Below are 220,137 nucleotides of genomic sequence, written 5' to 3' on the forward strand. Positions count from 1 at the left end.
ATCCACCAGCAGGCCGTAGAAGCCGCTTGCGGCCTCCACCACGATCACCACATGGATGGCACTCGGTATGCTGCGCTCTGCGCCGAGACGGATGCGCAGGTCGTAAATCGGCACGACCTGGCCGCGCAGGTTGATGATGCCGCGCACAGCCGCCGGGCTGTTGGGCAGCGGCGTCTCCACCGTCCAGCCACGGATTTCCCGTACGCTGAGGATGTCGATGCCGTATTCCTGCCCGGTCGCCGTAAAGGTGAGGTATTCGCGCACCTCATTCCCGGCTCCGCTTTCGATCCGCGTATCCATCAGAACTGCTCCCACTCGCTGGCATCGCCCTTCGGCACGGCATTGCCACGCGCGGCAGTCGTCTTCAGGGCCGGGACCGGCTTCGACACCGGACGCGTCTGGGGCACCGCTTTCAGCGCAGGACGGGAAACGGCCGGTCCGGAACGCACCGCCGCAGCCTGCCCGCTGACCTTGTAGCGTTGCACCAGCGCGGCCAGTTCCTCGGCCTGATTGGACAGCGACTGGGCCGAAGCCGAGGTCTCTTCCACCAGGGCGCCGTTGCGCTGGGTCATCTCGTCCATCTGGCCGACAGCCGTGTTGATCTGCTCCAGGCCCGAGGCCTGTTCGCGAGAGGCGGCGGCAATCTCGGCGACGATGTCGGAGACCTTTTTGATCGCCGAAACGATCTCGGCGAGCGACGAGCCGGCCTGATTCACCAGCGCTGCACCGGTTTTCACCTGGCCGTTCGAAGTCTGGATCAAGGCCTTGATGTCCTTCGATGCATTGGCCGACCGCTGGGCCAGCGCACGCACTTCCTGCGCCACCACGGCAAAGCCCTTGCCAGCCTCGCCGGCGCGGGCGGCTTCCACGCTGGCATTCAGCGCCAGCAGGTTGGTCTGGAACGCAATCTCGTCAATCAGGCCGATGATGTCGGAAATCTTCTGCGCACTGGCTTCGATTTCATTCACCGCCGATACGGCATCGCGCACCACATTGCCACCCTTTTCGGCGGTGTCGCGCGCCGCAGTAGCCAACTGGCTGGCAGCCTGGGCATTGTCGGCATTCTGCTTCACCGTAGTAGTGACCTCGTGCATCGAGGCCGCCGTTTCTTCGATCGAAGCGGCCTGCGATTCCGTACGGCTGGCCAGATCCTGACTACCGGTGGAGATCTCGGCCGAAGCCGCGGCAATCGTCTCGGATGCTTCGCGGATGCCGCCGATGATGTCGCGCAGCGTATCGACCAGGTCGTTGACGCCTTCGCAGAGCGAGCGAATCTCGCCAGTCTTGCCGTCCAGATCTATGCGCAGGGTCAGATCGTTAGCTTTGGTGGCTTCCACCACAGACTGCACTTGCTGTACGGCCAGTTGCATCATCTGCGCGGCCTTGGTCTGCGCGGTGATATCGGTGGCGTATTTCACCACCTTGTAGGGCCGGCCATTGGCATCCATGATCGGGTTGTAACTGGCCTGGATCCATACTTCCCTGCCGCCCTTGGCAATACGCTTGTACTGGTTGGCATCATACTCGCCACGGCCCAGCTTCTCCCAGAAAGCTCGATATTCGGCACTTTCACGATAAGCCGGTTCGACGAACAGGCTGTGATGCTTGCCCTTCACTTCGTCCAGCGTGTAGCCCAGCGTCTTCAGGAAATTCTCATTGGCATGCAGAATAGTTCCATCCAGGGTGAACTCGATCACCGCCTGCGCCTTGTCGATGGCGGAAAGCTGGCCTTCGTAATTGGCCATCGTCATCTTTTGCTCGGTTATATCGGTCGCGAATTTGACGACCTTGTATGGCTTGCCGCGTTTGTCGAAAATCGGATTATAGCTGGCTTCGATCCACACTTCCTTGCCGCCCTTGGCAAGACGCTTGTACTGGCCCGCATCGAACTCGCCGCGGCCCAGCTTGGCCCAGAAGTCGCGATATTCGGCACTGGCACGATAAGCCGGGTCTACGAACAAGCTGTGATGCTGGCCCACGATCTCGTCGAGCGTGTAGCCCAGCGCCTTCAGGAAATTGGCGTTGGCATGCAGAATTTTGCCATCCGGCGTGAATTCGATCACCGCCTGGGATTTGTTGATGGCGTCGAACTGAGCCCGCAGATCGCTGGTCGCCGACGCACCCGAAAACTGGAACATTGCTGATCGTCCTTATTCATGTTCTTCCGGCGGGGCGCCGGTCGTTGCATTTTCATACGTATACAAAACCCTCTCGGATCGGAATGTTTTTATTCATTAATATCAATAAGTTACGAAAATGTAATTCATCCTTATGTTTCCATTGCTGGTTTCTTCGATACGCTCACGCCTAAACTCAGCGCCAGAATCGGATCGATAGGCGCAGGAAAACAACGATGATCAAAGCCGTCCGGTATTCGCAATTCGGCAAGGCCCACGAGGTGGCGGAACTGATCGAGTTGCCTGATCTGGCCGCACCCAACGAGGGCGAGGTGCTGATCGATGTAGAAGCTTCGCCGATCAATCCGGCCGACCTGCTGCAATTCGAGGGCAAATACGGCGCCGTGCAGCCAACATTGCCAGTGATGGCTGGCGGCGAGGGTGTGGGCATCGTGCGCGAAGTTGGCACGGGCGTGACGCATCTAAAGGCGGGCGACCGCGTGCTGCTGCTGTTTGCCGGGCGCGGCAACTGGCGCAGTAGCCTGGTCGCCAAGGCAGCAAGGCTGTTTGCATTGCCGTCTGGCGTCGATCCACTGCAGCTCGCCATGCTCACCGTCAACCCACCCACGGCGATGCTGATGCTGCAGAATTTCGCCAAACTGAAAAGCGGCGACTGGGTGATCCAGAATGCCGCCAATTCCGGCGTCGGCCACAGCGTGATCGCGCTGACCAAGCGCCGCGGCCTGCGCAGTATCAATGTGGTACGTCGGGCGGAGCTCGTGGACGAATTACGGACCATGGGCGCCGACAGCGTGTTGGTCGACGGCCCAGATTTGCCGACGCGCGTAAAAGCCCTGACCGGTGCCGACGCTCTGCCGAAACTCGCCATCGATGCCGTAGCCGGCGAGGCTACCGGCCGGCTGGCGCAATCACTGGCGGAAGGCGGCGTAGTGGTGAATTACGGCATGCTGTCGGGCCAGCCCTGCGCGATGCCGCCCGGCGACGTGGTATTCCGTGACATCAGCCTGCGCGGCTTCTGGCTGGCGCGCTGGTTTGCCACTGCCGGGCCCGATGAAATGCACAAGGTTTATGGCGACCTCACGCGGCTGATTGCCGATGGCACCATCCATGTCACGGTGGAAGCGACCTACCCGTTGGAGCGGATCAGAGATGCGCTGGCCCATGCCGCACGTGAGGGCCGCAAAGGCAAAATCCTGATCACACCCGGCCGCTAGGGCCGGGTTTATTCGCTTTCGGAGAGATAGATCGCGGCGAGAATCTTGTTCACCCTGCCATCTTCCATCAAAGGCAGAGCGAGTTTGTCCATCAGCAGATAATCGCGTGCCGAGGGACTGCCGCGCGAAATATAGATCGGTTTTCCGCTGCGGATGATCTGGCGATATTCCAACATCGGCTTGTCGCCGATCCGGGACGCGCAATCGGCCACGCGCTGACCGGTCAGGTCAAAACCAAAAATGCGCACCAGCTCGGTTCCATACAGGCGATAGCGGGTATCTTCGCCGTCGCAGTCGATGATCATCAGATGCCCCAGCCAGGGCCGCAGTTCCTCGACCGTGAAATCGCCGCGCACCGGTGCCGGCCGGTCGCCCCGCTTTGTCTGCCACAGATCATACAGGGCGCGCAAAGCCGGATGACTGATCGCGAGTGCGCCAGCCTTGCCACCATTGCCGAATACCTGCCCGAACTGGATCATTTAGGACTCTTGCACCCATGCCACAAACGGCCGAACGCCGCTCGCGTTCCATGACTGGAGCGATTTTTACAGCCTGGCGGCGGAAATCCTGAATTACCATTCGGTAATCTTGCTCCCCAGAAACGAAAGATTCCGTAATGCCTTGTGAATGAATTCCGCAGACATTTCCCGCCAAGGTCGATGGCCACCACAATCTCCCCGGGGCATAGTGCGTTCCGCCCCGCCTCCCCTGCCCAGGATCGCCCGATGCCCTTCATAAGCTCCCTCGCCGAACTGGAAGCGCTGTATGGCGTTCCCCAGGAAACCTCAACCGTGAAGGAAATCGACTATATTTGCGCGGAATACAGGGCCTATATCGAAGCCTCTCCCTTCGTGACCCTGGCCACGGCCGGGCCGGAGGGGTTGGACTGCTCCCCGCGCGGCGACCGATCCGGCTGCGTGCGGGTGGCCGACGAGAAGACCCTGTTGCTGCCCGACCGGCGTGGCAATAACCGCATCGATTCCCTGCGCAACATCATGCGCGATCCGCGCGTTGGGTTGCTGTTCCTGCTGCCCGGTCTGGGCAATACGCTGCGGGTGAACGGCCGCGCCAGGCTAAGCATCGCCCCCGATCTGCTGGCCTCTTTCGCGGTGGAGGAAAAAGCACCGCGCTCAGTGGCGGTGATCACGGTGGACGCCGTGTATTTCCAGTGCGCCCGGGCTGTGATCCGCGCTGAATTGTGGAACCCGTCCCGGCATCTGGCAAAAGACAGTCTGCCCAGTCCGGGCCAGATCCTGGCTGCCCTCAGCGAGCAGCGTATCGGTGGCGAGGAATACGACCGCACTTGGGCCGACCGTGCGCGGCAAACCATGTGGTAGCTCCGCCCTGTCAGCCCGTCTTTGCTGCTCCCAAAGCCATAATCGATCATAGGCTTGCCGGCACGACTGGTATCCCCACGCTCCAGACGTTACAAAACCATGCTCCGTCCTGGTTTTCGAGTCACCGCCATGATCCACAAAACCGATATCGCCGTGATCGGCGCCGGCCCGGTTGGCCTGTTCGCCGTATTCGAATGCGGCATGGTAGGCCTGAAATGCCATGTGATCGATGCGCTGGATGCCATCGGCGGGCAATGCAGCGCGCTGTATCCGGAGAAACCGATCTACGACATTCCCGGCTTCCCGATGATCTCCGGCGCCGGCCTGGTCGAGAACCTGGAAGCGCAAGCCGCGCCATTCGCACCAGTCTATCATCTGGGCCAGCGGGTAGAGAAACTGGACCGCCAGCCGGGCAATACGGGCTTCCGCCTCGTCACCTCTAAGGGCACGACCATCGAAACCCGCACGGTGATCATCGCCGCCGGTGCCGGTGCCTTCGGACCGAACCGCCCGCCCCTGCCCGGCATCGAAGGGTATGAAGGCCAGCCGGGCGGAGGCGGGGTGCAATACCTTGTTCGCCGCGCCGAGGATTATCGGGGCAAGCGCATCGTGATTGCCGGTGGCGGCGATTCCGCCGTGGACTGGGCGCTGATGCTGCATGGCATCGCTGCCCATATCGACTTCGTGCATCGCCGCGACCAATTCCGTGCCGCGCCTGACAGTGTGGCAAAACTGCGTGCCCTGAACGGCCGGGGCCTTGATATCGTGGTGCCCTATCAGCTTGACGCGCTGGAAGGCGATCACGGCCGCCTAGAGGCCGTGATCGTGAAGTCGCTGGAAGGCGAGACCCGACGCCTGCCGGCCGATGCCCTGCTGGCATTCTTCGGGCTGCGCAGCGAACTCGGCCCCATTGCGCAATGGGGTCTTGAAATCGAGCGCCATCATGTGCCGGTCGATCCGGCGACCTGCCAGACCTCGCAGCCCGGCATCTTCGCCATCGGGGATATCGCCGCCTATCCCGGCAAACTCAAGCTGATCCTCACCGGTTTTGCCGAGGCGGCTTCAGCCGCACATGCAATCTATCCGCTGCTGCATGGCGGCCAGCCGCTTCATTTCGAATATTCCACCTCGAAGGGCAAGCCCGGCGCCTAGACAATACGGCTGGTGCGGTTGCCCCAGTAGCGGTCTTTGATCAGGCGCTTGTACAGCTTCCCGGTGGCATGCCTAGGCAGGGCTTCCTCGAAGTCGATCGAGCGCGGGCATTTGATGCTGGCTAGGTGTTGCCGGCAATAAGCCAGCAGTTCCTCAGCCAGCGCCGGACCAGCCTCGGTCATGTCCACCGGTTGCACCACCGCTTTCACCTCTTCGCCAAAATCTTCGTTCGGCACGCCGATCACCGCCACATCGGCGACCTTGGGATGCTCGATCAGCACATGTTCGGCTTCCTGCGGGTAGATGTTCACGCCACCGGATATGATCATGAAGGCCTTGCGATCAGTGAGGTAGAGATAGCCTTCGCTGTCAACATAGCCAACATCGCCCAGCGTGCTCCACCCCTTGGCATTGAAGGCCTGCTGTGTCTTGGCCTCATCGTTGTGGTATGTGAAGGGCTGTCCGTCGGCGAAATAGACTAGACCAGATTGGCCGGCCGGCAGTTCCACACCGCTCTCGTCGTCGACGATATGCAGCTTGCCTATTATGGCGCGGCCGACCGACCCCTTATGCGTCAGCCACTCCTGGCTGGTGATGTAGGTCATGCCGTTGCCTTCCGAGGCGGCATAGTATTCGTGCAGAATCGGGCCCCACCAGTCGATCATCTGCTGCTTGGTGGCCGTCGAGATCGGTCCTGCACCATGAATGGCAACGCGATGGGATGAAAGATCGTAGTGATTGCGCATATCCACCGGGAGTTTCAGCATGCGTACGAACATGGTCGGCACCCAGTTGGAATGGGTGACACGGTACTTTTCGATCAGCCGCAGCGACTCCTCGGCATCGAAGTGTTCCATGATCACCAGCGTGCCGCCCACTTTCGACACCAGCATGGAATAGCGCAGCGGCGCGGCATGATAGAGCGGCGCCGGGCAGAGATAGACCATGCCCTCGCCATAGCCGTAAAGGCTGTAGCCATTGTCGACGAAATAGCTGCGTGTGCCGACCGGATCGCCATTGATCGGCCGCTTCACGCCCTTGGGTTTCCCCGTGGTGCCAGAGGAATACAGCATGTCACGGCCCTGCATCTCGTCAGGAACCGGCGTCGCAGGCATGGTTGCCAGTGCCGCCTCCCAGCCCTTGAAGCCGTCGGCCACATCGCCGATCATCAGGAAATGCTTCACCTGCGGGCAGAGCCGGCGTAGGTCACTCGCCACGGAGGCGAAAGCATCACTGACCAGCAGTACGGTGGAGCCGGAATCCGTGACGATATAGGCCAGCTCCTCGACGGTCAGCTTGGTGCTGATGGTCGTATAATACAGGCCGGCGCGATCCGCACCGAAACAGGCATCAAAGAATTCCGGCCGATTCTCGATTACCATCGCCACATGGCTGCGAGCGCCGAGCCCTAGACTACGGAACAGATGCGCGGCGCGGTTGGAATTCTCTTCAAGCTGGCCAAAGGTGGTGATCCGGCCCGAGTTGGCCATGATCACCGCCGGCTTATCGGGCGTCTTGCGTGCATGCTCGCTGATGTAAACCAGACCCGTCACGTCAGCCTTCCTCCTGCAACAACGACCGCAGCTCGGTCTTCAACACCTTGCCGTAATTATTCTTCGGCAAAGCCTCGACAAAACGATACTGCTTTGGCCGCTTGAAGCGGGCAATGTGATCGAGGCAGATCTGATCCAGCAGACCGGCATTCAGTTCCGCGCCCGGCCGCGCAACAACGAAGGCGATCACTTCTTCACCCCAGTCGGCATGGGGCTTGCCAATCACCGAAACCTCGCTGACATCTGGATGCCGCAGCAGCACTTCTTCCACTTCACGCGGATAGATGTTGCTGCCGCCCGAAATGATCATGTCCTTCGAACGATCCTTCAGGGTGAGGAAGCCATCCTCATCAAAACTGCCCATGTCGCCGGTATGCAGCCAGCCATTGCGCAGGGTCTGCGCCGTGGCATCCGGATTGCGCCAATATCCGGCCATGACGATCTCGCCACGACAGATGACCTCGCCGACCTCGCCCATGGGCAGCGGGTTGTCATCGGCATCAACCACGCGCACCTCGACATCAGTACGTGCGACACCAGCCGACCCCAGGCGAGCCAGATGGCGCGGATGCCCGGTATCGACATGCATCTGCTTGTCCATGCCGGTGATGGTCATCGGCGCTTCGCCCTGGCCATAAATCTGCGCCAGCTTGGGTCCTAACACCGCCATGGCCTGCTGCAGGTCCGCCACATACATCGGGCCACCGCCATAAACGATGGTTTTCAGGTTCGATGTGTCAGCGCCCACAATCTGCGGGGCATGGATCAGGCGGTGCACCATGGTCGGTGCGAAGAAAAAGCTGCAGCCCGGCCAATGCGCGATCAGATCCAGCGTCTCGGCTGGATCGAAACCGCCGGATTCTGGGATCACCTGGTTGGCACCCCGTGCCAGGTGCGGCAGACCATACATGCCCGAACCATGGCTGATTGGTGCGCAGTGGATAATGCAGTCGGTGGGATCGACACGGTCCACATCGGCGAAATAGTTCATCGTGGCAACCATCAGGTTGCGATGGGTGAGCATCGCGCCCTTGGGCCGCCCGGTGGTACCCGAGGTGTAGAACAGCCAGGCCAGATGGTCGGGCCGGATTTCAGTTGCCAGCGGCAGCGGCTCGGCGGAGTAAAGACTGGCGAATTCCGCCTCCTCAGCCACGATGATCCGCTGCAGCTCCGGCATTTCGGATTTCAGAGCCAGAAGATCTTCCGCGAAGGCCGCCGAGACAACGGCCAGCTTCGCCTGGGCGTTGTCGATGATCCAGGCAGCCTCCCGGACGTGCAACTTGGCATTGATCGGCACTGCGGCCAGCCCGGCATGCCAGAGCGCGAACAAAACCTCCCAGTAATCGGGGTTGTTCTTCATTACGATGGCGACGCGATCGCCGGATTTGAGCTTGCCCGTCGCCATCAGCCCTGCAGCCAGGCGCGGCGCGCGGCGCCCCATATCCGAATAGGTCAGCCTGACCTCGCGGCCGACCGACAGTGCCGGGCGCTCGCCCCAGACACTGGCCGCCCGATGCAGCAGATGCGCGATATTCATGCCCGTCCCGCCGTTCTTTACCGGTCGTTTCCTCAGGGCACGATGTTACGCAAACAAAAGCGGCGCCGACAACCGGCGCCGCCTGATCAAAATCGGGATTGTCCGCCGTTCAGGCGTGGTATTCGGTTTGCACCAGGCCCTCGTCCGGCGAGAACCGATTCTGGTATTTCGGTGCGATCCGCTCGACCGGCAGCAGGATGAACACATCCGTGGTGCCGAACTGGTGGTCGACCACGGCGCCATCGCCGATATAGGCGCCCAGCCGCAGGTAAGCCTTGATCAGCGGCGGCAGGGCGTGCAGGGCGGCGCGTGGATTGATCTGGTCGGCCGGCATCAGGTCCATCGACACATACCGCTCGGGCAAGGCGCGCACGCGCCATTCCTGCGGCGGCAGATGATTGGCATACAGGTAACTGAGCGCCAGGGCATGATCCAGCGGATTGACGCCAGGGAAAGACGCGCAGCCAAACATGAAGCTGATATTGTGGTCCGACACATAGGTCGAGATGCCGCGCCACAGCAGCTGGATCGTGGCATTGGTGCGATAGTCGCGATGCACGCAGGAGCGGCCGAGTTCGAGCAGCCCGCCGCTGGTCCCGACATAATCCAGCATCGGCTTCAGGTCGTATTCCGAGGCCGAATAGAAGCCGCCATGCATCTCGGCCATGCTACGGCGCAGCAGGCGATAGGTGCCGACGGCCTGTTCCCCTTCCGGACGGGTGCGGTCGAACACCATCAGGTGGTCACACAGGCGGTCGAACTGGTCAAAATCCAACCCCAGCTTCGCCATCTCGGGCGACGGCTCGGCCGCCATCTCTTCGTAAAACACCTGGTAACGCAGCCGCTGTGCCGCCGCGATGTCTTCCGGGCTGCGGGTCAGACGCACCTCGAAACGGCCATCGGCGGACACGCATTGCCAGCCGCTGCGCGGATTGCGCGCGGGAGGGACGAGCGTGGGAACGGAGAGCGGCAGTTGCATGTTCATAAATCCGACTATGGCGCTACTACGTGACGCAATGGTGTCAAATATATGACACATATACTAAAACGCGTCCGCAATAAAATATGTTGTGGGTCGGATCGATCAAGCTGCCCCATATCTGGGTATTCCAACGATACCAAGCCGAGACATTCCGCAAAAAAGGTCAGTCTTCCGCCAGAACAATTCCGGGGCGTTTTTCCACGATTCGCGTGGCCGCGCCGCGCCGTGTCAGCCAGGCCAGCAAGATCAGCCCCGGCAACGCGGCCACCGTGGTAGCAAGGAAAAATACTGGCCAGCCAAGCGATTCGGCCATGAAGCCGGCATAGGACGACAACACCGTGCGGGCCACGGCGGTAAGCGAGGACAGCAATGCATATTGCGTGGCGGTATAGGCGATGTCGCAGAGCGCCGAGAGATAGGCGACCAGGGCGGCAGTGCCCATGCCACTGGCGAGGTTCTCGACGCCGACCGTCAGCGCCAGAAACCACAGGTCATGGCCGCGCATCGCCAGCACGGCGAACAACAGGTTGGAGCCCATCTGCAGGATGCCGCAGACCCACAGCGCGCGGTACAGTCCAACGGCTTGCATTAGCCAGCCACCGAGAAACAACCCTAGCATGGTGGCGGCGAAACCGTAGAGTTTGCTTACCTCCGCAATCTCGGCTTTGGTGAAACCAAGATTGAGATAGAAACTGGTGGCCAGCACACCCGCGAGGCTGTCGCCCAGTTTGAACAGCATCACGAATAGCAGGATACCGATCCAACCCTTGCGGCTCATGAACTGCAGGAAGGGACCGGCGACGCTGGCATAGAGCCACGCCATCACGGCGGCCGTTGTGCCAGACAGATGCGGGCGCACGGACAGCCAGGATTCGGCTTCGGCAAAGCGGCGTTCGGCATCGCCACATGGCTTTGCCGCCGGTTCCCCAACCAGCAACACGGTGACCGCGCCAATCACCAGGATTGCCGCCATGGCCAGATAGACCAGCGGCCAGGCGAAAACCGTGGCGAGGTACAGCGCACCGGCCGAAGAGACCAGCATGCCGATGCGGTAGCCGAACACGATGGCAGCAGCGCCGGCGGCCAGCTGGCGCTCCTCCAGGATCTCCACACGCCAGGCATCGATCACGATGTCCTGCGTGGCGGAAGCGAAGGCCACGGCCACGGCGCAGAGGGCGGTGAAGGCGAGCGCCTGCCCCGGATTGCTGAAAGCCAGCGCGGTGATGGCAAGCATCAGCAGGGCCTGCGCAAAAACCAGCCAGCCGCGCCGCCGACCCAGCCAGCGGGTCAGCAGCGGCAGCGGCAGGCGGTCGACCAGCGGTGCCCAGATGAATTTCAGCGTGTAGGGCACACCGACCAGGGCGAAAAGGCCGATATCTTTCAGCGAAGCGCCCGATTCGGTCAGCCACGCCTGCAGGGTCTGACCGGTCAGCGCCAGCGGCAGGCCGGACGCGAAGCCAAGCACCGCAATCGCCAACACCCGTCGGTCGCGATAGACCGCAAAGGCCGCCAGCCAGTCACGCAGGCGAGAGACGGCCGTCACGGACTAGTGCGGCTTGGCATAGCCGAGCGGCTGCAGCGCCTCACCGATCTCACCCAGAATGGCGGGGTCGTCGATGGTGGCGGGCATGCGGTATTCCTGCGCGTCGGCAATCTTTTGCATCGTGCCACGCAGTATCTTTCCGGAACGTGTTTTCGGCAACCGTTTCACCACCACGGCCTGCTTGAAGGCGGCCACCGGCCCGATCTTCTCGCGCACCAACTGCACCAGCTCGCGCAGAATCTGATCCTCCGGTCGGGTAACGCCGGCCTTGAGCACGACGAAACCGAGAGGCACCTGGCCTTTCAGTTGGTCGGCCACGCCAACCACGGCGCATTCGGCCACATCGGGATGCGAGGCCAGCACTTCTTCCATGCCTCCGGTGGACAGGCGATGCCCCGCCACGTTGATGATGTCGTCCGTACGGCTCATGATGAAGATATAACCGTCCTCATCGATGAAACCGGCATCGCCGGTATTGTAATAGCCGGGAAAACGCGTGAGGTAGCTTTTCTTGAAGCCCTCGTCGTTGTTCCACAATGTGGGCAGGCAACCCGGTGGCAACGGCAGTTTGATCACGATATTGCCGATATCGCCGGCCTTCACCGGATGGCCGTCATCGTCCACCACCTGAACGTCATAACCCGGCACGACCCGTGTGGGCGAGCCATGCTTGACCGGCAGTTGCTCTATGCCCATGCAGTTGGACGCCACCGGCCAGCCGGTCTCGGTCTGCCACCAATGGTCGATCACCGGCCGCTTGAGATTATCTTCCGCCCATTTCACCGTATCGGGATCGGCTCGTTCACCCGCTAGGAACAGGGTACGAAAACCGGAGAGATCGTATTTACCGATCAGTTCGGCTTTCGGATCTTCCTTCTTGATGGCGCGGAAGGCTGTCGGCGCGGTGAACAGCACCGACACCTTGTGCTGCTCGATCACACGCCAATAAGCGCCGGCATCGGGAGTGCCGACCGGCTTGCCTTCATAAAGCACGGTCGTGCAGCCGAACAGCAGCGGCGCATAGACTATATAGGAATGCCCGACCACCCAGCCCACATCGGACGCGGCCCAGAATACCTCGCCCGGTTTCATGCCATAGACATTCTGCATCGACCAGTGCAGTGCCACCATATGGCCGCCGTTATGGCGCACCACACCCTTGGGAATACCCGTGGTGCCCGAAGTATAGAGCACATAGAGCGGGTCGGTGGCTTTCACCGGCACGCAATCGGCTGGCGCGGCCCTGTCGGCTTCGGCATCGAAATCGAGGTCGCGGCCGGCGGTCATCGGCCCCTGATACATCTGGCGCTGGTGAACCAGACAATGCTGAGGCTTATGCGTTGCCATCTCGATGGCCTGATCGAGCAGCGGCTTGTATTCCACCACACGACCGGGCTCCAGGCCGCAGGAAGATGCAATGATCAGCTTCGGCTTGGCATCGTCGATGCGGGTAGCAAGTTCACGCGGCGCAAAGCCACCGAACACCACAGAATGGATCGCGCCGATGCGCGCGCAGGCCAGCATGGCCATGACGGCCTCTGGCGTCATCGACATGTAGATGATGACACGGTCGCCCTTGGCAACACCCAAAGCGGTCAGAGCACCGGCCAGACGGGCAACACGGTCGCGCAACTCGCGGGTGGTGAAACGGCGGACGGTACTTGTAACCGGGGAGTCGTAGATCAGGGCGACGCGATCGCCATGGCCCGCCTCGATATGGCGGTCGAGCGCATTGTAGCAGGTATTCGTTTCGGCGCCGGCAAACCACCGATAGAAAGGCGGATTGGAGGCATCCAGCACGCGGTCCCATTTCCTGAACCAGTGCAGCGGCGCGGCCGCCTCGGCCCAGAAAGCTTCCGGATCGGCTTTGGCCGCGGCAAAGACCTGTTCATAGCGACTCGCCATCTGTTCCTCCCGACTGTCTTATTCTGGCCGTCGATCTATACCAGACCGGACGGGGGCTGAATAAGACTCTCGTCTAAGAACCGAGGCGGTACGGCCGCTTGTTCCGCAGAACGGCTATTCCGCAGCCTGAGCCTTGGCATCGCTGAGCAGTTCAGCCTTGGCCCCATCATACTCCCGCTTCAGTCGGGCCACGAGGTCAGCCACGCTCGGCACATCCTTGATCGAACCCACGCCCTGTCCGGCGCCCCAGATGTCGCGCCAGGCCTTGGATTTCGAACTGCCCCCCGAACCGAAACTCATGGTGTTCTTGTCAGCCTCGGGCAAGTTGTCAGGGTCGAGGCCGGCATTGACGATGCTGGGTTTCAGGTAATTGCCATGCACGCCGGTGAACAGCGAAGAATAGACGATGTCGTTCGCCGCGGTATCGACCAGCATCTGTTTGTATTCCGGCACCGCGTTGGCTTCCTGGGTGGCGATGAAACGCGTGCCGATATAGGCGAAGTCCGCGCCCATGGCCTGCGCGGCCAGAACCTGGTTGCCCCTGGTGATCGAGCCCGACAGAGCGATCGGCCCATCGAAGAACTCGCGCACCTCCGAGACCAGCGCAAACGGGCTGAGCGTGCCCGCATGGCCGCCCGCACCGGCGCAGACCAGGATCAGGCCGTCCACACCGGCTTCCAACGCCTTCTTGGCATGGCGGATATTGATCACGTCATGCATCACGATGCCGCCATAGGAATGTACCGCTTCCACCACTTCGTTCGGTGCCCGCAGACTGGTGATGATGATCGGAACCTTGTATTTGACGCAGACTTCCATGTCGTGCATCAGGCGGTCGTTGGAATGATGCACAATCTGGTTGACAGCATAGGGCGCCACCGGCTTATCGGGGTTCTGGGTACGGTATTCGTCCAGTTCGGTTGTGATGCGCTTGAGCCATTCTTCCAGCATCTCTGCCGGGCGCGCATTCAGCGCCGGAAACGAGCCGACGATACCGGCCTTGCACTGGGCGATTACCAGCTCGGGTCCCGAGACGATGAACATCGGCGACGCGATCACCGGCAGGCTGAGACGACCTTTGACGACGGCAGGCAATGCCATGGTTTCCTCCAGGAATACTGTGCCGGCAGATTAGGCAGCCGCCACGCCTTTCGCAATCACGCCATGTTTACCCTGCGGCAATCATCCGGGCAGCGTTGCGCTGCGTAAGCCTGTAAAACCAACCTCACTGCAGGATCGCCATGGTAACCGCCCTGATCCTGGTCGGCTTCGCCCTGTTCGGGCTGGGCGCGACCACGGCACACCTGACCCGCCAGGCCGAAGCGGATTTCCCACCCGCCGGCCGCATTATCGCCGCCGCCGGCCTGCAGCAGCATGTGATCGAAGGCGGCCGCAATGAGGATGGCCGGCCGACCCTGGTGATGATCCACGGCGCCTATGGCGCTGCGCAGGATTTCGCCGTCAGCCTGATGCCGCTGGTGGAAGACCGCTTCCATGCCGTGGCCGTGGACCGGCCCGGCCACGGCTATTCCGAACGCGGGGATGCCTCGACACCCCATCATCAGGCGCGCGCACTGCATGCCGCCCTTGAGGAACTTGGAATCCGCCGCCCCATCCTGCTCGGTTTTTCCTATGGCGGCGCGGTGGCGCTGAGCTACGCCCTGCAATACCCTGGCGACACCGCCGCGCTCGTACTGATCAATCCGGCCACGCATCCATGGCGCAGCCTGCCGGCGATGCCATTTGGCCTGACCGATGCGCCCCTGTTGGGTCCGGCAGTGAAATACACCCTCGTCACACCGCTAGGGCATCTGCTGAAGGATGCCGGAACCGAACGCGTGTTTCGCCCCGGCGGAGTACCGCCCGCTTTTGAGCAGGCGCCGCTGGCGCTCAGCCTGCGGCCCGACAGCTACGCCGCCAATGCCGAGGACATCCGCGAACTGGACGGATTCCTGCGCAGGCAGGCTCAACTCTATCCTTCATTGCGCCTGCCGGTTGAGATCGTCGTGGATGAGGAGGATCCGTCGGTATCACCGGTCATCCATGGCCGCAGACTGGCGCGGGAAATTCCCGGCGCGACCCTGACAGTGACGTTAGGCGGCGGCCATCCCCTGCATTTCTCACGGCCCGCAGTCGTATTGCAGGTTATCGACCGAGCGGCACTCCGCGCCGGCTTCAATCCGCGCTGATGATCTGCATCGCTGCATTCGTCGGCAGAACGGCCAGTAGCGCCAGCAGATCGGATAGCGCCAGCGCAACACAACCCTCGGTGCTGCTGTAATCCGGTCGCGCCAGGTGCAGGAAAATTGCACTGCCCATGCCGGGCACGGGCGGATCGTCGTTGTGCCCCAGCACCACGATCACGTCGTAGACGTGGTCATCGCGCCAAAGTTTCTCGTGGCTGGCGGCATAGGGCAGCAAGACATGGCGATTATAGGCCGGATCGGCGGGATCGTCGCACCAGCCATCCTGTGGCGTCAGCGCCTGGACCGGCAACCGTGTCTGCGGGGCGGCCATACGATCGGCGCGATAATAAATCTGCCGCAGGACATACCGGCCAAGCGGCGTGGCGCCATCGCCCTCGCGCTTGTCGGCCTCGGGTTTCACGCCCCCCTTGCCCAGCGCGCAGCGGAATTGCAGACCGCCATGCTTCAGAAAACCATCGGACGTGACGACGATATCGTTCATGCCGGGATCAGGCGGCAAAGCAGCCGGTTATGCAAGCCTCAGTATGTGGCATCCAGCGCGGGCTGCGCCGGGCGTTGGCGATCGCGCTGCTGCTGCATGTCGAAATATTTCTGATAGGCCTCGGCCGCCCGGTTGGCCCAGTCGTTGTTCGATGGAGGCTGCCCGTGAAGCTGCTGCGACGAAAGCTTGGCGTCATATTTCGTCGCCACATTCTGTTGTGTAATCGGGGAGGAGCCGACGGCGCGGCCGGGGGCCGGCGCATTGGATGGGAAAGCCGGAAACCAGGTCCGGCCATCGACCATCTCTGGCGCGGAAGAATTGACGATCGTTGGCTGCGTCCGGCCGCGCGCAGCCGCCAGCGGGTTGCGTGCCTGGGCCGCGGCGATGGCTTCCAGGGCCGGACCGACCGGCACAGCCTGGGCTGCGGCTTGCTGCTTCAGAGCCTGGAACAGGTCGCTGGGCAATTCGATGGCGGATTTGGCATCAGCCGATTTGCCCAACTCAGGCTGTTGCTCGTTACGGCGATCATCCATACGGGCGGCCAGGCGCAGGTCGGGGCGCATATCTGGGCGTGGGGCCTGCATCTGCGCCTGAATCATGGCGGCTTGTTGTTGGGCAGCCTCTTGCTCGGCTGGCTGACCAGTCGGGGCTGCATCGTTTTCGGCAACAGCCGTGGCCGGCTGTTCCTTGCCACCCAGGTCGATGCCCAGCATCGCCATGGCATGCTCGCCCGGGTCCTTGCCGGTGCTTTCGTTGACCATGGCGCTGACCACCGAGACGGCCAGGCCGATCGGGCCGCCAAACAGCGCACCGCCGGCCATGCGTGAACCAGCCTCGATCTGATCGCCGGTGATGGCGCGGTAAATGGTCGAGACGATCGGGATGTGCTGCAGCGGATTGATGATGTCGAGGAAATCGGCAAACTTGAACCCGCCAGATCCAAACATGCCGCGCCGTTCGCGCGCCTCGCCATCGCCCACCGCCTCGGCCTGTTTGGCCTGCGGCTTGGGTTGCATCCCGGCGGACGGGAGCGAAGCAATGGCGAAATCTTCAGACATGCGGGTCCTTTCAGGTAGGACCCCGCAAGCCACGTGCCAAAATATTTCCTTGTTATTTCGTGTATTTAAGAAAAGAGCGATGTCGAGTCGGCAAAATCTGCCGGGTGCGCGGCCTGCATCTTGCCGACTGAATTTGTTATTTTATAACATATCAATATGCCTCACTCGCACGACCGTCTACCCGTCACGCTGCTTTCCGGTTTCCTGGGCGCCGGGAAAACCACGCTGCTGAACCACATCCTGGGAAACCGGGAGGGCAAGCGTGTTGCGGTCATCGTCAATGACATGAGCGAAGTGAATATCGATGCCGCCCTGGTTCGCGAAGGCAATGCGGGGTTAAGCCGGACCGAGGAAAAGCTCGTCGAGATGTCGAATGGCTGCATTTGCTGCACGCTACGCGACGATCTGTTGAAAGAGGTCCGCCGGCTGGCAGGTGAAGGCCGTTTCGATTACCTGCTGATCGAATCGACAGGCATTGCCGAACCGATGCCCGTGGCGGCCACTTTCGATTTCCGCGACGAAAACGGCTTCAGCCTTAGCGATATTGCACGGCTGGATACCATGGTAACGCTAGTCGACGCCTATAATTTCCTGCGCGATTATGGATCAACGGACTTCCTGCGTGATCGCGGTGAGTCCTTGGGCGACGAAGACAACCGCACGGTGGTCGACCTGCTGGTCGAACAGATGGAATGCGCCGACACCATCATCCTCAACAAGACCGATCTGGTCGCACCACAGGAGATTGGCTTCCTGGAAGGCCTGATCCGCACCTTCAATCCCCATGCAGCCATCCTGCGTGCGGAATTCGGGCGGGTTCCGCTCAGTCAAGTTCTAGATACCAGCCGCTATAACCCCGAACATGTACAGGCCCTGCCTGGCTGGCAACAGGCCCTGTTGGGTCAGAACCTGCCGGAAACCGAAGAATACGGCATCCGCAACTTCGTCTATCGTGCCCGTCGCCCTTTCCATCCACAGCGGCTGATGAACTGGCTGAACCAGGAATGGCCGAATGTGTGGCGCTCGAAAGGCTTTTTCTGGCTTGCCACCAGAATGGCTTTTGTTGGCTCTTGGTCCCAAGCTGGCGCCGTCACCCGGCATGAAAAAGCAGGTTTGTGGTGGGCCGCGATCCCCAAGCAACATTGGCCCGATCATCCCGACTGGCAAACCGGCATCAAGCAGGTCTGGCAGAAACCCTATGGCGACCGTCGCCAGGAAATTGTGCTGATCGGTGCAGGCATGGATCGTGTTGCCTTGACTGCAGGCTTCGATGCCTGCCTGCTGACAGATGCAGAAATGACAGGTGGACCCGAATCCTGGCATTCGCTGCCGGATCCCTTCCCGCGTTGGTCCGACCAGACAGCAGCGGCTGAGTAATCATGACAGCGGTGCTGCAGAAACATGCCCTGACTGGAATTAATTATGACGTGCTGAATGAAATCGGGCGCTCCGGCATCAATCTCGCAATCTGGCACAGACAACAAGAAGCGGCACTGGCTCGATTATGCACAGACATCGCCGCGAAACATGACAACGATCTCTGCCTCTATATCGACCCTGAAAAATCTGATGTCACAATCCCAATGGCGCTGGCCGGAACTGGCTGGGGTTGCGAAACTCGACTGAAACCACTCGCCAACGATGTCATTCGCGCCGTGCAGATATTCGCCCGCTTGACCGGAGATTACCGGCTTCACGTCGACCTCTCGGTCATTCGCACTGATGCATGCCGCTATTTTCACGTCGATAACGTGGGCCTGCGCCTGTTGTGCAGCTACGCTGGCCCGGGCACCGAATGGCTGGATAACGCGAATGTCGTTCGTGCCGCACTTGGCCTCGGGGATAACAAGGCCGTCCTGCGCGATCCAGCTCGCATCCACCATATGCCAACCGGCTTGATCGGCATCCTGAAGGGAGAGCGCTATCCCGGCAATGATGGCAACGGCATCGTTCATCGCTCAGCGCCGATCCTACGCTGTGCCGGACGCAGGCTGCTTTTGCGGATCGATCAGCCGGGGCCACATCTGCCGCCGGCTGAACCAACCTAAAGATAATGGCCGGAGCGTTTGCGCTTGGCGGCCAGATAGGCCTCGTTATGGGCGTTGGAGGGGAATTTATGGGGGACTCGCTCGGCCACGACGATGCCGCAGGACTCCAGCCCCTTCACCTTCTCAGGATTGTTGGTGAGCAGCCGCACAGTGCCGAACCCCAGCCGCTGCAGCATCCGGGCGGCTGGCAGGAACCAGCGTTCGTCGGCATCGAAGCCGATCCGCTGGTTGGCGTCCACGGTATCGAAACCCTGGTCCTGCAACTGGTAAGCGCGCAGTTTGTTGACCAAACCGATGCCGCGACCTTCCTGCGCCAGGTAGAGCAGCACGCCGCCGCCCGCCTCGTTAATGGTGCGGATGGCGCCACGCAGCTGCTCGCCGCAATCGCAGCGCAGCGAACCCAGCAGGTCGCCAGTGAAACATTCGGAATGCAGCCGCACCAGCACCGGTTTGGTCGGATCGGGATCGCCGATCACCAGGGCGAAATGCTCCTGCCGACCATCGGCAGGGCGAAAGGCATAAAGCTGGGCATTCTCGGCATCGGCTACCGGCAGGCGCGCCTGACTGACTGGCACCAGGGTTTCCGCCTCTGCCAGGTCATAGGCCGCGACGGCGGCGGCGGGGACCGTCAGAAGACCTGCCGGTACGGCGGCATCCTTCGCCAACGGCAAATGCAGGGCGGCCGGCAAGAGATAGGCTGTCTTGGCCAGTTTCACCGCCAGCCGTGCACTATCAGGCGCGGCCGCCTTGATACGCGTGAACGGCCCGCGCAGCGGCGCCGCGAGATCCCGGCTGGCATCGGCCAGGTCTCGGATCAGCGTCGCCTTCTCGGCATCCGGGGCCGGCAAATCGGCCAGCGGCAGTAAAATCGTATCGTCGCCGGTGGGCCCGATATGCAGCACGGCAGCCCGCGATGCCGTCAGTGCCAGCGCGCCGTCGGATGACAGGTGCACTACCTCGGCCAGCATCGCTTCGGTCAGGGTTTCCGCGGCCAGCACCAGCACATGGTCCGCCGGGCCCATGGCCAGCAACACGGGCCGGCCACGGCGCATTTCGTGTCCGGCACGGTCGACCGCAATGGCGGCAGCGGCATGGGAAAGCTCTGTCATGACCGGTCCGGTTTACGACGCCCGGCCGGCCCCGGCAAGACGCCGCGCTGCTTTACGCAAGGTTGTGACAAACCTCACGGCTGGCTAAGGTCGCCGCATGCTGCGCCGACGCACCGTCAGGGGCCACCGGATGCCCCATCTGCACGATACGCCCAGCCTGCAGGCCCGGCTGATCGCCCGCGGGCTGCGGCAATTAATCAAGCCGCGCAAGGTCAACCGCGCGGATATCCCCCTGCTGCGCGGCCTGATGTCCGCCTTTACCCGCGCCCGCCTGCCCGCCGGCGTGAAGGCCGAGCGCGTCAAGCGTATGCAGGACGGCGACTGGCTGCGAGGCGAATGGCTGCGACCCGAACAGCCACGGCGCGGGCGTGCCCTGCTCTATCTCCATGGCGGTGGCTTTATCTGCGGCGCGCCACGTACCCACCGCGCCATCACCGCACGGCTGGCCAAGCGGCTGGGGATTGCCGTCTTCAGCCTCGATTACCGTCTGGCGCCCGAACACCCGTTCCCGGCCGCACTGGAGGATGCCCTGCGCGCCTGGCGCTGGCTGCTGGCGGAAGGTTACCGACCGGATCGCATCTGGCTGGCCGGCGATTCCGCTGGCGGCGGGTTGGCGCTTTCACTGATGCTGGCCTGCAAACAGCATGGCCTGCCCCTGCCGGCGGCGGCTGCGCTGTTTTCGCCCTGGACCGATCTGGCCGGCAGCGGCAAGGCGATGCAGGAAAATCTCGAACGCTGTGCCTGGTTCATGCCGGCCCAGATTCATTTCGCCGCCGAACTCTATGCCAACAAGACACCCAGGACCGATCCGCTGGTCTCGCCGCTCCACGGCGACCTCGCCGGGCTTCCGCCGTTGATCCTTCATGTCAGCGACAGCGAGCTTTTGCGCGACGACACCCTGCGGCTGGCCGACCTTGCCCGTTCAGGCGGTGTTGCGGTGGATTTGCGCGTCTGGCATGGCCTGCCCCATGCTTGGCCGAATTTCGCCGGCCTGATGCCTGAGGGCGATGCCTGCCTGGATGCCACGGCCGAGTCCCTGCTGCATACAACTGCCGCTTGAGCCGCACGCCTGCCCAAGGCACACTTGAGCGGGCCGATTCGATCTGACGGCCACCGGGGGAAACATCCACGTGCAGGAAAAGGAACTACGCCTCGCCCTGGTCTGCTTCGGCGGCGTCTCGCTCGCCATCTACATGCATGGCGTGGTGAAGGAAATCCTCAAGCTTGTGAGGGCTTCGCGCGCTTATCACGTTCTGCCCAAAGGCGAAGCACGCGCCGCGGCACGTTTCGCCGACAACATCCGCCCAGGCGATACCGAGTATGACAGCGAACATGCCTATTTCGAGTTGCTGCAGGAACTGGGCAAGCATGTCGACCTGCGCGTCGTTGTGGATGTGATCGCCGGCGCCTCGGCTGGCGGAATCAACGGCATCATCCTGGGTCGCGCGCTGGCGCATGACCTGCGTATCGACCATTTCCGCAATCTCTGGCTTAACGAGGCTGATGTCTCGCGCCTGCTCGATCCCGAAAAACGGGCGAACCCGTGGAGCAAGGCTTATATGCGGCCGGTGCTGTGGCTGGCTTCGCGATCGCGTTTCGGCCGCCTCATGCTCGGGGATACAGAAATCCTCGACAAGCTGTCGCTGTTTACCCGCTCGCGCTGGTTCCAGCCGCCTTTCGACGGCCAGCATCTGCTGCGCCAGCTGTTGGCAGGTCTGGAGGCGATGGGCGATCCCGATCATGCCGGTTCCTCGTTGATGCCAACCAACCTGGCGCTCGACCTGTTCGTGACGCTGACCGACTTCTACGGCTTTCAGCAGCATATCCCGATCCACGATCCGCCCTTCGTGCGCGACCGCGAACACCGCCACGTGCTGCGTTTCGCCTACCGACGCTGGTCGAGCGGCGAGGAGCATTCCGACTTCGCCCGTCCGGAAGCCCCCGGCCTGGCCTTTGCCGGCCGTGCCACCTCGGCTTTCCCCGGCGCCTTCCCGCCGGCGCAATTGGGCGATGTCGACCGCCTGCTGGCGGAGCAGGGCCGCGACTGGAGTACAAAGGCCGCCTTCGTGCAGCGTAATTTTGGCGATTATCTGAAGGCCGGCCTCGATCCGGAACTTACCTCTTTCGTCGATGGCGGCGTACTGGCCAACAAGCCTTTTGCCGCCGCCATGAAAGCAATCCGCGGCCGCCCGGCCTATCGCGAGGTGGACCGGCGCCTGGTCTATATCGATCCGCAGCCGATGCGCCCGCCACCGCCGCCGACCGGCCGGGTGCCTGGCTTTTTCCGCGTGCTGAAAGGTTCGCTCAGCGATATTCCGCGCAACGAGCCGATTGCCGATGAACTGATCTGGGTCAGCCGTTTCAACGAGCGCGTACGACACCTGCGCGGCGTGATCGACGCCACCCAGCCACAGATCGCGCAACTGGTGGCCGAAAGCGCGCCGCAGAACCTGGATTCCGCCTTAAGCGAAAGCGAAATCCGGCTCTGGCGCCTGCAGGCCAGCGAACGCGCCGTGCGCGAGGCGGGCTTTGCCTATGAAGGCTACGTCCGGCTGAAACTGGGCGCCGTGCTGGATTTCGTCGGCAAGCTGGTCTGCAATGCCTGCGGTTATGGCGAGCGGTCGGCCGAGGCGCAATGGACCCGCCGTGCCCTGCTGCACTGGGCACAGGACCGTCAGGTCTGCCATACCGCGGCGCATTTTGAGCGGGCACCGCCGGGGACACCACCCCATGCCCTGCCGGCCTGGGTCCGCTTCCTGCTACGCTTCGACGTGTCATTCCGTCAACGTCGCGTGCGCTTCCTGGTCCAGCGCCTGAACCAGCTTTACGGCAAGCTGGGCGATACCGAACATCGCGGCCTGCGGGCCGAGCAACTGGATGAGATGAAGCGCGTACTGTATGAGGCGCAGGAAACCCTGCGGCGCTTCGATAGCGGCAACGGCATCACCGCCGAAACCAAAGAGGCGATCAAGACTCTGTTCTTCCGGCGTATCGACCTGAAGCGGGCCGAACATCTCGAGCAGGATGCGACCACCTTTGCCAACGCGAATCTGGCCACAATCGACGCCATGATCGATGCGCTTGGCCGCGACATCGACCTGGACCGCACCACCGACGGACTGGATGCATTGTTCGCGCAGGTCTCGCCAGAGGACTGGAGCCCGGCGGCGCGGCGCGACCTGCTGGTCAGCTATATCGGGTTTCCGTTCTGGGACGTGCTGACCTTCACCATCACCAACTGGCGCGATCTGGGCGAATTCAACGAGATCAAGATCGACCGCATCAGCCCGGAAGACGCCGTGGCAATCCGGCGCGGCAACACCCTGAAGGGCGTCAACCTCGGCCGCTTCGGCGGCTTTTTCAGCCGGGCGCATCGCGAGAACGACTATCTCTGGGGCCGCCTGCATGCCATCGACCGCCTGATCGATATTGTCTGCGATTCCGCACTGGGCCATGATCGGGAAGGCCTGATCGACCGCAAGGCGCTTAAGCTGAAGGCCTTTGGCCTGGTGCTGGATCGCGAGGCCGCCAATCTGGCCGTCAGCCGCAACCTGATCGCCGACCTGCGCCAGGAACTGGCCGTAATCGCCGCTGAAAGCGCATAATCCGGGCGTTTATCGACAGTCCGGCGCCTTGTCCGGTACAGCAAAAAGCGTATGCTCGGCGGCCCAAGCCACGTTTTCAGCGAGCCTTCCGTGATCCGTTCCTTCCGCGCTTCCCTGCTTGCCGTCGCCCTCGTCACTGTCGGCAGCCCCCTTGTCCAGGCCCAGCCGGCCAAGACTGCCGGTGACGATCCGGTTGTCGCCCGGGTGAACGGCCAGCCGATCACGCGCTCCGCCGTGCTGGATTTCTACAGCCAGCTTCCCGCCCCGATGAATCAGATCCCGATCGAGCAGCTGCTGCCCGGCCTGATCAACGAACTGGCTGCCCGCAAACTGCTGGGCATGGCCGCCGAGAAGGCCAAGCTGGCCGATGACCCGGCCGTGAAGGCGCAACTGCAGACCGCGCGCGAGCAGGTGCTACAGCAGGCCTATCTGGACCGCAAGCTGAAGACTGAGCTGACCGAGGCCAAGCTGAAGGCGCGTTACGAAGAGCTGATCAAGGCACAGCCGCCGCAGGAAGAAGTGCATGCGCGCCATATTCTGGCCGCCACCGAAGCCGACGCGAAGCTTGCCCTGGATGAGGTGAAGAAAGGCGCCGACTTTGCCGAGGTTTCCAAGAAGCGTTCGACCGGCCCGACGGCCGCGACCGGCGGCGACCTGGGATTCTTCACCAAGGACAAGATGGTGCCGGAATTCGCCGAGGCCGCCTTCAAGCTGCAGCCCGGCCAGGTAACCGAGGTGCCGGTGCAGACCCAGTTCGGCTGGCATGTCATCAAGGTGGAGGCCCGTCGCAAGGCCGAGGCGCCAAAATTCGAGGATGTACGCAGCCAGGTCTACGAGATCATGGGCAACGAGGTGGTGGAAAAGACCGTTGCCGATCTGCGCAAGGACGCCAAGATCGAAAAATATGACTGGCAGCCGCCGGCTGGCAAACTGCCCGCCATCGCACCGGCCCCCAAGAAGTAACACTACCGCTGGAGAAACGATCATGGCCGCGCATCCGGTTTCCCCGCTCGCGCCGAAGAAGCTTCCCGCCCTGCCGCCGGTTGCCGGCGTGCGTCTGGCCACCGATCATTCCGGCATGCGCTACAAGGGTCGCGATGATCTGCTGCTGATCGAGTTCGCCGCCGGCACCACTGTGGCTGGTGTGTTCACGCGTTCCTCCATGCCCGGCGCGCCGGTGGAATGGTGCCGCAAGATTCTGCCCAAGGGTGCCGCCCGTGCCCTGGTGGTGAATGCCGGCATTGCCAACGTGTTTACCGGCAAGGCCGGCGCCAAGGCAGTGAAAGCCACTGCCGATGGCGCAGCGAAGGCCGTGGGGTGCAAGGCCGGCGAAGTCTATCTCGCCTCAACCGGCGTGATCGGCCAGATCCTGCCGGCCGAAAAGATCGTGGCGCAATTGCCGAAGATGAAGAAGGCCCTGTCGGCCGACGCCTGGGCCAATGCCGCCAAGGCGATCATGACTACCGACACCTTCCCCAAGCTGGCCACGGCAAGCTGCAAGATCGACGGCAAGACCGTGACGGTCAATGGTTTCTGTAAGGGTTCGGGCATGATCGCCCCCGATATGGCGACGATGCTGGCCTTCATTGCCACCGACGCGAAGTTGCCGGCGACCACACTGCAGGCTCTATTGATGGAAGCCAACAACCAGAGCTTCAACTGCCTGACGGTGGATGGCGATACGTCCACTTCGGACACCGTGCTGCTGTTCGCCACGGGCGTGGCCGGCAATGCCCCGGTGGCCAAGGCCAGCGACAAGCGGCTGGCCGATTTTCGCCGCGCCCTGGTTGATGTGATGGCCGAATTGGCGCAACTGGTGGCGCGTGACGGCGAAGGCGCGCAGAAGCTGGTCACCGTAGATGTCACCGGTGCGAAGACTGATGCATCCGCGCGCATCATCGCGCGCGCGATTGCCAATTCGCCGCTGGTGAAAACCGCGATTGCCGGTGCCGATGCCAACTGGGGCCGCATCGTGATGGCTGTCGGCAAATCGGCCGAACCGGCCGACCGCGACAAGCTGATAGTCAAGATCGGCGACAAGCCGGTGACGAAAAACGGTATGGTGCGGCCGGATCACGACGACGCCTATGCCACCAAGCATTTCAAGAGCAGCGACGTGCGCATCGCCGTCGATGTTGGTGTCGGCAAGGGCAAAGCGCGGGTGTGGACCTGCGACCTGACGCACGGCTATATCGACATCAATGCCGACTACCGAAGCTGACGCGCTCTGCCCCGGCGATTCTGCCGCCCTGCTGGCGCCCAAGCCGGTGGTGCTGGTGGTGGCGGTGGCCTTGGTCGACACCGATGGCCGCGTGCTGCTGACCCAGCGGCCAGAGGGCAAGAAGCTGGCCGGCATGTGGGAATTCCCTGGCGGCAAGGTCGAAGCCAACGAAACGCCGGAAGCCGCTCTGATCCGCGAGCTGCACGAAGAACTGCATCTCGATATTTCTGCGGCCTGCCTCGCGCCATTCGCCTTCGCCAGCCATGCCTACGAGGATTTCCACCTGCTGATGCCGCTCTATGTCTGTCGGCGCTGGGTGGGCCAGCCGCAGCCGCGCGAAGGCCAGGCGATGAAATGGGTGCGACCGGTGAAGATGGGCGAATTGCCCATGCCCCCGGCCGACATCCCCCTGGTGGCCATGCTGCGCGACCTGCTGGTCTAGCCGCCGATCTTCTCCAGCGTCGCCGCGTCATATTGCGCGGCATACTCGGCCGAAGGCGGGATCGGTTTGATCACGTCGATCAGCACCCCATTGGGATCGGACAGGATGAAATGGCGTTGGCCGAAATCCTCGTCCCGCAATTCCAGACGGATATCCAGGCCTGCAGCCTTCGCTTTCTCGTATTCACCATCCACGTCGTCCACTTCGAAATTGATCAGCAGACCCTGCACCGGCTTGCGGAAACCGGCGGGGATGGTGGTATGCCCGTGATCGAGGATGGCGAGGTTCACGCGCGGATCGGCCTGGCTGGTCAGATGCACGTACCAGTCATTTTCGAAGGCTGGCGCAAAGCCGAAATGGGGCCGATAGAAGGCTGCAGTTTCCGCCACCTTGGCGGTACAGATCACCGGGTAATAGCTGGTCGGTTTCATGATGGGGCTCCTTTCCTGCATGATCCCGGCTGAAAATCGGGACCTCCTCGATTCGCCGCTGACCGGTCTGGACAGCGAGGAACTGGCTTGATATAAACATACAGGCTGTATGTATGCAAGAGAAGAAGCAAACCAAGGCTGAAAAACACGCCGCGACCCGGGCCGCCCTGCTGGCCACGGCGCGAAGACTGTTTGCTGCTACAGGCTATGCCGGGACCGGCACGGAAGACGTGGTGCGCGAGGCCGGCGTCACACGGGGCGCGCTGTATTACCACTTCGCGGATAAGCGGGCCCTGTTCGAGGCTTTGGTGGAAAGCATCGCGGCCGAGGTGCTGGCTGCCATCGAGGTTGCCGCCGCCAAAGCCGCCTCACCGCTGGATGCCCTGATCAAGGGCAGCGCCGCCTTCCTGGATGCCTGCCTGCAACCGGATGCGCGGCAGATATTCCTCGTGGATGCGCCATCGGTGATCGGCTGGCAGCGCTGGCGCGAGATTGACGGGCGCTATGGCCGCGGTTCGCTGCGCCAGGGGATTGAAGCCGCTCTGGCCGAATTACCCCGGGACCGGCAGATATCCGCCGAGGCACTGACCTTCCTGCTGACCGGCGCGATGAACGAAGCGGTGTTGTGGCTTGCCGAAGCCGAGGATGAAGCGGCCGCACGCAAGGCCGCCGATGCGGCGCTGAACCGCATCCTCACCCTGCTGTTCGAACCGGCACGCTGATCAGTCTTTCGGCCCGGGTCGGCCGCCGAGGGGATATTCCACGGTATCCAATGCCGCCGCCAGCCGGTTGGCCGCCATGCCGGGGCGCAACGGCTTCTGCTGGCTGTCATGGGGCGACCAGCCGGTAAGCGTGATCACCTCGAACCCGGCGGCAATACGACCATCCTCGGCAGGAAAACGCTGCTGATAGATTTCCGCCATGCGCAACAGCGTGGCACGGCGCGTGAATGTTTTGCGGCGCCCCAGTGTCGCATTGGTTTCTCCCATGCCGCGCAGATCGCGCATCAGGCGGAAAGCATCCGCATAAGTGACATGAATCACTTCGCTGTCGGCCACTGGCAGAGCAAAACCGGCACGCTGCAGAAGGGCCGCGCCATCCAGCGTTTCCGCCATGGGCGACACTCGCGGACTTGCACCACCTTCCAGCTCGGATTCAGCAGCCAACCAGGCTTGTCGCAGCTCGCTCAGGGTGGCACCGCCCAGCATCGCCCCCAGGAACAGGCCGTCGGGCTTCAGCGCACGCTGGATCTGGATCAGCGCCCCTGGCAAATCGTTGACCCAGTGAAGGTTCAACAGTGCGATGACGAGGTCGAAACGCTGCCCGGCGAAAGGCAGGAATTCCTCATCCCCCACCACATGCAACGGCGCGTCGGCGGACATGGCATCAAGCGATACCAGGGTTTCGATCCCGCCCCTGCCCTGCAGCCGCCCCTGCAGCCAGACCGTATCGCAGCCCTGCACGAGGGCCAGGGGGAATGTACGGCGGATGTCCTCCAGCCGGTCGAGCAGCCGGTCGGCCACGGCCGCACGCAGGAAATCATATTCTGCGGCCTGTGAGGCCGCACGCTGACGGTGACGCCGCTTCACGGCGCGGTCGAAAATCTGCATAGTGTCGCTCATGGCTTCATTCTGACATGGGCGAAACCATCACGCCAATGCCGTCCCCGCCAAAATCCCGCAAGACCAGAGACACGCCGGCCAAGCCGGCGCGGAACAACCGCAAACGCAAGCCGATCAACCTTGCCCTGCAGGGTGGCGGCACCCATGGCGCTTTCACCTGGGGTGTGCTGGATCGCCTGCTGGAAGAGGACTGCTTCACGATTGAGGGCATCTCCGGTACATCGGCAGGTGCGATGAATGCGGCCGTCCTGGCAAACGGCCTGGCCAAGGGCGGCATAAACGAAGCCCGCCAAGCATTGCATGATTTCTGGCGCCGCGTCGCCGATGCGGCCCGTTTTTCCCCGTTCCGCCCCAGTCTGCTGGATCACTGGTTCAAACTGGGCGGCATTGATTATTCACCCAGCTATCACCTGATGGAACTGAGCAGCCGGATCGCCTCGCCCTACCAGACCGGGCCGAAGGATCACAATCCGCTGCGCAAGATTTTACAACAAAGCCTGGATTGCGAAGCCCTGCACGAATGCACCGCGGTGAAGCTGTTCGTCTGCGCCACCGATGTGCTGAGCGGCAAGATCAAGGTCTTCGACAATACCGAAGTGTCGATCGACGCCCTGCTCGCCTCGGCCTGCCTGCCGCATCTGTTCCAGGCGGTGAAGATCGGCGGCCGGCATTACTGGGATGGCGGCTTCATGGGCAACCCGCCGATCTACCCGCTGATCTACAATTGCGACAGCCGCGATGTGCTGATCGTACAGATCAACCCCATGAACATCCCGTCCCTGCCGAAATCGCCGCAGGCGATCCTCGACCGCGTCAACACCTTAAGTTTCAATTCCAGCCTGGTGCGCGAAATGCGGGCCATCGCCTTCGTGACCCGCATGATCGAAGCCGGCTTCGATGATGGCGGCCGGCTGAAGCGTATGTTCATCCATACCATCGACGCCGAGACACAACTGGCCAAGCTGGGTGCCGCCAGCAAATACAATGTCGACTGGGATTTCCTGCAGGGCCTGTTCGAACTGGGCCGCAGGCAGGCCACACGGTTCCTGCGCCAGCATTACGACAGCGTCGGACGGGCCTCTTCAACCGACATTGTCGCCAAATTCCTCTGAACGCCCAGCGCCGCCATCACCCGTTTCGCCCGCTTGGCCACTTTGCGGGCGCTGAAACCCGGTTTATACAATGCGGAACCCAGGCCGAAACCGGCGGCGCCGGCGGCCTGCCAGCTGGCGAAATCCTCCGGATGGATACCCCCGACCGGCAGCACCGGCAGGCGCGGCGGCAGCACGGCGCGCAGGCTTTTCAGCACCACGGGGCTGGCTGCCTCGGCGGGAAACAGTTTCAGGGCGTCGGCGCCTTCCGCGATCATCGCGAATGCCTCGGTGGGCGTGAACACGCCGGGCACCGCGGCCATGTCGAGCACCTTCGCCTTGTGTACCACCTCGGGATTGGCATTGGGCGCCACGATCAGATGCCCGCCCGACATTGCCACCCGCTTGATGCAGCCGGGATCGATCACGGTGCCGGCGCCGATCAGGGCGCGGTCACCGAAATGCTTGGAAAGCGCCGCGATACTATCCATCGGATCTGGCGAATTGAGCGGCACTTCGATGATCCGGAAACCTGCCTCGAACAAAGCACCCCCGATCTCGACAGCTTCATCGGGGCGGATGCCACGCAATATGGCGATCAGCGGGCATTCCTGCAGCCAGGCCGAAAAGCTTTTCATGGCGCCCTCCCAGGCTGTTTATTCCAGCACTGTGGTTTTATCCCGGCAGAAGGCGGCTCAGACGGTACAGGCCGCGAGCCGCGGCATCTTCCGGAGCGATGGCGGCCGGTATTCCGAGCCAGCCGCAGGCTTTAAGATAGCGTTTCGCCAGATTCTGGCCAGCGATGATTTGCAATTCGCCGCGCCATTCGGTGCCGCGCAACTCATGCCCGACGAGCAGTCCGGAAAGAAAATCGGGTGCCGCCGTGATGGTCAGTTCCCCGAACAGGCGCCGGCTGCGCACCCCGAACAGGTGGTGCAGCAGCCCGCCCGGCTGCCCCGAGGCAAGTACGCCGGCATGAAACCCCGCTTCGTCAAAATCACTCGGCTCCTGCGGCAACATGGCCGCGATCAGCCCGTGGTTCGACAGCAGCGCATAGATCTCTCCGGTCATCATCGTGGAAAAACCGGCCACGCGGCCATCCAGCATGCGCACATGCTTGGAGTGGGTGCCAGGCAAGATGGCCATCACTGTACTCACCGGCAGGTCGAGACCAAAAAGCTGAATCTCTTCGCCCCGCATCACATCGGGTACCCCGTCGGCGTCTCGGCAGGACAGGCCGGGAACGATATGACCAACCCGCTCCTTGCCGATTTCAACCGTACAGAGCGCTGCGGCCAGATCGGCCAAGCCCGCCGGGCAGGCCACATAAGCCGCCTCGCGCCAGCCCTGCCGGCTGCCCACCATGCCAGACAACAACACCGGGCCGGAATCCACCGCCAGCCAGTCGCCGATCCGCTGTTGCAAGACGGCCGGGTAATCGGTGCGTTGCAGACCGGCGATACCGGAATCAGCTTCGCGGCGTTCCAGCACTGCCCCATCGGCCGCGATACGATAGGCACGGAAATTACTGCTGCCCCAATCAATGCCGATCATTGATTGTTCCGATCATCTGCCGATGTCTGCCATCGGCCAGACGCAGCCAGATCAGGCCACCAGCCGGCGGCCGCTGGCAGCATCGAACAGATGCACACGATCGAGCTGCGGCACCATATGCAGCGTCTCGCCCGCTGTGAAACCACGCCGCTCGCTGAATACCCCGCAGATTTGCGCCCCGCCCAGTTCGGCATAGACAAAGGTGTTGGCGCCGGTCGGCTCCACCACCTCCACCCGCGTAGGCAGGCCGCTGCCATTCACCGGCGTCAGATGTTCCGGCCGAAAACCATAGACCACGGGCTGACCGTCATGGCCCGCCGCGGCGCCATCCAGCGGCAGGTCGATCCCTGCCTCGGTCGCCACCCAGGAACGGCCGCCGTCGCGGCGCAGAACCCCACAGATCAGGTTGATCGCCGGCGACCCGATGAACCCTGCCACGAACAGGTTGGCCGGCGTATCGTAAAGCTCCAGTGGTGTGCCGATCTGCTCCACGATACCGTCATGCATCACCACGATGCGGTCAGCCATGGTCATGGCCTCGATCTGGTCATGGGTCACATAGATCGACGTGGTGCGAAGCTGCTGGTGCAGAGCCTTGATCTCGGTGCGCATCTGCACACGCAGCTTGGCATCCAAGTTGCTCAGCGGCTCGTCGAACAGAAAGACCTGCGGATTGCGCACAATGGCACGACCCATGGCGACGCGCTGGCGCTGGCCGCCGGACAGCTGCTTCGGATAGCGGTCAAGAAGTTCGGTCAGGCTGAGAATCTCGGCAGCACGCTGCACCCGCTCGGCGATCACATTTTGCTCGGCTTTGCGCAGCTTCAGCGAGAAGCCCATATTCTCGCGCACCGTCATATGCGGATACAGCGCGTAATTCTGGAACACCATGGCGATGTCGCGATCCTTTGACGGCACGTGGTTGACCACGCGGTCACCGATCCGGATGGAGCCGCCCGATATTTCTTCCAGTCCCGCGATCATGCGCAGCAGGGTCGACTTACCGCAGCCTGACGGGCCGACCAGAACGACGAACTCGCCGTCCGGAATCGCGATATCGATGCCGTGGATCACTTCCAGCGCGCCATAGCGCTTGCGCACGGCCTCCACACTCACACTCGCCATCTCGAACTCCCTGTCACTCTTTCTTATCGTTGCCCTGTTTACGACTTCACTGCCCCCGCAGTGAGTCCGGAGACCATGTAGCGCCGGAATGCATAATAGATAGCCGCTGGAGGCAGGGCATAAACAGCACCTGTCGCCATCAGCACATTGAATGGCGCATCGTCGGTGGTGAGGAAATGCCCCAAAGCCACGGCCAGAGTGATCTCCTTATCCGCCGACAGCAGCAGGAAGGCATAGAGATACTCGTTCCAGGCCAGCAGTAATGCATATGTGCCGATCGCCACCAATGATGGCGCCATGAGCGGCAGATAGATCAGGCGGAAAATCTGCAGCGGACTTGCACCGTCGATGCGCGCGGCTTCATCCAGCTCGTAGGGCAGCTTGTCGGCATATTGCTTCAGCACCCAGATCGCATAAGGCGAGGCGAAGGTCACCATGGTAAAAATCAGCGACCATTGCGTGTTCAGCAGGCCGTATATGCCCATCACCTTGTACATCGGGATGGCCAGGAAAGCCGGCGGGATCAGGTAGGTCGCCAACGCCATGTTGGAAACCAGCCGCCCGCCCCGCACCCTCAGCCGGCTGATGGCGAAAGTGGCAGTTGCAGAGATCGCCAGCGTGATGAGGCAGACCATCACGGCGACGAAAGCGCTATTCCACAATTGCTGCCAGAAATGCTCCAGATAATAGTGACCCTGCTCCACCACTGTTTCGTAGTTTTCCAACGTCGGTCGAGACGGCCAGATAGCGCCTGCGAAGGTTTCCACCCGAGGCGTGATCGACATGACGAACAGGTGGTAGATCGGGATCAGGGTCCAGACCAGAATCAAAACGCCAACCAGGGCAAGCCGCCCTTCGTTCAATATCTTCCTCATGGCTGCTCGCCCTTTTTCATACGGCGCAGCATGAGGATCAGCAGCGGCAACATGACAGGCAGCGCCACGACGACGGTTGAAACACCGACCTCGACCTCCGACATGCCGAAGGCATAGCGAATGCCCAAGGTCGCAAGGGTCTGGGTCGCATCGGCCGGGCCGCCGCCAGTGAGCAGATAGATCGAGTTGAAGTCGCCCAGGCTCATGATAGTCGAGAGGAGGGTACAGGTGATGTAGAGATTCCGCATGCTGGGGAAGGTGACATAACGGAACTTCTGCAACCCGCTGGCCCCGTCCACATCGGCGGATTCATAGAGGTCTTTCGGGATCGCCAGCCGGCCGGCCAGCATGATCAGCGTCCAGAACGGCAGGTATTTCCAGATGTGGACCACACAGATCATGGCCAGACCGCTCCAACGGTCGAGCAGCCAGTTAGGTCCGTCTTCCAGCGTGAAACGGAAAATCAGCGAATTGATCATCCCCCATTCCGCATTCAGCATCCAGCGGAAGGACAGGATGGTAGGAATAGAGGGAATCGCCCAGGGCAGGATGAAGATCACACTGAGCCAGCGGATCCAGCGTTGCTCATGCACAAAGAAACCCGACAGCAGCAGCGCCAAAAACAACTTCAGGTTCACCGCCACACCAAGAAACACCGCCGTATTGACGATGGTGCGCAGGAAAATCGGATCGTCCCACAGACGCAGAAAACTTTTTGGATTACTGCCCAGGATAAGGCCGTAGCCCACCGGATAGATCACCAGCGCGAGGAACAGAACAATATAGGGGACCAGGAAAATCAGACCCCAGGTTGCCTCTTGCGAGAGGCGGCCTGGGGCCTTTTCCCCGGCTTGCACGTCGGTAACTGCAACCACGACGATCAGCCGCTACTTACAACGTCAGCCTTCGACGAGCTGCTTGATGCGGGCGAACATCTCGTCCACAGCCTGCTCGGGCGAAACCTTGTCCTGCACCACCCGCGACATCGCGCGACCCCAGACATTCTCTGCATTCACCGTGGTGAACTTGTAGTTATAGACGAACTGGAACGGCACGGTGGGCTGCTTCACGAACTGCTGGTAGACGTTCTTGCGATGCTGATCTTCCTGCCAGAAGGGGCGTTCCGCCGCTTCCTTGGTCACCGGGAACCAGCGGCCGAGCGAGCCTTCCGTATACGGGATCAGGTTCTCGGGCTGGGACAGGAAGGCGAGGAACTCCTTGCCCCGCTTCTTGTTCGGCGCATCGGCGAACACCACGGCCAGCTTGATCGACACCAGGTTGGGCAACGGCTTGCCATCGGGCTTGGCGGGCCAGTTGGTGGTGCGGATCAGGTCGTAGTAATTGACCTTGGCCTGCGCACGATCCTTCTCCTCCTTGGCATTCATCATGTCGTCCATGTGTTTGCCGGGCAGCGAGATGGTCGCGTTATGCGTCATCGGGGTGGTCTTGTTATGGAAGGCCACGTTGTTGTCGACATCCTTCCACGACAGCGAACCGGGCGGCGTGCAGCCCTTGATCACGATATCCGTGTAGTCCTTCAGCGCGGCAACCATGCCGGCCTTGACCTTCGGATCGTTGATCAGCAGCTTGCCGTCCTTGTCGACCGGCGAGGCGTCATACGCATTCACGTAAGACAGGAAGCTGAAGAAGGTGTCGGAAGCTTCCACCGAGGAGGGATGTCCGATACCGTAGACGCGCTTGCCCTTGGCACGCAAAGCCGGCTGCACCTTGTCGCACCAGAAGGACCAGTAGCCCTTCCAATCCTTCGGAATGTCGCTTTCCTTGAAACCGGCATCCTCGACCATGTCTTTCCAGTAATTGGCGTGCATGGTCTGCTGATAGATTGGCATGCCGTAATAGGCGCGCTTGCCGCCCGGTCCCTGCAGGAAGGCAGTGTCCAGCACGCCAGGCAGGAACTTATCCTTGTTCGGCGTGATGATGTCGGAGAGATCCTCCAACTTGCCTTCATAGGCCCACTTGCCGGCCGTGCGGAAATCGAAGGTCCAGCCAAAAGCGGCATCGGGCGGCGACTTGGCTTCGACGGCCGACACCGATTTGGTGATTATGTCTTCCACGCCGAACAGGCTGAGTTCGACCTTCACACCGGTCTTCTGCTGGAAACGCTCGATCACCGCGTTCAGCGCGGTATCCTCGGCGGGATAAAACCCCTTGTTGAACCAGATGGTGAGTTTTTCCTGCGCCAGTGCCGGTGTGGCACCGGCCAGTACGGCGGCGGCGACTACCCACCCCGCGGTTTTACGCATGGCTGACTTACGCATTTTTTTATTCCTCCCTGCCTGACCCGTTGTGGGTTTTTTGTGTCGGTTTTCAATGCGACGTGGCACACCTTCGTAGCATCTCATATATCAGTCTAGCCAGCACAAAATCGCCTGCCAAGCCCTGATTCCTTCGACTTAGAGCTGACGCGTACTTGTTGCTCAGCGATACATGCGCTGCTTGCGTGCCTGTTCAGTGATTATGCCGCGGCACACCAAAAGTTTCGGCAATACGCTGATATCCCGTGGCAAAATCCAGGCAACCGCCTGTGGACAATTGTCCGACATAGCGGCGCTGCAATTCCTGCCATGGCGTCTGGTTCACCAGTTGCGGGGACTTCCAGGCCTTACGCCTTTTCTCCAGTTCTTCACTGGAGATCATGATATCCGCTTTACGCTTGGCCAGGTCGATGCGGATTCGATCCCCCGTCTTCAGCAGCGCGAGTCCACCGCCGACCGCAGCCTCAGGCGAGGCATTGAGGATCGACGGACTGGCCGAAGTGCCGCTCTGGCGGCCATCGCCGATGCAGGGCAACAGGTTGATGCCCTGCTTCACCAGACGATCCGGCGGCAGCATGTTCACCACTTCCGCCGCACCCGGATAGCCAACAGGGCCGGTATTGCGGATCACCAGGATACTGTTTTCGTCGATCGGCAGGGCTGGATCATTGATCCGGGCGTGATAATCCTCCGGCCCTTCGAACACGATGGCGGTACCCTCAAAAGCATCGGGATCACCCGGTCGTTCCAAGTATTGGCGGCGGAATTCTGCCGAGATCACTGAAGTTTTCATTACCGCCGAATCGAACAACGTACCCGACAACACGGCGAAACCGGCCTCAGGCAGCAGCGGCTGGGCGTACGGCCGGATCACGTCGCGATCCTCGCAGACCGCATCCTTCACGTTCTCGCCCATGGTGCGGCCATTCACCGTGATGACATCGGCATGCAGCTTGCCGGCTTCCAGCAGCTCGCGCATCACCACAGGCACACCACCGGCGCGGTGGAAACCCTCACCCAGATGCGCGCCTGCGGGCATGCAGTTCACCAGCAGCGGGATGTGATAGCCCACCTTGTCCCAGTCCTTCACATCCAATTCCACGCCCATATGCCGGGCGATGGCATTCAGATGCGGCGGGCAGTTGGTGGAGGCGCCCAGCGCGCTGGCCGCCACGATGGCATTCTCGAAGGCCTTGCGCGTCATGATCTTAGAGGGTCGCAGGTCCTCATGCACGATTTCCACCGCACGCCGGCCGGTCTCGTAGGCCATCTGGGCGCGTTCGCGGTACGGCGCCGGGATAGAAGCGCAGCCTGGCAGCGACATGCCCAGGGCCTCGGCCATGCTGTTCATGGAAAGCGCCGTGCCCATGGTGTTGCAATGGCCCGGGCTGGGCGCGGAAGAAGCCACCATGGCCAGGAACTCGTCGTAATTGATGCGGCCGGCAGCCAGCTCCTGACGCGCATACCAGATCACCGTGCCCGAACCGGCCAACTGGCCCTTATACCAGCCATCCAGCATCGGTCCGCCCGACAGCACGATGGCTGGGATGTCCACCGTGGCAGCGGCCATCAGCATGCCCGGCGTCGTCTTGTCGCAACCGGTAGTGAGCACCACACCATCAAGCGGATAGGAATAGAGCAGTTCCGCCAGGCCGAGATAAAGCAGGTTGCGGTCCAGCGCCGCCGTCGGGCGCTTGCCGGTTTCCTGAATCGGATGGGTTGGAAACTCGAAAGGAATGCCGCCGGCATCGCGAATGCCATCGCGCACACGCTTGGCCAGCTCGATATGGTGGCGGTTGCATGGCGACAGGTCGCTGCCCGACTGGGCAATGCCGATGATCGGCTTGCCGCCACGCAGTTCGGCCAGCGTCAGGCCGAAATTGAGGTAGCGTTCCAGATACAGTGCCGTCATGCCGGGATCATGCGGGTTGTCGAACCATTCCCGGCTGCGCAGCGTTTTTTTCTTCTTCTCGGTCATTGCTTCACTCCCTCAACGCGGTATCGCTAGGCTGGCCTGACCAGCCGCTCGCGATGCAGAACAAACAGGCCGCTGGCGACGATGATGCCGGCACCGACAAGCATCGGCATGGTCGGCAGGTCGGCGAAGAACAGCCAGCCGAGCAGGATCGCCCAGAGCAGCGAGGTATAGGTATAGGGTACCACCACGGCGGCGGGCGCCAGCCGCAGGGCTTGGTTCATGCTCATATGCGCCAGCGTCGCCACCACCCCGATCAATGCCAGATAGGCAATATCCAGCATGCCTACCGGCGACCAGCCCCAGGGCAGGGTCAGCAGCCCCGCCGCGCCAACGGCCAGCGTGTGATAGACGATCAGCGACAACGCGCCGGTCGAGCGCAGCTTGCGCGTGGCGATCATCATCAGGGCATAGGCCAGGCTGCCGGCCAGCGCGATCAACGCCGGCGCCGTGAAGACACCCGCCTGCGGCTGCAGCACCAGCAGAACGCCACCGAAGCCCACCGCCACGGCGATGCCGCGCCACCAGCCGACGGTCTCGCCCAGCAATGGGATGGCCAGCACAGTGACGATCAGCGGCGTAGCCTGATACACCGCCATCACATCGGCCAACGGCAGATGCCGCACGGCGAGGTAGAAGCACGCCACTTCCGCCACGATCAATGCCAGGCGAATGGCGTGCCGGCCGGGCTGTTCCAGTAAAAAGACCTGGCGCCAGCCGGCGCGGTGGACCATCGGCAGCAGGATCGCCAATGCGGCAGCGGAACGGATGAACAGCAACTGGCCAACGGCCACGCTGGCCACCATCCATTTGCCCAGCGCATCGTTGAAGGTGAACAGCGCGGTGCCCAGCAACATGAACAGGATACCGCGCCAATGGCCGGCCTCCTGTTGTATAGGCGCGGCATCGGCCATGCTGCGTTCAGCCACTCTTGCGCTCCCGGCCACGCGCCTGTTCCTGCAGGATGATCTGATAATCGCGGGAGGCCGCGCGGATATGCACGCCGAGCAGGTTCAAGGCCTTGGTCCGCTCGCGGGCTTTGAGCAGTTTCACGATATTCTGGTGTTCGGCAAGCGAGTCGCCCACCGTGCGCTCTTTCGATGTGACGCTGGCACGCAAAGCCTGGATCTTCATTTCGAGCTGCTGATGCGCCAGCGTCAGGAAGCGGTTGTTGGCGCGGGCCAGAATATGACGATGATATTCGGTATCCAGTCGGCGATAGGCAGGAATGTCGCCATCTGCAATGGCCTTGGCCATGCGCTTGACATTCTGCTCCAGCGCATCGACCAGCCCAGCCTCGTCATTGGTTAGCGCATCGCGCAGGGCCGCACTTTCCAGGATGACGCGATACTGGCACATCTCGGCCGCTTCGTCGGGTTCCAGCGAAAAAACGAAACTGCCGCGTTGCGGCTGGATGTCGACCAGTCCCTCCAGCTTGAGCTGCAGCAGGGCCTCGCGTACCGGCGTCTTGGAAATACCGAGCTGGGCGGCCAGCACATTTTCCGACAGCGCCTCGCCGAGCATCAGTTCGCCATTGGTGATCCGGTTGCGGACGTGGTCCTTCACCAACTCGGTGAGGGATTTCGGGCGCTCCAGCCGGGTGGAGCGAACCGCACTGTTCTTTGCCATGACGGCCTGACCTTTTTCCTGCCTTTCCAGCACCGTAGCAGCGGGCCCCGGCAGCCTCAAGATAATATCTGATATGTCAGTTGGCTTGCTCGCGCGGCCAGTCTCGGCTAGGAAGGACCGGACAGGAGGCTGTTGCGATTATGGGATGCGATATTCTCTGTCTCGGCGAAGCCATGGTGGAATTCAACCAGACCGCCGGGACAAACAGCGACCAGTATCTGCGCGGCTTTGGTGGCGATACCTCGAACTGCGCGATTGCCGCGGCCCGCCAGGGCGCCCATGCCGGCTACTGCACCCTGCTGGGCCGCGACCCCTTCGGCGATCTGCTGCTCGATCTGTGGCGCCAGGAGGGCGTGGACACCAGCACTGTCGGCCGCCGCGAGGATGCCGCTACGGCAATCTACTTCGTCACCCATAGCGAGCGCGGCCATACCTTCACGTATTACCGCAGGGACTCGGCGGCCAGCCGGATGACCCCCGCCGACCTGCCCGGCGACGCGCTGGAAGCCACCAGGATATTACATGTATCGGGCATCACGCTGGCGGTCAGCACCAGCATGCGCGATACGGCGATGGCGGCGATCGCGCGCATGCGCAAGGCCGGCCGGCAGGTATCCTTCGACACCAACCTGCGCCTGAAGCTCTGGCCGCTGGAAACCGCGCGCGAAGCCATCCATGCCGCATTGAAGCTTTCGGATATCGCCCTGCCCAGCCTGGAGGATGCGACGGCCCTAAGCGGCTTGAGCGAACCGGTGACAATCCTCGATTACTACCGCGCCATGGGCGTTCCGCTGGTGGTGCTGAAATGCGGCGCCGACGGCGTGCTGATCGCCAATTCGGACGGTCGTTGGCGACTGCCCGGCCATCGTGTGCTGACGCTGGACGCCACCGGCGCCGGCGATTGCTTCGATGGCGCCTTCCTGGCCGAACTGGTGCGCGGCGCCAGTGCATTGGATGCCGCCAGCTATGCCAATGCAGCGGCCGCACTCACCACCATCGGCTACGGCGCGGTGGCGCCGATTCCGCGCCGCACTGCCGTCGAAGCCTACTTCCGCTCGGTTGGCCGCGCCGCGCCGGAACCATTCTGATCCGGCGCAGTTGGTTCAGGCGCGATAACTCCGCGCCGTCTGGCGCTGTTCACCCAGCCCCGCAATGCCAAGATGGATGGTGTCGCCATCCTTCAGATAGACTGGCGGCTTCTGTCCCATACCGACGCCCGGCGGTGTACCGGTGGAGATGATATCGCCCGGCTGCAGCGACATGAACTGGCTTAAGTAACTCACCAGATAACGCACCCCATAGACCATGGTCTTGGTCGACCCGTTCTGGAAACGCTTGCCATTCACGTCGCAGAACATGGCCAGGTCCTGCGGATCAGGCACCTCATCAGCGGTGACCAGCCACGGACCGATAGGCCCGAAACTATCGGCGCTCTTGCCCTTGGTCCATTGGCCATGACGCTCGGTCTGGAAGGCGCGTTCCGAGACGTCGTTGATCACGCAATAGCCGGCGACATGCTTCATGGCGTCGGCCTCGCTGACATAGCGCGCTTCGCTGCCGATCACCACGCCGAGTTCCACTTCCCAGTCAGTCTTCTGCGAATTCTTCGGAATGATCACGTCGTCATTCGGTCCGGTGATCGCCGAGGTCGCCTTCATGAAGATGATCGGCTCGGGCGGCACGGTCGCACCGGTCTCGGCAGCATGATCGGAATAATTCAGGCCGATGCAGATGAACTTGCCGACCCGGTTGACGCAGGGGCCCAGGCGCGGATTGCCCGGCACCGCTGGCAAAGCCATGGGATCGAGCGATTTCAGCTTGGCCAGTCCAGCCGGGGTCAGTGTGCTGCCGGCAATATCCGGCACCACGGTGGAGAGATCGCGGATGGTACCCGATGCATCGAGCAGGCCCGGCTTTTCCTGGCCCGTCGGGCCGTAGCGCAACAGTTTCATCGTCAGTCTCCCTGAATGTCAGCTAGGAATCAGATCGACCAGCCACCGTCGATGACGTGGATGGTGCCTGTGGTGAAGGCGGATTCATCAGATGCGAGATATACCGCCAGCGCAGCGATCTCCTCGGCACTGCCAAGGCGGCCGAGTGGCTGGCGCGCCACGAAGCCGGCGCGGGCCTGCTCGACGCCACCCACGGCCGCGGCCTGCGCAGCGATACGGTCGTCCAACGAAGGCGTCTGGATCGTTCCCGGGCAGATCGCATTGGCGCGGATGCCCTGCTTGATGAAATCGATGGCCAGCGATTTGGTCAGACCAATCACGGCGGCTTTCGTGGTGCCGTAGACGAAGCGGTTCGGCGCACCTTTCACGGAGGAGCAGGCCGAGGACATGTTGACGATGGATCCGCCCTTGCCGCGCTCGATCATCGCCGGCAGCAGCGCCCGGGCTAGGCGGTACATCGCCCGCACATTGAGGTCGAAGGAAAAATCCCAATCTTTCTCTTCTGTCTCAAGGATCGTGCCGTGATGCACGAAGCCGGCGCAGTTAAATAGGATGTCCACGGCCCCGACTTCGGCGGCGAACGCTGCAATGGCAGCCGGATCCATCACGTCAAGTCTGCGCGTGCGGATATTCGGCAGGCTGCCAAGCTCCTTCAGCTTGGCTTCATTCAGATCGGTGGCGATTACCTTTGCTCCCTCGCGTGCGAATGCGATGGCCGAAGCACGACCGATACCCTGCGCGGCTGCGGTCACCACCGCCGTCTTGCCTTCCAGACGCATGCTGTCTCCTGCTGCTTTAAGCGACCGCCGGCAGGCAGGCCGGGCCGATCGGTTCAAAACTCTTGTAGGTGAGGATGAATTCCTGGTGCCCAAGACCTTCCGACCGGGTCATCTCGCCGGCGCCGACCCGCTTGATCAGGTCGAAAATCTCGCGCCCGACCGTGTCAAGGTCGGCCTGCCCTTCCAGGATTCGGCCGGCATTCACATCCATGTCGTCGGCCATACGCGCGTAAGTACGTGGATTGGCGCAGACCTTGATCACCGGCGCCAGCGCCGACCCCACCACCGAACCTCGCCCAGTGGAGAACAGGATCACATGCGAGCCGCAGGCGATCAGTTCGGCAATCTCGGCGTTGTCGCTGATATTGGGAAAGCCGAACCGCACCTCGCCATCGGGAACGACATCCAGCAGATACAGCCCGCCGCGCGGCGGAATATCGCCCGGTTTGATGATGCCGCTGATCGGTGAGGCGCCGCTCTTGGCATAGGCGCCCAGCGATTTCTCCTCGATGGTTGTCAGCCCACCATCGGCATTGCCCGGCGCGAAACTGGGATAGCCCAGCGTCTCGTAATAGCGGGCCGCCTTGGCGACACAGGCTTTCAGTTCCCGGCCCAGCTCCGGCGTGACGGCGCGTTCAGCCATCCAGTCTTCCATGCCGATCAGCTCGCCGGTTTCCTCGAAGATTGCCGCGGCTTTTTCCTGCACCAGGAAATCGAAAGCCCGGCCCATGGCAGGATTGGCTGTCAGACCAGAGGTGGCATCCGAACCGCCGCAGATGGTGCCGACCACCAGTTCGGAAACATCCATAGGTTCGGTCGGCTGTGCCGCCAATTCCTTCAACCGCGCTTCCACCCAGGCGCGGCCCTTGTCGATGGTCGCCCGCGTACCGCCGTTTTCCTGGATCGCCAGCAGCTCGACCGGGCGCCCGCTCTCCCTGATCGTGCGCTCCAGCAGTTTCTTGTTGAAACCCTCGCAGCCCAGCGACACCAGCAGCACGGCGCCCACATTGGGGTGCGTACACAGGCGCTGCATCATCTTCAGGGCATAGGCATTGGGATAGCAGCCTGGGAAGCCGATCACATGAGCGCCCTGCTCGCGGTAAGGCCAGGCGATCTCCTTCACCACGTGATGGGCACATTCCACCAGATAGGCCACCGCCACATAATTGCGAATGCCCTTGCGGCCATCGGCACGCCGCCATCCACGCATCGTCACATCGTTCATGGAGCAGCCTCCACCGCCACCGTATTGGGCATGTAATCGCTGGCGACATTGTGATTGTGCACATAGTCGCCCAGCGCAATATCCGCCGTCGCGCGTCCGATCGGCGCGCCGTATTTCACAATCTTCTCGCCGGCGGCAATATCGCGCACCGCGATCTTGTGGCCGAAGCCCAGGGCCCGCTGCAGCCGCACCTTGCGTCCCGCGACCTGCAGTTCCGTCTCGGCCGGGATTTCCAGCCGCGCCACCGCGATATTGTCGCCCGGCGCCAGCACCAGCAGGCGCGGGTCGGTTGCCGGATCAGAACTTGCCATATTTCAGATACGCCTCCTGCGGATCCATGCCGGCCATGATATTCCGACGTACTTCGCCTTCGGTGCCCATCACCTCTTCGGTGCGGGCGATCACTGCCTCGGCCATCGCGGCAGGGACCACCACCACGCCATCGCGGTCGGCAATCACGTAATCGCCGGTGGATATCGTCACGCTTCCGATGGAAATTGGCGTGCCGAAGAAATCGGGTACCCAGCGCGCAACGATATCGGATGGCGTGAAGAAACTGCACCAGACCGGAAAACCGATCTGCTCCACCATCGCAGCATCGCGACAACCGCCATCGACGATATAGCCGCGCACGCCCTTGAGCTGCAGCGCCGAGGCTGACAATTCGCCCATCAGCGCGATCTCATGGTTATGCGGCTGGCAGACCACCACCTGGCCCGGGGGGGCCTTGGACAAAACACCGGTCCATTCCAGCAGGGTCTCGTGGGCGGATTTGGTACGGTCGATATGGCCGCTGACCGTCCAGATACGGCCGGCCAGTGTCTGCGATGGATTGAGCGGGCGGATTTCCGGCGGCAGCACACAATTGTCGTGCCCCTGGCTGCGCAGCACGTCATGCACCGCCGAGGCATAACAACGGCCCAGGCGGTCAGCCAGCGGATCGTCGAGCAGCCTCGTCCCGGGCATTGTCTCTCCCATCTGATATATCAGTTGGACAGACTTTAGCCAGATTCCCCCGCCCTGGCTAGTCGCCGGACATAGCGGTTGCTGCCCCCTGCCCGGCGGGCAGATAATGAAGCCGGCAGGTGAGGGATAACGGGAAGGACACAGCCATGATCAAAAAAATCGCACTGGCCCTGGCCATCGTCGTGCTCGCCATCGCTGGCGCGGCCTATTACTTCGCCTCCAATCTCGACAGCCTCGTGAAGGCCGTGATCGAACGGTATGGTTCGGAAGCGACCCAGACGCGCGTGACACTCAAATCGGTCGAACTCAAACCCACATCCGGCAGCGGCAGCCTGAGCGGCCTGGTGGTCAGCAACCCCAAGGGCTTCAGCGGGCCGGAAGCGATCTCCCTGGGCGATATCCGCGTGACGCTGGATATCGGCAGCCTGCAATCCAACCCGATCATCATCAAGGACGTGCAGATCATCCAGCCGTCGATCAGTTATGAATATGCCAGCGGCGGCGGCAATCTGGAGACCATCCAGAAGAACGTGCAGGCCTATGCGGCCAAGTTTGGCGGCGGCCAGACCGAACCGAAGCCCGGGGCGGCATCCGGCGGCGGGTCCGCCAGCAAGCAGCCCGAGCGCAAGGTGATCATTGAGAACCTGGTGATCCGCGATGGCAAAATCGCCGCCAGCCATGCGGCATTACAGGGCCGCGCCATCTCAGCCAGCCTGCCCACCATCCAATTGAAGGATATCGGCAAGGGCAGCAATGGTGCCACCCCGGCCGAGGTGGCTGAAAAGGTTCTCGGCACGATCAGTGCCCAGGCATCCCGTGTCGCCACCGGCGAATTGCAAAAGCAACTCGGCAATCTGCTGAAGGACCCAACCGGCGCCATCGGCGGTGCCGCAGGTGGCGCGGCTGGCGGCGCGGCCGAAAAGCTGAAGGGCCTGCTGGGCAAATAGCCAAGACGAAAACGCATAAGAGCCATCGCCAAATGATATGGCGACAACCGTCGTCGGCGGGCCGGCATCGGGTTAACATGCCGGCCCGTTCTTATTGCCCACAGTTTCCATGATCAATCCTGTCTGGCACGGCGCCCTGGCCGGGCTTTGTGCGCTTCTGGTCGGCATCGGCTTCGCGCGCTTCGGTTATACGCCGCTGATCCCCGTTCTGATCGAACGCGACTGGCTCAGCGCCGCTGATGCGGCCTATCTGGGCGCCACCAATCTGGCCGGCTATGTCGGCGGCAGCCTGCTGGCCGCCTCGCTCGCACGGCTGATGCCTGTGGCGGTGCTCACCCGCTGCGCCATGGTTCTGACGGGCCTGAGCCTGCTGGCCTGCGCCCTGCCCTGGGGTTTTGCCTGGTTCGCGCCATGGCGTTTCCTGGCTGGTTTCACCGGCGGCATCCTGATGGTGGCCGCCGTGCCACTGATGTTGGCACGCGCGCCGGCCACGCATCGGGCGCGTAGCAATGGCATCGTCTTTACCGGGGTCGGCATCGGCGTGATCGCTTCAGGCACGTTGGTGCCGGCGCTGGCCATCCATGGGCCGATGCCGATATGGCTGGGCCTAGGCCTGCTCACCCTGATGCTGGCGGCACTGACCTGGCGGCAATGGGGCATCGAGCCGGTGGCCATGCCGGCACAGACCGGTGCGGCACCGCGCAACTTTACCCTGCCGGTCGCGCTGCTGCTGGCGGCCTATACCATCGATTCCGCCGGCTTCGTGCCGCATACCGTATTCTGGGCCGACTATATCGCGCGTGGCCTGGGTCGCGGCGTCGCGGCCGGCGGACTGTTCTGGGTGTTCTTCGGCATCGGCGCGTTATGCGGTCCGCTGCTGGCCGGATTGATCGCCGAGCGTTTCGGCTTCTATCGCAGCATCGTCAGCGTGCTGCTGGTCAAGTCCGCCGCCGTTTCCATCCCGTTGTTCAGCACGCATCCGGTGGCATTGGCCGTTTCGGCCATCACCGTGGGCGCCTTCACGCCCGGCATTTCGGCATTGGCCTCGGGTCGCGTCGCCGAACTGGTTGGTTTCGCCGCGCACCGCCAGGTCTGGGGTTGGCTCACTGGCGGTTTCGCGCTCTCATCCGCCGCTGTCGGTTACGCCTTCTCTTATCTGTTCGACCACACCGGCTCATACAATCTACTCTTCGCCCTCGGCGCGGCCGGATTGTTCATCGCCATGCTGCTCGCGGCGACGGCGCGCCAGAAACCCGCCATCGATTGATCAGGCCAGCGACGTCAGCACCTCGGAGCCACGCGTCAGCGTCTGATGCACCGGGCATTTATTGGCAATCTCCAGCAGGCGCTGACGCTGTTCCTCGCTCAGATCGCCTTCCAGTGTGATCACGCGCTCGAAGCGGTCAAGCGGCTTGCCGTCGCTGCCTGTGATCTTGCTGTGCCGCACCTGCACCGAACTGCGTGCCAGCGGCCATTGCTTGCGTTCGGCATACATGCGCATCGTCATCGCCGTGCAGGCGCCCAGGCCCGACATCACAAGCTCATATGGATCCGGGCCGGTATCGCGGCCGCCAAGACTTTCCGCTTCATCCGCCGCCATCACGTGCCGGCCGGCCACAATGATCTGTCCATAAGGACCAAGGCCGCTTTCACCGACCGAAACCTCACGGGCCTTTGCTGCTGTGCTCATGTCAGATTGTCCTGCTGGCTTGATGAAGAAAAATGCGACGCCACGCCAATCACCTGACTGGCTTGCGTGCCACCAGATCGATCAGTGCCGACATGCCATCGTGGCCACGGCCTTCTTGGATAACACTGTCATGCGAGGCCAGATGCAAGACCTCCCAGTCGTTGAATGCCTGCTCAAGCAGATCCCGGGTATACAGGTTTTCCACTTGCGACGGGCCACCGGTGCGATAGTTCAGTTGCTCGGGCCGATAGCCTTGCAAAAGTAACAATCCGCCCGGTTTCAGGGCCTGATGAATGCCGGCAAAGATGCGCGCGCGCAGGTCAGGATTGGCGAACTGGATGAAGATCGCGGCCACCACGTCGTAAACCGCTTCCGGCCAGTCCCATTGAGACAGATCGGCCTGCTCGGTTTCCAGTGCCACGCCCTGGCTCGCCGCCAGCCGCCGGGCCTTTTCCAGGGCCACACCGGAGAAATCGATGGCATGAACCTGCAGCCCCTGCCGGGCCAGCCAGACGCCATTCCGCCCCTCCCCGTCGGCGACGGCCAGGGCGCGTCCTTTCGCGGGCAGGCGGAAGGCCTGGCTGGCCAGGAAGGCGTTCGGTTCGGTGCCGAACAGGTAATCCGGCCCCGAAAAGCGGTTGTCCCAGAAATCCTGCGCCATCGTTTTAATTCCCCTTGTCTTTCACGGAGATAGACACCTGAGCGAAAATGTCCACCTGCTGCGTTGACATATATATTCGAATTTACTAAATTAGCTATTACTAAATTAGTTAAACCCCGGAGCCCGTCATGAACATCGACCGCATGGTTTTCGCCTTCGCCGGCATCGTCATTCTCGCCAGTCTGGCCCTGTCGCAGTATCACAACGTGAACTGGCTGTGGCTGACCGCCTTCGTCGGCGCCAACATGCTGCAGGCCGCCTTCACCGGCTTCTGCCCGCTGGCGATGGTCCTGAAGCTGGCCGGCCGCCAGCCCGGCTGCGCCTTCAAGTAAGCGGAGCAGACAGGTGTCGGTGCTTGGGATCGCATACCGCCGCAAGGCCGTTTTCTCCGCCGCGCTGACCGCCGGCCTGCTGCTGGCGGCCCTGCCGGCGCGGGCGGCCGACTTCACGGTCGAGCCGCGCGAGGTGGTCGACCGCAAGATGGTGTTCGCCACCGTCGAAAGCGTCGACAACACCCAGGCCCGCAGCCGCATCGGCGGCACCATCGCCAAACTGGAGGTGCGTGAGGGCGATGCCGTCACCACCGGCCAGCACCTGGCCCTGGTGGTCGATCCCAAGCTGACACCGCGTCTCAATGCCATCGACGCCCGCATCAAGGCCGCGCAGGCCCAGCGCCAACTGGCCGAAATCGAACTGAAGCGGGCCGAAGACCTGTTGCAGAAGGGCGTCGGCACCAAGGCCCGCGCTGATCAGGCCCGCGCAACCTTCGAGGCTGCGAATAACGAAGCCGCTGCGCTGCGGGCCGAGCGCGCCGTGATCGAACAGCAGGGCGTCGAGGGCGCCGTGCTGGCGCCGGAAAGCGGCCGTATCCTGAAAACGCTCGTTACCACGGGCACCGTCGTGCAGCCCGGCGAACCGATCGCCGAGATCGCGGTCGGCCGCTACGTGCTGCGCATGATGCTGCCCGAACGCCATGCCCGCTTCCTCAAATCAGGCGAGAAGGTGCTGGTCGGCACCCGCGGCCTGGGTGCCGGAGAGCAGGGCCTTGGCGAAGGCAAGGTCGTTCTGGTCTACCCCCAGCTCGACCGTGGCCGCGTGATCGCCGATGTCAGCGCGCAAGGCCTGGGCGATTTCTTCGTCGGCGAGCGCACCCGCGTCTGGGTTGCCGCCGGCAAGCGCCAGGCCATCCTGGTGCCGCCGGAATACGTGATCTACCGTTTCGGCGTGTCGCTGGTGCGTCTGAAGGATGGCAGCGAAGTGGTGGTCCAGACCGGCCAGACCCTGCCGGAAGGCATTGAAGTGCTCTCGGGCCTCAAGGCCGGCGATATCCTGGTCACGCCATGAAGCTCGGCCTGTCCGGTGCGATCGCGCGCAGCTTCATCGCATCGCCGCTCACCCCACTTTTCCTGATCTTTTCGCTGGCCATCGGCGGCCTGGCCCTGGCCGTGCTGCCGCGCGAGGAAGAGCCGCAGATCAGCGTCCCCATGGTGGATATCGTCGTCAGCGCCGACGGCCTGAAGGCCGAGGATGCCGTCGAACTCGTCACTCGTCCGCTGGAAGAGATCATCAAGGCGATCGACGGCGTCGACCACATCTATTCGAACAGCGAGGACGACCGCGTGATGGTCACCGCGCGGTTCAAGACCGGCTTCGAGCAGGACAGCGCCCTTCTGCGCGTGCACAGCGAAGTGCGCGCCAACCTCAACCGCATCCCGGTCGGCATCCCCGAGCCGCTGATCATTGGCCACGGCATCAACGACGTGCCCATCGTGGTCGTGACGCTGACGCCGGTGGCCGGCAACCCGGCACGCCTGAACGACAACGGCCTGTACAACATCGCCGCCAACCTGTCGCGCGAGGCGATGAAGATCGAGAATGTCGGCAAGACCTTCATCGTCGGCGGTCGCGCCGACCAGATCCGTATCGAACCGGATCCGGAAAAGCTTTCGCTCTATGGTGTTTCGCTGAACCAGCTGGTCGAGAAGCTGACCGGAGCCAACCGCTCCTTCCGCGCCGAACCTCTGCTGGATCGCGGTGGCACCCTGCCCGCTATCATCGGCCAGACCCTGCAGGGCGGGCCGGATATCAATCTGCTGCTGGTCACCACGCTGGATGGCCGACCGGTCTATCTGGAAGACGTCGCCCGCATCTCCGCCGATGGCGCGCCCGTCACCCATTATACCTGGACGTGGCAGCGTGGCGCAGACGGCAAGATGGAACGTATTCCCGCCGTCAGCGTCGCCATTGCAAAAAAGGCCGGTAGTAACGCCGTAGTGATCGCCGACGACATCATCCGTCAGATCGAGACCCTGAAGACCACCATCCTGCCCAAGGGCGTCGAGCTTTCCATCACCCGCAATTACGGTGAGACGGCGGCCGAAAAGGCGGACGAACTGCTGTTCCACCTGATCCTGGCTTCGGTTTCCATTGTCGGCCTGCTGGCGGTGTTCCTGGGTTGGCGCGAGGGCTTGGTGGTGCTGGTGGTGATCCCGGCCACCATCCTGCTCACTTTCTTCGCCGCCTGGCTGATGGGCTACACCATCAACCGCGTCAGCATGTTCGCGCTGATCTTCTCCATCGGTATCCTGGTCGACGATGCCATCGTGGTGATCGAGAACATCGTGCGCCACTGGCACAAGGACAGCCTGCGCGACCGCCTGACCACCGCCATTGAGGCAGTGGCCGAGGTGGGCAACCCGACCATCGTCGCCACCTTCACCATCATCGTGGCCCTGCTGCCGATGATGTTCGTCTCGGGCATGATGGGCCCCTATATGGCGCCGATCCCGGCTAATGCCTCGGCGGCCATGCTGTTCTCCCTGGCCGTCGCCTTCACCGTCACCCCATGGCTGATGCTGAAACTGGGTGGCCACAAGGCTGACAGCGGCCATGCCGCGCCCCATGACGAGCATGGTGGCGTCCTCGCCCGCCTGTATCTGCGCGTCGCCGAACGCATTCTCACCACGCCAAGGCAGGCGCGCAATTTCGTGCTGATCATCGGCGGGATCACCATGCTGTCGCTGGTGCTGTTCTACACCAAGTCGGTGACCGTGAAGCTGCTGCCTTTCGACAACAAGTCGGAAATGCAGGTGATGCTCGACCTGCCGCGCTCCAGCAGCCTCGAGCAGACCGACACCCTGCTGGCCGAGGCGGTCGCACGGCTGGCTGATCTGCCTGAACTGAAAGACATCCAGAGCCAGGCCGGCACGGCGGCGCCGTTCAACTTCAACGGCCTCGTGCGGCATTACTTTTTCCGCAGCCAGCCCTGGCAGGGTGACCTGCAGGTCAACCTGGTGCCCAAGGCAGCACGCGACCGCAGCAGCCACGAGATCGCGCTGGATATCCGCAAGCGCCTGGCCGGCCTTGAACTGCCGCCGGGTGGTTCGCTGAAAGTGGTGGAAGTGCCGCCCGGCCCGCCGGTGATGGCCACCCTGCTGGCCGAGATTTACGGCCCCGATGCCGAAACACGCCGCGCCGTGGCAGCGGAAGTGCGCAAACTGTTCCGCAAGATCGACTTCATCGTCGACGATGACGACAGCTTTGGCATTCAAAGCGAACGCGTACGCTTCCTGGTCGACCAGGAAAACCTCGAATTCCATCGCGTCGAGGAAGTCGAGCTTTACGAGACTTTGTCTTCGCTGCTGAACGGCCGCCGCATCGGCTATTCCCACCGCGGCCATGGCATCAGCCCGATCGAAATCAGCCTGAGCCTGCCGCGCAGCGAACACTTCCTGAGCGAAAAACTGCTCGCCACACCGGTGCCGACCCGCGATGGCCGGCTGGTGGAACTGGGCGACGTGGTGCGCATCCAGCGCGAACCGGCCTCCTTCCCGATCTATCGCCGCGACGGCCATTACGCCGAAATGGTGACTGCCGATCTGGCCGGTGCCTACGAGGCCCCGATCTATGGCATGCTGGCCGTGGCGACTGCCATCGACACCCATGACTGGGGCAGCCTGCCCAAGCCGGCGATCCGCTATGCCGGTCAGCCGAAGGATGAATCCGTCACCAGCCTGCTGTGGGATGGTGAATGGGAAGTCACCTATGTCACCTTCCGCGACATGGGTGGCGCCTTCATCGTTGCCCTGCTCGGCATCTATCTTTTGGTGGTGGCGCAGTTTCGCAGTTTCAAACTGCCCCTGCTGGTGCTGGTGCCGGTGCCGCTCACCATGATCGGCGTCATGCTGGGTCACTGGCTGACCGGCGCGGCCTTCACCGCTACATCGATGATCGGCTTCATCGCGCTCGCCGGCATCGTGGTGCGCAATTCGATCCTGCTGATCGATTTCATCCGCGAACGCCGCCAGGGCGATGCGCCCCTGCGCCAGGTGCTGCTGGATGCCGGCGCTACCCGCTTCAAGCCGATTTTCCTGACCGCCGCTGCGGCCATGATCGGCGCTGCCTTCATCCTGGCCGACCCGATCTTCCAGGGCCTGGCGGTGAGCATGCTGTTCGGCCTGGCATCCAGCTCGCTGCTGACCGTTCTGGTCATCCCGGCTATTTATCTGTGGCTGCGTGGCGAATCGCAGCAGTCATAAGGAACCCATCGCGATGCCAGCCCCCGTCGATCTTGACCGCCTGACCGCCAGCGCCGCCCAGGCCAGCCACTTCCTGCGCAACATCGCCAACGAGAAGCGCCTGCTGACCCTATGCCAGCTGATGGAAGGCGAACGCTCGGTCGGCACGCTTGCCGATGTGGTGGGCCTGAGCCAGTCGGCCCTGTCGCAGCACCTCAACCGCCTGCGGCAGGACGGCCTGGTGGAAACCCGCCGCGAAGGCCAGACCATCTATTACCGCCTGGCCGATCCGCGCATCGAACCGCTGATCCGACTGCTTTACGAGCAGTTCTGCAAACCGACCTGCTGAAAAAGCGAGACCGAGCATGACGACCCTGCGCAAGATCGATCCCCGCAAGCTGCAGCAGAAGATGCAGGCTGGAGAGGTCGTGCTGATCGACATCCGCAGCCCGCGCGAATTCGCCCACGAGCATATCGAAGGTGCACAGCTTGTGCCGCTGGGCTCGCTCGACCGTCATGATTTCGCCGACAGCCGCCGCCAGACGGCGGTGTTCACCTGTCGCAGCGGCGCCCGCACCACGATGGCGGCCAGCCGCCTGCTGGCCAAGGGTTTCCGCACTGTCTATGTGCTGGAAGGCGGTTTGAATGCGTGGAAACGCGCCGGCCTTCCGGTGCAGACCGCCCCGGCCAAGCCACTGTCGTTGCAGCGTCAGGTGCATCTGATTGCCGGCAGCCTTGCATTGGCCAGCGCCATCATGGCATGGCGTGTCGCGCCGGAATTCATTTTCCTCAGCGGTTTTGTCGGTGCCGGATTGCTGCTCGATGGCCTGACCGGCTTCTGTGGCATGGCACGCCTGCTGGCTTTGATGCCATGGAACCGTCAGTCCGCTTCCGCCTAGTGGAGAGTCACGTCATGCAACCGCTCGTGAAAGCCTTTTTTGACGAAGCTACATTCACTGTCAGCTACGTGGTCGTCGATCCCGCGACCAAGACCTGCGCTATTGTCGACTCGGTGCTGGATTTCGACCCCGCTTCCGGCCGTACGCAGAAGGACTCGGCTGATGCGGTGATCGCCTATGTGCAGGGTGAAGGGCTGAAGGTCGAGTGGATACTTGAAACCCACGTCCATGCCGATCACCTGTCCGCCGCGCCGCATCTGAAGCAGAAGCTGGGCGGCAAGCTGGGCATCGGCTTCAACATCACGGTGGTGCAGAACACCTTCGGTAAGGTATTCAATGCCGGCACGGAATTCGCCCGCGACGGCAGCCAGTTCGACCATCTGTTCGCCGATAACGAGACTTTCACCATCGGCAGCATCAAGGCCCGGGCCATTCACACGCCCGGCCACACGCCGGCCTGCATGGCGTATGTGATCGGCGATGCGGCTTTTGTGGGCGATACCCTGTTCATGCCCGATTACGGCACAGCACGCTGCGATTTTCCCGGTGGCGATGCGCGCCAGCTTTACCGTTCGATCCAGAAGCTGTTCGCTTTACCGCCGGAAACCCGCCTGTTCATGTGCCATGACTACAAGGCGCCGGGCCGCGACGAATACCGCTGGGAAACCACGGTGGCGGAAGAGCGTGCCCGCAACATCCATGTCCGCGATGGCATCGGCGAGGATGAATTCGTGGCCATGCGCACCAAACGCGATGCCACGCTGGATATGCCGCGCCTGATCCTGCCGTCGGTGCAGGTCAACATGCGCGCCGGGCACATGCCTCCGGCCGAGGCCAACGGCGTGCGGTATCTGAAGCTCCCGGTCGACGCATTGTAATCCCCATGACCGCCATGACCCTCAGCCAGTCCATCATTGCTGCTGCCTCGGGCAGCGCGGTAGGCTTTTCCCTGGCGCTGGTGGGTGGCGGCGGTTCGATCCTGGCCGTGCCGGCCCTGCTCTATCTGGTCGGCATCGGCAATACCCATCTGGCCATCGGCACCAGCGCATTGGCCGTGGCGGTAAACGCCTTCGCCAATCTGCTGCAGCATGCGCGCAAACAGACGGTGAAATGGCCCTGCGCCACCGTGTTTGCCGCCTCGGGCATCGCCGGCGCCGCTCTTGGCTCCAGTTTCGGCAAGCTGGTGGATGGCCGCCATCTGCTGCTGCTATTCGCTGCCGTGATGGTCGTCGTGGCCATCGCCATGTTGCGGCCCAGGGCGGCGGAGGGGAATCCAGACGTGCGCATCACGCCGGCCATTGGCCTTAAACTCGTCCTGATCGGCCTTGTCACAGGCGGGGTCAGCGGCTTCTTCGGCATCGGCGGCGGCTTCCTGATCGTCCCCGGCATCATGCTGGGCAGCGGCATGCCGATGATCAATGCCATTGCCTCGTCGCTGTTTTCCGTCGGCAGTTTCGGCCTTACCACTGCTACGAATTACGCCTGGTCGGGCCTGATCGACTGGACGATCGCCGGCTGGTTCATCGCCGGCGGCATCCTTGGTGGGCTGGCGGGTACACGGCTCGCCCTGAAAGCCGCCCGCCACAAGGGCCTGCTCAACCGCATCTTCGCCGCGCTGATATTTCTTGTCGCCGGCTACATCGTCTGGCGCACCATCGCAGAGATGCCATCATGATCGATCCGCAAGCCAACGCCCCCAGCCTGAAACATTTCCCGCTGCCGCTGTTTGCCATCGTGCTCGGTATCGCCGGCCTGGGCCTGGCCTGGCGCGACGCCGGCCGCGTACTGGGTGCACCGGCGCTGGTGGGCGAATTGCTGCTGCTGGTCGCCGCCCTGGCCTTCGGCCTGATCGCCATCGCCTATCTGCTGAAGTGGCAGCGTTATCCCGCCGCCGTTGCGGCTGAATTCCGGCATCCGGTGCGGGGCAACTTCATCTTCGCCATCACGGTGGGTCTGATCCTGCTGTCCAACGCCCTGCTGCCGCATAGGCCCGATCTGGCCGGCGGGCTCTGGCTGTTGGCCACCATCATGCATCTGGTGCTGGCCGGTTGGCTGGTCCGTCGCCTGCTGCTCCAGCCTGCACCGCTGGCCACTCTGACGCCGGCCATCTTTATCCCGCTGGTCGGCAACATCCTGGCGCCGCTGGCCGGCATGAAGCTGGGTTATCCCGCGCTGTCCTGGTTCAGCTTCTCGGTTGGCCTCGGCCTGTGGATCGCAATCCAGCCGGTGCTGCTGCATCGCCTGTTCTATGGCGAGGCCCTGCCGCCCAAACTGATGCCCGCACTCGCGATCCTGCTGGCGCCGCCTTCGGTTGGCTGCATGGCCATGGCCACTCTGCAAGGCGGCAGGATCGAAGCCCCTGCCTGGATCATGGCCGGCATCGCCGGCTTTATCGCCCTGGTGCTACTGTCGCTGCTGCCGCGTTTCGCGCGCCTGCCTTTCGCGCCGTCATGGTGGGCCTACACATTCCCCAGCGCGGCCTTTGCCCTGATGTTGATCCAGATCATCGCTGCACGTCCCGCCGAAGCGCATGCTGCAATAGGCTGGATCGCCCTTTCCGCTGCCAGCGTCATTGTCGCGCTGATCGCCTTCCGCACCCTGGCGGCTGCCCTGGGCGGACACCTGTTCAAACCGGAAGAGTAAACGCCACAACCAGACCTCGGGAGGAAGATCATGTCGAACACGCCTGAATTTCACACAAATTCAGTGTCAGTTTTTAAGCCTTCGCGAAGACAGTGGCTGCAGGGCAGCGCTATGCTGGCCGCCGCACTGGCCGTCGGAAAACCGGCCTCGGCAGCGCCGACGCCAATCCCGAGCAAGGCGCGCATCGTCATCATCGGCGCCGGCGCTGCTGGTCTCAGCATGGCGGCACAATTGCGCCAGCGTCTCGACGGCGCCGAGATCACAATCCTGGATGCCAAACGCCAGCATTGGTACCAGCCCGGCTTCACGCTGGTCGCCGGCGGCATCTGGGACAAATCGAAAGTGGTGGCCGACAATCGCGACCTGATGGCCGGCGGCGTGCGCTGGGTCGAGGCCATGGCGGCCGAATTCGATCCCGACGCCAACCGCGTCGTCACCAGCAAGGGCGAAACGCTGACCTACGATTACCTGGTGGTGGCCAGCGGCCTGCAGCTCAATTACGGCAAGATCGAAGGCATGAGCACCGACCTGATCGGCCGCGACGGCATCGCCAGCGTCTACGCCGGACCTGAAGGCGCCGCGTCCACGGCCGCCGTGCTGGCGAAATTCACCGAAACCGGAGGCGTGGCCCTGCATGGACGCCCGGCAACGGAAATGAAATGCGCCGGCGCCCCGCTCAAGCTCACCTTCCTCACTCACGCACGCCTGAACCGCGCCGGCACGCGTGGCAAGGCCGAGATCGTCTACAACGCCCATAACAACGCCGTCTTCGCCGTGGCGCCGGTGCATGAGAAAGTCTCCGCGCTGTACAAGGAGAAGGGCATCAAGGTGAATTACGGCCACCTGCTGGTGGGCGTCGATCCGGCCCGCAAACGCGCTACTTACCGCACGGCCAATGGCAATGTCGAGCTGGCCTATGATTTCCTGCATGTAGTGCCGCCGATGAGCGCGCCCGATGCAGTGAAAAACAGCAAGCTCGCCTGGCAGAGCGGGCCTTTCGCGGCCGATGGCTGGATCGAAGTGGATGAAGGCACGTTGCTGCATAAGCGCTATCCAAATATCTGCGCCGTGGGCGACGTGGCTGGCGTGCGGCGCGGCAAGACGGCCGCCAGCGTGAAACACCAGGTGCCGGTCGCGGCCGAGAATCTGGTTTCCGTGATCGCCGGCAAACAGCCGAGGGCGCGCTACAATGGCTACACCTCCTGCCCGCTGATCACCGATATCGGCTCGGCCATGCTGGTGGAGTTCGACTACGAGGGACGCTTGACGCCGTCCTTCCCCTTCATCGATCCCTTGCGCGAGCACTGGGCACCCTGGGTGATGAAGGACCAGCTGCTCAGCCCGATCTATTTCGCGATGGTCAAGGGCCGTTTCTAAGGGAGGATGACATGAACGGTATCAGCTTTGGCATGGTGTTCGGCGCGCTGGTTGAAATGGCGCTGGCCCATGCGACACTCATCATTACCATCGCCACGATCTTTGCCGTGGAGGTGATCCTGCTTGTGCTGCGCGCTAGACAGGGCGGGCTGCGCTTCGGCCTAGCCCTGCGCTGGAGCATCGGCCTGGGCATCGTCGGCATCATCGTGATCGGCTACGGCCTACTGGTATTCACCAAGTCCGGCTTTGGCGACCTGCATGGCTGGGTCGATTATGCCGCCTGGCTGCTGCCGACATTTGCGCTGGCGGCAGGCCTCGGCGTCGTGGCGTTTCCGGGCTTCGCAGCCCTCTCCGTCCGGCGCTGAGGCTCAGCCGCCATACAGCCACTGGTTTCCGGCATAGGCCTGCTCGGCGGTCCGGCCGCTGAGGAAGGCATTGCGCAATTCGCGCACCGGACCGGTTGCGTGGTAGAAATCGCCATAAACGCGCGCCATCAACTGCACCCGCGCCGTGCGCAGATAACGTTCCTGCTGATAGGCCAGGAAGGCTGAATTCGGATCGTCGCGCCTGGCCGCCAGCTTGTCGGCCAGGCAGACGGCGTCTTCCATCGCCATGCAGGCACCCTGCGCCAGGTATTGCAGCATCGGATGTGCCGCGTCGCCCAGCAGGGTGATGCGGCCTTTCGTCCAGTTGCCCACCGGCTCGCGGTCGCACAGCACCCACATGCGCCAGGACTCGATCTTGTTCAGCAGGGTATGCACCTGCGGCTGCTGGTTCTGGAACCGCTCGTTCAGCTCGGCCACATCGCCATAGCTGTTCCAGCCTTCCTCGTAGCGGTTGGAATGGAACACGGCGACCAGGTTGTAGAGCTCGCCACGGCGCAGCGGGTAATGCACCAGATGGGTCTTCGGCCCGGCCCACAGCACCACGTTGTTCTCGCGCTGGGCCTCGGGCACTTCGGCCAGCGGCAAAACGGTACGATAGGCGATATGGCCCGAGACGCGCGGCTTGCCATCGCCCACCACATGTTCGCGCAGCGCCGACCACAGCCCGTCGCAACCGATGATGCTACTGCCATCGATCACCGTGCCATCGGCCAGCGTGACCGACACGCTGCCGCCATGATCGACATGGCCGGTCGCCTTCGCGCTGGTATGCAGGCTGATCAGCGGCTGCGCGCGGCAGGCCTGCAGCAGGGCATCATGCAGGTCGGCGCGGTGGATCACGCCATAGGGCTGGCCGTAATGCTTCAGCGCGCGCTCGCCCATGGGGATGCGCGTTACCTCTTCGCCGGTCAGGGCGTCGCGCATGATCAGGTTGTTGGGGAACACGGCGATGGCATCCACTGCCTTGCGGATGCCCAGGAGATCGAAGCGGCGGAAGGCATTGGGGCCGATCTGGATGCCGGCGCCCACCTCGCGGAATTCGGCCGACTGCTCCAGCAGGATCGAAGGGATGCCTTTCAGCGCCAGTGCCAAAGCCGCCGCCAACCCGCCGATGCCGCCACCCACGATGATGACCGGACGATCCTGTGCTGCTGCCATGCTGCCCTCCCCCGCCTGCCGTTCATGCGGCATGGCTTATAATCTGTATACGGATGTTATCAAGTTTACTGCCGGTCCGGTGTCACGGCAAGCGGATAGTCAGGAGTGGCGGCTAGCGCCGGTCCTCGGCGAGCAGGCGGCGCAGATACTGGCCGTAGGCATTCTTGCCATAGGCGGCGGCGATGGCCTCGACCTGCGCGGCGTCGATATAACCCTGACGCCAGGCGACCTCTTCGGGCACCGCGATCTTCAGGCCCTGGCGCTTTTCCACAGTGGCGATGAAGTTGGAGGCATCGAGCAGGCTGTCGGGCGTGCCGGTATCGAGCCAGGCGAAACCGCGGCCGAACAACTCGACCTTGAGCTGGCCGCGCTGGAGATAGACGTTGTTGAGATCGGTGATCTCCAGTTCGCCACGCGCGGACGGTTTCAGCGACGCGGCGATGTCGCTGACCGCAGCATCGTAGAAATACAGGCCCGTAACCGCCCAGTTGCTGGGCGCCGGGTTGGGTTTTTCGATGATCGCGCGCACCGACTTGTCGGGGTTGAGCTCCAGCACGCCGTAGCGTTCCGGATCGGCCACCCAGTAGCCGAACACCGTGGCGCCCTGCTGTTGTTGCGCCGCCTTGCGCAGCACGGCGCTGAACCCCTCGCCGTAGAAGATATTGTCGCCCAGCACCAGCGCGCAGGGCTGGCCGCCGACGAAGGCGCGGCCGATCAGGAAAGCCTGGGCGATGCCGTTGGGCTCGGGTTGCACGGCATAGGAAATCTGCAGGCCCCACTGGCTGCCGTCCTTCAGGAGCGCGCTGAAGGCGGCCTGGTCGCGCGGCGTGGTGATGACGAGGATCTCGCGGATGCCGGCCAGCATCAGGGTGGTGAGCGGATGATAGATCATCGGCTTGTCGTAGACCGGCAGCAGCTGCTTGCTGGTGACCGCCGTCGCCGGATGCAGCCGGGTGCCCGCGCCGCCCGCCAGGATGATGCCCTTCATCGACCTACCTCGCCTGCGGCCATCCGCAGCCGGCAGACAGCTAAAAGAGAAGCGGAATCAATGGCCTGAGAGAATGGCGCACCCGACAAGATTCGAACTTGTGACCTCTGCCTTCGGAGGGCAGCGCTCTATCCAGCTGAGCTACGGGTGCACTGGCTGCGGTCGGCCGGACCATAACCGAGAGCCCGGCCGGAAAGCAAGGCGGGCCGCCGGGCGCTCACCGGCCAGAGGACGGGAAAGACTGGCAGATTCGGCGGCCTTGCACCGGGCCACCGCGCAGGCCGGCGATTTGGACTCCCGGAACATCGGCTTTGCGCCGCACAGCCGCGCTTTTGCGTCGTTTTGCGATGGTTTTGCTATGTTAACCCGTTGATTTTATTCAAACGGGCATCACAGAGCCCAGGCATCGCCAATCGCCGCCGCACATCAGATAGTACATAAAGCGAACACGACAAGGGCCGGTTCTAGGCGACCCTTGCGGTCACCAGCCAGTCCCAGGGTTTGGCTCCGCTCAGCTCCTTCGGCGGGCGGATGCTGTGGCAGGCCCAGGAATATTCCACCTTCCGGACCCGGATGGCGCGAAAGCCGCGCGCGGCCAGCTCGCGCTTCAGCTCGGCGGCGGTGAAATGTTTGGTCGGCACGCCGTCGATGCTCACGCCGCTGTCGCCATTCGGCTGGTCGGGTTTGACGATGATGCGCGGCTCGGCCGCGCCGCGTTCGGCTTTGGCCAGCAGCTTCGCCGACCCCAGTGCCGGCACCACGAGGATCAGCTTGCCGCCCCCCCTGTCGTCACGGTCGCGCAGCAGCGCGCGGGCAGAGTCCAGCACGCCCTGCCAGATGGCGCGACGCGGATGGATGGCGGCATTGGCACAGAGCACGGCATCGAAACGGCCGCGCCAGCTTTTCAGCGCGGTGCTGGCCAAATGCACCCTGATATTGGATTGCCCGCGCGTCTTCTGGCGGGCGACATCGGCGCAGGCGGCCGATTGCTCGAAGCCATGCACCGCGCCGAACAGGCGACCCAGCACGGGCAGGTAGATGCCCACGCCGCAGCCGAAATCGGCCATCGACGCGCATGGATCGGCGGCGGCCTTCAGCGCGGACAGGATCACGCCTTTGCGGTCGTTGTGGAAGGAGGAGAAGATTTCCTCTTCCCAGTTGGTGGCTGCGGCATCCCAGTACTGGCCCGACTGGCGGCTGGGAAGCGATTGAACAACAGTGCCATCCATGACGCTGTCCTCCTCGTTGCGCCGCCGCGAATCGCGGCGACCGGTGGAACATCACGTCGATCAGAATCGGTTGGGGTTAAGAGGGGGTTAACGCCTTTACAAGGGACGCCCGACTATCAGTTCTTAGCCCGCTAAGAGATTAACTGAACGAGCAATAATGGTGGCGACAAACCACAAACTCAACAGAGCTTGAATGGCCGCAAATACTTCAATAACCCAATGCTTGGGCTTTGCACGCCAATAACCGAATAGGGTCTGCGTTCCAACACTCATTGAGAGATATTGGAACTCAGCCTCAATCTTGTTGTTACTAATCCCATCAATGAGTTTCTCTGGGAAATGCCAATCCAAAATACCGTAAATGAAAGCGAACAAGAACAAGAAGAAAGCGTAAAACTCAATCAACTGCCATAAAGTCAAAGACTCTTGAGAAGCGTGCTCAGCCAAACTCCATATCAATATGACCGCAAATAGCACCCAAGCGATTGAAGTGATGATATCAACAGGGCCATGTTTTTTGAGCAAATAATGCTGTACGCGCTTCTCGTCCGCCCAAATATAAAGCGCGGAGACAACATAGTAGAGAATGATAAACGCTAGCGAGAAATTACGGATACCTTCTTGGGTAGAAAGAATATCCCCCAACCAACGAAGGAAAGTCCCCATTGCCGCCCCCTACTTTCTATCTTGAGCAGGGATTCAAATCAGTCCGGCAATAAAAATCCATTGTTTTTATCAGCATCTATCGCCGAATATCGAAGTATGCATTCCCAAATTAGGTTAGCACATCGCATTCCTTACGCCGCCCGGCTGCGCGTCAGTTCCAGGAACAGGTCCTCCAGGTCGGCTTCCTGGGTGGAGAGATCGTGGATGGCGAGCCCGGCCTGCTGGATGCGGGCCAGCACGGTGGAGAACGGCTGCTGGCTGGGGCGGTAATGCAGGCGCAGGCGGCGGGGGCCGAGCAGTTCGGCGTTGAGTTCCGCCAGCGCGGCCGGCACGGCGGCCAGATCGGCATCCAGGGTGACGATCACATCCTTGCGGTCGAGCCGCGAGAGCAGTTTCGGCGTCGCGTCATGGGCCACCACATTGCCGTGGTTGATGATGGCGATATGGTCGCACAGCGCCTCGGCCTCTTCCAGATAATGCGTGGTGAGCACCACCGTGGTGCCGGCGCGGTTGAGTTCGCGCACATAGGCCCAGAGCTGCTGGCGCAGTTCGATATCCACGCCGGCGGTGGGTTCATCCAGCACCAGCACCGGCGGATTGTGCACCAGCGCCTTGGCCACCAGCAGGCGGCGACGCATGCCGCCCGAGAGTGTGCGCGCATAGGCATTGGCCTTGTCGCTCAAACCCACGGCGGCGAGGATTTCATCGGTGCGGCGTTCGGCTTTCGGCACGCCATAAAGCCCGGCCTGGAATTCCATCGCCTCGCGCGGCGTGAAAAAGGGATCGAGGTTGAGTTCCTGCGGCACCACGCCGATGGCGGCCCGGGCGCGCCGCGGATCGGTGTCGATATCGCAGCCCCAGATCGCCGCATGGCCCGACGTCTTGTTCACCAGGCCGGCCAGGATGTTGATCAGCGTGGACTTGCCGGCGCCGTTCGGCCCGAGCAGGCCGAAGAAGCTGCCGCGCGGAATATCCAGCGCGATGCCGTTCAGCGCGCGCTTTTCGTTGCGCGTGCCGGCCCCGTAGACCTTGACTAGGTCGCGGACGGAAATGGCCGGCGAGGCAGAGCCGGAAACGGCGGCGGATTCGGACATGGTCTGGAGCCTTATGGGCCTGAAAGACTGGCGGAACGGAGCCTGCTGCGGTAGGTATCGCGTAGGTATCGCGCTAGGTACCATTGGGCAAGGAGTGGGTCAAACCGCCCCCTGCTTTTCCGACCGGATTTCGCCCTTTTCTGCGGAGTGTAACGATGCAAGCCCCGGCACGTGCCCCTGTTGAAACCATCGAAGTGGATAGCCCCGTGGTGGCCTGCGACGGCGGCGGCGGTGCGCTCGGCCATCCGCGCGTCTACCTGAACATGGGCGAGAAGCATGAGATCGACTGCCCCTATTGCGGCCGGCTGTATGTGCTGAAAGAGGGCGCGCACGCCCACGGCCACTGACCGGCCCGCGTTTCAGGGCATGGCATCCAAACACCGCCTCTATCTGGTCGACGGTTCGGGTTACATCTTCCGGGCCTATCACGCGCTGCCGCCGCTGACGCGCAAGTCCGACGGCATGCCGGTGGGCGCCGTCTCGGGCTTCTGCAACATGCTCTCGTCCCTGCGCGACAAGGCGGAGCATGACGAGGCCGTCAGCCACATGGCGGTGATCTTCGATGCGGCGCGGGCCAATTTCCGCAACGAGATCTATCCCGAATACAAGGCCAACCGCTCGGAAACGCCGGAAGACCTGATTCCGCAATTCGAGCCGATCCGCCGCGCCACCCGCGCCTTTGGCCTGGCCGCCATCGAGAAGGACGGCTTCGAAGCCGATGACCTGATCGCCACCTATGCCAAGCTGGCGCACGAAGCCGGCATGGAGGTCTGCGTCGTGTCCTCCGACAAGGACCTGATGCAGCTGGTGCGCGACGGTGTCGGCATGCTCGATCCGATGAAGGATCGCAGCATCGGCCCCGACGAGGTGATGGAGAAATTCGGCGTCACCCCCGACAAGGTGGTGGACGTGCAGTCTTTGGCCGGCGACAGCACCGACAATGTGCCCGGCGTGCCCGGCATCGGCATCAAGACGGCAGCCGAGCTGATCAACACCTTCGGCGACCTCGACACGCTGCTGGCCCGCGCCGCCGAGATCAAGCAGCCCAAGCGGCGCGAGACCCTGCTGACCAATGCCGACAAGGCGCGCATCTCGCGCGAGCTGGTGCGCCTGAAAGACGACGTGCCGCTGGACCTGGGGCTCGACGACCTCAAGCTCGGCCCGGTGGAATGGCCGAAGCTGAAAACCTTCCTCGACGAGATGGAATTCCGCAGCCTGACCAGCCGCATCGAAAGCCGGCTGAAGCTGCGCGGCACGGCGGACATGGACGGCAACGGCCCGCGCAAGGCACCGGCGCCTGTGGCCTTCGAGGGCGAAGGCGGACCGGAAACGCCGCCCGGCACGGACAAGGCCGCGACCTACACGCTGGTGCAGGATATCGCCACGCTGCGGCAATGGATCGAGCGCGCCTCGGCCGCCGGGATCGTCGCCTTCGACACCGAAACCACCAACCTCTCGCCCACCCATGCCGAACTGGTGGGCTTCAGTCTCTGCATCGAGCCGCATGAGGCCTGCTATGTGCCGGTGGGCCACATCCCGCCGGGTGGCGGCGGACTGGATTTGAGCGGCGAAGGCGCACCGAAGCAGATTCCGCTGGACGACGCGCTGGCCGAACTGAAGCCGCTGCTGGCCGATCCGAGCGTGCTGAAAATCGGCCAGAACATCAAATACGACATGGCGGTGCTGCATCGCTATGGCCTGGAGATCGTGTCCTACGACGACACGATGCTGATCTCCTATGCGCTGGATGCCGGCAAACACGGCCATGGCATGGACGAGCTTTCCGAGCTGCATCTGGGCCACAAGCCGATCTCCTACGACGAGGTGACCGGCACCGGGCGCAGCCGCATATCGTTTGCGGAAGTGGCGCTGGACAAGGCACGCGACTATGCGGCGGAAGATGCCGATATCACGCTGCGGCTTTACAACCTGCTGAAGCCGCGCCTGCTGGCCGAGAAACAGGTGACGCTGTACGAGACCGTGGAGCGCGGCCTGCCCGCCGTGGTGGCCGCCATGGAATGTGCCGGCATCAGGGTCGATCCCGCCGAACTCAACCGTCTGTCGGCCGATTTCGCCAGCCGCATGGAGGCCTTCGAGAAAAAGGCCCATGAGCTGGCCGGGGAAAGCTTCAATATCGGCTCGCCCAAGCAGCTCGGCGAGATCCTGTTCGACAGGATGTCGCTGCCTGGCGGCAAGAAGGGCAAGACCGGGGCCTATTCCACCGGCGCCGACGTGCTGGAAGACCTGGCCGCCCAGGGCCACGAGCTGCCGCGCGTGGTGCTGGACTGGCGGCAATTACAGAAGCTGAAAAGCACCTATACCGATGCGCTGGTGGCCTCGATCAACCCGCGCACCGGGCGGGTGCATACCTCGTATTCGATCTCGTCCACCAATACCGGGCGGTTCGCCTCCAACGATCCCAACCTGCAGAACATCCCGATCCGCAGCGAGGAAGGCCGCAAGATCCGCCGCGCCTTCGTGGCCGAGCCGGGCCATGTGCTGATTTCGGCCGATTATTCGCAGATCGAGCTGCGCATCCTGGCCCATATCGCCGATATCGCCGCGCTCAAGCAGGCCTTCCGCGACGGTGTCGACATCCACGCACTGACCGCATCCCAGGTGTTCAACACGCCGGTGGAAGGCATGGACCCGATGGTGCGCCGCGCCGCCAAGGCGATCAATTTCGGCATCATCTACGGCATGAGCGCCTTCGGTCTGGCCGCCCAGCTCGGCATACCGCAGCGCGAGGCGCAGAGCTACATCGAGGCCTATTTCAAGCGCTATCCCGGCATCCGCGACTACATGGACCGCACCAAGAAGCAGGTGAAGGAGCAGGGCTACGTTTCGACCCTGTTCGGCCGGCGCGTGCATTTCCCCAACATCAACACGAAAAATCCCGCCGAACGCGCCTTCCTGGAACGCGCCTCGATCAACGCGCCGATCCAGGGTTCGGCCGCTGATATCATCAAGCATGCCATGGTGAAGCTGCCCGCCGCCCTGGCCAAGGCCGGGCTGCAGACCCGCATGCTGCTGCAGGTGCATGACGAACTGGTGTTCGAGGCGCCCGAACGCGAGGTCGACGACGCGATCGCTGTGGCGAAGGACGTGATGCAGGCCGCCGCCGCGCTGGACGTGCCGCTGGTGGTGGAAGCCGGCCGCGGCGCCAACTGGGACGCCGCGCATTAAGGACGCGGCCCTTGCCGCCTACAAACCGTCATCCTCGGGCTTGACCCGAGGATCCACGTCTTTCTTTTCGTGCAAATAACTCGTGGATGCCCTGACCAAGTCCGGGCATGACGTTCAGGGCTTCATGCAGCGCTCGACCAGCGCGCCGCAGGGTTCCAGCGTCTGCCGGCCCGTCGAGGTGCGGCCGGTGAAATCCACCGCGCGCACACGGCCGCCCTGCAAAGTGAAGGCGGCTTCGCAGTAGCGGTAGTAATCGTAAGACACGCTGCCGCGGCCGGTCGGCGTGTAGCCGGTGTCGCTGGCCGCCGTGGCCGAGCGGCTGGTCTCGCGGAAATAGAGCCAGAGCTCGTTGCCGCCTTCCTTGTGCACGGCCACCGGCTCGCCCAGGCAGCGTTTCAGCCCGGCCTCGTCCAGGCCGACCAGGGCGGTGCGGGCGCGCTCGGCAGTGTCTCCCAGATGGGACGCGCAGGCGCCCAAGAGGACAAGCGGCAGCAGGAAAAGGGTGCGGTGCATCATGGGCCGCAGTCTGCCCGCCCCGTTGTTCGCCCGCAAGCTTTCCGATAAACCGGAGGCCTCCCGAGACTGCATCCGAGGACCATCATGGCCGCCACCGTCATCATTGCCGCCGACAAGCTGCGCGCCGCCGTGCGCCATATCTGCCTGGCCGGCGGCAGCAACGAACGCGAGGCGGCCCTGGTGGCCGAGAACCTGGTGCTGGCCAACCTGAGCGGCCATGACAGCCACGGCGTCGGCATGCTGCCGCAATATATCCTCGCCGTGGTGGAAAAGCGGTTGAAGGTGAATGCCTCGGTGCGCGTGCTGTCGGATGCCGGCGCGATCCTCAACCTCGACGGCAACATGGGCTACGGCCAGGTGATCGGTCATGAGGCGATGGAGCTGGGCATCCTTCGCGCGAAAGACCTCGGCGCCTGTATCGTGAGTTTGCGCAACAGCCACCATATCGGTCGCATCGGCCATTGGGGCGAACAATGCGCCGCCGCCGGCCTGGTCTCGACGCATTACGTGAATGTGGTCGGCCGGCCGCCGCTGGTGGCGCCCTATGGCGGCGCCGATGCACGGTTCGCCACCAATCCCTATTGCTGCGCGATCCCGGCCGCCGAGCCGGGCGGCGAGCCCATCGTGCTGGACATGGCGACCTCGAAGATCGCCATGGGCAAGGTGCGCGTGGCGATGAACAAGGGCGAGCAGGTGGCGCCCGGCACGCTGATCGACGCGAAAGGCGCAGCCACCACCGACCCGAAGACGATGTTCAACCCGCCCATCGGCGCCATCCTCGCTTTCGGCGAACACAAGGGCTATGGCCTGGCGGTGATCGCCGAATTGCTGGCCGGCGCGATGACCGGCGGCGTGACCATGCATGAGGGCAGCTGGGCCAGCGGCACCATCACCAACAACATGTTCTCGGTGATCATCGACCCGGCGAAGCTGGGCGGCGCCGAGACCTGGCGCCGCGAGGTGGCGGCCTTCACCGATTTTGTGAAGGCGTCTCCCAAGGCGCCCGGCAGTGACGGCGTGCTGGTGGCCGGCGAGCCCGAGCGCCGCATGCGGGCGAAGCGCGCGGCCGAGGGCATTCCGGTGGATGCCACCACCTGGGGCGAGATCGTGGCGGCGGGCGAATCCGTCAATGTGAGCGCCGCCGAAACCAACAGCGTCGCCGGAGCCGCCTGAGATGAACAGCAGCCTGCCCGAGATCGAAGCCGCCGCCATCCGCCTGCGCGTGGCCGAGGAAACCGGCAAAGCCTGCGCCCCCGTGCGCGAGATGTTCGCCAATCCCGACCTCGCCACCGCCTATGCCATACAGGCGGTCAACCGCGAACACTGGCTGAAAAACGGCCGACGCATCGTCGGCCGCAAGGTGGCCCTGAGCGCCCGCGCCGCGCAGAAGGCCATGGGCCTGAGCGAACCCGCCTGGGGCACGCTCTATGCCGACATGCTGCTGGGCGACGGCGACGAGATTCCGGCCGGCAGGATCATGCAGCCGCGGCTGGAAGGCGAAGTGGCGATCGTGCTGGAGCGCGACCTGACCATGGAGAAGCCGACGCTGGTGGATGTGCTGCGCGCGGTGGGCTATGCCGTGCCGGCCATCGAGGTGGTGGGCTGCCGCATCGCCAACCTGGATACCAAACCCTTCGACCTGCTGGCCGACAATGCCGGCGGCGGCGCCTTCGTGCTGGGCAGCCCGGCGCGCAAACTCGATGGCCTCGACCTGCGCCGCTTGGGCATGAGCATGAGCGTGAACGGCACGCAGGTGGCGGCCGGCAAGGGCGACATGGTCTATGGCAACCCGCTGCATGCGCTGGCCTGGCTGGCGGGCCGGCTGAGCATGGAAGAAATGCCGCTGGAAGCCGGCGACGTGATCATGACCGGCACCTTCTTCGCCATGCTGCCGGCCAAACCCGGCGACCATGTCGAGATCGTGGCGGAAGGGCTCGGCCGCTGCGAGGTGAGCTTCGGGGCATGACGCTGGTCGTCCGCTTTGCCACGCCGGCCGACCGCCCGGCCCTGCTGGAGCAGAGCTGGCAGCTCAATCTCTACGAAGACCCGATCTCGCAGGACCGCCGCACCGACAGACCCGGCGCCGAAGATACGCTGGCCACGCAGCTTGGAAAAGTCGAGCGCAGCGGCGGCGTGGCGCTGGTGGCCGAACGCGACGGCGCGGTGGTGGGACACCTGTTCCTGAGTTTCGAGAGCCACCCGCCCTATGTGCGCGCCGAGAAGCGCGACTATGCCTATGTGGTGGAATTCTTCGTGCGCGCGGAAGCCCGCGGCAGCGGCATCGGGCGCGCCCTGCTGAATGAGGCCGAGCGGATCGCCGCCACGCGCGGCCTGCGCCAGATCATGATCGGCGTGCTGGCCGGCAACGGCCTGGCCGAACGCGCCTATCTGGGCTACGGCTTCCGCCCCTATGCCACCGAACTGGTGAAAACCATCGGCAAGTGAGGCCCCGCCTGCGCGGGAATGACGAAAAGGAAGGTTAGCCCTTCGCCAGTTCGGCCGCGCGATGGATGGCGGCGCGGATGGCGGGATAGGTGCCGCAGCGGCAGATATTGGTCATCGCCGCGTCGATATCGGCATCGGTCGGTTCCGGCGTCTCGGCCAATAACGCCACGGCCGCCAGGATCTGGCCCGACTGGCAATAGCCGCATTGCGGCACATCGAGTTCGGCCCAGGCGCGCTGCACGGCATGCGAGGTATCGGGCGACAGGCCTTCGATGGTGACGATCCTACCCTCGCCCACGGCCGAGAGCGGATGGGAGCACGAGCGCACCGGCTGGCCGTCGATCAGCACGGTGCAGGCGCCGCAGGCGGCAATGCCGCAGCCGTATTTGGTGCCGGTGAGGTTCAGCACGTCGCGCAGAACCCAGAGCAGCGGCATGTCGTCTTCCGCCTGCACATCCAGACTAAGACCATTGACCGAAAGCGTCGGCATGGGGCGCGGCCTCCTGCGATAGTCTCCTTATCCTAACACGGACTGGACGGAGCGGAATGCCTGCCGCACAATCGCGGCCGGGATAAAACCGGGAGGATTGCATGCGCGTCATCGAACTGCGCGGCTTCAGCGTCGACCAGCTTGCCCTAGCGGAACGCCCGTGGCCCGAGCCGGGTACCGACCTGCAGCCCGGCGACGTGCTGGTGGCCGTGAAGGCCTGTTCGCTGAATTTCCGCGACTGGCTGATGGCACAGGGCACCTACAATCCGCGCCAGAAACTGCCGCTGATCCCGGTTTCCGACGGCGCCGGCGAGGTGGTGGCCGTCGGCCCCGGCGTGACAAACTTCAGACCCGGCGACCGCGTGCTGGGGCATTTCTTTCCCGCCTGGCTGGCCGGCGAACCCAGCGTGGAGAAATTCGGCATCTCGATGGGCGGGCCGTTTGACGGCTGGCTGTGCGAGCAGCGCATCTTCCCCGCCAGCGCGCTGGCGAAAATCCCCGATCATTTGAGTTATGCCGAGGCGGCCGCCCTGCCCTGCGCGGCGCTCACGGCCTGGAGCGCCATTGTCACGCTCGGCCGTGTGCAGCCGGGCGAACGCGTGCTGATCCAGGGCACCGGCGGCGTGGCGCTGTTTGCCCTGCAATTCGCCAAGCTGGCCGGCGCGGAGGTGATCGTCACGTCGTCCAGCGACGCCAAGCTGGAAATGGCGAAAAAACTCGGCGCCGATCACGGCATCAACTACAAGGCCAATCCCGACTGGGGCAAGGCGGCGCGCGCCATGACCAATGGTGTCGGCCTGGACCATATCGTGGAACTGGGCGGCGCCGGCACACTGATGCAATCCATCCGCGCCATCCGGCCGGGCGGTGTGATCAGCATGATCGGCGTGCTCTCGGGCCCCAGCAACGATCTGCATATCCCGCTGGTGGTGATGCAGCAGATCAGATTGCAGGGCGTGACCGTGGGCAGCAAGGAGGGCCTGGACGCCATGCTGCGCGCCATGGCCGTGGCCAAGACCAAGCCGGTGATCGACAGCCATTTCGAATTTTCGGAAACCGGCGTGCGCGACGCCTATCGCCATATGGGCAAGGGCGCGGCGTTCGGGAAGATTGTGGTGGGGATATAAACATATGCGTTAGGGAAAAGTCATGAAACACGAGAAAGACGATCAAAATTCTATTGAAATATCCATGTTTGATTCGGTCGTAAAATCCAGCGGCTTTGACGCAGCGAAAGATTATATGGAAATTGGCATTGATGCATTTATGAATGACGGTTTTCTAAAGGAAATTCCAATCGTAGGTACGATAGCCTCGATGTATAAATCTTCGATCGCAATAAGAGATTTTCTGTTCCTCAAAAAAGTCATCCTGTTTCTAAAAAATATTTCCGACACACCAGAAGAATCTCGGAAAAAATTCTGCGACGAGATAGAAAAATCCGAAGGCACAAAATCCAAGGCGGGTGCAAATCTGTGTTTGCTACTAGACCGTTTAGATGACCTGGAGAAGCCAAAGATTATTGGGAAAATATATAAAGCAAAGCTGGAAGACAGAATTTCATATTTAGAACTACGGCGATTCTGCATGATTGTAGAAAGATCATTTCTACCCGATTTAATTAGCCTATCTAAAATGAACCCTGATGAAGCGCTAGATCCATTAGCCGCCCCGTATTGGCATGCATTAGGAATAGCTACAATCACAGGCGAAGATTACGGGACATTTGGTGGTATCGGAGCAGAAACTTGGTACGTCATAAATCCATTGGGACGAAAATTTATAGCAGTTGCATTTGATGCTAAGCATTGAAACTCAGAAGCTAATCGATCTTATAAATAATTAAATCGTAACAGCCCTTTTCACACCCCCGCCAGCGACAGGCGCGTGGCGATGAAATCGATCAGGCGGCGCAGGCGCAAAGGCATCGTGCCGGGCAGCCAGACCAGATGCACGGGCGTCAGCGTCGGTTCAAAGCCCGGCAGCAGTAGTTCCACCTGGCTGGCATCGAGCAACGGCCGGATCTGATAAAGCGGCGCGAGGCCGATGCCCAGTCCCTCCACCACGGCGGCGATGCGCGCCGGCGCGGAATCCGAGCGGAAGCGGCCCTTCACCGGAATCTCGGTCTCGTTCGCGCCCTCGCCGAAACGCCAGGTATCGGTGCTGTGATGCGTCAATCGCGCCACGCAGTCGTGCTGCTTCAGATCGGCCGGGACAGAAGGCCGGCCGCGCGCGGCGAGATACCGCGGCGATGCGAACACCACGCGGCGGATCAGGCCCAGACGTTTCGCCTTCAGCGTTGAATCGGAGAGCTGCCCGAACTGCACCGAGAGATCAAAATTCTCGGCCAGCAGATCGACGTAGCGATCATCCAGCGACAGATCGATCTCGACGCCCGGATGACGCTCCATGAAGGCGGCCATGATCGGCAGCAGATAGGCCACACCGAAACGCGAGGAGGCCGCCACGCGGATGCGGCCCGAGACCTGTGCCCCTTCCTCGGCCACGGCTTCGCGGGCGGAATCCAGATCGGCGAGGATGCCTTTCAGGCGGCGATGGAAATCCTCGCCCGCCTGGGTGGGGCGGCAGCGCCGGGTGGTGCGCGCCACCAGCTCGACGCCGAGCTGTTCCTCCAGCATCTGCAGCGAACGGCTGACCGCCTGCAGCGAGCGGCCGAGCTGGGCGGCGGCGGCAGTGAGGCTGCCACGTTCGACAATGGCCACAAAGGCCCGGTAATCCTCGATCTCGGACATGGCTTCCTGGCATCATTATCCCATTTATTGGGATAATATATCAAAATTGCGGCCTATTTTCACGGAAATCGACGAGGTGCAGTCTGCAGGCAGCTTTTCCGGATCATTCCATGGACCTGACGCGCCCCCTTTCCTTTCTGGCCCGCCTGTTTCCGGTTCGCCTGTTTCCGGCCCGCCTGCCCGTCCCGGCCGCGCCGCGCCGGCCGGACTCCGCACCGGGTTTCGATGCCAGCGAGACCGCCGCACCGGCAGGCCTGCATGCCGATCTTGGCCTGCCGCCGGTCGAGGATGTGCCGCCCGATGCGCAGAGCCTGCGGCACGCGATGACCATGTGGATCGGTTAGGCGCCGGAAGTTGATGACGATTACACTGCGCCGGGCTACACAGGGCGCATGATCCTTGACCTGCCAAGCTTCACCGCCTTCCACACCGCGCTGAGCCTGATCGCCATCGTGGCCGGCATCGTCGTGGTGGCCGGCCTGTTCGGGCACGAGCACCAGCCGGCCTGGACCGCGCTGTTCCTGGCCAGCGCGCTGCTCACCGATCTGACCGGGTTCGGCTTTCCCGTCGCGCAGGTGATGCCCTCGCATGTGGTGGGCGTGCTGTCGCTGATCGCCGTGGTGGCGGCGGGCGCGGCGCGTTACCGCTTTCGCCTTGTCGGCATCTGGCGGCGCGTCTATGCGCTCAATGCCATGGCGACACTGTATTTCCTGGTCTTCGTGCTGATCGCGCAGGCCTTCCTGAAGGTGGGCCTGCTGAACGAACTGGCGCCCACTCTATCGGAAACGCCCTTCGCCATCGCGCAGGGTGTCGCGCTGGCTTTCTTCCTGGTGGTGGGAAGAGCAGCGGCGCGGCGCCAACCGCTGCCGCACAGCGCCTGACGCTTGCACGTTGCCCTGTATACCTTCGGCATTTTCCGGCGGCCTTCGGCCGATCCGGTGAATGACGGCTTTCACGCCCGCAACGCCATCAACCTGGCCGCCGTGGAGATCAGCGCGGGTTTCATCGCGCGCTCGGGCTATGACGGCGATCCGGGCCCGGCGAGCTGGGGCGTTGCCGTTTATCCGCGGTTCTATACCGGCACGGATGCGCATTCGCCCTCGACGCTGTCGCTCTGGGCCGATCTGGAATCGCCGCTGGCCTACACCTATGCGGGCATCCACGCCGAGGCGCTGTCGCATGGCCGCGACTGGTTCCTGAAGCCGAAGCTGCCGCCCGAAAAACCGGTCTGGCCGCCCTATGTGCTGTGGTGGGTGGCGGCTGACCATGTGCCCGACTGGCGCGAGGCCGTGACACGGCATGAATACCTGCACGACCATGGTCCATCTCCGCATGCCTTCGACTGGAAGACGCCCTTCGACGCAGCGGGCAATCCCGCGCCGATCGACCGCGATACCGTGCGGCGCCTGACCGCCATCAACCTGGACCGGCAAAAGGCGCTGGCCTGACCGGACTAAGCCCGGCCGCTATGCTTTTACGGCCGGCACGGGCGGCCCCAGCACGCGGTCGATCAGGGCCGTATCGGCATATTCGGTGAGTTCGACGATCAGGCCGTCGCGCATGCGGCAGACCAGGCAATAGCGGTTGCGATAGGGCCGGCCGTCCCTGGTGACGGCATCGCCCTGCGCTTCCACCGCCACCATGTCGCCCTCGGCGATGAAACGTTCGGCGCGCACGCGGTTGGGCTGGCTGAACTGCGCGCGCAGCGGCCCGAGCAGGTCGCGCAGGATCGCCGCCTTGCCCTCGAAACGTTTCGACCAAGCCGTGTCGCCCAGCGTGATCCAGACGGCATCCTCGGCCAGGATATCGACGAAGGCACGGCCTTCGCCGGCAGCGATGCGGGCGAAGGCGTCGCGCAGGATGCGGGTGTTGCCGGATGCGGCGCTCATGCTGCGGCTCCCGTGGCGTTTTTGGCCATGGGAAAAGGCCGGCAGATACCGGGCTCGGGCGGCAGGCGCAGGCCGTTGGCCAGATAGGCCACCGTGCGGTAATAGCCGGCCAGCATCAGGGCCTCGAGGATCGCCTCTTCGGCAAAGGCCGCCTGCAATTCGCGCCACAATCCGTCGGCGGTGTCGCAGTCTGCATGCAGTTCGTCGGCCAGGCGGATCAGCAATCGCTCATCCTCGGCCTGCCAGCAGGAATCCTCGGCATTGCCATAGACGGTGGAGAAGAGCTGGTCGTCGCTCAGCCCCGCCTGGCGGCTGAAGAAATGCGCCCGCATGCCCCATTCGTAGCGGCAGCGGCAATTGGCGGTGACCCGATGCAGCAGCACCTCGCGCTGGCGCAGGCTGAGTTTTGCCTGTTCCCGATAGGCCGGTGCGCCGCGCAGGAAGCGCAGCAGCAGGTCGGGATCACGCGCCAGCACCGTGAAGAGGCGGAATGGCGGCGTCCAGTCCGCCGGCAGGCGCGCCAGTGCCGCCTGCACCTCGGCCGCATAGGGCGGCTGCACCGGCGGGATACGCGACGGATCGGGCGCGGATTCATGCGATGTTTCATTCGATGCATTGACCATGGGGCATGTCCTCCTGCGCCGCATCGTGCCGCCGGCCGCTTCATTCTTCCAATCGATGCTTTGCATGATGTATATTCATGGAATGAATTTGACCGCACTCGACCTCAACCTGCTGGTGGCGCTGGACGCCCTGCTGAACGACGCCAGCGTCAGCCGCGCCGCCACGCGCGTCGGCCTGTCGCAACCGGCGATGAGCCATGCGCTGCGCCGCCTGCGCGAGATTCTCGACGATCCGCTGCTGGTGCGGGTGGGGCCGCGCATGGAACTGACGCCGCGCGCCCAAGCCCTGCGCGCGCCGCTGAAAGACACGCTGGAACAGGTGCGCGGCCTGTTCGTGGCCGATGGCTTCGACCCGGCCACCAGCCAGCGCCGCTTCGCGCTGATGATCCCCGACCATGTGGTGAACCTGGTGCTGGCGCCGCTGCTGGCGCGCATCGCCGCCGAAGCGCCCGGCGTGCGGCTGGACGTCACGCCCTGGCGCGGCCTGCCGGTGATCACACCCGACTTCGCCCGCCATGTCGACTTGGTGATCAACTGCCATCCGGATGCCTTTCCGGGTTTTCACCGCCAGCGCCTGTTCGGCGACAGCGACGGCCTGGCGGTGCGGCGCGGCCATCCGCAGGCGACACGGCTGAAACGCATGGACGTGTTCCTCAAGGCGCGCCATGTGGCGGTGATCGGGCGCGGCCTGAGTGAAGACCCGATCGACACCTGGCTGCTGGCGCGCGGCATCCATCGCGCCATCACGCTCAGCGTGCCGAGCTATCTGCAGGCCCTGCATGCCGTGGCGCGCAGCGACCTGGTTGCCTTCGTGCCCGGCCGCCTGATCGGCAGCCTCAGCGCGCAGCTGGGCCTTGCCGCCGTGAGCCCGCCGATCCAGCCCGAGGGCGACGAGGAATACCTGTTCTGGCCGACGCGGAACCAGAACGATCCCGGCTCGGCCTGGCTGCGCCGCCACCTGCTGGCCGTGGGCCGCGAGCTGGACCGGCAGAAAAGCGCGCCGCCTGACGGCTGCTCTAGTCGGCGGCAGCGCCGATCTTGATCACGCGGCGGCGCGGAAAGCGCAGGGTGACGGTGGTGCCGTCGCCCTCGCGGCTGTCGATGGTGATGGTGCCGCCATGCAGGCGGATCAGCGCCTGCACCATCGGCAGGCCCAGGCCGGTCCCGGCATAGGATTTGTTCAGGTGGTCGTGCAACTGAACGAAAGGCTCCAGCGCACGCGGCACGTCCTCGCGCTTCATGCCGATGCCGGTATCGGATACGGCGATGGCCAGGCGACCATCCTGTTCCAGGCGCACGCTGAGGCTGACGATGCCGCCGGGCGGCGTGAACTTCACGGCATTGCCCAGCAGGTTGAGCAGCATCTGGCGCAGGGCGCGTTCGTCGGCCAGCAGGTCGGGCAGCTCATCGGCGTAATCGGAGAACAGTCGCACATCGGCGGCAGCGGCGCGTTCGCGCATCATGCGCAGTGCCGCCTCGCATTGCGCAGGCACATCCAGTTCGGCATCGCTGAGCGTCACCTGGCCGGCTTCGATGCGGGTATGGTCGAGCAGGTCGTTGACCAGGCTGAGCAGGTGGCGGCCGCTGGCCAGGATGTCGGCGGCATAATCGCGGTAGCGCTGGTCGCCCAGCGGGCCGAACAATTCGCCGGTGAGGATTTCGGAAAAACCGATCACGGCATTCAGCGGCGTGCGCAGCTCGTGGCTCATGTTGCCCAGGAAAGCGGTCTTGGCGTTGCTGGCGGCCTCGGCGGCGGCCTTGGCGCGTTTCAAGTCTTCCACCGCGCGGCGCAAAGCCTCGGCGTCGCGGGTGACGCGGGCGATCACGCGGTTGTACTGCAGCGCGATGGGCTCGACCTCGGAACCGATGGCGACCCGCACCGGCTGGTCGAAGCGGCCTTCGCCGCGATGGCGTTCCATATCGTTGACCAGATCGAGCATGGCCGAGCCGGCGCCGTGTTCGGCCTGGTTGAGGCCGACCATCTCGGCCTCGGCCGACACGCGCAAGGGGAAGACGCGGTCGATGGCGCGCAGCAGGATATAGGTGGTGCCGAAGGCATAAATCCCGCCAACCAGGCAGCCCAGCGCCTGGATGCCGAACTGGGTCATGCGATCATGCTGCACCCCATCTGCTGTTAGGGGCCAGCCGGCGGGATCGCCGAACAGGGCCACCGCCAGCGTGCCCCAGATGCCGGCGGCCAGATGCACCGGCACGGCGCCCACGGCATCGTCGAGCTTCAGCCGCTCCATGGCTTCCGCCGCCGCCATCGCCACCAGACCGCCGATGGCGCCGATCAGCACCGCGCTCAGGCCCGAGACGTTGTGGCAGTTGGCGGTTATGGCGACCAGCCCGGCCAGCGTGCCGTTGAGAAAGTCTTCCACGCGGATGCGGTTGTAGACCACCTGCGAAACCAGCAGGCCGGCGATACCGCCGGCGCAGCCGCCCAACGTGGTGTTGATCAGGATGCCGGGCACGGCGTCGTTCAGGCTGAGCGTACTGCCGCCGTTGAAGCCGAACCAGCCGAACCACAGCAGCATCACGCCCAGGGTGGAGATCACCAGGTCGTGGCCGCGGATGCTGGGCAGGCCGGGCAGAAAGCGGCCGGCGCGCGGCCCGACGATCAGCACGGCGGCCAGCGAAACCCAGCCGCCGATGGAATGCACCACGCTGGACCCGGCGAAGTCGATGAAACCCATGGCGGCCAGCCAGCCCGGGCTGCCGCCGAACTGGCCGGTATTCCAGGCCCAGTGGGCGTAGAGCGGATAGATCAGGCCGGAAATGATGATGGTGATGCCGATATAGCTGCCGAAGCCGACGCGCTCGGCGATGGCGCCCGAGACGATGGTGGCTGCCGTGCCGCAAAACATGAGCTGAAACAGGAAGAAGGTTCCGGCCGAAAACTCGCCGCGGCCGTCGAAGAACCACTGGGTCAGGCCGAACAGCCCGGTCTCGCCGGCGCCGAAGGCCAGCGCGAAGCCGAAAGCCCAGAACAGCAAGGCAGCGATGCAGAAGTCGGCCAGGTTCTTCAACGCCACGTTGATGCTGTTCTTGGCACGGACATAGCCGCTCTCAAGGCAGCAGAAGCCGGCCTGCATGACGAAAATCATACAAGTCGCGACCAGCATCCAGGCGATGTCGATCCGGTCCGGAGTCATGCGCCCGGAGAGCAAAGCAAGAGGCATACCATGGCGAATCTCGCGATTCCCGAGCCGGAAGGGGCCGGTTTCGCGCTTGAAGGGGCGGAAACCCTGCCTATATTTTCGCCATGCCTGTCGGCATTTGCGGCGTCCGGCTGTTGGCTTTTGGCCGCCGCGCCATTATCTCTGAACCATTCATTTCCCTTTCAGACTGCGATGATCGCCGCCATGGACCTCTCGCCCAACCCCGCCCCCGGTTCCGCCGCTGCCGACGTGATCAAGGATGCCGACATCACCACCTTCATGCAGGATGTGGTGCAGGCCTCGATGAGCGTGCCCGTGCTGGTGGATTTCTGGGCGCCGTGGTGCGGCCCCTGCAAGACGCTGGGGCCGATGCTGGAAAAGATCGTCAAGGCGGCGAACGGCAAGTTGCGCCTGGTGAAGGTCAATGTCGACGACCCGAAGAACCAGCCGCTGGCCCAGCAGCTGCGCATCCAGTCGATCCCGGCAGTCTATGCCTTCTCGAAAGGCCAGCCGGTGGACGGCTTTGTCGGCGCCCTGCCGGAAAGCCAGCTGAAGAAATTCGTCGAAGGCCTGGCCGGCGGCGCGCTGGAAGACGACACCGCGACCCAGGCGATCGAGGCCGGCAAGGCCGCGCTGGCGGCGCAGGATTACCCGGAAGCCGCGCAGGCCTTTTCGACGGCGCTCGGCGCCGAGCCCGAGAACCCGGTGGCGCTTGGCGGCCTGGCCCGTGCGCTGGTGGGCATGGGCGAGATCGAGGAAGCCAAGGAAGTGCTGGCCCAGGTGCCCGAGGCGCAGAAGAACCATGCCGAGGTGCATGCCGCGCTCTCGGCCATCCAGCTGCATGAGGAAGGCTCCCAGGCCGCGCACCAGCTCAAGCCGCTGGAAGCCGCCGTGGCCGCCAATCCGAACGACCACCAGGCGCGCTTCGACTACGCCCTGGCGCTGCATGGCGCCAACCGCGCGCAGGAGGCGGTCGACCAGCTGCTCGACATCGTCAAGCGCGACCGCAAATGGAACGAGGAAGCCGCGCGCAAGCAGCTGGTGAAGATCTTCGAGGCGCTGGGGCCGATGGATCCGATCACGGTGGATGCGCGCCGGCGGCTGTCCTCCATCCTGTTCGCATGAGCGACGACGCGGAATCCCTGCCCGGCTCCGTCGCCGAACTCGACGGCGTCATCCCGATCTTTCCGCTGACCGGCGTGCTGCTGCTGCCACGCGGCCTGCTGCCGCTCAACATCTTCGAGCCGCGCTACCTGGCGATGACGCGCGACGCGATCAATGGCAGCCGGCTGATCGGCATGATCCAGCCGACCGAACCCGAGGCGCGCCACAAGCGCCAGGATGTCTATCGCATCGGCTGCGTCGGGCAGATCGTTTCGGCCGCCGAGACCGACGATGGCCGCATCCTGATCACCTTGCGCGGCCTGTGCCGCTTCGGCATCGCCCATGAACTGGAGGATGCCGGCACGCTCTATCGCCAGGTGCAGGCCGATTACGACGCTTTCGCCGACGACCTGGCCGCCGTGCCGCCCGGACAATACGACCGCACGCGGCTGCTGACCGCCCTGCGCGGCTATTGCGAACGGCACAACCTGCCGGCCGACTGGGACTCGATCAACGCCGCGTCCGACGACCTGCTGGTGCATTCGCTGGCCATGATCTGCCCGTTCACGCCGGGCGAGAAGCAGGCCCTGCTGGAGGCGCCGGATTTCGCGGGCCGCGCCGGCATGCTGACCACCCTGCTGGAAATGGCCCTGCTGGATCCGGCCGGGCCGCACCGCGGGCCTGTGTTGAACTGATGGAGACGATGATGAGCGACGCCCAGACTGCCGCGCCGGTCGATCCCAAACTGCTCGAACTGCTGGTCTGCCCCGTCACCAAGGGGCCGCTGACCTATGACCGCGCGCGCAACGAACTGGTGAGCGAAAAGGCCGGCCTGGCCTTCCCGATCCGCGACGGCATTCCGATCATGCTGGTGGACGAGGCGCGCCAGATCGACGACCGGCCCGCTCACGCCCAGTAATGCATCCGAACTCGCCTTACCAACAGGCCGGCCGTCCGGCCTGCACCGACCTGCGCTACATCTCGGCGGAGAAGCGGCTGGAGGTCGCCTTCGCCGACGGCAAGGCGTTTTCCTTCACGGCGGAATTCCTCCGCGTCGAAAGCCCCTCGGCCGAGGTGCAGGGCCATGGGCCGGGGCAGAAGACGCTGGTGCCCGGCCGCAGCCATGTCGGCATCATCGGCATCGAACCGGTCGGCACCTATGCGGTGCGCCTGAAATTCGACGACCTGCACGATACCGGCCTCTACAGCTGGGAATGGTTTTACGACCGCGGCCACGACCAGGCTGCGCTCTGGGCCGATTACCTGAAGCGGCTGGAGGAGCGGGGCTTAAGCCGCGAGCCGCGTCGCCCTTAACGCCGGACCGGCCTGAACCAGTACCAGGCCATCAGCACGACCAGCAGGCCGAGCGTCAGCCATGACAGCGCATCGCCCCAGCCATCGGCGACCAGAGCGGCGACGAGGCCGACACCGCTGAGGATGCCGAGCAGGATCGGCATGCCCCACAGACGCAGGAAAGCGCTTTTCATTCCGCGGCACTCCGGGTGGCAAGCGCAGGCGTGACCGCGGCCTCGCGTTCCAGTTCGGCGATTCGCTGTTCGACCGGATTGCTGCGCCGGCGCGCCAGCCACAGATACAGGCCGCTGCCCAGCACCACGATGGTGACGATATCCAGCAGGGCCCAGATCACCTGCAGCGGCAGCCCGCCGTAATCGCCGAAATGCAGCGGCTGCGACACCAGCAAGGTGGCGGCATACCAGGGCAGTTTGCGCGTGTCGGTGAGTTCGGCGGTGACGGCATCGACCAGCACGGGCTGCAGCAGGCGGCTGGTCAGCGGTGTGTCGCCGCGCATGAACACCGCGTAATGATGCGGGCTGGAGAAATTGGTGCCGGGGAAAGCGACGAAGCGCGGGGTGGAGCCCGGCACGGTACGATGCGCGGTCTCGACGGCGGCCTGCAGCGAACCTAGATTTTGCGGCACCGGCTGTCCGGCATAAGGCGCCACCATCTGGGCGAGCTGGTCATGCTGCCAGTATTTGAAGATCAGGTCGGCCCAGGTGTTGATCACGCCGGTACCGCCCACCACCAGGGCCCAGACCAGCGTGACGATGCCCAGCATGTTGTGCAGGTCGAGCCATTTGATGCGGGTCGAGCGCTGCTTGCGCACGGTGCCGAAATCGAGCTTGCGCATCAGCGGGCCATAGACAGCAACGCCGGTGATGATCGCCACCACGAACAACAAGCCCATGAAACCGAGGAACAGCATGCCCGGCAGGCCGGCGAACAGGTCGACATGCAGGCGGAACATCACCCGCATGAAATCGAGTTGGTCGGAGGAATCGGTTTTCAGGATATGGGCGGTGCGCGCATCCAGGGCGACAAAACGGAAATCCTGGGTCTCGGTCGCCGTTTTGGCGGCAGAGACGAAGACCAGCTCCGGCTCGTCCGGATCCCATGAGACAAAGAGGGGCTTATCATCAGGCATGGCCTGCTGCGCCGCCGCAACGACACGATCCAGCGAGGTGAGCGGCGTGCCGGCTGGCAGGGCCGGCGCCTCGATGGCATCGCCCAGCAGATGCTCGATCTCGTGATGGAAGATCAGCGGCAGGCCGGTGATGCAGAGCAGCAGCATGAAAGCCGTGCAGATCAGGCTGGTCCATTTATGGGTCAGGTACCAGATCTTGAAGGTTTTCACGCTCATGCACGGCTCCGGGTGGCAGAAGACAGGTCTCCCCATCTAGAGACGATCCAGCACCCCAAAACCGTAATGGATTTTTGCGTTTTTTGCCGTCAGCCCAGTTTTTCGCCACGCAGCAGCCGGGGCAGCTGCCCGACATCGCCCATGGCATGGCGCATGAACAGCTTCTTGAGGGGCGGAATGCGCTCCACCACCCCCAGGCCGAGGTCGCGGGCGATGCGGATCGGCGCGATATCGTTGGAGAACAGCCGGGTCAGGCCATCGGTGACGGCCGAGAGCACCACATTGTCGAAGCGGCGCCAGCGTTCGTAGCGCTCCAGCACATCGACGCGGCCGGTATCCAGGCCCAGCCGCTTCGCCTCCACCAGCGCCTCGGTCAGGGCGGCGATGTCGCGCAGGCCGAGATTGAGACCCTGGCCGGCGATGGGATGGATGCCGTGCGCCGCATCGCCGATCAGCGCCAGGCGGTGGCCAGTATAACGCTGGGCCAGCAGGAATGTGAGCGGATAGGACCAGCGCGGACCGAGGATGCGCGCCTCACCGTAGCCGTCGCCGAAACGCTGGCGCATCTCGGCGGCGAAATCCGCATCATCCAGCGCCATGATGGCCGCGGCACGCTGCGTCGGCTCGGTCCAGACCAGGGAGGAACGGTGCGTGCCATCGGCCGCATCGGTCATCGGCAGGATGGCAAAGGGGCCGGCGGGCAGGAAGCGCTCCTGCGCCACGCCGCCATGAGGCAATTCATGGCCTACGGTGCAGACGATGCCGGTCTGGTCGTAGGACCAGTCCAGCGTGCGGATACCAGCCTGCTGGCGGATCGCGGATTGCCGGCCATCGGCCCCGATCACCAGCCGGGCCTCGATCTGCCGGCCATCGGCCAGAACAAGCCGCGCCGGTGCGCCGGAGCCGGGCGCGCCATAATCGATTTCGCTGGCCGTCATCGGCGCCATGAGATCAAGATTGGGCAATTGCGTGATGGCATCCTGCTGGGCCTGCCGCATCACCCGGTTCTCGACCAGATACCCGAAAGGCTGGTCGCCCAGGTCGCGATGGTCGTAATGCACGAACAGCAGCGAGTCGCCGTCGGAGACGCGGATGTCCCACATCGGTTGGGCTTCGGTCACATGCTCCCACAGACCGATGCCGGCCAGCATGCGCTGGGACGCCAGGGCGATGGCCGAAACCCGGCCGTCGAACCCGGCGGCGAGCGCCCGGGCCGGGTCTTCCCGGTCGATCACGGCAACCGAAAGGCCGTGCCGGGCCAAGGCGATAGCCTGGGTCAGGCCGGCCAGGCCGCCGCCGATCACGGCCACATCGTAAAGGCGGGATACGCTGTTCATGATCGTAACATCGGCAGGCGGGGCCGGCTTGTCCAGTACCGGCCAGCGCCGGATTCAAGTCTGCGATGGACGCGATGTCGCAGCCGTACTAGCCTCGTCCCATGCAGCTCAGGCTAGCGGTTCTTCTGGTACTGGCGTGGCTTGCGGGTCTGGGTCCGGTACTACCGGCGGCCGATGCCGGTGCGGCGGACAAGATTCCGGTCGATCTGGAATTGCTGCTGGCCGTAGACATATCGGGCAGCATCGACCCCGACGAGGCAAGGCTGCAGCGCGACGGCTATGCCAACGCGATCATGCATCCGGCCGTGGTGAAGGCGATCCGCGGCGGCATCCACGGCAAGATCGCGCTGGCCTATTTCGAATGGGCCGACAGTTACACCCAGGGCGATCTGCTGGACTGGACCCTGGTTTCCGACCAGGCCAGCGCCGAGGCCGTGGCGCGACGGCTGATGGAGCATCCGATCCGCACCGCGCGGCGCACCAGCATCACCGGCGCGATCCTGCATGCCATTCCCCGCTTCGGCAGCGGACCGTACAAGGGTATGCGCCGGGTGCTGGATATCTCGGGCGACGGGCCGAACAACGATGGCGGACCCGTGGACCTGGCGCGCGACCAAGCGCTGGCCGCCGGCATCGTGATCAATGGCCTGCCGATCATGAACGGCAAGCAGAATACCTGGGGCTTTCCCATGCTGGAGGATCTGGACCGGTATTACGAAGGCTGCGTGATCGGGGGGCCAGGGTCCTTCGTGGTGGTGGCGGAAGGCTTCGACACCTTCGGGGAAGCCGTGCGCCGCAAGCTGATCCTGGAAATCGCCCAGAAACCGGCCCCGAAAACCAATCGCCCTCCGGCCCTTCTGCACAGGGCCCAGTCGGGTTACCGCTATCCCAAGGGCTGCGATATCGGCGAAAAGCAGAGCCAGGATTTCTGGCGCCGACGGTTTGACCAATAGGGCGCGAAAAAGGCCCGCTCCGCCTTGGCCTCGCCCGGTTTTTGCCGTATTTCCAAGGAATAAACTGTCCGGACCAACCGGCCGCATTCGCAGCCCATCTCTGCCTCGGAGTTTCCGCCCATGACCACCCGTCCCGGTCCCTTCGACCGCGCTGATTTCCCGTTCGCCCTGCGCCTGGTGACCGAGGCTGCCGCGCTGGCCGCCTATGACTGGGTCGGCCGCAGCAGGAAGGAAGAAGGCGACGGCGCCGCCGTGGATGCCATGCGCAAGGCGCTGGGCCAGATCAACATCAATGCCGTGGTGATGATCGGCGAGGGGGAGAAGGACCATGCCCCGCTGCTGTATCGCGGCGAACGGATCGGCAGCGGCGAGCCCGAGATCGAGATCGCCGTCGATCCCATCGAGGGCACCACCAACATGGCCAACGGCGTCGACAATTCGATGGCCGTATTCGCGCTGGCGCCGCGTGGCGCGATGTTCGACCTCGGCCCCAGCTTCTACATGGACAAGCTGGTGGTGCCGGCTGCCGCCAAGGGCAAGATCGACCCATCCTGGCCGGTGAAGAAGAAACTGGAGGCGCTGTCTGCCGCGCTGAACAAGCCGGTTTCCGAACTGCGCATCTTCGTCCTGAACCGCAAGCGCCACCATGCGATGATCAAGGAGATCCACGAGGCCGGCGCCCGCACCATGCTGCAGGAAAACGGCGACGTGGCCGGCGCCTTCATGGCGCTGCAGAAGGGCCATAACGTGGATGCTCTGTTCGGCACCGGCGGTTCGCCCGAAGGCGTGATCACCGCGATCTTCACCAAGGCGCTGGGCGGCGAGTTCTTCGGCCGCGTCGATCCACAGGGCGAGGAAGAGGCCGCCAAGGTGAAGGCATTCGGCCTCGACAGCAGCAAATGGATGAGCGGCGACCAGCTGGTGAAAAGCGACGATGCCGTCTTCGTGGCATCCGGCATCAATTCCGGCCCGCTCTGCCGTGGCGTGACCATCGAGAAGGGTTTCGCCCGCCTGCACACCGTGATCCTGATGGCCAAAACCGGCGCGCGTTACGACCTGGTCAGCCGCCTGCCGCGTTAAACCAAGCGAGTTGTTGCCGATGAGTCCGCGCGAGGTTGCCATCACGCCCTTCGAGGGGCAGAAGCCCGGTACGTCGGGCCTGCGCAAGAAGGTGAATGTCTTCCGCCAGCCGGGCTATCTGGAAGCCTTCGTGCAGTCGGTGTTCGACACCCAGGCCGACCTGCGCGGCGGTACGCTGGTGCTGGGCGGCGACGGGCGTTTCTTCAACCGCCAGGCCATCCAGGTGATCCTGCGCATGGCGGCGGCCAACGGTATCGCCCGCATCCTGGTTGGCCGCGCCGGCATCCTCTCCACGCCGGCGGCCAGTGCGGTGATCCGCCGCCACGGCGCTCAGGGCGGTCTGGTGCTCTCGGCCAGCCATAATCCCGGCGGGCCGGACGGCGATTTCGGCATCAAGTTCAATGTCGGCAATGGCGGCCCGGCGTCCGAGAGCGTGACCGAGGCGATCTACCAGCGCACCACCCGGATCGACCGCTACCGCGTGTTCGACTATCACGACCTCGATCTCGATCATGTCAGCCTGCAGCATATCAACAGCATGGCGGTGGAGGTGATCGACCCGGTCGACGATTACGCCGCTTTGCTGGAAACCCTGTTCGATTTCGATGCGATCCGCGCGCTGATCCGGCGGCCCGATTTCCGCTTCCGCTTCGATGCCATGCATGCCGTGACCGGGCCCTATGCGAAACGCCTGCTGATCGAGATGCTGGGCGCGCCGCATGATGCCGTGATCAACGCCGAGCCGAAGGAGGATTTTGGCGGTCATCACCCCGATCCCAATCCAGCCCATGCCGAGGAGCTGTATCGCGAAACCGTGCTGGAAGGCCGGCTGGATTTCGCCGCCGCCTCCGATGGCGATGGCGACCGCAACATGATCCTGGGCAAAGACATCGCCGTGTCACCCAGCGACAGCCTCGCCGTGCTGGCCGCCAATGCGACTTTAGTGCCCGGTTATGCCAAGGGCATCGCCGGCGTCGCACGCTCGATGCCGACCAGCCGCGCCGCCGATGCGGTGGCCGCCGGCCTGGAGCTCGCCTGTTTCGAGACACCGACCGGCTGGAAATTCTTCGGCAACTTGCTGGATGCCGGCCGCATCACGTTGTGCGGCGAAGAAAGCTACGGCACATCGTCGGCCCATGTGCGCGAGAAGGACGGCCTGTGGGCCGTGCTGTTCTGGCTCAACCTGCTGGCGGCGAAGCCCGGCGAAACCGTCGCCTCGCTGCTGGATGCCCATTGGCGACGCTTTGGCAGGCACTACTACAGCCGCCACGATTACGAAGCGGTGGATGGCAAAGTTGCGGCGGCAGCGTTGCAGCGCCTGCGCGATGCCCTGCCCGGCCTGCCGGGGAGCCGGATTGGCGAGCTTGTTATTACCGCAGCCGATGATTTCGCCTATACCGATCCCATCGACCGGTCGGTCAGCACGGGCCAGGGCCTGCGCGTGGTCTGCGGCGAGCAGGCCCGCGTGATCGCGCGCCTCTCGGGCACCGGCACCGAAGGCGCCACCGTGCGACTGTATTTTGAGCTGTTCGAATCCGACCCGGCGCACCAGCATGATGACGTGCAGGCGCGGATCGCCCCTCTGGTCGACTTCGCCGAACGTATGACCGGCCTGCGCGCAGCCAGCGGGCGCAGCGGCCCCGATGTGGTAACCTAGAACCAATACGAACCGACGGAGGAGAGATGACACTGCCGCCGCCGATCGACCAGACCGCCGCCTGGCGCGCCCTCACCGCCCATGCCACGGCGATCCGCAACAGGCATCTGCGCGACACCTTCGCCAGCGACCCTGAACGCTTTGGCAAATTCTCGTTCCGCTGCGGCGAGATGCTGCTCGATCTGTCGCGCCAGCGCATCGAGGGCGAAACGCTGGAGCTGCTGCTGGATCTCGCCCGCGAGGCGCAGGTGGAGAATTGGCGCGACCGCATGCTGCGCGGCGAACATATCAACATCACCGAAGATCGCGCGGTGTTGCATACAGCCCTGCGCCTGCCGGCCGATGCAACGCTGACCGTGGATGGCGTGGATATCGTCGCGCAGGTACAGCGCGAACTGGACCGCATGGCCGAGATCATCGCCGCGATCCGCGATGGCATCTGGCGCGGCATCACGGAGAAACCGTTCAGGCATGTGGTCTGCATGGGCATCGGCGGCTCCGACCTCGGCCCGCGCATGGCGCTGGAGGCCCTGAACGCCGACCGCGACACCGATATCGCGATCCACTGCGTCAGCAACGTGGACGGCACCGACATCGCGCGCACGCTGGAGAAGTGCGAGGCCGAGACCACCCTGTTCGTGGTGGCGTCGAAAACCTTCACCACCCAGGAAACCATGGCCAATGCCGAGACGGCGCGGGCCTGGCTGCAGGAAAAACTCGGCCCCGGCATCATCGACTGGCCGCGGCATTTCATGGGCATCTCGGCCAACACGGCGGTGCCGGGCAAGTTCGGCATTCCGCCGCACCAGGTATTGCAATTCTGGGATTGGGTCGGCGGCCGCTATTCGCTGTGGTCGGCCATCGGCTTCCCCATCGCCCTGGGCATCGGGATGGAGAATTTCCGCAGCCTGCTGGCCGGCGCCCACGCCATGGACCGGCATTTCGCCAGCGCGCCGCTGCGCGAGAACCTGCCGGTGCTGATGGCGCTGGCGGGCGTGTGGAACATCAACTTCCTCGGCCTGACCACGCTTGCCGTGCTGCCCTACGACCAAAGCCTGTGCAAGCTGGCGCCCTATCTGCAGCAGGCTGACATGGAGAGCAACGGCAAGGGTGTCGACCGGTGGGGCCGGCCGCTCGGCTATGCCACCGGGCCGATCATCTTCGGCGAACCGGGCACCAACGGCCAGCATTCCTTCTATCAGCTTCTGCACCAGGGACCGCAGCCGGTGGCGGCCGATTTCATCGTGCCGCTGAAGACACGCTATCCGCTGGGCCGCCACCACGACATCCTGCTGGCCAATGCCTTCGCCCAGGCCGAGGCGCTGATGCGCGGTCGTACACGGGCGGAGGCCGAGGCCGAATTGCGCGAAGCCGGCATGGCGCCTGAGCAGGTGGCGATGCTGGCGCCCCACAAGGTCTTCCCCGGCAACCGGCCGAGCACCACCATCGTGCTGCCGAAGCTCGATCCCTATCATTTCGGCATGCTGATCGCCCTCTACGAGCACAAAATCTTCGTGCAGGGTATCCTCTGGGGTGTGAATTCCTTCGACCAGTGGGGCGTCGAGCTGGGCAAGCAACTCGCCAAGCCGATCCTGGAGGAACTGGGCGGCAGCGCCCAGCACCCACATGACGCCGCGACCAGTGCATTGATCGGTCTGGCGCGCGGCCTGCCGCACCCGTAAGATCGTCGCGCCGAATACGGCGCCGGTGGGGGCCCCGTATCGGGGAGCGCGAGGCGGCCGCATGAGCGAGTCCGATGCCATGCGTCAGGGCATGCGGGAGATCGATTTCGTCCTGCATTCGTCGTGGCGTCTGGGGAAAACCATCGTCGCCGGCTGGACCTATCAGGGCAGCCGCATCAGTTTCTGCTTCTCCGAACCCTATAACGTGCTGGGGCGTGCCACCGACCTGCCGCGCCTGATCCGCGGCAAGCGCATGATGGGGCCGCGCACCTTTGCCGAAACCTGCAAGGCCCTGCGCGCCCGCGCGGTGCAGATGGACCTGCCGTTTTCCATCGGCGGCGCCAAGGGCGAGATCAACCCGCTGCTGATCGAAAACCTGGTCAAACGCTATGCGGTGATGGAAACCGCCAGCCGCGCGGTGATCTTGTTCGATATCGTGGGATTTTCCAGACATACGCCGCTGGAGCAGGTGGCGCAGCTTTCCTCGCTGGAATATTCGATCAACAGCGCGGTCAAACGCATGAATGGCGCCGGCCTGCGCACCGAATTGGCGCGCTCCACCGTGGGCGACGGCTTCTATGTGTGGAATCGCGCCAAGGGACTGGAGGGCGACCTGCGCTGCTGGCTGGCGCTGCTGCTGATCCTTGCCGACAACGCGCTGGCGCGACAGAAAGGCGATCCCCGTCTGGTGCCCACCCTGCGCGCGGCCTTTTCCATCGGCAGCCATTTTTCCTATCATCAGGTGGAAGGCACCACGCCGCGTGGCTTTGAATACATCGTCGGCGACGTGACGATCACCCTGGCCCGCATCATCGCCAAGGCGTTGCCCAACCAGGTGCTGGCAGGATCATTCAACCGCGAACTGCCGCCGAATGCCAAAGAACAGGCCATGGATACACCGGCCTTCCTGGCCCGCGCCTCGGCGATGGCGGAAAAACTCAACGATGTCGAGATCGGCCGGCTGCCCCTGCTGGCCATGCGCGCCACGCCTACGGGTCCGATTGGATCGCGGCAGACTGGCAGCCTGCTCTACCGGATCGGCGACAAGCACGGCTATGTGCATCAGGCGTTCAACATCCGCGCCGTCATCGAACGCGAGGACAGCGACAGCCTGATGCTGGGGCTTGCGGCGGATCAGCTCAGCGGCTTCGCCGCCGAGGCCGTACCTTACGAGGCCAAAGGCGCGGCGAAGGCGAAGGCCTAGGCCGGCATCTTGTCGATGGCGGCCAGGCCGTCCTTCATCAGTTTGGAGGCGGCAGCGGCACCGCTGACCAGTTCCAGCATGCGCACGGCGCCATAAACCTGCTGCTTCGCGGCATCCTTGCCCAGGCCATTCAGCTTGCCGGCCTTGATATCGGCAATCAGCGCATTGCCGCCCTGTTCGATCTGGGCGCCCAGCGTCTTCAGGGTGTTGCCCACATCCTTGTCGGCGCCGATTTCGCCGGCCACCCTGGCGACCTTCTGGATCGCATAGACCCGGTTCTCGGCCGCCACCTTGGCATCGAAGATCGCCTGCTTGATCGCGGCTTCCTGACCCGGCTCAATGGCACCTGGCGCTTCCAGTGCCGAGAGGATCGCGCCATCGGCGCCATCCAGCACGCCCACCTTCACCATGTCGCGCAACTTGGCGCCAGCAGCTTCCATCTCGGGCTGCGGCCCCTCGGCCATGCCATCGGCCTTGAGGCGGCCGATCATGCTGACGAAATCGTCCACCATGCCAGCGATGTTGCCGGCCTCGAGCTTGCCGGCATCGGCACGACCGATGGCCTTGAAGAAGCGTTTGCTGTCGCCGGCGATCATGCGGCGCGCATATTTGCCAGGCTTCAGCCCCTCGATGCCCGTGGGTGCCTCGCCCATCCCGTCGAAGATCGGCAACACCTGGAACGGATTGCTCATGCGCGCGAGCACGAAGGCGATCATGTAGCCCGGCAGGCCGGCGCCGCTGGCCGCCAGCGCATTGTAATGGTCCTTGATCGCCTCGACTTGTTCATCCAGCAGCTTGCCGACCGGTTTGGGCGAGAGTTCGACGCGCAGTTCTTCCAGCGGGCCGGCAATCTCCAGCATGCCCATCATGTCGGCCAGGTCGAGAAACACGGTTTCGCCGCCCAGTTTCGCCACCAGCTCGGCGCGATAATCCGCCTCGCTCTCGGCGCGACTGATCTCTTCGCGCAGACGCCGTGCGGCGATACCCCACAGGGTGGCGCCCAGCTTGGCGATGCGCGGATCGGCCGTGGCGCCGATGGCCGGCGCCTGGGAGGCGCGCAGGCTGGCTTCCAGCTCCTTCACCGCCGCCTGATCCAGGCATTGCAGCATGAAATCCCAGCAGGGCGCGAGCGAGGTGCGCGCGATGCGGCCGAACTGCTTGTCGCCATCCTCGGGCAGGATCAGCAGGTCCTCAAAGGGATGGCAGAAAATGCGCTGCAGCGTCAGGTGCCGCGGCGGCCGGGTCTTGGCCAGGCGCGGGCGCAGGGTGCCCAGCGCCGCATCGGCCATCGCCGCCGAGAGTACCACGGCGCGCGAACGTTCGATCAGCAGGGTGAGCTGGGCGACCTTCTCGTCGGGAATCTCGAACAGCTTACGCTCGATATCCCGCAGTTCGGAAGCAAGATCGGTCATATCCGCCTCCGTTTCGTGGTTTCGACGCGGCGTATCATTTCGATGTCGAGCACTCCGGAATTCCACCCCTCGAGAGCGCGAACCTGCATGCGCGTGCTTTCCTGCATCGCTTTCATGTTGGGTCGGTCCATGGCTTCCTTTTCGGGAATGATCGGCAGAACTCGATAAATTTCCGTTACCGCCGCACGCTGGCTGTCGCGGTCGCGGTCCTCAACATCCTTCCACAGCAGGATAATGAATTCCCAGCCATCGACCGTCCACCACAAACGCTCGACATCGCGCTGGAAATTCGCGATCGCCTTGTCCCAATTGGCCAGCACGCGATCGGCATATTCCACCGGACGCACCGCCGCCGAGGCCAGATCGCGGGCGAAGTCGTCAGTGAACTGAGCCACCCGCGCCACGCCGCGCGCCAGATAGGCGGCCTCGGACTTGTCGGTATCGGCCCATTGCGTCAGGTTGTCGGCCAGATCGGCGATGCCGCCGATCAGGCGGCGCACCCGGCACTGCTTCTGCATGCCGGGCATGCCCAGCGGCGCCAGATAGCCGCCCCAGCGCTCCAGCCGTTCGTATAATTCGTTGGCGGTCATGCCCAGGCCCTTGGCGATGACGCCCAGACCGCTCTTGATCCGCTCACGCCCGGCAGCCGTGGTGAAATCCGACACGTTCAGGTTCATCTGGCCGCCGGACAGTTTTTCCAGCGCCGATTTGAACAGATAGTAGCGGGTGAGCAGGACCTCGTTTTCCTCGTCGGTCATGCTTTCTTCCGCGGCGCGCTGCGCCTCGGGCCCGGCCAGGCCGGTGCGGGCGGTTTCCATCGTGGCGGCACGGATATCCGGCGGCAGGCAGGAATTGCGCGCCAGGATCGCCTCCTGCAATGCGCGATCATGCATGGTGAGCGAGAATATCTCGGGCACGTCCTTCCAGCGGATAACGTAGTTGCCCTTCACGCCGGAGAAGGCGGAAACGGTGAGTTCGAGATTGTCGCGGCTGTCCATGCGCACGCGCGCCTGACTGAGCGCCGGCGTGGTGAAGGCCACGGCCGTGCCGCGCTCCTCGAATTTCGTGGGCTGGAACTGCGACCCAGCGCCTTTTGGAAAATTCATCCCCCACGCCCGACGGTAGAATAGCGGAAACCCCGGAGCTACTTAACCACAAGGCGGGGAAAGCGCAAAGAACCAGACCCGGCCTAGCCGAGCCAGAGACGAGATTTTTCGATCACGCGGTGGGTTTCTTCCCAAAGATCAAGTTTATGCAACTCGGCCGGGTCGACCCAGGCGGCGGCGGCGGCGTCATCGCCGGCCACGACCTCGCCCCCGACCCAGCGGGCGGCATAGTCGATGATCGTATAGTGGTACAGGATACGGCCGTCCGGCGCGGTCTGGACGGAATCGATCACATCGACCAGCCCGAGCAGTTCGATCCGCACCCCGGTTTCCTCGGCGATTTCGCGGTGGATGCCCTGGGCCACCGTCTCGCCCAGATGCTGCGCCCCACCGGGCAAGCTCCAGATGCCGGCGCGCGGGGGCTTGCCGCGCTGCACCATCAGAACCTTGCCATCCTTCCAAACGATGGCACCCAGGCCGACCAGCGGCTGCGCGGGGTATTCACGGACCATCGTTTCGTCTCCATACTGGCCGGCATAAACAATTGCTGCGCCAGAATAGCAAAAAAGAGCGGGAGGATATGCGGTGACGATCCAGTTCGATGCCCATGATGCCGCCGTGATCGCCGATCCCTATCCGGCGCTGGCCCGCCTGCGCCGGGACGATCCGGTGCACTGGAGCAAACGGCTGGGCGGCTGGATGCTGACGCGGCATGACGATATCCGCGCCTCCCTGCGCGATCCGCGCCTGTCATCGGATCGCATGCGCCCCTTTTTCGCCCATCTGCCCGATGAAACCCGCACCGGTCTGGCGGATCTGGACGCGCATATGGCCCTGTGGGCTGTGTTCAACGACCCGCCCATCCATACCCGCCTGCGCGGGCTGATGAACCGGGCCTTCACCTCGTCTGCCGTGGCTGCCCTACGGCCGCGGATCGAACAGATCGTGCATGGCCTGGTCGACGACCTGCTGCAGCAAAACGAAGCGGATTTCATCCAGGCCTTCGCCTATCCCCTGCCCGCCACCGTGATCGCCGCCCTGTTGGGCGTACCGCAGCAGGATGTGGACCTTTTGAAACACTGGTCGGACGACCTGGGCAGCTTTGTGCTCACCTCGCGACTTTCGCCCGACAAATACGCCCGCGCCAATGGCGCGATTGCCGAGATGAACGCGTATTTCGGCGCGCTGGTCGAGGAACGCCGGAAAAAGCCGCGCGAGGATGTCATAACCGGCCTGGCCATGGCCGCAGAGCGCGGCGATTTCCTCAGCCGTGATGAACTTGTGGCGGCTTGCGTGCTGCTGCTGTTTGCCGGACATGAAACGACCACGCATCTGCTGGGCAACGGCCTGCTGGCCCTGTTGCGGCATCCGAACCAGATGCAGATGCTGCGCGAGAACCGCGGCGACTCAACCATGGCTGCCAACATGGTGGAAGAGATGCTGCGCTGGGATGGCCCGTCACTGGCGCAGGTACGCGTGGTGGCCGAAGACTACGAACTGCGCGGCAAGATGATGCGCAAGGGCGACCGGGTGTTCCAGATGCTGGCGGCGGCCAATCGCGACCCGGAGGCATTCGGCGACCCCGACCGTTTCGACATCGCGCGTACCGACAGCAGCCGCCACATCACCTTTGGCTTCGGCATCCATTTCTGCATCGGCGCGCCACTGGCCCGGCTGGAAGGCCAGGTCGCGTTCCCGATCCTGCTGGAGCGGCTGGGCGAGATCGCCCTGGCCGCCCCGCCGGACTGGAGCGATTCAATCGTGGTGCGCGGCCTGAATCGCCTGCAGATCGCCTATTCGGCGGCCTGAGCCAGGCCGCCGCCGAGGATACGCCACAGCTTCTGCGACGTGGCCGGCATGTCGACATGCTTGACGCCCAGATCGGCCAGTGCATCGACCACGGCGTTGATCGTGGCCGGCGCCGAGCCGACAGCGCCCGCCTCGCCAGCGCCCTTGACGCCCAGCGGATTGGTCTTGCACGGCACCTCGCAGAGGATCACCTCAATCTCGGGGAAGTTGTCGGCGCGCGGCAGGCAGTAATCCGTGAAGCTGCCGGTCAGAAGCTGGCCATCGGCATCGTAGACGACGTTTTCATACAGCGCCTGGCCCACGCCCTGCACCACGCCGCCATGAATCTGGCCCTTGACGATGGTGGGATTGATCACCTTGCCCATGTCGTCGGCGACCACGTAACGCACCACCTCGGCCACGCCGGTGGCCTCGTCGATCTCGACCTCGCAGGCATGGCAGCCATTGGGGAAAGTGATGGCCTGCACCTGCCAGTCGGCGGCGGTGTCGAGCCCGGCCGCCTCGCCGGCCCTGGCGTTGCTGCGTTTGCGGGCTTCCTGCGCCACCTCGACGATGCCGACATCGCGGTCGGTGCCGGCGACACGGAAGCGGCCGGCGGCGAATTCGATGTCGCTGGCCGCCGTTTCCAGCATGTCTGCGGCCACCACCTTGCCCTTTTCGATCACGCCATCCTTGGCTTTCAGGATCGCGCCGCCTTCGGAATAGAGCGAGCGGGCGCCGCCGGTGCCACCGCCGGTGGGGATTGCATCGGAATCGCCCTGCAGGATGCGGACCTTGTCGAAATCGACGCCAAGCTGTTCGGCCACGATCTGGGTATAGGCGGTCTCGTGGCCCTGGCCGGTCGACTGGGTGCCGACATAGACTTCTACGAAACCATCCTCGGCGAAGCGGATTTCGGCGCGTTCGGCCGGCGCGCCGCCGGTGGCTTCCAGGTAATAAGCCATGCCGATGCCGCGGCGCTTGCCGCGTTTTTTCGCTTCCGCCCGTCGGGCTTCGAAACCGGCCCAATCGATGGCTTTCAGCGCGGTATTCGAAGTGTTTTCGAATTCGCCCGAATCGTAGGTGAGTCCCATGGCGCTGGTCCACGGGAAAGCGCTGGGCGGGATGTAGTTCTTGCGACGCAGTTCGGCGCGGTCGATGCCCAGCTCGCGGGCGGCCACGTCGATCAGGCGTTCCATGATGTAGTTCGATTCCGGACGGCCGGCGCCGCGATAAGCGTCCACCGGCACGGTGTTGGTGAACACGCCCTCGACGCGCGCATAGACACCCTGGAAGCGGTAGACCGAGGACAGCACCTTGGTGCCGGCCATGGTGGGGATCATCGGCGCATAGGTTGACAGATACGCGCCCATGTCGGCGATGTTGTGGATGCGCAGGGCCAGGAAATTGTGGTCCTTGTCCAGCGCCATCTCGGCGTGGGTCAGGTTGGCGCGGCCATGGGTGTCGGTGAGGAAAGCCTCGCCGCGATCCGAGGTCCATTTCACCGGACGGCCCAGTGCGCGCGACGCAAACAGCGTCATCACCTGTTCGGGATAGATGAATATCTTCATGCCAAAGCCACCGCCAACATCGCCGGTAACGACATGGAACTTCTCTTCCGGCAGGCCGAGAATCTTGGCCAGCAGCCTCTTCTGCACCCATACGCCCTGGGTCGGCGTGTACAGCGTGAAGCGGCCGCTCTCCTTGTCGAAGGCACCCAGCGCCACGCGGGCTTCCATCGAGGCCACGACGATGCGGTTGTTTTCCAAGGTCAGCTTCACCGTCTTGGCGGCCGAGGCGAACAATGCGTCGATCTTGGCCTTGTCGCCGATCTCCCAGTCGAAGGCGCGGTTATTCGGCGCCTGCGGCCAGATCTGCGGCTGGCCCGACTCCATCGCGGTGGCCATGTCGGCCGCTGCCGGCAGGGCGTCGTAATCCACTTCGATCATCTCGGCCGCATCACGGGCCTGGGCGGCGGTTTCCGCCACCACGAAGGCAACCGGATCGCCGACATGACGCACCATACCCTCGGCCAGGGCCGGGCGCGGCGGATCGGCGCGCATGGACCCGTCGCGGTTCTTCAGCGGAATGGTGCAGGGCAGGTCGCCGACATTGGCAGCCTTCAGGTCGGCATGGGTATAGACGGCCAGCACGCCCGGGGCGGCCTGGGCGGACGAAGTGTCGATTTTCAGAATTTTCGCATGGGCATGTGGCGAACGCAGCATCACGCCATAAACCTGGCCGGGCAGGTTGATGTCGTCGGTATAACGCCCCTTGCCGGTGATGAAACGCTGGTCTTCGACGCGGCGAACCGGCTGGCTCTGGCCGAACTTGCTCATCGGAACGTCCTTTCGGGGCGGAAACTAGGGGGTAAGGCCGGAAAACTTTGGGCGAAATGATAGGGATTCCGGACCGCCTTTCAACCCGTCCGGTTACGTATCATTGCCGGGGTGCAATACCCGCGCAAATGCCCGGATCAGGGTCCGTAACGGCGCAGGGAACGATAGGTCCAGAATGGCAGGGCGCCGTTGATGATGCAGAAGGCGGCGAACAGGAACACCGCCGTGTAACCGCCGGTCATGTCGTGCAGCTTGGCCCCGATCAGGGTGCCCGACGACACGCCCAGCCCGGAGCCCACCATGATGGTGCCGAAGATCATGCCGAAGCGCCGGCCCTGGAAAATACGCGCCGCCGTGGCCCCCACCATCGGGCCGCGGGCGCCGAAGGACAGGCCGACCAGCAGGACAAAGGCCCAGAGCAGGGCCGGCGATCGCCAGCCCTCCAGCGCCCAGAGGGCGGCCAGGCCGGCCAGGCTGAAAGCATAAGACAGTGCCGCCGAGGCATGGCGGCCGATACGGCCATCCAGCCAGGCGAAACCGACAATGCCGGCAGGCGTAAGCACGCCGACCAGGCCATAGATCGAGGCGGCCTGCAGCGGCGCGTAACCCAACTCGACCAGATACGCCACGGCCTGCACCATCACCGAGAACATGCCGGCAGAGGTGAAGAAGAACACCGAAGCCAGACCCCAGAAGGCGGTGGTGCGCAGCGCCTTGCCCAGGGTCCAGTCATCGCCGACTGTCGCACCGGGCAACGCATCCGGGCCGGATTGTGGCAGGCGGATACGGCCGGCCTGTACTGTGGGCCAGTGCTGCAGCAGAAGGACCGGCAGGGCCAGCAGGGCAATGCCAGCCAGGGTGAGATAGGCGATACGCCAGCCCCAGGTCTCGATCACGAACTGCGCCAGCGGCACCAGCATCAGCGAGCCGATGCCAAGGGCGGCATAGACCACACTCATCGCGCGGGAGAGTTGTGCGCCCTCGAACCAGCGCGCCAGCAGCGCCGAATGCGGCGCGTTGCCCAGGGAGGCAGCGGAGGCGCCGACGCCGATCCCGATGAAGAGATAGAGCTGCCAGAGCTGGCCGGCGAAGGAGGCCAGCACCAGACCGAGCACCAGCATGGCAAGGCCGGCGATATAAAGCCGCAAAGGGCCGAAACGGTCGAAGCAATAGCCCGCCAGCGGCGCCGTGCAGCCGGCCAGCAGCATCTGCAGCGAATAGATCGCCGCCACATCGGCGCGGTTGGCCTGGAATTCCTCGGTCAGCGCCAGCAGGAAGGTGGTGAAGGTCTCGCCCGCGCCGCGCGAAAGCGCGTTCAGGAAAAAACAGGTGCCGACGAGGATGATCGCGGTTTTGGCGGCGCTGCGACTGGGTCCGTCCTCCGGCACGGCTCAGCCCCCGGCGCCGGTTTCGGCCTGGCGCAGCATCTGCCGGGCGATCACGATCTGCTGAATCTGGCTGGTGCCCTCGTAGAGGCGGAACAGCCGCACATCGCGATAAAAGCGCTCGACGGCGTATTCCTGCATATAGCCAGCGCCGCCATGGATCTGCACCGCGCGGTCGGCGACGCGGCCGACCATCTCGGAGGCGTAGTATTTGCAGCAGGACGCCTCCATCGAGACATTCTCGCCGGCGGCATACCGCATGGCGGCCTCTCGGATCATGCAGCGCGCGGCATAGGCCTCGGTACGGCTGTCGGCCAGCATGGCCTGCACCAGCTGGAATTCGGCGATCGGCTGGCCGAACTGCTTGCGCTCGCGTGCGTAAGACACCGATTCATGGATCAGGCGCTCGGCGGCGCCGACGCAAAGTGCCGCGATATGCAGACGGCCACGATCCAGCACCTTCATCGCGGTCTTGAAGCCCTGGCCTTCGCGCCCACCGATCACGTTTTCGGCCGGCACCTTCACATTGTCGAAGACCACGTCGGCGGTGTGGGCGCCGCGCTGGCCCATCTTCTTGTCGGGCTTGCCGATGCTCAGGCCCGGCGAATTGGCCTCGACGATGAAGGCGGTTATGCCGCCGGCACCCTTGTTGTTCTGGTCGGTGCGCGCCATCAGGGTGAAGATGCCGGCATGGGGCGCGTTGGTGATGTAGCGCTTGGCGCCATTGATCACGTAATGATCGCCCTGGCGTTCGGCGCGGGTGCGCAGGCTGGCGGCATCGGAACCGGCATCAGGCTCGGTCAGCGCGAAGGAGGCGATCACCTCGCCGCTGGCCAGCTTGGGCAGCCATTTTTCCTTCTGCTCCGGCGTGCCGTCGATCAGGATGCCCTGGCTGCCGATGCCGACATTGCTGCCGAACATGCTGCGGAAGGCCGGCGAGGTCCAGCCCATCTCGAAGATGAGTTCAACCTCTTCGGCCAGATCGAGGCCAAGGCCGCCGTACTCTTCGGGAATGGAAATGCCGAACAGGCCCATTTCGGCGAAGGCACGACGGATATCGTCGGGCACCCTGTCGTCGTCGGCAACCTGCTTTTCCAGGGGAACCAGCCGCTCGCGAACGAAGCGGCGCAGCGTGAGCCGGGTCTGCTCAAGCGTTTCCTTGTCCATGACGGATCACTCTTCCAAACTGGTCTGCCTACAGACTGACACAAGTTGCGGCAGTCCGGAAGCGGCTTAGCCGCGGCGGAAGGCGACGGCCGCGAGCCAGCCGGCAAGCACCGCCAGCAGCACCGCGACCAGACCATAGACGGCCGGTTCCTGGCGCGAGAAATCGTAGACTTCCTGCTCGATGCCCTGTTTGTCGATGAACAGCGGGGTGGATTGCGCCGCGACGATGCGGTCGTCGCGCACCAGATAGATTTCGGTCTGGTATGTGCCGACCGGCACGGTGGCGGGAAAACTGATCGCGGTGCGGAACAGCTTTGGTCCCAGGAAATCCACGGCGCCGGTATTGTCCTGATACAGGCCTTCACGCGTCTTCTGCCGCACAATGGCGGCGCGGAATTCGTTCACGTCGTCGGGATTGCGCTTGCCGGCATACCGGAACCGCAGGGCATTGGCGCCGATCTGCAGGCGCTGCAACAGGCTGGGCGGGGCAATCTCGGCCAGCGGCCGCGTGCTGGCCACGGCGTAATAGGCCGGCACGCCATCGAAGCTTTCCGAGCGCCGCGTCAGCCACAGGCCGAAGGTCTGACGCTTGCGTCGCACGACCGAAGTCGAAGTCGGGCCGCGCACCACCACGATCACCTCACCCGGTTCATCGATGGCACCAAACAGCAGCAACTCGGTGCCGGTGAAGCTGGAGGTGATGGCGATCAGATGCGAAGACAGATCGGTGATCAGCGGCGCATCGGCCGGCACCGGACCGCGCGGCGCGTTACGCGCGGCCTGGGCATGCGCTTCGGCTGCAATCCCGAACAGCAAGAGGATTATCGCGGCTAGGCGGATCATCGCGGGCCGCTTTCCAGAAAATAGAGGTCGTCGGGCGTCAGCACCAGTTCGAAGGCCAGCGCAATCGCCACAATCAATACCAGTGCCGCGAGAAGGCCGCGCACCTGCTCGCCGCGCAGATGCGCGCCGTGGCGCACGCCGTATTGCGCGCCGATCACCGAACCGACCAGCAGCAGCAGCGCCAGCGTCACATCCACCGTCTGCGTCGTGATCGCATGCAGCATGGTGACATTGGCGGTGACGAAAATGATCTGGAACAGAGACGTGCCAACCACCACTGCGGTGGGCATGCCCAGCAGATAGATCATCGCCGGCACCAGCAGGAAGCCGGCGCCTACACCCATGATCGCCGCCAAGATACCAACCAGCACGCCGAGGCTGAGCGGCATCAGCGCACTGATATAAAGCTGCGACTTGCGGAACCGCATCTTGAACGGCAGCGCGCGGATCATGGGATGGTCGTGCAGCCGCTTGCGGCGACGCAGCGGCATGCCCTCGCCGGATTTGCGGCGCAGGGCACGGATGCTTTCGGTCAGCATCAGGCTACCGATCAGGCCGAGGATCAGCACATAGGACAGCGCGATCACCGCATCGAGCTGGCCGATGCGCTTGAGCAGGCTGAACAGATAGGCGCCGAAACTGGAGCCGATCAGGCCGCCGACCAGCAGCACGCCACCCATCTTGAAATCGACGTTGCTCTTGCGCCAGTGGGCATAGACCGCCGAGACGCTGGCCGCCACCACCTGGTTGGCCGAGGTGGCCACCGCCACAGGTGGCGGCACGCCAATGAAGATCAGCAGCGGCGTGAGCAGGAAACCGCCGCCAACGCCGAACAGGCCCGACAAATACCCCACCGCCCCACCCAGCCCGAGCAGCAGCCATACACTGACGGACAGCTCGGCGATGGGAAGATAGATCTGCATAATTGCTGGCGAATCCCGAAACGCGACTGTGCTGCCGCGGCAACCCCACCGCTGCAGGCCGGCCCTGCGGCCATCATCGATTGTTAAACTGGCACGTCAACCGTTGCGATTTCGTGACCAGCCGGAGATCGCCGCCGGGGTTTATTGCCGCGCTGCCGCAGCATCCGTTGCCGGGGCGGCGACCCCCGCTTTCGCCAGCTCGCGGCCGAGCGAGCCGCCGAGGAAGGCGAAATACATGCGGAAATCGGAGACGAACGACCACAGCGGGTAGCGGAAACTGGCCGGCTTGTTCTTCTCGAAGAAGAAATGGCCCACCCAGGCCGGCCCGTAGCCCGAGACCAGACCACCCAGCAGCCAATACAGGTTGCCTGTGGCAATGGCCGTGACCAGGCAGGCCAGCCCGATGCTGGTGCCCAGGTAATGCCAGGCCCGGGTGACTGGCCGGGCATGCTCGCGCAGGTAAAAGGGCCAGAATTCCGCGTAGGTCTGAATCCGGGCCGCGGACTCAATCCGCCCAGACGCAATCCGATTGTCGGACATTGTTGTTCCCTCCCAATTGGGTTGCAGCTAGAATATATTGAAAATACCGGTTTACCAGTAAAATTTCACCAACCCGGCCGGGAATCATGATTCTGTTTGACGTTTACGTAAACGTAAACTAAGACTCCCTGCCGACTCACAAAAACAAGCCCAATGGGAGGCATTACCGTGTCGGAGAAGACCTACACGATCACCGATCTGGCCCACGAATTCAAAGTGACGGCCCGCGCGATCCGTTTTTATGAGGACAAGGGCCTGCTGCATCCGTCCCGTCAGGGCATGATGCGGGTCTACACCAAGCGCGACCGCGCCCGCCTGCAGCTGATCCTGCGCGGCAAGCGGCTGGGCTTCAGCCTGGCCGAGATCCGCGAAATGATCGATCTCTACGACCTCGGCGACGGTCAACTGGAGCAGCTTCGCCTGACCCTGAAGCGCTCGCGCGACCGCCTCGGCGCCCTGGAGCAGCAGCGCCGCGACATCGAGGCCGCCGTGCTGGAACTCAAGCACGACATCCGCACGATGGAAGAATTCCTGAAAGCCCGCGAGCGCGACCGCCAGCCGGTGACGCTGAAGGAATTCGTGCAGACCCATGGCGGCAGCCACGAACTCGCCAGCGTGGCCGAATAACCGCTTTTCCTGAGTTTTTCCCGGGGAATCCTTGCCACAAGGCTTCCCCGGGGCCTTTCGACAACCAGATAAAGTCCGTCCGCATTCCAAGGAGACATCGTCATGCGCAACGTGGTGATTGCCGGCTACGCCCGCTCGCCCTTCACGCTGGCCCGCAAGGGCGCCCTCACCAAGGTTCGTCCTGACGATCTGACCGCCCAGGTGGTCAAGGCCCTGGTCGAGCGCACCGGCGTCGATCCGAAAGCCATCGAGGACGTGATCGTCGGCTGCGCCTTCCCCGAGGGTGAGCAGGGCCTGAACGTCGCCCGCCTGATCAGCTTCCTGGCCGGCCTGCCGCAGGAGGCCGCCGGCACCACGGTGAACCGCTTCTGCGGCTCGTCGATGCAGAGCATCCACCAGGCCGCCGGTGCCATCCAGATGAATGCCGGCGAGGCCTTCATCTGCGCCGGCGTGGAAAGCATGACCCGTGTGCCGATGGGCGGCTTCAACACCCTGCCGAATCCCAAGCTGCTGCAGGATTATCCGCAAGCCTATGTCTCGATGGGCATCACCGCCGAGAACCTGGCCAAAAAATACGGCATCGACCGCAAGGCGCAGGAGCAGATGGCAGTCGAAAGCCATGCCAAGGCCGCGGCGGCGCAGAAGGCTGGCAAGCTGAAGGACGAGATCGTCGCCATCGTCGATGGCAACAACCGCGTCGAGCTGGACGGCTGCATCCGCCCGGACACCTCGGCCGAGGGCCTGGCCGGCCTGAATCCGGCCTTCGACGCCGCCGGCACCGTCACCGCCGGCACCTCCTCGCCGCTGACCGACGGCGCCTCGGCCACGCTGGTCTGCTCGGAGGATTTCGCCAAGGCCCATGGCCTGAAGCCGCTGGCCCGCATCAAGTCGATCGCCGTGGCCGGCTGCGCGCCGGAACTGATGGGCATCGGCCCGGTGCCGGCGACGGAAAAGGCGCTGAAGCGCGCCGGCCTGTCGCTGAAGGACATCGACATCGTCGAACTGAACGAGGCCTTTGCCGCCCAGGCGCTGGCCTGCGTGAAACAGGCCAATTACGACATGAGCAAGGTGAACCTTGATGGCGGCGCCATCGCGCTGGGCCATCCGATGGGCGCCACCGGCGCCCGCATCACCGGCAAGGCCGCGTCGCTACTGAAGCGCGAAGGCAAGCAGTTCGCGCTGGCCACCCAGTGCATCGGCGGCGGCCAGGGCATCGCCACCGTTCTGGAAGCCGTGTAAGCGCCGGAGTCATCTGACCATGAGCGAGATCAAGAAAGTCGCCGTGATCGGCGCCGGCGTGATGGGTTCCGGCATAGCCGCCCATGTCGCCAATGCCGGTATTCCCGTGGTGCTGCTCGACATCGTGCCGGCTGGCGCCAATGACCGCAGCGCGCTGGCCAAGGGCGCCATCGAAAAGATGCTGAAGACCAAGCCCGCGCCGTTCATGCATCCGCGCGTCGCCAAGCTGGTCACCCCGGGCAACCTGGAAGACGACCTCGACAAGCTCGCCGATGTGGATTGGATCTGCGAGGCGATCATCGAGAATGTCGAACTGAAGCGGAAGCTCTATGCCCAGCTGGAGCAGAAACGCAAGAAAGGTTCGATTGTCACTTCCAACACCTCGACGATTCCGCTCGACCTGCTGACCGAGGGCCTGCCCGAGAGCTTCGCTCAGGATTTCGCCGTCACCCACTTCTTCAACCCGCCGCGCTACATGCGCCTGTTCGAACTGGTGAAAGGCCCGAAGACCCGTCCGGACGCCATCGAGGCGCTGCGCCGCTTCGGCGACGTGAAGCTGGGCAAGGAAGTGGTGGACTGCAAGGACCGCCCGGGCTTCATCGCCAACCGCATCGGCATTTACTGGTCCACCGTGGCCACCGCGCTGGCCTATGACCTGGGCCTGACCGTGGAAGAGGCCGACAGCATCGTCGGCCGGCCGATGGGCGTGCCCAGGACCGGCATCTTTGGTCTGGCCGATCTGACCGGCATCGACCTCGGCCCGTATGTGGTCGGCTCGATGCTCAAGACCCTGCCCAAGACCGATCCGCTGCATCTTTTCTACAAAGCGGATCATCCGCTGAATGCCCTGATGCAGAAGATGATCAAGGACGGCTATACCGGCCGCAAGGGCAAGGGCGGCTTCTACCGCGCCCGCGGCAAGGAAGTGCTGGACCTCAAGACCGGCGAATACCGCCCGCTGCAGCGTGCCAATCTGGACTCCGCCAAGGCGGCCAAGAAAGGCCTGCGTGCCCTGGTCGAGCATGAGGACAAGGGCGGCCAGTATGCCTGGGGCGTGCTCAGCCGCGTGCTGAGCTATGCCGCCGACCTGGTGCCCGAGATCGTCGACGACATCGCCGCGGTCGATACGGCGATGAAGACCGGCTACGCTTGGAAATACGGCCCCTACCAGCAGATCGACCAGCTCGGCACGGGCTGGTTCGCCGAGAAGCTGAAGGCTTCCGGCATGCCGGTGCCGAAGATGGTGGAAATCGCCGCCGGCCGCCCCTTCTACAAGGAAGAGAACGGCAAGGCCTATCGCCTGACGCCGAAGGGCGATTACGCCGAGATCGTTGTGGCACCCGATGCCTGGACGCTGGCCGACATGAAGCGCGGCAAGCAGCCGATCATGTCGAACAAGGGCGCCAGCCTCTGGGATGTGGGCGACGGCGTCGCCTGCTTGGAGCTGCACACCAAGATGAATTCGGTGGATGCCGACATCATCGCGATGGTCAAGGAAGCCGGCAAGATCGACAAGAAGGGCTTCAAGGCTCTGATCATCGGCAGCGATTCAGATAACTTCTCGGTCGGCGCCAATGTGGGCATCGCGCTGTTCCAGGCCAATATCGCCATGTGGCCTGCCATCGAGCAGGGCATCTCGGAAGGCCAGGATGCCTATATGAAGCTGAAATACGCACCCTTCCCCGTCGTGGCTGCCGTGGGCGGCATGGCACTGGGCGGCGGCTGCGAGCTGGCGATGCACTCCTCGGCCATCCAGGCCCATGCCGAAAGCTATATGGGCCTGGTGGAAGTGGGTGTCGGCGTGATCCCTGGTTGGGGCGGCTGCAAGGAGCTGGTCACCCGCGCGATCACCAACAAGAAACGCCCGGGCGGCCCGATGCCGGCGCTGGCCCAGGTGTTCGAGGCGATCTCGACCGCCAAGGTGGCGACGTCTGCCATGGAAGCCCGCGACATGCTGATCCTGCGCGACAGCGACGGCATCACCATGAACCGCCGCCGCCTGCTGGCCGATGCCAAGGCGAAGGCGCTGGAACTGGCCAAGGATTACAAGCCGCCGGTGCCGGTGGAGATCAGCCTGCCGGGCCCCAGCGCCAAGGCGGCGATGAGCCTGGCCGTGGAAGGTTTCTTCCAGCAGGGCAAGGCCACCAAGCACGACGTGGTGGTGTCGGGTGCGCTGGCCAACGTGGTGTCGGGCGGCAAGACCGACATCACCGAGGTGATCACCGAGAAGAAGCTGCTCGAGCTTGAGCGCGAGAACTTCATGACGCTGATCAAGACCAGCGCCACGCTGGACCGCATCGAACACATGCTCACCAAGGGCAAGCCGCTGCGTAACTGAGCAGCGCCCCTAAGCAGAGAATTGAGGGAGACAGGCCATGCCGAGCTATACCGCCCCGATCAAGGACTTCCAGTTTGTGCTGCACGACGTGCTGCAGATGGAAAAGATGAGCAACCTGCTGGGCTTCACCGATGCCAGCCGCGACGTCGTCGACGCCGTGCTGGAAGAAGGCGGCAAGTTCATGAGCGAGGTCACCGCGCCGCTGAACCGCGTCGGCGACCTGGAAGGCTGCAAGTGGGATAACGGCGTGGTCACCACGCCGACCGGCTTCAAGGAAGCCTATAAGCAGTATTGCGAGGCCGGCTGGGGCGCGCTGACGGCGGAAGAGAAATACGGCGGCCAGGGCCTGCCCCATGTGCTGGGCATCGCCATGGCGGAAATCCAGTCCTCGGCCAACATGGCATTCGCCATGTATCCGGGCCTGACCCACGGCGCCTACGAGGCGTTGCTGCGGCACGGCTCGGAAGAGCAGAAGAACATGTATCTGCCGAACATGGCGTCGGGCAAATGGACCGGCACCATGAACCTGACCGAACCCCATTGCGGCACCGACCTGGGCCTGATGCGCACCAAGGCCGAGCCGCAGGATGACGGCAGCTACCTGATCACCGGCACCAAGATCTTCATCTCGGCCGGCGAGCACGACATGGCCGAGAACATCATCCACCTGGTGCTGGCCAAGATTCCCGGCGGCCCGGAAGGCATCAAGGGCGTCAGCCTGTTCCTGGTGCCGAAATTCCTGGTCAATCCCGACGGTTCGCTGGGCGCCCGCAACGGCGTGTCCTGTGGCTCGATCGAGCACAAGATGGGCATCCACGGCAATTCCACCTGCGTGCTGAACTACGACAACGCCAAGGGCTGGCTGGTCGGCCAGAAACACAAGGGCATGCAGGCGATGTTCGTGATGATGAACGCCGCCCGCCTCGGCGTCGGCGTGCAGGGCCTGTCCCAGGCCGAGGTGGCCTACCAGAACGCGCTGACCTATGCCAACGACCGCCTGCAGGGCCGTTCGATCACCGGCACCAAGGCGCCTGAAAAGCCGGCCGATCCGATCATCGTGCATCCGGATATCCGGCGCATGCTGCTGACCATCAAGGCCTTCGTCGAGGGCAGCCGCGCGCTGGCGCTGTGGACCGGTCTCGAGCTGGACGTCGCCGCCAAGCACCCCGACGCCGAACGCCGCCAAGAAGCCGACGATCTGGTCGCCTTCCTCACGCCGATGGTGAAAGCCTACATGACCGATTTCGGCTATCAGTGCACCACCATGGCCCAGCAGGTCTATGGCGGCCACGGCTATATCGCCGAATGGGGCATGGAGCAGTTCGTGCGCGATGCCCGCATCGCCATGATCTACGAAGGCGCCAACGGCATCCAGGCGCTGGATCTGGTCGGCCGCAAGCTGCCGACCGGTATCGGCCGTCTTGCCCGCCGTTTCTTCCACCCGGTTTCGGCCTTCATCGAGGAAAAGATGATGAGCCCGGCGATCGGCAAGGACTACGTGATGCCGCTGGCCAAGGCCTTTGCCCGCCTGCAGACTGCCACCGCGGTGATCAGCGAGCGCGGCATGAAGAACCCGGACGAAGCCGGTGCGGCCTCATGGGACTACCTCAACATGTTCGCCCTGGTCGCACTCGGCTTCATGTGGGCGAAGATGGCCGAGGTGGCCAAGCAGAAGCTGGCCGAGGGCGCGGCGGACAAGGACTTCTACGAGACCAAGCTGGTGACGGCGCGCTTCTTCATGGAGCGCATGTTGCCCGACACGGCGGCACAACTGGCCAAGATCCAGGCCGGTTCTGAAAGCACCATGATGCTGAAGGCCGCCAACTTCTGATCATGAAAGGCCGTGCAAGGCACGGCGAGTCTAGGAGAGGAAACGAAGAGAATGACCGAATACGGCATCCCGCGCAGCATCTACACTGAAGACCACCAGATGTTCCGCGAGGCGGCGCGCAAGTTCTTCGAGCGCGAGGTCGTGCCCCATCACGCCAAATGGGAAGAAGACGGCCTCGTGCCGAAAGAGGTGTGGCGCAAGGCCGGCGAGAACGGTTTCCTGTGCGCCACCATGCCGGAAGAATATGGCGGTTCCGGCGTCGACCGCCGCTATTCGGCCATCCTGATGGAAGAGCAGGCCTATACCGGCTGCACCGGTCCGGGCTTCTCGCTGCATTCCGACATCGTCGCGCCCTACATCCTCGCCTATGGCTCGGAAGAGCAGAAGAAGAAGTGGCTGCCCAAGATGGCCTCCGGCGAGGTGATCGGCGCCATCGCCATGACCGAGCCGAGCGGCGGTTCCGACCTGCAGGCGGTGAAGACCACGGCCATCCGCGACGGCAACGAATTCGTCATCAACGGCCAGAAGACCTTCATCACCAACGGCCAGAATGCCGACCTGGTGATCGTGGTGACCAAGACCGACCCCAAGCAGGGTGCCAAGGGCACCACTTTGTTCCTGGTGGAAGCCGGCCGCGAGGGCTTTACCAAGGGCCGCAACCTCGAAAAGCTGGGCATGAAGGCGCAGGACACCTCCGAGTTGTTCTTCGCCGATGTGCGCGTGCCGCCCGAGAACATGCTGGGCGGCGAGGGCCAGGGTTTCTTCTATCTGATGCAGGAACTGGCCTGGGAGCGCCTGCAGATCGCCATCATGGCGGTGGCCGGCTGCGAGGCCGCGCTGAAATGGACGGTGGATTACACCCGCGAGCGCAAGGCCTTCGGCAAATCGGTGCTGGATTTCCAGAACACCAAGTTCGAACTGGCCGAGATGAAGACCGAGACGCAGATCGCCCGCGTCTTCGTCGACAAATGCATCGAGATGGTGGCCGAACACAAGCTGGATGTCGCCACCGCCGCGATGGCGAAATACTGGTGCAGCGACCTGCAGTGCAAGATCCTCGACCACTGCCTGCAGCTGTTCGGCGGCTATGGCTTCATGTGGGAATACCCGATCACCCGCGCCTATGCCGATGCCCGCGTGCAGCGCATCTATGGCGGCACCAACGAAATCATGAAGGAACTGATCAGCCGTACGCTTTGAATAACCGGGAATCCGGCGCAACACACAGACTAGGGAGAGAACAATGACCGAAGCCTTCATCTACGACGCCGTGCGCACGCCGCGCGGCAAGGGCCGCGCCAGCGGCGCTTTGCATGAAGTCACCCCGATGCGGCTGGCCACCACGGCGCTGGAAGCCGTGCGCGACCGCAACGACCTCGACACCTCCCTCGTCGACGACGTGGTGCTGGGCTGCGTCATGCCGGTGGGCGAACAGGGTTCCGACATCGCCCGCGTCGCCGTGATCCAGTCGGGTTATGCCGAGACCACTGCCGGCGTGCAGATCAACCGCTTCTGCGCCTCGGGTCTGGAAGCCTGCAACATGGCGGCCGCGCAGGTGATGTCGGGCCAGAGCCAGATGGCGATCGGCGGCGGCGTGGAAAGCATGAGCCGCGTGCCGATGGGCTCCGACGGCGGCGCCTGGGCGACCGATCCGGCCGTGGCCCTGCCCACCTATTTCGTGCCCCAGGGCATCTCGGCCGACCTGATCGCCACCAAATACGGCTTCAGCCGCGACGATGTCGATTCCTATGCGGTGGAAAGCCAGAAGCGCGCCAAGCGCTCCTGGGACGAGGGTCGGTTCGGCAAATCGATCATTCCGGTGAAGGACATCAACGGCCTGACCATCCTGGACCGCGACGAGCATATGCGCCCGGATACCACGATGCAGACCCTGGCCTCGCTGGACCCGTCCTTCACCATGATGGGTGAGCAGTTCGGCTTCGACTCGGTGGCCATGCAGCGTTATCCCGATGTGGAGCGCATCGAGCATGTGCACCATGCCGGCAATTCCTCGGGCATCGTGGACGGCGCCGCCGCCGTGCTGATCGGCAATGCCGAGGCCGGCAAGAAGGCCGGCCTGAAGCCGCGTGCCCGCATCCGCAGCTTCGCCTCGATCGGTTCGGAGCCGACCATCATGCTGACCGGTCCGTCTTTCGCCGCCGAGAAGGCGCTGAAGCTCGCCGGCATGAAGCCGTCGGATATCGATCTCTATGAACTGAACGAGGCCTTTGCCTCGGTGGTGCTGCGCTTCATGCAGGCGCTGAACATCCCGCATGACAAGATCAACGTGAATGGCGGCGCCATTGCGCTGGGCCATCCGCTGGGCGCCACCGGCGCGATGATCCTGGGCACCATGGTCGACGAGCTGGAGCGCACCGGCAAGAGCACCGCGCTGGTGACGCTCTGCGTCGGCGCCGGCATGGGCACCGCCACCATCATCGAGCGCGTCTAAGCGCCAACACGTTAATTCAGGGACGAAACAATGATCGAATACAGCATCGACGGCGACGGCGTTGCCGCCATCGTCTGGAACATGGCCGACCGGCCGATGAACGTGATGAACGGCGACAGCCTGGCCGCCTTCCGCGAGGCCGTCTACAAGGCGATCCAGGACAAGGCCGTGAAGGGCGTGATCGTCACCTCGGCGAAGAACGACTTCGTCGCCGGCGCCGATCTGGTGAACCTGTTGAAGGAAAGCCAGGACGCCGCCAAGGCCCTGCAGAACAGCTTCGCCCTGCAGAAGCTGTTCCGCGACATCGAAAAGGCCGGCAAGCCCTTCGTCGCTGCCATCAACGGCACGGCCCTGGGCGGCGGTTATGAAATCTGCCTGGCCTGCCACCGCCGCATCGCCGCCGACAACCCCAAGGCCCTGATCGGCCTGCCGGAAGCCAGCATTGGCCTGCTGCCCGGCGCCGGCGGCACCCAGCGCCTGCCACGCATGATCGGCGTGTCGAAGGCCCTGCCGATGATCCTGGAAAGCAAGAAGGTCGATCCCAAGGCCGCGCTCAGCTTAGGCATGGTCGACGAGGTGGTGGCGCCGGGCGAGCTGTTGATCCGCGCCAAGGCCTGGCTGCTGGCCGAGGGCCAGACCGGCCATGTGAAGCCCTGGGACCAGAAGGGCTTCCGCGTGCCGGAAGCCGCCAATACGCCCAAGGGCGCGCAGGTCTTCACCGCCGGCAACGCCATGCTGCGTGCCAAGACCATGGGCAACTATCCCAACGCGCAATACATCATGTCCTGTGTCTATGAGGGCATGCTGGTCGACATCGATACCGGCCTGAAGATCGAAAGCCGCTATTTCGTCGCCTGCACCCAGTCGAAGGAAGCGCGCAACATGATCCGCTCGCTGTTCTTCTCGATCGGCGAGGCCAACAAGCTGGCCAACCGGCCCAAGAACGTGCCGACCCAGGCCTATACCAAGGTGGGCATCCTGGGTGCCGGCATGATGGGCGCGGGTATTGCCTGGGCCGCGTCTTCCGTGGGCCTGCAGGTGGTGCTGCTGGATTCCACCCAGGAAGCCGCCGACAAGGGCAAGGCCTATTCCGCCGGCCTGCTGGACCGGCGGATCAAGTCGCGCCGCGCGACCGAGGCCGACAAGGAAAAGCAGCTCGGCCTGATCAAGGCCACGACGTCCTACGACGACCTCAAGGGCTGCGAGCTGGTGATCGAGGCTGTGTTCGAGGATCGCACCATCAAGGCCGACGTGACCAAAAAGGCCGAGGCCCAGCTTGAGCCGACTGCCATCTTCGCCTCCAACACCTCGACCCTGCCGATCACCGGCCTGGCCGAGGCCAGCGCCCGCCCGGCCAATTTCATCGGCCTGCATTTCTTCTCGCCCGTCGACAAGATGCCGCTGGTGGAGATCATCCGTGGCAAGCAGACCTCGGACGAGACGCTGGCCCGCGCCATGGACTTCGTGAAGAAGATCCGCAAGACGCCGATCATGGTGAACGACAGCCGCGGCTTCTACACCAGCCGCGTGTTTGCCACCTACGTCACCGAGGGCCTGACCATGCTGGCCGAGGGCGTGGCACCCGCGATCATCGAGAATGCCGGCAAGATGGCCGGCATGCCGGTCGGTCCGCTCGCGCTGGCCGACGAGGTCTCGCTGGAACTGATGCACCGCGTGCGCAGCCAGACAAAAAAGGACCTGGGCGATGCCTACAAGGCGGACGGTTCCGAGCCCGTATTGCAGGCGATGGTCGAGAAGCTTGGCCGCATCGGCAAAAAGGCCGGCAAGGGCTTCTACGACTATCCCGCCGATGGCCGGAAGAAGCTGTGGGCCGACCTGGGCAAGCATTTCCCGGTGAAGGCCGAACAGCCCGATCTCAAGGATGTGATCAAGCGCCTGGTCTACATCCAGTCGGTCGAGACCGCCCGCTGCCTGGAAGAAAAGGTTGTCATCGACGTGCGCGATGCCGATGTCGGCTCGATCATGGGGTGGGGCTTCCCGCCTTTCCGGGGCGGCACGGTCAGCAACATCGACATGGTCGGCGTGAAGCCTTTCGTGGCCGAATGCGACCAGCTGGCGCAGAAATTCGGCGCCCGATTCACGCCACCGAAACTGCTGCGCGACATGGCCGACCAGGGCAAGGCCTTCTACGCCGCCTGAGCTTCGCAATGCATCAAAACGGAAGGGCCGGTTCAAACCGGCCCTTTTTGTTTGTGTAAATCCAACTTGTTGCGTTGCAAAATTGGTCCGAACACTGGTCCACGCCATCGCTACAATGCGGCATTGACCCATCTGCGCCCGCAACCTAGTTTGGTCTCAATCAATAACAAATTGCCTCCCATCGTACTGGATTTGCCGATGCCAGCCGAAACCGGTCAGACCGACCGGCGCGGCGCGGGATCGGACACAGTGATGTCGCGTAAAGAATCGACAACGAATGGGAGGACTACAATGACCGATCAATCCATCATCAAGCCGGAAGCTGCCAAGGCCAGCCGCCGCAAGTTCCTGAAAACCGGCGGTCTTGCGGCAGGCGCCGTCGCTGCCGGTACGTTCGCGATGCCGAATGTGTCGCGCGCGCAGACCGTGACGCTGAAAATGCAGAGCTCCTGGACCGCATCCGACATCTTCCAGGAAATGGCGGCGGATTACTGCACGCGTGTGAACGAGATGGCCGGCGGCCGCCTGAAGATCGACCTGCTGGTCGGTGGCGCGGTGGTGCATCCGTTCAGTGTGCAGGATGCCGTGCATACGGGCGTTCTGGATGCCTGCCACACCGTGACGGTGTACTGGTATGGCAAGCACAAAGCCGCCTCGCTGTTCGGCACCGGCCCGGTTTTCGGTTTCAACGCCGAACAGGGTCTGGGCTGGATCTACAATGGTGGCGGCAAGGAACTGTATGCCGAGCTGATCAACGACATCCTGAAGCTCAACATCGTCAGCTTCTTCGCCATGCCGATGCCGACCCAGCCCCTGGGCTGGTTCAAGAAGCCGGTGAAAAGCGCGGCCGACATGAAGGGCCTGAAATACCGCACGGTGGGTCTGGCGGCCGACCTGATGCAGGCCATGGGCCTGGCGGTGGCGCAGTTGCCAGGCGGCGAAATCGTGCCCGCCATGGAACGCGGCGTGATCGATGCCTTCGAGTTCAACAACCCGACCTCGGATCGTCGTTTCGGCGCGCAGAACGTGGCCAAGAACTACATGCTCGGCAGCTATCACCAGGCGACCGAGTATTTCGAGATCATGTTCAACAAACAGAAATTCGCCGGCCTGCCAAAGGAGCAGCAGGCGATCCTGCAATATGCCGCCGAAGCCGCCTCTTCGGCGAATTACTGGAAGGCCATGGATATCTATTCCAAGGACCTGCAGGAGCTCAGGGAGAAGGACAAGGTGAACGTCCTCCGCACCCCGAAGGACGTGTTCGAAGCCCAGATCAAGGCCTGGGACGGCATCATCGCCACGCTGGGCAAGGATCCCTACATGAAGAAGGTGATGGATTCGCAGAAGGCCTGGGTGAAGCGGGTCGTCTATTACGAGACCCTCAACGCGGCCGACTACGTCACCGCCTACGAGCACCATTTCGGCAAGATGCAGGGCTGAACGGAGCGATCCGGACATACCTGCCCCTACTCCATGGGCGGCGCCGCGAGGCGCCGCCCTCTTCATCACCGCCAGTAAATCCTGCCTCCGGGTGAACCGCCAATGACGCGCCTCTTGCTCTTCATCGACCTGCTCAGTTCATGGGTGGGAAAATGCTTCGGATGGCTGATCCTCGTACTCACGCTGGGCGTCAGCTACGAAGTCTTCATGCGCTACCTGCTTGGCGCGCCCACCACCTGGGCCTTCGACATCAGCTACATCACCTATGGCGCGCTGTTCCTGATGGCGGGCGCCTACACGCTGTCGCGCAACGGCCATGTGCGCGCCGATGTGATCTACCGCCTGTGGAAACCCAAGACGCAGGCCACCGTCGACCTTATCCTTTACATCATCTTCTTTTTCCCGGCCGTACTGGCTTTCATCTGGGCTGGCTGGAACTTCGCCAAGATGTCGGTGATGTTCAAGGAACTGAGCATCTTCAGTCCGGCCGGCATTCCCGTCTTCCCACTCAAGGCACTCATACCGGTGACCGGCGTCCTGCTGTTCTTCCAGGGTATCGCCGACGTGATCCGCTGCATCATCTGTATCCGCACCGGAGCATGGCCACAGCGCCTGCATGACGTGGAAGAGATGGAAACGGCGATCCTTGCCGAACAGCAATATCAACAAGAACACGCCGGCGAAAACGCCGCTTCGGGCAAGGGAGCCTGACCATGACCGACCCGCAGGTCGCCATTCTGATGCTGTCTCTGTTCATCCTCATTGTGATGCTGGGATTCCCCATCGCGTTCACCCTGATGGCGATGGGCGTGATGTTCGGTTATTACGCCTATGCAAACCCGAACCAGCTCGACAATATTTTCGACAACCGCGTTTTCAGCCTGCTGGTGCAGAAGACCTTCGAGGTCACATCCAGCGACGTGCTGACCGCCGTGCCGCTATTCCTGTTCATGGGATATGTGGTCGAGCGATCCAACATCCTCGACCGTCTGTTCCATTCCGTGCAGGTGGCGATGCGCAACGTGCCGGGCGCCCTTGCGGTCGCCACGCTGATCACCTGCGCCCTGTTTGCCACGGCCACCGGCATCGTCGGTGCGGTCGTCACCCTGATGGGCCTGCTGGCTTTCCCGGCCATGCTGAAGGCGCGGTACAATACCGGCCTCTCGGCCGGCGTGGTCTGCGCCGGCGGCACCCTGGGCATCCTGATCCCGCCCTCGATCCTGCTGATCGTCTACGCCGCCACCGCCGGCATCTCGGCGGTAAAGCTTTATGCCGCGGCCCTGTTCCCCGGTTTCCTGCTGGCCGGTCTGTACATCGTCTATGTCATCGGCGTGGCGGTGGTGAAACCGGACTGGGCGCCTAAACTGCCCAAGGAACAGACCGAGATATCCTTCGCCAGGGTCTTCTGGGGTCTGCTGACGTCATTCTTCCCGCTCGCCATCCTGATCCTTGCCGTGCTCGGCGCGATCCTGTTCGGCCTCGCCACGCCCTCGGAAGCGGCCGGCATCGGCGCGCTGGGCAGCCTGATGCTGGCGGCGGCCTACCAGCAGCTTACGTTCCAGAGAATCAAGGAAGCGGTGTTCCTCACCGCACGTACCACGGCGATGGTCTGTTACCTGTTCATCGGGTCGTGGACCTTCTCCTCAGTTTTCTCGTATCTCGGCGGGCATTCGGTGGTCGAGCATTTCATCCTCAGCCTGAACATGACGCCGATCGAGTTCCTGATCATGACGCAGGTGATCATCTTCCTGCTGGGCTGGCCGCTGGAATGGAGCGAGATCATCATCATTTTCGTGCCGATCTTCCTGCCCCTGCTGAAGGTGTTCGAGATCGATCCGATCTTTTTCGGCATCCTGGTGGCACTGAACATTCAGACCTCGTTCAACACCCCGCCCATGGCTATGGCCGCCTATTACCTGAAGGGCGTATCGCCACCGCATGTGAAACTGACGGAGATATTCGCCGGCGCCCTGCCCTTCGTCTTCATGGTGTTCCTGTCCATGGTGCTGATCTATATCTTCCCCGAGATCGTTCTGTGGCTGCCGGAATACCTGTACGAAGTGCGCTGAGTCGGGTGAATGGGTAACGCAATGACTGTGACGACCAGCGACGGACTGGAATGGATGGCGGCTACCGATGCGGCGGCCGCCATCGCCGACGGGCGCCTGACCTCGCGAGAACTGACCGAAGCCTGCCTGGACAGTATCGCCCGGCAGGAAGACACGGTCGGGGCCTGGACCTTCCTGGACCGCGAGCTTGCCCTGCTGCAGGCCGACATGGCCGACGATGCCCATCGCGCCGGCAAGCCACACGGCCCGCTGCATGGTGTGCCGGTCGGCGTAAAGGACATCTTCGATACGCAGGACATGCCGACGGGTGATGGTTCGCCCCTGCATGCCGGCCGCACGCCCCGCCGGGATGCCGCCGCCGTGGCCATGCTGCGCCAGGCCGGCGCGGTGATCCTGGGCAAGACGGTCACTACCGAATTCGCCGTTTATCATCCGGGCAAGACCGCCAATCCGCTGGATCCCACGCGCACGCCCGGCGGCTCTTCCAGCGGCTCGGCCGCCGCCGTGGCCGCCGGCATGGTGCCGCTGGCCATCGGCAGCCAGACCAACGGCTCGGTGATCCGCCCGGCCTCCTTCTGCGGCATCGTCGGCTACAAGCCGACCTTTGGGCTGATCCCGCGCACCGGCGTCCTGCGCCTGTCGCGCGTACTGGACCATGTGGGCGTTTTTGCCCGCTCTGTGCCCGATGCCGCACTGATCGCCGAATGCATGATCGGCTTTGATCCCGATGATCCGGCTACGAAGCCACAGCGCATGCCCCTGCTAGAAACGGCGGCCAGCCCACCGCCAGTCACGCCGCGCCTTGCCTTCGTGCCCTCGCCGCTCTGGGACCAGGCCAGCCAGGATACGCAGGCCGGTTTTGCCGAACTGGCCGAGGCCCTGGGCGCGATTGTCGAGCGTATCGACCTGCCATCGGCCTTCGGCAATGCCGTCGCCTGGCACAAGACGGTGATGGAAACCGACCTGGCGGTGAACCTGGCCCGCGAATACGACGATTCGCCCGAGCAGATCAGCCCCGTGCTGCGGGAAATGATCGCCCGCGGCCGCAGCGGATATGCCAGCTTCGATTATGCCCGTTCCCTCGAAGCCATCGAACGCCTGAACGATGCGCTGGAGGATTCGTTCTTCGCCTATGATGCTTTCATCACGCCGGCTGCACCGGGCGTGGCACCGCAGGGCCTGCAGGCCACCGGTAGCCCGGCCTTCTGCACGATCTGGACCTTTTGCGGCCTGCCGGCCGTGACCATTCCCCTGCTGCAGGGCGAGAATGGCCTGCCGATTGGCGTGCAGCTGGTGGGGCCGCGCGGCAGCGATGCCCGCCTGCTGCGTGTCGCCAACTGGCTGCACAATTTCGACTTCAACTGACCGGACGGGAGACCGCCATGTTCAAATCCAACCTTCTTGCCGGCCTGATCGGAATCGCGCTGATGTGCGCCTTCCTGGGCGTCATGATCGCCTGGGTCAAAGCCGTCCCGCTGATCGTGATCTGGGTCGGCGTCATGCTGATGATGATCTACGACTTCATCAAGACCATGCGCGACATCCGGCGTAATTCCGGCAACTGATCCAGAGGTAGCCCCATGACACCGCCCGCCTCGCCGCTCAAGGCCATTCATGACATCCGCGCCACGGTTTCGGCCGAGGAATGGCAGGTGCGCGTCGATCTCGCTGCCGCCTATCGCCTGGTGGCGAATTATGGCTGGGACGACCTGATCTTCACCCATATCTCCGCCCGCGTGCCGGGGCCGCAGGAGCATTTCCTGATCAACCCCTATGGCTGGATGTTCCATGAGATCACGGCGTCCTCGCTGGTGAAGGTGGACCTGGAAGGCAATATCGTTTCGCCCACCGACAACATCATCAATCCGGCCGGCTTCACCATCCACTCCGCCGTGCATGCGGCGCGCCACGATGTGGGCTGCGTGCTGCATCTGCATACCGGCGACGGCATCGCGGTGTCGGCCATGGCCGAAGGCCTGCTGCCGCTCAGCCAGACCGCCATGGTGGCGCTGAGCAACCTGAGCTACCACGAGTTTGAAGGCATTGCCCTCAATCTCGATGAACGCGAACGGCTGGTGTCCGATCTGGGCATGAATAACCTGATGATCCTGCGTAACCATGGCACGCTGGCCTGCGGCAAAACCGTGGCCCAGGCCTTCCTCAACATCCATCTGCTGGAACGGGCCTGTCAGGCCCAGGTGCGCGCCCTGGCCGGCGGCCGGCCAATGCACACACCTCCTGTGGAGGTGCAGGAGGTGGTGAAGGCGCAGGTGCGCGGCATGAAGATCGATGTCAGCGGCCTGGCCTGGGCCGGCCTGCTGCGGATGCTGGATGCGAAGGATTCCGGCTACAGGTCCTGAAGCCGCCTCAGCAGCATATCCACATCGGCTTCGGTCTGGTGCAGGCCGAAGCCGAACCGCAGGCGCCGGCCACGCAGGTCGGTGACGATGCTGGCTTCCGCCAGCCGCCCATGCATCGTTTCGGCGTCATCCAGATCAAAGGTGAGGAAATTGCCACGCGCCGGGTTTGCCTGCGGCACCACCAGCCGTTCCGCCGAGAAGCCGGCCGGCAGACCCGCGATGAAGCGCCGCTGCAGGGCCAGGGCATGATCATGGATCATCGCCACCGTGATACCCTGCGCCAACAGCCAATCCTGCACGGCATTGAAACGATACAGCCCCGAGGCGTCGAAGGTGGCACCCATGAAACGCCAGCCGTTTTCCGCATAGGCCACGCGGTTGTCGCCGGCTTTGCTCAATGCGCCGAAAGCGGCATACCAGCCGGTGTCGCGCGGTCGTGTACCCCAGCCCGGCGGGCAATGCATGAAACACACGCCCTCGCCCGCCATGGCATATTTGTAGCCGCCCGCCAGATAGAAGGCGCGGCCCTGATAGGCCGACCAGTCCACCGGGCGGGCCATGAAGGCGTGATAGCCATCGATGGCAAGCAGCGCGTCGCCGGCGGCGGCCACGATGCTGTCCATATCCGGGACGGCGAAACCGGAATTGAAAAACACCTGGCTGAGATAGATCAGGTCGAAGCCGGAACCGGCCGCTGCCGCGAAGCGCACCGCGAAACTGTCGAATGGCTCAGTCGCCACGCGCTGCACCTGCACGAGGCCATCCTCTTCCAGCCGTGCAATCTGGCGCGTGAAGGAATGGAATTCGCTGTCGCTGGTCAGGATGCGCACTGGCCGGTCTGCCGGACAGCAGGAAAGCAGGCGCATCAGCAACTCGTGGGTGTTCGGCGCGAAGACGATAGCGGCCGGATCGCTTAAATCCAGTTGCCGCGCGATATGCTTCTGCGCCTCCGGCAGCACATGGCCCAGGATATGCTCCCATTTGTCGTCGATCAGGCGCGCGGCATCGTCCCAGGCCTGCTGATGGGCGGTGCGACTGACATCCGGCCAGGGGTGATGGCTGTGGGCGGCGAAATGCAGCCGCAGCGGGTCGCTGCCTAAAAAACGGCTGAAATGGGATTTCAGGTCGAGCAAGGCAGGTATCCCGCTTTTCGCCCTTTCCGTATTGGGCATGATATTTTAAGCTTAAAATTATTTGCGGAGCAAGCCCATGACCACCGACGGCATCCAGACCGATTTCTCCGACCGGATGAGCTACGGCGACTATCTGAAGCTCGACACCCTGCTGTCGGCGCAGGCACCGCTTTCGGCCGAGCATGACGAATTGCTGTTCATTGTCATCCACCAGGTGCAGGAATTGTGGATGAAGCTGCTGAACCACGAACTCGACACGGCGATGCAGCATATCCGCGCCGACGCGCTGGGCCCATCCTTCAAATGCCTCTCGCGCGTCTCGCGCGTGCAAATGCAGCTCATCCAGGCCTGGGACGTGCTCGCCACCATGACGCCGGCGGATTACCTGCGTTTCCGCCCGGTGCTGGGCTCCTCCTCGGGCTTCCAGTCCTGGCAGTATCGTCTGATCGAATTCAAGCTCGGCGCCAAGAACGAACTGATGCTGAAACCCCATCGCCACCGCGCCGACATCCACGCCCGCCTGCTGGCGGCTTTCGAGGCGCCCAGCCTCTATGACGAGGCCCTGCGCCTGATGGCTCGCCGCGGCCTTGCCGTGCCTGATGATGTGCTGAACCGCGACGTGACCAAGCCGCATCAGGCCGATCCGCGTATCGAGGCGCTGTGGCAGGTCATCTATCGCGAGTCCGAGACCCATTTCGATCTCTACGAGATGGCCGAGGAGCTGGTCGACGTGGAAGACAGCTTCCAGCAATGGCGCTTCCGCCACATGAAGACGGTTGAGCGCATCATCGGCATGAGGCAAGGCACCGGTGGCAGCGCCGGCGTCGCCTATCTGCGCCAGGCGCTGGAGCGCAGCTTCTTCCCCGAATTATGGTCCGTGCGCACGAAACTCTAGCAGTCTGCCGCGCGGAAATGCGGCAATCTGCCTAACGAAACAGCCTTGCGATACTGGACGGCGCGTGAGCGCTGTGGCACGAGAAAATCCGCATGGACAGCGATTTCTTTCATGCCTAAAACATCCTGCACCGCATCCCTCCAGCGAGGTTTCCCATGACCGCGATCCGGCATCTCATCCGTTTCCTTTCCGGCGCCGCCCTTGTTCTCGGCGTCTCCGTCGCGTCGGCGCAGGCCCAGCCGATCAAGATCGGCATCGCGCAATGGGGCCCACATCCGCAGCTGGAAAAAGCCGTTTCCTCCTTCAAGGCCGAGCTGACCCGCCTCGGACTGACCGAGGGCAAGGACGTGGTTTACGAGATCGACCAGGCCAATTTCGACGTCGCCCTGCTGCCGCAGCTGCTCAACAAGCTGAAGGCCACCAAGCCGGCGATGATCTACACCATCGCCACGCCCGTCACCCAGGCCGCCAAGCAGGCCCTGAAGGGCAGCGGCATTCCCATCGTCTATGCCGCGGTCAACAACCCGGTGAAGGCCAGTCTGGTGCCCAGTTGGACCGAAGGCGCCGACGACATGGCGGGTGCCTCCGACCAGCAGGACATGGATGCCGTGCTGGCCTTTGCCCGCAAGCTGCTGCCCAATGCCAAGCGGCTCGCGGTCGCCTATAACCCCGGCGAAGACAACAACCTCGCCGTCTTCGAGCAGGTGAAGTCCACCGCCGGCAAATACGGCTTCAGCGTGGTGGGCGCCGGCATCGACAATCCGGCCGATATCCCGATCCGCATCGCCGCGCTGAAGGGCCAGGCCGACCTGGTCTATACGCCGACCGGCGGCCTGATCCAGCCCGGCCTGCCCGCCATCGCCGCCTCGGCCGGCCAGATCGGCATCCCGGTGCTGAATGCCGGCGTCGAAGCCGCCAAGCAGGGCATCGTGCTGGCCGGCTATGCGGTGGATTACGGCAAGATCGGCGCCAATGCCGCCAGTGTCGCCTACAAGATTCTGAAGCAGGGCGCGAAAATGAAGGATCTTCCGCCGGTGCGCGCCTCGGCCGCCGACCACGAAGCGGCGATCAGCAGCAAGCAGCTGGCGAAGCTGAACCTCAAGCTGCCGGCCGAACTGGCCGACTGCAAATGCGTGGCCGAGTGACCCCGGCCGCGTGATGCTCGCCGTCACCGACCTGCGCAAGCGCTTCTTCCCCGGCACGCCGAACGAGCGGATCGCACTGGACGGCATCGGCTTCGATCTGCCGGCCGGCGCCTTCTGTGTGGTGATCGGCTCGAACGGCGCCGGCAAGAGCACGCTACTGAATGCCATCGCCGGCAAGTTTGCGCTGGATGGCGGCAGCATCGCCATCGGCGGCGAGGACGTGGCGCACGAACCGGCCTGGAAACGCGCCCGCCTCGTGGCGCGCGTGTTCCAGGACCCGATGATCGGCACTGCCGCCGGCATGACGGTGGAGGAAAACCTGCTGCTGGCCGAGTTGCGCTCCAAGCCGCATCGCCTGCGCTGGGGCCTGACGGCGGATCGCCGCGCACGTTACCGCGACGAACTCGGCCTGCTGGGTCTGGGGCTGGAAAACCGCCTGGGCGACAATATCGAGGCACTATCAGGCGGCCAGCGCCAGGCCGTGTCGCTGGTGATGGCTGTGCTGGGCGAGCCCAGGCTGCTGCTGCTGGACGAGCATACGGCGGCGCTTGACCCTCTCACGGCCGAGCGGGTGCTGGAAGCCACCATACGCGTGGTGCGCGAGCGCAAACTCACCACCCTGATGGTGACGCATAACATGCAGCATGCCATCGATTGCGGCGACACGCTGCTGATGCTCGATGCCGGCAGGGTTCTGCTGCTGGCAAAAGGCGAAGAGAAAGCCGGCCTCGGCATCAACGACCTGATCGCGCGCTTCCGCCACAAGGAAGACCGCATCCTGCTGGCCGGATAAGGCATCATGGATATCCTGCTGCGGTTCTACGAACTGGTACCGGTGACGCTGGCGCAAAGCCTGATCTATGCCTTCGTCGCCTTCGGAGTCATGCTGCCGTTCCGGCTGCTCAGCTTCCCCGATCTCACCAGCGAAGGCAGCTTCCCCATCGGCGGCTGCGTGGCCGGTGCCATGATCGCGGCCGGCTTCAGCCCGCCGCTGGCCATTCTGGCGGGCGCTCTCGGCGGCTTCCTCGCCGGCTCGGCCACTGCGATGGTCAGCCTGAAATTCCGCATTTCCTCGCTGCTGGCCGGCATCATCATCGTCACCATGGTCTACAGCATCAACCTGCGCATCATGGGTCGTTCCAATATCGCGCTGTTCCAGTTCGACAACCTGTTCGACATGGTCTGGCCCGGCATGAACAATACGCTGTGGCAGAAGATCATCTTCCTCGGCATTGGTGTCGCCCTGCTGCTGGGGCTGGCCTACGCCTTCCTGCGCACGGAAAAAGGCATCGCCTTCCGCGCCGTGGGCGCCAATCTTGACATGGCCGAGGCCCAGGGCATCCATAGCTGGTGGCATATCGTGCTGGGCTTCGGCGCGGCCGGCGCGCTCTGCGCCTTTGCCGGCGCCCTGGTGGTGCAGTCGCAGGGTTTTTCCGATGTGAATATCGGCTTCGGCGTGCTGATCAATGGTCTGGCCGCCGTGATCATCGGCGAGCTGATCACCGGTCGGAACAGCGTGTGGCGGCAGTTGCTGGCGCCGATCGTTGGCGCGGTGGTCTATTTCCAGATCATCTCGGTCTGCCTGGCCCTGGGTCTGGCGCCGACCGACCTGAAATTCGCCACCGGCGCACTGGTGCTGCTGATGCTGGCGGCACCGAAGATCCTGCCGGGCCTGAAGCGCGGCGGCGACCGCGAGAAAATCCGCGAAACCGTCTAATAGGCGGTGAACAGCACCATGAAGGCCGAAACGGTGACGGTGGCGATCATCGTCGTCACCAGGATGGTGCTGGAGGTGCGCTGCACATAGGTGTTGGTGGCGGTGGCGAGGATATAGACATTCGCCGCCGTCGGCATCGAGGCCTGGATCACCGCGACCGCTGTGAGGAAGGCATCCAGCTTCAGCACATAGGCCGCCAGAATCCAGACCAGCAGGGGATGGATCGCCAGTTTGCCGATGGCAGTGAGCGTCACCTGATCCAGACCTTCCGAGATCGGCCGACCGACCAGCGTGAGGCCCAGCGCGAACAGTGCGCAGGGTGCGGCGGCATCCGACAGCAGGCTGAGCAGGGCATGCAGCGGTACCGGCAAGCTCAGCCCGGTCAGGCCCCAGATCAGGCCGGCGAAGGTGGAGAGGATCAGCGGATTGCGGTTCATGCCGATGGCGACCTTGCGAAAGATCGCCCCCAGCGAGGCATGGCCGCCGCCGGTGCCTTCGATGATCGCGGTGGTGAGCGGGATCAGCAGGATGTGGTCGAACACGATCACCAGCACGGCCGGCAGCACGGCGGCATCGCCGAACAGCGTGACCAGGATCGGCAGCCCCATGAAGCCGACATTGCCGAAGCTGGCGCCCATGCCCTGCACGGCGCGTTCGCCCCATTTCATCGGGAACAGTAGGCGGCTGAGCCCCACCACCAGACCATAGGCCAGCAGCCCGCCGCCGGTGTAGGCGGCCACGAATTTCGGATCGAAGGCCTCGAAGACCGGCGCCTCCGACATCTTGAGGAACAGCATGGCCGGCAGGGCGAACCAGATCACGAAGGCATTCAGACCCAGATAGGCCTGCGCGGTGATCAGCCGCGTGTAGCCGGCGGCATAGCCGGTGAAGATCAGGCCGAAAAACGGCAGCGAGACGTTGAGCAGTGTTTCCATGTCGCGCCGCCCCCCTTTCCCTGCCTTATTCCGCCGGCTGCGGCATCACCAGCCGCTTCGAGAACGATTGCCGCACATGGTCCGGCATCACGATGGATTTGCGGGCCTTCAGGTCGAACAGCACGGCAATGATCTCGGCGCGGGCCAGCGGCTGGCGCGTGTTGCTGTCGAGCAGGAAATGGCAGAAGCGCCAGGTCTTCTCGCGCAGTTCCAGGATTCCGGTGCGGGTGTAATAGGCATCGCCTATGTTCAGCGGCCCGAAATAGTCGATGGCATAATCCAGCGCCGCCGAACCCAGGCCCTGCTGCCGCATCTGCTCCGCCGTCAGATCGCCACCGGCCAGCATATTGCCGGCCGCTTCGGAAAACCGCGCCATGTAGAAACGCGTGGCCATGCGTCCGGTTTCTTCCGCTTCCCAGCGGTCCACCGCGCCACGGCAGGTCTCATACATGCCGTCCACCGGCGCGGATGGCGCCGGCGGGTTGCCGGCCGGACCGGGCGGCGGCGGCGCGACAAGCTGTGCGGCCAACGCCTCGGCTGCCTGCTTCACATCGGCCGACAAAGCCAGCGCACCGCTGCCATCCAGGGCATCGAGAATTACGGTCGCCTCGCAGGTGGCCGACAATGTGCCTGTCTCGTCTTCATAGAGTTCGTGATAGAGATGAAGGCGGTCGGCTTCCACCGCACGGATGCCGCTGCGCAGGCGCAGCACCGCGCCCTCGTGGTTCTCGCGCTTGAACTGGATGCGATGCCGCAGCGGGCGCAGGGCCGCCTTGTCTGCACGCCGCCGCGTGGGGCCATAACCCAGCGCCAGCAGCACCTGTTTCTCGGCGGCGGCGAAATGCGACAGATAGAACTGCACGTTCATATGGCCCATGCGGTCGCATTCCCAGGATGCGACCAGGCTGCGGCCGCTGGGCAGGAAGCCCTGCTCGACCGGCGGGATGGCCACGGCACCGGGCGCGTCATCGGCACGCACCAGCACACGCTGGAAGCCGGCCTCGATATCGGCCGGCAGGGAAACGGATTTGCGCGACTGCAGATCGAGGCAGAGTCCGAACACATCCGCCGTCATGCAGAGTTGGCCGCTTTCGGCGTTGTAGAGCCGATGGTGGAAACGCAGCTTCTTGCCTTGCGCCATCGTGACGCCGCTTTCCATGCGGATCAGGTCGCCGGCATGCAGTTCGGCCAGGTATTTCAGGTCCGACTGCACGGCGGCGATGCCGAGCTTCTGTTCGGCAAAGGCCTTGCGGCCGAAGCCGGCTGCCATCAGCACGCTGGCCGCGGCATCGCTGAAGCGCGCGGTGTAGAACTGCACGTTCATATGGCCATACTGGTCGCATTCCCAGGCGGCGACGCCGCCGCGGTAGCTTTCGATAAAATTGCTCACGGGGACTCTCTCGGGTCGGGCTTTGTTTTTTAATTCCGCCCATGTTCGCCCGTCAGGACGGGCGGCGCAACTCCTTGCTCAGCCGCTCAATCAGGGCTCAGCCGCTCGGTCAGGCTTTCCACGGCCCGGCGCACCACGGCCTCGCCGTCATCCCCCAGCACCTTCAGGCGCCCGGTGACCTGCAGCATAAGCGCGCCGGTGATGGCCGCCGCCAGCGACACCGTCTCGGCTTTCAGTGCCTCGGGCGGCAATGGCGCCAGCCGGCGGATGCCGTCGCCCAGCACGGTGTAGCACTGGATCAGGCGGCCGTTCAGCAAGCGGTCGAGCTCGGGATTGAGCCCCACCGGTTTCAGACCCTGGGCCAAGTAAAGCCCGAGATGGAGGTCGTCGGGCCGGTCGCGGTAGAAGCCGTAAAACGCGAGCGCCGCCGCCAGCAGGTGATCTTCGGCCGATGCCTTCACCACCGCGTCGCGCAGATGCTTCAGCAGGTCGGCCAGCGATCCGGCCAGCATGTCGGCATACAGTGCTTCCTTGCCCGGATAATGCAGATACACCGTGCCCACGGCCACGCCGGCCTCGGCGGCGATGGCACGCAGGGTGGCGCCCTCCAGCCCGTCGCGGGCAAAGATCGTGCGCGCGGCCTGCAGGATGGCCTCGCGCTTGAATGCCTTCACCGCCCCGCGGCGCTTCTGCTTCGCGGCGGCAGTGTCGGCGTTGATGCTTATCTCAGCGGGCATTCTTCCAGGCCAGCGGATCGCCGCCATCGCGTTCCTTCACGGCGGCCTTGAAACCGATCTGTTCGCAGCGCTGCTTGAAGGCCACGCCTTCCGGCGAATGGCGCGTGATGCCGTCGAACAGCGTCGCCAGCGTCTGCGTCGAGTTCAGGCCCATATTGTCATAGGCCTGGTTGACCATCATTTTCTGCATCATCAGCTGGTTTTTCGGCACGCTGGCGATGCGTGCCAGCAGGGCCTCGACATGATCGTCGAGCTGATCCTCCGGCACGGCGTCGATCACCAGGCCGTATTCCTTGGCCGTCTTGCCGTCGATTAGGTCGCCGGTCAGCAGCATGCGCTTGGCCTTCTCGGCGCCTAAGCGATAGACCCACATCGCCGTGGTGGGGCAGCCCCAGATGCGCGCCGGCGGATAGCCGATCTTCGCATCTTCCGCCATCACCACCAGGTCGCAGCACAGGGCGATGTCGCTGCCGCCGGCCACCGCGAAACCGCGCACCTTGGCCACGACAGGCTTCAGCGAGCGCCAGAGGCTGAAATAACAATCGGTGGCATGCCGCATCCACTGGTAATCCACCAGCGGGTCCCAGGGCATGTCCTGGCTGCCTTTCACCGGGCGCGGCGCCTCGGCATATTCCTTGAGGTCGTAACCTGAGCAGAAGGCCCGCCCCGCGCCGGTCAGCGCGATCACATGTACCTCGTCATCCAGGTTGGCGCGTTCCACCGCGGCCCGCAGCAGGTCGGGCGTCTCTTCATGGATGGCGTTCAGGTGCTCGGGGCGGTTCAGGGTGATGCGGGCGATGCGGCCGTCGCGCTCGTACAAAACGATGGGGTCTGCAGCCATGGTTTCCTCCTGCTTATGGAGGAAACCGTATCATCGTTCATAAAAATGAACAATGTTCATAATTTCAGCTCACGATACCGCACATCGTCCATGGGATTATCGTAATATGGCGGAATATCGCGGAATTCGAGCGCATCGTAAATCCGGTTGGCCGCCACCATGCGCCGCAGGGTATCCAGCCGCATCAGCCGATAGCCCAGCCGACGGGCCTCGGCGATCACCGCATCGGCCAGCAGACGGCCAAGGTTGTGTCCGCGACCTTCCGGATCGACATAGAGCCGCTTCATCTCGGCCATCCTGTCGCCCTTCTCATTGGCCCCCAGGTCGCGCAGGCCGACCACGCCGCGCGCCACCCCATCCACCTTGCCCAGCAGCAGGGCGCCGTTTTGCGCCGGGTCGTATTTGCCGGGCATTTCCGCCAGTTCCTTGTCGAAGCCCTGGAAGCACAGGCTGAAATCCAGCGACTGAGCATAGGCCAGGAACAGCGCCTTGGCGGCGGCTAGGTCGTCAGGGCTGCTGACGGGTTCGATGGTGATGGTCGGTTTCGAGTCGGTCATGGCATCCATCATGGGGGACGTCGCTGAAAAGAAAAGGGCGCGGTGCCTAACAGGGGAAGGCACCGCGCCCGGCCGGGTTTGGGCACCGGCCACCGACGGCCATCGGGGCGACCGCCGAGATTTAAATCCATCAGCCTCACACCGTGATGCTGCCCTCCAGATACGGCACGCAGCTGCCCGCCATGCGCACGCGTTCGCCCTCGTCGCGGCAATACAGCACGCCGCCCCGCGCCGAGGCCTGGTAGGCGGTGATCTCGCTTTTGCCCAGGCGTTTCGCCCAGTAAGGCACGATGGAATAATGCGCCGATCCGGTGACCGGATCTTCCGGAATGCCCTTGGCCGGTGCGAAGAACCGCGAGACGCAATCGATGCCCGGTTTATCGCCCGGCGCGGTGACGATCACGGCAAATTTGTCGATCTGCATCAGGCCATTCATGTCGGGCTTCAGGTTCCGCACGATGGCGGCATTGTCATAGACGAGGAAATAGTCGCGGCCGGCCATCACCTCGCGAGGTGATGCGCCTATCGCTTCGATCAGGCCGGCACAGGGTTGCGCGGATTGCGGCATACGGCTGGGAAAATCCAGCGCCAGCCGGCCGCTTTCGCCATCCGGCGTCACGGTCAGGATGCCGCTCTTGGTCGAGAAATCGATGCGCTTGCGGCTGGCATCCAGCTTGTTGAAGATCACCCAGGCGCTGGCCAGCGTGGCATGGCCACAGAGATCAACTTCCACCTCCGGCGTGAACCAGCGCAGGCCGAAGCCATCGCCCTCCGGCACAAAGAACGCCGTTTCGGCCAGGTTGTTTTCCGCCGCGATGGCCTGCATGGTCGCATCCGGCAGCCATGTTTCCAGCGGCACGATGGCGGCGGGATTGCCCTTGAATACCTGCTCGGCAAAGGCATCAACCTGATAGATCGGCAGTTTCATGTCGTCTCCGTCAGAGGAACAGCAGCAGGGCCGACAACACGGTCAGGCCCGCCATCACTAGATTGAAAGTCAGCCGCTGCCGCGCATTGTGCAGGAAGCGGCCGATGCCGACGCCGAACAAGGCCCAGAGCGAAACGCAGGGCAGGTTGATCAGCGTGAAGATTGCAGCAATTAGGCCCAGCTCCACGGCATAGTCGCCGCCCGGCGTGGTGAAAGCGGCAATCGCACCGACCGCCATCATCCAGGCCTTGGGATTCACATACTGGAACAGCGCCGCCTCGTGGAAGCGCATCGGCCGCGCCTTGATTGCAGATTCGATGGCGCCGGCACGTACCAGCTGCCAGGCCAGCCACAGCAGATAAGCCGTGCCCAGCAGCTTCAATCCCTGATGCAGCAAGGGGCTGGCCAGGATGACCGCGCCAACGCCCAGTCCGCTGACCACGATCAGCGACAGAAAACCCGCGCTGATGCCCAGCATATGCGGCAAGGTGCGGCGAAAGCCGAAATTGGCACCCGACGCGGTCAGCAGGATGTTGTTCGGTCCGGGCGTGATCGACGTCACCACCGCAAACAGCACCAGCGGCAGCAGCAGGAAGCCGGACAGGTTGGCGGTCGTCATGAGGACACCCCCGCCATGCCGCCTTTCGGCCCATAGAAGATCACCCATGCAGCCATGGCATCGCCGAAATCCTCGAAGCGATGCGGCATGCCGGCCGGCACGAACAGGAAATCGCCGGGACGGAACGGCACTGTTTCGTTGCCCATGACAAAACGTCCCTCGCCCTGCACCACGACATAACATTCGTCGCGGTCATGGGGCTGCTGGTGGTCCACCTGCTGGGGCGCATAGAACTCAGCCAGCAACTCGCCGCGTTCCAGCGCGATGGCGAAACGCTGACCGCCACTCGCCGGCAGGCGGGCCTGCATCTCGGCAGCGGTGAAACGGAAGGCGCGGCTGGGGTCAGTGATCATCTGAGGTTATCTGGCATCTTGCGCCGGCTTGGCCGGCGCCGCTGCAAATGCGGATGCATCGCGCGACGCCGGCGGCCGGGGGGGGCTTAACGATTCGGCCCTAGCGCAGCCAGATCGACCTGTGGGTGACTGCTTCGATATCGGCGCGGCTGAGACCGACATCTTTCAGAATATCGTCGGGCAGCGTCGCCAGATGCGCCCGTTCCCGGGCCTGGCGCTGCCAGTCGAGCAGCTTCAGCACGGCAGCCATCGCGCCCTCGGCACTGACAGCGACCATGCGGTCGATCACCCGGCCGATCGTGCTGCCCACGCGTTCGACCGGGCCGCTACCGTAGGGCCGGTCGATTGTATCGATACAATTTGTCATCTTGCCCCTCCATATCCGGGCGATTTGTGTAGATTGAACCCGATCAATTCGGGCAATTCAGATACAATATTGACTCTTTGATCGCGTCAATGCCAATATTGTCACCATGACAATGTGGATCCCAAAACTCGACCTCTTCCCCGGCCCGCGCTACCAGGCGCTGGCTGCCGCCATCGAAGCCGCCGTGCAGACCGGCGAATTGCCGCCCGGCGCGAGACTGCCGCCGCAGCGCAATCTCGCCTGGAAGCTCGGCGTCACGGTCGGCACGGTCAGCCGCGGCTACATGCTGGCCGAGCAGAAGGGTTTGCTTTCAGGCGAAGTCGGCCGCGGCACTTTCGTGAAGACCGGCGCGAATGGCAGCTTCTCGAATGACAGCAGCCACGCAATCAGCTTCGACGAGGCCGAGATTCCGCGCCTGGCGACGCCGGGTGTGATCGAATTGTCGCGCAACGAACCCACCCTGCCCGATTACGACGAAATCCTGCGCCGCTCGCTGCAGAAGCTGTCGCAGCGGCGCGGGCTGCAGAACCTGCTGGGTTACAGCCAGACGCTGGGCGACCCGGCGCATCGCGCGGCGGCGGCGCAATGGATCGCGCGCACCGGCCTGGAAGTCGCACCGGAACAGATCATCGCCACCGCCGGCGCGCAGCAGGCGCTGGCCGTGGTGATCACCGCGATGACCATGCCGAACGAGACCATGCTGGTGGAATCGCTCACCTATGGCGGCGTGCATGAGAATGCGCAGCAGCGGCCGGTGAAGTTGGAAGCCGTGGCGATGGACGACGAAGGCATGCGGCCGGACGCTCTGGCCGAAGCCGCGAAGCGCACCGGCAGCCGGCTGGTGCTGATCCAGCCCACGATCCACAATCCCACCACGGTGATGATGAGCGAGGAGCGCCGCGCCGATATCGTGGCGGTGGCGCGCAAGTTTGACCTGACCATCATCGAGGACGATGTCTACGGCTTCCTGGTGCGCGAACGACCGACGCCGCTGGCCGTGCTGGCGCCGGAGCGCACCATCAACATCACCAGCGCGTCGAAATGCATGGCGCCGGGTTTGCGCGTGGGCTGGATCGCGGCGCCGCTGGCGCTGATCGAACGCTTCGCCGACGCGCTGCATGCCTATGCGGTGAACAATCCGCGGCTGAACCAGGAGATCGTGCGGCAGTGGATCGAGGATGGCACGGCGGCCAGCCTGGTCGAACGGCTGCGCGAGGAATCGGCGATCCGCAACGCCATCGCCACCGAGACCTTCGACGGCCTGACGCTGAAATCGCATCCGGCCAGCCTGCATTGCTACCTGGAACTGCCGAGCCCGTGGCGGCCGAACGAATTCACCAACCAGGCCCTGGGCCAGGGCGTGCGCATCGCCAGCTGCACGTCGTTTGTACCCGACAACCGGCCCAACCCGCCGCCCTGGGTGCGCATCTCGCTGGCGCCCTCGCCCGACCGGGCGGAAGTGGCGGAAGGCCTGCGCCGCCTGCGCGTGCTGCTGGAGCGCGGGCCGGAAGCGCGCCGCGCTGTAGTTTAGTCCCGCTTCACCATATGGGCGTGGTTGAGCGGGCCGTGGCCGTGGCCGAAGCCCGGCGCGGTCTCGATCGCCCTGCGCACATAGGCGCGCGCCTGCACCACCGCGTCATGCAGCGACAGCCCGAAGGCGAGCCCGGTGGCGATTGCCGAGGCCAGCGTGCAGCCGGTGCCGTGCGTCGAGCTGGTATGCAGTTTGGATGACGTGAAACTTTCGCTGCCCTGTGCATCGCTTCCCTGTGCATCGCAGAGCAGGTCGGTGAGCTGTTCGCCCGGCAGATGGCCGCCTTTCAGCAGCACGGCCTTTGGCCCGAGTTTCAGCAGGGCCTGCGCCGCCGCCGGCATGGCGGCGGCATCGGGGATCGACAAGCCGCAGAGCGCCTCGGCCTCGGGCAGGTTGGGCGTAATCAGCGTAGCGCGCGGGATCAGGATCTCGCGCAAAGCCGCCTCGGCCTGCGGCTGCAAGAGCCGTGCGCCGCCCTTGGCCACCATCACCGGATCGACCACCAGCGGCACGTCGGGTGCATAAAGCTTGAGCGCATCGGCCACCGCTTCGATGATGTCGGCGCGATGCAGCATGCCGGTCTTGATCGCATCGGCGCCGATATCCTGCAGCACAACACGAAGCTGCAGCGCGATGAATTCCGCCGGCACCTCGTGGATGGCATGCACCGTCACGGTGTCCTGCGCGGTGAGCGCGGTGATCGCGGTGGCGGCATAGCCGCCGAGCGCCGTGACCGCCTTGATATCGGCCTGGATACCGGCGCCGCCGCCGGAATCCGAACCGGCGATGATCAGGACGCGGCCGCGCTTGGTGGCCGCGCCGCCCGACGCAGCACTCATGCCGCCGCGCGCTCCAGCGCGGTGACGATATCGGCCACCACCGTCTCGACCAGTCTCTGGTCCTCGCCTTCCGCCATGACGCGGATCAGCGGTTCGGTGCCGCTGGGCCGGATCACCACGCGGCCCGCCTTGCCCAGTTTCTTCTCGGCCGTGTCGATGGCCTGCTGCACGGCCGGCAGCTCCAGCGGCTTGCCGCCGCTGTGGCGTACATTGCGCAGCAATTGCGGATAGGGCGTGAAGCGCCGGCAGAATTCGCTGGCCTTCTTGCCCGACTCGCACAAGGCCGACAGCACCTGCAGACCGGCCACCAGGCCATCGCCCGTGGTGGCGAAATCCGACAGGATGATGTGGCCCGACTGTTCGCCGCCGAGGTTGATGCCTTTTTCGCGCATGGCTTCCAGCACGTAGCGGTCGCCCACCTTGGTGCGCAGCAGGTCGATGCCCAGCCCGTTGACGAAGCGTTCGAGCCCCAGATTAGACATCACGGTGGCGACCAGCGCCTTGCCGTTCAGCCGCCCCTGGGCCAGCCAGCTTTCGGCGATCACCGCCATGAGCTGGTCGCCGTCGATCACGCTGCCGCGCTCATCCACCATCACCAGGCGATCAGCGTCGCCGTCCAGCGCGATGCCCACATCGGCGCCATGGGCGACCACGGCTTCCTGCAGCGCCTTGGGATGCGTCGAGCCGCAATCGCGGTTGATGTTGAAACCGTCGGGGTTGACGCCGATGGAAATCACCTCGGCCTCGAGTTCCCACAGCACGGCCGGCGCCACCTTGTAGGCCGCGCCATTGGCGCAATCGACCACGATCTTGAGGCCCGACAGCTTCTGCCCCTTGGGCAAAGTGGCCTTGGCGAATTCGATGTAGCGGCCATCGGCGTCGTCGAGGCGTTTGGCGCGGCCGAGCTTGGTGGCCTCGGCCATTTTAGGCTGCTTCTCGCCCAGAATCATCGCCTCGATCTCGCGTTCGGCGGCATCCGACAGTTTGTAGCCATCGGGGCCGAACAGCTTGATGCCGTTGTCATGGAAGGGATTATGCGAGGCCGAGATCATCACGCCGAGATCGCAGCGCAGGGCACGGGTGAGCATGGCCACCGCCGGCGTGGGCATCGGGCCGACCAGGAACACATCCATGCCCACGGCGGTGAAACCCGCCACCAGGGCCGGTTCGAGCATGTAGCCCGAGAGCCGCGTATCCTTGCCGATCACCACGCGATGGCGGTGGTTGCCGTTGGTGAAATAGGCACCGGCGGCCATGCCGACGCGCAACGCCGTGGCGGGCGTCATCGGTTCGGTGTTGGCGAGGCCGCGGATGCCGTCGGTGCCGAAGAATTTGCGGGGCATGCGAATCGATCCCGAATACGTGTACTGGCGGCGGACTATGCCACAGGAGGTGCAAAAAAGTCAGTGCCGATGCGGGTTCTCCCCATCACCAGACGTTACGATCCGTAACAGGCGCGGCCGCGATGCCGCGCCAGATTTTCACCGCCTGTACCGTCTGCGGAACATCATGCACACGCAGGATATTCGCCCCCTGCGACAGGGCCCAGAGCCCGGCGGCCAGCGAACCCGGCAGGCGGCGGGCGGGATCGGCCTCATTGCTGACCGCGCCGATGAAGCTCTTGCGCGACACGCCGACCAGCAGGGCGCAGCCGAGATCGCGGAACCGGGCCGTGGCGCGCAGCAGCGACAGGTTATGCGTGGGCGTCTTGCCGAAGCCGATGCCGGGATCGAGGATGATTTTCGCACGCGGAATGCCGGCGGCTTCGCAGGCCTCAATCCTGTGCCGCAGATAATCGAGCACCTCGGCCACCACATCCACGTAATGCGGCGCCTGCTGCATGCTGCCCGGTTCGCCCTGCATATGCATCAACACCACGGGCAGGCCGCTTTCGGCGGCCGCAGCCAAGCTGCCCGCGCCTTCCAGGGCGGAAATATCGTTAATCAGCGCGGCGCCAGCTTTGGTGGCGGCCCGCATGGTGGCGGCATGGCGCGTATCGACGGAGATAGGAATCTTCAGGTCTTTCAGGCCCTCGATCACCGGCAGCAGGCGGGCGATTTCCTGTTCCGGCGAAACCGGCGCGGCGCCGGGCCGGGTGGATTCCGCGCCCAGGTCGATGATGTCGGCGCCCTGTTCGGCCATCTGGCGCGCCCGGGCGATGGCCGCGGCGGCATCCCCTTTCAGGCCGTCGCCCGAGAAACTGTCGTCGGTGACATTCACGATGCCCATGACGAGAGGTCGCGACCAGTCGAAACCGGGCAGCGGCGCGGGTTGGGAAAACTGCGGAAAAGCGGCGGTCACGGCCGGGGCTGCCTCAGGCGTTCGTTTCGCTTCGTTTGGGCCCATTCAGGTCCATCCAGGTCCGTTTTGAACCATTCGGGTCCGTTTTGAACCGCCGGGGCCCGTTTGCATACCATTTGGGTCCATTCCGGTTCATTCAGGTCCGCATTAACTTATTTTTCTACCGAAAGTATGCATAGCGGAATGAGTCTGGACGTTATGTTCCTATCATGTTCTCATCGAAAAATCAAGATTGGGCTGCTTTGCCGTGAGAGCCTCGATGTTTTCCAATTTTTGGAATTTCTGCTAGGCTGGCCATGCTCGTCATCGGCACCAGCCTGGCCGAGGCCTATTTCGCCGCCCATGCGGGCCATAAAGGCATCCGCGCCGCGCGGGCGCAATACGATGCCTGGCTGGCCATCGTGCGGCGGGCGGACTGGGTGGCGCCCGAGGATGTGAAGCAGGCGCATCCCAAGGCCAGCATCCTGAAAGGCGGGCGCGTGGTATTCAATATCAAGGGCAACGATTTCCGGCTGCTGGCCGTGGTGGAATACAGGGCTGGCGTGCTGGCGATCCGCTTCTTCGGCAGCCATGCGGAGTATGATGCCATCGATGCCCAGAGCATATGAACCGGCCCTTTGATGCGGCAGAGTGACGGCAGGACGGAGCGGATGACATGAAGGCGACCCTGATCGTGATCGAGAACGATGCCGATCTGGCCGAGGCGCAGGCGATGGTGGCGGCCCTGATGCAGCAGCGCGGTGCCGATGCCGCCACGCTGGCACGGCTGCGCGCCCAGGCGGAACTGATCGAGGCTTATGAACGGCGGCGCTGGCCGCCGCGCGGCGCGCGGCCGGCCGACATCATCCGCTATCTGATGGACCAGCATGGGCTGGACCGCGCCGATCTGGTGCCCCTGCTGGGCACGGCAAGCCGGGTCAGCGAGGTGCTGAACGGCAAGAAGCAACTCAGCATGGCGATGATCCAGCGCCTGCGCGCCCGCTTCGGCATTCCGGCCGACCTGCTGCTGCCGCCGGCCACCGAACCCTCGCAGGCCGCCTGACATTATCCGCACACCTGACATTATCCGTACAAGGGAACCGCCCCAATGGCCTCTGTCATGACCCTCGATTTCCTGATCATCGCCCTGATCGTGGTGGCCACGCCGGGCACCGGCATGATCTACACCGTGGCCGCCGGGCTGACGCGCGGCGCCGGGGCAAGCCAGGTGGCCGCCTTCGGCTGCACGCTCGGCATCCTGCCGCATATGCTGGCCGCCATCACCGGGCTGGCGGCGCTGCTGCATACCTCGGCGCTGCTGTTCGACGCGGTGAAATATGCCGGCGTGGCCTATCTGCTGTGGATGGCCTGGGCGACCTGGCGCGACCGCGGCAGCTTGAGCCTGACCGGCAAGGGGCCGCGCAAGTCGACGGCTTTGCAGGTCACCATCGAAGCCATCGTGATCAACCTGCTCAATCCAAAGCTGTCGATCTTCTTCTTCGCCTTCCTGCCGCAGTTCGTGGCCACGGATGCCCCCGACGCCCTGCCGCGCATGCTGGCGATGAGCGGCGTATTCATGGCGATGACCTTCGTGGTTTTTGCCGCCTACGGACTCTTCGCAGCCGCCGTGCGCGACCATGTGCTGAGCCGGCCGCGCGTCATGCTGTGGCTGCGCCGCAGCTTCGCGCTGGCCTTCGTGGCGCTGGGGGCCAAGCTGGCGCTGACGGAAAAGTAGGCAGCGGAAATCGCTGGCCATCCGGCCGAAGCGCGGCATGATGGGGTGCAGCGCAGACAGCGGGATCATGCCCGGTAGATGCTGCGTCTACTGACCATCCGGCACCCAATCCGGCCGCCATCGCAGAGGGGGAACTCCGATGAGCCAGATCACCGGCACCAAGATCGACATCGCGGAAACCCGCGATGCCACTTTTAACGACTATGCCTTCACCGATACATGGCCGCTGGCCGCCAATGGCCAGCGCAAGGCGGTGTATCTGAAAAGCCCGGGAAAGGCCGGCGGCGCGATCGTGACCGCGTTCTACACCAAGCCGGCCAAGATCACCGTCGCGATCTCGCAGACCGGCGGCAAAAGCTGGAAGGTGAAGCACGACATCTTCGGCAGCGGCGCCGATCCGGGCATGACCAACCAGCTCAATCCGGCGCTGGCGCTCTCGTCGTCTGGCCGCGTGCATCTGGCCTTCCGTGCCTTCGGCCCCGCCACCGCACCCTATGGGTCGCTGTGGCATGCGCATTCGCCCGACGGCCGCGCCTGGTCGGCGGCGGTGCAACTGCCGCCGGTGGGCAGTTCCTATCACGGCTGCCCGGCCATCGCGGCCGGACCGAAAAAGACGCTGTTCATCGCCTTCGATTATGCCGGCGGCCTGTATCTGCTGCGCTCCACCGATGACGGCGAGACCTGGGCTCCGCCGCTGCCGCTGTCGCAGCCGGGCGGCGGCAATACCCGGCCGTCGATCACGGTGGACGCCGCCGGCACTGTCTATATCGCCTTCACGCAGGCCTACCATCTGTATTGCGCCAAGGGCGAGGCCTACGGCACCGTCTGGGAAAGCCGCAAGGTGCTCGGCTCCGCGCGGCTCGGCGCCAACTATGCCAGCATCGCGCTGGATACCGCCGACAAGCCGGTGATCGCCTGCTACGCCGCCGCCGATCAGCAGGGCCCAGAACCCTACCAGGGCATCCATGTGATGCGTCAGGCCGGATTATGGTCGGAAACCTGGAGCGAACAGATCATCGACTCGACCTACATGCCCGAGGAGGAGATCCACACGCCGAGCCTCGCCGTGAGCAAGGACGGCGTCTTCCAGGTGGCCTATATCCGCAGCCAGGCCGTCGCCGGCCTGCCCTGGCCGAAATGGCCGCGCGACATCTGGTTCCGCCAGGCGCAGACCTGGAACGACTGGGCACCGCCGCAGCGCATCACCCAGGCGGTGGACCGCGCCAAGAACCCGCAGGTCTGGCCCAATCTCTATTGGCAGTCGCAGCAGCCCGCCAAGGACGGCTGCCTCGTCCTGTGGGACGGCAAGAACGAAACCACGCCGCAGGGCGCCCTGCCCTGGTTCGCCCGCAGCTTCGTATCGGATACATTTCTGATCTAGGAGGCGGCGGCGACGATGCGCGAGAAGATATTCATGCCGCCTGCTATCATTCTGCGGCTGCGCCGCAGCTTCGCCGCCGCCTTCGTGGCGCTGGGGCGAAACTGGTGCTGACGGAGCGGTGAGATGGACTGGCTCACACTCTGCATCCGACTAGTCGAGGTTACCGCATGGCCTTTTGTCGCGATGCTTGCATTACTTTTATTGCGCGGCGAAATAAAATCTTTGATGCCTCTGTTGCGAAAAATTAAAGCGGGGCCTTTGGAAGCCGAGTTTGAAGCAACCCTGAAAGAAGTATCAGAACAAGTAGATACCCGTCTCGAAAGCGCGCCGCACATCACCCTTCCAGAGCAAAAGAAATTGTATGACTTGGCTCGGGTTAGCCCACGCTCCGCAATACTCGAAGCCTGGCGAGGCGTTGAAGTGATGGCAAAAAGCGCCGCCATTCATAATGGTGGATCTCCCGCTCCAAATGTACCAACCGCCTTGAGTGCCTTGCGGGAATTAACTAATAGTTCGCTGATAAGCTTGGAAGACGCTGCGCTATTTCAGGACCTTCGAGGCCTGCGAAACCAAGCCGCGCACGTAGAGCCCTTCGATCTCTCTGAAAGCTCAGCAATTGAATACATTAATCTCGCAGCAAGACTAGAAGAGAAACTTCGAAAGTTGGCATGCCGTGAGTAAGCTACAACACCCCTGATGCAATTGTGCGTGCAGCCAAGAACGACTCCGAAAATATAACCATGAACATCGGCATCCTTGAATGCGGCCCCGTCCCGGCGGCGCTGCGCGACACCTATATCAGCTATCCCGCCATGTTCGCGGCGCAGTTGGCGCCGCTGCTGCCCTCTGCCACGTTCGAGACCGTCGCGGTGGCGCAGGGCGAGGCGCTGCCCGATCCCATGGCGCTGGATGCCTGGCTGCTGACCGGCTCGCGCCATGGCGTCTATGACGACCTGCCGTGGATCGGGCCGCTGAAAGACTTCATCCGCGCGGCCGCCGCGCTGAAGCGCCCCATGGTGGGCGTGTGTTTCGGCCACCAGATCATCGCCGAGGCGCTGGGCGGCCGCGTGCAGAAGGCCGAAATCGGCTGGCGCGTGGGGATGGAGACCTATGAGACGCACTTTGATGGTGCGGCGCGCAACGTGGCGATGCCGGCCTTCCATCAGGACCAGGTGATTGTGCAGCCGCCGGGCTCGGAGATCGTGGCGCAGAGCGAGGCCTGCCCCTATGCCGCCCTGCGCTACAACGATGCACCGATTTTATCGGTGCAGTTCCATCCGGAATTCAGCCGGGCGTATCTAAGCGACCTGATCGACGTGCTGGCGAAACATGACGCCGCGCCGGGCCTGCCCGGGGATGCGACAATGGACGATACCGGCATGCGCTGGATCGCCGACTTTCTGGCGGGACGGTAGGGGCGCCGTAGGCCTCATTCATACCGTCATAGCCGGGCTTGGCCCGGCCATCCACGTCTTAGTTTTTTGGCTGGATAGAAAGTCGTGGATGCCCGGGTCAAGCCCGGGCATGACGAATTATGAGAAAGCGGCCAACCCCATGACGATTGGGGGTATGTCAAACGACTGTGCCTTGCTTCAGTCGAGCAGCGGCTCCATGTCCGGGTCGCCCTTTGCCATCGCGCGGCGATAGGCCGGGCGGGCGCCGATGCGCGCCAGATACGCCCGGATATGGGGATAGGGCGAGAGATCGTAGGGCAGGTAGCGGCGCATGGTGGTGAGGCAGAAGACAGTCATGATGTCGGCCGCCGTGAAATCCTGCCCGGCCAGCCAGGGCACGTCGCCCAGGCGGGTTTCGAGCAGCGCGAGGCAGAGTTCCATGCGCTGCTGCCCGGTAAGTACCGCCGGGTGATCGGCCGGCGGATTGAGCCGGCCCGAGATCAGCACGCGCATAAGGGCGGGCTGCAGGGTGCCGTTGGCGAAATGGAACCAGTAGAGATACTGGGCGAAATCCGGGTGGTCCTTCGTCAGCGCCAAATGGCCCCCTCCGTTTTCCTTGGGGCCATGTTTGGCGATGATGTAGTCCATCACGGCGCCGGATTCGGCCAGCACGATGCCGTCATCGGTGATCACGGGTGCCGAGCCGATGGGATGCAGCGCCTTGTATTCGGGCGGCGCCATCACCGGGGCGCGGTCGTAGCGTTTTAGTTCGTAGGGAATGCCGAGTTCCTCGCAGAGCCAGACGATGCGTTCGGACTGAGACTTGCCGAGATGATGGATGGTGAGCATGCGGCCTCCCTGGGTTCGTGGCGCGGGAGGGTAGCATGAAAAAAGCCCGGCACGAGGCCGGGCTTTTGAATGGGACCCCGGCTCAAGGCCGGGGATGATGATGGAGTGTTACGCGCCGGGGACCGGTTCCAGGCCCGAGGGGCCGGGCTTGCCACGCGAGCTGGTCGGCACGGCAGACCGGGGCCCGGTATCGCCCGACGACGAAGTCGGCTTGTCGTCCGGCCGCACGATGGGCTCGCCGCGCAAGAGCGCCTTCACCTCGTCGCCCGACAGCGTCTCGTATTCCAGCAGCGCCTGGGCCACCTTGTCGAGATCGTCGCGGTGTTCGGTGAGGATGCGGCGGGCGGCGGTTTCCGCCTCGTCGATGATGCGGCGGATTTCCTCGTCGATCAGTTTCGCCGTGGCATCCGAGACATTCTTGCGCTGGGTGACGCTGTGGCCGAGGAACACCTCTTCCTCGTTGTCGGAATAGCGCAGGCGGCCGAGCTTGTCGGACATGCCCCATTCCGTGACCATGCGACGCGCCAGGCCCGTGGCCTGCTGAATGTCGTTGGAGGCGCCGGTGGTGATGTTTTCCTTGCCGAACACCAGCTCTTCCGCCATGCGGCCGCCGAACATCATCGCCAGGCGCGATTCCAGTTCCAGCGTCGACATGCTGAGCCGGTCCTTCTCGGGCAGCGACATGGTGACGCCCAGGGCGCGGCCGCGCGGGATGATGGTGACCTTGTGCAGCGGATCATGCTTGGGCATGAACAGGCCGACCAGGGCATGGCCCGCCTCGTGATAGGCGGTGAGGCGCTTTTCCTCTTCGCCCATCACCATCGAGCGGCGCTCGGCGCCCATCATCACCTTGTCCTTGGCGGATTCGAAATCGGCCATGGTGACGACGCGGCGGTTGCGGCGCGCAGCCAGCAAAGCGGCCTCGTTGACGAGATTCGCCAGATCGGCGCCCGAGAAGCCGGGCGTGCCGCGGGCGATGATCTTCGGGTCGACATCGGGCGCCAGCGGCACCTTGCGCATATGCACGCGCAGGATCTGCTCGCGGCCGACGATGTCGGGATTGGGCACCACGATCTGGCGGTCGAAACGGCCGGGGCGCAGCAGGGCCGGATCGAGCACGTCGGGGCGGTTGGTGGCGGCGATCAGGATCACGCCCTCGGTGGCCTCGAAGCCATCCATCTCGACCAGCAGCTGGTTGAGCGTCTGCTCGCGCTCGTCGTTGCCGCCGCCGAGGCCGGCGCCGCGATGGCGGCCGACCGCGTCGATTTCGTCGATGAAGATGATGCAGGGCGCGTTCTTCTTGGCCTGCTCGAACATGTCGCGCACGCGGCTGGCGCCGACGCCGACGAACATTTCCACGAAATCCGAGCCCGAGATGGTGAAGAAAGGCACGTTGGCTTCGCCGGCGATGGCACGCGCCAGCAGGGTCTTACCCGTGCCGGGCGGGCCGACGAGCAGGCAGCCCTTCGGGATCTTGCCGCCGAGGCGCTGGAATTTCTGCGGGTCGCGCAGGAATTCCACGATCTCTTCCAGTTCGGTCTTGGCTTCCTCGATGCCGGCGACGTCTTCAAACGTGACGCGGCCATGCTTCTCGGTCAGCAGGCGGGCCTTGGACTTGCCGAAGCCCATCGCCTTGCCGCCGCCGCCCTGCATCTGGCGCATGAAGAAGATCCACACGCCGATCAGCAGCAGCATGGGGAACCAGGAGATGAAGATGCTGAAAAGCGGGTTGCCTTCCTCGGGCGGCGTGGCCGTGACGCGCACGCCGCGCTCGGTCAGCTTGCTCACCAGCGTCGGGTCGTTGGGGATATAGGTGGTGAAGGCGCGGCCGTCGCGGAAATGGCCGGTGACCGTGTTGCTGCCGGTCTGGATCGCCACGTCGGTGATCTGGCCGTTGGTCACGTCGTTGAGAAAATCGGAATAGGCAATGGCCGAGGAGCCGGTGCGGACACTGGGGCCCTGGAACAGGTTGAAGAGCGCCACGACCAGCAGGCCGATGATCACCCACAACGCCAGATTACGACCGAACATGTTCACGGCAGCCTGATCCTTTTCACCTGTCCGGGCCGGCGCGGAATTTTGCTGCCGGACCCTTCAAAAACCCCTCGGGAAAAACTTTAGCCGATTTCCCCGTTACCAAACCATAGATATGACCCCGTCGCCGCTAAACAAGCGGTTACCGGGTGCGGATTCCGCCTCACCAATGCTTTCCGAATGTTACAAAGAGGCCCGGCGGCAAACTGCCACAGCCCAGGCCCGGCACGGCCAGCAGGGTTCCGTTGCGCCAGACGGCCGGCAGGGTCGGCCAGGCAGCGGCGGGAATGGTGGTGGAAACACCATCCGGGCGATGACGGCCAAGCGGCGCGAGCGTGAGGCCGCGCGCGGATCTGGGCACGGCGATCTCGAAGCGGCCGTCCCACAGGAAACGGTCGTCGGGGGTGAGCGTCATGGCTTCGGGCAGGTGGCGCGCCTCGCGGCAGACAAGGATTTGTGTGCCGGCCTTTTCCGGCCGCAACATGCAGCGGTGCAACGTGGCGGCTTCAGGCTTTGCGCCGCGCAGGCCGGCCAGCAGCCGCTCCAGCCGCTCCAGCCGGGGCGGCAGCGGATCGCCGCCGATGGCCTGCAGCAGGCGGGCCAGCGCGCGCAGGGCGATCTCGTCATCGGCCGCCTTCAGCTTTGCCGGATCGAGCCGGGCGATGCCGGTCACGGGATCGAGATGCGCCATGCCCTGCAGCAGCACGAGGGCGGCCGAGTCGAGCGCGGCGCGGGCGCGGGAAAGGTTGCGGGCGGTGAGTGCCAGATGCGCCACCAGTTCGGCGCGTAGCCCCGCATCGCCGCCGGCGAGATCGTCCAGCGCCTGGCGCACCCGCACGCGGGCGAAGGCGGGATTGGCGTTGCTGGGGTCCTCGATCCAGGCCTGGCCGCGTTTGCGCAAGGTCGCGACCAGATCGGCCTTGGGCACATCCAGCAGTGGGCGCAGCAGGATGAAATCCATATCCAGCGCACGCGCAGCCTGCATCGCCGCCAGGCCATCGACGCCCGAGCCGCGCAGGGCGCGCAGCAGCAGCGTCTCGGCCTGGTCCTCCCGGTGATGCGCCAGCAGCAGATGCCTGATGCCGGCCCTGGCGCAGGCGTCGCGCAGCAGGCCGTAGCGCGCCTCGCGCGCGGCATCCTGGCGGTTGGCCGCCGGTTTCGCGCCGCGCCAGGTGAGGATGCGGCAGGACATGCCGGCCGCCTTCAGCCAGCGTGCCACCTGCCTGGCTTCGGCGGCGGATTCGGGACGCAGGCCGTGATCGACGGTGAAGGCGCTGACGCGGATGTTGCGCTTTGCCGCCCAGTCATGGGCCAGCAGGGCCAGCGCCATGCTGTCGGCGCCGCCCGAGACCGCGACGGCGACCTGATCGACGCCGCGCGGCAGCAGGGCCCCGAGCCGGCGGCCGAAAGCAGCGACGCTCAGGACCGGACTCGGGGCCGGCATGATGGGCGGCTTACTTGCAGCCGATCTTGCCGCGTTCGCGGGTGGCGGCGTCTTTCACATGCTGCGGCGCGTTGGGGAAATCCTTGGCGAGCTGGCCCAGGGCGGCGCAGGCTTCGGGGTTCTTCTTCATCGCCGCCAGCGACATGCCGAGCTTCAGCAGGCTGTCGGGCGCCTTGGCGCTTTTGCCATAGCCCTGATAGCCCTGCAGGAAGGCCTGGGCGGCCGGCTCATATTGCTGGCGCACGTAATAGGTCTCGCCCAGCCAGTATTGCGCGTTGCCGGCCAGCGGATCCTGCGGATGCGCACCCAGGAATTCGCGGAAGGCGGCCTCGGCATCGGCATAGTCGCTCTGCACCAGCAGCTTGTAGGCGTAGTTGTAGCGTTCCTGCGTGCTGCCGGCGGGCAGCTTGGCGCGCGCGCTGGGCGCGGCCGGTGCGGTCGCCCGCGCGGTCTGCTGCGGGGTGGCGCCCTGCCCGCCCCCGGCGCTGGCACCGGCACTGGGCGGCAGCGGCCGGCCCTGGGCATCCGCCGGCATGGAACCAAGCACGCCTTCCCTGCTGGGCGCCTGGCCCGGCGTGGCGGAGGTGGAACCCCTTGCCTGATTCTGGCTGGCCACGGCCTGCTGGCCCGGCTGCGGCCCGGCGGCCGGCGTGGCGGCCGGCGGCTTGACCTGTTCGATGCTGCCAGCGGCAGCGCCCGGCTGCGCGCCGCCGCGTTCGATCTGCGTCAGGCGGAAATCGACGTCTTCCACCAGCTTGTCGATGCGGCGGTTGGCCTGGCTGGAATTGAACTCGACCTGCTCGAAACGGCCGGTGAGTTCGCGGATCTGGTTTTCCAACTCGTCGATGCGGCTGTTCAGCCGGTTGGCGATGGAGGAGCTGTCGCCGCCATCGGAAAGCGGCGCGCTGGAAACGCTGCCTGAACCCGAGGGGGCGGAACCGCCGCGGTAGACCTGACGCTGCAGCGCGCGCAGGTCGTTTTCCAGCCGGTTGATGCGATCGAGCGTCTGGGCGTCCTGGGCCGAGGCCGGTGCCACGGGCAGGACGGCAAGCAGACCGCAGAGGATGGCGGGCATGAAACGGATGGCGATGGGCGCGGCCATGGCGAAACCCCGGTCAGGCGGTGTGGCGGATACAGACGATCTTATGGCGGTTTACGTCAAAAGCGTGGCGGGCCGCAACCATGCGGGAAATCCGCCATTCGGCGAAGGACGCAAAGGACGACGGCTCAAGAAGGTAGCGCAAAAAAAGAAACACCCGCCCGCCGCCGGCAGAAGCCGGGGCGAAGCGGGTGTTCCTCGGAACCTCATCCGCAGGCGACTTGCGCCGCCCGCAGCGGAATTAGTTCGACAGGACCGTCACGCCGCGACGGTTCTGAGCCCAGGCGGCCTCGTTCGAACCCAGAGCCACCGGACGCTCCTTACCGTAGGAGATCGTGGTGACGCGGTTCGCCGGGATGCCCTGGTTGATCAGGTAGGTCTTGACGGCATTCGCGCGACGCTCGCCCAGGGCAAGGTTGTACTCGCGGGTGCCGCGTTCGTCGCAGTGACCCTCGACCACGATCTTCCACTGGCCATAGCGCTTCAGCCAAGCGGCCTGCTTGTCCAGGGTGGCCTTGCCGGCCGGCTTCACTTCGAACTTGTCATAGTCGAAGAACACGCGGTCGCCGACATTGACCTGGAAGTCCTGCACGGTGCCCGGCGCGATGCTGGTCTGACCGGTCGCTGCAGAGGCGCCACCGGTACCGCCGGTCGAGGCGGCCTGCTGCGGAGCCGATTCGCAGGCGGCGAGGAGCAGGCCCACAGCGGCGACGGCCACAAACTTGGAGCCGAAGGTGTTGAGGCGCATTTTTTTTATCCCTCCAAGGGTTTCGAGAGTGAGATCAGGAACCTGAACGACCAAAGAAAACTTGCGTTTCATCCCGGCTGTCGAGTTTCAACACCCGAAACGAAGCGTCTGACAAACCACTGACTTGACCCGGCCCGTCGGCCGCCGCAGCAATCTCTGGTACGCAATCCTAGAGGTCCTGCCAGCGTAAACGTTGCCGGAACCAATGGTTCAAGCCATTGCGTCACAATTGACTATATCGGGCGGTTTTTCCTGAATCAATAGGCCTAAAGGCTTGTAAATACTAATCCGGCCCCTGAGGCATTTCTGCCACAGGGGCCGGAAAAGCGGGAATTATCCCCAGGCTGCCGAGCCGCCCGAACCAATTGGTTAATAGGTCCGGCGCAGTCGGCGGGCCGTAAAAAGCCGTCAGCGGATCAGAGCCGACAACGGCGACCAGGCCGGATCGGACGCGTCGATCGGCGTGGGAATTTCGCGTTCGTTGTATCCGGTCAGATCAATCGAGACGAGACGGACCCGCTGGCCGCGACCGCGCGCATCGGACGGAACCTCGCGATAGAACATCAACACGCGGCCATTCGGCGCCCAGGTCGGCGCTTCCTGCACCAGCGGCGAGGTCGAGAGAATGCGTTCACCCGAACCATCGGGCCGCATCACACCAATCGAGAACTGACCGCCGCCTTCCTTGGTGAAGGCGATCAGATCGCCGCGCGGCGACCAGACCGGCGTGGAATAACGGCCCTGGTTGAAGCTGATGCGGCGCTGATCAGTGCCATCGCCATTCATCGTGTAGATCTGCTTGCTGCCGCCACGGTCGGAATTGAAGGTGATGCGGCGGCCGTCGGGCGAGAAGGATGGCGACGTGTCGATGGCGGGATCGGCGGTGAGGCGCGAACGCTGCCGCGTGCGCAGATCCATCATGTAGACATCCGAGTTGCCATCCACCGCCAGCGACATGATCACGCGGTTGCCATCGGGCGAGAAGCGCGGGGCAAAGGTCATGCCGGGGAAATCGCCGACCAGTTCCTGCTGCCCGGTATCGATGTTGAACAGATATACGCGCGGCTTGTCGTTGAAATACGACAGATAGGTGATTTCCTGCTGGCTCGGGCTGAAGCGCGGCGTCAGCACCAGATAGCGGCCATCGGTGAGGAAGCGGTGGTTGTGGCCATCCTGATCCATGATCGCCAACCGCTTCACGCGGCGGTCCGGCGGGCCGGCTTCCGCGACATAGACGATGCGGGTATCGAAATAACCATCCTCGCCGGTGACGCGCTTGTAGATCGCATCGGCGATCAGATGGGCCAAGCGGCGCCAGTTATCGGGCGTGGTGAACAGCGCCAGGCCGGTCATCTGCTGCTCGGCGGCCACATCCCAGAGGCGGAATTCGCCGCGCAGGCGGCCATCGGCCTGCATTTCGATGCGGCCATTGACCAGGGCATCGACGTTGATCACGCGCCAGTCGCCGAAGCGCGGCTGCACACGCATGGCGGCGGGACTCTGGATATGGGCGCGCGGATCGGCCGGCTTGAACAGGCCGGAACGTTCAAGGTCGGCGCGGATCACGGCGGCGACATCCTGGCCAAGCTTGGTGGCCTGCGGGTTGTCGGCATCGAAATCGGAAATCGCGATCGGCACGGGCTTGAAATTGCCGCGCGTGATGTCGATCTCGACCGCGGCTTTCGCCGCCACGGCAAGGAACAGCGTGGAGACCAGCGCCGTCAGGCCGGCCAGCAGGCCTTTGCGCGGCCATGCGGCCTTCTGCTTCATCGTCGTCGCGGTCATCACTGCTCCCGTCATGTGTCAGCCACCCAGCATCTGTCGCGGATCGAAATTCAGGATGATTTCCTGACTCCATTTTTCCCTGTCGCCCGGCGGCAACTGGAACGGCACCGCCTTGAGCACGGCGCGGCGGGCCGATTCAGCCGCCGAGCGATAGCTTTCCTGGCCCGGCAGATACATGCGGGCGGTGTCGACGATCTCGGGCTGCGTGCGCAGCGTGCCGTCGGGATTGAGGCTGAAGCGGATGCGCACGATCAGGTTCTGCGCATCCTTGGCACCGATATCGAACTGCCAGCGGTCTTCGACCTGCTTGCGGATGAAATCCTTCTCGCTCATCGAGATCGGCAGGTTGGGATTGGACGGCCCCTCGGCGCGCGGCGCCGATGCCGGCGGCGTGCGCGCGGCGGTCTGCGGTGCCTGCTGCGGTTGCGGCGAGGGCGGCGCCTTCATCTTGTTCACCAGCGCGGCCACATCGGTGAAACTGGGCGTCTTGCTCTTCTCTTCCGTGCGCTGGGTGATCTTGGGCGGCTGCGGCTTGGCCTCGGGCTTGGGCTTCTCGGCCACCTTCGGCGGCTCGGGCGCCTCGACCACTTCCTTGGGCTGGGGCACGGGCTTGGGCGCAGGCACCGGTTCGGGCATCGGCGCGGGTTTGGGTGCCTCGGCCTGCTTGGGCGGCTCAGGGGTGGGCGGCGGGGGTGGAGGCGGCGGCGCGGCGGCAGCCGGCGGCGGCTTGGGCGGCTCGGGCGCGACCTTCTGCTCCGGCACCGGCTCTTCCTTCGGCGGCGCCTTCGATTCGACGACCTTGGGCTGCGGCTTGGGCACGTTGGTCTTGTCGGCGATCGGCGCGAATTCGGCCAGGATCACCGGCGGCTCAAGCTCGCGCTTGGGCTCCCAGTACGGCAGGCCGAAAATGGCCAATGCCGTGATGCCGGCATGCAGGCTGGCCGAGAATATGTACGAGGAGCGTTGCACGCGTCTAACTCACACCCTTTTGCCTGTAACAGCGCCGACCACGAGACGCCGGTTACTAATTAACGCCGCGGTGCCGCGGCAGCCGGCGGATTGCCGACCAGCGCCACCTTGGTGAAACCACCGGAATTGATCAGACCCATCACTTCCAGCACCTTGCCGTAATTGATCGCCTGGTCGCCGCGCACGAAAATGCGGCGGTCGGGCGCATTGCCGGCAATCGCCTGCAGGCGCGGCACAAGCTGGTCTATCTCGACAGCCGTTTCCTGAAGGTAAATGACGCCCTGGGAATCGATGGTGACGCTCAGGGGTTCATCCTGGCCCTGGATCGCCGCCGCCTGGGTCTTGGGCAGGTCGACCTGCACGCCGACGGTGAGCAGCGGCGCGGCCACCATGAACACGATCAGCAGCACCAGCATGACGTCGACCAGCGGCGTCACGTTGATGTCCGACATCGGCCGGCGTTTCATCCGGCCGCCGCGGGTGGAACCGCCGCCCATCTGCATGCCCATGTCAGGCCGCCTCTTCTTCGTCGAGCTGGCGCGACATCAGCGCCGAGAACTCGCCGGCGAAACCCTCCAGCCGCACGTTGAGCCGGCCGAGGTCGTTGGAGAACTTGTTGTAGGCCATCACCGCCGGAATGGCGGCCAGCAGACCCAGCGCCGTGGCGAACAGCGCCTCGGCGATGCCCGGTGCCACCACGGCCAGCGAGGTGTTCTTGCTGGAGGCGATGGCGTGGAAGGAATTCATGATGCCCCAGACCGTGCCGAACAGGCCGACGAAGGGCGACACCGAACCCACGGAAGCGAGGAAGCCGAGATAGCGTTCCAGGCGTTCCATCTCGCGGTCGATGGAGACGCGCATCACCTGATTGATGCGCACCTGCAGCGAACCCAGACCGTGCTTGCCGCGCACCAGGCCGCGCTCGGTGGAGCGGCGCCATTCGCGCATGGCGGCCACGAACAGCACCGCCATGGGGTGCTGCGGGCCGGCGATGGAGAGCCGGTCGTAGAGGGCATCCAGCGAGCCGCCCGACCAGAAATCGTTCTCGAACTTGTCGGTGTCGGAGAGCACCTTCCGGATCTTGATCAGCTTGTCGAAGATGATCGCCCATGACCAGAAGGAGGCCAGAACGAGCAGCAGCATCACGGCCTTGACGATCCAGTCGGCCTGCAGAAAAAGCGCCCAGAGCGAGAGGTCGGTGGCTGCGGCCGAGCCCCCGAGCGGCATGGCGCTGACGGTCCTGTCCATAACTTTCGAGTCCTTCCGTGAGGAGTTAGCAGATCAATGCGATAAATTTGGTGAAAGTGTGGCGAAAACCGTGGCAATGCGTGGCGGCACCCGTCGCGCCCGCCCGTCCCGGTCGATACAGGCCAGTTTGACCTGGGCCCGGACCAGCAGATCCTCGCCACGCCAGACATCCTGGCGGGCGGTCAGGCTGGCGCCGCGCAGCTCGGTGATGGCGGTGGCGACCACCAGCTCCTCGTGCAGGCGGGCGGGTTTCAGGTAGTCCACATTGCAGGACCGGACGGCGAAGGCCACCCCGCCCGGCTCGTTCATCAGGCTGTGCTGGTCGATGCCGTTCTGCAGCAGCAGGTCGGACCGGCCGCGCTCGATGAAACGCAGGTAATTGGCGTAATAGACGATGCCGGCGGCATCGGTGTCTTCCCATTGCACCCGCAGGGGATAACGATGCCAGGACGCGGCCTTGGCTTCAGGCATCGTCGTCTCCCAGCAGATCGAGCTGGTTCGCCGACAGGCCAGCGGGCGGCGTCAGCCCGATATGGCCGAAGGCGGCCGGCGTCAGCAGGCGGCCGCGCGGCGTGCGCTGCAGGAAACCCTGCTGGATCAGATAGGGCTCGATGATGTCTTCCAGCGCGTCGCGCGGCTCGGACAGGGCGGCGGCGATGGTTTCCACACCCACCGGGCCGCCCGAGAAATCGCGCGCGATCACATTCAGGTACCGCCGGTCCATGGCATCCAGGCCGCGGGCATCGACTTCCAGGCGTAGCAAAGCTGCATCGGCCGTCTTGGCATCCACCACCGCCGCGCCGGCATGGGCGGCGAAATCGCGCACCCGGCGCAGCAGCCTCCCGGCCACGCGCGGCGTGCCGCGGGCGCGGCGGGCGATCTCGCGGGCACCGGAGGCATCGAGTTCCAGGTTGAGGATGCGGGCACCGCGCCGCACGATGAGTTCGAGTTCCTCGACCTCATAGAAATTCAGCCGCAGCGGAATGCCGAAGCGTTCGCGCAACGGCGTGGTGAGCAACCCTGAACGCGTGGTGGCCCCGACCAGGGTAAACGGCGGCAGGTCGATGCGCACGCTACGCGCCGACGGCCCCTCGCCGATGATCAGGTCGAGCTGGAAATCCTCCATGGCCGGATAGAGGATTTCCTCCACCGCCGGATTGAGGCGATGGATTTCGTCGATGAACAGAACGTCGCGCGCTTCCAGGTTGGTCAGCAAAGCGGCGAGATCGCCGGCCTTGGCGATCACCGGACCAGACGTGGCCTTGAAACTGACGCCCAGCTCGCGCGAGACGATCTGCGCCAACGTGGTTTTCCCTAAACCCGGCGGACCGTGCAGCAGCACATGGTCCAGCGCCTCGCCGCGGCTTTTGGCGGCCTGGATGAAGATGTCGAGATTCTCCCGCGCCCGCGCCTGGCCGATGAAATCGCCGAGCTGCTGCGGCCGCAGATGGCGCTCGAAATCATCGCCCTCGGCTTTCGCGCCTGAAACCATGCGGGGCGCTTCGCTCATCGCGCCAGCTCCTTCAGCGCGGCCGGGATCAGCTGCTGCACATTGGCTTTATCGCCCAGATTGCGCGCGGCCGCCGTGACGGCACCGAAGGCCTCTGCGCGCTTGTAGCCCAGATTGACCAGGGCCGAGAGCGCATCGGCCACCGGCCCGGTCTCGGAACCGGCCACCGCCGCCGCGTCGCCATTCGCGGCCTGCACGACGGGGCCGAGCGCGATGCCGCCCACCTTGTCCTTCAGTTCGGTGACCAGGCGCACGGCCAGCTTCGGCCCCACGCCGTCGCAGCGGTTGAGCGTGGTCTTGTCGGCGCTGGCGATGGCGCGGAACAATTCGTCGGGCGACAGCGCCGAGAGGATGCCGAGCGCCACTTTTGCGCCGACCCCCTGCACGGTCTGCAACAGATTGAACCAGCCGCGCTCGGCTTCGGACAGGAAGCCGTAGAGGTGGATATGGTCTTCCCGCACATGGGTCTCGATATAAAGCCGCGCCGCCTCGCCCGGCCGGGGCAGGGCGCGCAAGGTGCGGGCCGAGCAGAAGACCTGGTAGCCGACCCCGTTCACGTCGAGGATGCAGGCGGCGTCGGACACGCTGTCGAGCAGGCCGGAGAGCTTGGCGATCATCGGCCGACCCTGATATCCGCCGCCAGGATGCGGCGGCTGGTGGCAGCATGATGGGCATGACAGATCGCCACCGCCAGCGCATCGGCGGCATCGGCGCCGGTGACGCTGACGCCGGGCAGCAGGCGTTTGACCATGGCATGCACCTGGTCCTTGTCGGCAGCACCGGTGCCCACCACCGCCTTCTTCACCACCGTGGGCGCGTATTCGCCGACCGGCAGGCCGGCCTGGGCCGGCGCCAGCAGCACCACGCCGCGCACCTGGCCGAGTTTCAGCGTGGAAGACGGGTTCTTGTTGACGAAGGTCTCTTCCACCGCCGCCGCCTGCGGCTGCCATTCGGCGATGATCTCGGTCAGCGCGTCATGCACCATGCGCAGGCGCCAGGCCAGTTCGTCGTCGGGATTGGTGCGGATGGTGCCGTGCGCCACATGGCTCAACCGGTTGCCCTCGGCGAGGATCACGCCCCAGCCGGTGGCACGCAGGCCCGGATCGAGTCCGATGATGCGCATGTAATGGCCCAAACCGCTCCTTGTGCCGATGCCGCGTCAGCTCGCCAGCTTGCGCAGTTCGTCTTCCGAAATCTCGAAATTGGCGTAGACGGTCTGCACGTCGTCGGAATCTTCCAAAACCTCGATCATCTTCAGCAGCGTCTCGGCCTTTTCGCCATCCACCGGCGTGGTGGTCTTCGGACGCCAGACCAGCTTGGCCGCTTTCGGCTCGCCGAAAGCCTTTTCCATCGCCTCGCGCACGGCGGCGAAATCGTCCTGGCCGCAGGTGACGGTGTGGCCGTCCTCGTCCGACTGCACATCTTCGGCGCCGGCTTCCAGCGCGCCCTCGAACAACGCCTCGGCCGAAGCGGCGGCAGCCGGGAAGACGATCTCGCCCACGCGGTCGAACATGAAGGAGACCGAATTGGTCTCGCCGAGCGCCCCGCCATTCTTGGAGAAGGCGGCGCGCACCTCGCCCGCCGTGCGGTTGCGGTTGTCGGTCAACGCCTCGACGATCACGGCGACGCCGCCGGGGCCATAGCCCTCGTAGCGCACCTCTTCGTAATTATCGGCGCCATCGGCACCCGAACCGCGCTTGATGGCGCGGTCGACCGTGTCCTTCGGCATGTTGGCCGCCCGGGCGGCCTGGATCGCGGCGCGCAGGCGCGGATTGGTGTTGGGGTCGGGCTGGCCCATGCGGGCCGCCGTGGTGAGTTCGCGGATCAGCTTGGTGAACACCTTGGCGCGCTTGGCATCCTGGGCGCCCTTGCGGTGCATGATGTTCTTGAACTGGGAATGGCCGGCCATGACCTGAACCTGTGGATGATCGTGAAAAAGCAAACGAATCGGGCATGTTTACCATATTTCGGCCGCCATCGGCAGCCGGCCCGGCGGCCCGGATAAAGCCGCGCCCACGCAATTGCAAGCGGCGGCCGGCGGAAAGCCGGATAAACCATTGCGAGCAGAAGCCAGGACTTATACCATTTGAAGAATCGCCGGATGCAGCAGCAAATCCCGGCAGATTCAAATTTACGCAGCGTTATCAATCGTATACATACATCCGGCATGCCCAACCTCCTGCATCTGGCCGCCCTGCGCGACACCACGGCCCAATCCGGCTCCGGCCTGCCGGGCTATCCGCGTTCGGCCATGCTGAACGAGGCCTATGCCCTGTGGCTGACGGCCTGCGGCGATCGGGACATGCCGTCCTGGGCCGATGTGCAGGCGCGTCATTCCGACCTGGTGCATCCCCAGTCCCTGCTGCTGAGCGTGCAGCGCGATGGGGCACCCGACTGGCCGCTGGATTTCCGCTACGAGCTGATCGGCAGCCGCATGCACGCGATCCTCAACATCGACTATACCGGCATGACTCTGAGCCAGGTGCCGCACCAGCGCCCGCCCAGCCTGGTCTGGGACCATCTCGCGGCGGCGGTGGATGCGCGCGCGCCGATCAAGGGCGTGGTGCCCTATGTGGGCCGCAGCCGCGATGTCGGCGGCGTGTTCCATATCGTGCTGCCGCTGTCCGACGACGGCGTCAGTGTGGACCGCGTGTTGGTCTGCGTCGATCTCGCGCCGCCGATCCGTCTGCAGGACGGCACGCCGCCCTTCACGCAACTGGGCTGATACCCCTTCACGCAGTATTCAACCCAAAAGGCCGCGACAGCCATCACGGCGCGGCCTAGCATCGGCCGGCATGCTTGAGCTGAACCGCGCCACCTTCCTGTTGCAGCAGGGCTACCGCTATTGGGACACCAAACGCGCCGGCAAGAGCATGCCCAGCCGCGCCGATATCGATCCGATCGAAATACCCGCTCTGCTGCCGCATGTGGTGCTGCTGGAAGTGTTGCGCGATGCTGAACCCGACTGGCCGCTGGATTTCCGCTACCGCCTGATGGGTAGCGCGGTGGAGGCGCATCTCACCATGCGCTATACCGGTCTGCGCATGAGCAAAATCCCCCACCAGAAGCCGCCCAGCCGCATGTGGGAGAATTTCAGCATCGTAGTGCAGAGCGGCAAGCCACTAATCACCCAGGTTCCCTATATCGGCCCGCACAAGGATTTCCTCGCCGCGCAGGATCTGATCACGCCGCTGTCGCGCGACGGCGAGACCGTCGACATGCTGCTCAACTTCGTCGATTTCCTGCCGCGCCATGGCCTGGCTCCGCCGCCGGCCGAGGAGCCACAACGACTGTGACTCTCCTGCGGGACAGACTGGAGCGCGAGGGGGCGACGCCCCTGCTGCTGCGCGGCTTCGATTACTGGGACGGCCTGCGCAATGGCCGTGCCATGCCGGCCCGCGCCGACATCGACCCGGCCGCGATCAAGCCGTTGCTGCCGCATATCGCGCTGATGGACGTGCTGCGCGATGCCGACCCCGACTGGCCGCTGGATTTCCGCTACCGCCTGATCGGCACCCAGGTGGATGCGATGATGAACGGCCGCTATACCGGCCTGCGCATGAGCAGCCTGCCGCATCAGCGACCGCCGGCGAAAATCTGGGCCAGCCTGCAAAGGGTGAGCGAGGGCGGCGAGCCCACCGTCAACCGCGTGCCCTATATCGGCCCGCACAAGGATTACCTGTCGGTGGTGGACATGGTGATGCCGCTGGCGGCCGATGGCAGGAACATCGACATGCTGTTCTGCCTGATCGAGTTCATCCCGCGTCGGTCGTGAAACACGCCCGCACCGCGCGGCGCAGCTCGGGCAACACGTCAGTCGTAAACCAGGGATTGCGCTTCTGCCAGGCCATGTTGCGCCAGCTGGGATGCGGCAGCGGAAAGAAGCCGTCCGGCAGATAGTCGCGGAAATGCCGGACCGTTTCGGTCATCGTCTTCTGCCGGCGCGTATTCAGGTAATGCATCTGCGCATATTGCCCGACCAGCAGGGTGAGGCGGATTTTGGGCAGCAGCGGCCGCAGGCGCGGATGCCACAGCGGCGCGCATTCCGGGCGCGGCGGGTTGTCGCCACCCTTGGCATCGCGGCCGGGATAGCAGAAGCCCATCGGCATGATAGCGATGCACGTGGTATCGTAAAACGTATCGCGATCCATCTCCAGCCAGCCGCGCAATACGTCGCCGCTGCGGTCGTTCCAGGGCAGGCCGCTTTCATGCACCTTCGTGCCCGGCGCCTGCCCGACGATCAGCAGCCGTGCGCTGGGACGCATGCGCACCACGGGACGTGGCCCGAGCGGCAGATGCGCCGCGCAATGGCGGCAGGCGCGCGCCTCCTCAAGCGTAGCGTCGAAACGGCGCGACGCCATGGCGGCAGAACCTAGAGCGTGGCCTGCTGCAACCGGCCGCCGAGACGCAGCGGCGCGATCCGCGTGGCAAGCCCGGTGCGGTCGTCGGTTTCGACATAGACGGCGCAGAGCGTGGCATCGCCATTGGCCGGTTCGAAGCGGCCACCCGGCACCTTGCGGGTGAAGCGGTTGAGCGGTTCGGCCTTGTCCATGCCGATCACCGAATTGTAGTCGCCGCACATGCCGGCATCGGTCTGGTAGGCCGTGCCCTTGGGCAGAATCTGCGCATCGGCCGTGGGCACATGGCTGTGCGTGCCGCAGACCAGCGAGACGCGGCCGTCGCAGAAATGGCCCATCGCCATCTTTTCCGAGGTGGCCTCGCCATGGATGTCGACGATGGCGGCGTCGATGCCGGCGCCCATGCGGTATTTCTGCAATTCGGCATCAACGGCGGCGAAGGGATCGTCCAGCGGATCCATGAACACGCGGCCCATCACCTGCACCACCAGCACCTTGCGGCCATTCTGCAGTGTGAACACGGTGGCGCCCTTGCCCGGCGTGCCCTTGGGATAATTCAGCGGCCGCAGCAGTTTCGGATCGCCGTTGATATAGGCCAGCGTCTCGCGCTGGTCCCAGGCATGGTTGCCCAGCACGATGGCATCGACGCCGGCGGCGTAGAATTCCTCGCAGATCTTGCCCGTGATGCCGAAGCCGGCGGCGGCGTTCTCGCCATTGACCAGCACAAAATCCAGGCCGAGTGACTGGCGCAGTTCGGGGACACGCGCCAGCACCGCATCCCGGCCCGACCGCCCCACCACATCGCCGCAATAGAGAAGTTTCATCGTCGTTTCTATCTTTCGAACTTGAGCGCGCCGCGCTCGGTGACTGCCCAGTCCAGTCTTTCATCCAGCGGGCCCGATGGCAATTCGGCCACCTGCTGCACAGCGAAAGCATAACCGACCGCCAATATGGGACCACCAGCGCGCCGGGCGGCCAGGGTGGCATCGTAGAAACCACCGCCCATACCCAGCCGATGCCCTGTTGCATCGAAGCCGACCAGCGGCACGATCAGGATATCGGGCACCAGTACCGGAGCATCCGCGGGCGGCGCGGGAATGCCGAACCGCCCGGCCGGCGGTGTGGCGGATATATCATCCCACCGGCGAAAGACCAGCGGCTGCGCCTTTTGCGTCGCCACGCCGGGCAGCAGAAGGATCGCGCCGCGCTGCTGCAAGGCCCGCATCAATGGGCGCGGGTCGAGTTCGTCTTCCATCGGCCAGTAGCCCGCCACCGCCTGCCCGGCCCGCACGGAAATCGCAGCGAGAAAACGCTGTGCGGCCAAAGCCGCGATGGCGTCGCCATTGGCGGCCCCGGCCTCGCGGCGGCGCTGCTGCAGTTTCGCGCGCAGGCTGGCCTTGCGGCGATCAAGCTCGGGATCGGGAATCTGGGACATCCGGCTGTAGGGAAAAATGCGGCTGTCGGGAAAAATGCGGACGGGTCCACCCTGGCCGTTGGCGTGAACTAACCTCTGTGGCCTGGCGTACCAGGTGGGCGCCGTATGATCGGAACCACGGTTCCGGCAGGGACAGCTCCCTAGAGATGAGCATTGGCCCCAGGGTTATGTAAGCCTGACGCACCGGGCAGCGCCCGTCCTGCCCTTAACTTAGGTGCTCTCCAGCTTGGCGGCAATGTCTTCCAGCCGCTTTGCCAGCCCGACCAGGGCATCGGCCCCTTCCGTGGCGGTTTTCTGCTCTGCCTGGAAGGCCGAAACCTCCTGCCGCATGGCCGCCACGTCGCGCTGCGCCTGCTCCAGGTCATCGGCCAGGGTGAGCGCCGTCATCAGCATCAGCCGTGCCTCGCCGACCTGGCCGACCAGGGCCGCCAGTTCGCGCACGCGGACGTCCAGAACCTGCGACAGGCGGCGGACCTGATCTTCCTCTCCGTCGTCGCAGCCGATCTCGTAGAGGCGGCTGTTGACCGTGACCTTCACCATCGCCATTGCAGCCTCCGTTCTCAGCCCGGTTCTCAGCCCAGTTCTCAGCCTTGAGCCTGGCTGTCGAGCGCCTGGCGCAGCCGCGCCATCGTCGCCTCCAGCCGCGCGGCAATGCCCGACTGGAAAGCCTGCATTTCGTCCTGCGCCGCACGGGCCGCCGCCAGCTCGGCCTTCAGCGCGGTGACATCGGCATCTGCACTGGCGGCCGCAGGCATTGCCGGCTGCGGCATCGGCAAAGCCGCCAGCCGGGCCAACAGGCCGTCGCGTTCGCTTTTCAGCGCGGCGATCTCGGCATCGCGGGCTGCCAGAAGGCTGTCATCAACAGCAGGCGCGGCGGCCGGGGCGATGACAGGCGCGGCCTCTTCCTCGCGCTGCATCTGCGCCAGTTCCTCGCGCAGGGCATCGACCAGGGCGGCGCGCTCGCGCAGGGAATCGGCTTCGGCACGGGCGGCCTGCAACTCCTCGCGCAGGGTTTTCAGCTCTGCGGCGGCCAGTCCATGCTGCTCGGCGAGTGCACGGAAGGCGCTGGCGCGCTGCGCCAGGGCGGCATCGAGACGCCGCACCGCCTGCTCCATCGCGGCAACCGCTGCGGAGACGCCAGTATGCATCGGCTCTTTCTGCTGATTGGTGTTGTACGACAAACTTGATATGGAAGATAAACTTCGCGCTGTTGCAGCGTCAACCGAACCGCCCGGAAAAGCACCCAGGAAAGCACCCGGGAAAATGCCCAGATAACCAACGGTTTCAGCCCCTCTTTGTTCCGGCCGCCCCATGCTGTCTTCCCTGCCGATGATCACCGATCCCTGGTTCTATGCCGCCGCCCTGCCGGCCGTGCTGATCGTGGGCCTGAGCAAGGGCGGCTTCGGGCCCGGTTCGGCACTGATCGCCCTGCCGCTGATCAGCCTGCTGCTGCCGCCCCTGCAGGCGGCGGCCGTGATGCTGCCGGTGCTGTGCGCCATGGATCTCGCAGGATTATGGGGATTTCGTGGCAAATGGGACCGGCGCTGCCTGCCCACCATCCTCGCTGGCGGCCTGCTGGGCGTGGGTATCGGCACACTGACGGCGCGCTGGGTCGACAACCAGGCGATCCAGCTGATCGTCGGCGCGGTGGCCGTGCTGTTCCCGCTGCAGCGCTGGTTCGGCCGCATCGACGACACGCCCGCACCACATAACCTGCCGAAAGGCCTGTTCTGGAGCGCCTGTTCGGGCTTCACCAGCTTCATCGCCCATGCCGGCAACCCACCGCTGATGATCTACATGGTGCCGCTGCGGCTGGACAAGACCATCTTCATGGGCACCACGGTGATCTTCTTCGCCGTGATCAACTATGTGAAGCTGGTGCCCTATTGGTGGCTGGGCCAATTCACCCCGTCCAACCTGGGCACCTCGCTGCTGCTGATCCCCATCGCGATTGCCGGGGTCTATCTGGGAATGTTGTTGCATCACAAGCTGAGCGACCGTTTCTTCTACCAGTCGGTCAATGCCATCATTTTTCTGTGCGGCCTGAAGCTGCTGGCTGACGGCCTGGGGCTTAAAATCCTGTAATCCATGGGGAATAACGGCCAGCGGGCGTTGCCGCCGGCGTGGACTCTGGTCTAGCCTGCCGACGCGTTATGGGGAGGCTGCCGGCAATGACCACGATCTACGACCGCGATCTCGACAAGACTCCGGCCAATTACGAGCCGCTGTCGCCATTGAGCTTCCTGCGCCGCACCGCCGAGGTGTTTCCGCATCGTACCGCCGTGGTGCATGGCAGCCGGCATTACGATTACGCCACGCTGTTCGTGCGCTGCCGCCGGCTGGCTTCGGCGCTGGCGCGGCGCGGCATCCGGCGCGGCGACACGGTGGCGATCATCGCCGCCAACATCCCCGCGCATCTGGAAGCGCATTTCGGCGTGCCGGCCACCGGCGCGGTGCTGAACCCGATCAACACCCGCCTCGATCCGGCCGCCATCGCCTTCATCCTGGAACATGGCGAAGCGAAGGTGCTGTTCGTCGACCGCGAATTTTCCGCCGTTACGGAAGAGGCGCTGAAGCTGAGCAAGACCAAGCCCTATGTGATCGACATTGACGATCCCGCGATCACCACGGGCGAGCGCATCGGTGCCATCGAGTACGAGGATTTCATCAAGCTGGGCGATTTCGAATATCCCTGGCAGGGCCCGCTGGACGAATGGGATGCCATCGCGCTGGGCTATACCTCGGGCACGACGGGCAATCCGAAGGGTGTGGTGACGCATCATCGCGGCGCCTACCTGAATGCCATGGGCAATGCCGTGACCTGGAGCCTGCCCAAGCATCCGGTCTATCTTTGGACCCTGCCGATGTTCCATTGCGACGGCTGGTGCTTCCCCTGGACCATCACCATGCTGGCCGGCGTGCATGTCTGCCTGCGCAAGGTGGATCCGGCACTGATCTTCGACAGCTTCGTGAACCAGGGCGTGACGCATTTCTGCGGCGCGCCCACCGTGCTGAACATGCTGATCAACGCACCGGCCGACGTGAAGGCCAAACTCAAACCCGGCGTGAAATGCATGACCGCCGGCGCCGCGCCGCCGGCCGCCGTGCTGGCGGCGATGGAAGACATGGGATTCGACGTCACGCATGTCTATGGCCTGACGGAAGTGTATGGCCCCGCCGTGGTCTGCGACTGGCATGAGGAATGGGACAAGCTGCCGCTGCCCGACAAGGCGGCGATGAAGGCGCGACAGGGCGTGCGCTATCACGTGGAAGAAGACGTCACCGTGCTCGATCCGCAGACCATGCAGCGCGTGCCGGAAGACGGCGAGACCATGGGCGAGATCATGTTCCGCGGCAATGTGGTGATGAAGGGCTATCTGAAGAACCCGAAAGCCACGCAGGAAGCCTTCGCCGGCGGCTGGTTCCATTCCGGCGACCTGGGCGTGCTGCATCCCGGCGGCTACATGCAGATCAAGGACCGCTCGAAGGACATCATCATCTCGGGCGGCGAAAACATCTCGACGCTGGAACTCGAGGGCGTGCTGTACATGCACCCCGACATCCTGGAAGCCGCCGTGGTGGCGCGGCCCGACGCGCATTGGGGTGAGACGCCCTGCGCATTCGTCACGCTGAAGGACGGCGCGAAGGCCACACCGGACGAGATCATCGCCTTCTGCCGCGAGCGGTTGGCGAAGTTCAAGGTGCCGAAGACCGTGGTGTTCAGCGCGCTGCCGAAGACCTCGACCGGCAAAATCCAGAAGTTCGAACTGCGCGAGCAGGCCAAGAAACTGGCCTGAGCGCGCGGGCCGAACCCAGATGCCGGCCGTTACGGCCGGAACCGGCGGTGCTTATTGTGCTTGGCGGGAAATTTCCTCTTTCAGCTTCAGCTTTTCGCGTTTGAGCTGGGTGAGGCGAACCTGATCGGGCAGGGGGCGGTGGATCTCGTCATCGATCGCCGCTTGCAGGCTGTGATGTTTTTCGATGAGAGTATCGAGATGCGCCGGATTGTTCATCGCGGTCTCCTCCTTTCGGTTCGGAGCGCGTCGGTCGAGCAGACGATGCCGTCGCTTCGGGCGGCGCGTCCATCTCGATACGCGCACTATATGAGTTAAGCATCGCAACTCCGGATTGTCAGCCCCCTTTGCAAAATTTCCTCAGATCGTGAGACCAGCGCATGGCGCGCCGCACAAAAACCAAATCGACGCAGAAAAAACCCGCAACGCCGGCCGCCCCTCCAAAGCCGGCCCTGACCACGGCGCGGCGTAAGTCCGCGGCATTGCTCGCCAAAGCAGTGGCGCCGGCCAAACCGGTGGTGCGCGCGCCGGCGCAGCGCCGCCTGGTGGTCGGCATCACCGGTGCTTCGGGCGTTATCTACGGCATCCGTCTTCTGGAATCGCTCAAAGGCAGCGGTATCGAGTCGCATCTGGTGATGACGCGCGCCGCCGAGATGACGATTGCCTATGAAACATCGTATGCGCCGCAGCAGGTGAAGGCGCTGGCCGACCGGACGTATCCGATTACCGATATCGGCGCGGCGATCGCCTCGGGCTCATTCCATACGCTGGGCATGGCGGTGATGCCCTGCTCGATGAAGACCCTGGCCGAGATCGCCACCGGGGTCACCGGCAATCTGCTGTCGCGCGCCGCCGACGTGACCCTGAAGGAGCGCCGTCGCCTGGTGCTGGTGCCGCGCGAGACGCCGTTGCATCTGGGCCATATCCGCAACATGGCGAGCGTGACCGAGATGGGGGCCATCGTGGCGCCGCCGATGCCGGGCTTCTACGCCCAGCCGCAGACCCTGGACGACCTGATCAACCACACGGTCGGCCGCGTGCTGGACCTGTTCGGCATCGACAGCGGGCTGGTGAAACGCTGGAACGGCAAGCCGCGCAAGGATGTTTAGACAAGACCGGGACGTTTAGGCAAAGGCCGCATCCAGCAGCCGCGCGCCGGCCGGCAAGATGGCAGGGTCTCCCGGCGCCAGATGGTCCAGATAGGAGGCGAGATGCTCGGCTGCAGCCAGCATCTCCGTCTCGCGCGGCACCGGCGGTTTCTGGCGCAAGGCCGGGCTGACCCGGCTGGCGCCGGCCAGCCAGACCTGGGCCACCTGCTCCAGTTTGAGTTCCAGTGCTCCGGCCTCGGCATAGAGCGCCGCCGCCGCCGGCTCGTCGGCCTGGAGGGCCTTCAGCGCCCGGCGGGCCGCCCGGAAGGGCACCAGCACGGCATTCACCGGGGCCACGGCGCTCAGCACCCGGTCGATCTCGCCCGGAATCCAGCCGGCATGGCCCTGGCGCGCCCGCCAGAAGCCCAGCAACAGAAGGTTCACATCGGCGCCAAAGCCATCCTGCAGGGCAAGACAGGCCTCGGCCACCCCAGGCCGGTCATACAGCGTGAGGGAAAAAGCCCAGAAGCCGGGCTTTGCATCTGTGTCGGTCGCGCTCATCCGTGCTATGGTTACGGTCTTTCCGGCCCTGGCGGAAGCCCGGCGGCCCATCCATCGAGTCACGGCATGAATTTTCCAGGGCCGATCAATACCGAGGAATTGCAGCGCAAGCTGGCCGACCTGCGCGCCGAGCACCGCGACCTGGACGATGCCATCGCCGCCCTGGCCGAACAGCCGCACCTGAACCTGATCCAGATCCAGCGCATGAAGAAACGCAAGCTGGCGCTCAAGGACCAGATCACCAAGATCGAGAATCTGCTGATTCCCGACATCATCGCCTGATCGCCGCATGAGCAATCCAGCCAGCACGGCCGGCTATGCCGGGGCCGCCGATACCCTCGCCAGCACATATGAAAGCATCCGCTTCGAGGATGTGCATCGCGACATCCTGCATCTGATCCCCGCCCCGCACAGAGACGGCATGGCCGGCAGGGCGCTGGATATCGGCGCCGGCACCGGCCGCGATGCTGCGGCCCTGGCGCGGCGGGGTTTTGCCGTCACTGCCGCCGAACCCACGGCCGAACTGCGCGAGCACGGGCAGAGGCTGCATGCCGGGCTGGATATCCGCTGGCTGGACGACGCCCTGCCCGACCTGGCGCATCTGACGGCGTCCGGCGAAAGCTTCAACCTCGTGATGCTGACGGCGGTATGGATGCATCTGGACGCGACCGAGCGCGAGCGCGCCATGGCGGCCGTCGCGCCGCTGGTTGCCCCGCAGGGCCGGCTGGCATTGTCGCTGCGCCACGGTCCGGTGCCGGAAGGACGGCGCATGTTCGACGTGTCGGCTGATGAGGTGATCGCGGCCGGTGCCGTGCATGACCTTGCCCTGCTGCACCAGAGCCAGCGCGGCGACATGTTCGACCGCGGCGATGTGCATTGGGACCTGCTGGTACTGGAACGGCCGGCCTGAGGCCAACTACTCAATGAATTCCTTCGCATCGGGGATGCGGTTGAAGGCGATCTTGGCGCCCATGAAATCGGCGCGATGGCCCGGCAGGGCGCCGATATGCACGGTATCCTTGCCGAATTTGCCGTTCAGCTTGTCCATCACCGCCGAGAGTTTCGCGCGCGCCGCTGCCTGTTCGGGGCTGCGCTCGTGGCCCGAACCGCCCGAGAAAAGATCGAGCGTGACCTGCTGTTCCGGCACCAGGCCGTGCAGCGCGATGCCGACTTTCCTGAACCGGCCGCGGCGCGGGCCGGTCTCTTTCAGCATCGCCTGCCACAGCCGTTCGGCGGCATCGAGCAGGATGAAATTGTCCTGCGTCTGGGTGAGACGGAAATCCGCGGCCCAGCGCTCGCCATTCTCGAACCGCGCCTTCAGGTAAAAGCCCGAGGCGAGATAGCCCATGCGCCGCAGGCGGCTGCCTGCCTTGGTGCAGAGGCGGCGCACGACGAGGAAGGCGGATTCGGCATCGCGGAATTGCGGCGGCAGCACATGTTCGTGGCTGACGCTGCGATGCTCCGACGACTGGTGATAATCGCCATAACCGCGCAGGCGCGCGCAGAAGGCCGGACCTTCCTTGCTGCCCCAGATCTCGCGCGCCCGGCGCGGATCCAGCGCCCAGAGTTCCGCGATGCTGCCGATGCCGGCCTCGTTCAGCCGCCGCTCCATGTTCGGCCCGATGCCGGGCAGGTCGCGCAGATGCAGCGGCAGGATGCGCCCGGGCAGTTCATGGCGGTGGATCACCGTCAGGCCATCGGGTTTCTGCATGTCGCTGGCCAGCTTGGCGAGGAACTGGTTGGGCGCGATGCCGATGGAGCAGCGGATGCATTCGCCCAGGGTCTGCCGCAGGCCGGCCTTGATGCGATTGGCCAGCGCGCGCGCCTCGGACTCCAGCTTCTGCGGACCCATCAACTCGCAGGAGACCTCGTCGATCGACCACGACTTGTAGACCGGGATATGGCGGTCGACCTCTTCGAGGATGCGGTGATGGTAGTCCACATAGACATCATGGCGGGCATCGACCATGGCGATGCCGGGGCAGAGGCGTTTCGCCTCCCAGACCGGCGTGCCGGTCTTGATGCCGAAGGCTTTCGCTTCATAAGACGCCGCAATCGCCGAGGTGGTCTCGCTCATCACCGGCACGACGATGACGGGCCGGCCGCGCAGGCGCGGATTCTCCTGCTGCTCGACCGAGGCGAAATAGCTGTTGAGATCGAGATAGAGCCAGTTGAGCGAGGACGCCTCCCACGCCGCGCGCAGGGTGACGTTATTCTCGGAAGTTTTCGACTCCGGGCTGGCGGCTGGGGCGTTCATGGCCCCAATCTATCCAATCAGGAATAGAAACGAAATAGGAACATTCTCCGGGAAAGCCGGCGGCGCTATGCTCCGCAGCGCTTCCATTGGCCGATATCCCAGTGGAAATGCTTGGCATGGGCGGAATCGGCATTCGGCCCCAGCACCACCGAGAAATAGCGGCAGGCGGCGCGGTTCATTTCACGCAGGTAGGTGCCTTCCCGCCCCCGGCTGCGGAAATGGTCGGCCACCGAGATGCGGCCGCCATCGTCGAGCGTGAAGCCCCAGATATCGATGGCGCGGCCATGGCCATGCTCGCTGATGCGCTTGCCGTTGCCGGTCATGGTCTTGCAGGTGAAGCCGCCGGCATGGTTGAGCTGGGCCAGCGGCTGGCCGAAGGTTTTCTGCGCCTCGGGCAGCAGCACTTCCTGCTCGAACTGCACCAGCCGCAGGGCCATCGGGCAGGTCAGTTCGACCGGGCGGTTGAGGTTGAGACTGCTGCGGATCAGCTTCACGCCATTCTGCAGCGTGCAGCCATTCTTGCCCGCTTCGGCCTGGGCGATCAGCTCGAACTGCGCGCCGGTGGCCTGCAAGTCGTTGAGGCAGGCCGACTGGATCGGGTCGCGGTTGGGCCAGATCATCAGCGCGCCGCCATGGGGCAGCGGCGGCGCCTGCGGCACCGGCTGCTGTTGCCGCGGCGCACAGGCGGCGACCAGCAGCATAACACCGAGCGCGGCGATTATTCCGAGACGGGCAGCCACAATACCTCCTCGATCCGGCTGGCGCCGGCCAGCAGCATCACCAGCCGGTCCACGCCCAGCGCGATGCCGGCACAATCGGGCAGGCCATGGCGCAAGGCGGCGATGAAATCGGCGTCGATGGGATAATCATAGCCATAGAGGCGTTTCTTCAGCGCCATGTCGGCCTCGAAACGGCGCTGCTGCTCGGCCGCATCGGTGAGTTCGGAAAAGGCATTGGCCAGTTCCATGCCACAGGCATACAGCTCGAAACGCTCGGCCAGCCGGCCATTGCCGGGTTTGGGCCTGCTCAAGGCCGCCATGTGGATCGGATAGTCGTAGAGGATGGTCGGCGCGCCGAGGCCGAGTTTCGGCTCAACGCGATCCAGCGCGACACGGAAATAGAGATCGTCCCAGCTGTCGCCCTGATCCACGCGGATGCCGATGCCCGCGCAGGCGACGCGCATCGCCGCCAGATCGGGATAAAGCGGATCGGCGCCGATGCAGGCATCGATGTTAAGACCGGCATGCCTCTCGAACGCCTGCTGCACCGTCAGATACTGCCAGGGCGCGGCGATGTCGGCCTGCTGGCCCTGCCAGCGCAGGATGGTTTTGCCGCAGGCGCTGGCGATGTCGCGCAGCAGCGTCTCGCAATCGGCCATGATGGTGCGATAGTCCGCGCCCGCCCGATACCATTCCAGCATCAGGAAAGCCGGATGATGGGTGGCGGCGCGCTCCCCATTGCGGAAGACCGGTGCAAGCTGGAACAGCTTTTCCTCGCCGGCCACCAGCAGCTTCTTCATGGCGAATTCGGGCGAGGTGTGCAGGTAAAGCGGCCGGGTGGCTCCATCGGGACGTTCCAGCCGGGTCTCGAAGGCTTTCAGATGCGGTTCCAGCCCGGGCGAAACCTGCAGAGTCGGGGTTTCCACCTCGACGAAGCCCTGGCGGCCGAAACAGCCGCGAATCGCCTGCAACACCCCCTGGCGCAGCAGCAGGTTAGGCCGCCGGCGGGCGTAGAGTTCGGGGTGCCACCAGGGCGTGGCGCCGGAAGGGCCGGAAAACTGCATTTTCGCCGCGACTCGGGTTGAGCGGGGGGTTCTGACCTGATAGTTTCCGCGCGGTTTTTTAGCAAGCGGGTCCGCACCGGGCCCGCTCATTCGTTTCCGGAGATATCCATTTATGGCCAAGGTGAACGCCAACCAGCTCCGCAAGGGCAACGTGGTCGAGATCAACGGCAAACTGCTTGCCGTGATCACCGCCCAGAACATCCAGCCCGGCAAGGGCACCCCGGTGACCCAGCTCGACCTGCGCGACCTGTCGACCGGCATCAAGACCACCGAACGCTACCGCACCACCGAGTCGGTCGAGCGCGTGTTCATCGATACCCGCGAGTTCAGCTACCTGTATGCCGAAGGTGACATGTACACCTTCATGGACTCGGAGAATTACGAGCAGATCTCCGTGCCGGCCGACGTGGTGGGCGAGCAGGCCGTGTGGCTGCAGGAAGGCATGAAGGTCGAGATCGCGCTGTATGAGGGCAAGCCGGTGTCGGTGAGCCTGCCACAGACCGTGATCATGGAGATCACCGAGACCGAGCCGACCGTGAAGGGCCAGACGGCCTCGTCGTCCTACAAGCCGGCCATCGTGGAAAACGGCCAGCGCGTGATGGTGCCGCCGCATGTTTCCGCCGGCGTGCGCATCGTGATCAACATCGCCGAAGGCGGCGTCTACCTGGAACGCGCCAAGGACTGATCGCGCCTGACATTTGCATCCGCAATCAACCCGCCGTGGCGGCATGGCGGGTTTTTTGTTGGCTAGAGCGGCGCCAGCGGTCCGAAAAAACCGGTGACGCGCTGCAGCCGCCCGCCCGCGCCGAGCAGGCAGAAATCGACCCCTTCCCGCATCACGCTGCCATCGGCGGCAAGACGCACGAAGCCGAACCGCAGGCCGCCATGATGGCTGTCGACCGCGCTGGTGCGGCGGATGAGGCTGCCGGGGAATTTCTCCAGCAGCGCGCCGATATGCGCCACCAAGGCGGCACGGTCGAGATCGTGCACCATCGGATCGCTGTAGCGGCACTCGTCCGTCCAGGCCACGCGCAGCAGCCGGCTGCGTTCGCCGGCATCGGATGTATTCCAGGCCGCACAATAGGTGTCGATCACGTCATCGAGCGCCATCATGATTACCTCCCGGGTTTTGCGGGAGTTTAGCAAACTGTGACCGGCGGCACAGCCGCGATGCCATGCCCGCGGTAGATGGCGGCGCGGCGACGTTGCGCCAGCGATCATCCGTCTTTCCCGTATCAAGCTTTCACGCGTTGAACTTCATCCGCACCGGCCGGCAGATTCTGTCGGCCTGCGGCCATCATGGGAGTGATGTGTCATGTCATGCCCGAAGGAATTATCCGCGCTGGAAGCCCTCTGGCGCAGCAAACGCGGCACCCGCCGGCTGCCCAGCCGCAGCGACTTCACGCCGGAGAACCTGCGGCCCTGGCTGGGAAATCTGGGCATCGTGGCGGTGGAACGCGCACAGCGCCTGCGCTTCCGGGTGCTGCTGTCGGGCACGCGGCTGGACGATTATCGCGGCTTCGGGGTCACCGGCCGGTATCTGGATGAAATCTGCGGCAACGGTTTTCGCTCGCTCCGCCGCTACCTGGACTGCGTGACGCGCGGCGAGCCGGTGCATCTGGTGCACGACAATTCATCCAACAGCAGGATCTACGCCCGCATGGCCAAAATCCTGCTGCCACTGAGCGAAGACGGCGTCACCGTCGACCGCATCCTGATGGCGATCTATCCCCTGCCCGCCAATGACGGCGACGACCTGCCGCAAACCCCCAGCGCCCTGGCGGGCTAGCGCAGTCAAAGGGACGGTTTCACGCCCGAGGCAGCCTGCGCATCATAGGCATCGCGCGCCGCGGTCACCGCGGCGCTGTGGCGGATCGCCCATTCCCATACGCCGCACAAGGCTTCGGTCAGTTCCACGCCAAGGGGGGTCAGCGCGTAATCCACACGCGGCGGTACTTCCGCATACACCTGTCGCATCACCACGCCATCGCGCTCCAACTGGCGCAGGGTCTGGGTCAGCATCTTCTGGCTGATGCCATCCAGCCGCTCGCGCAGACGTGAAAAGCGCATGGCGCCACGTTCATAGAGTTCGTCCATGGCGCGCAGGCTCCATTTGTCGCCGAAACGCACCATCAGGTCGCGCACCAGTTCCTCTGCCTCGGGCGGGATATAGCAGGCGCCTTCGCCGCACGCCGCTGGCGCATCGGGCCGCATGGCGGGCGGCATGGTTTCCGGCAGGTGCCTATCGGTCGTTGAAAGTGCCTTATTGCTCATGATCTGCGAGGCCCGATATAGGTTTGCTGATGCGGATAGAATACGCGTTCCGAAACATCGATGCGACCGGCGATGTTTTGTCCGCCGTCACAGGATCGGCCAAATCACGAGGTCTTGCCTTCCGCCCGATGGGCTATAGTTCGTTTCACCAACAGGGGGGCCGCATGTTCGCCCCATATTCGCAGCATTGAAAATTCGCCGCCGGCACAATCCGTTGAAGCGCCGGCTTATCCATCGCTTTCCACACCGCCCCAGTGGAGGATTCCCATGGCTATTTCATTCACCCTGAACGGACGCCCGGTCACGCTGGATGTCGACCCCGACATGCCGCTGCTCTGGGCCGTGCGCGACGAGATCGGCCTGACCGGCAGCAAGTTCGGCTGCGGCATGGCCCAATGCGGCGCCTGCACCATGCATGTGGAGGGCCAGCCGGTGCGCGCCTGCTCCACTCCGGTGTCGGCCATCGAGGGCCAGAAGGTCATCACCATTGAGGGCCTGGCGGGCAAGATCGCCAAGGCCGTGCAGGATGCCTGGGTGAAGCATGAAGTCGCACAATGCGGCTATTGCCAGTCCGGCCAGGTGATGTCGGCCGTGGCGCTGCTGAGCGAGAATCAGAAGCCGAGCGATGCCGATATCGATGCCGCCATGCAGGGCAACATATGCCGCTGCGCTACTTACGTGCGCATCCGCGCCGCCATCCACGATGCCGCCAAGACCGTGAGGGCCTGATCATGACCGACCAGACGAAGATCCAACTCCCCACCGCGTCTCGTCGCCGTTTCCTGCAGGGCGCTGGCGCTGCCTCGCTCGGCCTCGTGGTCGGCTTCCACTGGGCACCGCGCCATGCCATGGCCCAGAAGGCCGCAGCCGGTGAGCCCAAACTGATCAACGCCTTCATCCGCATTGCGCCGGACAACACCGTCACCGTGCTGTCCAAGCATCTGGAGATGGGCCAGGGCACCTATACGGGCCTCGCCACCATCGTGGCCGAGGAACTGGATGCCGACTGGAAGCAGATGCGTACCGAAGGCGCGCCGGCCGATGTGAAACTCTATGCCAATCTTGCCTTCGGCATGCAGGGCACCGGCGGCAGCACCGCCATGGCCAATTCCTGGGATCAACTGCGCAAGGCCGGCGCCACGGCGCGCGCCATGCTGGTGCAGGCCGCTGCCGAGCAGTGGAAAGTGCCGGCCGCCGAAATCGTGGTGAACAAGGGTGTGGTGAGTCACAAGTCGGGCAAGAAGGCGAGCTTCGGCCAGCTGGCGGCGAAGGCCGCCACGATCACGCCTCCGGCAGATGCGCCACTGAAGGACCCCGCGAAGTTCACGCTGATCGGCAAGGATGTGCCGCGTCTGGATGCCCGCGCCAAGAGCAACGGCACCGCGCAGTATACCATCGACGTGAAACTGCCGGGCCAGCTGACTGCGCTTTTGCAACGCGCGCCGCTGTTCGGCGCCAAGGTAAAAAGCTTCGATGCCAGCAAGGCGAAAGCCGTGCCTGGCGTGGTCGATGTGGTGCAGATCTCCAACGGTGTTGCTGTGGTGGCCAGGAATTTCTGGACCGCCAAGCTCGGCCGTGAGGCGCTGGAGATCCAGTGGGATGACTCAGGCGCCGAGAAGCGCGGCACCGACGAGATCATGGCCGAATACAAAGAGCTGGCGAAAAAACCCGGCCTGCCGGCGCGCAAGGAAGGTGATGTCGATGCGGCTTTTGCCAAAGCCACTAAGGTGATCGAGGCCAGCTACGACTTCCCCTATCTTGCCCATGCACCGATGGAGCCGCTCGACTGCGTGGTGAAGCTGGACGCCGACAAGGTGGAAATCTGGGCCGGCGACCAGTTCCAGACCGTCGACCAGGGCAATGCCGCCCATGTGCTGGGCTTCAAGCCCGAGCAGGTGAAGATCAACACGCTGTATGCCGGCGGCAGTTTTGGCCGCCGCGCCACGATGCAGTCGGACTACATCGTGGAAGGCGTGGAAATCGCCAAGGCGATGGGCGCAAAAGGCAACCGCGCGCCGGTGCGTCTGGTCTGGACGCGCGAGGACGATATCCAGGGCGGTCGTTACCGCCCGATGTATCATCACGTGCTGAAGGCTGGCGTGGACGACAAGGGCGAGATCATCGCCTGGCAGCATCGCATTGTCGGCCAGTCGATCATGGGCGGTACGGCGTTTGAGCAGTTCATGGTCAAGGACGGCATCGATGCCACCTCAGTCGAGGGTGCGGCCAACCTGCCCTATGCCATCCCGAACATGAGCGTGGAACTGCACACCACCAAGACCGGCGTGCCTGTGCTGTGGTGGCGGTCGGTCGGCAGCACGCATACCGCCTTCGCCACCGAGGTGTTCCTGGATGAGATCGCCAATGCGACCGGCCAGGACCCCGTGGCCCTGCGCCGCAAGCTGCTGGCCAAGCATCCGCGCCATCTCGGCGTGCTGAATCTGGCCGCCGAGAAGGCCGGCTGGGGCAAGCCACTGCCGGCGGGGCGCGTGCGCGGCATCGCCGTGCATGAAAGCTTCGCTTCCTTCGTCGCCGAAGTGGCCGAGGTAGCGCTGCAGGCCGATGGCAGCTGGAAAGTGGAGAAGATCGTCGCCGCCGTCGATTGCGGCACGCCGATCAACCCCAACATCATCCGCGCGCAGGTGGAAAGCGGCATCGGCTATGGCCTGTCGGCCACGATCAAGCCCGGCATCACGCTGACTAAGGGCGGTGCGGTCGAGCAGTCGAACTTCCACGATTACGAGGTGCTGCGCATCCACGAGATGCCGAAGGTGGAGGTGCATATCGTGCCGTCGAAGGAAAAGCCGACCGGCATCGGCGAACCCGGCACCCCGCCGGTGGCGCCCGCCGTGGCCAACGCGCTGATGGCCGGCACGAAGCAGGTGTTCCGCGCCCTGCCCCTGCCTGATGCGGTGAAATCCGCTTAAAGCATCCGTGCTGAACAAAGCCGGCGGCAGCAATGTCGCCGGCTTTTTTATGCCGTGAAGCGCAGGCCCTGGCGATGACGCCACAACAGCAGGGCGCAGCCGCCGCCCAGCAGCGACAGCGGCAGCATGGCCAGATAGGTCAGCCCGCCGGCCAGCGGAAATAACGGGCCGATCAGCAGCGTGGCGCTGGCCAGCACGGTGGCATTGGCGCCGGTATAGAGCGTCTGCGCCGTGGCCGAGGCATCGGGATCGACGCCATCGGCCAGCAGCCGCATGGCCCCCAGATGCGCGCAGCCGAAGGTGGCGGCATGCAGCAGGTTGAGCAGCACGAGCCATTCAAAGCTGCCGACCGGACCGGTAAGGCTCCAGCGCAGGATGCCACCGGCGGCGGCCAGCAGCAGCAGGCCGACACCCCCGGTGCGCAAAGCCACGCGCTGGCCGACGGCGAACAGGATCACTTCCGCCAGCACCCCCTCGGCCCAGAGGAACCCGATCTGCGCGTCAGACAGGCCGGCATCGCGCCATTGCAGCGTGCCGAAGGTGTAGAGCATGGCATGGCTGGCCTGCAGGCAAGCATTGGCGCCGAGGAAAGCCAGGAACAGCCTGTTGCACAGCAACCGCAGAACGGGCGCACCGGCCAGTTTCGGCCGGTCGAGCGGCAGGCGCAGATCAGGCAGCAGATGGCTGGCCAGCGCCAGTCCCAGCAACCCGGCCAGCAGCAGGCCGAATATCCAGTCGTCGTCGCGCCCCTTCAGCCACCAGCCGGCCAGATAAGCCGCGACCAGGAAACTCACGCTGCCCCACAGGCGCAGGCGGCCGTATTGCAGGCCGTAGCGGGAGACTGCCAGCAGGGCGATGTTTTCGCTGAACGGCGTGATCGGTGACCAGACCGCGGCATGCAGGATGCCGAGCAGAAAGATCGGCCAGAAACCATGCGTCCACCAGAAGGCGGTGAACAGGGCGAAGCTGGCCCAACTGAGGAAAATGATCGCCTGGCGCCGCGCGCCGCTGCGGTCCACCAGATGGGCCGCCGTCGGCCCGGCCACGAGTCGGATCAGGATCGCACTGGACAGCACGGCGGAAATCTCGGGCGCGTTCAGCCCGCGCGATTGCAGCCAGACCGACCAGAACGGCAGATGCACGCCGGGAACGAGAAAAAGCGCGGCAAAATGGAGGCTGATTCGCCAGCCGATGGTGCGACGCTCGTCGCTCATGGAAAACTCCGGATGCCCAGGAAACAGGCAGGGGAAAATTGTTTACAATTTTCAGGCAACAGTGTTTACAATTCATCTATATGCGGCGCACAAGCGGCGCCGGGGGAATAATCCTACATTGTCCGGCCGGGCCGGGCTCGGCAGGGGGACAGGATCGCATGGTGGCGATGGTAACGGGATGCGGCCGCGTATTTAAGCGGCGCAGAGGGGGGACGAACGTCTGATGCAGGGCCCCGCATTCGTCAAAATCGACGGCGTCAGCCTGACCTACCGGCAGGCCGAAGAGGAAACCCTGGCGGTCCAGGACCTCAATATCGACATCCAGGAAGGCGAGTTCGTCGCCGTGGTCGGGCCTTCGGGCTGCGGCAAATCCACCCTCATGAAGCTGGTGACCGGCCTGCTCGACACCTCGGCGGGCAGCATCACCATCGGCGGCAAGCCGGTGAAGGGCCCGGTGCAGGGTGTGGGCATGGCATTCCAGAATTCCACCCTGCTGCCCTGGCGCAACACGCTGGACAACGTGATGCTGCCGCTGGAGATCGTCGAACCGCACAAGCTTCGCCTGCGCAAGGAAAAGAAGGCCTATGTCGAGCAGGCCATGGCTCTGCTGAAGACCGTGGGCCTGGCCGATTTCGCCGACAAATTCCCCTGGCAGCTTTCCGGCGGCATGCAGCAGCGCGCCAATGTCTGCCGTTCGATCATCCATCAGCCGCGCCTGCTGATGCTGGACGAGCCCTTCGGCGCGCTGGATGCCTTCACCCGCGAGGAATTGTGGGGCGTGATGCAGGCCCTGTGGATGGAAAGGCGCTTCACGGCGATCCTGATCACCCACGACCTGCGCGAGGCCGTCTATCTTGCCGACCGCGTCTTCGTGATGAGCAAGCGGCCGGGCCGGATCATCATGAGCAAGGCCGTGGACATTCCCCGCCCGCGCACGCTGGAAACCACTTTCGAGCCGCATTTCGGTGAAATCGTGCATGAGCTGCGCGAACACATCCATTCGGTGAGGGAATCGTGATGAACGAGAAAGCGCTCATCCGCGCCATGCCCTGGCTGGTGACCATCGGCCTGTTCGTGGTCTGGGAAGTCCTGTGCATCGTCACCGGCGTGGAACCCTTCATCCTGCCCCGCCCCACCGTGGTGTTCGCCTCGATGGTGCAGTTCGGGCCGCAGATCCTGCATCATTCGCTGCAGACGCTGATGACCACCACCGCCGGCTTCGCGCTCGGCGTGGTGGGCGGGGCGCTGCTTGGCATTTTCATCGGCGCCTCGCGGCTGGTCTATGTCGGCCTCTATCCGGTGCTGGTCGGCTTCAATTCGATCCCGAAGGTGGCCCTGGTGCCGGTGCTGGTGATCTGGTTCGGCATCGGCACCATCCCGGCGATCATCACCGCCTTCGTCATCTCGTTCTTCCCCATCGTGGTGAACGTGGCGACCGGCTTGGCCACCATCGAGCCGGAACTGCGCGACGTGCTGCGCTCGCTGGGCGCCAGCCAGCGGGAAATCCTGACCAAGATTGGACTTCCGCGCGCCATGCCCTATCTGTTCGCCTCGCTGAAGATCGCCATCACGCTGGCCTTCGTCGGCTCGGTGATCGCTGAGACGGTGGCGTCCAACGAGGGCATCGGATACCTGATGCTGTCGGCCTCTTCGAGCTATAATGTGCCGCTGGTCTTCGCCGGGCTGATCGTCGTCGCCGTGATGGGTGTGCTGATGTATGCTGTGGCGGTGTGGTTCGAGCGGCGTATGACCGGCTGGGCGTTCCGCGGCAGCGATTTGATGAGCTGATCGCGCCCGTCCTGACGGTTATGTAAACCGGAGGCAGCCGAGGAGACAGAAATGTCCGAACCGACCCGGTTCGTATCGCGCGGCCAGGTGATGGTGGTGGGGCCGGATGTGTCCCACACCATGACGGTGCTGGAGTATCTGCGGCTCAGGCTGCGCCGCACCGGTTCCAAGGAAGGTTGCGCCGAGGGTGATTGCGGCGCCTGCACCGTGGTGACCGGCGAGCTCGACGACAAGGACCGCCTGCGCTACCGCGCGGTGAATGCCTGCATCCTGTTCGTGCACCAGCTGGACGGCAAGGCGCTGTTCACGGTGGACGATCTGGCGGAACCCGATGGCGGCCTGCATACCGTGCAGCAGGCCATGGTGGAGGCTCATGCCTCGCAATGCGGCTTCTGTACACCTGGCTTCGTGATGTCGCTGTTCGCTTATTTTCGTGGACATGACAAAGCCGATAGCGAGAGCCTGAAGGACGCCCTGGCCGGGAATCTTTGCCGCTGCACTGGCTACCGCCCCATCCTGGAGGCCGGCCACCGCATGTTCGATGGCGGGCGGGACGACCGTTTCGCGCAGGAAGAGGCCGCACTGGCGGCGCAACTGACGGCGCTGGCCGCTGACCGCCACCGCATGCTGCGCCATTCCACACCCGAGGGCGACTTCATCGCCCCGCGCAGCACGGCGGAACTGGCCGAGGCACTGGATATCTTGCCGGCAGGCGAGAACTGGCTGCTGGCCGGCGGCACCGATCTGGGCCTGTGGGTGACCAAGCAGGGGCGCGTGCCGCGCAGCATCGTCTATCTGGGTGGCATCGCCGAGCTGAAGCGGATCGAGGAACGCGCGGACGAGACCGAGATCGGCGCCGCCGTGACATATACCGATGCCTTTGATGCCATCGGCCGCCTGCACCCGAGTTTCGCGCGCATGGTGCGGCGACTGGGTTCCACGCAGATCCGCAATTCCGGCACACTGGGTGGCAATATCGCCAATGGCAGCCCGATTGGCGATAGCATGCCGGCCCTGATCGCGCTGGGCGCCATGCTGAAACTGCAAAGCAAGGCCGGCATGCGAACCATGCCGCTGGAGGAGTTTTTCCTCGGCTACCGCAAGACAGCGTTGAAGCCCGGCGAATTCGTCGCCAGCGTGACGGCAAAAAAGCCCGGCCCGCAGAGCCGTGTCGGCATCTACAAGCTTTCGAAACGGTTCGATCAGGATATCTCCGCCGTGCTGGCTGCCTTCCATGTGGCGCTGGATGGCAATGTGGTGAAGGAAGCGCGACTGGCCTATGGCGGCATGGCGGGCATTCCCGCCCGCGCCAAGCAGGCCGAAGCCGCGCTGGCCGGCCGGCCCTTCACGCCCGAATCCATCGAGCCGGCCGTGGCGGCCCTGGCCGCCGACTTCACGCCGATGAGCGACATGCGCGCCTCAGCGGCCTACCGCCTGCTGGCGGCGCAGAACCTGCTGCGCAAATTCTGCGTGGAAGTCAGCACCGGAAAAGCCATCGGCGTGGAGGCGGCGGAATGACGTCGGCTGTCCACAAGCCGATCAAACACGATAGCGCGGCCAGGCATGTGGCCGGCACGGCACGCTATATCGACGACCTGCCCGAACCCGAAGGCCTGCTGCATGCCGCCCTGTGCTTAAGCGACCGGGCGCACGCGAAGATTCTGGGCATCGATCTTTCCGCCGCGCTGGCCCTGCCGGGCGTGGTGGCGGCCATCACGGTGCAGGATGTGCCCGGCGATTCCGATATCGCGCCGGTCTTTCCCGGCGAGCCGGTGCTGGCGAAAGATGTGGTCGAATTCCATGGCCAGCCGGTGGCGGCGATTGCGGCGACCGACCTCGCCACCGCGCGCCGGGCAGCAAAGCTGATACGCGTGGCCTATGAGGACCTGCCGGCGATCCTGAGTATCGAGGAGGCACTGGAGAAACAAAGCCTGCTGATGCCGCCGCTGGGGCTGAAACGCGGCGATGCCACTGCCGCCATCGCGAAGGCGCCACACAGGCTGCAGGGCGAATTGCGCCTGGGCGGGCAGGACCATTTCTATCTGGAAGGCCAGGTCAGCATCGCCGAGCCGCGTGAAGACGGCGACATCATGCTGCGCTGCTCGACCCAGCATCCCTCCGAAGTGCAGAAGCTGGTCGCCCGCGTGCTGGACCGGCCGCTGCATGCCGTGACGGTGGAATGCCGGCGCATGGGCGGCGGTTTCGGCGGCAAAGAAACCCAGGCGGCGCAATTCGCCTGTATCGCCGCATTGCTGACGCACAAAACCGGCCGGCCGGTGAAGCTGCGGCTCGACCGCGACGAGGACATGATCGCCACCGGCAAGCGACATGATTTTCTCGTCCGCTACAATGTGGGTTTCGACGACCAGGGCCGCATCCTGGGCTACGACCTGGTGCTAGCGGCACGCGGCGGCTGGGCGGCGGACCTGACCGGCGCCATTGTCGACCGCGCAGTGTTCCATGCCGATTCCAGTTATTACCTGCCAGATGTGACCATCACCGGTTATGGCTGCAAGTCCAATACGGTCTCGAACACCGCCTTCCGCGGCTTCGGCGGGCCGCAGGGCATGGCGGCAACGGAATATGTGGTCGACGAGATTGCACGGCATCTGGGCCGCGATCCGCTGGAGGTGCGGCTGACAAACCTCTATGGCCGCGACGACCGCAACGTCACACCGTATTTCCAGACCATCCGCGACAATATCCTGCCCGAACTGTTCGACGAAGTACTGGCCAGCAGCGAATACAGGAAACGCCGGCAGGAGATCGATGCCTTCAATGCGCAGAACCCGCATCTCAAGAAGGGTCTGGCGATCACGCCGGTAAAATTCGGCATATCGTTTACCACCACGTTCCTCAACCAGGCCGGCGCGCTGGTGTTGATCTACGAAGACGGTTCGGTGCAGCTGAACCATGGCGGCACCGAAATGGGCCAGGGCCTGTATGTGAAAGTGGCGCAGGTGGTGGCCGAGACACTGGGCGTGTCGCTGGATAGAATCCGCATCACCGCGACGCGCACCGACAAGGTGCCGAATACCTCGGCCACGGCTGCTTCGTCGGGCGCCGACCTGAATGGCAAGGCGGCGGAACATGCCGCGCTGGAGCTGCGCGGCCGGCTGGCGCAGGTGGCGGCACCTTTGCTGGGCGTGCCGGCGGAGCAGGTGACATTCCGGGACGACATGGTGAGCGGCGCCGGCAAATCGCTGGCCTTTGCCGAGGTGGCGCATAAGGCATGGCTGGCGCGGGTGTCGCTGGCGGCGTCAGGCTTCTATGCCACGCCGGACATCCATTTCGACCGCGCCAGCGGCCGTGGCAATCCCTTTTATTATTTCGCCTATGGCGTGGCGGTGACCGAGGCCATCGTGGACTGCTTCACCGGCGAATATCGTTTCACCCGCGCCGACCTGCTGCATGATTGCGGCAACTCGCTCAACCCCGCCATCGACCTGGGCCAGGTGGAAGGAGGCTATGTGCAGGGGCTGGGCTGGCTGACCATGGAAGAGCTGTGGTGGGACGACAGGGGCCGCCTGCGCACCCATGCCCCCAGCACCTACAAGATTCCGACAGCGCGCGACCTGCCGACCGATTTCCGCGTCAAGCTGGTGCATGGCCGCGCCAATCCGGCTCAGACGGTTTATCGCTCGAAAGCGGTGGGCGAGCCGCCCTTCATGCTGGCGATCTCGGGCTGGCTGGCGCTGAAGGATGCAGTGGCGGCAGCATCGGGCGCACAGCAGGTGCAACTGGATGCGCCGGCCACGCCGGAACGGGTGTTGCTGACGATTGAAACCGGCAGGCGAGAGGCGAAAACACCGATCCCCGTGGCAGCCAAATGACCTCGCATTGGCTGAATGCCCTCACCGACCTTGAAGCACGCGGCATTCCCGCCGTGCTGATCACCGTGGCCGCCACCGAAGGCTCGGCGCCGCGCGAGGCTGGCACCAAGATGGTGGTGACCCCGGATAAGGCCATCGGCACGATCGGCGGCGGCACATTGGAATTCCGCGCCATCGAGATCGCGCGACAGATGCTCGGCAACAAGCAGGGATCATCCTTGCGCAAGTTCCCGCTTGGCCCATCGATGGGGCAATGCTGCGGCGGCACGGTGACCCTGCTGTTCGAGCCGCAGCGCCCAGACCTGTTCACCATCGCACTGTTCGGCGCCGGCCATGTGGGCAAGGCCATGGTGCAGGTGCTCTCGGCCCTGCCCTGCAGAATCCGCTGGTTCGATCCGCGGCCCGACGCCTTCCCCGATCACGTGCCGCCCGGCGTGGAGATCGAGATCACCAACGCACCCGAACGCGACGTGGCAAACCTGCCCGACAATGCCTGGCTGCTGATCATGAGCCACAGCCACGCGCTGGATTTAGGGATCACGGCAAAGGCGCTGTTGGAAAACCGCTTCAGTTTCGTAGGCCTGATCGGTTCGGAGACCAAGCGCTCGCGCTTCGTGAAACGCTTCCGCGAACTGGGCCTGGGCGACGAACAGCTGGCCCGGTTGTATTGCCCCATCGGCATTGACGGCATTTCCGGCAAACATCCCGGCGAGATCGCCATCGCCACGGCGGCGCAGATCCTGAAACTGCGCGAAGCACAAAAGCAGCATTTAAGCGTGGTTGACGAAAGCGCGGCCTAAAGCCCCAGGATCTTGAGCTGCTCTTCCAGTTCGGGATTCGACATCGGATAGTCGGTGCCGTTGCGAGCGTTCAGCATCATGCGCGGCGGCACGCGGGCAATGTCGCGCTGGACCATAACAGCAGTGCGCATGGAGAATTTCGCCCGCCAGACCAGCGCGGTGATCAGGCGGCCGTTGCGCGCCTCCATCGCCTTCTGGATCACCGACAGCGGGATGCGGCCATTCAGCACCAGGGCCTGCAGCACGAAATTGCGGTCGTTGCGCTCAATGGCTTCCTGCACCACGTCGTTATCGAGCTTGCGGTCCTTGATCAGTTTTTTCACCTTCGCCTCGGCCTCGGCCATCGGCGTGTGCGATTCCTGCTCGTCCTTGTCCGCCGCTTCTTCCTCGGCATCGCCATCGAGCTTCACGTCGAGGCGGCGCTCCATCACCTGACGCACCTCGGCCAGCGCATCGGCGGGCAGGTCCTTGCGGCCGGCCAGAAGTTTCAGCAGCGACGCGGCGACGAAGCCGGCGATGCGCTTGGCCGCCTTGCCCGGCAGGTTCGGGCGATGCACCAGCGGCTCATGCCAGGCCTCGTTGCCCGGCGCCGCATCCAGGATCAGGTCGAGCGTTTCCTCGCGGATCTGCGCGGAATCGTTGGCCAGCAGGGAGGCCACAGCCGAAACATCGCGCGTGGCGGCGATGGCATCCGACACGCCGGCCGACAGGCCGACGCGACGGGCAATCGCGGTGAGCGCGCCGGACTGGGCCGAGCTGGCAACAATCTCGCGCAGGTCATCATCGGTGAGCAGCGGCGAGAATTGCAACACCGGCGCCGAGACAATCAGCTCGACATCCAACGCCAGTTGCTTGACCAGATGATGCGGTACGTTGCTGGCGGATTTCAGCGCCTCGGACAAAGCCGCACGGATGCGGGTCAGTTCGTCCTGCGCCAGCAATTCCAGCGTCTGAATCGCCATCTCGCGTGCCTTGCTGGCTTCATCCGCCGGCATATCGGGCAGCAGGCGCGCCACCTTCGCGGCTAGGCGACGGCGCACTTCCTCCGATGCGTCGTTGGCCAACAGCAGATAAGCATGGGCCGGGGTCGCCTCGTTCTCGGCAATGGCGCGGCGGACTTCCTCGGCCTCGTCCACCGCCAGGTAGTAGAGGATTTCCGGCTGGGTATCGGCACGTTTCGCCAGTTGCAGGCGTACGGCCGGGTCTTCCGATGCCGCCAGCGCCTTGGCCTTTTCGTAATCCATGCCCTTTGCCGTCACGCCGCGACCTCGCCTTCCGCATCGGGTGGCGCGGCGATATGGCTGCGCCCCTTGCCGCCCTTCTTGGCGGCGTACATCGCCTCGTCGGCCCGCGCAATCAGCGACTCGGTGCTTTCCAGTTCATCAAGACGCGAAAACACGATGCCGATGGAATAACCGAGCGGAAAATCTTCGACGCCATACTGGCGGTTGATCTCGCGTGCCGCCTCATGCAGGCGGGCGGCAATCGATTCCGCCGCGTCGCGGTCGCTTTCCTCCAGCCAGAGCAGGAATTCGTCGCCGCCGATGCGCGAGGCCAGATCGACAGCACGCAGCATGCGCTTCGCCGCCTCAGCCACAGCCTTCAGCACCTCGTCACCGGCCTGGTGGCCGCGCACGTCGTTCACTTTCTTGAAATTGTCTAGATCGAAATAGATCAGCGTGCCGCGTAGCTTGTTGCGCAGATGGCGCGGCAGGCGCTTGTCCAGCTCGGCGAGGAAGGCGCGGCGGTTGAGCAGGCCGGTCAGGCCATCGGTGTTGGCCAAGCGGTTGAGCTGCTTGTGGGCGCGGCGCAGGGCATCGACACGCTCGCGGGCCTCCGTCACGTCGCGCGCCACGCCACGCACACCGAGCCATGCGCCCCTGGTATCGCGCACCGGCAAGCACGACACCTCGAAACAGCCGACGGAGCCATCCTTGCGGCGCAGGAAAATTTCGGCCGCTTCCATCGGCGCCTCCGCTTCGAAGGGCAGCAGCGCCGGCCGCGGCGTGTCGGGCGTATCCTCGGCCAGCAGGTTGCGCGCCGGCGTGCCTTCCAGTTCGCGGGCGCTGAACCCCAGCGCGCCACGCGGCGAGACGAAGCCGAAGCTGCCGTCGGCCTTGGTTTCCCAGGCGAAATCGGTGGAGCAGGTGACCAGATCCTTGAACAGCTGGCGCGACTGCATCAGTGCCTGGGTCAGGTTGCGCTCCAGCGTGCCGTCGCGGCCGAGCAGCAGCAGGCGCCGCGTGCCGCCATCGCCGCCATAGACGATCAGGGTAAGCTGCAAAGCCGCGCCGCCGCGCGGGCCGGGCAGGTCGGCGCGATCCTGCCGCGTTTTGCCGTCCTGCAGGGCGGCATCGATGGAGGATGCCAGCGCCGGCAGACGCCCGGCGCCAAGTTCGGCCAGCAGGGTGTCGGCGGCAGCATTGGCCAGCATCACGCTGCCTTCGCCGTCGAACAGCACAGCGGGCCCCGGAAAGGACGGGATCAGGGCCTCCGGTGCCGGACCGGCCAGGCCGCCCGCCTGCGTTGCTGTCGCATTCCCGGGCAAGCCGCCCCTCCCTGCCGACATGAGCCGATGGGGCCATCCAGGCCCCGGATACTCGCCATTCTAGCCAGAAGCCCCTATGGTGCGAAACCGTGATCAGCCCGTCTTCCCAGCCGCTTGCCGATGCCGGCCTGCCCCCCGCCTCGCCTCTGCGCGATGCTGCCCTGGCGCGCGCCGAGACCTGGATTTTCGACCTCGACAACACGCTGTATCCGGCCGAGTGCAACCTGTTCGCCCAGATCGACCAGCGCATGGGCCATTTCATCGCCGAGCTGTTCGGCGTGGATGCCGTGGAAGCCAAGCAGCGCCAGAAAGGCTTTTTCCAGGCCCATGGCACCACGCTGCGCGGCCTGATGGTTGAGCATGGCGTCGACCCCCAGGCCTTCCTGGATTTTGTGCATGACATCGATGTGTCGGTGGTGGCGCCGTTGCCCAGCCTGACCGAGGCTCTGGACCGCCTGCCCGGCCGCAAGTTGATCTACACCAATGGCACCGTGGCCCATGCCGAGCGGGTGCTGGCACGACTGGGCATCGCCGACCGCTTCGAGGGCGTGTTCGATATCGTCGCCTCGGCCTATCTGCCCAAGCCGCAGGAGCCGCCCTATCGCCAGTTGGTGGAACGCTACGGCATCGCGCCGCAGCGCAGCGTGATGGTGGAGGATATGGCCCGCAACCTGAAGCCGGCCGCCGGCCTGGGCATGACCACCATATGGGTGCCCACCGCCTCGGCCTGGGCCCAGCCCAACCCGGGCGACGACCATATCCACCATGTGGCACACGACCTGCCGGCCTTCCTGGCCGGCCTGCCCCTGGATTAGCCCAGCCTTCGCCCGGCAGGCGTTGACTCAAGAGGCGTGGCCGCTATTGTCTCGCGGCTTTTCCGCTTTTTCCGCCTTTAATGACGAGGATTTTCCCATGACCGACGCCACGCTCAAGGCCCAGCTGCAGCCCGTGATCGATGCCGCCTGGGAAAGCCGCGACCAGGTCAATTTCCAGACCAAGGGCGAGGTGCGCGACGCGGTGGAAGCCACGCTGAACGCCTTGGATGACGGCAAGCTGCGCGTGGCCGAGAAGGTCGGCGGCAAATGGGGGGTGAACCAGTGGGCCAAGAAGGCCGTGCTGCTCAGCTTCCGCCTGACCGACAACATGCTGATCTCGGATGCACCCGGCGGCGCGCACTGGTTCGACAAGGTGCCGTCGAAATTCGCCGGCTGGAGCGAGCAGCGTTTTCGCGGTGCCGGTTTCCGCGCCGTGCCGGGCGCCGTGGTGCGCCGCGCCGCCTATATCGCGCCGGGCGTGGTGCTGATGCCCAGCTTCGTCAATCTGGGCGCCTATGTCGACAGCGGCACCATGGTCGATACCTGGGCCACCGTGGGCTCCTGCGCCCAGATCGGCAAGAACGTGCACCTTTCCGGCGGCGCCGGCATCGGCGGCGTGCTGGAGCCTTTGCAGGCCAATCCGGTGATTATCGAGGATAACTGCTTCATCGGCGCCCGCGCCGAGGTGGCCGAAGGCGTGATCGTCGAGGAAGGTTCGGTGCTGTCCATGGGCGTGTATCTCGGCGCCTCGACCAAGATCATCGACCGCGCCACCGGCGAGGTATTCCAGGGCCGCGTCCCGGCCTATTCGGTGGTGGTGTCGGGCAGCCTGCCGGGCAAGCCGCTGCCCAATGGCCAGCCGGGCCCGTCACTGTATTGCGCGGTGATCGTCAAGCGGGTGGATGCCCAGACGCGCTCGAAGACCTCGATCAATGAACTTCTGCGCGATTGACCGCGCGATGGCGATGAACTGCTGCGCGACCGAACCGGCGCTCACGCTTCATTAACGGAGTGCGGCAAAACTCGCCGGGGTTTTCCAAGTGACGCCATGAGCCAGGACCGCCGCATCGACCCCAAAACCTTCCGCAGCGCCACCATCCTGGTGGCGGAAGGCAACCGCGCCACGCGCCATGCCATGCGCAATGTGCTGCTGGGCATGGGTTTTCCCACCATCATGCTGACCGGCAATGCCGGTGAGACCATGCGCCAGCTCATACTGGACCAGCCCAGCGTCCTGCTGCTGGACCACAAGCTGCCCGGCGGCGATGGCCTGATGCTGGTCCGCCGGCTGCGCCGCGATCCCGGCGATCTCGGGCGCATCCCCATCATCCTGATGATCGAGGCGCCCGACGCCGCCCTGGTGATTGCTGCGCGCGATGCGGGCGTGAACGAGATCGTGATCAAGCCGCCCGCCGTCGCGGCCCTGGTGCGTCGGCTGATGTCGGTGCTGAAAGAGCCGCGCCCATTCGTGCGCGTGAAGGGATTCATTGGCCCCGACCGCCGCAGGCTGGTCGACCGCCGCCTTAGCGAACGCCGTTTCATCGAGTTGGAGCCCGAGGACATTCCGGGCAACGGCGATCGGCGCAAGGGCGGCGGCCGACGCACCGGCAAGGACCGCCGCAGGAAGTCCGACCCGGCCTGAAGGCTGTTGTCGCCAGAACAAAGCCGCCTGAAAGATCACCAAAAAAGAAGGCCGGTCGGAGCGGGGACACCGAGGCCGGCCGGGCACCAGGCGGCGCCGAGATGCCGGCACATTAGTCCGCCGACATGACTTTCGGATGACAGACCGACCCAGATCTTCTCTGGCATCCGCCCCCGCCCGCAGGCAATATTAACGCCAATCGCGTTGCGGGCATTTTGTACGCTTGCATTACTATTGTTCCTCGCTACAATCCGGCGTCATAACAAGCTGTGGCCTACAAGGCCGACGGCAGGGAGGAACAGCAGCCGTGCCGGCATCCGTCCGCAACGGAACCGCGATCGATACGCGCAAGTCTGAAAAGACGGACCGGCGTGCCGCGGCCGCCGTCGATTACGGCACCCTGCCCAATCACGTCGGCTACCTGCTGCGCCTGGCCCAGCTGCGGGTCTGGGAGAATTTCTACGCCCGCCTCGGCCCCACCGGCGTGAGTCCCGCACTGTTTTCCGCGCTGATGCTGATCGAACATAACCCCGGCCTGCAGCAGAGCCGGCTGGGCGAGGCGCTGGGCGTCGCCCGCTCCGGCGCCATGACGATGGTCGACCGGCTGGAGCGCCTGGGCCTGGTGGAACGCCGCGCCGACCCGCATGACCGCCGGGCCTACGGCCTGTTCCTCACCGCCGGCGGAGAACGCCGCATGGCCGAGCTGATCGCGCAGGTCAAAGGCCACGACAAGCTGATCAACCAGGTTCTGACCGAGCAGGAGCACGAGACGTTGATGCACCTGCTGCGCAAGTTCATCGCTTCGCCGGCCCTTACCGGCGAGGCCCATTCCGCACCGGACAACGATCCGGTAGCGTCGCGTACCAAGCGCGCCGGCCAAACCGGGCGGCGGCAAACCACATCAAGGGAGGACAGACCATGAGCAGCAAGATTACCCGCCGCCAGTTCGCCGCTTCGGCGGCCGCGGGCGCCGCCATCGTGGCCGGCACCGCGCCGTTCAACATCATCCGCGCCCAACCCAAGGCGCTGAAGATCGGCTCGATCCATCCGCGCTCGGGTTTCCAGGCCCAGCTCGGCATCGCCTGCCAGCGCGGCATCGACATCGCCCCACGCGTGCTGAAGCAGCTCGGCATGGCCGCCGAGGTCGAGATCATGAACGCCGACACCGAGTCGAATGTCGACGTCGCTCGCGCCCGCGCGGAAAAGCTGATCAACGACGGCGCCAACGTGCTGATCGGTGCCTTCGATTCCGGCCAGTCGGCCGCCATCGCCCAGGTCGCCGAGCAGAAGGGCGTGCCCTACATCATCAACGTGGCCGCCGCGCCGCAGATCACCGAACAGGGCTACAAGTTCGTGTTCCGCAACTTCCCGACCGCGCCGATGCTGGTCGGCGACGGCCTGAACCTGATGAAGGGCGTGTTCGAAAAGAGCGGCATCACGCCGAAGACCGCCGTGTTCATGCATGTGAACGACACCTTCGGCCAGGCCATGGCCGGGGCCATCAAGGCGATGGCGCCGCGCTTCAACCTGCCGTTCCAGATCGTCGAGACCATCGCCTACGACCCGCAGGCCAAGGACCTGTCGGTGGAAATCGCCAAGGCCAAGGCCACCGGCGCCGAGATGGTGATGCCGGTGACACGCCTGAACGACGCCATCCTGATGGTGCGCGAAATGGTCAAACAGCGCTGGGAGCCGAAGATCGTCATGAGCCCCGGCGCGCCGGGCTTCTACGAGAACCAGTTCTACAAGACCCTGGGCAGGTTCTCGAACTACATGATCACCAACGTGCCGTGGTACAACCCGCGTTCGTCGATCACGCAGAAGCTGCTCGATGAATTCACCAAGTCCTACAAGGGTGAGCTGTTCGAGCTGAATGTCGGCTTCTCGTTCGAGGCCGTCATGGTGGCGGTCGACGCCTTCAACCGCGCCAAGAGCGCGGACGGCAAGGCCCTGGCCGACGCGATCCGCATGACCAAGATCGACAACCACGTGATGGCCGGCGGCACCCTGCAGTTCAACGAGAAGGGCCAGAACGTCAACATCAAGTCGGTGACGCTGCAGAACCTGGACCAGCGGCCGAAAGTGGTGCTGCCGCTCGACATCGCGGAGGACAACCTGCTCCTGCCGATGCCGAGCTGGAGCAAGCGCTAAGCCAAGACCGACCACACGCACCGCGTAAAGATCATGCCAACAGAACTCATATTCACCGTTGCACTGCAGGGCATCCTGACCGGCCTGGTCTATGGCCTGATGGCGCTGGGCCTGTCGGTGATCTTCGGCGTGGTGCGTGTGGTCAACTTCGCCCATGGCGAGATGATGACGATCGCCTCTTACGGAGCGATCGTCGCCTTCGCCGCCTGGCATGTCGATCCGCTGGTGGCCATGGTGCCCATCGCGGTGATCCTGTTTGCGCTCGGCTATGCCATGCAGGCCCTGCTGATCAATCCCTTCATCAACCGGCCCGAACACAGCCAGTTCATCCTGCTGGCCGCCGTGGCGATCATCATGGTGAACGGCCTGCTGATGATCTTCGGGCCCGATGCCCATAACGTGCTGGTGGATTATTCGCTGGATTCCATCGAAATCGGCCCGCTGCTGGTCGACAAGGTGCGCGTGATTACCGCCGGCATGGCGCTGGCGATCACCGCCGCCCTCTTCGCCTTTTTCAAGTTGAGCCATACCGGCAAGGCGATCCGCGCCTGCGCCGACAACCACATGGGCGCGCTGGTCGTGGGCCTGAACGTCAAGCAGCTCTATGCGCTGACCTTCGGCATCGGCTCGGCCTGCGTCGGCGCCGCCGGCGCCATGATGACGCTGCTGATCGACACGACGCCCAATATCGGGCCCGTGTTTACCCTGCAGGCCTTCGTGATCGTCATCATCGGCGGCCTGGGTTCGATGCCCGGCGCGCTGCTGGGCGGCGTATTGATCGGCCTGTCCGAGGCGATGTCGGGCCTGTTCTTCGCGCCTTCGGCCAAGACGATGTTCGGCGTCGCCATCCTGATCCTGGTTCTTCTGTTCCGGCCGCAGGGCCTGCTGGGGCGTAAAGCATGATTACCCGTATGCTCGACGGCGTGCCGCGGCGCGCCCTGGTTCTGCTCGGCCTGCTGCTGGCCGGACTGCTGATCGCGCCACTGGTGGTGGATGCCTATATCCTCTCGATCCTGATCCTGGTGCTGTATTTCGCCTATACCGGCCAGGCCTGGAACGTGATGATGGGTTTTGCCGGCCAGCTCAGCCTGGGCCATTCGCTGTATGTCGGCATCGCCGCCTACACCGCCGCCGCGCTGTATGTGCATTTCGGCATCGGACCCTGGGCCGGCGTGCTGCCCGCCATCGCCATTTCGATGGCCGCCGGCCTGGTAATCGGCTTCCTGGCCTTCCGCTTTGGCATCAGCGGCGTGTATTTCGCCCTGCTGACCATCGCGTTTGCCGAATTCACCCGCGTCGGCTTCGACCATTTCACCTGGGTGAACGGCTCGGGCGGCTTCTTCCTGCCGGTGACGCAGCAGGCCGCCAACGATCCGCTCAACCTGCGCGGCTCGCCCACCATGTTCTACTACATCCTGCTCGGCATCACCGCGCTGGCCTTCCTGCTCTGCCGCTGGCTGCTGACCGGACGCATCGGCTATTACTGGCTGGCCATCCGCGAGGAACCGGAAGCAGCCCAGACGCTGGGCATCAACGTCTTCCGCTACAAGATGATCGCGGTGGCGATCTCGTCGGGCATGACAGCGTTGTCGGGCGTGTTCTTCGCCTTCTATTACAACAACCTGTTCCCCGAGCAGATATTCAGCATGGCGCGTTCGATCGAACTGATCCTCGGGCCGATCATCGGCGGCGTCGGATCGCTGTTCGGCCCGATCCTCGGCGCCTTCGTGCTGACCGCGCTGGCCGAGGCGGTGACCGAGATCATGCATGCCCTGGGCTATGAAATCCCCGGCATCAAGCAGGTGTTCTACGGCATCTGCCTGCTGGTGGTGATCATCTACCTGCCGCATGGCATCTGGCCGCCACTGCGCAAGCGGCTGGGCCTGGAGGACCGGTCATGAGCGCCGCCCCCCTGCTCACCGTCGACGGCATCTCGAAAAGCTTCCGCGGCCTGCGTGCGGTGAGCCAGGCGAGCTTAAGCGTGCCGCAGGGCGGTATCGTCAGCCTGATCGGCCCGAACGGCGCCGGCAAGACCACCTGCTTCAACATGATCGCCGGTGTGTTCAAGCCCGACGAGGGTAGCATCACCTTCGATGGCAACCGCATCGATGGCATGCGGCCAGACCGCATCTGCCATGCCGGCATCGGCCGCACCTTCCAGATCGTGAAGCCGTTCAAGGAACTGACCGCGCTGGAGAACGTGCTTGTCGGCGCGCTGCGGGCCGAGAAGGATGTGCGGCAGGCGCGGCGCAAGGCCGAGGCCGTGCTGGACCAGCTCGGCATGGCCGACAAGCGCAACCAGCCGGCCGCCCAGCTGACGCTGCCCGAACGCAAACGGCTTGAAGTGGCGCGCGCGCTGGCCACCGAGCCGAAACTTCTGCTGCTGGATGAGGTGATGGCCGGCCTGCGGCCCACCGAGACCGACCAGATGGTGGCTGTGTTCCGCGACCTCAACCGGAAACACGGCATGACCATCCTGCTGATCGAGCATGTGATGCGCGCAGTGATGGCCCTGTCGCAGGAGGTGGTGGTGCTGCATTACGGCCAGGTGATCGCCAGCGGCGCGCCGGAAGACGTGGTGCGCGATCCCGCCGTGTTGGAATGCTATCTGGGCGAGGAGGTGGAGGCATGAGCCTCGCCATTGAAAATCTGGATGTCTTTTACGGCGACGCCCAGGCACTGGACGGTGTGTCGCTGCGCGTGCCCCGGGGCAGCATCGTTGCCATCATCGGCGCCAACGGCGCCGGCAAGTCCACCCTGATCCGCACCATCGCCGGCATCGAGAAGCCGCGCAAAGGCAGCATCCGCTTCGGTGAGGCCGAGATCGCCGGCCTGCCGAGCCACAAGGTCTGCAACCTCGGCATCGGCCAGGTGGCCGAGGGCCGGCAGGTGTTTCCCAGCCTGACCGTGCTGGAGAATTTGCAGATGGGCGCCATGCTGTCGCGCGCGCGCGCGAAGGAAAAGACGACGCTGGACGAGGTGTTCGGCCTGTTTCCGCGCCTGGCGGAACGGCGCAACCAGCTTTCGGGCACCATGTCGGGCGGCGAGCAGCAGATGCTGGCCATCGGCCGCTGCCTGATGGGCCAGCCGGAACTGATCATGTTCGACGAGCCTTCGCTGGGCCTGGCGCCGGCCATCGTGCAGGAGGTGTTCCACATCATCAGGCTGCTGCACCAGCGCGGCATGACCGTGATCCTGGTGGAGCAGAACGTGGCCGTGTCGCTGAAACTGGCCGACCAGGCCTATGTGCTGGAAAACGGCCGCATCGTGATGGAGGGCACCGGCGAGGCCCTGCTGCATGACGACCGCGTGCGGCAGGCCTATATGGGGCTATAGCGCACGCTACAAGTGGCGGATTTTTAGATAGCGTGCCAATCCATCAAGATCGGGATAGAGCGAGTATTCATTCGTGCCGGCTAATGTCAAGAAGGTCAGAGCCTCAGGAATAGCCGCAGCAGGGATTACAAACTTCGTCAAATAGTCAGCGTATTTTTTCTCCAAAGGCTCTTCTATGTCATTATGAAATGTGAAGCCGCTCCGCTGCACTGCCAATCGCGTACTTGTCTGAGGGGGGCTCAGCGCAACAACGTCTGCAGGAAATTTCTTATTCTCTTCTATATAAGCCTCCCAATACGTCAAATCCAAATCAGTGTGCGGATTGAAGATTGAGTCGTTATTCATTGACATCTTATTCAAAGCAAATGGGTTTAAGATCCAAATGCAAGGAAGTTCTACCTCTGAAATACGAGGCTTACTCTTCATCCCCAAGTAGGGTTTTAGTGCAAAGTATAAAGCGACAGAAAAAGTGTGTGACCAATCCAACAATCTAGTCGGCAAGCCATGATGCTGCATCGCAAACAACGTATCCCAAGATGAATTGGCATCATTAAGCAGGGGGCCAGCAAGGGCTACAAAGTCATAATATAATGTTGATTCCATGTATTTGAATTTACGAGCTTTACTGCTCCTCCCAAGCCCGCAAAGCAAGTTCCAACTTCCGTTACTATGGCCTCGAAAGAAAGGCACGTCGCAACCTTGCAATTCTAATGAGGAAATATGCACCTGAACGTCGGCCAGGAATTTTTCCCATTTGGTCATCCCCAACTCCTGCCTTCATCATTTTAATAAAAATAGAAAAGGCCACCTCGCGGTGGCCTTTTCCTACTTACGCCAGGTTGGCGAAGAAGTCGTTGCCCTTGTCGTCGACGATGATGAAGGCGGGGAAATCCTCCACCTCGATCTTCCACACCGCTTCCATGCCGAGTTCCGGGTATTCGTGCTGCTCGACCTTCTTGATGCAGTTCTTGGCCAGGATCGCGGCCGGACCGCCGATCGAGCCGAGATAGAAGCCGCCGTATTTCTTGCAGGCATCGGTCACCTGCTTGGAGCGGTTGCCCTTGGCCAGGCTGATGAAGCCCCCGCCGTTTTCCATCAGCAGGCCGACGTAAGAGTCCATGCGGCCGGCCGTGGTGGGGCCGAAGGAACCCGAGGCCATGCCGTCCGGCGTCTTGGCCGGGCCGGCGTAATAGATCATGTGGTTCTTCACGTAATCCGGCAGGCCCTGGCCCTTCTCGATGCGCTCGGCGAATTTGGCATGGGCCAGGTCGCGGGCCACGATCAGCGTGCCGGTCAGCGACAGCCGCGTCTTGACCGGATACTGCGAGAGTTTCTTGCGGATCTCGCTCATCGGCTGGTTGAGGTCGATCTTGACCACTTCGGCCGACAGCTTGTCCTCATGCTCGGGCAGATACTGCGCCGGGTTGGTCTCGAGCTGCTCCAGGTAGATGCCGTCGCGCGTGATCTTGCCCAGAGCCTGACGGTCGGCCGAACACGAAACGGCGATGCCGATCGGCACGGAGGCGCCGTGGCGCGGTAGGCGGATCACGCGCACGTCGTGGCAGAAATACTTGCCGCCGAACTGCGCGCCGATGCCGTTTACGCGGGTGAGTTCGAGGATCTTCTGCTCGAATTCGACGTCGCGGAAGGCATGAGCGGTCTCGCTGCCTTTCGTCGGCAGGTGGTCGAGATAGCGCGCCGAGGCCAGCTTGGCGGTCTTGAGGTTCAGCTCGGCCGACAGGCCGCCGATCACGATGGCCAGGTGATAGGGCGGGCAGGCCGCCGTGCCCAGGGTCTTGATCTGGGTATCGAGGAATTTCAGCAGGGCATCGCCGCGCAGCACCGCCGGCGTCTGCTGATACAGGTAGGTCTTGTTGGCCGAGCCGCCGCCCTTGGCCATGAACAGGAACTTGTAGGCATCGCCATCGGTGGCATAGAGCTCGATCTGCGCCGGCAGGTTCGTGCCTGTATTCTTCTCCTCGAACATGGAGAGCGGCGCGAGCTGGGAATAGCGCAGGTTGGTCTCGGTATAGGTGCGGTAGACGCCGTGGCTGATCGCTTCCTCATCCTTGCCCGAAGTCCAGACATACTGGCCCTTCTTGCCGATCACGATGGCGGTGCCGGTATCCTGGCAGGAGGGCAGCACCATGCCGGCCGAGATGTTGGCGTTCTTGAGCAGCTCCAGCGCCACGAAATGGTCGTTCGGCGAAGCGTCCTTGTCGTCGAGGATGGCGCGCAGCTGAGCCAGATGGCCGGGGCGGAACAGGTGCGCGATGTCGCGCATGGCGGCGAAGGAGAGATCGCTGAGCGCCTTGTCGGAAACCTGCAGCACATCGCGCCCGCCGGCCTTGATCACCGCGACGCCGTCGGAAGACAGCTTGCGATAGGGCGTGGTGTCGGGACCGAGCGGAAACAGGTCCTCGTAGCGGAACTCGGGCATTCTATTCTCCGGGGCTGCTGGTCTTAGGCTGCTGGCATGGGGCTGCTGACTGGGCCGGCGCTGCGGGCGCCGCGGGTCAGGTCTTTTTCTTGCGGAAGGCATCCAGCGCGACGACGTCGCCGGTCTTGCGTTCGGCCGCATCTTCGGAAGCGGCGGCTGCCGGCGCGGCATCGCTTTCGCCCACCGGGGCCGGGCTGCTGATGGCCGGGCGCGCATCGGCATTGGGCGCGACACGGAACTGCAGGCCGAACTGCACGCTGGGATCGGCGAAGGCGGTGATCGCGGCGTAGGGGATCACCAGGCGCTCGGGCACCTTGTTGAAGCTGAGAGTGATCTGGAAGGCGTCCTCGCCCGGCTCCAGCCCCCAATACTGGTGCTGCAGCACGATGGTCATCTCTTCCGGGTAGCGTTCGTGCAGATAGTCGGGCAGTTCGACGCCGGGCTGGTCGGTACGGAAGGTGACGTAGAAATGGTGGTTGCCCGGCAGGCCGAACTCGGCGACGCGCTTCAGCGCCTCGCGCACGGCGCCGCGCAGGGCGGTTTCCACCAACTGGTTGTAGTCGAGCAGCTTGCCGGCCATGACTAATCTTCTCGGATACGCGTTTGTCGCATTTTATCCTTCCCCTTCCGGGGGTTCAATTCCAAGCCGGCCGCAAAGGCCGGTCTTTCCACAGGATTAAGGTCGAAATCGGAAGATTTAAGTGGGGGGCTTCTGTTGCCCGGCGCCCCCCGAGCCGCGCTTACCGATTAGGCAGCGAGTGCAACGCTATTGTCGTTGGCACTTTTGAGGTGACCCGATAACGGCGGTATCATGCCGGGCAAAAACCGGGCCTTTATTGCGCACGTCGAGCCTGATTCGCCCCCATCATCAACCCAGCCAATGACTTAGCCAAAACGGCCTGTCCGGGTTCATGGTGGAGGCGCCGGGTACTGCCCCCGGGTCCGTTACGCCTATTCCGCACGGCGTTTATCGCCATAGTCGGTTTCCCGACAGACCCAATGTAGGGGTTCGGAGGGGGTTTTTGAAGGGTCCCCGGCCAGAGCATTTCCCAAGGCATTTCCCTGGGCATTTCCAAAGGCCGGCTTTTTGGGACGCAGGCTTTTGGGGGCTTGGGGCTTTTTGGGACTCGGCCGGCCGGTCTATAACCACCTGCCTTTCGCCCGGCGGCCCGAGTCGCCGGATTTTGCCCGCCGGAGAGACCCGCAATGACCATGACGCCGGAACAGGCCGCCGAGATCGCCGCCCTGCGCAGCCAGTCCCAGCCGACCCGCCGCGCCACCGTGCCGGCCCTGGAGGAAATCCTTTACGAACCGATGAGCGTGCTGGACCACGGTTTCGTGCGCGTCATCGACTACATGGGCGACGATTCCGCCGTGGTGCAGGCTGCCCGCGTCTCCTACGGCCGCGGCACCAAGAAGGTCAGCGAGGATCGCGGCCTGATCAACTACCTGATGCGGCACCGGCATACCACGCCGTTCGAGATGTGCGAGATCAAGTATCACGTCAAGCTGCCGATCTTTGTGGCGCGCCAGTGGATCCGCCATCGCACCGCCAACGTGAACGAATATTCCGCCCGTTATTCGATCCTGGATAACGAATTCTATATCCCCGCCCCCGACCAGCTGGCGGCGCAGTCGAGTTCAAACCGCCAGGGCCGCGGCGACCTACTGACCGGCGCGGAAGCCGCCCGCGTGCTGGACCTGCTGAAGCGCGACGCGATGCAGTCCTATGCCTCGTATGAGGAAATGCTGAACGAGCGGCCGGATGGCAGCAAACGCGACGAAGGCCGCGAGGGCCTGGCGCGCGAACTGGCGCGCATGAACCTGACGCTGAATTTCTATACCCAGTGGTACTGGAAGACCGACCTTCTGAACCTGCTGCATTTCCTGTCGCTCCGTGCCGACAGCCATGCGCAGTTCGAAATCCGCGTCTATGCCGAGGCCATGCTGGAAACCGTGAAGCGCTGGGTGCCGGCCTGTTACGATGCCTTCATGGAATACCGCGTCGGCGGCGCCAGCCTGTCGGCCACCGCACTGAAAGCAGTGCGCCGCATGCTGGCCGGGGAAACCGTGGACCAGGCCGGATCGGGCCTGAGCGCGCGGGAATGGCGCGAATTGATGGCGGTGCTGAAGCCCGAGGGCTGAAAACAGCGTAGCCTAGCGCGCCAGCGCCGCACGGGCGGCCCGGCGGCCGATCAGCCAGATCAGGCCGCCGAACACCGCCGTTCCGGCGAAGGCAATGCTCAGCGAGAGCGGCTCGCCAGCCGGCACCAAGGCATTCACCGCCGACCCAAGGCCGCCGCCGGCGGTCTGCAGGAAACCGGACAGCGCCGCCCCCGCCCCCAGCGTGGCGGGGTTCACCCCCACCGCACCGACCACCGAATTGGGCATTGCCAGTCCCATGCCGATGGCCCAGATCAGCCGCAATACGATGATCGCCGTGACGCTGGGTTCGATCAGACCGACATACAGCGCCATGCCCATACCTCCGGCCAGCGTGAAGATCACGCCGGCATCGATCATGCGCAGCAGACCGAGTTTTCCACCCAGCCACGACGACAAGAGCGCACCGATGAAAAAGCCGGCGCTGCCCAAGGCAATCAGAATGCCGTAATTCACCGCGCTCAGCCCCATGCTGCCGATCAGCACGGCCGGCGCACCGGCACTGAAGCCGTGCAGACCGGCAAAAACGCCCATATTGAGCAGGCCGAAAGTCAGGAAGGCGCGATTGGTCAGGAGGAAGGCATAGGCCGAGAGTATGCCGCGCAGCAGTGAACCGTTCCCAGGCGACGGAGCATGGGTTTCCGGCAGGCGCCGCACCAGTACGAGCACAACGGCCAGGGTGATGCCGCCGTTGATCCAGAAATTAATCCGCCAGTCCAGATAATGCTCGATCAGGCCGCCGAGCAGCGGGGCGACAATCGGGGCCAGAGCCAGGGAGGCGGAAATGACCGAGGTGGCCCGGGCGGCCTGTTGGCGCTCGTAGACATCGTTCACAATAGCGCGACCGGTGGCCATGGCGCTGGCCGCCCCCAGGCCCTGCACGGCGCGGGCCCAGAGTAGGGCTGGCAGATTTTCCGCCATGGCGCAGGCAACCGAGCCGAGTACCATGATAACCAGCCCGCCCAGCAGCAGGGGGCGGCGGCCGTAGCGGTCGCTCAGGGGGCCGTAGACCAGCTGCCCGCAGGCGAAAGTGACGAAATAGACGGTCAGGGTGAGTGGCAGGACATCGACTGGAACGGCCAGCGTGGCGCTGATCGCCGGGAGGGACGGCAAATACATCGTCGCCGCCAGAATCCCGTTGGCAAACAGGATGGTAAGCAGAAGCAGCAGGCCCGCAGGGGGAGGCAATTTCGACATGCTTGAGGGGCAGCCAGAGCCAAAGGTAGAATGGGAAGCCTGATTACCCGCTTTAAAGTATCGCGGGTTGGTTGGCTTCATCCGGCCATCAGTATATATATGATCGCAAAAGTATTTCCATGATTCTAGCGCCTATCGCCCGGGTGGAGGGACGGTGCCGGAACGGGGGTGCAGGGTCGCAAGGGGGCTTTCGTACAGGGATGTCGGAAAAGATCGACTTCAGCCACGTCCGCTTCCTCATCGTGGATTCCAACAAGCTGATGTGCCAGCTGGTGAAGGACATCCTGATGATGCTGGGCTGCCACCAGGTGAATACCGTGCGCGACAGCGAGAAGGCCATCGCCGCCCTGCGCTCGGGTGGTTACGACGTGATGATCACCGAATGGAACCTGAAGCCGCGATCCGGCCTTGAGCTGCTCGAATGGCTGCGTAATGACGGCACCTCGCCCGACCGCATGATGCCGGTGATCATGCTGACCGCGAATTCGGAAATGGAATACGTGATGGACTCGCGCGACAAGGGCGTGACCGAATTCCTCGCCAAACCTTTCACGGCGGACGGCATGTATCGTCGTCTGGTTTCGGTGATCGCGCGGCCGCGCGATTTCGTCAGCGTGCCGGGCTATTTCGGCCCGGACCGGCGCCGCCAGCAGCTGCCCTTCGAGGGCGTTGACCGGCGCCAGAACAAGCCCGAATAAGCCGCATCCCATGCGCCGGAAAATCATTCCCAATCGCGGCGATCTGAAGCGCAAGGCGGTCAATTACAAGACCGGCATGGATATCCGGCTCGACGACGAGCTGCGCCAGAAGATGGAGGCGCTGGTCGAGAATACCAGCACCCAGTTCCTGGACGAGACCGTCGAAACGCTGAAAGGCCTGCGCGAAGCCCTGAGCCGGGCGGCAGCCGATCCGTCGGCGCGGCGCGAGGTGCTGGAGCATATCCGCGAAGAGGCATTCCAGATCAAGGGAATGGGCGGTGTGTTCGGCTATCCGCTGCTGACCGAATTCGCCAAGTCGCTGCATGATTTCCTCAAAGAACTGGATGACCTGGACGAGTTGCAGCAGGAAATCGTCAGCATCCATGTCGACACGCTTTATGTGGTGGTTTCCCACCGCATCAAGGGTTCGGGCGGCGCCCTGGAAGCCCAGCTGCGCGCCTCGCTGAAAGCGGCGGTAGACAAGGCCAAGTCGGGCGTCAAACCGGCCGGCTGAGCCGCCTTTCCGTGCCCCGGACCCGGCCGGACGGGGACCTGTTCTGGACACTCCGCCCCCCGCGCCCTATAACCCCCGCATGCACCCGACCACCGCCCTTCCCTTCGTCAAGATGCACGGCCTCGGCAACGATTTCGTGGTGCTGGACGCGCGCGCCCATCCGCTGCCGCTGGATCTGGCGGCGGTGCGCCTGCTGGGCGACCGGCGGCGCGGGGTGGGCTTCGACCAGATGATCACCATCGAGCGGTCGGACAAGGCGGACGCCTTCATGCGCATCCACAATGCCGATGGCGGCGAGGTGGAATCCTGCGGCAACGCGGCACGCTGTGTCGCCAGCCTGCTGATGCAGGAAAACGGCCGCGACGCGGTCAGTATCGACACGCTGGGCGGCTGGCTGCAGGCCCGAGGCGGCGCCAAGGGCCAGATCACGGTGGATATGGGTGAGCCGCGCTTCGACTGGCAGGCCATCCCGCTGGCACACGAGATGAATACCTTGCGCATGGATTACAGTTTCGGCGGCTTCAGCCATCCGGGCGCCGTGAATGTGGGCAACCCACATGTGGTGTTCTTCGTGCCCGATGCGGAAACCGTTCCGCTGGCCGAGATCGGCCCGCGGATCGAACACGATCCGCTGTTCCCCCAGCGCATCAACGCCGAATTCGCCCAGGTGATCGACCGCACGCAGATCCGCATGCGGGTGTGGGAACGCGGCGCCGGCATCACGCGCGCCTGCGGCACCGGCGCCTGCGCCACGCTGGTGGCGGCGGCGCGCCGCGACCTGACCGAGCGGAAGGCCGAAATCATCCTGGATGGCGGCGTGCTGACCATCGAATGGGCCGCCGACAACCACATCTACATGACCGGCCCGGCCACCGAGGCCTTCCGCGGCGAAATCCCGCCGAGCTTCTGGGCCGCAGCGGACGCCGCCTGAGGCATGGCGGACGAAACCTCCGTTCTGAATTTCGGCTGTCGCCTGAATGCCTATGAAGGCGAGGCGATCCGCGGCCTGCTCGACAGGCTGGGACGCGACGACGTTGTTGTGGTGAATACCTGTGCGGTGACGGCGGAAGCTGAGAAGCAGGCCCGCCAGGCGATCCGCCGCCTGCGCCGCGAACGGCCCGATGCCCGCATCGTCGTCACCGGCTGCGCCGCCCAGGTGAATGCCGCAGGTTTCGCCGCCATGGCCGAAGTCGATCATGTGATCGGCAACCGCGAGAAGCTGGGCGAAGCTGCCTGGCGCGGGATCGGCCAGGATGCGCCGCGCATCAGCGTCGGCGATATCCAGACCGACACGCCGCCTGCCCTGCCCGCGGTGAGCCATTTCCCCGGCCGGCCACGCGCCTATCTGGAAATCCAGCAGGGCTGCGATCATCGCTGCACCTTCTGCATCATCCCCTATGGCCGTGGCCCCAGCCGTTCGCTGCCGCTTGGCGCCGTGGTGGAACAGTCCCGAGTCATGGCCGCGCGCGGCTATCGCGAATTCGTGCTGACCGGCGTGGACATCACCTCCTACGGTCATGACCTGCCCGGCCGGCCGACACTGGGCCAGGCGACGCGCCGGCTGCTGGACCTCGTGCCGCAGATCGAACGGCTGCGTTTCTCCTCGCTCGATCCCGCCGAGATCGACGAAGACCTGTTCGGGCTTTATGCCGAGGAACCGCGCGTGATGCCGCATGCGCATTTGAGCCTGCAGGCCGGCGACGACCTGATCCTGAAGCGCATGAAGCGCCGGCACAGCCGCCAGCAGGCGCTGGATGTCGCAGCAAGGCTGCAGGCCCTGCGGCCGGGCATCGCGCTGGGCGCCGACCTGATCGCCGGCTTCCCGACCGAAAGCGACGACGCCTTCGCACGCAGTGCCGCCCTGATCGACGAAGCCGGCCTGGCCTTCGTGCATGTCTTCCCCTACTCGCCCCGCCCCGGCACGCCGGCCGCGCGCATGCCGCAGATGCCCGTCGAACTGCGCCGGTCGCGCGCCGCCGAGTTGCGCAGCCGCGCGGAGGCCGCCCTGGACCGGTTCCTCGGCAGCCGGATCGGCAGCGAGGCGAGCATCCTGGTGGAACAGCAGGGCCTGGGCCGCGACGAGACCTATGCGCCGGTGATCCTGCCGGACCGCATGGAAAAAGGCAGCATCGTCACCGCGCGTATCGCGGCGGCGCATGACGGCAAGTTATGGCTGGAGGCCGCATGAGCGAGCCCGAGAACAATATGACCGACAAGAAGCCGGGTTGGTTCAGCCGCCTGAAGGCGGGGTTGTCGCGCTCGGCCGGTCAGCTCGGCGAGCAGATCGGCGCGCTGTTCACCAAGCGCAAGCTGGACCAGGAGGCGCTGGACGATCTGGAAGAAACCCTGATCAGGGCCGACTTGGGCGTGACCACGGCGGCCCGCATCGTGAAGGAAATCGCCAGGGACCGCTTCGAGAAAGACATATCGCCCGAGGAAATCCGCGCCGCACTGGCCGAGTCCGTGGCCGGCCTGCTGCAGCCGGTGGAGCAACCGCTGGCATTGGCAGGCGACAAGCCGCAGGTGGTGCTGGTGGTGGGCGTGAACGGCGTGGGCAAGACCACGACGATCGGCAAGATCGCGGCCCGCCTGCGCGAGGATGGCAAAAGCGTGATGCTGGCCGCCGGCGACACCTTCCGCGCCGCGGCCATCGAGCAGCTGAAAATCTGGGGCGAACGGGTGCAGGCGCCGGTGCTGGCGCGCGAAACCGGCAGCGACGCCGCAGGCCTCGCTTTCGATGCCCTGACCCAGGCCCGCGAGCAGAAGATCGACGTGCTGCTGATCGATACGGCCGGCCGGCTGCAGAACAAGACCGACCTGATGGGCGAGTTGGCCAAGATCGTGCGCGTGCTGAAGAAGCAGGTGCCGGAGGCGCCGCATCATGTTCTGCTGGTGCTGGATGCCACCACGGGCCAGAACGCCATCAGCCAGGTGGCAACCTTCAGGGAAATCTGCGCCCTGACCGGCTTGGTGGTGACCAAGCTGGATGGCACGGCTCGTGGCGGCGTGCTGGTGGCGATTGCCGACAAATTCGGCCTGCCGGTGCATTACATCGGCGTCGGCGAACAGGCCGCCGACCTACAGCCCTTTTCGGCCACGGGCTTCGCCCGGGCGCTGGCCGGACTGGACCAGCCCGGCCAGTAAGGCGGATCACTCCGCCGGCTCGAAAGTATAGGCGTATTCGCGCTCGTCCTGGGTCTGGCCGCCCAGCGGAAATTTCCGGCTGTCGTCCAGATAGTCGTGGAAATGGATCACCACATCCTCGCCGCGCAGGCACACCACGGCATAGGCCGGCGGCTCGTGGCTGCCCGGCACGGCGGCAAGCTGTTCGGCGCGGAAATCCAGCCAGACCTGGTGATTGGTCGCCCGCATGGTGGAAAACGGCACGCCCATCCAGCTGCCGACAATCGGCCGGTGCACATGGCCGAAGAAGACATGCCGCAGATTCTGGCGATGCGGCCGCATCAGGGCCGCCACCTGCTCGCGCTGGATCAGGCCGATGCGGTCCATCGGGCCGATACCGATCTCGAATGGCGGGTGATGCATGAATACGAAAAGCGGTTTGTCTCCGGCAGCAGCCAGTTGGCGGCGCAACCAGTCCTGCCGCTGTTCGCAATACCAGCCGGCATGGGTGCCGGGCTGATTGGTGTCGAGGAACAGCAGCCGGCCCTCGGCCACGTCGTGACGGCCCTGGATGAAGCCGTTCTCGTCCACCGGCGCGTTGGGAAACACGCCGCGGAAGGTCGGGCGATCGTCATGATTGCCCAGCAGCGGAATGCAGGGTGGGATCAGGTCGTCCAGCACCTCGCGCAAAGCCTCATAGGCCACGCCCTCGCCCCAGTGGGTCAGGTCGCCGGTGATCACCACCAGGGCGGCATCGGCGTGATTCTGGTTGATGTCGTCCACCGCGGCGGCCAGACGCGCCTGCGGATTAAAGCCGTATAGCAGACGACCCGGTTCGACGAGATGGGTGTCGGTGATATGGATCAGCTTGGTCATGCGGCAGCCTTTCGCAAAGAAAAAGGGCGGAACGGCCTTCTGGCAATTCCGCCCGCATGGTCAGATTACGAGCGCGTCTTGGGCAGCAGCTTCTGCACGTCGCGGGCCATGTCCTTCAGCACCGCCTGCGGCTCGCCGGCGCGCTGGCCGTTCACCACCGACTGCAGGTGATCCTTGATCACGTCGGTGATCTTCAGGCCGTTCTCACCCGGGAAAGCATACCACTTGGTCAGCAGGCCAAGCTGGCTGACGGCCGTGTAGTTGTTCGGGTTCTTCTCGTAGAAATCCTTCAGGTAGACGTCGTTGGCCTTCTTGTTCGGCGGCATGTAGCCGGTGGTCTTGGCCATGATCGCCGCGCCTTCCGGACCGTGCCAGAACTTCATCACTTCCCACGCGGCCTTCTGCTTGGCCGGATCGGTGGCGGTGATCACACCCAGATTGCCGCCGGCAGGCAGGCGGCCGACGCCGGACTTCACGTCCGGGAAGACATGGGTCTTGAGATTGAACTTACCGGCAATCATCTCGGTGGTCTTGGCCAGGTCCGAGGTGGAAGTGAAGTGGATACCAGTCTTGCCGGCGGCAAAAGCGGCGCGCATGTCCGGCTGGGTCAGGTTCGGCATCTGGGCGTCCTTCACAAAGCGCGCGAAGACGTTGATGGCGAACCGGCCTTCGGGTCCGTCGAAAGCAACCTTGTTTTCATCGGCATTCAGCATGCTGCCGCCCTGGCTGAAGACCGGCGCCTGCCACAGCCAGTTGCCGGTGATATCCCAGGCGATGGTGGCGCCGTTCACGTCGCCGCCCAGCGCCTTGATCTTCTTCGCCAGCGCAAAGACCTCGTCCCAGGTCTTGGGCAGGTTGTTCGGATCGCCGCCGGCTTTCTTCACGAGATCGAGGTTGTAATAGGTAATCGGCAGCGAAATGGCGAAGGGCAGCGCATAGACCTTGCCCTGCTGCGTGCCGATATCGAACATCGCCTGGTGGAAGCCTTCGGTCTCGAAATTCTTCTCGGCCTTGATGAAACCATCCAGCGGCACGGCGATGTTGCGGTCGACCATGATGCGGATGCGGTTCAGGCCCTGGAAGGTGATGTCGGGCATCTGCTTGGTGATCGACTCGCGCAGGATCTTCTGCGTGGCCTCTTCATACGAGTCGTATGGCGCGCGGAAGCTGACCTTGATATCCGGGCGTTTCTTGGCGAATTCCGCGGCGATCTGCTGGTGCGTGCCGTTGAACAACTCGCCATAGGGATACTGGATCACGATTTCGGTGGCATGGGCGGCAGATGCCCCCATCAGGACGGCCGCGGCCGCCATGAAGATCTTACGCATGGACTTTCTCCTCTCCTGTTGCGGCCTATTTGAGGCCGGTGAATGCGATGCCTTCGATGAACCGCTTCTGGGCGAGCAGGAAGGCGATGACGAGCGGCATGATGATGATGGTGGCCGCCGCCATCAGCGGGCCATAGGAGGTGCCGGCTTCCTGGTTGCGGAAGCTAATGACGCCCAGCGGCGGGGTGTAATACTGCTCGCTGTTCAGTGCGATCAGCGGCCAGAAATAATCGTTCCAGTGCGCGATCACCGAGAAGATGCCGAAGGCCGTGATCGCCGGAATAGCGGTCGGCAGCATCACTCGCCAGACGATGGCGAATTCCGACATGCCGTCCATGCGGGCGGCGTCGACCAGATCGTCCGGCACGGTCATGAAGAACTGACGCATCAGGAAAATGCCAAAGACCGAGATGACCCAGGGCACGATCAAGGCCGCGTAGCTATTGAGGATGCCCAGATGGTGGAAAAGCAGGAACAGCGGCACCGCGATGGCATGTGGCGGGATCAGCAGGCAGAGCAGAACCAGGGCGAACAGCGTTTCGCGCCCGCGGAAGCGCAACTTCGCCAGCGCATAGGCCGCCGGCAGGGCGACCACCACCTGCAATGCGAAGATCGAAACAGTGACGATCACGCCATTCAGCAGAAAGCGCGCGAGCGGCGAGCGGGTGAAGGCCTGGCTGTAATTCTCCACAGCGTGCAGGGTCTGCGGCCACCAGCGGATTTCGCTGATGAATATCTCGGCGTCGGGTTTCAGCGAGGTGGCGATCATCCAGGCAAACGGCAGCAGCACGATGGCCACGCCAGCCAGCAGAACGCCATGCCGCAGGGCGGAGCGAAGGATGGAGGATTGCGCGGTCATCCGTAATGCACCTTGCGGTCGAGCAGCCGCGCCTTGATCACGGTGAGGATCAGCACGAAGACCAGGAAGACCACGGCGATGGCGGCCGCATAGCCGGAGCGCAGGAATTCGAAGCCCTCGGCATACATGGTGTAGAGCAGGACCTCCGTGGCCTTGACCGGTCCGCCCTTGGTCAGTGCGTGAACGGTGTCGAAGACCTGGAAGGAACGGATCGCGGTGATCACCACCACGAACATCGTCACCGGCCCCAGCATCGGCCAAGTGACCAGGCGGAAACGCTCCCAGGCGCTGCGGGCACCATCCATTTCGGCTGCCTCGTAGAGGTGTTTCGGGATCGAGACGATGCCGGCCATGAACAGCACCATGTTGAAGCCGAAGGATTGCCAGATGCCAATCACGGCCAGCACCCACAATGCCAGCCCCGGATCGTTCAGCCAGTTCTGCGGCGCAATGCCGAGCGGCTTCAGCATCAGGTTGATCAGGCCGAATTGCGGGTGCAGCATGAATTCCCAGGCAATCGCCATGGCGATCAGCGTGGCCATCACGGGCACGAAGAAGGCCGCGCGATAGAAGGCCCGCCAGGACCGACCGCTTTCGATCAGCAGCGCGACACCCAGCCCCAGCCCTACGGCGGCCGGCACCACCACGCCGACATAGGCCAGCGTGTTGCCCAGTGATTTCCAGAACACTTTTTCGCCGGCCAGTTCGGTGTAATTGTCCAGGCCGATGAAGCCGAAGCCGGGAGCGCCGAGCTGATAATCGGTGAACGACAGCAGCAGAACGGTCAGCACCGGCCCGATCAGCAGCAGCAGCATGAGTACAAAGGCCGGGCCGGCCAGCAGATAGGGTACGGCCGACCGGTCGATCCGCCAGCCGCGCGCCGAAACACGATCCAATACGACCTCAGCCATAGACCCGCTCCCGCGCCTCCGCCGGCCGCGGCACCGTCCGCAGGCGGCGGCCGTCATTGCCGAACAGCAGAATCTGGTCGACCGGCACATGCAGGCCGATGCGGTCATTCTCGCGCACGCCATGCTGGCGGGCCGGCAGGCGCACGATCACCGGATCAGGCGCGGCATCCAGTTGCACATGCACCAGCAGGTCGGAGCCCAGATTTTCGCGGATGACCACCCGACCGCCCAGTGTGGCCGGCGAATTGGCGCCCAGCTCTGCCGCTTCCGGCCGGAAAGCCAGTTTCAGCTGGCTGCCGGGCGGCAGGATTGCGGCAATATCGAACCGGGCCGCACCGACGCGCAGCATGCCGTCGCCGTCGATCTCTGCCGGCACCACATTGATTTTCGGGCTGCCGATGAATTCGGCCACCCGCAGGTCGGCCGGATCGGCATAGATCACGTCGGGCGCCGCCACCTGCAGGATCTCGCCATCCATCATCACCGCGATGCGATCCGACATGGTCATCGCTTCGGCCTGGTCGTGGGTGACATAGATAAAGGTGGCGGCAAGCTGCTGGTGCAGTTGGGCGATCTCGGTGCGCATATGCTCGCGCAGCTTGGCATCCAGGTTGCTGAGCGGTTCGTCCATCAGGAAGGCGGCCGGATTCCGCACCATGGCGCGGCCGAGCGCCACACGCTGGCGCTGGCCGCCGGAAAGCTGGGCCGGCTTGCGCTCCAGCAGATGGCCGATGCGCAGGATATCGGCCACGCGATGTACCTCGTCGGCAATCACCATTCGCGTGGACGCTGTGCCGGGCAGGAACCGGCCAAGCAGCGGCAGTCGCTGCCACGCCGTTAGGCGCCGCATGGTCAGCGGCAGGGCGATGTTGTCGCGCGCCGAAAGATGCGGATAAAGCGCATAGGACTGGAACACCATGGCCAGGTCACGATCGGCGGCCCGCTTGCGGCCGGCGCTGGCGCCGCCGATGCGGATATCGCCTTCATCCTGCTGTTCCAGCCCTGCGATGATGCGTAACAGGGTGCTCTTGCCGCAGCCGGACGGGCCAACCAGGGTCATGAATTCACGGTCGGCGATATCGAGCGAGACGCCTTTCAGAACCTGGGTGGTTCCGAAGGATTTGCGGATTCTTTCGATAACGACTCCGGCCATGGCCTTTTCCCCGTTGCGTGGGGAAGCCATAGGCGCGCTGCTTTGCATACCGATGAATGCGCCGTGACCGGTTCACGGCACTTCGGTGACGGAACGATGGAATCGCTAGACGATGCCGGGAGTCGCTCTAGACCTGTCGATCAGCAGTCCGGGGATTCAGTAATTGCCCTGCTCGCCCGGCGGATTGGTATGGGTCGGGAAACGCGCCTGCCCTTCCACGGCGCGATAGTGGTGCAACGCCCAATGCACCGATGGGAAGGCCAGGTCCTGCCAGGGAATTTCGTCCCAGCCAAACAGTTGCACCTCCAGCGATTCCGGCCCGGCGGAAAATTCCGGCGAGGCCAGCCTGGCGCGGTAAATCAGCTGCACCTGACTGATGCGGGGAATGTTGTAGACAGCCAGCAACGCATCGATGGAGATCTCGGCGCAGGCTTCCTCCTGGGCTTCGCGCATGGCCCCGGCCTCGGAGGTTTCGCTTTCTTCCATGAAACCGGCCGGGATGGTCCAGAAGCCCTTGCGCGGCTCGATGGCCCGACGGCAGAGCAGGATTTTGCCTTCATGCCCGACCACGGCGCCGACCACCACCTTGGGGTTGACGTAGTGAACCCAGCCGCAATCGTCGCAGATCATGCGGTCTCGGTTATCCCCTTCCGGGGTGCGCTGGGAAAATCGATAATTCTTCGGATTCTGCATGATTGCTTCGATGTTTGCGGGTTCAAACTTGTTTGTATGTATACGCCCGTCCCTACCCTGAATTTCTTCTATCTCACACTGGACGGGAAGCCTCGGAATGGCGTTTTATCAGTGAACTGAGAAGCGGTACTAAAAGACCGCCCAGTCACAGGAAGGCGTAACAACCATAACCATAAAATAGGGAGGTCCCATGTCGGGGGACAAGACCACCCATGCGGCTGCCGGCGATTCGCTGGCCAGCTTCAACCTGCAGGATGCGCCGGGGCATCTGTTGCGGCGCTGCCAGCAGCTCGCCGTCGATCTGTACACTGCGGAAGTCGGGAGTAATGGCCTGACGCCGCGCCAGTTCGCGCTGCTGCTGGCCATCTACCAGAATAGCGGCATCAGCCAGGTCGATCTGGTGCGCCAGACCGGCATCGACCGCTCCACCGTGGCGGAAATGGTCGCGCGGCTGATCAAGCGCGGCCTGCTGGTGCGCCAGCGCACCGAAACCGACCGGCGCACCAATGCGCTGGCGGTGACGCCCGATGGCGAGAAGCAGCTGCGCGCGGCCCAACCCGGCGTGATGCGCTCGCAGGATCGTATCCTCGAACCGCTGTCGCCCGCCAAGCGCGCCGATTTCATCGCCCTGCTGCGCCAACTGGTGGAAACCTTGGAACAGCGCGGCTGACCTGACCGGGTCAGTCGCGGTCGCAGCGGGTCAGGTTGTCGGCCAGCCGTGCCTGCAGGGCGGCGATGTCGATCTGCTGCACCGAGCCGGCACCGGCCAGGTCGAGCGCATGGGCCGCTGCCGCCCCCATGGCGACACAGGGGCCCATCACGCGCACCGAACTGAGCGCGGCCGGATCGCCATCGATGCAGCGGCCGGCCGCCACCAGATTGTCGGCGCCAACCGGCAGCATGGCGCGCAGCGGCACGTAATGCAGGTGGTCGTCGCCGAATTCTTCCCAGTGTACGTCCTCGGCACGGTCATGCAGTTCGACCGGCCAGGAGCAGCGCAGGATGGCATCGGCGGGCTTCACGCCACGCCGCACCTCGTCCACCGTGATGCTGTGGCCGCCCACGATCCAGCGCGTCTGGCGGATGCCCAGCATGCCGTATTGCCGCACGCGGGCGGTGCCGAAGACCTGCGGATATTCGCCACGCAGGAAAGCCACCACGCGGTCGGCCTGGGCGCGGCCCTCGGCCTGCGCAGCGGCCAGCCCCAGCGGCTCCAGCGGCGTTTCCACATGGGTCATGTTCACCGTGGCCTGCCCCTTGCCAGGGAAGGCAAAGACAAAACCATCGCGCCGCACCAGGCCATAACGGCCGCCCTGCTCGGCCAGATGCTTTTGCACCGCCCAGCGATCCAGTTTCAGGGCTGCCGCCTCATCAAATCCTTCCAGCGTGAACATCAGGGTGCCCATGATCGGGCTGGCCGGCTGGCGGCAGTCGAAACCGGCCGCGAAACTGAGCGCGGCATCGCCCGAGGCATCGACAAAACCCTGGCCACGCAATTCGACCGGCCCGAAGCGAGTGGCAAGCGAAAGCGCCGTGATGCGGCCGCCATCGCGTTTCACCTCCAGCAGGATGGCGCCCAGCAGCACGTCGATCCCGGCGCAATGCACTGCCTGCTCGATCCAGCGCACCAGCGCCTGCTCCTGGTAAAGCGGGATATAGCTGTTGCGGCCCCGGCGCAGGTGGAAGGCATCGGTCTTCCTCAGATGCGCGAACATCTCGTCCACGATGCCGTAGACCACGCGATAGGGATCGGGGCCGTTGGAATAGAAACCGCAGAAGGTGCCCAGCAGGCTGCCGGTGGACTGCCCGCCAAGCTGCTGTCCGGCATCGACGAGCACAACACGGCGACCGAGTTTCGCCGCCTCCAGCGCCGCCGAGATGCCGCTGATGCCGGCGCCCAGTATGACGATATCGGCTTCCAGCACACGGGCTGCCGCCGGGCCGGCCTGTCGCACCACGCGGGTGGCGGGAATGGGGTGCTCGGTCATCGTCTTACCGCCAGCGCAGCAGGATTCTCTCGGCAATCCCGAGCAGCCAGCTGATGGTGAGGCCGAGTAGCGACAGCAGCACCACGCCGCCGACCAGTTGATCGGTCTGCATCAGGTTGCCGGCCGCCAGCACAAAGGCGCCGATACCAACCTGGGTGCCGATCATCTCGGCCGCCACCACCAGGATCAGTGCGATCGAGGACGAGATGCGAAAACCGGCCAGGATCCCGGGCATCGCCCCGGGCAGTACCACCTTCCACACGATGGCCGGCGTGGAGAGGCCGAAGCTCTGCGCCATGCGGATCAGGTTGCGCGGCACGTTGTCGACCGCCGAATAGGTGCTGACCACGGTGGGGAAGAACACGCCAAGCGCAATGGTGGCGATCTTGGATGGCTCGCCGATGCCGAACCACAGGATGAACAGCGGCAGCAGCGCGATCTTCGGGATCGGAAACAGCGCCGCCACGACGGGCAGGCCGACCGAACGCGCCAGCACGAAGATGCCCATGGCGAACCCGAAGCACAGGCCGGCGAAACTGCCCAGCAGCCAGCCGCCGACGATGCGCTGCAGCGATGCGGCGATATGATCCACCAGCCGGCCATCGGCGAATAGGTCGTAGAGCGCCATCACCACCTCGTGCGGCGCCGGCATGAACAGCGCCGGCAACAGGCCGGTATCGGAGGCGGCCTCCCAGGCGGCAATGATCACGATGAAGGCGAGCCAGGGTGCCCAGCGCCGGGTGGCGGGCACGAAACCACGGCCGCGGAAGGGAACGGTTGGATGGATTTCAGACATCCTGCACCTCGCGATCCGCCACCTGCGCTTCGGTCTTGATCAGGCTCCAGAGATCGTCCTGCAGGGCCTGCAGAACGGCGGCATGTTCGGTCTTGTGCCGTTCGGTCACCGGCACCGGCACGTCGACGATGCGTTTGACGCGACCCGGCCGGCGCGACAGCACCACCACCTTGTCGGCCAGCCGCACGGCCTCCGACAGGTTGTGGGTCACATAAAGCGTGGTGGTACGTTCGCGCGCCCAGATCGCCACCAGGTCTTCCATCAGCAATTCGCGCGTCTGGGCATCCAGCGCCGAGAGCGGTTCATCCATCAGCAGCACGGCCGGCTTCACGGCAATCGCACGGGCGATGCCGACGCGCTGGCGCATGCCGCCGGAAAGCTGTTTCGGCAGGGCGCTGGCGAAATCGGCGAGGCCGCAGAGCGTCAGCACTTCATGAATGCGGGTCTCGCGTTCCCTGCGGCCCAGGCCGTGATGCTCCAGCGCCAGCGCGACATTGCCGGCCACGCTGCGCCAGGGCAGCAGGGCAAAATCCTGGAACACGAAGGTCAGCGGATTGAGGCAACCCGGCGGCGCCTTGCCCGGCGTGGTGATGCGGCCTGTCTGCTGTTGCAGCAGGCCGCCGACCAGATTGAGCAGGGTGGATTTGCCGCAGCCCGACGGCCCGATCAGGGCCGCCGTCTCGCCTTCGGCAACGGTAAAACCGATATCCTGCAGGACCGGCAGATCGCCATAGGCATAGCCGACCCCGTCCAGCACCACCTGCATGAAATATACTCGCTGGCTGCTTACCGCTTCGGCAGGTCGAGATGGCCCTTCACGAAGCTGAGGTCGAGGAAATCCTCGACCTTGACCGATTTGTCGACCAGGCCCTGGGCCTGATACCAGGCGAGCTGGTCGTAGATGTTCTTCACCAGCAGGCGGCCCTGCGGGTCCATGTAATTGGCGGCCACCTTCACAGTGTCGATGCTCGGCTTGGGCTGCACCCACTTCTCCAGCACCGGCATCAGGGCCAGCGCCTTCTCGCCGACCATGCGGTTGCCCTGGGAATCCTTGGCCAGGAAGGCAGCGGCGTAATCGGCCAGGCCCTTCTGGTAGGCGCGCACAAAGCGTGCCACCAGCGGGCGTTGTTCCTTGACGATCTTGGACGAGGCAAACAGTACGCCAAGCTGCCAGGGCGTATGTTCATGCACCCAGCCGATGATCTTGCCGGCGCCATCGGCCTCCAGCTTCAGCGCATTGTTGGCCGGCAGGATGGTGGCATCCACCTGACCGCCAGTCAGCGCCGCCATCATGTTGGGAATCGACTGCACCGGCTTCATCTGCACGCTGTCGAGCTTGAAACCATATTTGTCGGCCAGCATGCCCAGATTGTAGTGGAAGCTGGAGCCGACCGTGGTGATCGCCACGCTTTTGCCCGCGAAATCCTTCGGCGAACGGAAGCCGGCGTCGTAGGCCTTCTTCGAGGCCACATAAGCCACGAAATTGTAGCCCGGCTCCTCACGGCTCTGTGCAGCCACCACCTTCAGCGCACCCTTGCCCGCCAGGTTGAAGAAGCCGCCGGTGAAAGCGGTGATGCCGAACTGGGTGTCGTTGGAAGCCACCGCCACGGCCACGGCCTGGGCGGCGTTGAAAACCTTGATGTCGAGATCGATGCCCTCGGCATCAAAATAGCCGCGTTCCTTGGCGATGAAGATCGGCGCCGTGGAAATGAACGGCAGCGCCGAGATGGCGACCTTGTCCTTCGGCTGTGCGATGGCTACGGCGGGCGACAGCAGAAGGGCGGCACAAAGGCTGAGCAGCAGACGACGCGAAAGCATGGCGTTTCCCCGGATCGTTTTTATGGCAACGAAGAAGGGGCCAAGCTAGCCGCCGGGTCCGGCGACGTCAATCAAACCGGCCGTATACGGCCGGTTGAATCAGACCACGATGTTGACGTACTGGCCGAGATAGCCGCCGCGGGATGGGATCGGCCGCGACTGCTGGGCGGGCGCGGCGGCGTTTTGCGGCTGTTCTGAAACCTGGGCAACGGATTGTGTCGCCGGCGCGGTGGCGCGGATCGCGTTCACGCCACCAAGCTGGGCGGCGAAGCTGTTCTGGCTTTGCTGGGGCGGACGCGGTTGCGACGCGGCCGGACGGGCCGAACCCTGCAGCTGCGACAGCGCGGAAAGAAGATTGTTGCTTGGTCCGATAGCCATAACTCACCCAGCCCGGAGGCCGGAATGGCCCCTCAATCCGGCCCGATTACGCGCAGGACTCCCTTAAACGAAGGTTAACAGGCCCGGGCCGGAAGCCGGCTTCAGCGGGTCAGGCTGGCGATACGTTCGGAGAGTTCGCGGGCCTCGGGCGAGTCGGGCGGCAGCAGGGCCAGCAGCCTGTTCCAGTGCTCGGCCGCGCCGGCCTTGTCTCCGGCCTCATAGGCGCCCCGGCCGACGAACCACAGCGCCTGGGCATGGTTGGGGGCCTGCTGCAGCACGGCGCGGAATTCGGCCACGGCTTCTGCCGGGAGCGGGTCGCGGCTTTTCACGGCAGTACCGGCCAGGTTGAACGCCAGCGCCACCCGGCTTTCCACCCGCCCGGGCTGGAGCGCCACCGCGCGGCGCAGGGCCTCGCGGGCGGCATCCATCTCGCCCAGCACCTCGCGGGCGCGGGCCAGACGCAGCCAGCCATCTGCATCGTCGGGATTTTCCTTCAGGCGTTCGGCCAGGCGATCCACCATGCCGCGGATCATCTCGGCGCGGTCGGCTTCCGACATCTGCTGCGCGGCTTCCACCTGGGAACGATCCGGTGCTTCGGCCGGTCTGGGCTGTGGCACCGCCTGAGCAAGCGCAACGCCGAGGCGCGGCGCCAGCTCACGCAGGCGGCCATGTACGGTTTCCAGCCAGGGCGCATCGGCCGGACTGTCGGCCGCCAGCGCATACCAGTCGTCATAGGCGCCGCGCGTATCGCCCTGCTGCAGGCGGGCCAGACCGAGATAATAGCGTGCGCCGGGATGCTGGGGATCTCGCTCCAGCACGGCGCGGAAATCGCGCTGCGCCGCATCGGTGACCGAACCGTCGGCGGCGAGTGTCAATGCCTCGGCGCGCAGGGCATAGGCTTCGACCTCACCGGGCTGCAGCACGATGGCGCGGTCCAGAGCCTCGACGGCTTCGGCCGGACGCTCGGTGAGCAGCAGCGAACGGCCGAGCAGCAGCCAGCCATCGGCACGGTCGGGCGAAGCCGCCAGCCGTTCGCGCAACTGCGAAATCATGCGCTCGGTATCCTGACGCAGCTGCGCCTCGCGTTCGGCACGGATGCGCGCCTGCGCCAGGTTGAACTCGGCCGCATCGGGGCGGCCCAGCGCCAGATAAAGCCCGCCGCCCAGCAACGGCACCAGGGCCAGCACGATCATGGTGGCGATCCGAATACCACGGCCAGATTGCTTCGGTACCGCGAGATCGGTAGCAGCATCGGCACGCAGCAGGCGGCGCTGGATTTCCAGCTTCGCGGCGGAAGCCTCGGCCTCGGTCAGCGCACCACGCGCCTGCTCCTGCGCCACTTCGTCGAGCTGGGCGCGATAGACGGCGAGGTCATGAACCTTGCGGCCCGCTTCCGCATGCCGGTGCCGCAGCAGGGGCCAGAGCAGAAAAGCCAGCGCCACCAGCGCCAGCAGGGCAAAACCGAGCCACAGCATCAGCGCCGCTCTCCATCGTCAAGCAGCGCGGCCAGCCGCTTCTGCTCCTCGGCATCGAGCGGCGCGGCGGGCGGCGCCGTTACAGCACGCTGGCGGCGATACAGGAAGAACACCACCACGCCGCCGATCACAAGGAACAGCGCCGGCCCGAGCCAGAGCAGCAGGGTCTGCAGGTTGAAACGCGGCTTGAGCAGAACCCATTCGCCATACCGCGCCACCAGATAGTCCATAATGGCGCGGTCGCTGTCGCCGGCCGCGACACGTTCGCGCACAATCCGGCGCAGGTCACGCGCCAGCGGCGCGTTGGAATCCTCGATCGACTGGTTCTGACAGACCAGGCAGCGCAGCTCGCGCGACAGCTCGCGGGCACGCAGCTCCTGCGCCGGGTCGGCCAGACGGTCGTCCAGATGCTGGGCCGCGACAGGCGTTGCGATCAGCAGGACGAGCAGGAATACCAGACGTTTCAACATTTCACCTTGCTCGGCTGGCCCGCTTTCAGGTCGCGCAGCAGGGGGCGGATTTTGTTGTCCATATCCCAGTCGGTGAGCGGACCGACATGCTTGCACATGATGTTGCCCTTGCCGTCGACCACAAAGGTTTCCGGCACGCCATACACGCCCCAGTCGATGCCGACGCGGCCATTGCGGTCGGCGCCGGTGCGGGTAAAGGGATCGCCAAGCTGGTCCAGCCATTTCGCCACGTCGGCCGGGTCGTCCTTGTAGTTCAGGCCGTGGATCGGCGCGATGCCGTCGCGCTTGAGCGCGAGCAGCAGCGGATGCTCGACGCGGCACGGCACGCACCAGGAAGCAAACACATTCACCACGCTGGGTTCGCCGATTTTCAGATCGGCCGTGGCCAGACCCAGCGTGCGGCCCTGTACCGGCGGCAGCGAGAATTCCGGCACCGGCTTGCCGATCAGGGCAGACGGAATCTCGCGCGGATTGAGCGTGAGCCCGATGGCGAGGCCCAGCCCGATCAATACGAAGACAACCAGCGGAACCAGATAGGCGAGACGCATGCGGGATTCCTATTCGGCCGCAGACGGCGCGGCCTGGCGCCGGCGCACCGGCGCACCGACGCGGTGGCGGCGGTCGGACAACGACAGCATGCCGCCAAAAGCCATGACCAGCGCACCCAGCCAGATCCAGGAAACAAGCGGCTTCCAGTACAGACGCACGGCCCAGCCAGTCTGAGCATTGCCTTCGCCCACCACGGCATAGAGATCGGCCACCGGCGAAGGCCGGATCGCGGCCTCGGTGGTTTCCATCGGCGGCTGCTGGTAGCGACGCTGGGCCGGGCGCATCTCGCGCACCACGCGGCCATTTTCCAGCACCTCGAAGCGGCCCTGCTGGGCCGTATAGTTCGGTCCCTTGTACGGCGTGACGCCAAGAAAGCGGTATTCCACCGGGCCGACTTTCGCCACTTCGCCCGGTTTCATAACCTGCTGCACCTCGACTTGCCAGGTCTCGGATACGGTGATGCCCAGCACCAGCATGGCGACGCCCAGATGCGCCACCGTCATGCCCCAGGCGGCGCGCGGCAGGAAGCGGGCGCGATTCAGGGTTTCAGTCAGCGGAGCGGTGAACAGCTTCACGCGCAAGGCTACTTCGCAAAGAGCGCCGATGCCGAGCCATGCGCCCAGAACAAGGCCCAGCAGGCTGTAGAAGCTTTTCGAGTCCATCAGCCACAGGCCGAGACCCAGCGCCGCAAGCGCGGCGATGGCCGCCGGCACAAGCCGTTGCAGGGCGGCAGCTAGATCGCCACGCTTCCAGGCCAGCAGCGGCCCGATGGCGATGGCCGCCACCAGCGGCGCCATCAGCGGCATGAAGACGGCGTTGAAATATTGCGGGCCGACCGAAACCTTGGCGCCGCTGATCGCGTCCAGCGCCACGGGATACAGCGTGCCGAGCAGCACCGCCGCCGTGGCGACCGCCAGCAGCAGGTTGTTGAGGACCAGCGCGCCCTCGCGACTGATGGGCGCGAAAACGCCCACCGCCTGCAGGGCTGGCGCACGCAGGGCGTAGAGCACCAGGCTGCCGCCCACCACGACGCAGAGGAAAGCCAGGATGAACACGCCACGGGTGGGATCGGTGGCGAAGGCATGCACCGAGTTGATCACGCCCGAACGCACCAGGAAGGTGCCCAGCAGGCTGAGCGAAAAGGTGAGGATGGCGAGCAGGATAGTCCAGCTTTTCAGCGCGTCGCGCTTTTCCACCACGATGGCCGAATGCAGCAGAGCCGTGCCAGCCAGCCAGGGCATGAAGGATGCATTCTCGACCGGATCCCAGAACCACCAGCCGCCCCAGCCCAGTTCGTAATAGGCCCACCAGGAACCGAGCGCGATGCCGAGGGTGAGGAAGCACCAGGCCGCCAGCGTCCAGGGCCGCACCCAGCGTGCCCAGGCCGGATCGACGCGGCCCTCGATCAGGGCGGCGACCGCGAAGGAAAACGCCACCGAGAAACCGACATATCCCAGATAGAGGAACGGCGGATGGAAGGCGAGGCCGGGATCCTGCAGCAGGGGATTGAGGCCGCGGCCTTCCAGCGGCGGCGGCAGCAGTCGGCTGAAGGGGTTGGAGGTGAACAGGATGAAAGCGAGGAAGCCGACGCCGATCAGGCCCTGGATGGCCAGCACACGCGCCTTCAGTGTGGCCGGCAGGTTGCCGCCGAACACCGCCACGGCCGCGCCGAAGATCACCAGGATCAGAATCCACAGCAGCAGCGAACCCTCATGGTTCCCCCACACGCCGCTGATCTTGTAGAGCATGGGTTTCAGCGTGTGCGAATTCTCGGCCACGTTCAGCACCGAGAAATCCGAGGTCACATAGGCATAGGTCAGGCAGCCGAAGGCAAAGGCCACCAGCACGGCCTGACCGAGGGCGGCCTGCGGGCCAAGTGCGATCCAGCCATCGATGCCGCGCGCGGCGCCGATCAGTGGCAGGATGCCCTGCACCAGCGCCAGACAGAGCGCGAGGATCAGGGCGATATGGCCAAGTTCGGCGATCATGAGCCGGGTTTCACCAGCTTGAGATGGTCGCCGCTGTTTTCATGCCACTGGCCGGATTTCTTCAGGGCATCGGCGACTTCGGGCGGCATGTAATTCTCGTCGTGTTTGGCCAGCACTTCTGAGGCAACGAAACGGCCATCGCGGTCCAGCCTGCCATTGGCCACCACGCCCTGCCCTTCGCGAAACAGGTCGGGCAGCATGCCGGTATAGCTGATGCGCACCTCGTGGCGCATGTCGGTGACGGTGAATTCCGTGTTGAGGCCATCCTTCTTCACGCTGCCCTGCACGACGAGACCGCCGATGCGGAAACGCTTGTCGGGCGGCAGCTGCTTTTCCACCACGTCGGAGGGACTGTGGAAGAAGACCAGATTCTCGTTGAAGGCCGACAGGACCAGCGTCACGGCCATGGCCAGACCCGCCACCAGGCCCAGGACGGCCAGCAGACGCTTGCGCTTGCGCGACATGCCCTTACGCATCTCGGCCAGCCTCATGCTTTGCTTCGGCATGTTCTCGCTCGGCCGCCCTCATGGCCAGCCGGCTCTGCAGACCCAGACCAAGCAGTAACAGGAGGGCAATGGCGAAAGACGGCCAGACGAAGGCGGCATGACCGCCCATGGCCAGGAAATCGCCGAGCGATGACCAGTACACGCGTTAACCCTTTGGTTCCCTTGGCCCCTGCGGCCAACAGTCGGGTGAAAATATAGTCTTCGCCGCCGAACGGCTAGCCCAGCCTAGCCTGCGCGGCGATCGGTCGCGACCGAAAAGCGCAGAATGCGGGCCTGTCGCTGCAGGATTTCGGCCCTGACCCGCAGGCTCAGCACCCAGACGTAATAGCCCTTGGCACCGATGGCGGTGATCAGCAGCGGCCAGAGGATATCCGGGTGGATTTTTGGCCCTTCCAGGGTCAGCACACTGGCCGGCTGATGCAGGGTGTTCCACCAGTCGACCGAGAACTTGATGATCGGCAGGTTGACGGCGCCGACCAGGGCTAGGATGGCGGCAGCACGGCCGGCACGACCGGGATCGTCGAAGGCTTCCCACAGAGCGATATAGCCGAGATACAGGAAAAACAGGATCAGCATCGAGGTGAGCCGGGCATCCCAGACCCACCATGTGCCCCACATCGGCTTGCCCCAGAGCGAGCCGGTGATCAGGCAGATCAGGGTGAAGGCCGCGCCCACAGGGGCCGAAGCCTTGGCCGCAAGCTCCGCCACCGGGTGGCGCCAGATCAGCGCCGTGGCCGAGGCCACCGCCATGGCGGCATAGATGAACATGGCCATCCAGGCCGCCGGCACGTGGATATACATGATCCGCACGGTTTCGCCCTGCTGGTAATCCGGCGGCGACCACAGCAGACCCCAGCCCAGGCCGAGCCCGAGGCCGAGCACGGCCACCGCCGCCGCCCAGGGGCGGATGGCGCCCATCAGGCGCAGGAAGCGGGCGGGATTGGCGAGGGCGTGCAGCATGGGCGCTTTATAGGGCCGGGCTCATTCCAAGGCCAGCTTGATGGCGCCGGCAATGGCAAAGGGGCTGAGGGCCAGACTGCCAGCCAGGAAGGCGCCCAGCAGCAGCAGATGCGGCGCGGGAGTAAGGCCATAGGCGGCGGCTTCCACTGCGCCGACACCGAAAATCAGCACGGGGATCACTAACGGCAATGTGATCAGCGGCACCAGCACGGCGCCACGCCGGGCGCCAAGCGTCAGTGCCGCGCCGATGGCGCCGATCAGGCTCAAACTTGGCGTGCCGAGCAACAGGGCCAGCAGCAGCACCGGCATGGTCGCCAGTTCCATCTGCATCATCACCGCCAGCAGCGGCGCGATCACGGTGAGCGGCAGACCGGTGGTGAGCCAATGGGCCAAAGTCTTGGCCAGCGCGACGAGACCAAGCGGCAGCGGCGCCTGGGCCAGCAGGTCGAGCGTGCCGTCTTCCTGGTCGGTCTGGAACAGGCGGTCGAGCGACAGCATCGCCGCCAGCAAAGCCGCCACCCAGATCACGCCGGCGGCGATACGGGCCAGAATCTGCGGCTCCGGCCCGACGCCAAGCGGAAACAGGCTGACCGCCAGCACAAAGAACAGCAGAGTGGTGAGCATGGCGCCCTGGGCGCCGAAGCCCAGCCGCAGGTCGCGACCGACAATGGCGAGGAAGGCCTTCATCATGACAGGTGGCCTTCCGGCAGGTCGAGCCGGCGCGCATCGGGCAGCGGCACATCCACATGACTGGCCAGGATCACCATGCCGCCACGCGCGCGATGCGTGGCCAGAACACCACCCAGCCAGGCGACGGCGGCGGTATCCAGCGCATTGGTGGGCTCATCCAGCAGCCACAGATCGGCCGGCGCGACCAGCAGGCGGGCCAGTGCCAGGCGGCGCTTCTGCCCGGCCGAAAGATATCGCCCCGGCAGGCGGCGCTGGCGCGACAGGCCGGCCGCCTCCAGCGCGGCGACGGATTGCTGCTGCGCCGCCACATCATCGAGGCCCAGCAGGCGGGCCCAGAAAACCAGATTGTCCTCGGTGCTGAGCTGCGGCTTCACGGCATCCTGGTGGCCGACATAGAACAGCCGGGAGTCTTCATCCCGCAGCACCCGGCCGTCGGCGGCCGGCAGGAAGCCGGCCAGCAGGCGCAGCAGGCTGGATTTGCCGCTGCCATTCGGGCCGCGCAGCAGCAACGCCTCGCCGGCCGCGAGACGGAAAGTCACATCGGAAAAGAGCTGACGCTCGCCGCGAATGCAGACGAGCCCTTCGACCGCCAACGCCATGACGCGACGGAGTTTAGCCTTTTCAGAGCCTTACTGATAGGTGCGGAGATCGGCGATCACCTTGCCGTCGTTGGGCAGGCTGCCGGCCGCCACCACTTCGACATGGCCGCGCAGCTTGCACACGGACTGGAAGGTCTCGGCCACGGCTTTCGCCAGAGCTGCGGCGTCCACGGTCGAGACATGGCCCTTCACTTCGAGCTTCAGCACCACGGCATCGAGGTTGTTTTCCGAACTGACCTCCAGCCGGGCACGGGCGATTTCGGGATGGCGGGCCGCCACCTGGCCGATCTGGCCCGGCGTGACGAACATGCCTTTCACCTTGGTGGTCTGGTCGGCGCGGCCCATCCAGCCCCTGATGCGGGTGTTGGTGCGGCCGCAGGGGCTGATACCCGGCAGGATGGCCGAAAGGTCGCCGGTGGCGAACCGGATCATCGGATAGACCGGATTGGCCAGCACGGTGACCACCACCTCGCCCACCTCGCCCAGCGCCACCGGATCGCCGGTGCCCGGACGCACGATCTCGACGATCACGTCCTCGTCCAGGATCATGCCGTCCATCGCCTTCGACTCGTAAGCAATCAGGCCCAGTTCCGCCGTGCCGTAGGATTGCAGCACCTCGGCGCCCAGATTCTTCAGTTCGGCACGAAGCGAAGGCGGCAGGGCCTCGCCGCCGACCAGGCCCTTTTTCAACGACGCGGCTGGCTTGCCGGCTTCTTTCGCCTTCTCGAGCAGGATTTTCAGGAAGGACGGCGTGCCGCAATAAACGCGCGGCTGCAGCTGCGCGATGGCATCCAGCTGCAATTCGGTATTGCCGACGCCGGCGGGAAAAACCGGGCAGCCGATGGCATGGGCCGAACCTTCGGTCATGCGGCCGGCCGGCGTGAGGTGATAGGAGAAGGTGTTGTGCACCAGATCCCCGGGGCGGCAGCCGGCCGCCCACATGGCGCGGGCGAAGCGCCAAGGGTCCTTCACCTTCGCGGTCGGGCGGCCATAGGCTTCATAAAGCGGTCCGGGCGACTGGAAGACATTGGCGATCTCGGATGGTTTGCCGGCCAGCAGGCCGCCCAGCGGCGGCATCGCCTTCTGGCGCGGCGCGAGATCGGATTTGCGGGTGACCGGAAGTTTGGCCAGGGCGGCCAGCGAGGTGATCTTCGCCGGCTTCACGTCCTTCAGTATCTCACGGTAATAGGGGCTGGCCTTCTTGGCATGGGCGATCAGCGCCTGCAGGGCCGCGATCTGGCTCTTTTGGCGCGCGGCGAGCGAGCGGGTCTCGCGCTTGTCGAAATATTCGTCGGCGCGCACCTTCAGTTTGGGTGCCTTCACAGCCTTCGGCTTTGCCGATTTCGGTTTGCTCGCGCGCGCCAAGATACTCTCCTGCGATTTCGATAGGATCAGGCCAGCCAGCGTTTGCGCCGGCGATAATGCTTCACGTCGCGGAAGCTGCGCCGGCCGCCGGCCCCGAGACCGAGGTAGAATTCCTTCACGTCGGCATTCTCGCGCAGCTTCTGCGCCTCGCCATCCATCACGATGCGGCCGTTTTCCAGGATGTAACCATAATCGGCATAGCGCAAAGCCATGTTGGTGTTCTGCTCGGCCACCAGGAAGCTGACACCGGTTTCCTTGTTCAGCTTGTGCACGATCTCGAAGATTTCCTCGACCAGCTGCGGCGCCAGGCCCATCGAGGGCTCGTCCAGCAGGATAGTGTCGGGCCGACTCATCAGCGCGCGGCCTATGGCCGTCATCTGCTGCTCGCCGCCCGAGGTATAGCCGGCAACCGATTTGCGGCGCACCTTCAGGCGCGGGAAATACGTGTAGACCTTCTCCAGGTCCTGTGCGATCGCCTTGCCGCCATCGGCGCGGGTGAAGGCGCCGGTCATCAGATTCTCTTCGACGGTGAGATGGGCGAAGCAATGCCGCCCCTCCATCACCTGGATCAGACCCTTCTTGACCAGGGCCGAGGGATTGAGCTGGTCAACCCGCTCGCCGTGATAGTCGATATGGCCCTTGGTGATATCCCCGCGCTCGGCGCGCAGCAGATTGGAAATCGCCTTCAGCGTGGTGGTCTTGCCGGCGCCGTTGGCGCCCAGCAGGGCCACGATGCCGCCCTTGGGCAATTGCAGCGACACGCCCTTCAGCACGAGGATCACGTGGTTGTAGATCACCTCGATATTGTTGACGGACAGCAGGGGCTGGGCGTCGGCATGCGGCTGGGCATTGGTCTGGGCGGTCATGGACAGGAATCCGTTCAGCGGAAGCGGTAAAGAAAATCCCCCGCCAGCGCCGCCGGCGGGGGATCGTCAGAGCCTTACGACTTTGCGCAGGCGCGCGACGCGATGTTCTTCTCGCGCGCGTAGGTCTCTGCATCCTTCAGATACAGCGGCCACAGCTTCTGGTTCTCCGGCAGAATCCAGTCGCTGACTGGCTTCCACTGGTCGCCCTGCCACTGCACGACGAGGATCTTGCCGTCGCCCAGATGGTTGTCGCAGGCCAGCTTCAGTGGCTGCAGGAAGCCCTTGAGGCCGAGCTTTTCGATGCTGGCATCGGTCAGGTTGATGGCTTCGAAGCCGTCACGCGACTGCTCGCCATTCATCACCTTGCCCTTGCCATGCTTTTCCTGCGCAGCGCGCAGAGCCTCGACCGTCAGCATGGCGTTCATCGCGCCCCGCAGATAGCCAATCTCGCCGTAATGCTTGCCGTTGTTGGAGGCCTTGCCCTTGTCGACCAGGAACTTCTTCATGTCCTTGAGCAGTTGCAGGTCCTTGGATGCGCCGTGGAAGGTCAGGCCCTTGTAGCCCTTGGCCGCCGGACCGGCCGCCTGCACATCGCTGTCCTGGCTCGACCACCAAATACCGATCATCTTCTCGCGCGGGAAGCCCACCGCAGCGGCTTCCTTCAGCGACACGGCGTTCATCGCGCCCCAGCCCTGCAGGTAGACATAGTCAGGCCGCATCTGGCGGATCTGCAGCCAGATCGACTTCTGCTCCAGGCCCGGCGCCGGCACCGGCACCAGCTCGAGCTGGAAGCCGAGTTCCTGGGCGTAGTTCTGGAAGACCGGGATCGGCTCCTTGCCGTAGGCGATGTCGATATAGACGTAGGCAACCTTCTTGCCCTTCATCTTGTCCTTGCCGCCCAGTTCCTTGGCGATGTACTGGATGCCGGCCGAGGCGCCGCCCCAGTAGGTGGCGGGAGCGGTGAAGACCCAGGGGAAGATATTGCCGACGGTGGCCGAGGCGCGGCCGTAGCCCATCGAGAAGATCACCGACTTGTCGGTCGGCGCGCGGTCGATCAGGGCGTAGGTGATGCCAGTCGAGTACGGGCTGAAGATCGTGCCGCCGAGCGCCTTGAGACGCTCGTAGCATTCGACGCCGCGCTCGGTGTTGTACTGCGTTTCGCATTCCTCGTTACGCAGCTTGACGCCGTTCAGGCCGCCATCGCGCTCGTTGATCAGGTTGATATAGTCGGCAAAACCGTCGGCAACCGGAATGCCGCTCGGCGCGAACGGGCCGGTGCGGTAGACCATCGACGGAATCACCTGTTCCTGCGCCAGCGCCACAGTGGCGCCGCCGGCCAGGGTCGCGCCCAGAACAAGGGACGCAATCCATTTGGATGCTTTCATTTTTATCCTCCCGGTTACACCCGCCTTTTGTGGCGGGAATTGCAGTTAGCCTAGCACGTCAAAAACACAGGACAAACTCGGTTTTTACCGTTCCGCCATCGACGGTTCAGTATGGGAACGGCCAGATACGCAGCTTTTCCTTGGTGATCTGCCACAGCCGGGCCAGGCCATGCGGCTCGACGATCAGGAAGATCACGATCAGGGCGCCGAACACCATGAATTCGAGGTGCGAGATCA

General features: G+C 64.2%; 227 protein-coding genes, 1 tRNA gene and 2 other RNA genes (2 of these 230 only partly in view). 104 read left to right on the plus strand and 126 right to left on the minus strand.

Annotated features, from left to right (window positions below; genetic code table 11):
- Positions 1 to 300: the 5' portion of a chemotaxis protein CheW gene (locus ACK4FJ_RS03885; protein WP_409764307.1), read on the minus strand. 192 nt of this gene lie to the left of the window's left edge; the window shows 300 of its 492 coding nt (coding positions 1-300); the start codon lies at positions 298 to 300; the stop codon falls past the left edge of the window.
- Positions 300 to 2,138, minus strand: a complete 1,839-nt coding sequence (locus tag ACK4FJ_RS03890) for a methyl-accepting chemotaxis protein (protein ID WP_409764310.1) — start codon at positions 2,136 to 2,138, stop codon at positions 300 to 302. The genes ACK4FJ_RS03885 and ACK4FJ_RS03890 overlap by 1 nt, the downstream gene beginning before the upstream one ends.
- Before the next feature lie 215 nt (positions 2,139 to 2,353).
- Here ACK4FJ_RS03890 and ACK4FJ_RS03895 point away from each other — a divergent pair, with 215 nt between their 5' ends.
- The gene (locus ACK4FJ_RS03895; RefSeq protein ID WP_409764313.1) at positions 2,354 to 3,352 is read left to right on the plus strand and encodes a zinc-dependent alcohol dehydrogenase family protein; all 999 of its coding nucleotides are present in this window, start codon (positions 2,354 to 2,356) and stop codon (positions 3,350 to 3,352) included.
- Between the two features lie 8 nt (positions 3,353 to 3,360).
- On the opposite strand, the gene ACK4FJ_RS03900 is transcribed toward ACK4FJ_RS03895, so the two are convergent.
- A complete protein-coding gene (locus ACK4FJ_RS03900; protein ID WP_409764315.1) occupies positions 3,361 to 3,831 on the minus strand; it encodes a PAS domain-containing protein in 471 nt (156 codons plus the stop codon).
- Positions 3,832 to 4,077: 246 nt separating this feature from the next.
- On the opposite strand from ACK4FJ_RS03900, the gene ACK4FJ_RS03905 reads away from it, so the two are divergent.
- Together ACK4FJ_RS03905 and ACK4FJ_RS03910 are read left to right on the plus strand one after the other, a co-directional pair.
- Complete coding sequence (locus ACK4FJ_RS03905; RefSeq protein WP_409764318.1) at positions 4,078 to 4,689, plus strand: pyridoxamine 5'-phosphate oxidase family protein; 612 nt, start codon at positions 4,078 to 4,080, stop codon at positions 4,687 to 4,689.
- A gap of 129 nt (positions 4,690 to 4,818) precedes the next feature.
- Positions 4,819 to 5,841 (plus strand): NAD(P)/FAD-dependent oxidoreductase, encoded by a 1,023-nt coding sequence (locus tag ACK4FJ_RS03910; RefSeq protein WP_409764320.1) that lies wholly within the window; start codon positions 4,819 to 4,821, stop codon positions 5,839 to 5,841.
- Here the strand turns inward: ACK4FJ_RS03910 and ACK4FJ_RS03915 are convergent.
- From ACK4FJ_RS03915 to ACK4FJ_RS03940, 6 genes are all read right to left on the minus strand, one after another.
- Positions 5,838 to 7,394: an acyl-CoA synthetase gene (locus tag ACK4FJ_RS03915; protein WP_409764323.1), complete on the minus strand. Its 1,557-nt coding sequence runs from the start codon at positions 7,392 to 7,394 to the stop codon at positions 5,838 to 5,840. The genes ACK4FJ_RS03910 and ACK4FJ_RS03915 overlap by 4 nt on opposite strands.
- Before the next feature lies 1 nt (position 7,395).
- On the minus strand, positions 7,396 to 8,931 hold the full coding sequence (locus tag ACK4FJ_RS03920; protein ID WP_409764326.1) for an acyl-CoA synthetase: 1,536 nt from the start codon (positions 8,929 to 8,931) through the stop codon (positions 7,396 to 7,398).
- 109 nt (positions 8,932 to 9,040) lie between these two features.
- Positions 9,041 to 9,916 carry a GNAT family N-acetyltransferase gene (locus ACK4FJ_RS03925; RefSeq protein ID WP_409764329.1) on the minus strand — a complete coding sequence of 292 codons (876 nt, stop codon included), beginning with the start codon at positions 9,914 to 9,916 and terminating at the stop codon, positions 9,041 to 9,043.
- A 160-nt stretch (positions 9,917 to 10,076) separates the two neighbouring features.
- Positions 10,077 to 11,456 carry an AmpG family muropeptide MFS transporter gene (locus ACK4FJ_RS03930; protein WP_409764332.1) on the minus strand — a complete coding sequence of 460 codons (1,380 nt, stop codon included), beginning with the start codon at positions 11,454 to 11,456 and terminating at the stop codon, positions 10,077 to 10,079.
- 3 nt (positions 11,457 to 11,459) lie between these two features.
- Positions 11,460 to 13,361, minus strand: a complete 1,902-nt coding sequence (locus tag ACK4FJ_RS03935) for a propionyl-CoA synthetase (RefSeq protein ID WP_409764335.1) — start codon at positions 13,359 to 13,361, stop codon at positions 11,460 to 11,462.
- Between the two features lie 114 nt (positions 13,362 to 13,475).
- Positions 13,476 to 14,462 carry an NAD(P)H-dependent flavin oxidoreductase gene (locus ACK4FJ_RS03940; RefSeq protein WP_409764338.1) on the minus strand — a complete coding sequence of 329 codons (987 nt, stop codon included), beginning with the start codon at positions 14,460 to 14,462 and terminating at the stop codon, positions 13,476 to 13,478.
- A 140-nt stretch (positions 14,463 to 14,602) separates the two neighbouring features.
- On the opposite strand from ACK4FJ_RS03940, the gene ACK4FJ_RS03945 reads away from it, so the two are divergent.
- Entirely contained in the window at positions 14,603 to 15,550 is a 948-nt protein-coding gene (locus ACK4FJ_RS03945; RefSeq protein WP_409764341.1) for an alpha/beta fold hydrolase, read from the plus strand.
- Here ACK4FJ_RS03945 and ACK4FJ_RS03950 read toward each other — a convergent pair.
- Both ACK4FJ_RS03950 and ACK4FJ_RS03955 read right to left on the minus strand, forming a co-directional pair.
- Entirely contained in the window at positions 15,537 to 16,049 is a 513-nt protein-coding gene (locus tag ACK4FJ_RS03950; RefSeq protein WP_409764344.1) for a L,D-transpeptidase, read from the minus strand. The genes ACK4FJ_RS03945 and ACK4FJ_RS03950 overlap by 14 nt on opposite strands.
- Before the next feature lie 38 nt (positions 16,050 to 16,087).
- Positions 16,088 to 17,107: a hypothetical protein gene (locus ACK4FJ_RS03955; protein ID WP_409764347.1), complete on the minus strand. Its 1,020-nt coding sequence runs from the start codon at positions 17,105 to 17,107 to the stop codon at positions 16,088 to 16,090.
- 156 nt (positions 17,108 to 17,263) lie between these two features.
- Here ACK4FJ_RS03955 and zigA point away from each other — a divergent pair, with 156 nt between their 5' ends.
- Both zigA and ACK4FJ_RS03965 read left to right on the plus strand, forming a co-directional pair.
- A complete protein-coding gene (zigA, locus tag ACK4FJ_RS03960; RefSeq protein WP_409764350.1) occupies positions 17,264 to 18,484 on the plus strand; it encodes a zinc metallochaperone GTPase ZigA in 1,221 nt (406 codons plus the stop codon).
- A 2-nt stretch (positions 18,485 to 18,486) separates the two neighbouring features.
- A complete protein-coding gene (locus ACK4FJ_RS03965) occupies positions 18,487 to 19,155 on the plus strand; it encodes a DUF1826 domain-containing protein (RefSeq protein ID WP_409764353.1) in 669 nt (222 codons plus the stop codon).
- On the opposite strand, the gene ribA is transcribed toward ACK4FJ_RS03965, so the two are convergent.
- Positions 19,152 to 20,264 (minus strand): GTP cyclohydrolase II, encoded by a 1,113-nt coding sequence (gene ribA / locus ACK4FJ_RS03970; RefSeq protein WP_409764356.1) that lies wholly within the window; start codon positions 20,262 to 20,264, stop codon positions 19,152 to 19,154. The two genes, ACK4FJ_RS03965 and ribA, sit on opposite strands and share 4 nt — an antisense overlap.
- A 130-nt stretch (positions 20,265 to 20,394) precedes the next feature.
- Between ribA and ACK4FJ_RS03975 the strand changes: the two genes are divergently transcribed.
- The 5 genes from ACK4FJ_RS03975 to ACK4FJ_RS03995 all read left to right on the plus strand — a co-directional run bounded on the left by ACK4FJ_RS03975 (position 20,395) and on the right by ACK4FJ_RS03995 (position 26,532).
- Positions 20,395 to 21,324 (plus strand): alpha/beta hydrolase, encoded by a 930-nt coding sequence (locus ACK4FJ_RS03975; protein WP_409764359.1) that lies wholly within the window; start codon positions 20,395 to 20,397, stop codon positions 21,322 to 21,324.
- 70 nt (positions 21,325 to 21,394) lie between these two features.
- The gene (locus ACK4FJ_RS03980; protein ID WP_409764362.1) at positions 21,395 to 23,869 is read left to right on the plus strand and encodes a patatin-like protein; all 2,475 of its coding nucleotides are present in this window, start codon (positions 21,395 to 21,397) and stop codon (positions 23,867 to 23,869) included.
- A 90-nt stretch (positions 23,870 to 23,959) separates the two neighbouring features.
- Positions 23,960 to 24,832 carry a peptidylprolyl isomerase gene (locus ACK4FJ_RS03985; RefSeq protein WP_409764365.1) on the plus strand — a complete coding sequence of 291 codons (873 nt, stop codon included), beginning with the start codon at positions 23,960 to 23,962 and terminating at the stop codon, positions 24,830 to 24,832.
- A gap of 22 nt (positions 24,833 to 24,854) precedes the next feature.
- Entirely contained in the window at positions 24,855 to 26,090 is a 1,236-nt protein-coding gene (argJ, locus tag ACK4FJ_RS03990; RefSeq protein ID WP_409764367.1) for a bifunctional glutamate N-acetyltransferase/amino-acid acetyltransferase ArgJ, read from the plus strand.
- Entirely contained in the window at positions 26,071 to 26,532 is a 462-nt protein-coding gene (locus tag ACK4FJ_RS03995) for a (deoxy)nucleoside triphosphate pyrophosphohydrolase (protein WP_409764370.1), read from the plus strand. Before argJ ends, ACK4FJ_RS03995 begins: the two co-directional genes overlap by 20 nt.
- Here ACK4FJ_RS03995 and ACK4FJ_RS04000 read toward each other — a convergent pair.
- Positions 26,529 to 26,963 carry a VOC family protein gene (locus ACK4FJ_RS04000; protein ID WP_409764373.1) on the minus strand — a complete coding sequence of 145 codons (435 nt, stop codon included), beginning with the start codon at positions 26,961 to 26,963 and terminating at the stop codon, positions 26,529 to 26,531. The two genes, ACK4FJ_RS03995 and ACK4FJ_RS04000, sit on opposite strands and share 4 nt — an antisense overlap.
- Positions 26,964 to 27,076: 113 nt before the next feature.
- On the opposite strand from ACK4FJ_RS04000, the gene ACK4FJ_RS04005 reads away from it, so the two are divergent.
- Positions 27,077 to 27,685: a TetR/AcrR family transcriptional regulator gene (locus ACK4FJ_RS04005; RefSeq protein ID WP_409764376.1), complete on the plus strand. Its 609-nt coding sequence runs from the start codon at positions 27,077 to 27,079 to the stop codon at positions 27,683 to 27,685.
- Here ACK4FJ_RS04005 and ACK4FJ_RS04010 read toward each other — a convergent pair whose 3' ends face one another.
- Positions 27,686 to 28,585, minus strand: a complete 900-nt coding sequence (locus ACK4FJ_RS04010; RefSeq protein WP_409764379.1) for a methyltransferase domain-containing protein — start codon at positions 28,583 to 28,585, stop codon at positions 27,686 to 27,688.
- A 14-nt stretch (positions 28,586 to 28,599) separates the two neighbouring features.
- Between ACK4FJ_RS04010 and ACK4FJ_RS04015 the strand changes: the two genes are divergently transcribed.
- Complete coding sequence (locus ACK4FJ_RS04015) at positions 28,600 to 29,697, plus strand: patatin-like phospholipase family protein (protein WP_409764381.1); 1,098 nt, start codon at positions 28,600 to 28,602, stop codon at positions 29,695 to 29,697.
- Here ACK4FJ_RS04015 and ACK4FJ_RS04020 read toward each other — a convergent pair.
- The 9 genes from ACK4FJ_RS04020 to ACK4FJ_RS04060 all read right to left on the minus strand — a co-directional run bounded on the left by ACK4FJ_RS04020 (position 29,643) and on the right by ACK4FJ_RS04060 (position 39,110).
- The gene (locus ACK4FJ_RS04020; protein ID WP_409764383.1) at positions 29,643 to 30,314 is read right to left on the minus strand and encodes a 2-dehydro-3-deoxy-6-phosphogalactonate aldolase; all 672 of its coding nucleotides are present in this window, start codon (positions 30,312 to 30,314) and stop codon (positions 29,643 to 29,645) included. The two genes, ACK4FJ_RS04015 and ACK4FJ_RS04020, sit on opposite strands and share 55 nt — an antisense overlap.
- Before the next feature lie 37 nt (positions 30,315 to 30,351).
- Positions 30,352 to 31,230 carry a 2-dehydro-3-deoxygalactonokinase gene (locus ACK4FJ_RS04025; RefSeq protein WP_409764386.1) on the minus strand — a complete coding sequence of 293 codons (879 nt, stop codon included), beginning with the start codon at positions 31,228 to 31,230 and terminating at the stop codon, positions 30,352 to 30,354.
- Between the two features lie 51 nt (positions 31,231 to 31,281).
- On the minus strand, positions 31,282 to 32,355 hold the full coding sequence (locus ACK4FJ_RS04030) for an ABC transporter ATP-binding protein (RefSeq protein WP_409764389.1): 1,074 nt from the start codon (positions 32,353 to 32,355) through the stop codon (positions 31,282 to 31,284).
- 38 nt (positions 32,356 to 32,393) lie between these two features.
- Positions 32,394 to 33,230, minus strand: coding sequence for a carbohydrate ABC transporter permease (locus tag ACK4FJ_RS04035; protein WP_409764392.1), 837 nt, complete (start codon positions 33,228 to 33,230; stop codon positions 32,394 to 32,396).
- Entirely contained in the window at positions 33,227 to 34,105 is an 879-nt protein-coding gene (locus tag ACK4FJ_RS04040; RefSeq protein ID WP_409764395.1) for a carbohydrate ABC transporter permease, read from the minus strand. Before ACK4FJ_RS04040 ends, ACK4FJ_RS04035 begins: the two co-directional genes overlap by 4 nt.
- A gap of 24 nt (positions 34,106 to 34,129) precedes the next feature.
- Positions 34,130 to 35,509: an ABC transporter substrate-binding protein gene (locus tag ACK4FJ_RS04045; RefSeq protein ID WP_409764398.1), complete on the minus strand. Its 1,380-nt coding sequence runs from the start codon at positions 35,507 to 35,509 to the stop codon at positions 34,130 to 34,132.
- A gap of 190 nt (positions 35,510 to 35,699) precedes the next feature.
- Positions 35,700 to 37,484 carry an IlvD/Edd family dehydratase gene (locus ACK4FJ_RS04050; protein ID WP_409764401.1) on the minus strand — a complete coding sequence of 595 codons (1,785 nt, stop codon included), beginning with the start codon at positions 37,482 to 37,484 and terminating at the stop codon, positions 35,700 to 35,702.
- Positions 37,485 to 37,510: 26 nt separating this feature from the next.
- The gene (locus tag ACK4FJ_RS04055; RefSeq protein ID WP_409764404.1) at positions 37,511 to 38,410 is read right to left on the minus strand and encodes a DMT family transporter; all 900 of its coding nucleotides are present in this window, start codon (positions 38,408 to 38,410) and stop codon (positions 37,511 to 37,513) included.
- A complete protein-coding gene (locus ACK4FJ_RS04060; protein ID WP_409764407.1) occupies positions 38,403 to 39,110 on the minus strand; it encodes a GntR family transcriptional regulator in 708 nt (235 codons plus the stop codon). Before ACK4FJ_RS04060 ends, ACK4FJ_RS04055 begins: the two co-directional genes overlap by 8 nt.
- A gap of 140 nt (positions 39,111 to 39,250) precedes the next feature.
- Between ACK4FJ_RS04060 and ACK4FJ_RS04065 the strand changes: the two genes are divergently transcribed.
- Complete coding sequence (locus ACK4FJ_RS04065) at positions 39,251 to 40,198, plus strand: sugar kinase (protein WP_409764410.1); 948 nt, start codon at positions 39,251 to 39,253, stop codon at positions 40,196 to 40,198.
- A gap of 15 nt (positions 40,199 to 40,213) precedes the next feature.
- On the opposite strand, the gene ACK4FJ_RS04070 is transcribed toward ACK4FJ_RS04065, so the two are convergent.
- The 5 genes from ACK4FJ_RS04070 to ACK4FJ_RS04090 are packed head-to-tail and all read right to left on the minus strand — an operon-like array spanning position 40,214 to position 44,032.
- Complete coding sequence (locus ACK4FJ_RS04070) at positions 40,214 to 41,062, minus strand: fumarylacetoacetate hydrolase family protein (RefSeq protein ID WP_409764413.1); 849 nt, start codon at positions 41,060 to 41,062, stop codon at positions 40,214 to 40,216.
- A gap of 29 nt (positions 41,063 to 41,091) precedes the next feature.
- A complete protein-coding gene (locus ACK4FJ_RS04075) occupies positions 41,092 to 41,841 on the minus strand; it encodes an SDR family oxidoreductase (protein ID WP_409764416.1) in 750 nt (249 codons plus the stop codon).
- 16 nt (positions 41,842 to 41,857) lie between these two features.
- Positions 41,858 to 43,066 carry a UxaA family hydrolase gene (locus ACK4FJ_RS04080; RefSeq protein WP_409764419.1) on the minus strand — a complete coding sequence of 403 codons (1,209 nt, stop codon included), beginning with the start codon at positions 43,064 to 43,066 and terminating at the stop codon, positions 41,858 to 41,860.
- Complete coding sequence (locus tag ACK4FJ_RS04085) at positions 43,063 to 43,377, minus strand: UxaA family hydrolase (protein WP_409764422.1); 315 nt, start codon at positions 43,375 to 43,377, stop codon at positions 43,063 to 43,065. Before ACK4FJ_RS04085 ends, ACK4FJ_RS04080 begins: the two co-directional genes overlap by 4 nt.
- Positions 43,364 to 44,032, minus strand: coding sequence for an RraA family protein (locus tag ACK4FJ_RS04090; RefSeq protein WP_409764425.1), 669 nt, complete (start codon positions 44,030 to 44,032; stop codon positions 43,364 to 43,366). The genes ACK4FJ_RS04085 and ACK4FJ_RS04090 overlap by 14 nt, the downstream gene beginning before the upstream one ends.
- 146 nt (positions 44,033 to 44,178) lie before the next feature.
- Here ACK4FJ_RS04090 and ACK4FJ_RS04095 point away from each other — a divergent pair, with 146 nt between their 5' ends.
- Positions 44,179 to 44,979 carry a hypothetical protein gene (locus tag ACK4FJ_RS04095; RefSeq protein WP_409764428.1) on the plus strand — a complete coding sequence of 267 codons (801 nt, stop codon included), beginning with the start codon at positions 44,179 to 44,181 and terminating at the stop codon, positions 44,977 to 44,979.
- Positions 44,980 to 45,088: 109 nt separating this feature from the next.
- Positions 45,089 to 46,246 carry a YbfB/YjiJ family MFS transporter gene (locus tag ACK4FJ_RS04100; RefSeq protein ID WP_409764431.1) on the plus strand — a complete coding sequence of 386 codons (1,158 nt, stop codon included), beginning with the start codon at positions 45,089 to 45,091 and terminating at the stop codon, positions 46,244 to 46,246.
- On the opposite strand, the gene ACK4FJ_RS04105 is transcribed toward ACK4FJ_RS04100, so the two are convergent.
- Both ACK4FJ_RS04105 and ACK4FJ_RS04110 read right to left on the minus strand, forming a co-directional pair.
- The gene (locus tag ACK4FJ_RS04105; RefSeq protein ID WP_409764434.1) at positions 46,247 to 46,669 is read right to left on the minus strand and encodes an OsmC family protein; all 423 of its coding nucleotides are present in this window, start codon (positions 46,667 to 46,669) and stop codon (positions 46,247 to 46,249) included. It abuts the gene before it with no gap.
- 49 nt (positions 46,670 to 46,718) lie between these two features.
- The gene (locus ACK4FJ_RS04110; RefSeq protein ID WP_409764437.1) at positions 46,719 to 47,330 is read right to left on the minus strand and encodes an SAM-dependent methyltransferase; all 612 of its coding nucleotides are present in this window, start codon (positions 47,328 to 47,330) and stop codon (positions 46,719 to 46,721) included.
- Between the two features lie 128 nt (positions 47,331 to 47,458).
- On the opposite strand from ACK4FJ_RS04110, the gene ACK4FJ_RS04115 reads away from it, so the two are divergent.
- From ACK4FJ_RS04115 to ACK4FJ_RS04160, 10 genes are all read left to right on the plus strand, one after another.
- A complete protein-coding gene (locus ACK4FJ_RS04115; RefSeq protein WP_409764440.1) occupies positions 47,459 to 47,662 on the plus strand; it encodes a DUF2892 domain-containing protein in 204 nt (67 codons plus the stop codon).
- Between the two features lie 13 nt (positions 47,663 to 47,675).
- Positions 47,676 to 48,674 (plus strand): efflux RND transporter periplasmic adaptor subunit, encoded by a 999-nt coding sequence (locus tag ACK4FJ_RS04120; protein ID WP_409764442.1) that lies wholly within the window; start codon positions 47,676 to 47,678, stop codon positions 48,672 to 48,674.
- Entirely contained in the window at positions 48,671 to 51,868 is a 3,198-nt protein-coding gene (locus tag ACK4FJ_RS04125) for an efflux RND transporter permease subunit (protein ID WP_409764445.1), read from the plus strand. Before ACK4FJ_RS04120 ends, ACK4FJ_RS04125 begins: the two co-directional genes overlap by 4 nt.
- A 13-nt stretch (positions 51,869 to 51,881) precedes the next feature.
- Positions 51,882 to 52,196 carry an ArsR/SmtB family transcription factor gene (locus ACK4FJ_RS04130; RefSeq protein ID WP_409764448.1) on the plus strand — a complete coding sequence of 105 codons (315 nt, stop codon included), beginning with the start codon at positions 51,882 to 51,884 and terminating at the stop codon, positions 52,194 to 52,196.
- 16 nt (positions 52,197 to 52,212) lie between these two features.
- A complete protein-coding gene (locus tag ACK4FJ_RS04135) occupies positions 52,213 to 52,746 on the plus strand; it encodes a rhodanese-like domain-containing protein (protein ID WP_409764451.1) in 534 nt (177 codons plus the stop codon).
- Positions 52,747 to 52,760: 14 nt separating this feature from the next.
- Positions 52,761 to 53,624, plus strand: coding sequence for an MBL fold metallo-hydrolase (locus ACK4FJ_RS04140; RefSeq protein ID WP_409764454.1), 864 nt, complete (start codon positions 52,761 to 52,763; stop codon positions 53,622 to 53,624).
- Between the two features lie 14 nt (positions 53,625 to 53,638).
- A complete protein-coding gene (locus ACK4FJ_RS04145; RefSeq protein ID WP_409764870.1) occupies positions 53,639 to 54,421 on the plus strand; it encodes a sulfite exporter TauE/SafE family protein in 783 nt (260 codons plus the stop codon).
- Entirely contained in the window at positions 54,418 to 55,389 is a 972-nt protein-coding gene (locus tag ACK4FJ_RS04150) for an SLAC1 anion channel family protein (protein WP_409764457.1), read from the plus strand. The genes ACK4FJ_RS04145 and ACK4FJ_RS04150 overlap by 4 nt, the downstream gene beginning before the upstream one ends.
- A 111-nt stretch (positions 55,390 to 55,500) precedes the next feature.
- The gene (locus tag ACK4FJ_RS04155; protein WP_409764460.1) at positions 55,501 to 56,766 is read left to right on the plus strand and encodes an NAD(P)/FAD-dependent oxidoreductase; all 1,266 of its coding nucleotides are present in this window, start codon (positions 55,501 to 55,503) and stop codon (positions 56,764 to 56,766) included.
- Between the two features lie 11 nt (positions 56,767 to 56,777).
- A complete protein-coding gene (locus ACK4FJ_RS04160) occupies positions 56,778 to 57,131 on the plus strand; it encodes a hypothetical protein (RefSeq protein ID WP_409764463.1) in 354 nt (117 codons plus the stop codon).
- Between the two features lie 3 nt (positions 57,132 to 57,134).
- Here ACK4FJ_RS04160 and ACK4FJ_RS04165 read toward each other — a convergent pair whose 3' ends face one another.
- From ACK4FJ_RS04165 to ACK4FJ_RS04190, 6 genes are all read right to left on the minus strand, one after another.
- Positions 57,135 to 58,310 carry a 3-hydroxybenzoate 6-monooxygenase gene (locus ACK4FJ_RS04165; protein ID WP_409764466.1) on the minus strand — a complete coding sequence of 392 codons (1,176 nt, stop codon included), beginning with the start codon at positions 58,308 to 58,310 and terminating at the stop codon, positions 57,135 to 57,137.
- Between the two features lie 112 nt (positions 58,311 to 58,422).
- Positions 58,423 to 59,298, minus strand: a complete 876-nt coding sequence (gene rfbA / locus ACK4FJ_RS04170; protein WP_409764469.1) for a glucose-1-phosphate thymidylyltransferase RfbA — start codon at positions 59,296 to 59,298, stop codon at positions 58,423 to 58,425.
- Between the two features lie 74 nt (positions 59,299 to 59,372).
- Positions 59,373 to 59,449: transfer RNA gene (locus tag ACK4FJ_RS04175), tRNA-Arg, on the minus strand.
- Between the two features lie 313 nt (positions 59,450 to 59,762).
- Positions 59,763 to 60,527 carry a class I SAM-dependent methyltransferase gene (locus ACK4FJ_RS04180; RefSeq protein WP_409764472.1) on the minus strand — a complete coding sequence of 255 codons (765 nt, stop codon included), beginning with the start codon at positions 60,525 to 60,527 and terminating at the stop codon, positions 59,763 to 59,765.
- 123 nt (positions 60,528 to 60,650) lie between these two features.
- A complete protein-coding gene (locus ACK4FJ_RS04185) occupies positions 60,651 to 61,193 on the minus strand; it encodes a hypothetical protein (RefSeq protein ID WP_409764475.1) in 543 nt (180 codons plus the stop codon).
- A 131-nt stretch (positions 61,194 to 61,324) separates the two neighbouring features.
- The gene (locus tag ACK4FJ_RS04190) at positions 61,325 to 62,287 is read right to left on the minus strand and encodes an ABC transporter ATP-binding protein (RefSeq protein ID WP_409764478.1); all 963 of its coding nucleotides are present in this window, start codon (positions 62,285 to 62,287) and stop codon (positions 61,325 to 61,327) included.
- Positions 62,288 to 62,442: 155 nt separating this feature from the next.
- Between ACK4FJ_RS04190 and ACK4FJ_RS04195 the strand changes: the two genes are divergently transcribed.
- Both ACK4FJ_RS04195 and polA read left to right on the plus strand, forming a co-directional pair.
- Positions 62,443 to 62,634 carry a zinc-finger domain-containing protein gene (locus tag ACK4FJ_RS04195; RefSeq protein ID WP_409764481.1) on the plus strand — a complete coding sequence of 64 codons (192 nt, stop codon included), beginning with the start codon at positions 62,443 to 62,445 and terminating at the stop codon, positions 62,632 to 62,634.
- Between the two features lie 19 nt (positions 62,635 to 62,653).
- On the plus strand, positions 62,654 to 65,473 hold the full coding sequence (gene polA / locus ACK4FJ_RS04200; RefSeq protein ID WP_409764484.1) for a DNA polymerase I: 2,820 nt from the start codon (positions 62,654 to 62,656) through the stop codon (positions 65,471 to 65,473).
- 114 nt (positions 65,474 to 65,587) lie between these two features.
- Here polA and ACK4FJ_RS04205 read toward each other — a convergent pair whose 3' ends face one another.
- Positions 65,588 to 65,989 carry a hypothetical protein gene (locus tag ACK4FJ_RS04205; RefSeq protein ID WP_409764487.1) on the minus strand — a complete coding sequence of 134 codons (402 nt, stop codon included), beginning with the start codon at positions 65,987 to 65,989 and terminating at the stop codon, positions 65,588 to 65,590.
- Positions 65,990 to 66,073: 84 nt separating this feature from the next.
- Here ACK4FJ_RS04205 and ACK4FJ_RS04210 point away from each other — a divergent pair, with 84 nt between their 5' ends.
- Genes ACK4FJ_RS04210 through ACK4FJ_RS04220 form a run of 3 tightly spaced genes read left to right on the plus strand, consistent with a single transcriptional unit; the run spans position 66,074 to position 68,434 of the window.
- The gene (locus ACK4FJ_RS04210; protein WP_409764490.1) at positions 66,074 to 67,162 is read left to right on the plus strand and encodes a malate/lactate/ureidoglycolate dehydrogenase; all 1,089 of its coding nucleotides are present in this window, start codon (positions 66,074 to 66,076) and stop codon (positions 67,160 to 67,162) included.
- 1 nt (position 67,163) lies between these two features.
- Positions 67,164 to 67,955, plus strand: coding sequence for a 2-keto-4-pentenoate hydratase (locus ACK4FJ_RS04215; protein WP_409764493.1), 792 nt, complete (start codon positions 67,164 to 67,166; stop codon positions 67,953 to 67,955).
- Positions 67,952 to 68,434, plus strand: coding sequence for an N-acetyltransferase family protein (locus ACK4FJ_RS04220; RefSeq protein WP_409764496.1), 483 nt, complete (start codon positions 67,952 to 67,954; stop codon positions 68,432 to 68,434). Before ACK4FJ_RS04215 ends, ACK4FJ_RS04220 begins: the two co-directional genes overlap by 4 nt.
- A gap of 34 nt (positions 68,435 to 68,468) precedes the next feature.
- On the opposite strand, the gene ACK4FJ_RS04225 is transcribed toward ACK4FJ_RS04220, so the two are convergent.
- A complete protein-coding gene (locus tag ACK4FJ_RS04225) occupies positions 68,469 to 68,924 on the minus strand; it encodes a (2Fe-2S)-binding protein (RefSeq protein WP_409764499.1) in 456 nt (151 codons plus the stop codon).
- Positions 68,925 to 69,025: 101 nt separating this feature from the next.
- Here ACK4FJ_RS04225 and ACK4FJ_RS04230 point away from each other — a divergent pair, with 101 nt between their 5' ends.
- Positions 69,026 to 70,051: a zinc-dependent alcohol dehydrogenase family protein gene (locus ACK4FJ_RS04230; protein ID WP_409764502.1), complete on the plus strand. Its 1,026-nt coding sequence runs from the start codon at positions 69,026 to 69,028 to the stop codon at positions 70,049 to 70,051.
- Between the two features lie 22 nt (positions 70,052 to 70,073).
- On the plus strand, positions 70,074 to 70,736 hold the full coding sequence (locus ACK4FJ_RS04235; RefSeq protein WP_409764504.1) for a hypothetical protein: 663 nt from the start codon (positions 70,074 to 70,076) through the stop codon (positions 70,734 to 70,736).
- Between the two features lie 50 nt (positions 70,737 to 70,786).
- On the opposite strand, the gene ACK4FJ_RS04240 is transcribed toward ACK4FJ_RS04235, so the two are convergent.
- A complete protein-coding gene (locus ACK4FJ_RS04240) occupies positions 70,787 to 71,677 on the minus strand; it encodes a LysR family transcriptional regulator (protein ID WP_409764507.1) in 891 nt (296 codons plus the stop codon).
- Positions 71,678 to 71,787: 110 nt separating this feature from the next.
- Here ACK4FJ_RS04240 and ACK4FJ_RS04245 point away from each other — a divergent pair, with 110 nt between their 5' ends.
- Genes ACK4FJ_RS04245 through ACK4FJ_RS04255 form a run of 3 tightly spaced genes read left to right on the plus strand, consistent with a single transcriptional unit; the run spans position 71,788 to position 73,125 of the window.
- Positions 71,788 to 72,021 (plus strand): hypothetical protein, encoded by a 234-nt coding sequence (locus tag ACK4FJ_RS04245; RefSeq protein WP_409764510.1) that lies wholly within the window; start codon positions 71,788 to 71,790, stop codon positions 72,019 to 72,021.
- Positions 72,022 to 72,069: 48 nt separating this feature from the next.
- The gene (locus ACK4FJ_RS04250; protein ID WP_409764513.1) at positions 72,070 to 72,558 is read left to right on the plus strand and encodes a hypothetical protein; all 489 of its coding nucleotides are present in this window, start codon (positions 72,070 to 72,072) and stop codon (positions 72,556 to 72,558) included.
- 3 nt (positions 72,559 to 72,561) lie between these two features.
- Complete coding sequence (locus tag ACK4FJ_RS04255; protein WP_409764516.1) at positions 72,562 to 73,125, plus strand: DUF3291 domain-containing protein; 564 nt, start codon at positions 72,562 to 72,564, stop codon at positions 73,123 to 73,125.
- Between the two features lie 18 nt (positions 73,126 to 73,143).
- Here ACK4FJ_RS04255 and ACK4FJ_RS04260 read toward each other — a convergent pair whose 3' ends face one another.
- Together ACK4FJ_RS04260 and ACK4FJ_RS04265 are read right to left on the minus strand one after the other, a co-directional pair.
- Positions 73,144 to 73,566: a nuclear transport factor 2 family protein gene (locus ACK4FJ_RS04260; RefSeq protein ID WP_409764519.1), complete on the minus strand. Its 423-nt coding sequence runs from the start codon at positions 73,564 to 73,566 to the stop codon at positions 73,144 to 73,146.
- Entirely contained in the window at positions 73,563 to 74,189 is a 627-nt protein-coding gene (locus ACK4FJ_RS04265; protein ID WP_409764521.1) for a carboxymuconolactone decarboxylase family protein, read from the minus strand. Before ACK4FJ_RS04265 ends, ACK4FJ_RS04260 begins: the two co-directional genes overlap by 4 nt.
- Positions 74,190 to 74,271: 82 nt before the next feature.
- Here ACK4FJ_RS04265 and ACK4FJ_RS04270 point away from each other — a divergent pair, with 82 nt between their 5' ends.
- The gene (locus ACK4FJ_RS04270) at positions 74,272 to 75,231 is read left to right on the plus strand and encodes a LysR family transcriptional regulator (RefSeq protein WP_409764524.1); all 960 of its coding nucleotides are present in this window, start codon (positions 74,272 to 74,274) and stop codon (positions 75,229 to 75,231) included.
- Here ACK4FJ_RS04270 and amt read toward each other — a convergent pair.
- A complete protein-coding gene (gene amt / locus ACK4FJ_RS04275) occupies positions 75,206 to 77,344 on the minus strand; it encodes an ammonium transporter (RefSeq protein ID WP_409764527.1) in 2,139 nt (712 codons plus the stop codon). The genes ACK4FJ_RS04270 and amt overlap by 26 nt on opposite strands.
- Positions 77,345 to 77,542: 198 nt before the next feature.
- Between amt and ACK4FJ_RS04280 the strand changes: the two genes are divergently transcribed.
- Genes ACK4FJ_RS04280 through ACK4FJ_RS04295 form a run of 4 tightly spaced genes read left to right on the plus strand, consistent with a single transcriptional unit; the run spans position 77,543 to position 79,768 of the window.
- Entirely contained in the window at positions 77,543 to 78,475 is a 933-nt protein-coding gene (locus tag ACK4FJ_RS04280) for a tetratricopeptide repeat protein (protein ID WP_409764530.1), read from the plus strand.
- The gene (locus ACK4FJ_RS04285) at positions 78,472 to 79,149 is read left to right on the plus strand and encodes an LON peptidase substrate-binding domain-containing protein (RefSeq protein ID WP_409764533.1); all 678 of its coding nucleotides are present in this window, start codon (positions 78,472 to 78,474) and stop codon (positions 79,147 to 79,149) included. The genes ACK4FJ_RS04280 and ACK4FJ_RS04285 overlap by 4 nt, the downstream gene beginning before the upstream one ends.
- Before the next feature lie 11 nt (positions 79,150 to 79,160).
- Positions 79,161 to 79,373: a Trm112 family protein gene (locus ACK4FJ_RS04290; RefSeq protein WP_409764536.1), complete on the plus strand. Its 213-nt coding sequence runs from the start codon at positions 79,161 to 79,163 to the stop codon at positions 79,371 to 79,373.
- Positions 79,373 to 79,768, plus strand: coding sequence for a gamma-butyrobetaine hydroxylase-like domain-containing protein (locus ACK4FJ_RS04295; RefSeq protein ID WP_409764539.1), 396 nt, complete (start codon positions 79,373 to 79,375; stop codon positions 79,766 to 79,768). The genes ACK4FJ_RS04290 and ACK4FJ_RS04295 overlap by 1 nt, the downstream gene beginning before the upstream one ends.
- On the opposite strand, the gene ACK4FJ_RS04300 is transcribed toward ACK4FJ_RS04295, so the two are convergent.
- From ACK4FJ_RS04300 to ACK4FJ_RS04310, 3 genes are all read right to left on the minus strand, one after another.
- A complete protein-coding gene (locus ACK4FJ_RS04300) occupies positions 79,765 to 79,941 on the minus strand; it encodes a hypothetical protein (protein WP_409764542.1) in 177 nt (58 codons plus the stop codon). The genes ACK4FJ_RS04295 and ACK4FJ_RS04300 overlap by 4 nt on opposite strands.
- A complete protein-coding gene (locus ACK4FJ_RS04305; protein ID WP_409764545.1) occupies positions 79,938 to 81,113 on the minus strand; it encodes a PepSY-associated TM helix domain-containing protein in 1,176 nt (391 codons plus the stop codon). Before ACK4FJ_RS04305 ends, ACK4FJ_RS04300 begins: the two co-directional genes overlap by 4 nt.
- Before the next feature lie 89 nt (positions 81,114 to 81,202).
- A complete protein-coding gene (locus tag ACK4FJ_RS04310; protein ID WP_409764548.1) occupies positions 81,203 to 82,450 on the minus strand; it encodes a UbiH/UbiF/VisC/COQ6 family ubiquinone biosynthesis hydroxylase in 1,248 nt (415 codons plus the stop codon).
- A gap of 101 nt (positions 82,451 to 82,551) precedes the next feature.
- Between ACK4FJ_RS04310 and ACK4FJ_RS04315 the strand changes: the two genes are divergently transcribed.
- The 5 genes from ACK4FJ_RS04315 (at position 82,552) to ACK4FJ_RS04335 (ending at position 89,026) form a co-directional block, all read left to right on the plus strand.
- Positions 82,552 to 83,403: a DUF1194 domain-containing protein gene (locus tag ACK4FJ_RS04315; RefSeq protein WP_409764551.1), complete on the plus strand. Its 852-nt coding sequence runs from the start codon at positions 82,552 to 82,554 to the stop codon at positions 83,401 to 83,403.
- 120 nt (positions 83,404 to 83,523) lie between these two features.
- Positions 83,524 to 84,483: a class II fructose-bisphosphatase gene (glpX, locus tag ACK4FJ_RS04320; protein ID WP_409764554.1), complete on the plus strand. Its 960-nt coding sequence runs from the start codon at positions 83,524 to 83,526 to the stop codon at positions 84,481 to 84,483.
- 19 nt (positions 84,484 to 84,502) lie between these two features.
- Positions 84,503 to 86,140 carry an alpha-D-glucose phosphate-specific phosphoglucomutase gene (locus ACK4FJ_RS04325; protein ID WP_409764557.1) on the plus strand — a complete coding sequence of 546 codons (1,638 nt, stop codon included), beginning with the start codon at positions 84,503 to 84,505 and terminating at the stop codon, positions 86,138 to 86,140.
- Positions 86,141 to 86,172: 32 nt separating this feature from the next.
- Complete coding sequence (gene pgi / locus ACK4FJ_RS04330; RefSeq protein WP_409764871.1) at positions 86,173 to 87,822, plus strand: glucose-6-phosphate isomerase; 1,650 nt, start codon at positions 86,173 to 86,175, stop codon at positions 87,820 to 87,822.
- Between the two features lie 61 nt (positions 87,823 to 87,883).
- Positions 87,884 to 89,026 (plus strand): hypothetical protein, encoded by a 1,143-nt coding sequence (locus ACK4FJ_RS04335; RefSeq protein ID WP_409764560.1) that lies wholly within the window; start codon positions 87,884 to 87,886, stop codon positions 89,024 to 89,026.
- Here the strand turns inward: ACK4FJ_RS04335 and ACK4FJ_RS04340 are convergent.
- The 3 genes from ACK4FJ_RS04340 to ACK4FJ_RS04350 form a co-directional block, all read right to left on the minus strand.
- Positions 89,023 to 90,438 carry a hypothetical protein gene (locus tag ACK4FJ_RS04340; protein WP_409764563.1) on the minus strand — a complete coding sequence of 472 codons (1,416 nt, stop codon included), beginning with the start codon at positions 90,436 to 90,438 and terminating at the stop codon, positions 89,023 to 89,025. The genes ACK4FJ_RS04335 and ACK4FJ_RS04340 overlap by 4 nt on opposite strands.
- A complete protein-coding gene (locus ACK4FJ_RS04345; protein WP_409764566.1) occupies positions 90,435 to 91,544 on the minus strand; it encodes a hypothetical protein in 1,110 nt (369 codons plus the stop codon). Before ACK4FJ_RS04345 ends, ACK4FJ_RS04340 begins: the two co-directional genes overlap by 4 nt.
- 83 nt (positions 91,545 to 91,627) lie before the next feature.
- Complete coding sequence (locus tag ACK4FJ_RS04350) at positions 91,628 to 92,056, minus strand: NUDIX hydrolase (RefSeq protein ID WP_409764569.1); 429 nt, start codon at positions 92,054 to 92,056, stop codon at positions 91,628 to 91,630.
- Positions 92,057 to 92,129: 73 nt separating this feature from the next.
- On the opposite strand from ACK4FJ_RS04350, the gene ACK4FJ_RS04355 reads away from it, so the two are divergent.
- The gene (locus ACK4FJ_RS04355; protein ID WP_409764571.1) at positions 92,130 to 93,353 is read left to right on the plus strand and encodes a cytochrome P450; all 1,224 of its coding nucleotides are present in this window, start codon (positions 92,130 to 92,132) and stop codon (positions 93,351 to 93,353) included.
- Here ACK4FJ_RS04355 and ACK4FJ_RS04360 read toward each other — a convergent pair.
- The 6 genes from ACK4FJ_RS04360 to ACK4FJ_RS04385 form a co-directional block, all read right to left on the minus strand.
- On the minus strand, positions 93,338 to 95,671 hold the full coding sequence (locus ACK4FJ_RS04360) for a xanthine dehydrogenase family protein molybdopterin-binding subunit (RefSeq protein ID WP_409764574.1): 2,334 nt from the start codon (positions 95,669 to 95,671) through the stop codon (positions 93,338 to 93,340). The genes ACK4FJ_RS04355 and ACK4FJ_RS04360 overlap by 16 nt on opposite strands.
- A gap of 137 nt (positions 95,672 to 95,808) precedes the next feature.
- Positions 95,809 to 97,059 (minus strand): MFS transporter, encoded by a 1,251-nt coding sequence (locus tag ACK4FJ_RS04365; protein ID WP_409764577.1) that lies wholly within the window; start codon positions 97,057 to 97,059, stop codon positions 95,809 to 95,811.
- A gap of 3 nt (positions 97,060 to 97,062) precedes the next feature.
- Complete coding sequence (locus tag ACK4FJ_RS04370) at positions 97,063 to 98,223, minus strand: acyl-CoA dehydrogenase family protein (RefSeq protein WP_409764580.1); 1,161 nt, start codon at positions 98,221 to 98,223, stop codon at positions 97,063 to 97,065.
- Between the two features lie 66 nt (positions 98,224 to 98,289).
- Positions 98,290 to 99,066: a TIGR02186 family protein gene (locus ACK4FJ_RS04375; protein WP_409764583.1), complete on the minus strand. Its 777-nt coding sequence runs from the start codon at positions 99,064 to 99,066 to the stop codon at positions 98,290 to 98,292.
- A complete protein-coding gene (locus ACK4FJ_RS04380; RefSeq protein WP_409764586.1) occupies positions 99,063 to 99,989 on the minus strand; it encodes a sulfite exporter TauE/SafE family protein in 927 nt (308 codons plus the stop codon). Before ACK4FJ_RS04380 ends, ACK4FJ_RS04375 begins: the two co-directional genes overlap by 4 nt.
- Before the next feature lie 141 nt (positions 99,990 to 100,130).
- On the minus strand, positions 100,131 to 100,529 hold the full coding sequence (locus tag ACK4FJ_RS04385; RefSeq protein ID WP_409764589.1) for an Mpo1-like protein: 399 nt from the start codon (positions 100,527 to 100,529) through the stop codon (positions 100,131 to 100,133).
- Positions 100,530 to 100,697: 168 nt separating this feature from the next.
- On the opposite strand from ACK4FJ_RS04385, the gene ACK4FJ_RS04390 reads away from it, so the two are divergent.
- The 13 genes from ACK4FJ_RS04390 to ACK4FJ_RS04450 all read left to right on the plus strand — a co-directional run bounded on the left by ACK4FJ_RS04390 (position 100,698) and on the right by ACK4FJ_RS04450 (position 117,045).
- Positions 100,698 to 101,156 carry a MerR family transcriptional regulator gene (locus ACK4FJ_RS04390; RefSeq protein WP_409764592.1) on the plus strand — a complete coding sequence of 153 codons (459 nt, stop codon included), beginning with the start codon at positions 100,698 to 100,700 and terminating at the stop codon, positions 101,154 to 101,156.
- Positions 101,157 to 101,258: 102 nt separating this feature from the next.
- Positions 101,259 to 102,395, plus strand: a complete 1,137-nt coding sequence (locus tag ACK4FJ_RS04395; protein WP_409764595.1) for a thiolase family protein — start codon at positions 101,259 to 101,261, stop codon at positions 102,393 to 102,395.
- 19 nt (positions 102,396 to 102,414) lie between these two features.
- Complete coding sequence (locus ACK4FJ_RS04400) at positions 102,415 to 104,733, plus strand: 3-hydroxyacyl-CoA dehydrogenase/enoyl-CoA hydratase family protein (protein WP_409764598.1); 2,319 nt, start codon at positions 102,415 to 102,417, stop codon at positions 104,731 to 104,733.
- Positions 104,734 to 104,770: 37 nt separating this feature from the next.
- Positions 104,771 to 106,564 (plus strand): acyl-CoA dehydrogenase C-terminal domain-containing protein, encoded by a 1,794-nt coding sequence (locus ACK4FJ_RS04405; protein ID WP_409764601.1) that lies wholly within the window; start codon positions 104,771 to 104,773, stop codon positions 106,562 to 106,564.
- 51 nt (positions 106,565 to 106,615) lie between these two features.
- Entirely contained in the window at positions 106,616 to 107,764 is a 1,149-nt protein-coding gene (locus ACK4FJ_RS04410) for an acyl-CoA dehydrogenase family protein (protein ID WP_409764604.1), read from the plus strand.
- Positions 107,765 to 107,807: 43 nt separating this feature from the next.
- Positions 107,808 to 109,016, plus strand: a complete 1,209-nt coding sequence (locus tag ACK4FJ_RS04415) for an acetyl-CoA C-acetyltransferase (protein ID WP_409764607.1) — start codon at positions 107,808 to 107,810, stop codon at positions 109,014 to 109,016.
- A 30-nt stretch (positions 109,017 to 109,046) separates the two neighbouring features.
- The gene (locus ACK4FJ_RS04420) at positions 109,047 to 111,176 is read left to right on the plus strand and encodes a 3-hydroxyacyl-CoA dehydrogenase NAD-binding domain-containing protein (protein ID WP_409764610.1); all 2,130 of its coding nucleotides are present in this window, start codon (positions 109,047 to 109,049) and stop codon (positions 111,174 to 111,176) included.
- A gap of 291 nt (positions 111,177 to 111,467) precedes the next feature.
- Positions 111,468 to 112,616, plus strand: a complete 1,149-nt coding sequence (locus ACK4FJ_RS04425) for a TRAP transporter substrate-binding protein (RefSeq protein ID WP_409764613.1) — start codon at positions 111,468 to 111,470, stop codon at positions 112,614 to 112,616.
- Positions 112,617 to 112,718: 102 nt separating this feature from the next.
- The gene (locus ACK4FJ_RS04430) at positions 112,719 to 113,327 is read left to right on the plus strand and encodes a TRAP transporter small permease subunit (RefSeq protein WP_409764615.1); all 609 of its coding nucleotides are present in this window, start codon (positions 112,719 to 112,721) and stop codon (positions 113,325 to 113,327) included.
- Positions 113,328 to 113,329: 2 nt separating this feature from the next.
- Entirely contained in the window at positions 113,330 to 114,685 is a 1,356-nt protein-coding gene (locus ACK4FJ_RS04435) for a TRAP transporter large permease subunit (protein ID WP_409764617.1), read from the plus strand.
- Positions 114,686 to 114,706: 21 nt separating this feature from the next.
- Positions 114,707 to 116,050 carry an amidase gene (locus ACK4FJ_RS04440; RefSeq protein ID WP_409764618.1) on the plus strand — a complete coding sequence of 448 codons (1,344 nt, stop codon included), beginning with the start codon at positions 114,707 to 114,709 and terminating at the stop codon, positions 116,048 to 116,050.
- Between the two features lie 17 nt (positions 116,051 to 116,067).
- Positions 116,068 to 116,250, plus strand: a complete 183-nt coding sequence (locus ACK4FJ_RS04445) for a hypothetical protein (RefSeq protein ID WP_409764620.1) — start codon at positions 116,068 to 116,070, stop codon at positions 116,248 to 116,250.
- A gap of 15 nt (positions 116,251 to 116,265) precedes the next feature.
- Positions 116,266 to 117,045 (plus strand): class II aldolase/adducin family protein, encoded by a 780-nt coding sequence (locus ACK4FJ_RS04450; protein WP_409764622.1) that lies wholly within the window; start codon positions 116,266 to 116,268, stop codon positions 117,043 to 117,045.
- On the opposite strand, the gene ACK4FJ_RS04455 is transcribed toward ACK4FJ_RS04450, so the two are convergent.
- A complete protein-coding gene (locus ACK4FJ_RS04455; RefSeq protein WP_409764624.1) occupies positions 117,033 to 118,217 on the minus strand; it encodes an aminotransferase class V-fold PLP-dependent enzyme in 1,185 nt (394 codons plus the stop codon). The two genes, ACK4FJ_RS04450 and ACK4FJ_RS04455, sit on opposite strands and share 13 nt — an antisense overlap.
- Positions 118,218 to 118,254: 37 nt before the next feature.
- Between ACK4FJ_RS04455 and kynA the strand changes: the two genes are divergently transcribed.
- The 4 genes from kynA to ACK4FJ_RS04475 all read left to right on the plus strand — a co-directional run bounded on the left by kynA (position 118,255) and on the right by ACK4FJ_RS04475 (position 121,935).
- Positions 118,255 to 119,073, plus strand: coding sequence for a tryptophan 2,3-dioxygenase (kynA, locus tag ACK4FJ_RS04460; protein WP_409764626.1), 819 nt, complete (start codon positions 118,255 to 118,257; stop codon positions 119,071 to 119,073).
- Between the two features lie 155 nt (positions 119,074 to 119,228).
- Positions 119,229 to 120,218 (plus strand): ABC transporter substrate-binding protein, encoded by a 990-nt coding sequence (locus tag ACK4FJ_RS04465; RefSeq protein WP_409764628.1) that lies wholly within the window; start codon positions 119,229 to 119,231, stop codon positions 120,216 to 120,218.
- A gap of 13 nt (positions 120,219 to 120,231) precedes the next feature.
- Positions 120,232 to 121,011 (plus strand): ABC transporter ATP-binding protein, encoded by a 780-nt coding sequence (locus ACK4FJ_RS04470; RefSeq protein WP_409764872.1) that lies wholly within the window; start codon positions 120,232 to 120,234, stop codon positions 121,009 to 121,011.
- A 6-nt stretch (positions 121,012 to 121,017) separates the two neighbouring features.
- Positions 121,018 to 121,935, plus strand: coding sequence for an ABC transporter permease (locus tag ACK4FJ_RS04475; protein WP_409764630.1), 918 nt, complete (start codon positions 121,018 to 121,020; stop codon positions 121,933 to 121,935).
- On the opposite strand, the gene ACK4FJ_RS04480 is transcribed toward ACK4FJ_RS04475, so the two are convergent.
- The 9 genes from ACK4FJ_RS04480 to ACK4FJ_RS04520 all read right to left on the minus strand — a co-directional run bounded on the left by ACK4FJ_RS04480 (position 121,932) and on the right by ACK4FJ_RS04520 (position 128,662).
- A complete protein-coding gene (locus ACK4FJ_RS04480; RefSeq protein WP_409764632.1) occupies positions 121,932 to 122,870 on the minus strand; it encodes an AEC family transporter in 939 nt (312 codons plus the stop codon). The two genes, ACK4FJ_RS04475 and ACK4FJ_RS04480, sit on opposite strands and share 4 nt — an antisense overlap.
- Before the next feature lie 25 nt (positions 122,871 to 122,895).
- Positions 122,896 to 124,260, minus strand: a complete 1,365-nt coding sequence (locus tag ACK4FJ_RS04485; RefSeq protein WP_409764634.1) for a thioesterase family protein — start codon at positions 124,258 to 124,260, stop codon at positions 122,896 to 122,898.
- An 86-nt stretch (positions 124,261 to 124,346) separates the two neighbouring features.
- Positions 124,347 to 124,997 carry a TetR/AcrR family transcriptional regulator gene (locus ACK4FJ_RS04490; RefSeq protein WP_409764635.1) on the minus strand — a complete coding sequence of 217 codons (651 nt, stop codon included), beginning with the start codon at positions 124,995 to 124,997 and terminating at the stop codon, positions 124,347 to 124,349.
- Positions 124,987 to 125,838, minus strand: a complete 852-nt coding sequence (locus tag ACK4FJ_RS04495; RefSeq protein WP_409764636.1) for a crotonase/enoyl-CoA hydratase family protein — start codon at positions 125,836 to 125,838, stop codon at positions 124,987 to 124,989. Before ACK4FJ_RS04495 ends, ACK4FJ_RS04490 begins: the two co-directional genes overlap by 11 nt.
- Before the next feature lie 56 nt (positions 125,839 to 125,894).
- A complete protein-coding gene (locus ACK4FJ_RS04500; RefSeq protein ID WP_409764637.1) occupies positions 125,895 to 126,395 on the minus strand; it encodes a GNAT family N-acetyltransferase in 501 nt (166 codons plus the stop codon).
- Between the two features lie 136 nt (positions 126,396 to 126,531).
- A complete protein-coding gene (locus ACK4FJ_RS04505; RefSeq protein ID WP_409764638.1) occupies positions 126,532 to 127,323 on the minus strand; it encodes a PhzF family phenazine biosynthesis protein in 792 nt (263 codons plus the stop codon).
- 10 nt (positions 127,324 to 127,333) lie between these two features.
- On the minus strand, positions 127,334 to 127,942 hold the full coding sequence (locus tag ACK4FJ_RS04510) for a LysE family translocator (protein ID WP_409764639.1): 609 nt from the start codon (positions 127,940 to 127,942) through the stop codon (positions 127,334 to 127,336).
- Positions 127,939 to 128,295 (minus strand): cupin domain-containing protein, encoded by a 357-nt coding sequence (locus ACK4FJ_RS04515; RefSeq protein ID WP_409764640.1) that lies wholly within the window; start codon positions 128,293 to 128,295, stop codon positions 127,939 to 127,941. Before ACK4FJ_RS04515 ends, ACK4FJ_RS04510 begins: the two co-directional genes overlap by 4 nt.
- Positions 128,296 to 128,395: 100 nt before the next feature.
- Entirely contained in the window at positions 128,396 to 128,662 is a 267-nt protein-coding gene (locus ACK4FJ_RS04520; protein ID WP_409764641.1) for a DUF1127 domain-containing protein, read from the minus strand.
- Positions 128,663 to 128,768: 106 nt separating this feature from the next.
- Here ACK4FJ_RS04520 and ACK4FJ_RS04525 point away from each other — a divergent pair, with 106 nt between their 5' ends.
- Complete coding sequence (locus ACK4FJ_RS04525; protein ID WP_409764642.1) at positions 128,769 to 130,193, plus strand: PLP-dependent aminotransferase family protein; 1,425 nt, start codon at positions 128,769 to 128,771, stop codon at positions 130,191 to 130,193.
- Here ACK4FJ_RS04525 and thiD read toward each other — a convergent pair.
- From thiD to folP, 3 genes are all read right to left on the minus strand, one after another.
- Entirely contained in the window at positions 130,190 to 131,032 is an 843-nt protein-coding gene (gene thiD, locus ACK4FJ_RS04530; RefSeq protein WP_409764643.1) for a bifunctional hydroxymethylpyrimidine kinase/phosphomethylpyrimidine kinase, read from the minus strand. The genes ACK4FJ_RS04525 and thiD overlap by 4 nt on opposite strands.
- A complete protein-coding gene (gene glmM / locus ACK4FJ_RS04535; protein ID WP_409764873.1) occupies positions 131,029 to 132,381 on the minus strand; it encodes a phosphoglucosamine mutase in 1,353 nt (450 codons plus the stop codon). Before glmM ends, thiD begins: the two co-directional genes overlap by 4 nt.
- 79 nt (positions 132,382 to 132,460) lie before the next feature.
- On the minus strand, positions 132,461 to 133,333 hold the full coding sequence (gene folP, locus ACK4FJ_RS04540; RefSeq protein ID WP_409764644.1) for a dihydropteroate synthase: 873 nt from the start codon (positions 133,331 to 133,333) through the stop codon (positions 132,461 to 132,463).
- 296 nt (positions 133,334 to 133,629) lie between these two features.
- Between folP and ACK4FJ_RS04545 the strand changes: the two genes are divergently transcribed.
- The 6 genes from ACK4FJ_RS04545 to ACK4FJ_RS04570 all read left to right on the plus strand — a co-directional run bounded on the left by ACK4FJ_RS04545 (position 133,630) and on the right by ACK4FJ_RS04570 (position 137,843).
- Positions 133,630 to 133,941: a type II toxin-antitoxin system HigB family toxin gene (locus ACK4FJ_RS04545; protein ID WP_409764645.1), complete on the plus strand. Its 312-nt coding sequence runs from the start codon at positions 133,630 to 133,632 to the stop codon at positions 133,939 to 133,941.
- 47 nt (positions 133,942 to 133,988) lie between these two features.
- Positions 133,989 to 134,375 carry a type II toxin-antitoxin system HigA family antitoxin gene (locus ACK4FJ_RS04550; protein ID WP_409764646.1) on the plus strand — a complete coding sequence of 129 codons (387 nt, stop codon included), beginning with the start codon at positions 133,989 to 133,991 and terminating at the stop codon, positions 134,373 to 134,375.
- A gap of 57 nt (positions 134,376 to 134,432) precedes the next feature.
- Complete coding sequence (locus ACK4FJ_RS04555) at positions 134,433 to 135,047, plus strand: LysE family translocator (protein ID WP_409764647.1); 615 nt, start codon at positions 134,433 to 134,435, stop codon at positions 135,045 to 135,047.
- A gap of 139 nt (positions 135,048 to 135,186) precedes the next feature.
- Positions 135,187 to 136,428 carry a sialidase family protein gene (locus tag ACK4FJ_RS04560; RefSeq protein WP_409764648.1) on the plus strand — a complete coding sequence of 414 codons (1,242 nt, stop codon included), beginning with the start codon at positions 135,187 to 135,189 and terminating at the stop codon, positions 136,426 to 136,428.
- Between the two features lie 123 nt (positions 136,429 to 136,551).
- The gene (locus tag ACK4FJ_RS04565) at positions 136,552 to 137,109 is read left to right on the plus strand and encodes a hypothetical protein (RefSeq protein WP_409764649.1); all 558 of its coding nucleotides are present in this window, start codon (positions 136,552 to 136,554) and stop codon (positions 137,107 to 137,109) included.
- A gap of 59 nt (positions 137,110 to 137,168) precedes the next feature.
- Complete coding sequence (locus ACK4FJ_RS04570; protein ID WP_409764650.1) at positions 137,169 to 137,843, plus strand: type 1 glutamine amidotransferase; 675 nt, start codon at positions 137,169 to 137,171, stop codon at positions 137,841 to 137,843.
- A 177-nt stretch (positions 137,844 to 138,020) separates the two neighbouring features.
- On the opposite strand, the gene ACK4FJ_RS04575 is transcribed toward ACK4FJ_RS04570, so the two are convergent.
- The 14 genes from ACK4FJ_RS04575 to ACK4FJ_RS04640 all read right to left on the minus strand — a co-directional run bounded on the left by ACK4FJ_RS04575 (position 138,021) and on the right by ACK4FJ_RS04640 (position 151,417).
- Positions 138,021 to 138,671 (minus strand): glutathione S-transferase family protein, encoded by a 651-nt coding sequence (locus ACK4FJ_RS04575; protein WP_409764651.1) that lies wholly within the window; start codon positions 138,669 to 138,671, stop codon positions 138,021 to 138,023.
- 108 nt (positions 138,672 to 138,779) lie between these two features.
- Positions 138,780 to 140,708: an ATP-dependent zinc metalloprotease FtsH gene (gene ftsH / locus ACK4FJ_RS04580; protein ID WP_409764652.1), complete on the minus strand. Its 1,929-nt coding sequence runs from the start codon at positions 140,706 to 140,708 to the stop codon at positions 138,780 to 138,782.
- A 160-nt stretch (positions 140,709 to 140,868) separates the two neighbouring features.
- A complete protein-coding gene (gene tilS / locus ACK4FJ_RS04585; protein ID WP_409764653.1) occupies positions 140,869 to 142,149 on the minus strand; it encodes a tRNA lysidine(34) synthetase TilS in 1,281 nt (426 codons plus the stop codon).
- 10 nt (positions 142,150 to 142,159) lie between these two features.
- Positions 142,160 to 143,251: a tol-pal system protein YbgF gene (ybgF, locus tag ACK4FJ_RS04590; RefSeq protein WP_409764654.1), complete on the minus strand. Its 1,092-nt coding sequence runs from the start codon at positions 143,249 to 143,251 to the stop codon at positions 142,160 to 142,162.
- Positions 143,252 to 143,489: 238 nt separating this feature from the next.
- Positions 143,490 to 143,996: a peptidoglycan-associated lipoprotein Pal gene (pal, locus tag ACK4FJ_RS04595; protein WP_409764655.1), complete on the minus strand. Its 507-nt coding sequence runs from the start codon at positions 143,994 to 143,996 to the stop codon at positions 143,490 to 143,492.
- 408 nt (positions 143,997 to 144,404) lie between these two features.
- Complete coding sequence (gene tolB, locus ACK4FJ_RS04600; protein WP_409764656.1) at positions 144,405 to 145,781, minus strand: Tol-Pal system beta propeller repeat protein TolB; 1,377 nt, start codon at positions 145,779 to 145,781, stop codon at positions 144,405 to 144,407.
- Positions 145,782 to 145,799: 18 nt separating this feature from the next.
- Positions 145,800 to 146,750 carry a hypothetical protein gene (locus ACK4FJ_RS04605; protein WP_409764657.1) on the minus strand — a complete coding sequence of 317 codons (951 nt, stop codon included), beginning with the start codon at positions 146,748 to 146,750 and terminating at the stop codon, positions 145,800 to 145,802.
- 59 nt (positions 146,751 to 146,809) lie between these two features.
- Positions 146,810 to 147,259 (minus strand): protein TolR, encoded by a 450-nt coding sequence (tolR, locus tag ACK4FJ_RS04610; RefSeq protein ID WP_409764658.1) that lies wholly within the window; start codon positions 147,257 to 147,259, stop codon positions 146,810 to 146,812.
- 1 nt (position 147,260) lies between these two features.
- Positions 147,261 to 147,998: a protein TolQ gene (tolQ, locus tag ACK4FJ_RS04615; protein ID WP_409764659.1), complete on the minus strand. Its 738-nt coding sequence runs from the start codon at positions 147,996 to 147,998 to the stop codon at positions 147,261 to 147,263.
- Between the two features lie 33 nt (positions 147,999 to 148,031).
- Positions 148,032 to 148,469 (minus strand): YbgC/FadM family acyl-CoA thioesterase, encoded by a 438-nt coding sequence (locus tag ACK4FJ_RS04620; protein WP_409764660.1) that lies wholly within the window; start codon positions 148,467 to 148,469, stop codon positions 148,032 to 148,034.
- Positions 148,462 to 149,508, minus strand: coding sequence for a Holliday junction branch migration DNA helicase RuvB (gene ruvB, locus ACK4FJ_RS04625; protein WP_409764661.1), 1,047 nt, complete (start codon positions 149,506 to 149,508; stop codon positions 148,462 to 148,464). The genes ACK4FJ_RS04620 and ruvB overlap by 8 nt, the downstream gene beginning before the upstream one ends.
- A complete protein-coding gene (ruvA, locus tag ACK4FJ_RS04630) occupies positions 149,505 to 150,125 on the minus strand; it encodes a Holliday junction branch migration protein RuvA (protein ID WP_409764662.1) in 621 nt (206 codons plus the stop codon). Before ruvA ends, ruvB begins: the two co-directional genes overlap by 4 nt.
- A complete protein-coding gene (gene ruvC / locus ACK4FJ_RS04635) occupies positions 150,122 to 150,631 on the minus strand; it encodes a crossover junction endodeoxyribonuclease RuvC (RefSeq protein WP_409764663.1) in 510 nt (169 codons plus the stop codon). Before ruvC ends, ruvA begins: the two co-directional genes overlap by 4 nt.
- A gap of 36 nt (positions 150,632 to 150,667) precedes the next feature.
- Positions 150,668 to 151,417, minus strand: coding sequence for a YebC/PmpR family DNA-binding transcriptional regulator (locus tag ACK4FJ_RS04640; protein WP_409764664.1), 750 nt, complete (start codon positions 151,415 to 151,417; stop codon positions 150,668 to 150,670).
- Positions 151,418 to 151,675: 258 nt separating this feature from the next.
- Here ACK4FJ_RS04640 and ACK4FJ_RS04645 point away from each other — a divergent pair, with 258 nt between their 5' ends.
- The 3 genes from ACK4FJ_RS04645 (at position 151,676) to ACK4FJ_RS04655 (ending at position 153,283) form a co-directional block, all read left to right on the plus strand.
- Entirely contained in the window at positions 151,676 to 152,233 is a 558-nt protein-coding gene (locus ACK4FJ_RS04645; RefSeq protein WP_409764665.1) for a hypothetical protein, read from the plus strand.
- Positions 152,234 to 152,303: 70 nt separating this feature from the next.
- Positions 152,304 to 152,804 (plus strand): PAS domain-containing protein, encoded by a 501-nt coding sequence (locus tag ACK4FJ_RS04650; RefSeq protein WP_409764666.1) that lies wholly within the window; start codon positions 152,304 to 152,306, stop codon positions 152,802 to 152,804.
- Complete coding sequence (locus ACK4FJ_RS04655) at positions 152,801 to 153,283, plus strand: PAS domain-containing protein (RefSeq protein ID WP_409764667.1); 483 nt, start codon at positions 152,801 to 152,803, stop codon at positions 153,281 to 153,283. Before ACK4FJ_RS04650 ends, ACK4FJ_RS04655 begins: the two co-directional genes overlap by 4 nt.
- Here the strand turns inward: ACK4FJ_RS04655 and ACK4FJ_RS04660 are convergent.
- The 6 genes from ACK4FJ_RS04660 to ACK4FJ_RS04685 form a co-directional block, all read right to left on the minus strand.
- On the minus strand, positions 153,264 to 153,869 hold the full coding sequence (locus tag ACK4FJ_RS04660) for a uracil-DNA glycosylase family protein (RefSeq protein WP_409764668.1): 606 nt from the start codon (positions 153,867 to 153,869) through the stop codon (positions 153,264 to 153,266). The two genes, ACK4FJ_RS04655 and ACK4FJ_RS04660, sit on opposite strands and share 20 nt — an antisense overlap.
- 11 nt (positions 153,870 to 153,880) lie before the next feature.
- Positions 153,881 to 154,690: a YmdB family metallophosphoesterase gene (locus ACK4FJ_RS04665; protein WP_409764669.1), complete on the minus strand. Its 810-nt coding sequence runs from the start codon at positions 154,688 to 154,690 to the stop codon at positions 153,881 to 153,883.
- Between the two features lie 8 nt (positions 154,691 to 154,698).
- Positions 154,699 to 155,301 (minus strand): 5-formyltetrahydrofolate cyclo-ligase, encoded by a 603-nt coding sequence (locus ACK4FJ_RS04670; protein ID WP_409764670.1) that lies wholly within the window; start codon positions 155,299 to 155,301, stop codon positions 154,699 to 154,701.
- 39 nt (positions 155,302 to 155,340) lie between these two features.
- A non-coding RNA gene (ssrS, locus tag ACK4FJ_RS04675) (6S RNA) lies at positions 155,341 to 155,498 on the minus strand.
- A gap of 13 nt (positions 155,499 to 155,511) precedes the next feature.
- On the minus strand, positions 155,512 to 155,847 hold the full coding sequence (locus tag ACK4FJ_RS04680) for a cell division protein ZapA (protein WP_409764671.1): 336 nt from the start codon (positions 155,845 to 155,847) through the stop codon (positions 155,512 to 155,514).
- A gap of 38 nt (positions 155,848 to 155,885) precedes the next feature.
- On the minus strand, positions 155,886 to 156,449 hold the full coding sequence (locus ACK4FJ_RS04685) for a hypothetical protein (RefSeq protein WP_409764672.1): 564 nt from the start codon (positions 156,447 to 156,449) through the stop codon (positions 155,886 to 155,888).
- Between the two features lie 163 nt (positions 156,450 to 156,612).
- Here ACK4FJ_RS04685 and ACK4FJ_RS04690 point away from each other — a divergent pair, with 163 nt between their 5' ends.
- Positions 156,613 to 157,386, plus strand: a complete 774-nt coding sequence (locus ACK4FJ_RS04690) for a sulfite exporter TauE/SafE family protein (protein ID WP_409764673.1) — start codon at positions 156,613 to 156,615, stop codon at positions 157,384 to 157,386.
- Between the two features lie 86 nt (positions 157,387 to 157,472).
- Positions 157,473 to 159,098 (plus strand): acyl-CoA synthetase, encoded by a 1,626-nt coding sequence (locus ACK4FJ_RS04695; RefSeq protein WP_409764674.1) that lies wholly within the window; start codon positions 157,473 to 157,475, stop codon positions 159,096 to 159,098.
- A 51-nt stretch (positions 159,099 to 159,149) separates the two neighbouring features.
- Here the strand turns inward: ACK4FJ_RS04695 and ACK4FJ_RS04700 are convergent, their stop codons facing one another.
- Positions 159,150 to 159,314 (minus strand): YdcH family protein, encoded by a 165-nt coding sequence (locus ACK4FJ_RS04700; protein ID WP_409764675.1) that lies wholly within the window; start codon positions 159,312 to 159,314, stop codon positions 159,150 to 159,152.
- A gap of 161 nt (positions 159,315 to 159,475) precedes the next feature.
- On the opposite strand from ACK4FJ_RS04700, the gene ACK4FJ_RS04705 reads away from it, so the two are divergent.
- The gene (locus tag ACK4FJ_RS04705) at positions 159,476 to 160,204 is read left to right on the plus strand and encodes a UbiX family flavin prenyltransferase (protein ID WP_409764676.1); all 729 of its coding nucleotides are present in this window, start codon (positions 159,476 to 159,478) and stop codon (positions 160,202 to 160,204) included.
- Positions 160,205 to 160,219: 15 nt separating this feature from the next.
- On the opposite strand, the gene ACK4FJ_RS04710 is transcribed toward ACK4FJ_RS04705, so the two are convergent.
- Entirely contained in the window at positions 160,220 to 160,744 is a 525-nt protein-coding gene (locus tag ACK4FJ_RS04710) for a TIGR02444 family protein (protein ID WP_409764677.1), read from the minus strand.
- A gap of 66 nt (positions 160,745 to 160,810) precedes the next feature.
- On the opposite strand from ACK4FJ_RS04710, the gene ACK4FJ_RS04715 reads away from it, so the two are divergent.
- Complete coding sequence (locus ACK4FJ_RS04715; protein ID WP_300296409.1) at positions 160,811 to 161,026, plus strand: YdcH family protein; 216 nt, start codon at positions 160,811 to 160,813, stop codon at positions 161,024 to 161,026.
- Positions 161,027 to 161,033: 7 nt separating this feature from the next.
- Positions 161,034 to 161,654, plus strand: coding sequence for a class I SAM-dependent methyltransferase (locus tag ACK4FJ_RS04720; RefSeq protein WP_409764678.1), 621 nt, complete (start codon positions 161,034 to 161,036; stop codon positions 161,652 to 161,654).
- 6 nt (positions 161,655 to 161,660) lie between these two features.
- On the opposite strand, the gene ACK4FJ_RS04725 is transcribed toward ACK4FJ_RS04720, so the two are convergent.
- The 3 genes from ACK4FJ_RS04725 to epmA form a co-directional block, all read right to left on the minus strand.
- Positions 161,661 to 163,001 (minus strand): hypothetical protein, encoded by a 1,341-nt coding sequence (locus ACK4FJ_RS04725; protein ID WP_409764679.1) that lies wholly within the window; start codon positions 162,999 to 163,001, stop codon positions 161,661 to 161,663.
- A 65-nt stretch (positions 163,002 to 163,066) separates the two neighbouring features.
- A complete protein-coding gene (locus tag ACK4FJ_RS04730; protein ID WP_409764680.1) occupies positions 163,067 to 163,741 on the minus strand; it encodes an extensin family protein in 675 nt (224 codons plus the stop codon).
- On the minus strand, positions 163,720 to 164,784 hold the full coding sequence (gene epmA / locus ACK4FJ_RS04735) for an EF-P lysine aminoacylase EpmA (RefSeq protein ID WP_409764681.1): 1,065 nt from the start codon (positions 164,782 to 164,784) through the stop codon (positions 163,720 to 163,722). The genes ACK4FJ_RS04730 and epmA overlap by 22 nt, the downstream gene beginning before the upstream one ends.
- Before the next feature lie 112 nt (positions 164,785 to 164,896).
- Between epmA and efp the strand changes: the two genes are divergently transcribed.
- Positions 164,897 to 165,469 carry an elongation factor P gene (gene efp, locus ACK4FJ_RS04740; RefSeq protein ID WP_374303226.1) on the plus strand — a complete coding sequence of 191 codons (573 nt, stop codon included), beginning with the start codon at positions 164,897 to 164,899 and terminating at the stop codon, positions 165,467 to 165,469.
- Between the two features lie 62 nt (positions 165,470 to 165,531).
- Here the strand turns inward: efp and ACK4FJ_RS04745 are convergent, their stop codons facing one another.
- Positions 165,532 to 165,897: a hypothetical protein gene (locus tag ACK4FJ_RS04745; protein WP_409764682.1), complete on the minus strand. Its 366-nt coding sequence runs from the start codon at positions 165,895 to 165,897 to the stop codon at positions 165,532 to 165,534.
- A 202-nt stretch (positions 165,898 to 166,099) separates the two neighbouring features.
- Between ACK4FJ_RS04745 and ACK4FJ_RS04750 the strand changes: the two genes are divergently transcribed.
- Positions 166,100 to 166,573 carry a PAS domain-containing protein gene (locus ACK4FJ_RS04750; protein WP_409764683.1) on the plus strand — a complete coding sequence of 158 codons (474 nt, stop codon included), beginning with the start codon at positions 166,100 to 166,102 and terminating at the stop codon, positions 166,571 to 166,573.
- 5 nt (positions 166,574 to 166,578) lie between these two features.
- On the opposite strand, the gene ACK4FJ_RS04755 is transcribed toward ACK4FJ_RS04750, so the two are convergent.
- Positions 166,579 to 167,058, minus strand: coding sequence for a winged helix-turn-helix transcriptional regulator (locus tag ACK4FJ_RS04755; RefSeq protein WP_409764684.1), 480 nt, complete (start codon positions 167,056 to 167,058; stop codon positions 166,579 to 166,581).
- A 267-nt stretch (positions 167,059 to 167,325) separates the two neighbouring features.
- Here ACK4FJ_RS04755 and ACK4FJ_RS04760 point away from each other — a divergent pair, with 267 nt between their 5' ends.
- Together ACK4FJ_RS04760 and ACK4FJ_RS04765 are read left to right on the plus strand one after the other, a co-directional pair.
- A complete protein-coding gene (locus ACK4FJ_RS04760) occupies positions 167,326 to 167,787 on the plus strand; it encodes a (2Fe-2S)-binding protein (RefSeq protein WP_409764685.1) in 462 nt (153 codons plus the stop codon).
- A gap of 2 nt (positions 167,788 to 167,789) precedes the next feature.
- Entirely contained in the window at positions 167,790 to 169,985 is a 2,196-nt protein-coding gene (locus ACK4FJ_RS04765) for a molybdopterin cofactor-binding domain-containing protein (RefSeq protein ID WP_409764686.1), read from the plus strand.
- Positions 169,986 to 170,032: 47 nt separating this feature from the next.
- On the opposite strand, the gene ACK4FJ_RS04770 is transcribed toward ACK4FJ_RS04765, so the two are convergent.
- Positions 170,033 to 171,199, minus strand: coding sequence for an MFS transporter (locus ACK4FJ_RS04770; protein ID WP_409764687.1), 1,167 nt, complete (start codon positions 171,197 to 171,199; stop codon positions 170,033 to 170,035).
- Positions 171,200 to 171,422: 223 nt separating this feature from the next.
- Between ACK4FJ_RS04770 and ACK4FJ_RS04775 the strand changes: the two genes are divergently transcribed.
- The 5 genes from ACK4FJ_RS04775 to xdhC are packed head-to-tail and all read left to right on the plus strand — an operon-like array spanning position 171,423 to position 177,620.
- Entirely contained in the window at positions 171,423 to 172,217 is a 795-nt protein-coding gene (locus ACK4FJ_RS04775) for an ABC transporter ATP-binding protein (protein WP_409764688.1), read from the plus strand.
- Positions 172,217 to 172,987 carry an ABC transporter permease gene (locus ACK4FJ_RS04780; RefSeq protein ID WP_409764689.1) on the plus strand — a complete coding sequence of 257 codons (771 nt, stop codon included), beginning with the start codon at positions 172,217 to 172,219 and terminating at the stop codon, positions 172,985 to 172,987. The genes ACK4FJ_RS04775 and ACK4FJ_RS04780 overlap by 1 nt, the downstream gene beginning before the upstream one ends.
- Before the next feature lie 51 nt (positions 172,988 to 173,038).
- A complete protein-coding gene (gene xdhA / locus ACK4FJ_RS04785) occupies positions 173,039 to 174,505 on the plus strand; it encodes a xanthine dehydrogenase small subunit (RefSeq protein WP_409764690.1) in 1,467 nt (488 codons plus the stop codon).
- Complete coding sequence (xdhB, locus tag ACK4FJ_RS04790) at positions 174,502 to 176,820, plus strand: xanthine dehydrogenase molybdopterin binding subunit (RefSeq protein ID WP_409764691.1); 2,319 nt, start codon at positions 174,502 to 174,504, stop codon at positions 176,818 to 176,820. Before xdhA ends, xdhB begins: the two co-directional genes overlap by 4 nt.
- Entirely contained in the window at positions 176,817 to 177,620 is an 804-nt protein-coding gene (xdhC, locus tag ACK4FJ_RS04795; RefSeq protein WP_409764692.1) for a xanthine dehydrogenase accessory protein XdhC, read from the plus strand. The genes xdhB and xdhC overlap by 4 nt, the downstream gene beginning before the upstream one ends.
- Here the strand turns inward: xdhC and ACK4FJ_RS04800 are convergent.
- Together ACK4FJ_RS04800 and ACK4FJ_RS04805 are read right to left on the minus strand one after the other, a co-directional pair.
- The gene (locus ACK4FJ_RS04800; protein WP_409764693.1) at positions 177,617 to 178,864 is read right to left on the minus strand and encodes a DUF2336 domain-containing protein; all 1,248 of its coding nucleotides are present in this window, start codon (positions 178,862 to 178,864) and stop codon (positions 177,617 to 177,619) included. The two genes, xdhC and ACK4FJ_RS04800, sit on opposite strands and share 4 nt — an antisense overlap.
- An 11-nt stretch (positions 178,865 to 178,875) precedes the next feature.
- On the minus strand, positions 178,876 to 180,168 hold the full coding sequence (locus ACK4FJ_RS04805) for a diguanylate cyclase domain-containing protein (RefSeq protein WP_409764694.1): 1,293 nt from the start codon (positions 180,166 to 180,168) through the stop codon (positions 178,876 to 178,878).
- A gap of 89 nt (positions 180,169 to 180,257) precedes the next feature.
- Here ACK4FJ_RS04805 and ACK4FJ_RS04810 point away from each other — a divergent pair, with 89 nt between their 5' ends.
- The 9 genes from ACK4FJ_RS04810 (at position 180,258) to ACK4FJ_RS04850 (ending at position 188,112) form a co-directional block, all read left to right on the plus strand.
- The gene (locus tag ACK4FJ_RS04810) at positions 180,258 to 180,983 is read left to right on the plus strand and encodes a pyrimidine 5'-nucleotidase (RefSeq protein ID WP_409764695.1); all 726 of its coding nucleotides are present in this window, start codon (positions 180,258 to 180,260) and stop codon (positions 180,981 to 180,983) included.
- Positions 180,984 to 181,080: 97 nt separating this feature from the next.
- Positions 181,081 to 181,935 carry a 2,3,4,5-tetrahydropyridine-2,6-dicarboxylate N-succinyltransferase gene (gene dapD, locus ACK4FJ_RS04815; RefSeq protein ID WP_409764696.1) on the plus strand — a complete coding sequence of 285 codons (855 nt, stop codon included), beginning with the start codon at positions 181,081 to 181,083 and terminating at the stop codon, positions 181,933 to 181,935.
- Positions 181,936 to 182,031: 96 nt separating this feature from the next.
- Positions 182,032 to 182,625, plus strand: a complete 594-nt coding sequence (locus ACK4FJ_RS04820) for a response regulator (protein WP_409764697.1) — start codon at positions 182,032 to 182,034, stop codon at positions 182,623 to 182,625.
- A 307-nt stretch (positions 182,626 to 182,932) separates the two neighbouring features.
- Positions 182,933 to 183,547, plus strand: coding sequence for a MarR family winged helix-turn-helix transcriptional regulator (locus tag ACK4FJ_RS04825; protein ID WP_409764698.1), 615 nt, complete (start codon positions 182,933 to 182,935; stop codon positions 183,545 to 183,547).
- Entirely contained in the window at positions 183,544 to 184,776 is a 1,233-nt protein-coding gene (locus ACK4FJ_RS04830) for an ABC transporter substrate-binding protein (RefSeq protein WP_409764699.1), read from the plus strand. The genes ACK4FJ_RS04825 and ACK4FJ_RS04830 overlap by 4 nt, the downstream gene beginning before the upstream one ends.
- Positions 184,777 to 184,809: 33 nt before the next feature.
- The gene (locus tag ACK4FJ_RS04835) at positions 184,810 to 185,679 is read left to right on the plus strand and encodes a branched-chain amino acid ABC transporter permease (RefSeq protein ID WP_409764700.1); all 870 of its coding nucleotides are present in this window, start codon (positions 184,810 to 184,812) and stop codon (positions 185,677 to 185,679) included.
- Positions 185,676 to 186,677, plus strand: a complete 1,002-nt coding sequence (locus ACK4FJ_RS04840; protein WP_409764701.1) for a branched-chain amino acid ABC transporter permease — start codon at positions 185,676 to 185,678, stop codon at positions 186,675 to 186,677. The genes ACK4FJ_RS04835 and ACK4FJ_RS04840 overlap by 4 nt, the downstream gene beginning before the upstream one ends.
- The gene (locus ACK4FJ_RS04845; RefSeq protein ID WP_409764702.1) at positions 186,674 to 187,408 is read left to right on the plus strand and encodes an ABC transporter ATP-binding protein; all 735 of its coding nucleotides are present in this window, start codon (positions 186,674 to 186,676) and stop codon (positions 187,406 to 187,408) included. The genes ACK4FJ_RS04840 and ACK4FJ_RS04845 overlap by 4 nt, the downstream gene beginning before the upstream one ends.
- Positions 187,405 to 188,112, plus strand: coding sequence for an ABC transporter ATP-binding protein (locus ACK4FJ_RS04850; protein WP_409764703.1), 708 nt, complete (start codon positions 187,405 to 187,407; stop codon positions 188,110 to 188,112). The genes ACK4FJ_RS04845 and ACK4FJ_RS04850 overlap by 4 nt, the downstream gene beginning before the upstream one ends.
- Positions 188,113 to 188,118: 6 nt before the next feature.
- Here the strand turns inward: ACK4FJ_RS04850 and ACK4FJ_RS04855 are convergent, their stop codons facing one another.
- From ACK4FJ_RS04855 to ssrA, 4 genes are all read right to left on the minus strand, one after another.
- Positions 188,119 to 188,874, minus strand: coding sequence for an FRG domain-containing protein (locus tag ACK4FJ_RS04855; RefSeq protein ID WP_409764704.1), 756 nt, complete (start codon positions 188,872 to 188,874; stop codon positions 188,119 to 188,121).
- Between the two features lie 67 nt (positions 188,875 to 188,941).
- Positions 188,942 to 190,552, minus strand: coding sequence for a fumarate hydratase (locus ACK4FJ_RS04860; RefSeq protein ID WP_409764705.1), 1,611 nt, complete (start codon positions 190,550 to 190,552; stop codon positions 188,942 to 188,944).
- Positions 190,553 to 190,628: 76 nt separating this feature from the next.
- Positions 190,629 to 191,132 (minus strand): SspB family protein, encoded by a 504-nt coding sequence (locus tag ACK4FJ_RS04865; RefSeq protein WP_409764706.1) that lies wholly within the window; start codon positions 191,130 to 191,132, stop codon positions 190,629 to 190,631.
- Between the two features lie 120 nt (positions 191,133 to 191,252).
- Positions 191,253 to 191,583, minus strand: a transfer-messenger RNA (tmRNA) gene (gene ssrA, locus ACK4FJ_RS04870).
- 175 nt (positions 191,584 to 191,758) lie between these two features.
- Between ssrA and thyX the strand changes: the two genes are divergently transcribed.
- The gene (gene thyX, locus ACK4FJ_RS04875; RefSeq protein ID WP_409764707.1) at positions 191,759 to 192,697 is read left to right on the plus strand and encodes an FAD-dependent thymidylate synthase; all 939 of its coding nucleotides are present in this window, start codon (positions 191,759 to 191,761) and stop codon (positions 192,695 to 192,697) included.
- A gap of 12 nt (positions 192,698 to 192,709) precedes the next feature.
- On the opposite strand, the gene ACK4FJ_RS04880 is transcribed toward thyX, so the two are convergent.
- The gene (locus tag ACK4FJ_RS04880; protein WP_409764708.1) at positions 192,710 to 193,912 is read right to left on the minus strand and encodes a multidrug effflux MFS transporter; all 1,203 of its coding nucleotides are present in this window, start codon (positions 193,910 to 193,912) and stop codon (positions 192,710 to 192,712) included.
- A gap of 200 nt (positions 193,913 to 194,112) precedes the next feature.
- On the opposite strand from ACK4FJ_RS04880, the gene ACK4FJ_RS04885 reads away from it, so the two are divergent.
- The 5 genes from ACK4FJ_RS04885 to ftsY all read left to right on the plus strand — a co-directional run bounded on the left by ACK4FJ_RS04885 (position 194,113) and on the right by ftsY (position 198,268).
- Complete coding sequence (locus tag ACK4FJ_RS04885) at positions 194,113 to 194,610, plus strand: response regulator (protein ID WP_409764709.1); 498 nt, start codon at positions 194,113 to 194,115, stop codon at positions 194,608 to 194,610.
- A 10-nt stretch (positions 194,611 to 194,620) separates the two neighbouring features.
- Positions 194,621 to 195,124, plus strand: coding sequence for an Hpt domain-containing protein (locus ACK4FJ_RS04890; RefSeq protein ID WP_409764710.1), 504 nt, complete (start codon positions 194,621 to 194,623; stop codon positions 195,122 to 195,124).
- A gap of 79 nt (positions 195,125 to 195,203) precedes the next feature.
- Positions 195,204 to 196,055 carry a diaminopimelate epimerase gene (gene dapF / locus ACK4FJ_RS04895; RefSeq protein ID WP_409764711.1) on the plus strand — a complete coding sequence of 284 codons (852 nt, stop codon included), beginning with the start codon at positions 195,204 to 195,206 and terminating at the stop codon, positions 196,053 to 196,055.
- Positions 196,056 to 196,058: 3 nt separating this feature from the next.
- Positions 196,059 to 197,312: a tRNA (N(6)-L-threonylcarbamoyladenosine(37)-C(2))-methylthiotransferase MtaB gene (mtaB, locus tag ACK4FJ_RS04900; RefSeq protein ID WP_409764712.1), complete on the plus strand. Its 1,254-nt coding sequence runs from the start codon at positions 196,059 to 196,061 to the stop codon at positions 197,310 to 197,312.
- Complete coding sequence (gene ftsY, locus ACK4FJ_RS04905) at positions 197,309 to 198,268, plus strand: signal recognition particle-docking protein FtsY (protein WP_409764713.1); 960 nt, start codon at positions 197,309 to 197,311, stop codon at positions 198,266 to 198,268. The genes mtaB and ftsY overlap by 4 nt, the downstream gene beginning before the upstream one ends.
- A 6-nt stretch (positions 198,269 to 198,274) precedes the next feature.
- Here ftsY and ACK4FJ_RS04910 read toward each other — a convergent pair whose 3' ends face one another.
- The 6 genes from ACK4FJ_RS04910 to ACK4FJ_RS04935 form a co-directional block, all read right to left on the minus strand.
- On the minus strand, positions 198,275 to 199,123 hold the full coding sequence (locus ACK4FJ_RS04910; RefSeq protein ID WP_409764714.1) for a phosphodiesterase: 849 nt from the start codon (positions 199,121 to 199,123) through the stop codon (positions 198,275 to 198,277).
- 65 nt (positions 199,124 to 199,188) lie between these two features.
- On the minus strand, positions 199,189 to 200,451 hold the full coding sequence (locus tag ACK4FJ_RS04915; RefSeq protein WP_409764715.1) for an ABC transporter substrate-binding protein: 1,263 nt from the start codon (positions 200,449 to 200,451) through the stop codon (positions 199,189 to 199,191).
- 25 nt (positions 200,452 to 200,476) lie between these two features.
- Positions 200,477 to 201,310 (minus strand): carbohydrate ABC transporter permease, encoded by an 834-nt coding sequence (locus ACK4FJ_RS04920; protein ID WP_409764716.1) that lies wholly within the window; start codon positions 201,308 to 201,310, stop codon positions 200,477 to 200,479.
- Positions 201,307 to 202,221 carry a carbohydrate ABC transporter permease gene (locus ACK4FJ_RS04925; protein ID WP_409764717.1) on the minus strand — a complete coding sequence of 305 codons (915 nt, stop codon included), beginning with the start codon at positions 202,219 to 202,221 and terminating at the stop codon, positions 201,307 to 201,309. Before ACK4FJ_RS04925 ends, ACK4FJ_RS04920 begins: the two co-directional genes overlap by 4 nt.
- Complete coding sequence (locus ACK4FJ_RS04930) at positions 202,214 to 203,374, minus strand: ABC transporter ATP-binding protein (protein ID WP_409764718.1); 1,161 nt, start codon at positions 203,372 to 203,374, stop codon at positions 202,214 to 202,216. The genes ACK4FJ_RS04925 and ACK4FJ_RS04930 overlap by 8 nt, the downstream gene beginning before the upstream one ends.
- Positions 203,375 to 203,530: 156 nt before the next feature.
- Complete coding sequence (locus ACK4FJ_RS04935; RefSeq protein ID WP_409764719.1) at positions 203,531 to 204,067, minus strand: NUDIX domain-containing protein; 537 nt, start codon at positions 204,065 to 204,067, stop codon at positions 203,531 to 203,533.
- Positions 204,068 to 204,257: 190 nt separating this feature from the next.
- On the opposite strand from ACK4FJ_RS04935, the gene ACK4FJ_RS04940 reads away from it, so the two are divergent.
- A complete protein-coding gene (locus ACK4FJ_RS04940) occupies positions 204,258 to 204,737 on the plus strand; it encodes a MarR family winged helix-turn-helix transcriptional regulator (RefSeq protein ID WP_409764720.1) in 480 nt (159 codons plus the stop codon).
- A gap of 10 nt (positions 204,738 to 204,747) precedes the next feature.
- Here ACK4FJ_RS04940 and ACK4FJ_RS04945 read toward each other — a convergent pair whose 3' ends face one another.
- The 18 genes from ACK4FJ_RS04945 to ACK4FJ_RS05030 all read right to left on the minus strand — a co-directional run.
- Positions 204,748 to 206,055 carry an FAD-dependent oxidoreductase gene (locus ACK4FJ_RS04945; RefSeq protein WP_409764721.1) on the minus strand — a complete coding sequence of 436 codons (1,308 nt, stop codon included), beginning with the start codon at positions 206,053 to 206,055 and terminating at the stop codon, positions 204,748 to 204,750.
- Between the two features lie 4 nt (positions 206,056 to 206,059).
- Positions 206,060 to 206,851 (minus strand): ABC transporter permease, encoded by a 792-nt coding sequence (locus ACK4FJ_RS04950; RefSeq protein WP_409764722.1) that lies wholly within the window; start codon positions 206,849 to 206,851, stop codon positions 206,060 to 206,062.
- The gene (locus tag ACK4FJ_RS04955) at positions 206,844 to 207,617 is read right to left on the minus strand and encodes an ABC transporter ATP-binding protein (protein ID WP_409764723.1); all 774 of its coding nucleotides are present in this window, start codon (positions 207,615 to 207,617) and stop codon (positions 206,844 to 206,846) included. Before ACK4FJ_RS04955 ends, ACK4FJ_RS04950 begins: the two co-directional genes overlap by 8 nt.
- Positions 207,618 to 207,637: 20 nt before the next feature.
- On the minus strand, positions 207,638 to 208,669 hold the full coding sequence (locus ACK4FJ_RS04960) for an ABC transporter substrate-binding protein (RefSeq protein WP_409764724.1): 1,032 nt from the start codon (positions 208,667 to 208,669) through the stop codon (positions 207,638 to 207,640).
- Positions 208,670 to 208,768: 99 nt separating this feature from the next.
- Positions 208,769 to 209,047 (minus strand): hypothetical protein, encoded by a 279-nt coding sequence (locus ACK4FJ_RS04965; RefSeq protein WP_409764725.1) that lies wholly within the window; start codon positions 209,045 to 209,047, stop codon positions 208,769 to 208,771.
- 101 nt (positions 209,048 to 209,148) lie between these two features.
- Positions 209,149 to 210,522 (minus strand): c-type cytochrome biogenesis protein CcmI, encoded by a 1,374-nt coding sequence (gene ccmI, locus ACK4FJ_RS04970; RefSeq protein WP_409764726.1) that lies wholly within the window; start codon positions 210,520 to 210,522, stop codon positions 209,149 to 209,151.
- Positions 210,522 to 210,992, minus strand: a complete 471-nt coding sequence (locus ACK4FJ_RS04975; protein ID WP_409764727.1) for a cytochrome c-type biogenesis protein CcmH — start codon at positions 210,990 to 210,992, stop codon at positions 210,522 to 210,524. Before ACK4FJ_RS04975 ends, ccmI begins: the two co-directional genes overlap by 1 nt.
- Complete coding sequence (locus tag ACK4FJ_RS04980) at positions 210,986 to 211,540, minus strand: DsbE family thiol:disulfide interchange protein (RefSeq protein ID WP_409764728.1); 555 nt, start codon at positions 211,538 to 211,540, stop codon at positions 210,986 to 210,988. Before ACK4FJ_RS04980 ends, ACK4FJ_RS04975 begins: the two co-directional genes overlap by 7 nt.
- Positions 211,541 to 211,549: 9 nt before the next feature.
- Positions 211,550 to 213,529: a heme lyase CcmF/NrfE family subunit gene (locus tag ACK4FJ_RS04985; protein WP_409764729.1), complete on the minus strand. Its 1,980-nt coding sequence runs from the start codon at positions 213,527 to 213,529 to the stop codon at positions 211,550 to 211,552.
- Positions 213,526 to 213,993 carry a cytochrome c maturation protein CcmE gene (ccmE, locus tag ACK4FJ_RS04990; protein WP_409764874.1) on the minus strand — a complete coding sequence of 156 codons (468 nt, stop codon included), beginning with the start codon at positions 213,991 to 213,993 and terminating at the stop codon, positions 213,526 to 213,528. The genes ACK4FJ_RS04985 and ccmE overlap by 4 nt, the downstream gene beginning before the upstream one ends.
- A 4-nt stretch (positions 213,994 to 213,997) precedes the next feature.
- Positions 213,998 to 214,177, minus strand: a complete 180-nt coding sequence (ccmD, locus tag ACK4FJ_RS04995; RefSeq protein WP_409764730.1) for a heme exporter protein CcmD — start codon at positions 214,175 to 214,177, stop codon at positions 213,998 to 214,000.
- A gap of 83 nt (positions 214,178 to 214,260) precedes the next feature.
- Positions 214,261 to 214,992, minus strand: coding sequence for a heme ABC transporter permease (locus ACK4FJ_RS05000; RefSeq protein WP_409764875.1), 732 nt, complete (start codon positions 214,990 to 214,992; stop codon positions 214,261 to 214,263).
- Between the two features lie 24 nt (positions 214,993 to 215,016).
- A complete protein-coding gene (gene ccmB / locus ACK4FJ_RS05005) occupies positions 215,017 to 215,682 on the minus strand; it encodes a heme exporter protein CcmB (protein WP_409764876.1) in 666 nt (221 codons plus the stop codon).
- Positions 215,682 to 216,284 carry a heme ABC exporter ATP-binding protein CcmA gene (ccmA, locus tag ACK4FJ_RS05010; RefSeq protein WP_409764731.1) on the minus strand — a complete coding sequence of 201 codons (603 nt, stop codon included), beginning with the start codon at positions 216,282 to 216,284 and terminating at the stop codon, positions 215,682 to 215,684. Before ccmA ends, ccmB begins: the two co-directional genes overlap by 1 nt.
- A gap of 30 nt (positions 216,285 to 216,314) precedes the next feature.
- Positions 216,315 to 217,649 (minus strand): phenylacetate--CoA ligase family protein, encoded by a 1,335-nt coding sequence (locus tag ACK4FJ_RS05015; RefSeq protein ID WP_409764732.1) that lies wholly within the window; start codon positions 217,647 to 217,649, stop codon positions 216,315 to 216,317.
- A 26-nt stretch (positions 217,650 to 217,675) separates the two neighbouring features.
- Positions 217,676 to 218,515, minus strand: coding sequence for an ABC transporter ATP-binding protein (locus tag ACK4FJ_RS05020; protein WP_409764733.1), 840 nt, complete (start codon positions 218,513 to 218,515; stop codon positions 217,676 to 217,678).
- A 74-nt stretch (positions 218,516 to 218,589) separates the two neighbouring features.
- On the minus strand, positions 218,590 to 219,900 hold the full coding sequence (locus ACK4FJ_RS05025) for an ABC transporter substrate-binding protein (RefSeq protein WP_409764734.1): 1,311 nt from the start codon (positions 219,898 to 219,900) through the stop codon (positions 218,590 to 218,592).
- 106 nt (positions 219,901 to 220,006) lie between these two features.
- On the minus strand, positions 220,007 to 220,137 hold the final stretch of the coding sequence (locus ACK4FJ_RS05030; protein WP_409764735.1) for a branched-chain amino acid ABC transporter permease. Its footprint extends 934 nt past the window's final position; the window shows 131 of its 1,065 coding nt (coding positions 935-1,065); its start codon lies beyond the right edge, outside the window; the stop codon is at positions 220,007 to 220,009.

The sequence above is a fragment of the Ferrovibrio sp. genome (genome assembly GCF_046297595.1).
Lineage (GTDB): Bacteria > Pseudomonadota > Alphaproteobacteria > Ferrovibrionales > Ferrovibrionaceae > Ferrovibrio.

Coding starts and splice junctions, on each gene's coding strand:
- ACK4FJ_RS03890 (WP_409764310.1), bottom strand. CDS start 2,138: ATGTTCCAGTTTTCGGGTGCGTCGGCGACCAGCGATCTGCGGGCTCAG.
- ACK4FJ_RS03895 (WP_409764313.1), top strand. CDS start 2,354: ATGATCAAAGCCGTCCGGTATTCGCAATTCGGCAAGGCCCACGAGGTG.
- ACK4FJ_RS03900 (WP_409764315.1), bottom strand. CDS start 3,831: ATGATCCAGTTCGGGCAGGTATTCGGCAATGGTGGCAAGGCTGGCGCA.
- ACK4FJ_RS03905 (WP_409764318.1), top strand. CDS start 4,078: ATGCCCTTCATAAGCTCCCTCGCCGAACTGGAAGCGCTGTATGGCGTT.
- ACK4FJ_RS03910 (WP_409764320.1), top strand. CDS start 4,819: ATGATCCACAAAACCGATATCGCCGTGATCGGCGCCGGCCCGGTTGGC.
- ACK4FJ_RS03920 (WP_409764326.1), bottom strand. CDS start 8,931: ATGAATATCGCGCATCTGCTGCATCGGGCGGCCAGTGTCTGGGGCGAG.
- ACK4FJ_RS03925 (WP_409764329.1), bottom strand. CDS start 9,916: ATGAACATGCAACTGCCGCTCTCCGTTCCCACGCTCGTCCCTCCCGCG.
- ACK4FJ_RS03935 (WP_409764335.1), bottom strand. CDS start 13,361: ATGGCGAGTCGCTATGAACAGGTCTTTGCCGCGGCCAAAGCCGATCCG.
- ACK4FJ_RS03940 (WP_409764338.1), bottom strand. CDS start 14,462: ATGGCATTGCCTGCCGTCGTCAAAGGTCGTCTCAGCCTGCCGGTGATC.
- ACK4FJ_RS03945 (WP_409764341.1), top strand. CDS start 14,603: ATGGTAACCGCCCTGATCCTGGTCGGCTTCGCCCTGTTCGGGCTGGGC.
- ACK4FJ_RS03950 (WP_409764344.1), bottom strand. CDS start 16,049: ATGAACGATATCGTCGTCACGTCCGATGGTTTTCTGAAGCATGGCGGT.
- ACK4FJ_RS03955 (WP_409764347.1), bottom strand. CDS start 17,107: ATGTCTGAAGATTTCGCCATTGCTTCGCTCCCGTCCGCCGGGATGCAA.
- zigA (WP_409764350.1), top strand. CDS start 17,264: ATGCCTCACTCGCACGACCGTCTACCCGTCACGCTGCTTTCCGGTTTC.
- ACK4FJ_RS03965 (WP_409764353.1), top strand. CDS start 18,487: ATGACAGCGGTGCTGCAGAAACATGCCCTGACTGGAATTAATTATGAC.
- ribA (WP_409764356.1), bottom strand. CDS start 20,264: ATGACAGAGCTTTCCCATGCCGCTGCCGCCATTGCGGTCGACCGTGCC.
- ACK4FJ_RS03975 (WP_409764359.1), top strand. CDS start 20,395: ATGCCCCATCTGCACGATACGCCCAGCCTGCAGGCCCGGCTGATCGCC.
- argJ (WP_409764367.1), top strand. CDS start 24,855: ATGGCCGCGCATCCGGTTTCCCCGCTCGCGCCGAAGAAGCTTCCCGCC.
- ACK4FJ_RS03995 (WP_409764370.1), top strand. CDS start 26,071: ATGCCGACTACCGAAGCTGACGCGCTCTGCCCCGGCGATTCTGCCGCC.
- ACK4FJ_RS04000 (WP_409764373.1), bottom strand. CDS start 26,963: ATGAAACCGACCAGCTATTACCCGGTGATCTGTACCGCCAAGGTGGCG.
- ACK4FJ_RS04005 (WP_409764376.1), top strand. CDS start 27,077: ATGCAAGAGAAGAAGCAAACCAAGGCTGAAAAACACGCCGCGACCCGG.
- ACK4FJ_RS04010 (WP_409764379.1), bottom strand. CDS start 28,585: ATGAGCGACACTATGCAGATTTTCGACCGCGCCGTGAAGCGGCGTCAC.
- ACK4FJ_RS04015 (WP_409764381.1), top strand. CDS start 28,600: ATGGGCGAAACCATCACGCCAATGCCGTCCCCGCCAAAATCCCGCAAG.
- ACK4FJ_RS04020 (WP_409764383.1), bottom strand. CDS start 30,314: ATGAAAAGCTTTTCGGCCTGGCTGCAGGAATGCCCGCTGATCGCCATA.
- ACK4FJ_RS04025 (WP_409764386.1), bottom strand. CDS start 31,230: ATGATCGGCATTGATTGGGGCAGCAGTAATTTCCGTGCCTATCGTATC.
- ACK4FJ_RS04030 (WP_409764389.1), bottom strand. CDS start 32,355: ATGGCGAGTGTGAGTGTGGAGGCCGTGCGCAAGCGCTATGGCGCGCTG.
- ACK4FJ_RS04035 (WP_409764392.1), bottom strand. CDS start 33,230: ATGAGGAAGATATTGAACGAAGGGCGGCTTGCCCTGGTTGGCGTTTTG.
- ACK4FJ_RS04045 (WP_409764398.1), bottom strand. CDS start 35,509: ATGCGTAAGTCAGCCATGCGTAAAACCGCGGGGTGGGTAGTCGCCGCC.
- ACK4FJ_RS04050 (WP_409764401.1), bottom strand. CDS start 37,484: ATGACCGAGAAGAAGAAAAAAACGCTGCGCAGCCGGGAATGGTTCGAC.
- ACK4FJ_RS04060 (WP_409764407.1), bottom strand. CDS start 39,110: ATGGCAAAGAACAGTGCGGTTCGCTCCACCCGGCTGGAGCGCCCGAAA.
- ACK4FJ_RS04065 (WP_409764410.1), top strand. CDS start 39,251: ATGGGATGCGATATTCTCTGTCTCGGCGAAGCCATGGTGGAATTCAAC.
- ACK4FJ_RS04070 (WP_409764413.1), bottom strand. CDS start 41,062: ATGAAACTGTTGCGCTACGGCCCGACGGGCCAGGAAAAGCCGGGCCTG.
- ACK4FJ_RS04075 (WP_409764416.1), bottom strand. CDS start 41,841: ATGCGTCTGGAAGGCAAGACGGCGGTGGTGACCGCAGCCGCGCAGGGT.
- ACK4FJ_RS04080 (WP_409764419.1), bottom strand. CDS start 43,066: ATGAACGATGTGACGATGCGTGGATGGCGGCGTGCCGATGGCCGCAAG.
- ACK4FJ_RS04085 (WP_409764422.1), bottom strand. CDS start 43,377: ATGGCAAGTTCTGATCCGGCAACCGACCCGCGCCTGCTGGTGCTGGCG.
- ACK4FJ_RS04090 (WP_409764425.1), bottom strand. CDS start 44,032: ATGCCCGGGACGAGGCTGCTCGACGATCCGCTGGCTGACCGCCTGGGC.
- ACK4FJ_RS04095 (WP_409764428.1), top strand. CDS start 44,179: ATGATCAAAAAAATCGCACTGGCCCTGGCCATCGTCGTGCTCGCCATC.
- ACK4FJ_RS04100 (WP_409764431.1), top strand. CDS start 45,089: ATGATCAATCCTGTCTGGCACGGCGCCCTGGCCGGGCTTTGTGCGCTT.
- ACK4FJ_RS04105 (WP_409764434.1), bottom strand. CDS start 46,669: ATGAGCACAGCAGCAAAGGCCCGTGAGGTTTCGGTCGGTGAAAGCGGC.
- ACK4FJ_RS04110 (WP_409764437.1), bottom strand. CDS start 47,330: ATGGCGCAGGATTTCTGGGACAACCGCTTTTCGGGGCCGGATTACCTG.
- ACK4FJ_RS04115 (WP_409764440.1), top strand. CDS start 47,459: ATGAACATCGACCGCATGGTTTTCGCCTTCGCCGGCATCGTCATTCTC.
- ACK4FJ_RS04125 (WP_409764445.1), top strand. CDS start 48,671: ATGAAGCTCGGCCTGTCCGGTGCGATCGCGCGCAGCTTCATCGCATCG.
- ACK4FJ_RS04130 (WP_409764448.1), top strand. CDS start 51,882: ATGCCAGCCCCCGTCGATCTTGACCGCCTGACCGCCAGCGCCGCCCAG.
- ACK4FJ_RS04135 (WP_409764451.1), top strand. CDS start 52,213: ATGACGACCCTGCGCAAGATCGATCCCCGCAAGCTGCAGCAGAAGATG.
- ACK4FJ_RS04140 (WP_409764454.1), top strand. CDS start 52,761: ATGCAACCGCTCGTGAAAGCCTTTTTTGACGAAGCTACATTCACTGTC.
- ACK4FJ_RS04145 (WP_409764870.1), top strand. CDS start 53,639: ATGACCCTCAGCCAGTCCATCATTGCTGCTGCCTCGGGCAGCGCGGTA.
- ACK4FJ_RS04150 (WP_409764457.1), top strand. CDS start 54,418: ATGATCGATCCGCAAGCCAACGCCCCCAGCCTGAAACATTTCCCGCTG.
- ACK4FJ_RS04155 (WP_409764460.1), top strand. CDS start 55,501: ATGCTGGCCGCCGCACTGGCCGTCGGAAAACCGGCCTCGGCAGCGCCG.
- ACK4FJ_RS04160 (WP_409764463.1), top strand. CDS start 56,778: ATGAACGGTATCAGCTTTGGCATGGTGTTCGGCGCGCTGGTTGAAATG.
- ACK4FJ_RS04165 (WP_409764466.1), bottom strand. CDS start 58,310: ATGGCAGCAGCACAGGATCGTCCGGTCATCATCGTGGGTGGCGGCATC.
- rfbA (WP_409764469.1), bottom strand. CDS start 59,298: ATGAAGGGCATCATCCTGGCGGGCGGCGCGGGCACCCGGCTGCATCCG.
- ACK4FJ_RS04180 (WP_409764472.1), bottom strand. CDS start 60,527: ATGGATGGCACTGTTGTTCAATCGCTTCCCAGCCGCCAGTCGGGCCAG.
- ACK4FJ_RS04185 (WP_409764475.1), bottom strand. CDS start 61,193: ATGGGGACTTTCCTTCGTTGGTTGGGGGATATTCTTTCTACCCAAGAA.
- ACK4FJ_RS04190 (WP_409764478.1), bottom strand. CDS start 62,287: ATGTCCGAATCCGCCGCCGTTTCCGGCTCTGCCTCGCCGGCCATTTCC.
- ACK4FJ_RS04195 (WP_409764481.1), top strand. CDS start 62,443: ATGCAAGCCCCGGCACGTGCCCCTGTTGAAACCATCGAAGTGGATAGC.
- polA (WP_409764484.1), top strand. CDS start 62,654: ATGGCATCCAAACACCGCCTCTATCTGGTCGACGGTTCGGGTTACATC.
- ACK4FJ_RS04205 (WP_409764487.1), bottom strand. CDS start 65,989: ATGATGCACCGCACCCTTTTCCTGCTGCCGCTTGTCCTCTTGGGCGCC.
- ACK4FJ_RS04210 (WP_409764490.1), top strand. CDS start 66,074: ATGGCCGCCACCGTCATCATTGCCGCCGACAAGCTGCGCGCCGCCGTG.
- ACK4FJ_RS04215 (WP_409764493.1), top strand. CDS start 67,164: ATGAACAGCAGCCTGCCCGAGATCGAAGCCGCCGCCATCCGCCTGCGC.
- ACK4FJ_RS04220 (WP_409764496.1), top strand. CDS start 67,952: ATGACGCTGGTCGTCCGCTTTGCCACGCCGGCCGACCGCCCGGCCCTG.
- ACK4FJ_RS04225 (WP_409764499.1), bottom strand. CDS start 68,924: ATGCCGACGCTTTCGGTCAATGGTCTTAGTCTGGATGTGCAGGCGGAA.
- ACK4FJ_RS04230 (WP_409764502.1), top strand. CDS start 69,026: ATGCGCGTCATCGAACTGCGCGGCTTCAGCGTCGACCAGCTTGCCCTA.
- ACK4FJ_RS04235 (WP_409764504.1), top strand. CDS start 70,074: ATGAAACACGAGAAAGACGATCAAAATTCTATTGAAATATCCATGTTT.
- ACK4FJ_RS04240 (WP_409764507.1), bottom strand. CDS start 71,677: ATGTCCGAGATCGAGGATTACCGGGCCTTTGTGGCCATTGTCGAACGT.
- ACK4FJ_RS04245 (WP_409764510.1), top strand. CDS start 71,788: ATGGACCTGACGCGCCCCCTTTCCTTTCTGGCCCGCCTGTTTCCGGTT.
- ACK4FJ_RS04250 (WP_409764513.1), top strand. CDS start 72,070: ATGATCCTTGACCTGCCAAGCTTCACCGCCTTCCACACCGCGCTGAGC.
- ACK4FJ_RS04260 (WP_409764519.1), bottom strand. CDS start 73,566: ATGAGCGCCGCATCCGGCAACACCCGCATCCTGCGCGACGCCTTCGCC.
- ACK4FJ_RS04265 (WP_409764521.1), bottom strand. CDS start 74,189: ATGGTCAATGCATCGAATGAAACATCGCATGAATCCGCGCCCGATCCG.
- ACK4FJ_RS04270 (WP_409764524.1), top strand. CDS start 74,272: ATGAATTTGACCGCACTCGACCTCAACCTGCTGGTGGCGCTGGACGCC.
- amt (WP_409764527.1), bottom strand. CDS start 77,344: ATGACTCCGGACCGGATCGACATCGCCTGGATGCTGGTCGCGACTTGT.
- ACK4FJ_RS04280 (WP_409764530.1), top strand. CDS start 77,543: ATGATCGCCGCCATGGACCTCTCGCCCAACCCCGCCCCCGGTTCCGCC.
- ACK4FJ_RS04285 (WP_409764533.1), top strand. CDS start 78,472: ATGAGCGACGACGCGGAATCCCTGCCCGGCTCCGTCGCCGAACTCGAC.
- ACK4FJ_RS04290 (WP_409764536.1), top strand. CDS start 79,161: ATGAGCGACGCCCAGACTGCCGCGCCGGTCGATCCCAAACTGCTCGAA.
- ACK4FJ_RS04295 (WP_409764539.1), top strand. CDS start 79,373: ATGCATCCGAACTCGCCTTACCAACAGGCCGGCCGTCCGGCCTGCACC.
- ACK4FJ_RS04300 (WP_409764542.1), bottom strand. CDS start 79,941: ATGAAAAGCGCTTTCCTGCGTCTGTGGGGCATGCCGATCCTGCTCGGC.
- ACK4FJ_RS04305 (WP_409764545.1), bottom strand. CDS start 81,113: ATGAGCGTGAAAACCTTCAAGATCTGGTACCTGACCCATAAATGGACC.
- ACK4FJ_RS04310 (WP_409764548.1), bottom strand. CDS start 82,450: ATGAACAGCGTATCCCGCCTTTACGATGTGGCCGTGATCGGCGGCGGC.
- ACK4FJ_RS04315 (WP_409764551.1), top strand. CDS start 82,552: ATGCAGCTCAGGCTAGCGGTTCTTCTGGTACTGGCGTGGCTTGCGGGT.
- glpX (WP_409764554.1), top strand. CDS start 83,524: ATGACCACCCGTCCCGGTCCCTTCGACCGCGCTGATTTCCCGTTCGCC.
- ACK4FJ_RS04325 (WP_409764557.1), top strand. CDS start 84,503: ATGAGTCCGCGCGAGGTTGCCATCACGCCCTTCGAGGGGCAGAAGCCC.
- ACK4FJ_RS04335 (WP_409764560.1), top strand. CDS start 87,884: ATGAGCGAGTCCGATGCCATGCGTCAGGGCATGCGGGAGATCGATTTC.
- ACK4FJ_RS04340 (WP_409764563.1), bottom strand. CDS start 90,438: ATGACCGATCTTGCTTCCGAACTGCGGGATATCGAGCGTAAGCTGTTC.
- ACK4FJ_RS04345 (WP_409764566.1), bottom strand. CDS start 91,544: ATGAATTTTCCAAAAGGCGCTGGGTCGCAGTTCCAGCCCACGAAATTC.
- ACK4FJ_RS04350 (WP_409764569.1), bottom strand. CDS start 92,056: ATGGTCCGTGAATACCCCGCGCAGCCGCTGGTCGGCCTGGGTGCCATC.
- ACK4FJ_RS04360 (WP_409764574.1), bottom strand. CDS start 95,671: ATGAGCAAGTTCGGCCAGAGCCAGCCGGTTCGCCGCGTCGAAGACCAG.
- ACK4FJ_RS04370 (WP_409764580.1), bottom strand. CDS start 98,223: ATGGACAAGGAAACGCTTGAGCAGACCCGGCTCACGCTGCGCCGCTTC.
- ACK4FJ_RS04375 (WP_409764583.1), bottom strand. CDS start 99,066: ATGATCCGCCTAGCCGCGATAATCCTCTTGCTGTTCGGGATTGCAGCC.
- ACK4FJ_RS04380 (WP_409764586.1), bottom strand. CDS start 99,989: ATGCAGATCTATCTTCCCATCGCCGAGCTGTCCGTCAGTGTATGGCTG.
- ACK4FJ_RS04385 (WP_409764589.1), bottom strand. CDS start 100,529: ATGTCCGACAATCGGATTGCGTCTGGGCGGATTGAGTCCGCGGCCCGG.
- ACK4FJ_RS04395 (WP_409764595.1), top strand. CDS start 101,259: ATGCGCAACGTGGTGATTGCCGGCTACGCCCGCTCGCCCTTCACGCTG.
- ACK4FJ_RS04400 (WP_409764598.1), top strand. CDS start 102,415: ATGAGCGAGATCAAGAAAGTCGCCGTGATCGGCGCCGGCGTGATGGGT.
- ACK4FJ_RS04405 (WP_409764601.1), top strand. CDS start 104,771: ATGCCGAGCTATACCGCCCCGATCAAGGACTTCCAGTTTGTGCTGCAC.
- ACK4FJ_RS04410 (WP_409764604.1), top strand. CDS start 106,616: ATGACCGAATACGGCATCCCGCGCAGCATCTACACTGAAGACCACCAG.
- ACK4FJ_RS04415 (WP_409764607.1), top strand. CDS start 107,808: ATGACCGAAGCCTTCATCTACGACGCCGTGCGCACGCCGCGCGGCAAG.
- ACK4FJ_RS04420 (WP_409764610.1), top strand. CDS start 109,047: ATGATCGAATACAGCATCGACGGCGACGGCGTTGCCGCCATCGTCTGG.
- ACK4FJ_RS04425 (WP_409764613.1), top strand. CDS start 111,468: ATGACCGATCAATCCATCATCAAGCCGGAAGCTGCCAAGGCCAGCCGC.
- ACK4FJ_RS04430 (WP_409764615.1), top strand. CDS start 112,719: ATGACGCGCCTCTTGCTCTTCATCGACCTGCTCAGTTCATGGGTGGGA.
- ACK4FJ_RS04435 (WP_409764617.1), top strand. CDS start 113,330: ATGACCGACCCGCAGGTCGCCATTCTGATGCTGTCTCTGTTCATCCTC.
- ACK4FJ_RS04440 (WP_409764618.1), top strand. CDS start 114,707: ATGACTGTGACGACCAGCGACGGACTGGAATGGATGGCGGCTACCGAT.
- ACK4FJ_RS04445 (WP_409764620.1), top strand. CDS start 116,068: ATGTTCAAATCCAACCTTCTTGCCGGCCTGATCGGAATCGCGCTGATG.
- ACK4FJ_RS04450 (WP_409764622.1), top strand. CDS start 116,266: ATGACACCGCCCGCCTCGCCGCTCAAGGCCATTCATGACATCCGCGCC.
- ACK4FJ_RS04455 (WP_409764624.1), bottom strand. CDS start 118,217: ATGCCCAATACGGAAAGGGCGAAAAGCGGGATACCTGCCTTGCTCGAC.
- kynA (WP_409764626.1), top strand. CDS start 118,255: ATGACCACCGACGGCATCCAGACCGATTTCTCCGACCGGATGAGCTAC.
- ACK4FJ_RS04465 (WP_409764628.1), top strand. CDS start 119,229: ATGACCGCGATCCGGCATCTCATCCGTTTCCTTTCCGGCGCCGCCCTT.
- ACK4FJ_RS04470 (WP_409764872.1), top strand. CDS start 120,232: ATGCTCGCCGTCACCGACCTGCGCAAGCGCTTCTTCCCCGGCACGCCG.
- ACK4FJ_RS04475 (WP_409764630.1), top strand. CDS start 121,018: ATGGATATCCTGCTGCGGTTCTACGAACTGGTACCGGTGACGCTGGCG.
- ACK4FJ_RS04480 (WP_409764632.1), bottom strand. CDS start 122,870: ATGGAAACACTGCTCAACGTCTCGCTGCCGTTTTTCGGCCTGATCTTC.
- ACK4FJ_RS04490 (WP_409764635.1), bottom strand. CDS start 124,997: ATGCCCGCTGAGATAAGCATCAACGCCGACACTGCCGCCGCGAAGCAG.
- ACK4FJ_RS04495 (WP_409764636.1), bottom strand. CDS start 125,838: ATGGCTGCAGACCCCATCGTTTTGTACGAGCGCGACGGCCGCATCGCC.
- ACK4FJ_RS04500 (WP_409764637.1), bottom strand. CDS start 126,395: ATGACCGACTCGAAACCGACCATCACCATCGAACCCGTCAGCAGCCCT.
- ACK4FJ_RS04505 (WP_409764638.1), bottom strand. CDS start 127,323: ATGAAACTGCCGATCTATCAGGTTGATGCCTTTGCCGAGCAGGTATTC.
- ACK4FJ_RS04510 (WP_409764639.1), bottom strand. CDS start 127,942: ATGACGACCGCCAACCTGTCCGGCTTCCTGCTGCTGCCGCTGGTGCTG.
- ACK4FJ_RS04515 (WP_409764640.1), bottom strand. CDS start 128,295: ATGATCACTGACCCCAGCCGCGCCTTCCGTTTCACCGCTGCCGAGATG.
- ACK4FJ_RS04520 (WP_409764641.1), bottom strand. CDS start 128,662: ATGACAAATTGTATCGATACAATCGACCGGCCCTACGGTAGCGGCCCG.
- ACK4FJ_RS04525 (WP_409764642.1), top strand. CDS start 128,769: ATGACAATGTGGATCCCAAAACTCGACCTCTTCCCCGGCCCGCGCTAC.
- thiD (WP_409764643.1), bottom strand. CDS start 131,032: ATGAGTGCTGCGTCGGGCGGCGCGGCCACCAAGCGCGGCCGCGTCCTG.
- ACK4FJ_RS04545 (WP_409764645.1), top strand. CDS start 133,630: ATGCTCGTCATCGGCACCAGCCTGGCCGAGGCCTATTTCGCCGCCCAT.
- ACK4FJ_RS04550 (WP_409764646.1), top strand. CDS start 133,989: ATGAAGGCGACCCTGATCGTGATCGAGAACGATGCCGATCTGGCCGAG.
- ACK4FJ_RS04555 (WP_409764647.1), top strand. CDS start 134,433: ATGACCCTCGATTTCCTGATCATCGCCCTGATCGTGGTGGCCACGCCG.
- ACK4FJ_RS04560 (WP_409764648.1), top strand. CDS start 135,187: ATGAGCCAGATCACCGGCACCAAGATCGACATCGCGGAAACCCGCGAT.
- ACK4FJ_RS04565 (WP_409764649.1), top strand. CDS start 136,552: ATGGACTGGCTCACACTCTGCATCCGACTAGTCGAGGTTACCGCATGG.
- ACK4FJ_RS04570 (WP_409764650.1), top strand. CDS start 137,169: ATGAACATCGGCATCCTTGAATGCGGCCCCGTCCCGGCGGCGCTGCGC.
- ACK4FJ_RS04575 (WP_409764651.1), bottom strand. CDS start 138,671: ATGCTCACCATCCATCATCTCGGCAAGTCTCAGTCCGAACGCATCGTC.
- tilS (WP_409764653.1), bottom strand. CDS start 142,149: ATGCCGGCCCCGAGTCCGGTCCTGAGCGTCGCTGCTTTCGGCCGCCGG.
- ybgF (WP_409764654.1), bottom strand. CDS start 143,251: ATGGCCGCGCCCATCGCCATCCGTTTCATGCCCGCCATCCTCTGCGGT.
- pal (WP_409764655.1), bottom strand. CDS start 143,996: ATGCGCCTCAACACCTTCGGCTCCAAGTTTGTGGCCGTCGCCGCTGTG.
- tolB (WP_409764656.1), bottom strand. CDS start 145,781: ATGACCGCGACGACGATGAAGCAGAAGGCCGCATGGCCGCGCAAAGGC.
- tolR (WP_409764658.1), bottom strand. CDS start 147,259: ATGGGCATGCAGATGGGCGGCGGTTCCACCCGCGGCGGCCGGATGAAA.
- tolQ (WP_409764659.1), bottom strand. CDS start 147,998: ATGGACAGGACCGTCAGCGCCATGCCGCTCGGGGGCTCGGCCGCAGCC.
- ACK4FJ_RS04620 (WP_409764660.1), bottom strand. CDS start 148,469: ATGCCTGAAGCCAAGGCCGCGTCCTGGCATCGTTATCCCCTGCGGGTG.
- ruvB (WP_409764661.1), bottom strand. CDS start 149,508: ATGAGCGAAGCGCCCCGCATGGTTTCAGGCGCGAAAGCCGAGGGCGAT.
- ruvA (WP_409764662.1), bottom strand. CDS start 150,125: ATGATCGCCAAGCTCTCCGGCCTGCTCGACAGCGTGTCCGACGCCGCC.
- ruvC (WP_409764663.1), bottom strand. CDS start 150,631: ATGCGCATCATCGGACTCGATCCGGGCCTGCGTGCCACCGGCTGGGGC.
- ACK4FJ_RS04640 (WP_409764664.1), bottom strand. CDS start 151,417: ATGGCCGGCCATTCCCAGTTCAAGAACATCATGCACCGCAAGGGCGCC.
- ACK4FJ_RS04645 (WP_409764665.1), top strand. CDS start 151,676: ATGCCCAACCTCCTGCATCTGGCCGCCCTGCGCGACACCACGGCCCAA.
- ACK4FJ_RS04650 (WP_409764666.1), top strand. CDS start 152,304: ATGCTTGAGCTGAACCGCGCCACCTTCCTGTTGCAGCAGGGCTACCGC.
- ACK4FJ_RS04660 (WP_409764668.1), bottom strand. CDS start 153,869: ATGGCGTCGCGCCGTTTCGACGCTACGCTTGAGGAGGCGCGCGCCTGC.
- ACK4FJ_RS04665 (WP_409764669.1), bottom strand. CDS start 154,690: ATGAAACTTCTCTATTGCGGCGATGTGGTGGGGCGGTCGGGCCGGGAT.
- ACK4FJ_RS04670 (WP_409764670.1), bottom strand. CDS start 155,301: ATGTCCCAGATTCCCGATCCCGAGCTTGATCGCCGCAAGGCCAGCCTG.
- ACK4FJ_RS04680 (WP_409764671.1), bottom strand. CDS start 155,847: ATGGCGATGGTGAAGGTCACGGTCAACAGCCGCCTCTACGAGATCGGC.
- ACK4FJ_RS04685 (WP_409764672.1), bottom strand. CDS start 156,449: ATGCATACTGGCGTCTCCGCAGCGGTTGCCGCGATGGAGCAGGCGGTG.
- ACK4FJ_RS04690 (WP_409764673.1), top strand. CDS start 156,613: ATGCTGTCTTCCCTGCCGATGATCACCGATCCCTGGTTCTATGCCGCC.
- ACK4FJ_RS04695 (WP_409764674.1), top strand. CDS start 157,473: ATGACCACGATCTACGACCGCGATCTCGACAAGACTCCGGCCAATTAC.
- ACK4FJ_RS04700 (WP_409764675.1), bottom strand. CDS start 159,314: ATGAACAATCCGGCGCATCTCGATACTCTCATCGAAAAACATCACAGC.
- ACK4FJ_RS04705 (WP_409764676.1), top strand. CDS start 159,476: ATGGCGCGCCGCACAAAAACCAAATCGACGCAGAAAAAACCCGCAACG.
- ACK4FJ_RS04710 (WP_409764677.1), bottom strand. CDS start 160,744: ATGAGCGCGACCGACACAGATGCAAAGCCCGGCTTCTGGGCTTTTTCC.
- ACK4FJ_RS04715 (WP_300296409.1), top strand. CDS start 160,811: ATGAATTTTCCAGGGCCGATCAATACCGAGGAATTGCAGCGCAAGCTG.
- ACK4FJ_RS04720 (WP_409764678.1), top strand. CDS start 161,034: ATGAGCAATCCAGCCAGCACGGCCGGCTATGCCGGGGCCGCCGATACC.
- ACK4FJ_RS04725 (WP_409764679.1), bottom strand. CDS start 163,001: ATGAACGCCCCAGCCGCCAGCCCGGAGTCGAAAACTTCCGAGAATAAC.
- epmA (WP_409764681.1), bottom strand. CDS start 164,784: ATGCAGTTTTCCGGCCCTTCCGGCGCCACGCCCTGGTGGCACCCCGAA.
- efp (WP_374303226.1), top strand. CDS start 164,897: ATGGCCAAGGTGAACGCCAACCAGCTCCGCAAGGGCAACGTGGTCGAG.
- ACK4FJ_RS04745 (WP_409764682.1), bottom strand. CDS start 165,897: ATGATGGCGCTCGATGACGTGATCGACACCTATTGTGCGGCCTGGAAT.
- ACK4FJ_RS04750 (WP_409764683.1), top strand. CDS start 166,100: ATGTCATGCCCGAAGGAATTATCCGCGCTGGAAGCCCTCTGGCGCAGC.
- ACK4FJ_RS04755 (WP_409764684.1), bottom strand. CDS start 167,058: ATGAGCAATAAGGCACTTTCAACGACCGATAGGCACCTGCCGGAAACC.
- ACK4FJ_RS04760 (WP_409764685.1), top strand. CDS start 167,326: ATGGCTATTTCATTCACCCTGAACGGACGCCCGGTCACGCTGGATGTC.
- ACK4FJ_RS04765 (WP_409764686.1), top strand. CDS start 167,790: ATGACCGACCAGACGAAGATCCAACTCCCCACCGCGTCTCGTCGCCGT.
- ACK4FJ_RS04770 (WP_409764687.1), bottom strand. CDS start 171,199: ATGAGCGACGAGCGTCGCACCATCGGCTGGCGAATCAGCCTCCATTTT.
- ACK4FJ_RS04775 (WP_409764688.1), top strand. CDS start 171,423: ATGCAGGGCCCCGCATTCGTCAAAATCGACGGCGTCAGCCTGACCTAC.
- ACK4FJ_RS04780 (WP_409764689.1), top strand. CDS start 172,217: ATGAACGAGAAAGCGCTCATCCGCGCCATGCCCTGGCTGGTGACCATC.
- xdhA (WP_409764690.1), top strand. CDS start 173,039: ATGTCCGAACCGACCCGGTTCGTATCGCGCGGCCAGGTGATGGTGGTG.
- xdhB (WP_409764691.1), top strand. CDS start 174,502: ATGACGTCGGCTGTCCACAAGCCGATCAAACACGATAGCGCGGCCAGG.
- xdhC (WP_409764692.1), top strand. CDS start 176,817: ATGACCTCGCATTGGCTGAATGCCCTCACCGACCTTGAAGCACGCGGC.
- ACK4FJ_RS04800 (WP_409764693.1), bottom strand. CDS start 178,864: ATGGATTACGAAAAGGCCAAGGCGCTGGCGGCATCGGAAGACCCGGCC.
- dapD (WP_409764696.1), top strand. CDS start 181,081: ATGACCGACGCCACGCTCAAGGCCCAGCTGCAGCCCGTGATCGATGCC.
- ACK4FJ_RS04820 (WP_409764697.1), top strand. CDS start 182,032: ATGAGCCAGGACCGCCGCATCGACCCCAAAACCTTCCGCAGCGCCACC.
- ACK4FJ_RS04830 (WP_409764699.1), top strand. CDS start 183,544: ATGAGCAGCAAGATTACCCGCCGCCAGTTCGCCGCTTCGGCGGCCGCG.
- ACK4FJ_RS04835 (WP_409764700.1), top strand. CDS start 184,810: ATGCCAACAGAACTCATATTCACCGTTGCACTGCAGGGCATCCTGACC.
- ACK4FJ_RS04840 (WP_409764701.1), top strand. CDS start 185,676: ATGATTACCCGTATGCTCGACGGCGTGCCGCGGCGCGCCCTGGTTCTG.
- ACK4FJ_RS04845 (WP_409764702.1), top strand. CDS start 186,674: ATGAGCGCCGCCCCCCTGCTCACCGTCGACGGCATCTCGAAAAGCTTC.
- ACK4FJ_RS04850 (WP_409764703.1), top strand. CDS start 187,405: ATGAGCCTCGCCATTGAAAATCTGGATGTCTTTTACGGCGACGCCCAG.
- ACK4FJ_RS04855 (WP_409764704.1), bottom strand. CDS start 188,874: ATGACCAAATGGGAAAAATTCCTGGCCGACGTTCAGGTGCATATTTCC.
- ACK4FJ_RS04860 (WP_409764705.1), bottom strand. CDS start 190,552: ATGCCCGAGTTCCGCTACGAGGACCTGTTTCCGCTCGGTCCCGACACC.
- ACK4FJ_RS04865 (WP_409764706.1), bottom strand. CDS start 191,132: ATGGCCGGCAAGCTGCTCGACTACAACCAGTTGGTGGAAACCGCCCTG.
- thyX (WP_409764707.1), top strand. CDS start 191,759: ATGACCATGACGCCGGAACAGGCCGCCGAGATCGCCGCCCTGCGCAGC.
- ACK4FJ_RS04880 (WP_409764708.1), bottom strand. CDS start 193,912: ATGTCGAAATTGCCTCCCCCTGCGGGCCTGCTGCTTCTGCTTACCATC.
- ACK4FJ_RS04885 (WP_409764709.1), top strand. CDS start 194,113: ATGTCGGAAAAGATCGACTTCAGCCACGTCCGCTTCCTCATCGTGGAT.
- ACK4FJ_RS04890 (WP_409764710.1), top strand. CDS start 194,621: ATGCGCCGGAAAATCATTCCCAATCGCGGCGATCTGAAGCGCAAGGCG.
- dapF (WP_409764711.1), top strand. CDS start 195,204: ATGCACCCGACCACCGCCCTTCCCTTCGTCAAGATGCACGGCCTCGGC.
- mtaB (WP_409764712.1), top strand. CDS start 196,059: ATGGCGGACGAAACCTCCGTTCTGAATTTCGGCTGTCGCCTGAATGCC.
- ftsY (WP_409764713.1), top strand. CDS start 197,309: ATGAGCGAGCCCGAGAACAATATGACCGACAAGAAGCCGGGTTGGTTC.
- ACK4FJ_RS04910 (WP_409764714.1), bottom strand. CDS start 199,123: ATGACCAAGCTGATCCATATCACCGACACCCATCTCGTCGAACCGGGT.
- ACK4FJ_RS04915 (WP_409764715.1), bottom strand. CDS start 200,451: ATGCGTAAGATCTTCATGGCGGCCGCGGCCGTCCTGATGGGGGCATCT.
- ACK4FJ_RS04920 (WP_409764716.1), bottom strand. CDS start 201,310: ATGACCGCGCAATCCTCCATCCTTCGCTCCGCCCTGCGGCATGGCGTT.
- ACK4FJ_RS04925 (WP_409764717.1), bottom strand. CDS start 202,221: ATGGCTGAGGTCGTATTGGATCGTGTTTCGGCGCGCGGCTGGCGGATC.
- ACK4FJ_RS04930 (WP_409764718.1), bottom strand. CDS start 203,374: ATGGCCGGAGTCGTTATCGAAAGAATCCGCAAATCCTTCGGAACCACC.
- ACK4FJ_RS04935 (WP_409764719.1), bottom strand. CDS start 204,067: ATGCAGAATCCGAAGAATTATCGATTTTCCCAGCGCACCCCGGAAGGG.
- ACK4FJ_RS04940 (WP_409764720.1), top strand. CDS start 204,258: ATGTCGGGGGACAAGACCACCCATGCGGCTGCCGGCGATTCGCTGGCC.
- ACK4FJ_RS04945 (WP_409764721.1), bottom strand. CDS start 206,055: ATGACCGAGCACCCCATTCCCGCCACCCGCGTGGTGCGACAGGCCGGC.
- ACK4FJ_RS04950 (WP_409764722.1), bottom strand. CDS start 206,851: ATGTCTGAAATCCATCCAACCGTTCCCTTCCGCGGCCGTGGTTTCGTG.
- ACK4FJ_RS04955 (WP_409764723.1), bottom strand. CDS start 207,617: ATGCAGGTGGTGCTGGACGGGGTCGGCTATGCCTATGGCGATCTGCCG.
- ACK4FJ_RS04960 (WP_409764724.1), bottom strand. CDS start 208,669: ATGCTTTCGCGTCGTCTGCTGCTCAGCCTTTGTGCCGCCCTTCTGCTG.
- ACK4FJ_RS04965 (WP_409764725.1), bottom strand. CDS start 209,047: ATGGCTATCGGACCAAGCAACAATCTTCTTTCCGCGCTGTCGCAGCTG.
- ccmI (WP_409764726.1), bottom strand. CDS start 210,522: ATGCTGTGGCTCGGTTTTGCCCTGCTGGCGCTGGTGGCGCTGGCTTTT.
- ACK4FJ_RS04975 (WP_409764727.1), bottom strand. CDS start 210,992: ATGTTGAAACGTCTGGTATTCCTGCTCGTCCTGCTGATCGCAACGCCT.
- ACK4FJ_RS04980 (WP_409764728.1), bottom strand. CDS start 211,540: ATGCGTCTCGCCTATCTGGTTCCGCTGGTTGTCTTCGTATTGATCGGG.
- ACK4FJ_RS04985 (WP_409764729.1), bottom strand. CDS start 213,529: ATGATCGCCGAACTTGGCCATATCGCCCTGATCCTCGCGCTCTGTCTG.
- ccmE (WP_409764874.1), bottom strand. CDS start 213,993: ATGTCGCGCAAGCGCAAGCGTCTGCTGGCCGTCCTGGGCCTGGTGGCG.
- ccmB (WP_409764876.1), bottom strand. CDS start 215,682: ATGAAGGCCTTCCTCGCCATTGTCGGTCGCGACCTGCGGCTGGGCTTC.
- ccmA (WP_409764731.1), bottom strand. CDS start 216,284: ATGGCGTTGGCGGTCGAAGGGCTCGTCTGCATTCGCGGCGAGCGTCAG.
- ACK4FJ_RS05020 (WP_409764733.1), bottom strand. CDS start 218,515: ATGACCGCCCAGACCAATGCCCAGCCGCATGCCGACGCCCAGCCCCTG.
- ACK4FJ_RS05025 (WP_409764734.1), bottom strand. CDS start 219,900: ATGAAAGCATCCAAATGGATTGCGTCCCTTGTTCTGGGCGCGACCCTG.